Raw genomic sequence first — 167,475 nt, forward strand, 5'->3', positions numbered from 1 at the left:
AAGCGCTCCTCGAACGCCCCCATCAGCACCACCGGCCATTCCACCAGGCCGCAGACCTCGTCGAGCAGCCCGTCGTCCTCCACCAGCTCCAGCCCGGCCGCCAGCGCCAGATCCTTGGCATCGTTGAGGATGATATCCTTGCGGCGGTCGCGGTCGGCGACCACCTTGGCGGCCTCCAGCTTCGCCATCCAATCGTCCAGCCGCTTCACGGTGAACGGCGCGGGCGCAAGGAAACGGTGGCCGCGGGTGATGTTGGACGCCGTGATGCCTTCCACCTCGAATGTCACCACTTCCGGCTCGTCCCCCTCGGCGCCGAAGGTGCACAAAATGGAATGGAGCGGGCGCACCCAACGCAGGCTGCCGGTGCCCCAGCGCATGGATTTCGGCCAGGGGAAGGTGCGGATGACCTCGGGGATGACCTCGGCGATCACCTCGGCGGTGGGGCGGCCCTTCTTCTCCACCACGGCGATATAGAAATCGCCCTTCTTGGGATCGGACTGGATCTTGGCCTGATCGATGGAGGCGAGCCCCGCGCTCTTCAGGAAGCCGGCGAGGGCCTGTTCGGGCGCGCCGACGCGGGGACCCTTCTTCTCTTCCCGCTGGTCGGCCTGCTTGCCGGGCAGGCCGTGCACCGCCAGCGCGAGCCGGCGCGGGGTGACGAAGGCCTTCGCGCCCTCGTAGAGAAGGCCCCGGTTCACCAGCGCGTCGGTGACCAGCTTGCGCAGGGTGTCGGCCGCCTGGGCCTGCATGCGGGCGGGGATTTCCTCGGAGAAGAGCTCAAGCAGAAGGTCGGGCATCGGATCGGACTCGTCCCCGGTACGGGGAGACAGGCGCGCGAAGCACGCCGGGGTGAACGTTCGAAGGGTGTGCTAAAGGGTTTCGGCCATCGCGTCGAGGGGCCGGGGCCTAATCGAGCGGGCGGCCGGCGCGGTCGGGCACGCTCAGCACCGCCAGGAACGCCAGGGTCGCGGCGCCGATGAGATAGCCCGCCGGGGCCAGCGGATTTCCGGTGGCGTTCACCAGCAGCACCGCCACCATGGGCGCGGTGCCGCCGCCGATGCCGATGGCGATGTTCCAGCTCAGGCCCACCGAGGTGCAGCGGGTGCGGCGGGAGAACATCTCCGCCAGCATCACCGGCATGGCGCCGCCGGTGGCGATGAGCACGGAAAAGGCGATCTGGCTGATGAGCGCAAGGGTGGGATCGCCCGAGCGCATGAGCTGGAACAGCGGCCAGGAAAACAGCGCCAACCCGAGGAACCCGGCCCCGAGCACCAGCTTGCGCCCGACGAGGTCCGACAGCGCGGCGAAGGCCACCGCCATCACCAGCACCACCAGCATGCTGATGGTGTTCAATTCCAGCGCCAGCGCCGGGCTGAAGCCGTCCACCTGCTGCTGCCAGGTCGCGAGATAGACGAAGATGAGGTAGAAGGAGAGGCCCACCACGAAATTGAAGCACGACGCCCGCAGGATATCGCGCCAGCCGTCGCGGAACGCCGCCACCAGTGGCAGGCCTTTTTCTACGCCCAGGGGTGTTTCCGGCACTGTGCGCCGCAGCACCAGCGTGAACCCGCCCAGGACGAGGCCGAGCAAGAACGGCAGCCGCCAGCCCCAGGCGTCCAATTGGTCGGGGGTGAGCACCTGCGTGGTCAAGGCGCCGATGCCGGAGCCCACCAGCGTGCCGCCGTTGCAGCCCACCGTCGCGAGGGCGGCGCAGGCGCCGCGCCAGCGGCTGGGAGCGCCTTCCGCCAGGAACACCGCCGACGACATGTATTCGCCGCCGATGCACAGGCCCTGCACCAGCCGCAGCGCCAGCAGCAGGGCCGGCGCCGCCACGCCGGCCACGGCATAGGTGGGCAGCAGCCCCACCGCCACCGTCGACACCGTCATGCACAGGGCCGAGGCCAGCATGGCGGCGCGGCGGCCGTGCCGGTCGCCGATGTGGCCGAACACGATGGAGCCCAGCGGCCGCATCAGGAAGGAGGCGGCGAACACCCCGAACACCGAGATCAATCCGGCGCTGGGACTGGAATCGGGAAAGAAATTGCGCGCGAACACCGTGGCGAGGAAGCCGTAGACCGCGAAGTCGTACCATTCCAGCATGTTGCCCATGGCCGCCGCGGCCATGGCGCTGGCGGAGAGGCGCCCACCCCGCTCCCGAGGATGTTCGCAGCCCCGCGCAGGGTCCGCTGGCGGAGAGGCGGCTGCGGTCACGCTCATGCTTGCGGCTCCATCTCGCGGCGCCACCTTGCAGCGCCATCCGGCGGCGCCACTTGGCGGCGCGTCCTTGCGGCTTTTGGGCGCGCTTGTGGCCGGCGCCTTCAGGGCATGGGCCGTCTGGCGCGGTCGGTCATGAAGAAGGTGGCGGCCAGCGACAGCGCGGCCACCGCCATGATGTAGACCGCCGGCCCCATGTCGTCATGCAGGCCGCTGACCAGATAGACGCCGATCATGGGCGCGGTGCCGCCCGCCAGGCCTCGGCTGACATTGTTGCTGACGGCGGCGGCGGAGCAGCGCGTGGCGCGCTTGAACATCTCCGCCAGGATCGCGGGCGAGACGCTGGTGTAGGCGGCGATCAGAACGGCGAAGCCCAATTGGCCCATGATGGCACTCTGTTCGGTGGTGGCGCTGAGCAGCCGGAACAGGGGCCATGAGAACAGCACGAAGCCGATGAGGGCGCCGGCCAGCACTCGCTTGCGGCCGATGACATCCGACAGCGCGGCGAACAGCGGCAGCAAGGCCACCGTGACGATCATGCTGAAGGTGTTGACCTGGAGCGCGCTGCCCGGCGACAGGCCATCCACCTGCTGCATGTAGGTCACCAGATAGACGAACAGCATGTAGGTGTTCACGCCGCCGGCGAGATTGATGAGCGTGCAGACGAGCATGGCCCGCCAATCGTCGATGAAGGCCCGCATCAGCGGGCTGCGCGGCCGTTCCGGCGGCTCCTCCTGCGCGGATCTCATGCCGTAGCGCAGCCAGAGGGTGGTGATGCCGAGCAGCAGGCCCACCAGGAACGGCAGGCGCCATCCCCATGCCATGAGCTCTTCCTGCGACAGCAGGGAGGCGGTGGCCGCGCCCACCAGCGACCCCAGCATGGTGCCGCCCATGGCGCCCACGGAGCAGAGGCTGAGCAGCAGCCCGCGCCAGCGCGGCTGGGCCCGCTCCGCGAGAAAGACCACCGAGGTGGAATATTCCCCACCCAGGGACACGCCCTGCAACAGGCGCAGCAGCAGCAGCAGCACCGGGGCCGCCATGCCGGCGGTGGCATAGGTCGGCAGAAGGCCGATGCTTGCGGTGGAGACGCACATCAGGCCGGCGGAGAGATAGAGCGCGTGCCGGCGCCCGTGGCGGTCGCCGATGTGGCCGAAGATGACGCCGCCCACCGGCCGCATCAGGAACGAGGCCGCCAGCATCCCATAGGCCGCCAGCAGGCCGGCGAAGCCGTTGTCCGCGGGAAAGAAATTGCGCGCGAAGATGGCCGCCAGGAAGCCGTAGGCGCCGAAGTCGTACCACTCCAGCATGTTGCCCACGCTTCCCGCCAGCACCAGGCGGAGCGACAGGGGCGGCGGGCTGTCCGCCGTGGTGGCGGCGGTGGCGTCCGCGGTCGCGGTTCCAACGCTCACGCGGGGGCACCGGTGGGTGTCGCCGGTGGGGCGCGGCGCCCGGCCGGGGGAGCCGTCACCCGGCGGGGATGCGAGCGCCGGTGGCCCGGTGCCGGGCCGAGGCGCCGCGACGTCTGGCGCGGACGCGAAATAGAGCCGTCGAGCACGAAGCCCCCCCCAAGGCGCGTGTAACCCGTTCCACCATACCTTCAAGGACCGGGTGTCGCCAAGGGGGAGCGCGCGCGGGCGATGGCTGGTCGGGGCGGCTCAGGCGCCGCCGCCGGCGGTCTTCAGCCAGGCGGCGCCGCAGGCCTTGGCCAATTCGCGCACGCGCAGGATGTAGCTCTGTCGCTCGGTCACCGAGATGACGCCACGGGCGTCGAGCAGGTTGAAGACGTGCGACGCCTTGATGCACTGGTCGTAGGCCGGCAGCGCCATCAGGTGCTTTTCGCCGGCGTCGCCTGCCGCGAGATATTTGTGGCAGGCGCCCTCGGCCATGCGGAACTGCTCCAGCAGCATGTCGGTGTCGGCATATTCGAAATTGTGCCGCGAATATTCCTGCTCGGCCTGGAGGAAGACATCGCCATAGCTGGTCTTTTCGGCGCCCTCGCGGCCGTTGAAATTGAGGTCGTAGACGTTCTCGACCCCCTGCACATACATGGCGAGGCGTTCCAGCCCATAGGTCAGTTCACCCGCCACCGGCGCGCACTCGAAGCCGGCCACCTGCTGGAAATAGGTGAATTGGGACACCTCCATGCCGTCGCACCAGCACTCCCAGCCCAGGCCCCAGGCGCCCAGCGTCGGGCTTTCCCAGTCGTCTTCCACAAAGCGCACGTCGTGGATCTTGAGATCCACGCCAATGGCGTCCAGCGACTTGAGGTAGAGCTCCTGGAGGTTGTCGGGCGAGGGCTTCAGGATCACCTGGAACTGGTAATAATGCTGGAGCCGGTTGGGGTTCTCGCCATAGCGCCCGTCCTTGGGCCGGCGCGAGGGCTGCACATAGGCCGCCTTCCAGGGCTTGGGGCCGAGCGCGCGCAGGGTGGTGGCGGGGTGGAAGGTGCCGGCGCCCACCTCCATGTCGTAGGGTTGGAGGATCACGCAGCCCTGGTCCGCCCAGAAGCGCTGCAGGGTCAGCAGCAGGGCCTGGAAGGAGCGGTCGGGCCGCATGTGGGGCGGAAGGGCGGGATCGATCATCAGGAGGCTCGCGAGACATCGGGCGGACGGGCGCGGGGCCGGGAGGGCCACGCGCGCCGCGCCGCGGGCGGAGTGCGCCGCCGCGCGGGCGGACACTAGATTTTCACCCCGAGGAGATCAAGGGAAGCGGGCGCGGGCGCGCGCAGGTCCATGCGGAAAAGCAAAAGCCCCGGCGCCGGGCGCCGGGGCTCGATGTGGTCGCGGGCGCGATGCTGTGCCGGGCGCGATCAGCCGCGGGCGCGGGCGCGCACCATGTAGTCGTCATAGGTGAACTCGACAATCTGCCACCACAGATAGCCGTTGTTGCGGAACACCTTCACGTCTTCCCAGATCTTCTTGAACTCTGGGTTCTTGGCCGAGATTTCATCATAGAGGCTGTGGGCCGCCTTATAGGCCGCGTCCAGCACGTCGTTGGGGTAGCGGCGCAGCTGGGTGCCGGACTTCACCAGGCTCTGGATGGCGATGGGATTCTTGGCGTCGTAGCTGGCGAGCATGCTCTCGTTGGCGCGGGCGCAGGCGGCGGTAAGGGCGGCGCGGTAGGATTTTGGCAGCTTCTCCAGCTCTTCCAGGTTGAAGAAGAAGTTGAGCGCCGCGCACCCTTCCCACCAGCCGGGGTAATAATAATACTGCGCCACCTTGTAGAGGCCGAGCCGCTCGTCGTCATAGGGGCCGACCCATTCGGCGGCGTCGATGGTGCCCTTCTCCAGCGCCGGGTAGATGTCGCCGCCGGCGAGCTGCTGCGGCACCACGCCGAGCTTGGCCATCACCTGCCCGCCCATGCCGGCGATGCGCATCTTGAGGCCCTGGAGGTCGGCGACCGTCTTGATCTCCTTGCGGAACCAGCCGCCCATCTGGCCGCCGGTGTTGCCGCCGGGCAGCATGGAGACGCCATACTTCTTGTAGAAGTCGTTGAGCAGGGTCAGGCCATTGCCATAGAGGAACCAGGCATTGGTCTGGCGGGTATTGAGGGAGAACGGAATGGCGGTGCCGAGGCCGAAGGTCGGATCCTTGCCCACATAATAATAGGAGGCCGAGTGGCACATCTCGACGGTCTTGTTCTGGGTGGCGTCAAGGGCCTGCAGGCCGGGCACGATCTCACCCGCCGCGAACACCTGGATCTGGAACTTGCCGTCGGTGGCCTCGGCCACCGTCTTGGACATGAGCTCCGCGGCGCCGTAGATGGTGTCGAGCGACTTGGGGAAGGACGAGGTGCAGCGCCACTTCACCTCCGGCGCGGACTGGGCGATGGCCGGCATGGCCACGGCGGTCGATGCGGCGACGCCGGCTCCGGCGGCGGTCAGGAAATCACGGCGTTTCATGCGGGCAGCTCCCTAGGACGTCTTTGACGACGCCATCCGCGCCTCGGGCGAAGCGGCGTCATTGATCTATCTAGAGCGGGCATCTGCCTAGGGAAAGCATGTTTGCACCGCAAAAATGGCGTTGAGGCACCTAAAGATGCTTCAACGCCATCTCTTGCGACATAAAATGACGCAGTCTATTCGATGACGATGCGCGGCGCGGTCTTGGCGCCGGCCTCGACGCGGTCGAGGGCGGCCTTCACGCCGGCTGCCACATGGCGATAGGCGGCGGCCTGCTCGCCTTGCGGGTCGGACACCAGGACCGGCGTGCCGGCGTCCGACATCTCGCGGATGCGCATGTGCAGCGGGATCTCGCCCAGGAACGGCACGCCCATCTTGTCCGCTTCCTGGTGGGCGCCGCCGTGGCCGAACACGTCCGAGCGCCCGCCGCAGTGGGGGCACACGAAATAGGCCATGTTCTCCACCACGCCGAGAATGGGCACGTTGACCTTCTCGAACATGGCCACCCCGCGCCGGGCGTCGATCAAGGCGAGGTCCTGCGGGGTGGACACGATGACGGCGCCGGCCAGGTTCACATTCTGGGCCATGGTGAGCTGAGCGTCGCCGGTGCCGGGGGGCATGTCCACCACCAGCACGTCGAGGGGCCCCCATTTCACGTCCCGCAGCATCTGGGTGATGGCGCTCATCACCATGGGGCCGCGCCAGATCATGGGGGTTTCTTCTTCCACCAGGAACCCGATGGACATCAGCTTCAGGCCGAAGTTCTCGAGCGGGATGATGGTCTTGCCGTCCTCCATCTCAGGCTTCTGGGCAAGTCCCGTGAGGCGCGGCAGGGACGGGCCGTAGATGTCGGCGTCGAGCAGGCCCACCTTCAGCCCCAGGTCGCGCAGGCCCAGGGCGAGGTTGATGGAGGTGGTGGATTTGCCCACGCCGCCCTTGCCCGAGGCAACGGCGATGATGGCCTTCACCCCCGGCACGGCGGTGCCCTTGGGCGGTGCCGGCGGATGGGCGTGGCCGTGGGCGGGTTTGGCGGCGGGCGCGGCGGTGCGCTCGGCGGTGAGCGCCACCAGGGCCGAGCTGACCCCCGGCACGGCGGCGACGGCGGCCTCGGCGGCCATGCGCACGTTTTCCCAGGCCCGCACCTGGGCCGGGTCCACATTGACCGACAGATAGACCTTGCCGGACGTGACCACCACGCCGGACAGGGCCGGGGAGGCGGACAGGGCGACGCCCTCGGGCGTCTTCACCTGTTTGAGAGCGGCACGCACGGCGTCTTCGGTCACCGTTGCGGTTTCGGCTACGCCATTGTCGGCCATCACGTCTCTCCCGCGCCGCCGCTCCCCGGTGGCGCCCGGCAGCAGGGCGCCGAGCGCGCGAGCGGCACTCTGGAACCAATCGAATGTGCTCTTGCTTCGCACGATGCGGCCTTTCTGCAAAGCCTCACTAATGAGCGCTGCCTATGCAAAAGGCAAATTTTCCGCACAACCTTCGATCATGGGATATTCATTGCATACATTGATGGCGCAAGATGGGAAACGCGCGTCACGAGGGGCTGTCGCCGAGGCGCAGAATGCGGGCGATGTCGGCCTTCAGCTCCGGCAGCAGCTCGGCCTCGAAGAAGGAGTGGCGCTTCAGCCAGCCGGTGTTGCGCCAGGAGGGATGGGGCAGGGGATAGAGGATCGCCGGCGGATCGAGGCGGAGCCCCTCCGCCCGCACGGTGCGCCATGCCGCCACGGTTTCCGTCAGCCCGGCCTTGGCGAGATGGGGCAGGCCCAGGCGTTTCAGGTGATAGGCTTGGGCCGGGCGACCCACCGCCAGCACCAGCCGGAACGGCGGCAGGGTGGCGAACAGGGCGTCGTGCCAGGTGGCGACGCACTCCCGCCGGGGCGGCAGGTCGGCGCCCTTGGCATCCTGGCCGGGGAAGCAGAAGCCCATGGGGGCGATGGCGATGCGCGTCTCGTCATAGAACGCATCCCGGCCCACCCCCATCCAGGCGCGCAGCCGGTCGCCGGAGGCATCGGTGAAGGGCAGGCCGCTGGCATGCACCTTGGTGCCCGGCGCCTGGCTCGCCACCAGGATGCGCGCGGTGGCCGACACCCGCAGCACCGGGCGCGGGGCATGGGGCAGCGGCGTGCCGCGCGGCGCCTCCACGCACACCCGGCAGGCGCGGATGCGCGCGAGGAGGGTGTCGAGGGCGGCTTCAGACATCGAGCACGAGGCCATCCGCGGCGAGCAGGAACAGGGCGCCGTCCACCTCGTCCCGCCGCGCCAGCATGTCGGCGCCCATGTGGGTGAGCAGGATGCGCCGGGCCGCCAGCGCCGCCCGATGGGTTGCCAGGGCGCGATAGGACATGTGGCCGGCGGGAGCGTCGTCGAACGCGGAACATTCGCAGATGAACAGGTCGGCCCCGTCCGCGATGGGGCCGAGGGCGTCGGTCCATGCGGTGTCGCCGGAAAAGGCGAGGGTGCCTTGCCCGTCGCTCAGGCGCAGGGCGGTGGCGGGGGCGCCGGCGGCATGGCGGACCTCGGCTGTGGTCAGGGTGAGGGGGCCGAAGGCGGTGGTGGAGCCCGGCGCCACCTCCTTCACCCGCCAGTCGAAGCGCCACGCCATGGCGCCCATGCCGGGGAACATCGCCTCCATCAGGGCATCGAGCCGGGTCCGCGTGCCGGGCGGGCCGACGATGGTGAGCGGCCGGCTGCGGGCGCGCTCGAACTGGCCGTCGATCAGCAGGATCGGCAGGCCGCCGAAATGGTCGCCGTGCAGGTGGCTCAGCATCACCATGTCGAGGCGGGCGCTGTCGATGCCGAGCCGGGCAAGGGCCAGCGGGGCGGTGGCGCCGAAGTCGAGGGCGAGGACGCTGTCGCCGCTCTCGACCACATAGCAGGTGTTGCTCCGCCCGCCGGAGCAGAAGGCATCGCCGCAGCCGGCTACCGTCAGTCGCATGGGATCACGCTTTCATGCTGGGCCGCTGGGAGACGATGTCGCGCCAGCGCAGGATGTGGGTCAGCTTGTCCGGCACCTCGGTGCGGATGGCCCGCATGAAATCGACGGTGACGATGGCGGTGATGTCGGCCACCGTGAAGCGGTCGCCGGCGACAAAGGCGCGGTTCGCCAGCTCGGTGTCCAGGAATTCGAGGAAAGCGATGATCTTTGGCCGGTTGGCCTCGCCCCAGGCCGGCACCTGCGGCACCTCCATGGCGGCCATGGCCGGGTTCAGGTGGCGCAGCACGCTCATCACCGGCAGCAGCAGCTCCAGCTCCACCCGGCGCTGCCACATCTCCACCAGCGCCTGTTCCAGCGGCGTCGCGCCGAACAGGTTGGGCTCGGGCTGGAGAGCTTCGAAATAGCGGCAGATGGCCACGGTCTCGCAAATCACCGCGCCATTGTCCAGCACCAGCGTCGGCACCCTCTGGCGTGGGTTGAGGCGGGTGAAGGCCTCCGACTTGTGCTCCATCGTGGTGAGGTCCACCGGCACCAGCGGCACCGTGATGCCCTTCTCGGCGAGGAAGATGCGCACGCGGCGCGGATTGGGGGCGCGGGTGGAATCATAGAGTTTCATCGCCTGGGTCTCCTCCGTGAGAGCTGCGAGAGACGACGCCGTCTCGCTTGGCGCAAGGTGGCGGGGCCGTTCAGTCCGGACGCGGGTGGGCGGCGCGATAGTCGCGCGGGCGTTCAAAGCGGCCCGCCCACAGCCCGCGCCGGGCGGCGCGGGCCTCGGCCTCGGCGGTGCCATAGCGACCATCGGCGAGCGCGAGGCCCTGGCGCACCAGCTCCTCGGCGATGTCCACCCCGTCGACGGTGCAGCGCGCCAGCATGCGCCCATAGGCATCCGCTCCCGAGCCGGCGCAGAACACGTCGCCGCGCTGCACCAGCTCGACCAGGGCGAACCGGGCGGTGGCGCCGCAGGGCCAGCTTTGGCCGTCGCGCATGCAGGTCTGGGCCAGTTCCGGCGCATCCATGCCGGTGAGGCGGATGCGCTGGCCGTCGAGGCGCAGGGTGTCGCCGTCGATCACCGTCGCCGGGCCGGCGACCACGTCCTTGCGCAGCATCCATTCCGCCACGAACCCGATGGCGAGCACGAGGGCGAAGGCGACGATCACGTCGAAGATGCGCATGGGGCGGTCGGATATGCTGGCGCGGCCATGGGGCCGCGTGGTTGTGGTTGACGTAGGAGCCTGGACGGGGGACCGTTAAGGCTTCATTAACTGCCTTTCGGCGAGGTGTCGAAAGATCCATTCGTGGCGGACGGCGTATTCCGGCGGCTGCCGCGCAGGGGAGCGCAAAAGGCGCCAAAGGCTCGCATGCACGGCTCCGTTCGGCTCCGGGTGACGGACGCGCCCGATTCCGCCCGCCGGGAGGGCGAGGGGGTATTGGCGCGTCGCTCCACCGTGCCCGGCATCGGGCTGGCGGCGGCGCTGGGCGGTCTCGGCGCGACCGCCGCCGCCTTGGCCTTCGGCGGCCCGCTCGCCATGGCCATCGTGGCGACCGTGGCCCTTGCGCTCGGCGCGGCGGCGGTGGCCTGGGCGCGCGGCATCGATCGCGCCGGCGCGGCGCTGGAGGCGCGGCTCGCCGCCGCCGAGGCGGCCCGGGTCCAGGCGGAGGCGGACAATCTCGCCAAATCGCGCTTCCTCGCCGAGATGAGCCACGAGCTGCGCACCCCCCTCAACACGGTGATGGGCTTTTCCGAGATGATGGCGGACGAGGTGCTGGGGCCGCACAAGGTCCCCGCCTATGGGGGCTATGCCCGCGACATCCTCGCCTCCGGCCGCCACCTTTTGGCGCTCGCCGACGATCTTCTCGACCTCGCCCGCATCGAGAGCGGGCATCGGGTGCTCTTGGAAACGCCGGTGCATCTGGAGCGGCTGGGGCAGGACTGCCTCGCCATGCTGAAGCCCGATGCCGCCGCCCGCCGGCTGGCCCTGCGGCAAGAGGGGAACGTGTCGGGGGGCACCCGGCTGTGGGGCGATGAGCGCGCGGTGCGGCAGATGGTGCTCAACCTCCTGGCCAATGCGGTGAAGTTCACACCCGTGGGCGGCGAGGTGCGGCTCGTGACCGGCCTGGACGCGAGCGGGGCGCCCTTCCTGTCGGTGGAGGATACGGGCGCCGGGGTCAGCGAGCGCGAATTGCCGCTCGAGGATGCCCGCCACCGCGAGAGCCGGCTCGATGTGAAGAGCGGGCGCGGGGCGGGCCTGGGCCTTGCCATCGTCCGGGCGCTGGCCACCCTGCACGGCGGCGAGCTCAGCCTGACCCGCCGCGCCAGTGGCGGCACCAGCGCCCGCGTCAGCTTCCCGAAAAGCCGGGCGCTTCAGGCGTCAGCGGTCTGAAGTGGCGTCCCGCCACTCGTCGCGCACGCCGGCGTCGTCTTCCCGATCCGCATGGGCGGCGGCCTGGGTGCGCACGGCATCGGGCGGCAGCAGCCGGGCGAGGGCCCACACCGCCGCGCCCCGCACCAGGGCCGAGCCATCGCGAAGCCGGGCCGCGACCGCGTCGGCGAGCGCGGGGTCGGAGCTGTTGCCCAAGGCGATCAGCACGTTGCGGATGAAACGGTCGCGCCCCACCCGCTTGATGGGGCTCTTGGGAAAGCGCGCGCGGAAGGCCGCGTCGTCGAGCGCGACCAGATCGGCGAGGCGCGGCGCCTCGTTGTCCGCCCGCGCGGCCAGCTTCGCCTCGTGCCCGGCGACGGCGAACTTGTTCCAGGGGCAGGCGGCAAGGCAATCGTCGCAGCCGTAGATGCGGTTGCCCACGAGGGGCCGCAGCGGGCGCGGGATCGGCCCCTTCAGCTCGATGGTGAGATAGGACACGCAGCGCCGCGCATCGATCCGGTAGGGGGCGGGAAAGGCGTTGGTCGGGCAGGCGTCGAGGCAGGCGCGGCAGGAGCCGCAATGGTCGCGCTCCGCCGCGTCGAACGGCAGCTCCAGGGTGGTGGCGATGGCGCCGAGGAACAGCCAGGAGCCGAACGGGCGCGAGACGAGGTTGGTGTGCTTGCCCTGCCAGCCGAGGCCGGCGGCGCCCGCCAGCGGCTTCTCCATGAGCGGGGCGGTGTCCACGAACACCTTCACGTCGCCGCCCCCGGCCGCCGCCAGCAGGCCGCGGGCGATGCGCTTCAATTTCGGCTTGATGACCTCGTGATAGTCCTCGCCCCGCGCATAGACCGAAAGGGCGCCGGCCGCGGGGTCGGCGAGCACGGCGCGGGGGTCCTGGCGCGGGCCGTAATTGAGGCCGAGCATGACCACGGCGCGCATCTCGGGCCACAGCACCAGGGGATCGGCGCGGCGCTCCAGCGTTTCGGCCATCCAGCCCATGTCGCCATGGGCGCCCTCGGCCACCCATTGGGCGAGCCGCGCCCCCGCCGGTCGACCGGCGCGCGGATCGGCGATGCCGATGGCGTCGAAGCCTTCCGCTAGGGCAAGTTCGGCAAGGTGCGCCTTGAGCGCGACCGGTGTCGGCGCCGCCTTCAGAAATCCAGATCCGCGTAGGTCTTGGAGGGCGGCATTCCCGGAATGCTCTCGTTGAGCAGGGCGCGGAAGGTCGGGCGCGACTTGATGCGCGCATACCAGTCCCGTGCGTGCTCGTCCTCGTCCCATGGGACGTCGCCCAGATAGTCCGCCACCGAGAGATGCGCGGCGGCGGCAAGGTCCGCCTGGCTCAGCCGCTCGCCCGCCAGCCATTTGCGGGCCTTGGCCAGCCAGCCGATGTATTTCAGATGATAGCGCAGATTGGTGCGGGCCATGCGCAAGGCGGTGGCGTCGGGCGGGCCGCCGCCCTGCTGGCGCGTCATATAGCGCTTGTGGATGCGCTCGCGGACCAGGGGCTCGGTGGATTCCACGTACATCTTCTCGTGGAACCAGGCGGTGAGCCGGCGCACCTCCACCCGCTCGCCGGGGCTTTCCGGCAGAAGACGGTGGTCGGCGAGGGCGAGGCCGCGGGTCTCATCCAGATATTCGGCGATGATGCCGGCACCGGGCACGGAGGCGCATTGCTCCTCCACGATCACCGGCGTTTCGCCGGCGGGGTTCAGGGCCAGGAAGCCGGGCCGGCGCTCCCACACCCGTTCTTCCACGAGCTCCGGTTCCAGCCCGTACTCGGCGAGCAGCAGGCGAACGAAGCGGGAATGGGGGCAGAAGGGATGATGGTGCAGATACATGAGGTTCTGTTTCGCCGGGGCGTTCGAGCGCCGTGCGCTCACCCGGCCCGTTCATGTTTAGGGACGGAGTCTTTCCGATTGGTTCCATTCGGAGCGCGCGGTGTTGCATCGCCGAAAAGGTGGGGAGGATTGTCCCCGTCATCGTGAACGGAATGCGGCACGGCCATCGGCGCGTGCTTCATCCCCGGTGTAGTGCGCCCGCGCCCGCCCGGCAAGGCATGGCGCAAGGGAAGGGTGGCGTCGCGGTCGGCTGCGCCCCTCCCGAGGTCGGGCGCGGGCCGGTCTCGCGGATGCAGGCGGGCGACCCTGCGGCAGGGATGGTGCGGGCCGTAATTGCAGCTTAATGGCTCTGTGCGCACGATGCCGCGTCCGGCGCGGCCGTGCGCGCCCGGTCGTCTTCTCTCCTTCGGATCTTCCCGCCCATGACCCTCGGCGACATGTTTGAAGCGCTCGTGCTCGGCCTCGTGGAGGGCCTGACCGAGTTCATTCCCGTCTCTTCGACCGCCCATCTGCTGCTGCTCGGCCATTTCATGGGCTTCCAGAGCACCGGGCGCACCTTCGAGGTGCTGATCCAGCTCGGCGCCGTCCTGGCCATCCTCACTGTCTATTTCGAGCGTTTCGTGCGGGTGGCGAGGCAGTTGCCCACCAATCCCGGCGCCCGGCGCTTCGTTCTCGGCGTGGTGGTGGCGTTCCTGCCGGCGGCGGTGATCGGCGCGTTCGCGCACGGCTTCATCAAGGGCGTCTTGTTCGAGACGCCGGCGCTCATCTGCGCCACGCTCATCTTCGGCGGCGTCGTGCTGCTGTTCATCGACAAGGTGGTGCCGGAGCCGCGCTACAACAACGCCATGGGCCTGCCGCTTCCGGTGGCGCTGAAGATCGGCTTCTGGCAGTGCCTCGCCATGATCCCCGGCATGTCGCGCTCGGGCTCCACCATCGTCGGCGGCATGCTGATGGGCGTGGACAAGCGGGCGGCGGCGGAATTCTCCTTCTTCCTCGCCTTGCCCACCATGCTCGGCGCCTTCGCCTATGACCTGTACAAGAACCGCAACGCGCTCTCGCTGGACGACGGGCTGCTGATCGCCATCGGCTTCGTCGCGGCCTTCTGCGCGGCGGTGGTGGTGGTGCGCTCGCTGCTCGATTTCGTCTCCCGCCACGGCTACAAGCCGTTCGGCTGGTGGCGCATCGCGGTCGGCATCGCCGGGCTGATCGGGCTCGCGCTGGTGGGCTGAACGCCGTCGTCTTCACCCGCCGGGCGCACCCCCGGCGGGTTTCTCCCCTCGGGCCTTTCATCTCTCGGGGGGGCGGGGCCGGTCAGGCGCGCTTGACCGTCAGGGTGGGGCCGTCCGCGGCCACCACCTTCACGTCGGTGCCGGCGGCGGTGTCGGGGCCGGTGACACGCCAGACCGTATCGTCGATGCGCACCCGGCCGGTGCCGTCGACGATGGGTTCGTCCAGGGTGAACACCCGCCCGACGAAGCCCTGTGCCCGCCGGTTCAGGAACGGCCGGTCTGAGGCCTTGCCGGGGCTGGGGGACACCTTGCGGCCCACCAGAACGGCCACCACCGCCAGCGCCGCGAAGGCGACCACTTGCACTTGCCAGGAGAGGTCCGCCACGAGGCCGAGGGCACCGGTGGCGAGGGCGGCAAGCCCGAGCCACAGCAGGAAGGCGCCCGGCGCCGCGATCTCGGCCACCAGCAGCAGGGCGCCGAACACGAACCAGGCCCAGGGTCCGAGGTTGGAGAGAAACGTCATGTCCGCCTCACGCGGTGGGCGGCGTCGCCGGGCCGGTGGGGCGCGCGCGGCGAAGCTGAGCCGGCGCCTCCGGCCCGAACGCGCCGCGGGCGATCTCGCCGATGCCGGCGAGGGACGAGAGCAGGGCCGTGCCCTCGTAGGGCATCAGCACCACCTTCTGGTTGGGGGCGGCGCCCAGGGTCTCGAACGCCTTCACATATTTCTCGGCGATGTAATAGTTGAGGGCGGCCGGATCGCCGCTGGCGATCGCCGCCGACAGCATCTCGGTGGCGCGCGCATCGGCCTGGGCGAGGCGCTCGCGGGCCTCCGCGTCGCGGAAGGCAGCCTCCCGACGGCCCTCCGCCTGCAGGATCTGGCCCTGTTTCTGGCCTTCCGCCTTGAGGATCTCCGACTGGCGCAGTCCCTCGGCCTCCAGGATGGCGGCGCGCTTCTCGCGCTCGGCCTTCATCTGCCGGCCCATGGCGTTCACGAGGTCGGCGGGCGGCACGATGTCCTTGATCTCGATGCGGGTGATCTTGACGCCCCAGGGTGAGGCGGCGGCGTCCACCACCCGCAGTAGGCGCACATTGATTTCGTCGCGGTGGGAGAGCAATTGGTCGAGATCCATGGAGCCCATGACGGTGCGGATGTTGGTCATGGTCAGGGCCAGGATGGCCACGTCGAGCCGGGCCACCTCATAGGCGGCGCGGGCGGCGTCGAACACCTGGAAGAAGGCCACCCCGTCCACCGAGACGGTGGCGTTGTCCTTGGTGATGACCTCCTGGGTGGGCACGTCCAGCACCTGTTCCATCACGTTCATCTTGGTGCCGATGCGGTCGATGAACGGGACGATGATGTTGAGACCCGGCTGCAGGGTCTTGGTGTAGCGGCGAAAGCGTTCGACCGTGAACTGGTAGCCCTGGGGCACCGTCTTCACTCCGGCGAAGACGACGGCGATGGCAAGCACCACGAGCACGATCACGAAGAGGTTCGGGCCGATCTCGAACATGTCATCTCCTGTGGGCCGCTCCCGAAGGGCTTAGGGCTTTGCTCCGCCGGCGGGCGCCGTTGCCGGAGCGTGAGGGGGGCGGCCGGCGCAGTCGAGCATGGCCCCGCCACACCCGCAAGGGGCGGATGGCCCGCACGCCGGCGGCGCGAGGGAACGAAGCGCGATTGTGCCCGGTGCAGCGATTCGCGCGCGTTTTGTTCCCGGTTGTTCCGGCTGGCGGGGGCGGGTGTCACAAAATGGGATGGTCGGGAGCCAGCCGTGGGGACGGCTCCGGGACGAAAGAAGGGCGCCGGTCGCCGGGGCGAGAAGGGCCGCCCGGCGTCGTCGCGCATGGTCCTGCCCTCCAGTGGGGGCCGGCGCGGGGGCGGTGGCATGGCGGAACAAAGCGCGATCGTCCCCGGAGCAGCGATTCGCGCGTGTTTTGTTCCCGGCTGTTCCGGCCGTCAGGGGCGGGTGTCGCGAAATGGGATGGTCGGGAGCCGGCCGTGGGGACGTCTCAGGGACGAAAGAAGGGCGCCGGTCGTCGGGGCGAGAGGGGTGGCCGGGGTCGTCGCGCATGGTCCTGCCCGCCAGCGGGGGCTGGCGCGGGGGGGCCGGCGGCATGGTGGAACAAAGCGCGATCGTCCCCGGAGCAGCGATTCGCGCGTGTTTTGTTCCCGGCTGTTCTGGCCGCCGGGGGAGAGTGTCGCGAAATGGGATGGCTGGGAACCGGCCGTGGCGGCTGGTCCTGGGAAGGAAGAAGGCGCCGGTCGCCGGAGCGCGAGGAGGCCCGGCTGGCATCGTCGCGCATGGCCTCGCTCGCCAGCGGGGCCGGCGCGGGGGCGGCGGCATGGTGGAACAAAGCGCGATTGTCCCCGGAGCAGCGATTCGCGCGTGTTTTGTTCCCGGTTGTTCTGGCCGCCGGGGGAGAGTGTCGCGAAATGGGATGGCTGGGAACCGGCCGTGGGGACGGCTCCGGGACGAAAGAAGGGCGCCGGTTGCCGGGGCGAGAGGGGCCGGCCGGCGTCGTCGCGCATGGTCCTGCCCGCCAGTGGGGGGCCGGCGCGGGGGCGGCGGCATCGTCGCGCATGGCCCCGCTCGCCAGCGGGGCAGGTGTGGTGTGACTGCGGCATGGCGGAACGAAGCGCGATTGTCCCTGGTGTCGCGATTCGCGCGTGCTTTGTTCCCGTTCGGTGCCCGGCCGGAGGCGGTCGCGTGTCGCAATGGGACGGCGCCCTGGCAGGGGCGTCGCCGGTCGCTCAAGGGGCGACGGCGTGACGGTTCGGTTCGCCCACGGCGAACCGCAGCAGGATGGTGCGCTGGATGGGGCTGAAATTGTCGTCGGAGATCATGGTCAGCAGGGTTTCGCCAGCGGCATTGGTGGTCACCGCCAGGCCCTCCATATTGTCGATCTCATAGCCGTTGTCGAAGGTGCCGAGCACGGTTCCGCTCACCACCGCGCCCGGCTTGACCTCGGCGAGGGCGAACCAGCGGACCTGCATCAAGACCCCGGTGGACAAGGAAAAATGCCGCTCCAGCAGATACATGTCGCCATTGGGGGCGATCGCGAGGTCGGTGGCGTTGAAGGGGCGGCTCTTGAGGATGGTGAAGCGGCCCGGGGCGGGGCCGCCGATGATGAAGCCCGGCAGGTCCTCGCCCTTCTGGATGCCATCCTCGCCGATGCCGATCAGCGCGCCCTTCAGCGGGCCGGACGGCACATAGGCGAGGCCTTCGAGGCCGAGATTGTTACGCAGGTCGCGCACCATGGGGGCCGGCACGCGGGTGCCGTTTTTCCCCATCGGGTCGCGCGGATAGCGCCAGACCTCGTTGACGTCCTCCATGCCCACATAGACCGCGTCCGGGGCGATGGTGAGGGATTCGCTGTCGCCGCGCCCGCGCTGGGCCTGGAGCCGGCCGGCGTCATCCTTCAGCGCCGCCGCCATCACGTCGGAGAGGCCGGTGGGCCGGTCGCCGTCCACATCGAGCCGGCCGGAGAGGAATACGCCGGCATCGGTGACGGCGAGGAAGCGGTTGTCCGGGGCGAGCGTGAAGCCGGAGATGCCGCCGAAGGCCGGATAGGCGGAGTGCAGCACCAGCCCGCCGCGGAAGCTGAGCGCGCCGAAACGGGTGCCGTCGTCGCCGATCTTGAAGCGGGTGATGGGGGTGGCCGTGACGCTCAGCGCTTCCGGCTGCTCCGGCAAGGCGGTGGGCTTGGAGGTGGCGGTGCCCACCACCACCGCGCCGGCGAGGCCAAGGGCGAGCACGCCGGCGGCGGCGATGCTCGCGATTCGTGCGAACCGGGACCTTGAACCTGCGCCCATCAATGCGCCCGCCGGCCGCGGACCGGTGCGGCGGCCTTTTCCGCGAACAGCTCGGCGAGCTTCTCGGTCATCACCCCGCCCAGCTCCTCCGCGTCCACGATGGTCACGGCGCGGCGGTAGTAGCGGGTCACGTCATGGCCGATGCCGATGGCGATCAGCTCCACCGGCGAGCGGGTCTCGATCTCCGTGATGATGTGGCGCAGGTGCCGCTCCAGATAATTGCCGGGGTTCACCGAGAGGGTGGAATCGTCCACCGGGGCGCCGTCCGAGATCATGATCAGGATGCGCCGGGCTTCGGTGCGCGCCAGCAGGCGCTGATGGGCCCAGTCGAGGGCCTCGCCGTCGATGTTTTCCTTGAGTAGCCCTTCGCGCATCATCAACCCCAGATTGCGCCGGGAGCGCCGCCAGGGGGCATCGGCGGCCTTGTAGATGATGTGCCGCAGATCGTTGAGCCGTCCGGGCCCGGCCGGCTTGCCGGCGGCGAGCCACGCCTCGCGGGATTGGCCGCCCTTCCAGGCCTTGGTTGTGAAGCCCAGCACCTCCACCTTCACCCCGCAGCGCTCGAGCGTGCGGGCGAGGATGTCGGCGCAGGTGGCCGCCACCGTGATCGGCCGCCCCCGCATGGAGCCGGAATTGTCGATGAGCATCGTCACCACCGTGTCGCGGAAGTCGGTGTCGCGCTCCTGCTTGAAGGATAAAGCGGCGGTGGGGTCGGTGACCACGCGGGACAGGCGGGCGGGGTCGAGTACGCCCTCTTCCAGGTCGAAATCCCAGGCCCGGTTCTGCTGCGCCAGCAGGCGCCGCTGCAGCCGGTTGGCGAGCCGCGCCACCACCCCCTGAAGGTGGGACAGTTGCTTGTCCAGATAGGCGCGCAGGCGGGTCAGCTCCTCCGGGTCGCAGAGGTCCTCGGCGTGCACTTCCTCGTCGAACGTAGTGGTGAACGCGTGGTATTCCGGTCCGCGATTGTCATGGGTCACCGGCGGACGGGGCTGCCAGGGCTCGGCGGCCTCGTCGCTGTCGCCGGGCTCGGCGCCGTCGGGCATGTCGTCGGGCGGAGCGGCGTCCGCGTCGATCTCGCCGAGGGGCAGCTCCTCCTCGGAGAGCATGGCCTCGCTTTCGGAGGCGCCCTGCTGGCTCTCGTCCTGCTTGGACTGGCCCTGCTCGGCGCCCTCCTCCTCGGCGCCGCCCTGGTTCTCGTCGTCCTCCTCGTCGTTCTCGGTGTCGAGGCTGGAATCCTCGCCCATGTCGAGGGAGGAGAGCAGGTGGCGGGCGATCTCGCCGAAGTGCTTCTGGTTCTCGATGGAGGCCGCGAGCCGTCCGAGGTCCTTGCCGGCCCGCTCCTCGATATAGGGGCGCCACAAATCCACCAGCTTGCGGGCCTCGCGCGGGGGCGCCTCGCCGGTCAGCCGCTCGCGCACCAGGAGCGCGATCGCGTCCTCGATGGGCGCCTCCGAACGCTCGGTGATGTCGGCGAGATTGCTGCGGTGGTAGCGGTCCTGGAGCATGGCCGCGATGTTGCGCTTGGTGCCGGGCATGCGGTTGGAGCCGATCGCCTCCACCCGCGCCTGTTCCACCGCCTCGAACACGGCGCGGGCGGTGTCGCCGGCGGGCAGCATCTTGCGGTGCGTGGCCGGGTTGTGGCAGGCGAGCTTGAGGGCCAGGGCATCCGCCTGCCCGCGCACGATGGCGGCGTCATGGGCGGTGAAGCGGCGCGGCGGCTCGGACAGGCGCACCCGGCCGGGGGAGAGGCCCGGCCGCTCGCTGGAAAAGGTCACCTCGAACTCGGCGACCCCCGCGATGGCCTTGAAACAACCGGTCACCGCCCGCTTGAAGGGCTCGACGGCCGCCTCCGAGGACGCCTTTCCGGGGGTGCGGTTGGTGGGGGCCATGGTGCGGCTCTTTCTCGGCTCTCGTCACGCGGGGCAGGTTGGGCCGGCCCTTGGGCCGGCGCCGGAAAGCAGGGATCCTCAGGAGAGGGCGACGTTCACCGTGCTCTCGGTCAGCTCCTGGCCGAAGCAGCGCTGGTAGAACTCGGCCACCAGCGGGCGTTCCAGCTCGTCGCACTTGTTGAGGAAGGTGACGCGGAAGGCGAAGGCGATCTCCTTGAAGATGTCCGCATTCTCGGCCCAGGTGATGACCGTGCGCGGGCTCATCACGGTGGACAGGTCGCCGTTGATGAAGGCCTGCCGGGTGAGATCGGCGAGGCGCACCATGCGGTTCACCGTGTCGCGCCCCTCCTGGTTCTGGAAGTGCTTGGCCTTGGCCAGCACGATGTCCACTTCCTTGTCGTGGGCCAGATAGTTCAGGGTGGCGACGATCGACCAGCGGTCCATCTGCGCCTGGTTGATCTGCTGGGTGCCGTGATAAAGGCCGGTGGTGTCGCCGAGGCCGATGGTGTTGGCGGTGGCGAACAGCCGGAACGAGGGGTGGGGGCGGATCACCCGGCTCTGGTCGAGCAGGGTCAGGCGGCCGGAGGATTCCAGCACCCGCTGGATCACGAACATCACGTCCGGGCGGCCGGCGTCGTATTCGTCGAACACCAAAGCGATGTTGTTCTGGTAGGCCCAGGGCAGGATGCCGTCGCGGAACTCGGTGACCTGGAGCCCGTCCTTCACCACGATCGCGTCCTTGCCGATCAGGTCGATGCGCGAGATGTGGCTGTCGAGGTTGATGCGCACGCAGGGCCAGTTGAGCCGCGCCGCCACCTGTTCGATATGGGTGGACTTGCCGGTTCCATGGTATCCGGTAACCATTACGCGGCGATTGTGGGCAAATCCGGCGAGGATGGCGAGGGTGGTCGGCCGGTCGAACAGATAGTCGGGGTCGAGGTCCGGAACGTGCTCGTCAGGCTCGGAATAAGCCGGCACCTCCATGTCGATGTCGATGCCAAAGGTCTGGCGCACCGACACTTTCATGTCCGGGGTGGGGGCAAGGATCTCGGTGCCGCTCATAGGTCCTCCGTGGGCGGATGCTGTGCGCCCTTCACGTCTGAATGGCTGCCCTGGAGGCTCGACCGAAGCCGGCCCGGGGGCAATATGAAAAATGTCACGCCCGGTCCTGCCGGGTCAGCAAAAGCCCGCCTGCTTGAGGTTGGCATAGGCCTGGATGACGGAGCGCAGCCGGTCCTCCGAGGAGCGGTCGCCGCCGTTGGCATCGGGATGGTGCTTTTTCACCAGTTCCTTGTACCGGGCCTTGATTTCGTCCGCGCCGGCGGACATCTCGAGCCCCATGACCTCCAGCGCCCGCCGTTCGGTGGTGCGGATGATGCGGCCGTCCGGCTCCTCGCGGTCGGCCCGGAAGGTGCGGCCCATCTCGCCGGCGAAGCCGAACGGGTCCTTGACGTTTTCCTTGAATCCGCCGTCCCGCTCGGGGCTCTCGTTCCCGCGCGCGCCCATGCGCCAGGTGGGACGATGGCCGGTGAGCGCGTCCTTCTGATAGGCCGAGACCGCGTCGTCGGGCATGCCCGCGAAGTAATTGTAGGACTGGTTGTATTCCTTCACATGGTCGAGGCAGTAGTGCCAATACTGGCCTTCCAGGTGTCGTCCCTTCGGCGCGCGGTGGGTCGCGGGCGCGGTGCATCCGGGCCATTGGCAGCAGGCCTGCTGGGGGGGGCGCGCGCGGCCCTCGCCAGATTTTACGCGGATGCGATCGAAGAGCGGGGAGTTCAGCTTCATGATGAAACGATTATGAGGGTCGCGTCGCGGCGCGGCAAGGAAGGAGCTTGGGCCTGAGCGGTCCGGGGAAGGCCACCCCGGCGCGCGGGGCGCGAGGATAGGCGGGCAATGATAATGCTTATATAATGGCTTCAGGCCAGTGCACCATCGTGGTGCGCGGCGCCCATCCTTTCATTCCGGATATCGGTTTCATTATGTCCCAGATTTCCCTCGCCACCATTCGCGAGACGCTGCAAAGCGGCCTCAATCCCCTGGCCCTCGACCTCGTGGACGAGAGCCACAAGCATGCCGGCCATATGGGCGCCAGCCACGACCACAAGGGCTCCAGCCGCGAAGATGGCGGCGTAACTCATCTCAAGGTGAGGGTGGTGGCGGCGGACTTCGCCGGCAAGAGCCGCGTTGAGCGGCACCGGATCGTGAACACCCTGCTTCAGGGCGAGATCGCCAAGGGTCTCCATGCCATCTCCATCGACGCCAAGGCGCCGGGGGAGTAAGGCTGCAGGCTGGACCGGTCGGCGTGGGCGGTGGCGATCTTGGATGTATGTGCAGGGGTCGCCGCCGCGCGGATTTCGCCGCCGCGCGGACCTGGGAGACGAGACTTAAGCCGACATGACCACCGCCGCCGCGCGTTTTTCCGAAGGTGCCGCCCAAAGCGCCCCGCAAGGGGCCTTGGTGCTGTTTTCCGGCGGCCAGGATTCCACCACCTGCCTGGCCTATGCCCTTGAGCAGTTCGACCGGGTGGAGACGGTGGGTTTCGCTTATGGTCAGCGCCATGCGGTGGAGCTGGAATGCCGCCCCCGCGTGCGGGAGGCCCTCTCCCGGCTCAATCCGGTCTGGCGCGGCCGGTTGGGCGAAGACCATATGGTGAGCCTCGATGCCCTCGGCCAGCTCTCCGACACGGCGCTCACCCGCTCCGTTGCCATCGAGATGGAAGCGGGCGGCCTGCCCAACACCTTCGTGCCGGGGCGTAATCTGATTTTTCTCACGTTCGCGGCGGCGCTGGCCTACCGGCGGGGGCTCCGGCACATTGTCGGCGGCATGTGCGAGACCGACTTTTCCGGCTATCCCGATTGCCGCGACGACACGGTGAAGGCCATGCAGGTGGCGCTGAACCTCGGCATGGAGAGCCGGTTCGTGCTCCACACGCCGCTCATGTGGATCGACAAGGCCGCCACCTGGCGTCTGGCGGAAACCCTCGGCGGCGCCGCCCTGGTGGCGCTGATCCAGGAAGAGACACACACCTGCTATCTCGGCGAGCGGGGATCACGGCACCCCTGGGGCTATGGCTGCGGGACCTGTCCCGCCTGCCGTCTTCGCGCCGACGGATATGCGCGCTACCGTGCCGGGGTCCGTGGCGGCGCCATGCCGGCGGCAGACTGAGGAGACGGTCATGGGCATGGGTTTTCGTTCGGCGTGTCGCGTGCGTTCGGTTGTCTTTGCGGCCGCTCTGCTGCTGCCCTTCGCGGGCGGGCTGGGCTCGGGCGCCGCGGCGGCGGCCAGCTTCGATTGCTCCACCGCCAAGGCCACCGATGAAAAGGCGATCTGCGCGAACTGCGGCCTGCAGCAGCTCGATGTGAAGATGACCACCCTCTACGGCGTCATCACCAAGCTCGTGGCCATGGGCCAGCGCGGCGACATTCAGGACGCCCAGCGGGCCTGGCTCTCGCGGCGTGCCCTGTGCGGCAGCGACGCGGGTTGCCTACGCCAGGCCTATGAGGGCCGCATCCGCGAGCTGGAAGCCGGGCTTTCGGAAATCTATTCCCGCGGGCCGTTCTGACCGGCCCCCTTCCGATCCGGTGCGCCAGGGCGCACCCGACGAGCATCACATGACCCTCATTCTTCCGCAGTCCCGTTTCCAGCAGGTCGAGACCTGGGTGTTCGACCTCGACAACACCCTCTATAGCGCCGACCATGACCTGTGGTCGCAGATCGACGCGCGCATGAAGGCCTACATCGCCGATTTCCTCGGTATCGCGCCGGACGATGCGTTCAAGTTGCAGAAGGACTATTACCGGCGCTACGGCACCTCCCTGCGCGGGCTGATGATCGAGCACGGGATGGACCCCGATGCCTTCCTCGATCATGTGCACGACATCGACCTCTCCGGCCTGTCCGCGACCCCCCGGCTCGGCGCCGCCATCGACGCCCTGCCGGGGCGAAAGATGGTCTACACCAACGGCTCCGAGCGGCACGCCCGCAATGTGCTGGAAAAGCTCGGCATCGACGATCGCTTCAGCGCGGTGCACGACATCGTGGCGGCCCGTTTCCAGCCCAAGCCCACCGATGCCGCCTATCGCTGTTTCCTGGACGCCCACGGCGTGGACCCGCGACGCGCCGCCATGTTTGAGGATCTTTCCCGCAATCTGGAGGTGCCCCATCGCCTCGGCATGGCCACCGTGCTGGTGGTAACGCAGGGCACTCCGGCCGAAACCCGCCCCGGCAGCCGCGAGGCCTGGGAACTGGAAGGCCGCGATGCCGCCCATGTGGACCAGGTGACTGACGACCTGCCCGCCTTTCTCGAACGGCTGGTCTGACCTGGGTGGTGTCCTGGTGCGTCAAATGGGGGTGCACGCAAAAGTAGAGATGCGTTGCGGAAAATTTCACCTGTACAGCCGCGCGGACCGCGTTACCCTTGCTCTCTGGCAGCTCCGCAACAGGTGTCGCGGGCATGATCGGCGGGCATGGGGTCTCCTGAGGGATGAACACAGATCGCTTCGCGTGGCTCGATCTGGTCTACACCCCTCTGCTCGCCATCGAGCCTGATGGCCAGACGGTTCGGCGCGCCAATGCCCAGGCGGCGGGCCTGTTCGGCCGCGATCCCACCGGGATGGATCTGAGCGAGCTTCTCGGCGCCTATGCGGCGGGGCGGGTGCGCGGTCTGCTGATGGCCGAGAGCCACGACACCGAAGAGATGGTGCTTTATTGTCGCACCCCGATCGGCCTCGCTACGCTGGGTTTCAAGGCCTCGCAGCTTCGCGATGAATGGGGCTCGATTGTGACGCTGCGCGATCACGGCACCCGCGGGCCGGCGCCGGGGCGCGGCGGTTCCACCACGACGGTGCTGGATTTTTCCACCATGCTCGAAGACATCGTGCGCTCGCTGCCGGTGGGGGTGGAAATCTACGACAGCAATATGCGGGAATTGTATTGCAACGAGCAGTCCGAGCATCTCCTGGGCTATGGCTATCTGGGGCCGGCGCCCCATCATGACGATTGGTGGGAAAAGGGCTTTCCCGATGATGCGCTGCGGGCCCAGGTGATCGCGGACTGGCGGGCGCGCATCGAGCGCGTGCGGGCTGATCCCGGGGAGGTGGAGAAGGTGGAGTGGGATGTGGTCTGTCGGGACCGGCAGACGCGCACGCTCCAGTTCCGGTTCCGTTTCATTAGCGATACTTACATCGTGGTCTACTGGGACGTGTCCGAGCGGCGGCGGCTGGAGGAGGAGTTGCGCTACCTCGCCGTGACCGACGAATTGACCGGCCTGTGCAACCGCCGGCGCTTCTTCGAGGAGGCCGACCGCGCTTTCCGCGTCGCCGTGGCGACCGACAGCGACCTCTCGGTGCTGATGCTGGACCTCGACCACTTCAAATCCATCAATGACAATTTCGGTCACGGCGCCGGCGACGTCGTGCTGCGCGAGGTGGCGCAGCGCTGCCGCGGCGCGCTGCGGACGCGCGATGTGGTGGCGCGCATGGGCGGCGAGGAGTTCGCGGTGTTGTTGCCCAGCACCGATATGGAAGGCGCGGCCCAGGTCGCGCGCAATCTGATCGCGTCCATCTCCGGCACGCCGGTGGATATCGGCTCCGTGACCCTCGACGTGCGGACGAGCATCGGTGTCGCCGCCATGGTGAAGGGGGACCGTGACATCGAGGACATCCTTGAGCGCGCCGACCGCGCCCTCTATGGCGCCAAGGATGGCGGCCGGAATCGGGTGATGCTGTCCGCGCTCGGACAGGGGAATGGCGACGGTGCCATCCGCGATGGCCCGTCCCGAGATGGCCTGTCCAGGGATGGCGAGTTTCGGGACGGTGCGTTCCGGGACGGCGTTTCCCATGAGTGAGGATCTCCCCATTCGTCCGCTCTCGGCGGCGGAGGTGGAGATGGCGGTGGAGTGGGCGGCGCGGGAGGGCTGGAACCCTGGCCTTGCCGATGCGGCGGCCTTCCACGCCCAGGATCGCGAGGGCTTTCTCGGCCTGTTCGCGCACGGTGAGCTGGCCGCGACCCTTTCGGCGGTGCGCTACGGGGCGAGCGGCCCCGGCCGGGCGGGGTTCGCGTTTTTGGGGTTCTACATCTGCCGTCCGGACCTGCGCGGGCAGGGCCTGGGGTTTCGCCTGTGGCAGGCCGGCATGGCCCGCCTCGCCGGCTGCACCATCGGCCTCGACGGGGTGGCGGCGCAGCAGGCCAATTATGCCGCCTCCGGCTTCGTGCTCGCGCACCGCAATATCCGCTACGGCGGCGTCGCGGCAGTGGGGGACGGGGTGCCCGATGCCAGGGTGATCGCCGTCACGCCGGCATTGCGGGCGGCAGTGGCAGCCTGCGACACCGCCCATTTCGGCGTCCCGCGCCCGGATTTCCTCGCCCTTTGGCTGGAACCGCCGGTCGGTGCCGCGCGGGTGCTGGTGGAAGATGGGGCGGTGACCGGGTACGGGGTGATCCGGCGCTGCCGGGAGGGCTTCAAGATCGGGCCCCTGTTCGCGCCGACCGCGGCCGGTGCGCGGGCCCTGTTCGCCGCGCTGGCGGTGGAGGCAGGGCGCGCGGAGGCAGGGGGTGCGCCGCTCTTTCTTGACGTGCCCGAGCCGAACGGGGCGGCGCGGGCGCTGGCCGAGCAGGCCGGTCTCTCCCCCGTGTTCGAGACCGCGCGCATGTATCGCGGCCCCGCGCCCGACCTGCCGTTGGCGCGCATCTTCGGCATCACCAGCTACGAGCTCGGTTGAGCGCTGCGTCATTCTGACCCGCTGGGCCGGGCGCAGACGGCCGCGAACGGACAAAATGTCCATATGTGTGCCGGGGCGTTCATTGAAATGCCACCGTAAATCAGCCGGTTGCGGGCGATCTGGTGTTGGCCTCCCCCTTGCTAATCGGACACCACCGCGCCGTGACGCGGCCGGCGGACCGCCGGAACAAGAAGATGCCAGGAGGAAGCATGTCCGTTTCGACCCTCGCCCCGCCGCCGTTCCTGAGCCGGGAGCGCACCATCGCCGGCGCTGGCTTCAATCGCTGGCTGGTGCCGCCGGCGGCTCTCGCCATCCATCTGTGCATCGGCATGGCCTATGGCTTCAGCGTGTTCTGGCTGCCGTTGTCGCGCGCCGTGGGCATCACCGCGCCGGTCGCCTGCCCGGCCGACATGGGCTTCATCGCCGGCCTGTTCGCCACCGCGTGCGACTGGCAGATTTCCCAGCTCGGCTGGATGTACACCTTGTTTTTCGTGCTGCTCGGCTCGTCGGCGGCGGTGTGGGGCGGCTGGCTGGAGACGGCGGGGCCGCGCAAGGCGGGTCTGGTGTCCGCCTTCTGCTGGTGCGGCGGGCTCGTGATCTCGGCGGCGGGCGTCTATCTGCACCAGATCTGGATGCTGTGGCTCGGTTCCGGCGTCATCGGCGGCATCGGCCTGGGACTCGGCTACATCTCGCCGGTGTCCACCCTCATCAAATGGTTTCCGGACCGGCGCGGCATGGCCACCGGCATGGCCATCATGGGCTTCGGCGGCGGTGCCATGATCGGCGCCCCGCTCGCCAACATGCTGATGCAGCATTTCGCCGGTCCGACCTCGGTCGGCGTGTGGCAGACCTTCCTCGCCATGGCGGCCATCTATTTCGTGTTCATGGTGGTCGGCGCCCTGGGGTATCGGGTGCCGCGCGAGGGTTGGAAGCCGGCCGGCTGGACCCCGCCCGCCGCCAGCGCTAATGCCATGGTCACCCATCGCCATGTGCATCTGAACGTGGCTTGGAAGACGCCGCAGTTCTGGCTGCTGTGGGCGGTGCTGTGCCTCAATGTGTCGGCGGGCATCGGCGTGATCGGCATGGCCTCGCCCATGCTCCAGGAGGTGTTCGGCGGGCGGCTGATCGGCCTCGATCTCACCTTCTCGCAGCTTGATGCCGCCCAGAAGGCGCAGATCGCGGCCATCGCCGCCGGCTTCACCGGCCTGCTCTCCTTGTGCAACATCGGCGGGCGGTTCGGCTGGGCCTCCTTCTCCGACCGGCTGGGACGCAAGATGACCTATGCGGTCTTCTTCGTGCTGGGCTTCGCGCTCTATGCGCTGGTGCCCACCACCGCCCACATGGGTTCGGTGGTGCTGTTCGTGCTCTCCTTCTGCATCATCCTGTCGATGTATGGCGGCGGCTTCGCCACCATCCCGGCCTACCTTGCCGACATCTTCGGCACCCACATGGTGGGGGCCATCCATGGCCGGCTGCTCACGGCCTGGGCCACCGCCGGCGTGCTTGGCCCGGTGCTGGTGAACTATCTGCGCGAATACCAGATCGCCTCCGGCATCCCGCGCGAGGCGGCCTATGACCAGACCATGTACATCCTGGCCGGACTGCTGGTCCTGGGCTTCGTCGCCAACCTGCTGGTGAAGCCCGTCGCCGAGCATCTCTACATGACCGACGACGAGCTGAAGAAGGCGGGCAAGCTCGCCGCCCAGTCGAAGGAAGAGAAGGTCCACGCCGACTTCGAGGATTTCGAGGAAGAGGCCAAGGATGGCACGGCCGGCGCCGGCCGCGCCTCCACCCCGGTGGCCCGGGGTGCGACCCCGGTGGCGCTGGCGGTGGTGGCATGGCTCGCCGTGGGCGTGCCGCTGGCCTGGGGCGTGTGGATCACCCTACAGAAGGCGGTGATCTTGTTCCGTTGAGCCGGACCTTTTGCGACCGCGAGCGTTCAGACCGGCCGGGCCTTGTGCCCGGCCGCGTCGTTTCGGGGTGGGCGCGGCCGCGCCATTTGATTGCCGCAGCGATTTGAGCGATTGATAATCCTGATGACGAACGGGCCGCGCGGGTTCTCCCGGCTCAGAAGCCCGCCGTCTCGGGGAGGAGGCGTGGCGCCAGGCGCCAGGCCTCGAGGATGGCTTCCGCCGCTGGTCGGCGCGGGCCTGGGACCTGCGGCCGACCACATGACCATGACCAGCCTCGCTCCGGCGGAGCCCGCCACCGACCTCACCTTCAGCCCTCACCTGGCCGAGTCCTCGGTGCTGGTGGTGGATGACGAGCCGGGCATGCGCAATTTCCTCACCCGCATGCTCGAGACCCGCTGCCGCCATGTGGCCGAGGCGGCGGATGTCGCGAGCGCGGCCCGCCTGCTGGAGGCGACGCCGTTCGACCTCATCATTCTCGACAACATCATGGCCGGGCGCACCGGCCTCGACTGGCTGAAGGAGCTGCGCGCCACCGGTTTCTACCGCGAGGTCATTCTCATCACCGCGTTCGCGGACCTGGAAACCGCCATCGAGGCGCTGCGGGCGGGGGCGGCGGATTTCGTGCTGAAGCCGTTCCGCTCCAACCAGATCCTGAATGCCATCGCCCGCTGCCTGGAGCGCGGGCGCCTCAGCCGCGAGAATTTCGTGCTCAAGCGGGCGCTCGGCACCCTGCCGCTGGCGCCGTCCGGCCCCTCGACTTTGGTGGGTGAATCGCTCTCCATCCATGCCGTGCGCGCCATGGTGGCCCGCGTCGCGCCCATGCCCACCACCGTGCTGGTGACCGGGGAGAGCGGCACCGGCAAGGAGGTCACCGCCCGCGCCCTCCACACCGCCTCGTCCCGCGCGGCCAAGCCGTTCGTGCCGGTGAACTGCGCCGCCATCGCGCCCGAGATCATCGAGAGCGAGCTGTTCGGCCATCTGAAGGGCGCCTTCACCGGCGCCGCCTCGTCCCGCGAGGGCCTGTTCTTTTATGCCCAGGGCGGCACGCTGTTCCTGGACGAGGTGGGGGAACTGCCGCTCGGCCTCCAGGCCAAGCTGCTGCGCGTGATCGAGGACAAGAAGGTGCGGCCGGTGGGCGCCGAGCGGGAGGTGCCGGTAGATGTGCGCCTCGTGGCCGCCACCAATTGCGACCTGAAGGAGATGGTGGCCTGCGGCCGGTTCCGGCAGGACCTCTATTACCGCCTCAACGTGGTGAACATCGACCTTGCCCCCCTGCGCGAGCGGGCGGCGGACGTGGCGCCCCTGGCGCGGCTGTTCATGGCGGAACTGTCGGCCCAGCTCGGCGTGCCGCCGTTGGAGCTCACCCCGGCGGTGTTGCGCGAGCTTGCGCGCTATCCCTGGCCGGGCAATGTGCGCGAGCTGCGCAACGTGATCGAGCGGGCGCTCATTCTCGGCGATTTCCCCCGCGATGTGGTGCCGGCCGAGGACGGGGAAGGCGAGGAGGCCCATTCCCAAGCGCTGGAGGCGGTGGAAAAGCACCACATGCTGAAGGTGCTCGCCGAGGCCGGTGGCAACCGGGCGGAAGCCGCGCGCCGGCTCGGCGTGTCGCGCAAGACCCTCGATCGCAAGCTCAAGGCCTGGCATGGCTGAGGACGGCGGCCCCGCGTTGGGCGCGCCGCGTCCCACCGGCGACCTCGGGCCGCCAAGCGCGCGGGGACGGACAGGTCCCCTGTATCGGTCGGGCGTCTTGGGGCGGCTCGGTTCGGTGCGCATGCGGCTGCTCGCCATCGCGCTCCTACCCATGCTCATCATCCTGCCGGTGGTGCTGCTGCTGGTGGTGGGGTGGTGGACGCGCCAATTCGACCGCCTGCTCATTTCCAAGGTGCAGGGCGACCTGACCATCGCCCGCCAGTATCTCGACCGGCTGATGGAGCGATCGGACGAGACCTTGCACGCGCTCGGCGATTCGGTGGCGTTCGAGAAGGTGGCGGAAGGCGGCGATCGCGGGGCCCTCGATGCCTTCCTCGCCGCCCGGCGCGCGGCCCTGGGGTTCGATTTTCTTTATGTGCTCGAGGCCGATGGCGCCCTGGTGGCGGCCTCCCCGCCCGGCGCGCGGCCCGACGCGGGGCTGGCCTCGTCGGCGGTGGTGGAACGGGCGCGCGCGGGCACGGCTGGGTCCGCCATCGACGTGTTCGGGCCGGAGACCCTCGCCCGCTTGTCGCCCGATCTCGAAGCGCGGGCGCGGGTGGAGCTCGTGCCCACCCCCGGCGCGGGGCCGACGGCCCGCGCGCTGGAGGAGCGGGGCATGGTGGTGCAGTCGGCGGCGCCGGTCCGGCTCGCCGGCGACCGGCGCGGGGTGCTGGTGGGCGGGGTGCTGCTCAACCGCAACCTCGATTTCATCGATACCATCAATGATCTGGTCTATGGCCGCGGCGTCCTGCCGGCCGGCAGCGAGGGCACCGCCACCTTGTTCCTCGACGACGTGCGCATCTCCACCAATGTGCGCCTGTTCGAGGGTAAGCGGGCGCTCGGCACCCGCGTATCGGGGGAGGTGCGGGCGGCGGTGCTGGGCGAGGGGCGAGTGTGGCTCGACCGCGCCTTCGTGGTGAACGACTGGTACATTTCCGCCTATGAGCCGATCCTCGATTCGGCTGGGCACCGGGTGGGGATGCTCTATGTGGGCTTCCTGGAAGCGCCGTTCCTGGCCTTGAAGCGCACCATCCTGATCGCGGTGGGGGTGGGCTTCGTGCTGGTGGCGGCGGTCACCATCCCCATCCTCCTGCGCTGGGCGGCGGGCATTTTCCGGCCGCTGGAAGCCATGAACGTCACCATTTCGAAGGTGGAGGAGGGCGACCTGTCCGCCCGCACCGGCCTGTCTGGCCAAAGCGACGAGATCGGCCGGCTGTCCCACCATCTCGATGCCATGCTGGACCTGCTGCGCCAGCGCGATGCGGAATTGCGCCGCTGGGCGGACGAGCTGGACGCGCGCGTCGCCGCCCGCACCCGCGAGCTTCAGGCCGCCAATGCCGAGCTGGCGGCGGCCCAGAAGCAACTGGTGATGAGCGGCAAGCTCGCCGCCATCGGCGAAATCACCGCCGGCATCGCCCATGAGATCAACAATCCGGTGGCGGTGATCCAGGGCAATCTGGACGTGGCGCGTGAGCTGCTGGGACGGGCGGCGACGCCGGTACGCACTGAGTTCAACCTGATCGACCAGCAGGTGCACCGCATCCACATCATCGTGTCGAAGCTCCTGCAGTTCGCCCGCCCCGGCGAGTTCGCTGGGGTCAGCGACCCGGTGATGCCGAGGGAGGTGATCGGCGACAGCCTGCTTCTGGTGCAGCATCTGGTCTCCCGCGCCGAAATCGCGGTGGTGCGCGGCGACGGCGCGGGTCGCGTCGTCTTCATGAACCGGGTGGAATTGCAGCAGGTGCTCATCAACCTGATGGTGAACGCGGTGCATGCCATGCCCGGCGGCGGCACCTTGAGCCTGGAGAGCCGCGACGAGACCCGCGGCGGGCGGGCCGGCGTCGCCATCGTGGTGCGGGATACGGGCATGGGCATTCCGGCCGCGCATCTGGCGCGGGTGTTCGACCCCTTCTTCACCACCAAGGGTCAGGGCGGTACCGGGCTCGGCCTGTCCATCAGCTACACCCTGGTGGAGCGGGCCGGCGGCATCATGGGGGTAGAAAGCGTGGAAGGCGTGGGCAGCGCCTTCACCATCTGGCTGCCGCAGGCCCCGCCGGCGCATGATGCGGCCAGCCGCTCCTGACCGATGACACGCTTTGGACCTGAGGCGCGCGGGACGGCTCCGGGACCTGCGCCACAGTGCGATCTTGAGAACGCCAAAGTGCTGCTTTAGCTCCCGGTCGACCACGAGGGAGACGCTCTTGACCTATGGATTGATCGGCGGGACCGGCCTTGGCCTTGTCCTCGGCGGCCCGCTTGGCGCCCTGCTCGGCGCGCTGGCGGGCCATGTGCTGGACCGTTTGCTGCTGGCCCCGGCGCCGAAGCCCGCCGCCTTCTCGGTGGCGCTTATCGCCCTGTCGGCCAAGATGGCGAAGGCCGATGGCGTGGTGGTGCCGGCCGAAGTGAAGGCGTTCCAGGAGGTCTTCGACATTCCGCCCGAGGATTTCGACGCCGTGTCCCGGCTGTACAATCTCGCCAAGGCGGACGTTGCCGGCTTCGATGCCTATGCCCGCCAGGTGGCGCAGATGTTCGCCGACGATCGCGAGACCCGCGAGGATCTCATGGACGCCCTGTTTCATGTGGCCAAGGCGGACCACGCCCTGCATGAGCGGGAATTGGTCTTCCTGGAGGAGGTGGGGCGCATCCTGGGCTTCACCGGCACCGCCTATGCCCGCATCGAGGCGCGCCATGTGCGCCGGGCCGATGATCCCTATGCCGTGCTCGATCTTGCTCCCGATGCCTCCGATGCCGAGGTGAAGCAGCGCTGGCGGTCCCTCGTCTCCACCCACCATCCCGATCGCATCGCCGGCCGCGGGTTGCCGCCGGCGGCGGTGAAGCTCGCCACCGACCGGGTGGCGGTGCTGAATGCCGCCTATGGTCGCATCGCCGAGCTGCGGGACTTCCGGTGAACGATATGTCTCCTTTTGCGCCCGACAGCGTGCGGGTGACCGCCCTTGCCCCCTCGCCCAATTTCGGCGAACGGCTCCGGCCGATCGACATGCTGCTGCTGCACTATACCGGCATGGACACGGCGGAGGCGGCCATCGCCGAGCTGCGCAGCCCGGAGGCGCAGGTCTCCGCCCATTATGTGGTGCTGGAGGACGGCGGCGTCGTGCAGATGGTGCCGGAGCGCGCCCGTGCGTGGCACGCGGGCGCGTCCGAGTGGGAGGGGATCGGCGACACCAATTCCCGCGCCATCGGCATCGAGATCGTCAATGCCGGCCATTCCGGCGGCCTGCCGCCCTATCCGCCGGCGCAGATCGCGGCGGTGACGGCATTGTGCGTGGATATCGTCGCCCGTCACCGCATCCGCGCCGACCTTGTGCTCGGCCATTCGGACGTGGCGCCGGCGCGCAAGGACGATCCGGGCGAGCATTTTCCCTGGCATGTGCTGCATGCGGCGGGCATCGGCCATCTGGTGCCGGAGGCGCCGGCCTTGGGCGGCCGCTTCCTGATGCCCGGCGACAGCGGCCCGCCGGTGGAGGCGCTCCAGGCCATGCTGGCCCTCTACGGTTACGGCATCGCCGTGAACGGCAGCTATGATCTTGCAACCGAGCAGGTGGTCCGGGCGTTCCAGCGCCATTTCCGACGCGCGCGGGTGGACGGGGTGGCGGATGCCTCCACCATCATGACCCTGCATCACCTCGTGTCCTCGCGCCCGATGGTTGCGTGAGGACCGGCTTTACCGGCGCCGCCGCGTCAGGCGACGCCGATGTGCAGCAGGTCGTGGATGTGCAGCACGCCCACCGGCCGGCGATCATCCGCCACCAGCAGCGAGGTGATCTTCTGGGCGTTCATGATCTTGAGCGCCTCGGAGGCGAGCTGGTCGGAACGCACGGTCTTGGGTGAGGGGGTCATGACCCGCTCCACCGGCTGGACCACCAGGTCGTTCGCCATGTGGCGGCGCAGGTCGCCGTCGGTGACGATGCCGGTGAGGTGGCCCTGCGCGTCGATCACGGCGACGCAGCCGAGGCCCTTGCCGCTCATCTCCACCAGGGTCTCGCCCATGAGGGTGCCGGTCCTGACCAGGGGCAGCGCCTCGCCGCCGCGCATCACGTCGCGCACGAAGGAGAGGCTGGCGCCGAGCTTGCCGCCGGGATGGAACTGCCGGAACTGGAGCGCGGTGAAGCCCCGCCCCTCCAGCAGCGCCACCGCGATGGCGTCGCCCAGGGCCAGCAGCATCACCGTGGAGGTGGTGGGCGCGAGGCCGAGCGGGCAGGCTTCCTGCGCCGCCGGCACTTCGAGCAGGGTGGAGGCCATGCGCCCCAGCGTGCTGTCGCCACGGGCGGTGAAGGCGATCAACGGCGCGTCGAAGCGCCGGGAATAGTTCACGAGGTCGCGCAGCTCCGCCGTCTCGCCCGACCATGACAAGGCGATGATGACGTCGTCCGCGGTGATCATGCCGAGGTCGCCGTGGCTCGCCTCGGCCGGGTGGACATAATAGGCCGGGGTGCCGGTGGAGGCGAGGGTGGCCGCGATCTTGCGGGCCACATGGCCGCTCTTGCCCATCCCGGTCACCACCACCCGCCCGCGCGCCTCGCGGATGGTGGTCACCGCCTGCGCGAAGGCAGTGGCGAGCGGCCCCTTGAGCGCGCGGATGAGGGCCTCAAGGCCATTGCGCTCGGCTTCGACGGTGGCGACGGCCGATGCGACGGCCACCTGGCGCACATCCGTTGCGTCGTCGTCGCGCACGGAGGTTTGTTCGGATGTCATCATGCCCCTTCTCTTAGCACCGATTCGCGCGGGCAAGGAATCACGGTGCGCAACCAGGGGGAAACGAGGCGACGGGTCAGGCGCCGTGCTTCTCCAGGAACGCTTCCACCGACAGCGCGCGGAAATCGGCGAGGGCCGTCCGCAGCGCCTCGTGGCTCCAGTCCCACCAGGCCAAGGCCTGGAGGCGTTCGGCGATATCGGGGGGGAAGCGCCATTTCACGAGGCGCGCCGGCACCCCGGCGACGATGGCATAGGCCGGCACGTCCTTGCTCACCACCGCGCCGGCCGCCACCACCGCGCCGGTGCCGATGCTGCGCCCGGCGAGCACGATGGCGCCGTGGCCGATCCAGACGTCATGGCCGATGGTGAGCCGCTGGGCGCGCCGCCAGGCGAAAAAATCCTCTTCGTCCGCCTCACCAGGGAAATAGGCGGAGGCGCGATAGGTGAAATGGGCCTGGGTTGCCCGCCATGTGGGGTGGTTGCCGGGGTTGAGCCGGGTCATGGCGGCGATGGAGCAGAACTTGCCGATCGCGGCGGACGCGATGTCGGCGTCGTTCACCACATAGGAATAGTCGCCCATCTCCACGTCGAGGAGCTTGGTGCGGGCGCCCACCTCCGTATAGCGGCCGAGCCGGGAGGCGCGCACCTCGGCGGTGGGGTCGATCAAGGGGTCTGGGCCGAGCTGCTTCATGTTCAAGCTCCGGTGCCGAGGGGAATGCGGCGGGCGAGGCGGAACCGGGCGCCCGGCCGGTCCTGCACATAGAGGCCGACATCGCTCACCCGGAGCGGCACGCTGGCGCCGGAGGCGGCGTAGGCCTCGGTCAGGGCATTGAGGGCGTGGGTGTGCGCCGCGTCCTCGAGCGGTCCGGTGAGCGTCATGTGGAAGCGGAAGTCCTCGCACACATAAGGATAGCCGTATCGATCGAGATGGGCGCGCTGGCGGGCCGAGAGCTGGTCCGGCCTGCGGCGGGCCAGTTCCTCGGGGGTGAGGGGCGCGCGCGCCGGGTCCACCTCCACCACCGCGCAGCGGGCGAGGTCGTCCAGGGTCGGCACCGGCCCCGGCGGCACCAGCGCCACGAACGTGCCGATGGCCCTCACCACCAGTGGCGGCAGCTCGAACGGATGGTGTTCGGCGGCGAAGGCGTGCAGGAGCGCGTCGAGATCGGCCTCGGTCTTGTCGTCGGCGAGCCGGAAGGGGGCCTTGAGCGTGCCGTGGAAACCGTAGCGGCGCGGCTCGGCGGTCAAGGCGTGCCAGTTCTCCGGATCGAAGCCGGCGATGTCGGGCGCCGGCGGCTCGGCGCCGGTTGCGGCATCATAGCCGATGATGGCGGAGCCGAAGCGCCACAGGGGGCTCTCGGTCGCGGGGGCGAGATAGACGGCGTAGCGGTGCGCCATGGACGGGATCAGCCCTCGAGGAAGGGATTGTGGGCGCGCTCGTCGCCGATGCTGGTCAGCGCCCCATGGCCCGGCACGCACACCACGGCATTGCCGAGGGGCAGCAGCTTGCCGACGATGCCGGCGATGAGCTGGGCGTGATCGCCATAGGGAAAGTCGGTGCGCCCCACCGAGCCGCGGAACAGGGTGTCGCCGACGATGGCGATGTTCTCGGCCTTCAGCACATAGACGAGATGGCCGGGCGTGTGGCCCGGCACATGCAGGATGTCGAGGTTCAGCGCGCCGATGGCGAGGGGATCGCCCTCGTTCAGGTAGCGGTCCGGGGTCACGGCGCGCCCGCCCTCGAAGCCGTATTTGGTGGCCATGGCGGGAATGCCGTCCAGCAGGAACTGATCGGCGGCGTGGGGACCCTCCACCGGCACCTTCAGCATCTCGGCGAGGTCCGCGGCGCCGGCCGCGTGGTCCACATGGCCGTGGGTCAGCAGGATCTTCTCGATGGTGGCGCCGGTCTCGGCGATGGCGGCCACGATGCGGTCGAGATCGCCGCCGGGGTCGATCACCGCCCCCTTCATGGTCGTGGTGCACCAGACGATGGAGCAGTTCTGCGCGAACGGCGTGACGGGCACGATGGCGATCTGGACCGGCTGCATGTCATCTCCGCTGCCGCCGTACGGCGCTGGCGTTTGCGGGTTGGGGTGTGTCCTCACAGGGTGATCCCGCGGGCCAGCTCCACGAGGCGCCGCACCACAGCGGACTCGGGGTCGGCGAGGGGGTCGAGGACGGTGAAATGGTTGGCCGCCGGCGTCTCCGCATAGCGGGTGGCGGCGCCCTGGGCGGCCCAGATGTCGGCCAGGCTCCGGCTTTGGCGCAGGAAGGCGGGGCTTTCGTCGGTGCCGACCACGGTGTCGAAGATGCGGCCCGGCGGCACCGGCCAGGCCGAGGGCGACAGCCGGCGGGCCTCTTGCGTGGTGAGCTTGAGGGCCCTGTTGAGCGGGGTGGAGACCAGCGGCTCGACATCGTAGACGCCGGAGAGCCCGACCCCGGCGGGCACGAGGTCGGCCGGTGCGCCGGGGAATTGCTCGGGCCATGGGGTGCACACGAGGGCGGCGGCGAGGTGGGCGCCGGCCGAATGGCCGCACGCGACCAGACGCCGTCTCACCAGCCGCGCGAGGCACAATGCGGCGGCGCGGGCCTGACCGAGAATGGCGGACAAGGTCACGTCCGGGGCGAGGTCATGGCCGGCGACCGCCACCGCCACCCCGTGGGCGAGGCAGCCTCTGGCGATGAAGCTGGCGTTGCGCGGATGGCCGCGCTGCCAGTAGCCGCCGTGGAAGAACAGCACCACCGGTGCCCGGCGGGACGGATCGGGCCACAGAATGTCGAGGGTCTGCCGGGGCGAGCCGCCATAGGGCACGCCGAGGTCGGCCGCCGCCACATCGGCCCGCATGGCGGCGGACCGGCGCGCCCAGCCCGCGACGATGGCCGGATAATCGGGGACCCGGGCCCGGTTGTCGTATTCGACCGCGAGATCCACACCGCCCTCCGCTGGGGTCGTCCGCTGGGGTCGCCCGCGCCAACCCTGGCCTCAATCGTGATCGCTATGGGCGCGCCGGATGCGCCGCACCACCCACCAGACCCCGAGCACCGTGAGCGGCACCGAGACGGCGGTCACCAGCCCCACGTCCAGGTGCAGGCCGAGGGCTTCGGCGATCCCGCTTTCGTGCAGCCCCTCGGCGAGGTGCTGGATCAGGCTCACCACATAATAAGAAATGGCGGCCACCGAAAGCCCTTCCACCGTCCGTTGCATGCGCAGCTGGAGGCGGGTGCGCTCGTTCATGGAGGTGAGCAGGTCGCGATTCTGCTGCTCCAGCTCCACATCGACCCGGGTGCGCAGCAGGTCGGCGGCATTGGCGAGCTTGCGGGCGATCTTCTCCTGCCGCTCCTCGATGGAAAGGCAGGTCCGCATGGCGGGCGCCATGCGCCGGTCGAGGAACTGCTGCCAGGTGGGAAAGCCTGGCACCGGCACCTCGCGGATGGTGGCGAGCCGCAGCTTCACGATTTCCAGGTAAGCCCGGCTGGCGCCGAAGCGGAACAGGGAGCCGGCCGCCGCCGCTTCCAGCTCGGCGGCGAGCGCCACCAGCTCGTCGAGCAGCTTGTTGTTGGCGGAAAGGCCCTCCGAATGGGTCATGGCGTTGGCGGCTTCCGCGAGACGGCCCTCGATCTTGGTGATGGCGGGGGCGAGGCGTTGCGCCTCCGGCAGGCCGAGCAGGGCCAGGGTGCGGTAGGTCTCGATCTCCAAGAGCCGCTGCACCAGGGCGCCGGCGGCATCCGGCCCGAGCCCCCGGTCGCGCACCAGGATGCGCACGAAGCCGGACGGGTCGGCGCGGAAGTCGCAGGCGATCTCCGCGAGCCCGTCGTTGACGTCGGCGCGGGCCAGACTTGCCCGGTCGAACACCTTGTCGAGGAACAGGTCTTCCGCCGTGTCCTGGATCAGGTGCAGATCCACCGCCACCAGCAGCGGCCCCGGCTGCGGCATCTCGCCGAACGGCGTCGCCAGCGTCGCGACCGCCGGCTGGAACGGCAGCATGCCGGGCAGCACGCCGGGGGAGGGCAGGTCCCAGGTGTAGGTCGAGAACTCGGCGTGGCTCTCCCAGCGCAGATCGGCGCCGCCGAACGACACATGGTGATGCTTGGCGCCCGCCGCCGGGCCCGCCAGCCCGCGCGAGACGCACAGGGTGGTGAGCGCCTCGCGATCCCTGCGGGCACCGCCCGCGTCGAGCAGGAATGCCGCATGCAGGATACGCCGGGGCGGCTGCGCCGGCACGAACGGGCGCGCGTGCAGCTCGCGCAGCACCGCGGCCCGCAGCGGATGGGCCGACAGGGCGCGCCCCTCGCCGATGAGGAGATCGGCTTCACCCATGGTCATCTCCCGCGCCCCGCATCTGGCCCCTCCCTTACGTCTTTCGTAAGGGGGTCGCACGGGGGCGCGGCGGGATCAAGCAGGGACGTGGGCCGCATTCCGTCGCATGGGGCGCGGGCGCGGGGCGTATGCCGATCATCAAAGGCTGGTCCGCCGATGCCGCCCGTGCCGCAGGCACGGGCGGCTTCAGCTTGCTGCCGGCGACGGGCGCCGCCGGCAAAAGGGCTCCTCGCGGCCGGTGTGCGCTGGGGTCTATTCCTCTTCCTCGAAGATCCAGAGCTGGGTCGAGCCGGGCGTCGGCCCATCGGTGGGAACCTGGAGGCCGATGAAGGCCGGCAGCCGGTTGAGCTGGGCCGGGGTCAGCACCGCCACGAACGGCTTCGCGGCGACCACGAAGGCCTTCAACGACTTGGCCCGCGCCTCCTCGGAATCGGCGATGATCGAGAGCACGTCGAGGGCGGTGGCCGGCGGCGGGGCGGCCATGCGGGCCTCGCGGCGGGCGATGGCGCCCTTCACCGCGTCGCGAATGGCGGCCTCCACCGGGGGCCACAGCTTCTCCTGCTCGGGGGTCAGCTTCAGCACAGTCTTCAGGGCGGCGAGGCGCGCATCGAGGATGGCGGCGGCATCCTCGGGCGTGTAGTAGGGCGCGGCGGCATGGGCGGGCTGCGCCGGTGTCGCGGGCTGGGCGAGGGCGGGGACAGCCACGCCGGCGCCAAGGGTGAGGGCGATCGCAAGGGCGGGAAGGATGCGCATGGAAGGAACGGGCTCCGTGGTCGGAAGCGACGCTTGGTAAGGTGCGGCATTTTCGAGCCCGACGGAAGCCGAACCCTGCGCGGAAAACGATGCGCCACGAGATTGGGAGCGATTCCAGGGTGCAGGAGCGGGGACGGTGGGTTCCGATTCGGGGCGGGGCCAACGCGCCATGGGCGAGCGTCCTGGCGGCTTGCCCATGGCGCGGGTGCTCTTGGATCTTACAGGTGTCGCAGCACCCGCACCGGCGGCACGCCGAGGGCGCGGACGGTGCCAAGGAGGCCGAAGCCCACGGTGAGCACGAGCGCGCCCGCCACCGCGCCCGCCGCCGCCGGGACCGAGAAGGTGAAGGGGATCTCCATCACCTGGGTGACCACCCCATAGGCGGCAAGTCCGCCCGCCGCCACCGCGAACACCGCCGTGACGAGGCCGAGGCCCGCATATTCCAGCGCATAGGCGGCGATGAGGCGGGGCCGGGTGGCGCCCAGCGTCTTCAGGATCACGGCGTCATACACCCGGTGCTGATGCCCCGCCGCCAGCGCGCCCGCCAGCACCAGCACCGAGGTGAGGAGGGTGACGAGGCTCGCCGCGCGGATGCCCAGGGAGAGGCTGTCGAGCATGCGCCGGGCTTCCTCCAGCGTCTCCTTCACCCGCACCGTGGTGACGGCGGGATAGGCGGCGGCCACCGCCTTCAGCACCGCCATTTCGCGCGCGGTGTCGCCGCCGTCCGGGAAGGCGAGGGTGGAGAGCACGGTGTAGGGCGCGCCGGCAAAGGTGTTGGGCGAGAACACCATGACGAAATTGATGCCGAGCCGCTCCCAGTTCACCTGCCGCAGGTTGGTGATCCGCGCGGTGATGGTGCGGCCCAGCACGCTCACGCTGACCGCGTCGCCGAGCTTCAGGCCGAGCCCGGCCGCCAGCTTGTCCTCGAACGAGAGCTGGGGCTCGCGCGCGTCGGCGCCCCACCATTGCCCCGCCACCACCTTGGAGCCCTCCGGTACCTCGGCGGCCATGGAGATGCCGCGGTCGCTCTGGAGCACCCAGGCGGCGTCGGCGCTGCCCTTCACCTGGTCGGCGGGCACGCCGTTGAGGGTGGTGATGCGTCCGCGCAGCATGGGCACGGATTTCAGGACGCCGTCCGGGGCCTCGGCCGCGATGAAGGCGGCGAACGCATCCCGCTGGGCGGCGGGCACATCCACGAAGAAGAAGCTCGGCGCCTTCTCCTGCATGGGGCCGGAGAGTTCCATGGTGAGGCTGCGGTCCACCAGGGCCAGCGCCACCATCAGCGACAGGCCGAGGCCGAGCGAGAGCACCACCGTGGGGGTGAGCGCACCCGGCCGGTGGATGTTGCCGAGAGCGAGCCGCGTCAAGGCGGAGCGCGGTCGCGGCAGGCGTCGCGCGACCGCCATGATGGCGAGCGCCACGCCCCGCAACAGCACGAACACCGCCGCCGAGGCGGCCAGGAAGATGGCGGCCGTGCGCAGATCGTCGGAGCTGGCGAGCGCCACCCCCGCCACCCCCGCCGCCAGGGCGCCGATGAGGGCCAGATAGACCAGGGCCGGGCGCTGGATGCGCGCGCCCAACCCGTCGCGGAACAGAGTGGAGACCGGCGCCTCCTGGGCGCGGGCCAGCGGCCAGATGGTGAACAGGGCCGCCACCGCGAGCCCGTAGAAAGCGGCCAGCGCCAAGGCCGCGATATCGAGCCGGGGCGCCAGCGGGAACGGCACCAGCGCGGCGATGGCGCCCGCCGCCGCGAACGGCAGCGCCGCGCCCAGCAGCAGGCCGAGGGCGATGCCGACCAGGGCGATCAGCACGATCTCGATGCCATAGGTGGCGAAAAGGGTGTTCCGGGTGGCGCCCAGGGCCTTGAAGGTGGCAATGGTCTCGCGCTTGGCTGCGAGGTGGCTTGATACCGCATTGGCGACCCCGACCCCGCCCACCAGCAATGCGGTGAGGGCCACCAGGGTCAGGAACTGGCTGATGCGCCGCACATTGCGTTCGAGCTGCGGCGTGGCGGCGTCGCGGGTGCGGATCTCGAAGCCGGCGGGGCCGAGAACCGGCTTCACCCGTGCCAACACGTCGGCGAGCTGCTCGGGGTGGTCGAGGGCGACGCGGTAGCTCCAGCGCACGAGGCTGCCCGGCTGGATCAGCCGCGCCGCGTCGAGCCCGGCCTCGGACACCAGGAGCCGCGCGCCGAAGCCGACGCCGGTGGAGAGCTTGTCCGGCTCGGAGACGATGCGGGCGCGGATCTCGAACGTGGCTTCGCCGACCATGATGCGGCTGCCGACGCCAAGCCCGAGCCGGCTCATGAGCACCGCGTCCGCCGCCGCGCCATAGGCGCCGTCCACAAGGCGGAACAGGGTCTCCAGGGGCTGGGGCGGGGCGAGGTCGAGGCGGCCCACCAGGGGATAGGTGCCGTCCACGGCCTTCAGCTCCACCATGGTGGCGTCGCCTGAGGGGGCACGGGCCATGGCCCGCAGCTGCGCCACCGTGCCGATGGTGCCGCCGGCGCCGATCGCCGCCAGCTCGTCGGGCGTCGCTCCGCGCTGCACCAGCGTAAAGGCGGCATCGCCGCCGAGGATGGTGCGGCCCTCCCGCTCCAGCCCCTCGGTGAGGGCACGGGCGAAAGAGCCGATGCCGGCGATGGCCATCACCCCCACCGCGAGGCAGGCCAGAAAAATGCCGAAGCCGCGCCGCGCGCCGCGCAGCTCCCGCGTCGCGAGCCTCAGGGCGAGGGGAAGACGGGTCATGCCGTCACCTCGGCGCCCGCCGTGGTGCGGGTGCTGTCGGCGACGATGAGGCCGGAGCGCACCTGCAGCACCCGGCCGCAGCGTTTGGCCAGGGCCGCATCGTGGGTCACCAGCACTAAAGTGGTGCCGCGGGCGGCATGGGCGGCGAACAGGAGGTCCATGATCTGCCGGCCGGTGGCTTCGTCGAGGTTGCCGGTGGGCTCGTCGGCGACCAGGATCGGCGGTTCGGGGGCGAGCGCGCGGGCCACCGCCACCCGCTGCTGCTCGCCGCCGGAGAGCTGGGCGGGATAATGGCCGGCGCGATGGGCGAGGCCCACCGCCTCCAGCTCCCGCGCGGCGCGGGCGAAGGCGTCGCGCCGGCCGGCAAGCTCCAGCGGCACCGCGACGTTTTCCAGCGCGGTCATGGTGGGGATGAGGTGGAACGATTGGAACACGATGCCGATGTGGCGGCCGCGAAAGCGGGCGAGCGCATCCTCGGACAGGCGGGTGATGTCGGTGCCGGCGACCGCGACGGTGCCGCTGTCGGGGCGCTCCAGCCCCGCCATGACCATGAGCAGGGTGGATTTTCCCGATCCGGACGGCCCCACGAGGCCCACCGTTTCCCCCGCCGTGATATGGACGCAGACGTCTTTCAGCACATGCACGCGGGCCGCGCCGGCGCCGAGCGACAGGTCCACGGATTTCAGGTCGAGCGCGCGCGGGGACAAGGAAACATCGTTCATGCCTGACAGGACCCTCGAACCGAACGGAACCGACGCGCCGCGCCGGGGGCGCCATGCTGCGGCGCGCCCGCGTTTATGGGAAGCGGCATTTAAGGCGGCGCGAGGGCTGCTCGCGCTCGTCGCGCTCATCACGATCACGTCACCGGCGTTGGCGCGCACGGTGCGGGTGGTGGCGCTGGGCGACAGCCTCACCGCCGGTTACGGCGTGGCGCCGAAGGAGGCCTTTCCGGTCCAGCTTGAGGCGGCGCTGCGGGCCAGGGGGCATGACGTGGTGATCGAGAATGCCGGCGTGTCCGGCGAAACCGCGACCCAGGGGCTCGCCCGGCTCGACTGGTCGGTGCCCGAGGGGACCGATGCGGTGATCCTGGCGCTGGGCGCCAACGACATGCTGCGCGGCCTGCCGCCCAAGGTGACGCGGGCCGCGCTCACCCAGATCGTGGCGCGGCTGAAGGCGCGCGGCATCACCGTTCTCGTCGCCGGCATGCGGGCCGCGCCCAATCTCGGGGCCGTCTACGCCGCCGCGTTCGATCCCATCTTTCCGGAGGTGGCGGCCGAGCAGGGGGTGCTGCTCTATCCCTTCTTCCTGGACGGGGTGGCGGGCGATGCGACACTGAACCAGAAGGACGGCCTGCACCCCAATCCCAAGGGGGTGGCGGTGATGGTCGCCGGCATCCTGCCAAAGGCCGAGGAGCTGTTGGCCGCGGTGACGGTCCGGGCGAACGGCTCCAATTGAGCCGCTCCCGGCCGTCGCGCGCCCGCCGGGACAAAACAGCACCAGCCGGCCTGTAAGCCGGGTTCTGTACGGCGGGCCTTGCGGCCCGCGTGGCGGCCATTCCTCTGGGACGCCGGTTGCCCGGCGCCTCTAGCAGTCAACCCGGACGACGCCCCGAAGACGGGGTGGTTTCCCGTGTCGTCCCTATTCGACTTTGCTCCCGGTGGGGTTTGCCGTGCCGCTCCCGTTGCCGGTCGCGCGGTGGGCTCTTACCCCACCGTTTCACCCTGGCTCGTGCACGCACGAGTGGTCTGATTTCTGTGGCACTTTCCCTGGGGTCGCCCCCGCCGGACGTTATCCGGCACCGTGTCTCCGTGGAGCCCGGACTTTCCTCGATGCGGGGCGTTCAATCCCTCGCACCGCGGCCGCCCGGCCGGCTGGTCGCGGGAGGAATGGGCGCTTCGCCGCCGCCCGTCAAGAGCCGGAGCGGTGGATATCCGGGCAAGCCCGAAGGTTGCCCAAAGTTCCAAGTGCCGCTATGGAGGCGCCAGCGACCCGGCGCCCGCTCGATCCGGCGCGGACAAGGTTTTTGGGGATGGTTCCGAACGTCACGCTCTCTTCGCCGTCTTGGTGCGCTCTTTCGCGCCGTGGGACGCCGCGGCTTCGAAAATGACGCCCGGCTGAGGCCGGCGCCGGCCGAAGACCGCTTCGCGCCGCGCGCCGTTTCAAGACGTTCTCCCCGCATCCCGTGTGAAGAAAGGCGCGAGCGATGGCTCGGCTGGTGATGAAGTTCGGCGGCACCTCGGTCGCCAATATCGAGCGTATCCGCAACGTGGCGCGCCATGTGAAGCGCGAGGTGGAGGCCGGCTACCAGGTGGCGGTCGTGGTCTCGGCCATGGCCGGCAAGACCAATGAGCTGGTCGCCTGGTGCAAGGAGGCCGCGCCCCTCTACGACCCGCGCGAGTATGACGCGGTGGTGGCTTCCGGCGAGCAGGTGACCTCCGGCCTGCTGGCGCTCGCGCTGCAGCAGCTCGGTGTTCCGGCCCGCTCCTGGCAGGGCTGGCAGATCCCCCTTTATACCGACGATGCGCACGGCTCGGCCCGCATCATGGACATCGACGGCGCGCGCCTGGGCGGCGCCATCGACGGCGGAGAGGTGGCGGTCATCGCCGGCTTCCAGGGCATCCATGCCGAAACCGGCCGCCTCACCACTCTGGGCCGGGGCGGCTCCGACACCAGCGCGGTGGCCATCGCGGCCGGGCTCAAGGCCGAGCGCTGCGACATTTATACCGACGTGGACGGCGTCTACACCACCGATCCGCGGGTCGTGCCCAAGGCGCGGCGGCTCGACCGCATCGCCTTCGAGGAGATGCTGGAAATGGCGTCGCTCGGCGCCAAGGTGCTCCAGGTGCGCTCGGTGGAGCTCGCCATGGTGCACAATGTGCGCACCTTCGTGCGTTCCAGCCTCACCGACCCCGACGCGCCCGAGATGGCGAATGTGGAAAAGGCCGGCACGCTCATCTGCGACGAGGAGGAGATCGTGGCAAACCAGATGGAATCCCAGGTGGTCACCGGCATCGCCTTCTCCAAGGACGAGGCCCAGGTGTCCATCCGCCGGGTGGCCGACAAGCCCGGCATCGCGGCCTCCGTGTTCGGGCCGCTGGCGGACGCCCACATCAATGTGGACATGATCGTTCAGAACGTGTCCGCCGACGGCTTCACCGACATCACCTTCACCGTGCCCACCGCCGATTACGAGCGGGCCAAGGCAGTGATCGACGGCGCCAAGGCGGCCATCGGCCACCAGATCGTGGAAGGCGCCGCGGACGTCACCAAGGTGTCGGTGATCGGCATCGGCATGCGCTCGCACGCGGGGGTGGCGGCCAAGGCGTTTGAGGCGCTGGCGGCCAAGGGAATCAACATCCGCGCCATCACCACCTCGGAGATCAAGATCTCCTTCCTCATCGATGCGGCGTATACCGAACTTGCGGTTCGGACTCTGCATTCGCTATACGGGCTGGACAGCTGACGGCGGACGCCATGGCGCCCCTCCCGGTGCCGTTGTTCGTTGGTGGCTTTGCGGGTGTGCAACCCGCTGCAATTTAAGGATGCGGCCGATGCGTGGCGCGCTCGGCGGTCCTCGTGTGCTGCTCCGGCGTCTCCGCGAGGTGATGGCGGAGCCGGTCAGCGCGCAGGATCGTCTCGACAAGATCGTGGTGCTGATCGCCGCCAACATGGTCGCGGAGGTCTGCTCGGTCTACGTGCTGCGCGTCGATCAGACCCTGGAGCTCTATGCGACCGAGGGTCTGAACCGCGACGCGGTGCACCAGACCGTGCTCAGCGTGGACGAGGGTCTCGTCGGCCATGTGGCGCGGGAGGCCGAGTCGCTCGCGCTCTCCGACGCCCAGGCTCATCCCGAATTCTCCTACCGGCCGGAGACGGGGGAGGAGATCTACAGCTCCTTCCTCGGCGTGCCGATCCTGCGCGCGGGCAACACCCTTGGCGTGCTGGTGGTGCAGAACCGGGCCCGCCGCACCTACACCGAAGAGGAAATCGAGGCGCTCCAGACCACCGCCATGGTGCTGGCGGAGATGATCGCCTCCGGTGAGCTGACCGCGCTCGCCCGCCCCGGCGCCGAGCCGGCGGTGCGCCGCCCGCTGCATCTGAAGGGCGTCAGCCTCGCCGATGGCCTCGGCCTCGGCCATGTGGTGCTGCACGAACCGCGGGTGCGGGTCACCAACGTCATCGCCGACGATGTCCAGCGCGAGACCCATCGGCTCGACGCCGCCATCGGCAAGCTTAGGCACGCCATCGACAAGATGCTGGAGGATGACGGCCTCGCCAAGTCCGGCGAGCATCGGGACATCCTCGAAGCCTATCGCATGTTCGCCCACGACCGGGGCTGGATGCACAAGATGCGCGAGGCGGTGCTGTCCGGCCTCACCGCTGAGGGCGCGGTGGAGCGGGTGCAGTCGGACACCCGCGCCCGCATGATGCGCGCCTCCGACCCCTATCTGCGCGAGCGCCTGCACGATCTCGACGATCTCGCCAACCGGCTCCTGCGTGAGCTGCTGGGCCGCGCGCCGGGACCGGACCGGGAGGCGTTGCCGGAAAACGCCATCATCGTCGCCCGCAACATGAGCCCGGCCGCCCTTCTGGACTACGACCGGACCCGCATCCGCGGCCTGGTGCTGGAAGAGGGCGGCACCACCAGCCATGTGTCCATCGTCGCGCGCGCGCTGGGCATTGCCGCCGTGGGCCAGGTGGACAACATCACCGGCCTTGCCGATTCCGGCGATCCCATGATCGTGGACGGGCAGGCGGGCGAAGTGCATCTGCGCCCGCCGGGCGACGTGGAGGAGGCCTATGCCGAGAAGGTGCGCTTCCGTGCCCGCCGACAGGCTCAATATGCGGCCCTGCGCACCCGCCCGTCGGTGACCAAGGACGGGGTGCATGTCGCGCTCCATCTCAATGCCGGGCTGGTGGTGGACCTGCCCCATATCGCCGAGACCGGGGCGGCGGGCATCGGCCTATTCCGCACCGAGCTTCAGTTCATGATCGCCTCGGCCTTCCCGCGCATCTCGGAGCAGTTGAAGCTCTACCGCGCGGTGCTGGACGCCGCCGGCGAGCGGCCGGTGACCTTCCGCACCCTCGACATCGGCGGCGACAAGGTGCTGCCCTACATGCGCGCGGTGGAGGAGGAGAACCCGGCCCTGGGCTGGCGCGCCATCCGCCTCGGGCTTGACCGACCGGGCCTGCTGCGCAGCCAGGTGCGGGCGTTGCTGCGCGCCGGAGCGGGGCGCGACCTGCGCGTCATGTTCCCCATGGTGGCGGCGGTGGAGGAATTCGACGCCGCCCGCGCCATCGTCGAGCGCGAGTTGACGCACCTGCGCAAGCACGGCCACAGCCTGCCGGAGCGGGTGTTCGTGGGGGCCATGGTGGAGGTGCCCTCGCTGCTGTTCCAGCTCGACGAGATCCTGGCCCGCGCGGACTTCCTGTCGGTGGGCTCCAACGATCTGGTGCAGTTCCTGTTCGCCGCCGACCGCGCCAATGTGCGGGTGGCCGACCGCTTCGACCCCCTCTCCCCGGCCGCGCTGCGGGCCTTCCGCATGGTGGCGGAAGCGGGCAGCCGCGCCGGCAAGCCCATCACCCTGTGCGGCGAATTGGCCTCGCGGCCGCTGGAGGCCTTGGCTTTGGCGGCGCTGGGCTATCGCTCCTTGTCCCTGTCGCCGGCGGCGGTGGGGCCGGTCAAGGCGGCGCTGCTGGAACTGGACGTGAGCGCCGCCCGCAAGGTGCTGCTGCCGCTGCTGGAAGACCGTTCCGGGACGGCGCGGATCCGCGAATCGCTGCAGGCGTTTGCCGAGATCACGGGCGTGCCCGTGTAGCGACGGCAGCCGACGCCCCGTCCTTCCGCGATTCGCACCCCCTTCGCTCGAAAGCGCCCCCTCCGCCATGTCGTCCGTCCTGCCCCTCGCCAAGCTCGACCAATTGGTCGCGCGCCATGCGGAGATCGAAGCCGCCCTCGCCCGCGGCGCGGAGGGCGAGGAATATGTGCGGCTCGGCCGGGAGTTTTCGGAGCTCGGGCCGGTGGTGGCGCAGGTCAATGCCCTGAAAAGCGCCGAGCGCGACCTCGAAGGCGCCCGCGAGCTATTGGCCGATGCCGCCTCCGATCCGGAGATGCGCGCGCTGGCCGCCAGCGAAGTGGAGCGGCTGGAAGCCCGCATCGAGGATCTGACCCACGCCGTGCGGCTCGCGCTCCTGCCCAAGGACGCCATGGATGAGCGCGGAATCATCCTGGAGGTGCGCGCCGGCACCGGCGGTGACGAGGCCGCCCTGTTCGCCGGCGACCTTTACCGCATGTACACCCGCTATGCCGCTGAACGCGGCTGGACCGTGGAGGTGCTTTCGCAGAGCGAGGGCACCATGGGCGGCTACAAGGAAATCGTCGCCGCCATCCACGGGCGCGGCGCCTATGCGCGCCTGAAGTTCGAGAGCGGCGTGCACCGGGTGCAGCGGGTGCCGGCCACCGAGGCCGGCGGGCGCATCCATACCTCGGCCGCCACCGTCGCCGTCCTTCCGGAGGCGGAAGAGGTGGACGTGGACATCAACGAGGCCGATCTGCGGATCGATGTGTTTCGCGCCCAGGGCGCCGGTGGCCAGCATGTGAACAAGACCGAGAGCGCGGTCCGCATCACCCATCTGCCCACCAATACGGTGGTGGCGGTGCAGGACGAGCGCTCGCAGCATCGCAACAAGGCGCGCGCCATGGCGCTGCTGCGGTCCCGCCTGCTGGACGAGGAGCGCACCCGCGCCGCCGCCGGTCGCGCCGCCGAGCGCCGCGGGCAGGTGGGCTCGGGGGACCGCTCCGAGCGCATCCGCACCTATAACTTCCCACAGGGGCGGGTGACCGACCACCGCATCAACCTCACCCTCTACAAGCTGGAGGAGGTGATGGCGGGCATCGCCCTTGACGAGATCATCGCGGCCTTGCTGACCGAGCATCATGCGGCATTGCTGGCGGCCGCCGATGAGACGTAAAATGGCCTTGGATCGCAGCTACTTATGGTTGTGTCTATCGTTTCGAGTTGCTGCACGATGATCGCTGCCCCTTCGTTCACGGTCACCGCCTTCCGTCGCCAGATGGCGGCTGAACTGACGGTGTCCGGCGTCGAGGCGCCGGATCTGGAAGCGCGGCTCCTGCTGGCCCATGCCCTGCAATGGGATCGCGATGCGCTGTTCGCGCGCGGTGATGAATCCATGCCGTCCGCCGCGGCCCGGGAGGCCCAGGGGCTTCTGCTGCGCCGGATCGCCGGTGAGCCGGTGAGCCGGATCCTGGGACATCGCGAATTCTGGAGCCTCGATTTTCAGTTGTCGCCGGACACCCTGGTGCCGCGTCCGGACACCGAGGCGGTGGTGGAGGAGGCCTTGGCGCTGTTTCCGGAGCGGGGCGCGGGCCTGCGGATTCTCGATCTCGGCACCGGCTCGGGCGCCATTCTCGCGGCTTTGCTCACCGAGCGGCCGGCGGCCCTGGGGGTCGGGGTCGATCGTGCCGAGGGCGCGGCCCGCACCGCGCGCGACAATCTGGCCCATGCGCGGGTCGAGACGCGAGGCGCGGTGCTGGTGGGTGACTGGGGCGCGAGCCTGTCCGGCGGATTCGATCTCGTGGTGTCGAATCCGCCCTACATCACCCATCGCGCCATGGCGAGCTTGCCGCGGGAGGTGCGCCTGCACGACCCGGAGCTCGCCCTCGATGGGGGCGACGACGGGCTCAGCGCCTATCGCGCCATCATTGCGGACCTGCCGCGTCTGCTCGCGCGCGACGGCGCGGCGGTGCTGGAGCTCGGCGCGGGGCAGGAGGCGGCCGTGGCCGCCATCGCGGTCGAGGCGGGACTTGTGGTACCTGCGCCGGCCCGCCGGGACCTCGCGGGCATTCCGCGCGCGCTGACCGTGCGGCGGTCGTAAGGGCACTCCCGACCAAGGTGTGGGAAGGGGCCGAAAAAATTCACTTGGAACAAGGCCGGGAACTGGCTAGTGTCCTTTTCAGGAATCGAACCGCAGCATCCAAGGTAGCGGATGCGGGCTTCCGAAAGCTCAAAAAGCAGTTTCGGGTGCTGAAGGACGGCCAATGAGGTGGCGCGCGGATCTGCTGCGCTCCCGAAGGCATCCAGCGGATGATTGTTTCATGAAGGGCGCGCGTCTTGGTTTTCGAGCCAGGCGGTGTGGGGTTGGGCGGCCGCTAAGGACTCCGGAATGAGATTCCTGCGGGATGGAGCTCGATAAGCGGACGAATCCGGAACCTTAATCGACATGAGTGTGCGCGAGCACCCGAAGCAGGCGGGGCTCGTTGAAGACGACGTTCATCACCTGCGGTGAAAGATGCGGACGCTGCCGCCGATTTTCGCACACCACGATTTTCGGACACGCCGGGATCATCACATCCACGGTGACGCGCGCCGACACTGGGGCGGTTTTCACGCCGCGCGAATAGAGAAGATCCAGATGAGAAATGGTCAGCAAAAGCGCATGCGCGGCCGAAATAACCGCCGCGGCTCTAATCCCTTGACGCGGGTCTACGAGTCCAACGGTCCGGACGTGAAGGTGCGCGGTACTGCTCATCATATCACCGAGAAGTACCAGCAGCTCGCCCGTGATGCCCAGTCGTCGGGCGATCCGGTGGCTGCGGAAAACTATCTCCAGCACGCTGAACATTATCTGCGCCTCATCGCCTCCCTCCAGGGTCAGTTCACGCCGCAGCTCGGCTTCGGCCGGGATGACGATATGGACGACGAGGACATGGACGATGTGGGCGGGCTCGACGCCCCCCAGCCGTTTTCGCGTCAGGAGCAATATGCGCCGCGCGAGACGCGGGAGCCTCGCGAAGCGCGCGAGGCCAGGGACGGGCGGGAGCAGCGGGAGAGCCGGGAGCCGCGCGAGCCAAGGGACACGCGCGAGCCAAGGGAGGCTCGGGAGCCGAGGGACACTCGGGAGTCGCGAGACTCGCGTGAGCCGAGGGACACGCGCGAATCAAGGGACACGCGTGAGCCTCGTGAAGGTCGCGAGCCGCGTGAAGCGCGTGAGCCGAGGGCCGAGGGCCGGACGAGCCGGGAAGGCCGCAATTTTCGGCGCACCCGCGAGGAAGAGGGCGCCGAGCCGCGCGAATATCGCGCGAGCCGCACCCCGCGCGAGGACGCCGGCGAGGGCGCCGGCTATGCGCCGGCTCCTGCGCCGCGCCCCGCGCGGAGCAGCCGGAGCCGCGACGAGGCCGAGGCGGCCCCCCGCGCGCCCCGTGCCGAGCGCGCGGAAGAGGATCATGATATCGGCCTGCCGGCTTTCATCACTGGCACCCCCGCGGTGACCAAGGAGGTTCGGGTCGAGCCGAAGGCGGAGGGCGAGGAGCCCATGGCGGCCGACGACGCGACGGATGCTGGCGACGGGCGTGTGACGCGCCGCCGCCGCCGTTTCCGCACCCGTGCCGAGCGCGCGGAGGAGACGGGGGCGGGAGACGCCCCGGCGCCGGAGCAGCAGGTGTTGTTCGGCGAGTGAGCGCCAGCAGCGCCGGTTGGCGCGCGGTTTGATGATTGTCATGTGTCGATGCCCGGGGCTTGCCCCGGGCATTTTTATTGCGAGATCCGCAGGCGGCAGTCTCGGGCTTTCCACCATCCGTTTGATCCAGGCGCCCGAGCGCCATCGCCGCCGCGGACTGTGGGGCGATGGTGAAAAGGTGCGCCGCCGGCAGATCCGCTCAAGCCATGCGCGCAACCGCGCATCGTGATCTTGCGCCCGCTCTTGCAGGGAACACGCGGCTGGAAAACCGCTGCGGTTCCAGGAAAAACAAGCGGCCCTACAGGCGGCGCAGGCTGACTTCGGCCACCTCGTGGTCTCCCGCCTTGCGCAGGATAAGGTCGGCGCGCTGGCGGGTGGGCAGGATGTTGTCCTTGAGGTTGGGCAGGTTGATGGTGCGCCAGATGGACAGCGCCCGTTCGCGCGCGCCCTCGTCGGTGAGCTGCGAATAGCGGTGGAAATAGGACAGGGGATCGCGGAAGGCGGTGGCGCGCAGGCGCATGAAGCGCGAGACGTACCAGTCCTCCAGAACCTCTTCCTCGGCATCGATGTAGATCGAGAAGTCGAAAAAGTCCGAGACGAAGGGAATCGCCTTGCTGTCCTTGGGCGGACGGGTGGTCTGCAGCACGTTCAGCCCCTCGACGATGAGAATGTCGGGGCGCTCCACCTCCACCACCTGGTCCGGCATCACGTCGTAGAAAAAGTGGGAATAGAGCGGCGCCCGCACCTGCCGGCGCCCGGCCTTGATGTCGGTGAGAAAGCGCAGCAGCAGCGGCAGATCATAGCTCTCCGGGAAGCCCTTCTTGTCCATCAGTCCCTCGCGCTTCAACACCGCGTTGGGGAAGAGGAAGCCGTCGGTGGTCACAAGGTCCACCTTGGGGGTATTGGGCCAGCGGGCGAGCAGCGCCTGCAACACGCGGGCGGTGGTGGACTTGCCCACCGCCACCGAGCCGGCGATGCCGATGATGTAGGGCATCTTGCCCTCGCCCTCGCGCTCGGTGTCCTTCTGGTCGAGGAAGTAGCTCATGGCGCGGAACAGCTTCTGCGTCGCCGCCACATAGAGCGAGAGCAGGCGCGAGAGCGGAAGGTAGATTTCCTCCACCTCGCCGATGGAGAGGTGGGCGTTGATGCCTTCCAGGCGCGCGATGTCGTCGGGCCGCAAGGTCATGGGCGTGTCGCGCCGCAGCGCGGCCCATCCATCGCGCGAGAAGGTGCGATAGGGAGAGAGGCTGGAGTCGATCCGGCGGTCCATCTGGGGCCTCGCTCCGGTGTGTCAGCTCTGGGGCCGGCTGGCTTTTTCCGCAAGGCCGGATTGTCCGGTGCGCCGGGCAAGCTCGGCCTGGATCTCGCTCAAGGCCACACCCCGCGCCCGCAGCACCACCATGAGGTGGTAAAGGAGATCGGAGGTCTCGGACACCAGCTCCTCCCGCGAGCCGGAGACCGCCGCGATCACGCTTTCCACCGCCTCTTCCCCGAGCTTCTGGGCGCATTTGGCGACGCCCTTGTCGAGCAAGGAGCGGGTGTAGGAGGCGCCGGCATCGGCGCCCGCGCGCGCGGCGATGATGGCTTCGAGGTCGGCGAGGGTGAAGGCATCGCCGGCGGCGGTGTCACGGGTAAAGGTTTCGCTGGTGAACGGCTCGCTCATGGGGCACCCGGCGGTTCCCCGCCGCAGGTGCGGACGGGTGGGAAGAGGCGCGAACGACCCACGCGGCGCGGCGTGGGGGCGGCAACGGCGGGAGCGCCACGACGCGGTCGCGGTCGATCACACATCCAGGCGGACCGGCAGGCCGGCATCGGCGAGGCACATCTTGGCTTCGCGGATGGTGAAGGTGCCGAAATGGAAGATGGAGGCGGCCAGCACCGCCGAGGCCCCGCCTTCGCGGATGCCGTCCACCAGATGCTCGAGCGTGCCCACCCCGCCGGAGGCGATGACCGGCACATGCACCGCGTCCGAAACCGCGCGGGTGAGGGCGCAGTCGAAGCCGAGGCCGGTGCCGTCGCGGTCCATGGAGGTGAGCAGGATCTCGCCGGCCCCCAGGTCCACGACCTCGCGGGCATAATGGATGGCGTCGATGCCGGTGGGCTTGCGCCCGCCATGGGTGAAGATCTCCCAGCGGTCAGCCTCGCCGGGGGCGGACACCTTCTTGGCGTCGATGGCGACCACGATGCATTGCTCGCCGAATTTCTCCGCCGCCTCGCCCACGAAGGCGCGGCGGTTCACGGCGGCGGTGTTGATCGAGACCTTGTCGGCGCCCGCGTGGAGCAGGGTGCGCACGTCGTCCACGGTGCGCACGCCGCCGCCGACCGTGAGCGGCATGAAGCATTGCTCGGCGGTGCGCTGCACCACGTCGAGGATGGTGCCCCGGTTCTCGTGGCTGGCGGTGATGTCGAGGAAGGTCAGTTCGTCGGCACCCGCGGCGTCATAGGCGCGGGCGGCCTCCACCGGGTCGCCGGCGTCGCGCAGGTCCACGAACTGGACACCCTTCACCACGCGACCGTCCTTCACGTCGAGGCAGGGGATGACCCGGACTTTCAGCATGGCACACCTACCGTCCGGCCACCAGGGCCAGCGCCTCGCGGGGGTCGAGCCGGCCGTCGTAGAGGGCGCGGCCGGTGATGGCGCCTTCGAGCTTTAGTGCCCGCGGCTCCAGCATCGCCTCGATGTCCTTGAGCGAGGCGAGCCCGCCGGAGGCGATGACCGGGATCGAGACCGCATCGGCGAGCGCGATGGTGGCTTCCAGGTTCAGGCCCTTCAAAAGGCCGTCGCGGGCGATGTCGGTGTAGATGAGGGCGGACACGCCCGCATCCTCGAAGCGCCGGGCGATGTCCACCGCCGGCAGGTCCGAGGTCTCGGCCCAGCCCTGCACCGCGACCTGTCCGTCGCGGGCGTCGAGGCCCACCGCGACGCGGCCCGGATGGGCCTTGGCGGCGGCCTTCACGAAGTCGGGATCGCGCACCGCGGCGGTGCCGAGGATGACGCGGGTGACGCCCTTCCCCAGCCAGGCGTCCACGGTCGCCATGTCGCGGATGCCGCCACCGAGCTGCACCGGGATCGAAACCGTCTCCAGGATCCGTTCCACGGCGGCGGCGTTCACCGGCTTGCCGGCGAAGGCGCCGTTGAGGTCCACCAGATGGAGATAGCGGAAGCCGAGGGTTTCGAACTCCCCGGCCTGGGCGGCGGGGTCGTGGTTGAACACGGTGGCGCGCGCCATGTCGCCCTGTTCGAGGCGAACGGCGAGGCCGTCCTTCAGATCGATGGCCGGAAAAAGGATCACGGATGCCACTTCAGGAAATTCGCGAGCAGGGCCAGACCGAGGGTCTGGCTCTTTTCGGGGTGGAACTGGGTGCCGGCCACGTTGTCGCGGGCGACCATGGCGGTGATGGTTCCGCCATAGTCGGTGGTGGCGACGAGGTCGAGCCCGTCGGCCGGTTTCATGTGGTAGGAATGCACGAAATAGGCGTTGAGCCCACTTTCCCCGGTGCGGATGCCCGCGAGCAGCGGATGTTCGCGCGCCGGGTTCAGCGTGTTCCAGCCCATGTGCGGGATCTTGAGGTGCGGATCGGCGGGCGTGATGCGATCCACCTCGCCCCGGATCCAGCCGAGGCCCTGCGTGACCTTGTGTTCCAGGCCGCGCTCGGCCAGGAGCTGGGCGCCGACGCAGATGCCGAGGAAGGGCCGGCCCTTCTCCTTCACCGCCTCGGTCATGGCCTCCACCATGCCGGGCACGGCATCGAGGCCGGCGCGGCAATCGGCGAAGGCGCCGACGCCGGGCAGCACCACCCGGTCGGCGGCGCGCACCACATCCGGGTCGCTGGTGACGATCACGGTCTCGTGGCCGAGGCTCTGGGCCGCCCGCTCCATGGCCTTGGCGGCCGAATGCAGGTTGCCGGAATTGTAATCGATGATGGCGACGGTCATGGACTTCAGTGTCCCGGAAAGGTGCCGATGACGGACGACACCGCCGCCAGCCCGGCCGTCTCCGCCCGCGGCGCGGGGCGCGGGGCGAGGGCTTCCGGCGGTGCCGGGCGACGCGGCGTCCAGGCCGCGAAGAAGCGCTGTTCGGCGAGATCCCGCTTCGGTGCGATGACCACGCCCTCCTCCACATAGCCGCCGCGGGCGAGCTTGCGCGCGCGCAGCGCCGGCAGATCGAAGGCGATGAGCAGGCTGAAGCCGATCATCACCACCTCGACGCTCGCGGCAGGGGCGCCGGCCACGGACAAGGCGACCGCCATCAGCAGCGACACCGCCACATAGGCGGCGAACACCATCCACAGCCGATGATAAAGCAGCACCAGGGGCGTGAACAGAAGCGCAAGCCACGAGAAGGCCTCGCGCACGAACACGACGCGCCCTTCCGCTGCCGCCACGGTATCGCCGGGGCGGGTGCGGGAGAAGACCGTGAAGGTCGCCATGATGTGCTCCCGTCCGTTCGTTCAGCTACCCAGCGCGCCCTTGGTGGAGGGGATCTCCCCCGCTGCCGCCGGATCGATGGCCACCGCCGCCCGCAGTACCCGGGCGAGGCCCTTGAAGCAACTCTCGGAGATGTGGTGCGCATTGAGCCCGTACAGGGTCTCCACATGCAGCGTCACGCCCGCATTCATGGTGAAGGCCTGGAAGAACTCGCGCACCAGCTCGGTGTCGAAGGTGCCGATCTTGGCCACTGGAAATTCGGTGCGGAACACCAGGAACGGCCGTCCCGAGACATCGATGGCGACGCGGGTCAGGGTCTCGTCCATGGGCATGAGGCAGTCGGCATAGCGGGTGATGCCGCGCAGGTCGCCCAGCGCCTTCTTCACCGCCTGGCCGAGCACGATGCCCACGTCCTCGGTGGTGTGATGGAAATCGATGTGGAGATCGCCCTTGGCCTTTATCGACAGGTCGAAGCGGGCATGACGCGCGATGGCATCCAGCATATGGTCCAGGAACCCGATGCCGGTGGAAATGTCCGATTTCCCCGTCCCGTCGAGATCGACGGAAACGGAGATCTGCGTCTCCTTCGTCTCGCGAACGATATCTGCCTTGCGCATGACCGCCTCTGGTCCACCTTCAGGAGGCTGCTGGAACCTCTCCAAGGCAGCGGGTTCTAGCAGCATCCCTGCTGCAACGCCATATGGCGATGAGATGACGCGGCCCCGGCGCGGCCGAAGCGCGCGGGGCGTGCCGGATGGTCCCCCCTGAGTGTAGCAAACGGGAGCCGTGATGCCGACCACGTCCAATGACGATATCGTTCTCGATTATCAGGTGAGCGGCGAGGGGCCGCCCGTGCTCCTCATCTCCGGCCTGTCGGCGCAGCGGCCCTTCTGGGGGCTTACCCGGCCGCTCCTGTCCGGCTTCACCCTGGTCGAGTTCGACAACCGCGACATCGGCAAGAGCGGGCAGGCCCGCGGCCCTTACACGGTGGCCGACATGGCGCGCGACGCGCTGGCGGTGCTCGATGCCGCCGGCATCGGCAAGGCCCATGTGGTGGGCCACTCCATGGGCGGGGCCATCGCCCAGGAATTGGCCATCGCCGCGCCCGGCCGGGTTGACCGGCTGGTGCTCGCCAACAGCTTCGCCCGGCAGAATCTTTATACGCGCGGCATCATGCGCCTGTTCGCCGACCTGCGCCGGCATGTCGCCGACGAATTGGTGTTCGGCGCCGGCCTCACCAGCTTCGTGCTCGGGGAGGAGTTCTTGCGGCGCAACGACCTTTATGCCGTGGTGCAGGCCTCCCTTGACGCCGGCCTCGACCAGCCCAAGGCGGCGTTCCTGCGCCAGCTGGAGGCCTGCGTGGCCTCGGATACGCTGGACCGCCTGCACGACATCAAGGCGCCGACGCTGGTGGTGTATTCCGACGGCGACCGGCTGTTCTCCCCGGCCATGGCGCGGGAGCTGGCGTCGGGCATCCCGGCCGGCGCCGACCTCGACGAGATCGTGGACAGCGGCCATTGTCCGATGGTGGAGCAGCCCCAGGCGTTCGCGCAGGTGGTGCGGCGCTTCCTCGGGGCCGGGGGGCGCTGAGGCGCCTTTCCGTCGCCGTGTTGCGTTCGCGCATTGCATGGGCGCGCGAACGACATAAGTAACGGCAGGAGTCAGCCCCGCGGGTGGAGCCCACCCGCGGGAGATCACGCGCCGCGCCCCGTTTCCCCGCCGCGGGGGGAGGGCGCGGCCCGAGCGGAGCGCTTGATGCATTCTTCCCCGGATACCATTTACGGCACTACCATCGTTTCCATCCGCAAGGGCGGCAAGGTCGCCATCGCCGGCGACGGGCAGGTGACGCTCGGCAATACCGTGCTGAAATCCAACGCCCGCAAGGTGCGGCGACTGGGCCGGGGCGACGTGATCGGGGGCTTCGCCGGTGCCACCGCCGATGCCTTCACCTTGTTCGAGCGCCTGGAAGGGAAGCTGGAGCAGTATCCCGGCCAGCTCCAGCGGGCCGCCGTGGAACTGGCCAAGGACTGGCGCACCGATCGCTACCTGCGCCGGCTGGAGGCCATGATGATCGTGGCCGACGCCGCCGTGACGCTGGTCCTCACCGGCACCGGCGACGTGCTGGAGCCGGAAGCCGGAGTGGCCGGCATCGGTTCGGGCGGGTCCTATGCGCTGGCCGCGGCGCGGGCGCTGCTGGACCACCAGGACGACCCCGAGGCGATCGCCCGGCGGGCGCTCGAGATCGCCGCCGACATCTGCATCTACACCAACCGGAACATCGTCATCGAGACCATCGGCGCCTGAGGGCCGCCGGGTTTCGATGCCACACGCCCCGTTACGGAAGCAAGACCTGACATGAGCAGCGACTTTTCCCCCCGCGAGATCGTTTCCGAGCTTGATCGCCACATCGTCGGCCAGGCCAATGCCAAGCGGGCGGTGGCCATTGCCCTGCGCAACCGCTGGCGCCGGCTGAAGCTGGACGACAAGCTGCGCGAGGAGGTTCTGCCCAAGAACATCCTGATGATCGGCCCCACCGGGGTCGGCAAGACCGAGATTTCCCGTCGCCTCGCCAAGCTCGCCGGGGCGCCGTTCCTGAAGGTGGAGGCCACCAAGTTCACGGAAGTGGGCTATGTGGGCCGCGACGTGGAACAGATCGTGCGCGACCTCGTGGAGGTCGGCATCGGCATCGTGCGCGAGGTCAAGCGCAAGGACGTGCAGGCCAAGGCTCATCTGGCCGCCGAAGGCCGGGTGCTCGACGCCCTGGTGGGGGTGAATGCCTCCCCCGCCACCCGCGACGCGTTCAGGAAGCGCCTGCGCGCCGGCGAGTTGGACGACAAGGAAGTGGAGGTCGAGGTGCAGGCCGGCGGCGGCGGGATGCCGTTGTTCGAGCTGCCGGGCATGCCGGGGGCGCAGATGGGCGCCGTCTCGCTCGGCGACATGCTGGGCAAGGCCTTCGGCGGGCGCACCAAGACCCGCCGGGTGAGCGTGAAGGAAGCCCATCCCCTCCTGCTCACCGAGGAGGCCGACAAGCTCATCGACCAGGAGGCCACCGTTCAGGACGCCATCCACGCGGTGGAGAACAACGGCATCGTGTTCCTGGACGAGATCGACAAGATCGCCGGGCGCGAGGGCCGCTCGGGGGCCGACGTCTCCCGCGAGGGCGTGCAGCGCGACCTGCTGCCGCTCATCGAGGGCACCACCGTATCCACCAAGCACGGGCCGGTGAAGACCGATCACATTCTGTTCATCGCCTCCGGCGCCTTCCACGTGTCGAAGCCCTCGGACCTGCTGCCCGAGCTGCAGGGCCGCCTGCCGATCCGGGTCGAGCTGGAGGCGCTCACCCGTGCCGATTTCGTGCGCATCCTCACCGAGACCGAGGCCAGCCTCGTCAAGCAGTCGGTGGCGCTGATGGCCACCGAGGGCGTCGCCCTCACGGTCACCCCCGAGGCCGTGGAGGCCATCGCCGACGCGGCGGTGGAGGTGAATTCCAGCGTGGAGAACATCGGCGCCCGCCGGCTCCAGACCGTGATCGAACGGGTTCTGGACGACCTCTCCTTCACCGCTCCCGACCGCTCCGGCGAGGCGGTGGTGATCGACGCGGAATATGTGCGTTCGCGGGTCGCGGATCTGGCCAAGAACGCCGACCTGAGCCGCTTCATCCTCTGAACGGCGCAGGTTCTTGCGCAGGTTCTTCCGCGGGTCCTTGACCGCGGTTCATGGGACCTGTCGCCGGATCCCCGCGGCGGCGCCTCAGCCGCCCTCAGCCGCGGCCATGATGTGTGACACGGCGGGAATCACCTGGGCGCGCATGGCCCGCCCGTAGAACAAGGCGAAGTGCCCCGCCTTGGGGACCACCAGCCGGGCTCGCTTCGCCTCCGGGATATTGGGGCACAGGTCATGCGCCGCCTCGGTCTGGCAGAGGGCGGAGATGTCGTCCTCCGCCCCCTCGACGGTGAGGAGGGCGGTCTGCCGCAGTGCCGCCGGGTCCACGCGGTGCCCCGCCACCTCAAGGGTGCCCTGCACCAGGGCGTTGGCCTGGAAGATCGTGGCCACGTTCTCTATGAAGAACTCGCCCGGCACGTCCATGAGCGTCCAGCACAGCCGCGCCAGGGGAAAGCGGAACGGGTCGTCGCCCTCGTCGAAGGCAAGCTGGAGCGGCAGCCGCCCGCCGGTCATGCTCTGGCGCCAGAGGTAGAGAGCGAAGGTGTCGGTCTGCCGCCAGGCCGGGAATACCAGCCGCCCGGCACCGGGAAAGCGCTCCGCCACCGGCTCGATCACCTGCCGCTCCAGGGCTTCCAGCGTGCGCCCCTGGAGCATCCGCCACAGGCGCGTGGGATTGCGCGAGGGGTCGATGGGGCCGCCGATGAGGGTGAGGCTGGCCGGTGCAAGCCCGGCCTGCGCGAGCAGCGCCGCGCCCACCAGGGCCGGAACCGAGCCCTGACAGACGCCCACCACATGGGTCGAGCCCGCCTCTTCGGAGAGGGCGCGAATCATCTGCGCGGTCTCGATGCAATTGTCGACGAAGCTGAACGGGCCGGCGGAAACGGGCACATAGCGGGCGTCCGGCCAGTCGGTGATGGCGACCTCGTCGGCGATGGCGAGCAGGGACACCACCAGGTCACGCATGAGGAAGGGGAAGCCGCCGGCGAGCGGCGATACCACCAGCACCCGCCGCCCGGTCGGGGGCGGCGCGCCCTCGCCCGTCCGCTTGAAGCTGCGCAGCATTCCGTAGGGTAGGTGGGCGCGGACCGTGTCGGACACGGCAAAGTCGGTCGTGGTCGTTGAAATGTGGTCGATGCCGAAGGGGCGGAACGCATCCTCGTCGAGGCACCGGTCGGGAGCCGGGGCGCCGGGCGCGAGGGGGCGATGATCGTCGAGCCACATGACCCACTCCTAAGGCATCTGGCTCGATCGTAGCAGGGGGCGGGGGGCGTCCGCGAGGGGGTGTGATGTCCCAATGGCATCGGGGTGGCGCCTTGGCTCACGACGGCGGCCCGAACAGGGCGCTCAGGCGGGCCCTGGAGCCCCGTGCGTCCCGGACCGCGCGCAACAGGGGCACCCAGCCGACCATCGCGACGGCGAGCGGGTTGACGCCGGGCGCACCGCCGGCGAGGCCGAAAACAAGGGCCTCGTCTCGCGGCGCCTCCGCGAAGGTGCCGAACAGGCGGTCGAACACGATCAGCACGCCGCCGAAGTTCCGATCCAGGCAGGCCCGGTTCGAGGCATGGTGCACCAGATGATGGCGCGGCGTGTTCAACACCCATTCCAGTGGCCCGAGGTGGGGCGGGTGCGCGAGATGCAGGGCGAATTGATAGGCGAGGCCGAGGCCCAGCATGCCGAACACGGCGAAGGGTGAAAAACCAAGCGCGACCAGGGGCAGGTAGAACACGATGCCGCCGGTGAGCGGCCCGCCCCAGCCGAGCCGCACCGCCGCCGTCAGGTTGATGCGGCGCGCGGAGTGGTGCACCGCATGGGTCGCCCACAGCCAGCGGACCTTATGCATGGCGCGGTGGTGGATGTAATAGGCAAGGTCCACCGCCACGAACAGCACCGCGACCATCCATGGGCCGTCGATCCTGATGTCGAGCAGGCGGTGGTCGGCGACGAACAGAACGGGCACCGCCACGAGGCCGGCGGTGAGGACGCCGATGGCCTTGTGGCCCAGGGCCACCAGCAGCGAGGCGGCGGTTTCCGCCCCATCGTGGCCGGGTCCGCCGCTGATGCGGAGATACAGGGCCTCGGCCAGCATCAGCAGCAGCGCCAGGCCGGCGAGCATGAGTCCGGCGCCCGAGGCCTCGGCCGGGGCGGCCGTCAAGAGGGCCATCATGTTGAATCTCTCCCTGTGCGGCCGCCGCCCCCGGCCGCCGTTCCTATTTCTGGCGGGCCTGCGCGGCGGCGGCCATGGCGCTCTTGCAGGCCGGCGAGATCTGCTCGGATTTTTCCATGAGGCATTGCTTGATGCGTCCGCCGCCCGGCTGCACGCCGGCGCACAGGGTCTTCACGTCGGCGCCGCAGGCCTTCTGGAGGTCTGCCAGCGACTGGGCGAAGGACGGCGCGGCCAGCAGCAGAGCGCCAATGGCGCAGATGGTGGCAAGGGTCGGACGGAGGGGACGGATTCGAGCCATGGACGGTCTCCTGTCTGGAAGGGAAAGGGCGGCATGCCCCAGCGGCTGACGCTGACCGAGCCGGAGAGCGGGGGACGCTGTTGCCCGCCGGAGCCGGAACGTTTCCGGGCGTGGCCCGGAGCGATGGCGGCGCGCGGGGTGGTGCGATTTATGGCAGCCTCCTTCGGCGGCGAAGGGCCGGTTGCGATGGTTCGACTGTGGGCGGCGCCGTTTACGACCTGATTGCGCGGCCTGTGCCGCATGTAACTTTTTGTAACGGGCGGGGGCCTTTGCATTGATGCCGGCCGCCTTCGCCGCGACACTGGAGCCATGCCGCAGCAACGCACCCTTCTCCTGGTGGAGGACGACCGGGAAATCCGCTCCCTTCTCGCCGATTTCCTCGGGCGGGAGGGGTATCGGGTGCTGGCCGCCGGGGACGGCATCGCCATGGACCGCCTGCTGCACGTCGCGCGGCCCGACCTGGTGGTGCTGGACCTGATGCTGCCGGGGGAAGACGGCCTGTCCATCTGCCGGCGCCTCCGCTCCCGCGGGGGCCTTCCGATCCTCATGCTCACCGCCAAGGGCGATGACGTGGACCGCATCGTCGGCCTGGAAATGGGCGCGGACGACTATCTGCCGAAGCCGTTCAACCCGCGCGAGTTGCTCGCCCGCATCCGCGCCGTGCTGCGGCGCGCGGACGGCCAGGGTGTGCCGGACCTCAACCGGCGCCTGGCGTTTGCAAGCTTCGTGGCCGATCTCGATGCTCGCGGCCTCGCCCATGCCGGCGGCGCCCCGGTGGAGCTCACGTCCGCCGAATTCGATCTGCTGACCTGCTTCCTGGAGCGCTCCAAGCGGGTGCTGTCCCGCGAGCAGCTCCTGGACTGGACCCGCGGCCGCAGCGCCGATCCCTTCGACCGAACCATCGACGTCTCGGTGAGCCGGCTGCGGCGCAAGCTCGCGGCGGTCGATCCCGAAGCGTCGGGCTTCATCAAGACCGTGCGCAACGGCGGCTATCTGTTCGCGCCGGACGTGCGCGCCCTGTGATGGGACGGCATCGCTTCGGCATCGCGGCGCGGCTGGCGCTCATCCTGGTCGGCGCCCTGGCTTTGGCGCAGCTTCTCATGCTGGCGGCCTACATGGCGGAGCGCCGCCGGGCCGAGGAGGCCCGGTTCACCATCGTGCCGCTGATGGTGCAGATCGCCGCCGTGGTGCGGCTGGCGGACGCGGTCGACCCCGCTCAGCGCGCGCTGGCGCTGGCGGCGGCCACCAGCACCGGCTTCATTCCCCGTTATCTGCCCGCCGTCCCCGAGATCGGTTCCCCGCCCGTCTTGGCGCCGCTGGCGCAGCGGCTCCAGGGCCTGCTTGGGGACGACCGGACGGTGATGGTGGCCATGCTGACCGCGGAGACGCGGGGCGAGCAGGCGGTGGAGAGGCTGCGAGACCTGTCCGGGGCGCGGCTGCGGGTCGTGGTGCCGCTGAAGCACGGCGGCGCGCTGGAGGTGACAGCGGGGGGCGACCTGGTGGTGCGGCTGCTCGGCCTTCCGGTGGGGCTGCTGGCGGGCGTGCTCGGCTTTCTGGTGGCGTTCGTCGCGCTGCTGGCGGTGCGACGGGAGATCCGCCCATTGTCCGACCTCGCCGCCGTGGTGGAGCGCTTCGGCGCCGATCTGGAACCGCAGGAGGTGGCGGAGCGCGGTGCCCCCGAGGTGCGCGCCGTCACGCGCGCCGTGAACACCATGCAGGCCCGCATTTCCGAGCTGGTGCGCGCGCGGGCGCTGGTGCTCGGCGCCATCAGCCACGACCTGAAGACCTATCTCACGCGGCTGCGGTTGCGGCTGGAGCTTCTGGGGGAGGCGCCGCAGGTCATGAAGGCCAAGGCCGACCTGGACGACATGGAGGCGCTGGTGAACGACGCCTTGTCCTATGCGCGCGCGGCCTTCTCGGGCGCGCACGCGGAGCCGGTGGATCTCGCGTGGCTGGCGCGGGCCGAGCACGACGCCCGCCTTGCCCAGGGGGCAAAGGTGACGCTCGCGGGCGCCGACACGCCCCATCCGGTGCTCGGCGCGCCGGGAGCGCTGGCGCGGGTTCTCGCCAATCTGGCGGGCAATGCGCTGGCCTATGGCGGCTGCGCCGACATGGCCCTGGCGGCGCGCGCCGACGAGGTCGAACTCCGTGTCGAGGATCGCGGCCCCGGCATTCCGCCGGCCGCGCGCGCCGCCGTGTTCGAGCCGTTCTACCGCCTGGAGCCCTCGCGCAACCGGGAGCGGGGCGGGGCGGGCCTCGGCCTCACCATCGTGCGCCAGATCGTGGAGGCCCACGGCGGTCGCGTCGAGATTTCGGACCGGCCCGGTGGCGGTGCGCGCGTGAGCGTGGTGCTGCCGCGGCACCTGCCGGAAGCGGGCGGGTCGGCGCGGGCGGAGCCGCCGCCGCGCTGAGCGCCCAGGCCGAGGCAAAGGCTCAGGCGTCAGTGTTCAGCGCCAGACGGCCCAGGGCAATTTCGCGAAAAACCCTGTTTCACTCCCATCACGCTCCCGTAAGGCTCGTGGCCGCCAGCCTGAGCGGAAGCCGGCCCAGGGGGCGGACAACGTCCCGGCGTCGCTGAGGACTGGGATGGGTATGACGGAAATCGACCCCATTTCTGGACGTCAATCGCCGGTCGATTGACACCCTTCGCAAAACCTCCCTAGGCTCCTTTCGGGATACTGGGACATAGGGGGTGCACATGCGGTTTTTTCGTCTTGCAGGACTGATGTTGGCGACGCTTTTCATCGCCGCGCCAACATTCGCCTTGGCGGCCGACACGTCAAAGGTGCAGATCGTCAACAAGCGGACCGAGCACTTGCTGGTGTCCTATTCGGAGGCGAGCCAGATCACCTGGGGCGCCGGCTGCACGGAGGTCGCGCACGGCGCTGTCATTGCCGCAGGGAAGACCTGCACCGCGACCGTGGCCGACGACAACGCATCAACCCGCTTCTGCGCCACCGATGTCACGAGCGTGGCCGCGGCCCATAAGGTGCGGCTCGACTGCAGCAAGGCCCAGAACGGTAATCTGACCATGGTTGAAACCATCTTCCAGCCGTCGACGGCGGGCGGATGCTTCAACAAGGGCACCTGCGTCTGGTACGACATCAGCATCATTCCGCTGAATTGCACCGACGCGCTGTGGAAGCAGAACAAGTGCGCGAATGCCGGTGGCGCGTCCTACAATCTGCCGGTATCGCTCGGCTGCGGCGGCGAGACGTTCTATGTTTGCCAAGGCCCGGTGAGCACGAAATATGGTGCCGCAATGTATCCGAGCAATTGCGGCAACCCCAATTCAAAGACGCAAGGCGGGAAGACCGGCCAGAACGCCTATTTCTACCCCATGTTCTATCCGCCAGAGAAATACTACCAGCCGAACCGCGCCTGCCTCGGCGGCGCTACGCTGATGGTGACCTTCCTCGCGGGCAAATGAACACCTGAGGCACCTAAAACCAAGGCCCCGTGCGTGTCACGCACGGGGCCTTGGTCAAGTCCGCGCCTCGCCCGTGCCGCGGCGGGTTCGTCGAAGGCACGGTCACGCCTAGCGCCGCAACTGCTCCAGGAAGGCGAGGTCGGGATAGCCGTCCGGCAGCAGGCCGCGGCGCACCTGGAAATCCTGGATGGCATTCTTGGTCTTCTGGCCGAGAATGCCATCCACATTGCCGATGTCATAGCCCATCTGGGCGAGCCGGCCCTGGATCTCCTGGCGCTCGGCCTTGGACAGGCCTCGCTCTTCCTTCGGCCACGCCTGGGCGAAATCACCGCCGCCGCGCAGCCGGTCCGCGAGGTGGCCGATGGCGAGGGCATAGGCGTCGGCGGGGTTGTATTTCAGAATCGCGTTGAAATTGCCCATCATCAGGAAGGCCGGGCCGTTGGCCCCCGCCGGCAGCAGCAGATAGGCCTGGTCGGAGGCGCGCGCGAAGCCCTTGCCGCCGGGCCGGGTGACGCCAAGGCTCGCCCACTGGCCCAGCGACTGCTTGAAGGTGCGGTTGGCGTAGCGGTAGTCGAAGCCCTGCGGCAGCACCACCTCGTAACCCCAGGGCTTGCCGAATTCCCAGCCGTCCAGCTTCAGGTTGTTGGCGGTGGAGGCGATGATGTCGGGGATGGAATCCACCACGTTGCGCTTGCCGTCGCGATCGAAGTCCACGGCGAAGCGCTGGAACGAGGTGGGCATGAACTGGGTGGGGCCGAACGCGCCCGCCCACGACCCCTTCAGGTGGTCATAGGGCACGTCGTCCTTTTCGAGGATCTGGAGGGTGGCGATGAACTCGTCGCGGAAATAGTCCTGGCGCCGGCCGATGCAGGCCAGCGTCGCGGTGGAGACCAGCACGTTGCGATTGCCGATGCCCTTGGGATCCCCATAGGTGGATTCGATGCCCCAGATGGCGGCCACCGCGTAGCGGTCCACCCTGTAGGCTTTTTCCACCTGATCGAACACGGGCTTGTAGCGGGCGAGGATCTCGCGGCCCTTCTTCACCCGCCAGTCGCTCACCAGCATGGTGACATAGGCGCCGGTGGGCTTGGAGAACTCCGGCTGGCTGTCCATGAAGTCCATGATCTTCATGTCGGGCTCGAGCGCGCTGGTGTAGCGCTCGAACGTGCGCTGGGACACGCCCTTGGACTGGGCCAGCGGCCACATGGAGGCGATGCAATTGCCGAAATTCGCCTGCGCCGCGGCGATGGCCTCGGGCCGCATCTCCGGGTGGCCGACGCCGCCCTGCGGCTGCTGGGGCGCGCCGAAGCCGGTGAAGCCGCCGAAGATGGAGCCGGTGGTCTGGGCCTGGGCACTGGCCGGCGTGATGAGCGCGACTGCCGCAAGAGCCAGTGCGGCGCCAAGGAAACCCGTGACCGCGGTACCCTTGGTGGTCGTGGAAGCCATCTCGTGAGCCCTCGTCGCGTCTTGCGCCGCCTGATGCGGCTGGTGTGCATGTCGTCCCTACTGGGCGGCCAAGCTGGTTGCGCCACGGTTAACAGAAGCCCGGAATTTATGCCTTTTGGAGGGCGCGGGCGCGTTCGCGGCCGGGGTGTCCCGATGGTTCCCTGCGGTTAGGGAAACATCAACCATGATGCGCCAGATTTCAGCCTGCATTCTGATCGATAGGTGCGCGGCATTCATGCGCCCCGGGGCCGCGCGCCTCCCAAAGAGTTAAGGCGGACTTCACGACATGCGTAAGCCCATTCGCAAGGCCATTTTGCCCGTGGCAGGCCTCGGCACCCGCTTTCTTCCGGCCACCAAGGCGGTGCCGAAGGAAATGCTGACCGTGGTGGATCGCCCCATCGTCCAACATGTGGTGGACGAGGCGCGGGCCGCGGGCATCGAGCACATCGTGTTCGTGACCGGGCGCAACAAGGCGGTGATCGAGGATCATTTCGACCGCCAGTTCGAGCTGGAGCGCACCCTGCTGGAGCGCGGCAAGACCAAGGAGCTGGAGCAGCTCGACCGCGACACGCCGAAGGCCGGCACCACCTCCTTCACCCGCCAGCAGCTGCCCCTGGGCCTTGGCCATGCGGTGTGGTGCGCGCGCGACCTCATCGGCGACGAGCCGTTCGCGCTGCTGCTGCCGGACATGTTGCACCGGGCGAAGAACGGCAAGGGCTGCCTCGCCAGCATGGTGGAAGCCTACAATGAGACCGGCGGCAACGTGCTCTCGGTGTACGAGGTGCCGGACGACCAGACCCACCAATACGGCATCGTCGGCACCGGCGCGTCGCACGGCAAGGCCCACGCCATCACCCAGATGGTGGAGAAGCCCAAGCCCGGCACCGCGCCGAGCAATCTCGCCATTTCCGGCCGCTACATCCTGCAGCCCACCATCTTCGACCTGCTCGCCAAGCAGGAGCAGGGCGCCGGCGGCGAGATCCAGCTCACCGATTCCATGCTGAAGCTGAAGGAGACCGAGAGCTTTTACGCGGTCACCTTCGACGGCGCCATCTATGACTGCGGCTCCAAGATCGGCTTCCTCATGGCGAACGTTGCCTACGCCCTGTCGCGCCCTGACATCGCCGGCGATTTCCGCCTGGCCCTCGACCAGATTCTCGCCCGCGACTGATCCTCGGCCGGACCGCCGGCTGTGGCGGCGCCGCGCGCGCCGCCACCATTCGGCCGACTTCCTGGGTCACAGGAACAGCGATGAGGGAGCGATGAGGATGATGCGTTTCGCGCTGTTGGCTACGGTCCTGGCCCTCGCCATCGTTTCGCCGCGCCCGGCGGCCGCCCACCCCCATGTGTGGGTGACCATGAAGACCGAGATGGTCTACGGCCCGGACGGAGCCCTTACCGGGCTCCGGCAGGCCTGGACCTTCGACGACGCCTTCTCCGCCTTCGCGCTCCAGGGGCTGGAGAGGCGCAAGGACGGCACCTATGGCGACGACGTTCTGAAGCCACTGGCGCAGGTGAATGTGGAGTCGCTGAAGGAATACGATTATTTCGTCACCGCGAAATCCGCGACGACCAAGCTCGCCTTCAACGAGCCGGTGGATTATTACCTGACCTATGCCGATGATCTGCTCACCCTACACTTCACCTTGCCGTTGAAGAAGCCGCAGCCGGCCAAGGGGACCGTTTCTGTGGATATTTACGACCCCACCTATTTCATCTCCTTCACCTTTACGGAGAAGGATCCGGTGAAGCTGGTGGGGGCCCCGGCGAGCTGCACCGAGCATGTGGTCTCGCCCGAGCAGCAGACGGTTCCGCTTGATGAGAACTTCTTTGCCAGCCTCAACGCGTCCAGCACGTTCGGCGCCCAATATGCCGATAAGATCACGGTGAAGTGTCCGTGACGCCCGGCGTCCGGCTTGCTCCGCCTTCGGCGACGGCCAAGGGAGGGGCGACGTGGGTGGCGACGTGGCTGGCGACCGCGGCGCTCCTGTTGGCGAGCCTTGCCGCGTTCGCGCTGCTGGTGGCGCTGCTGATGTTTCCCGATTTCGCCTTCGCCCAGGCCCTGGGGCAGGCGGTGAGCCAGGGCGCCAAGGCGACGCCGTTCGGCCTGGGCGGCGGCGCTCCGCCCTCGGGCATCGGCGGCTACATCATGGCGCGACAGTCCGAATTCTATCATGCCCTGGTGAAGGCGGTGCGCGCGGCCAAGGCGGACGGCCATGGCGCCTTCGTGCTGGTCGGCCTGTCGTTCGCCTATGGTGCCTTTCACGCGGCCGGGCCGGGCCATGGCAAGGCGGTGATCTCGTCCTATCTCCTGGCCGATGGCGGCACGCTGCGCCGCGGGGCGGCGCTGTCGCTGGCCGCCGGCATGGTGCAGGCGCTGGGGGCCATCGCCTTTGTGGGCATACTGGCGCTGCTCTTGGGCGCCACAGCGGTCTCCATGGCGCGGGCGATGAATGTTGTCGAAATTGCCGCTTATGGCGGCATCGCCGTGTTTGGCTTGTATTTGACCTTCGCCAAGGGGCGTGGGCTGATGCGGGCCTTGCGCGGCGAGGACCCGCACGGCGCCGATTGTGGCTGCGCGGACACCCATGCGCCGGACCCGGTGCTGTTGGCGCAAGGCGGCTGGCGCCGGGCGGCGGTGGCGGTGGTGTCCGCCGGCGCGCGGCCGTGTTCCGGCGCCATCCTGGTGCTGACCTTCGCCCTCTCGCAGGGGGTGTTCATGACCGGCGTGATGTCGGTCTTCGCCATGGGGCTCGGCACGGCCTTTACGGTGACCGCCATCGCCGCCTTGGCGGTGTATGGCAAGCGCCTCGCGGTGCGTCTTGCCGGGCGCGACAGCCGGTGGGCGGTGATCGCCCGTGGCAGCTTGGAAGTGGGCGCGGCCATTCTGGTGATGCTGTTCGGCCTCGCCTTGCTCACCGGCTATCTGGAGAGCGAGCGCCTGTTGCCGGGCTGATCGGCCGCGCTGCACCGCAAGCGGCCTTCGCCTGGAACATATTGCGCCGCCGTGGGTTTTATCCCGCGTTGCGCCAAAATGCGTCACGCCCGTTTTCCGGGCAATTTCCTTGCGCCATGGCATGAAACAACGAAATTGCAGGGTGCGACACTTCGTGTCAGCCTAAAGTTGAACGGCTGAGGGCTGCTGTTCCGGCAGGTCCGCCGCTGCCGGCGCGGCGCCGCGACAACAGCCGGCACGGAGGCGCCCCCCATGGCCTTGAAGTCCGTCTCCCTCGACGACAAATACGACCTTGCCCAGGAGCGGGTGTTCGTCTCGGGCACCCAGGCGCTGGTGCGCCTCGCCTTGATGCAGAAAGAGCGCGACCGCCGCGCCGGGCTGAACACCGCGGGCTACGTGACGGGCTATCGCGGCTCGCCCCTCGGTGGGCTGGACCAGCAGTTCCTGCGCGCCGAAAAGGTGCTGAAGGCGAACGCCGTCACCTTCCAATCCGGTCTCAACGAGGATCTGGCGGCCACCGCCCTGTGGGGCTCCCAGCAGGCGGAACTGCGCGGCGAGGGGCGGTTCGACGGGGTGTTCGGCCTCTGGTACGGCAAGGGGCCGGGGGTGGACCGTTCCGGCGACGTATTCCGCCACGCCAACAATGCGGGCACCTCGAAGCATGGCGGTGTGCTGGCCCTGATGGGCGACGACCACACCTGCGAATCGTCCACCACCGCCCACCAGAGCGAGTTCCACTTCGTGGACGTGATGATGCCGGTGCTGAACCCCGCCGGGGTGCAGGAGATCCTCGATTACGGGCTCTACGGCTGGGCGCTCTCGCGCTTTTCCGGGGCCTGGGTGGGGCTCAAGGCGGTGAAGGACACCATCGAATCCACCGCCATCGTGGATGGGCGCCTGGACCGGATCGCGATCACTCCTCCCGCCGATTTCGCCATGCCGCCGGGCGGGCTCAACATTCGCCTCGGCGATACGCCCATCGCCCAGGAGGAGCGGCTGCAGGAGTTCAAGCGCGACGCGGTGGTCGCCTTCCTGCGGGCGAACACGCTCAACCGCTTCATCACCTCGGGCGGGCCGCATGCGCGCATCGGCATCGCCACCGTGGGCAAGAGCTATCTCGACCTGCGCCTTGCCCTCGACGAGCTGGGTATCGACGAGGTGCGGGCCAATGATCTGGGCATCCGCATCTGGAAGGTGGGCTGCCCCTGGCCGCTGGAGACGCAGGGGCTGATGGCGTTCGCCCGCGGGCTCGACCTTGTCATGGTGGTGGAGGAGAAGCGTTCGCTCATCGAGGTGCAGGTGCGCGAGGAATTGTACGGCACCGCCAACCAGCCCCGCTGCATCGGCAAGAAGGACGAGGCCGGCCGCTGGCTGTTTCCGGTGAAGGGCGCCCTTGATCCCAACGACATCGCCATCGCGCTCGGCAAGCGCCTGCTCGCCTATGGGCCGATCCCGGACATCGCCGCCCGCGTGGCGCAGCTGGAGGAGGCGCAGAAGGCGCTCGCCGCCACCCAGGATGTGGCCACCCGCATCCCCTATTTCTGTTCCGGCTGCCCGCACAACTCCTCCACCAAGGTGCCGCGGGGCATGCGCGCCTATGCCGGCATCGGCTGCCATTACATGGTGCAGTGGATGGACCGGGAGACCACCGGCTTCACCCAGATGGGCGGCGAGGGCGCCAATTGGATCGGCGAGGCGCCCTTTTCCAAGCGCGCCCATGTGTTTCAGAACCTGGGTGACGGCACCTACAACCACTCGGGCTATCTTGCATTGCGCGCCGCCTGCGCGGCCAAGGTGAACGTCACCTACAAGATCCTGTTCAACGACGCGGTGGCCATGACCGGCGGCCAGCGCCACGATGGCGACCTCACGGTACCCGTCATCGCCCGCCAGGTGGCGGCGGAGGGCGTGGAGCGGGTGGTGGTGGTTACCGACGAGCCCGGCAAGTATCCGGCCGGCACCTTTTGGCCGGCGGGGCTCACCATCCATCACCGCGACGAATTGGACGCGGTGCAGCGGGAGCTCGCGGCCATCCCCAGCGTCACCGTGCTCATTTATGACCAGACCTGCGCGGCGGAAAAGCGCCGTCGTCGCAAGCGCGGCGCGTTCGCGGACCCGGACCGGCGCGTCATCATCAACGAGCGGGTGTGCGAGGGTTGCGGCGATTGCGGGGTGAAATCCAACTGCGTTTCGGTGCAGCCGCTGGAAACCGAGTGGGGGCGCAAGCGCGAGATCGACCAATCGTCCTGCAATAAGGATTTCTCCTGCGTGGGCGGCTTCTGCCCCTCGTTCGTCACCGTGCACGGCGCCAGTCCGCGGAAGGTGGAGGCGGCGGCCACGGGCGCCACCGACTGGCCAGCGCTGCCGGAGCCGGCGCTTCCCGAGATCCACGGCACCTATTCCATTATCGCCACCGGCGTGGGCGGCACCGGGGTCGTCACCATCGGCGCCATTCTGGGCATGGCGGCGCATCTGGAAGGCAAGGCCTGCGGCATGATCGATATGGCCGGCCTCGCCCAGAAGGGCGGGGCGGTCTACAGCCACATCCGTCTCGCCAACGACCCGGCCGCCATCACCGCCATCCGGGTGCCGGCGCGCGGCGCGGATGTGGTGCTGGGCGGCGACATGGTGGTGGCGGGCACGCGCAAGGTATTGGCGGCGGTGAAGCCCGGCGCGACCCTGGTGGTGGTGAATACCCATGAGGTGCTGCCCGGCGATTTCACCCGAAACGCCGATTATGCCCTGCCCACCGCGCGCATCCGGCGCACCATCGCCGAGGCGGCGGGCGCCGCCAACACCCACTTCATCGCGGCCAGCCGGCTGGCGACCGCCCTGTTCGGCCATGCGCTGGCGCAGAACATTTTCCTGCTGGGCTATGCCTACCAATATGGCGCGTTGCCGGTGTCGGCGGCGGCGCTGGAGCGGGCCATCGCGCTCAATGGCGAGGCGGTGGCCATGAACCAGGCCGCCTTTCTGTGGGGCCGCCGCGCCGCCCATGATCCCGCTGCGGTGGAGGCCCTTGCCGCCCCGAAAGGCGGGATCGCCAGCGATGCCCGTCGCCTGTCCGGGAGCCTCGACGAGATCATCGCACGCCGGGTGGAGGAGCTGACGCGCTACCAGGACGCGGCCTATGCCGCTCGCTATCAGGCGCTGGTGAGCCGGGCTCGCCGCCGCGAGGCACAGGCCGCGCCGGGCCGCGCGGGGCTGACCGAGGCGGTGGCGCGCAACCTGTTCAAGCTCATGGCCTACAAGGACGAATACGAGGTGGCGCGGCTCTATGCCGATGGGGCGTTCGCGCGGCAGGTGGCGGCGGCGTTCGAGGGGAAGCTGCGGTTCGAGTTCCACCTCGCCCCGCCGTTGTTCGCCCGTCCCGATCCGGCGACCGGGGAGCCCCGAAAACTCCGCTTCGGCCCCTGGATGCTCAAGGCGCTGGGCGTGCTCGCCACGTTCAAGGGCCTGCGTGGCGGGGCCTTCGACCCCTTCGGCCACAGTGCCGAGCGGCGCACCGAGCGGGCCTTGATCGCCGATTATGAGCGGCTGATGGACGAGGTGCTCCGCGTGCTTGATCGCGACAACCATGCGGTCGCGGTGGCGCTCGCCTCGATCCCGGAGAAGATCCGCGGCTATGGTCCGGTGAAGGCGCGCCATCTCGCGGCGGCGAAGGCGGAGGAAGCGGACTTGCTCGCGCGCTTCCGCGCACCGCCGCAACCGCAAGCCGAGGCGGCGGAATAGGGCGGGGTGCCCGCCCCAAGTGCCTCGTTCCGCCTGTCGCGGGCGGAAAGACACCTTTGCCGGCGGGCCGCGCAATCATCTGCGCGCGCCGCCTCCCCGACCCGGCCCTTTGCCCGGCGGCCGCGGGGAGGGGCGGGCGGGAAAGTGCTGCGGGCGCTGGAAAATCGCGCGTCCCTGACGGGCGCGGGCACCGGCGGCGGCGCGCCGGGCCGTGCTCGGCGGTGTCCGGCCCCGATCGGCCGGCGGATCGGCGGACCCCGCCGACGCCGCGAGACTCGCGTTGCGCGGGCCGCCGACCCGTGCGATGCCGCCGGCCTGCCGCTGCCGTGGACGGAACCCGAGACGCGGCACCTGCCTTCCGAGGACCGCTTCATGACCCCGACCGATGCCGATTCGCTGCGCCGTCTCATCGCCGAACGGGCCGACGACCAGCGCCGTTTCCTGGCCGAGCTGGTGAAGGTGCCGTCCGATAATCCGCCGGGCGATTGCGCCCCCCATGCCGCGCGGGCGGCCGAGCTGCTGGAGGGCCTCGGCTTCACCGTGGAGCGTCACCGCGTGCCGGAAGAAACCGTGAGGGCGGCGGGCATGATCTCGGTGACCAATCTCATCGTGCGCCACCGTTTCGGCGAAGGCCCCACCATCGCCCTCAATGCCCATGGCGACGTGGTGCCCCCCGGCGAGGGCTGGACCCACGACCCTTACGGCGCCGAGGTGGTGGACGGGGTGATGTATGGCCGTGGCGTCGCGGTCTCGAAGTCCGATTTCGCCACCTATGCCTTCGCCCTCGACGCGCTGAAGCGCTCGGGCCTGCCGCTCAAGGGCACGGTGGAGCTGCATTTCACCTATGATGAGGAGATCGGCGGCGAGATCGGGCCGGGATGGATCCTGGCCCAGGGCCTCACCAAGCCGGATTATGCCATTTCCGCCGGCTTCAGCTATGGCGTGGTGTGGGCCCACAACGGGTGCCTGCATCTGGAGGTGGAGGTGACGGGCCGGTCCGCCCACGCCGCCATTCCCGCGACCGGCATCGACGCCCTGGAGGCGGCGACGCACATCCTCTCAGGCCTCTATGCCTATCGCGACACGCTGAGGGGCAAGGTCTCGGAGGTGGCGGGCATTGGCGCGCCGCAGCTCAATGTGGGGCTCATCGCGGGCGGCATCAACACCAATGTGGTGCCGGACCGTGTCACCTTCCGCCTCGACCGGCGGATCGTGCCGGGCGAAAGCGTGGAGCAGGTGGATGCGCAGGTGCGCGCGGTGATCGCCGGCGCGGCGGCGGATTTTCCGAAGGCGCGCGTGGCGGTCAAGCGCATCCTGCTGGCCCGGCCGCTGGTGCCGGACGCCGGCGCGCGGCATCTGGCGCAGATCCTCTGCCGCAACGCCTCCGCCGTGGTGGGGGAGGAGGTGCGCCCCACCGGCGTGCCGCTCTATACCGATGCGCGGCTTTACGCGGAAGCCGGCGTGCCGGTGGTGCTCTATGGCGCCGGCCCCCACACCATCGAGGAGGCCAACGGCCATCGGGCCGACGAGAACTTGCGCCTGACCGACCTCGACAAGGCCACCGAGGTCATCGCGCGGACGCTTCAGGATCTGCTGGCCTGACGGACCTGCGCGGTGTTTGGGCCTCATGCCGGGATTTTCCCGGCATGAGGCTCTATCAGTCGTCGAGGCCGAGGGTGGGGGCGGCGCGGCGCTCCAGCACGTCGCGGATGGCGGCGACAAGCTCCTCTTCCTTCACCGCGAACTGGGCCGGGCGGGCGGCGCGGTATTCGGCATTGTCGGCGATGGAGGCGGCGATCTTGGCGCCTTCCACCAGATCCTTGACCTGCACCTCGCCGGCGGCCTTCTCGTTGGACCCCTGGATGATGACGGCCGGGGCGCCGCGCTTGTCGGCATATTTCATCTGCGCCTTCATGCCGCCGCCGCCCTGGTACATCTCGGCGCGGATGCCGTTGGCGCGCAGGTCCGACACCATCTTCATGTAATCGGCGATGCGGGACGGCTCCTTGTCCATGGTGAGCACCACCACCGGGCCGACCTCGGCGTCGCTGTCCATCTTGCCGAGGGCGGCCAGCGCCGAGAGCAGGCGCGACACGCCGATGGAGAAGCCCGTGGCCGGCACCTTCTCGCCCCGGAAGCGGGCCACCAGCCCGTCATAGCGCCCGCCGCCCGCCACCGAGCCGAAGCGCACCGGGCGACCGGCCTCGTCCTTGATCTCGAAGGTCAGTTCGGCCTCGTAGACGGGGCCGGTATAGTATTCGAGGCCGCGCACCACGGACGGGTCGATCTTCACCCGGTCCTCATAGCCGGCGGCGGCCACCAGCATGCGGATGTCGTTCAGTTCCGCCATGCCCTCCAGGAACGCGGCGTTGCTGGCCAGCAATGCGGCCAGCTCCACATCGCCGTCGAGCTCCACCTTCACCCCGTCGGCGTCGGCGCAAACGCCGGCGCCGGTGAGCATGGCGAGCACCACGGCGGCCTGCCGTTCACTCAGCCCCGCGCCCTTGGTGAAGTCGCCGCTCTCGTCCTTGCGGCCGGTACCCAAGAGCAGCGCCACGCCCTCGACGCCGAATTTGTCGAACTTGTCGATGGCGCGCAGCACGGTGAGGCGGCGCCCGGCATTCTCCTCGCCACCGAGGCCGATGGCCTCCAGCACGCCGTCGAGCACCTTGCGGTTGTTGACGCGGATCACGAAATCGCCGCGCGGCACGCCCACCGCCTCCAGCGCGTCGGCGGCCATCATGCAGATCTCCGCGTCGGCCGAGACCGAGGGCGCGCCCACCGTGTCGGCGTCGCACTGCATGAACTGGCGGAAGCGCCCCGGGCCGGGCTTCTCATTGCGAAACACATAGCCGGCGCGGTGCGAGCGGTAGGGCTTGGGCAAAGCGTCGAAATGTTCGGCCACATAGCGGGCGAGCGGCGCCGTGAGATCATAGCGCAGCGACAGCCACTGCTCGTCGTCGTCCTGGAAGGAGAAGACGCCGGCGTTGGGGCGGTCCTGGTCGGGCAGGAACTTGCCGAGCGCGTCGGTATATTCAAAGGCCGGGGTTTCCAGCGCCTCGAACCCGTACAGGGCATAGACCGCGCGGATCTTGGCCAGCATGGCATGGGTGGCGGCAAGCTCCGCGCCGGTACGGTCGGCAAGGCCGCGCGGCAGGCGGGCCTTCGGCTTCAGATCTTTCGCCATGGCACTCTTCAACGCTCGTGTTCGAATAGGGATCGTCCCGGCGTCTTAGAGGACGGGACCTTGCCCCGCAAGGCGGCGCCGCGCCGGAGCGAACCTGCTTGGCGCCGCCGGAAGACCGAGGCCGGCGGCATCAGGTCCGCGCGGCGCTCTGGCCTGGCCTCAGATCAGCGGCGGGATGGAGGGATCGATGGGCACCTCGATCACCACCGGGCCGTCACCGGCAAAACCCTGCGTTACCCGCGCCTTGAGGGCGTCAAGATCGACGATGCGTTCCGCCGCGCAGCCATAGCCTTCGGCGAGGCGCACGATGTCGAGGCCGGGAATGTCGAGGCCGGGCACGCCGGGGGTTTCCTCCAGCACCGCGAAGGATTTCAAGATGCCATATTCTCCATTGCGCAGAACGATGAAGACGATGGGCAGCTTGTTTTGTGCGGCGGTCCACAAGGACTGAACCGAATACTGGAATGAACCGTCGCCGATGACGACGATGACCGGCCGCCCGCGCCCGGTGTCGCGCTCGCCCAGGGCGATGCCCACCGAGGCCGGCAGGTTCCAGCCCAGTCCTCCGGAGGCGAAGGTGAAGAAGGTTTCGGGCTCGGTGATGGGCCAATGGCGGTGCAAATCTGCAAGGTTGGAGGGGGATTCCTCCACCAGCACGCAATGGGCGGGGCGCACCTCGGCCAGGGCCGCGAACACGTCGGCGGCGGTGGGTACGCCATCGACGCCGCCCGGCGGCTGATCGGGATGGCGCGCCGGATGGGGCGCCATGCGGTGCGGCGCGGGGGCCACCCGGCTCGCGGTGGCCGGGCGCGCGGGGGCTTTCACGAGGTCGATCAGCGCGCGGGTGGAAAGCACCGGATCCGCCACCAGACTGTCGCCCACGGGCGCGCGGGCGGTTTCCGCCGGATCATCGGAAATGTGCAGCAGGCGCGTGCCCTGGGGCAGGTAATCGCCCGCCACATATGGATAATAGCGGAACACCGGGGCGCCGATGACGATCGCCACATCATGCCCCTTCAGCCGCGCGCAGAGCGGGCCGATGGCGAACGGCAGGCCGCCGGCATAGAGCGGATGGGTCTCCGGGAACGGGCAGCGCTCGGACGCCGGGGCGGCGAACACGGTGCCGCCCAGCTTCTCGGCCAGCGCGACCGCCGCCGGCCAGCCCTGGCCGCGATCGATGGCGGCGCCGTAGATGAGCGCGGGGGCGGACGCCTTCGAGAGGATGTCCGCGAACTCCCGCAGGCGGTCGAGGTCGGGCGCGCCGCGCCGGCTCACCGTGCGCAGCACGGCGGGGCCGTCGAGCGGCTTATCCCAGTCGTCGAGCGGCAGGGAGAGGAAGACCGGGCCGGCGGGGGCCTGCATCGCGGTGGCATAGGCGCGCATGAAGGCGCCCGGCACATCCTCGGGCCGGGCCGGCTCATAGGCCCATTTCACCCACGGGCGGGGCAGCTGGGTGGCGTCCACATTGGTCAGCCACGGCTCCATCAGCAGCATTTCGCGGGTCTGCTGGCCGGCGGTGATGATGAGCGGGGTCTTGTTGAGGCTCGCCGTGATGAGATTGCCCATGGCGTTGCCGAGGCCGGCGGCGGTGTGCACGTTCACCAAAGCCGGCTTGCCGGTGGCCTGGGCGTAGCCGTCCGCGATGGCGATGGCGGAGGCTTCCTGCAAGGCGAGGTGATAGGTGAAATCCGCCGGGAAATCCTTCAGGAAGGTTTCTTCCGTCGATCCCGGATTGCCGAAGAAGGTGGTGAGTCCCAGCTTGCGCAGAAGGTCGTGGGTGACGGTGCGTACGGTGGAAGTCGCCATGGGGCCGCCCTTTATGCGTCGTCCCGGCCGCCGCCGGTCCGCTCCGGGGCGTAATCTCGACGAATTTCAGCGTCTTCGCCAGCCGCTTTGGACGCCCGTCCAGGGTCGCGCGACATGGTGAACGGTGCTGGCGGATGGGGCCGGGATGTGCCCGCCCCCTCCTGGGCCGGCGCTCAGCCGGCGACGTAGACGCGGGTGCCGGGTGGCACGCGACCGTAAAGGTCGATGATGTCCTGGTTGAGCAGGCGGATGCAGCCTGACGACACCTGCTGGCCGATGCTCCAGGGCTCGATGGTGCCGTGGATGCGGAACATGGTGTCGCGATCGCCGTCGTAGAGGTAGAGCGCGCGCGGGCCGAGCGGGTTGTCCTCGCCGCCCGGCAGGCCGGCGGCATAAGGGCCGTAGCGCTGGGGCTGTAGCTTGATCATGTTGGCGGTGGGGGTCCAGTGCGGCCACTGTTCCTTGCGCTTGACGGTCGCCCAGCCCTTGAAGGAATAGCCCTGCTTGCCGACGCCCACGCCATAGCGCAGCGCCTTGCCGTCCTTCTGGACGAGGTAGAGATACTTGTCGTTGATGTCGACCACGATGGTGCCGGGTGCCACCGGCGGCAGGTTGCGGGGATAGTCCACTTCCTGGCGCAGATACTTGGGGTCCACCTCGGTGATGTCGATGGCCTCCACCGGGTGGGGCTCGCCCTCGATGGGGCCATACATGCGCGCCATCGGATTCACCGGCGGCGGTGAATTGGTGACGCAGGCGGCAAGGGCGAGGGGGGCCGCGAGAACGAACAGGCGACGCGTGAGAAACTCAGGCTTTCGGGGATCACTGGCCATGGTCTGCCCAACACGGAAGGAAACGGATTGCCATCGCGCATCAACGCACGGCGCGCAGCCGGAGGCCCGCCTGCTCTCTGCGTATGTCATCGCGGTGAGGTATCGTTAAGGTTAACGCAGCAGAAAAATCCGCTTCGGAGTTTTTCGCAGGCGCGAGCGAGGCTTTAGCACGCAGGCCTCCGCTACGGGTGGCCTGCATGCAACACTCCCGTCGGGAATGGGCGTCTGGCGCCATTTTTTGCATGCATGCGCGGCACTCAGGCCACAGGACTGATGCGGCCGGGGGCGACGCTGAAGCGCTCCGCCCCCTCAAGGGCGGCGAAGGCGGCGGGATCGGCACCGGTCATCCAGACCTGGGCGCCGAGGCGCGCGAGCGCCTCGAACAGGCCGGCGCGGCGGTCCGAATCAAGGTAGGCGACCACGTCGTCCAGCAGCAGCACGGGGGACAGCCCCTGCATGGCCGCCACCAGCCGCGCATGGGATAAGGTGAGGCCGATCAGCAGGGATTTCTGCTCGCCGGTGGAGCAGCGTGCCGCTGGCAGGCCCTTGAGGCCGTGGCTGACCTGAAGATCGGTGAGATGCGGCCCCTCCAGGGTGCGGCCGGCGGCCCGGTCGCGGCCGCGATTGTCGCGCAGCACGGCCCGATAGCGATCCTCGGCCGCCAGCGCCGGCATCTCGGCGATGAGGCGTTCGAGGGCGCCGTCGAGGGCGATCTGTGCAAACGGGAAGGGGGAGGCATCGTCGCGATGGGCGGCGATCTCGGCTTGGAGCCGCGCCACCGTCTCCAGCCGCGCCGCGGAAACCGCCACCGCGAGTTCCGCCAGCTCGTGTTCCACCGCATCAAGGAAGCGCGGCGCGCCGTTCTCCTCCAGGAGGCGGTTGCGGGCGCGCAGGGCCCGCTCCAGCGCATTGACGCGGGCGCCGTGGCCGCCGTCCACCGCCAGGACCAGACGGTCGAGATAACGCCGCCGCTCGGCGGGCGGACCGGTGAACAGCCCATCCATCTCCGGCGTCAGCCAGATCACCTTCAGGTGGTCGAGAAAAGCGGTGGCGGAGGGCACCGGCTCGCCATCGATGCGGCACCGGCGGTGGGTCGCCTCGGGTGTCTCGAGGCCGGTGCCCAGGCGCACCTCGCCCAGGGCGCCATCCACCAAGGCCGAGACCGCCCAGGCCTCGGGCTGGGAGGAGCCGGCCGGCAGGTGCCCCACATCGGCGATCTGCGCCCGCCGCAGGCCCCGGCCGGGCGAGAGAAAGGAGATGGCTTCGAGCACATTGGTCTTGCCGGCGCCATTGGGACCGGTGAGCACCACCGGTGCTTCCCCAACGACAAGCTGCGCCGTCACATAGGAGCGGAAGCGGGTGAGGGCGAGCTTGCGGATGCGGGCATGGGGCATGGGGTATGGCGTGGAATCACGGGGGTGGGCCGCCGGCGCGCGGCTCGGTCCCGTCACGCGTCGCCCCCCGCGCGGGATGGCGCGGGCGCGCTCACACCCGCATGGGCATCAGCACATAGAGGGCGTCGGTCTTGGTGGAATCGCGCACCAGCGTGGGCGAGCCGGGATCGGCCAGCTTCAACTCGGCGGTATCGCCCTCAAGTTGTGCGGTAATGTCCAGAAGGTAACGGGAGTTGAATCCGATCTCCAGGGGCTCGGCGGCATAGTCCACCTCCAGCTCTTCGGTGGCGCTGCCCGAATCGGGATTGGTCACCGACAAGGTGAGCTTGCCGTCGCCGAGCGCCAACTTCACCGCCCGCCCGCGCTCGCTGGACACGGTGGACACGCGGTCCACCGCGGCGGCGAACTCGTCCTTGTCCACGTTCAGGATCTTGTCATTGCCCTGGGGAATGACGCGGCCATAGTCGGGGAAGGTGCCGTCGATGAGCTTGGAGGTGAGCGTGATGGCGCCCACCTGCACCCGGATCTTGGTGGTGGAGACGGAGACCGTGGCTTCCGCTTCCTTGTCCTCCAGCAGCTTCTGGATCTCGGCCACGGTCTTGCGCGGGACGATGACGCCCGGCAGCCCGGCGGCGCCCTCCGGCGCGTCCAGCTCCGCCTGGGCGAGGCGGTGGCCGTCGGTGGCGACCGCCCGCAGCATGGGTTTGCCGGTGGCGGCGGCATCGGTCACATGCAGATAGATGCCGTTGAGATAATACCGCGTCTCCTCGGTGGAGATGGCGAACTGGGTTTTATCCACCAGGCGGCGGAACTCCACCCCCTTCACCTTGAAGGTGTGGGGGAAGTCGCCGGCGGCCAGGTCCGGGAAATCGGCTTCCGGCAGGGTCTGCAACTGGAACCGGGCACGGCCGGCGCGCACGGTGAGGGTGCCGCGCTCGCCGCCGGCTTCAAGCTGCACCTGCGCGCCCTCGGGAAGCTTGCGCACGATGTCGTACAGCACATGCGCCGGCACCGTGGTGGCGCCCGGCTGGCCCACCTCGGCGGGCACCGTCTCCACCACCTCCAGGTCGAGGTCGGTGGCCTTGAGCTCCAGCCCACTCTTGCCGGCGCGCATGAGCACGTTGGCGAGAATCGGGATGGTGTTGCGCCGCTCGACGACGCGATGCACATGGCTGAGCGACTTCAGAAGTTCGGTGCGCTCGACGGTGACCTTCATGGCCCTGGCCCGCTTGTTCTTCGCTCTGGCGCGTCCCCGGTCCGCCTCAGGCGCCCGTGGGACCCTCCAGATCATGGATCTTAAGCATTTTCTTCACGCGGACCGGCCCCCGACCCGCTCGAAAACGCTCCGGAACCGAACCTCGCCGGATGCGGTCGATCCGAACGGCAAGGTCGCCTCCACATTCAAAGGACAGGAACATCGGCCCGGTCCCCCCCTCGCGGGGCGCACCGGAACTGCTCCAGGGTAGCGGCATTCGCACAAGCGAGCGCCGGGCCGCCGACATTGCCGCTCACGCCCGCGCAAAGCAAGGGTAAGGGGCGAATTTCCCGCAACGGCCCCGCTTGTCCCGGCCAATCCACAGGGCCGCTCCCGAGGGGGCGCGACGGTTCGCCGGCTGCGCGGTCGCGCCAAGGTCGCGCCAAAAACGCCGAAGGCCGGCGAGATGGGCTCGCCGGCCTTCGGCAGGGGGATTTGAAAGGGCGAGATGGGGCCGCGCGTCCGCTCACGCCTCCTGAATGGCGCGCTTCAGGACCTCGATTTCGTCAGCAAGGGCGCGATCGGTGCCGAGGAGGCGGTCGATCTTGCGCACTGCGTGCAGCACCGTGGTGTGGTCGCGCCCACCGAAGCGCCGGCCGATCTCCGGCAGCGAGCGCAGGGTGAGGGTCTTCGCCAGAAACATGGCCACCTGGCGCGGCTTCACCACATTGGCGGTGCGGCGCTGGGAGAGGAGATCCGCGCGGGACACATTGTAGTGCTTGGCCACGATGCGCAGGATGTCGTCCACCCGCACCCGCTTGGGGTCGCAGGGGCGGATGATGTCCTTGATGGCGTTCTCGGCCATCTCCAGGGTCACCGGTTCGCTGGTGAGCTGGTTGAAGGCCAGAAGCTTGTTGAGCGCGCCGTCGAGATCGCGGCCGCTCTGGCCCATGGAGCGGGCGAGGAATTCCAGCACCGGGGCCGGCACGGTGAAGCCGGCGTGCTGCTCGGCCAGGGCCTGGTAGCGGGTCTTCAGGATCTGGAGGCGCAGGTCCTCCTCCAGTGGGGCAAGTTCCACCACCAGTCCGCCGGCGAGCCGCGAGCGCACCCGCTCGTCGAGATGCTCAAGGTCGGACGGCACGCAGTCGGCGGCCACCACCACCTGCCGCCCGCCATCGAGCAACGCATTGAGGGTGTGGCAGAATTCCTGCTGGAGATTGTTGCCCTTCAGGAACTGGAGATCGTCGATCACCAGGGTGTCGATGGTGCGCAGGGCATCCTTGAAGGCGATGGCCGAATGGGTCTTCAGGGCGGCCACGAAGCCGTACATGAAGCGCTCGGCGGTGAGATAGATGGCGCGTCGGCCCTTCTGCCCCGCGGCCCAGACCACGGCCTGCAATAGGTGAGTCTTGCCGAGGCCCACCGCCGCGTGCAGGTAAAGTGGGTTGAACACGGGATTGGCGCCGCTGGCGGCCTCGGCCACCTGCCGGGCGGCGGCGTGGGCCAGCGAGTTCGACTTGCCCACCACGAAGGTGTCGAAGGTCAGCCGCGGGTCCAGCGGCGAGCCCGACGACATGTCGGAGGCAATGCTGTTGACCGAGGCATTGGCCGTCGCTGACGCGGGCATCACCGTCGCGGTCGCCGGGACGGTCCGGGTGGGGCGCGCCTCGGGGCTGCGCTCGCTCACCACTTCACGCCGGCCGGAGGCCTTCAGCGGCATGGGACGGGCCACCGCGCTGCGCACCGCCACGTCCACCCGGCGCCGGGCGCCGCTTTCTTCCGCGAACAGCTCGGAGATCCGCGGCAGATAGTTCTCCTGGATCCAGGATTTCAAGAAACGCGTGGGAACCGAAAGATGCACGGTTTCGTCGCTGAGTCCGTCGAGCTCCATGCGGGCAAACCAGCTTGAGAACTTCTCTTCTCCGATCTCGTCGTGAAGGCGCTGGCGCACACGCTCCCAAGGGGTCATTTCGGCATCGGTCCCCACTGTGACGGCAAGGCCCGCGGGAAAGGCGGTTCTGCCAGGGCGTGTATCATCGGTGGACTGCGGTTTGAGCATAAAAATCCTGCCGCGCCCGAAGCGCGGTCCCGATTGGTGCGCAGGTCTCCTTCGCGCCCGGAGCGGGCGGCGTGGTCCTCATGCGCGGGTTGGGGTCAAAAGAAGCGGTCTGTTTCCCGTGCGATGGTGCGCTATTGCGGCATCATGCGCTCGTCATCGCGTTGGCGGGGACCGCACCGGTCCGTGCGCGCGCAGGGCTGGGGGGCAGCGATGGGGCGGGCCAGACGGCGCACCGGAAGAGCGAAGAGGCAAGAGCTGCTGCATTCAATCCGCTGCGTGTGCGTAAAGTCATAGCCGCCCCATCTATCGCCGGCGGGTGCCCCCCGGCCGTCGCTTGAATGAACCAGATTTCTTGCTGCTTTTAAATCACCGGAGAGGAGATCTGATGTCCGCTCTCAGCATAGCTTTCGCAGGTTGAAGTCCGTAGGTGTGGAAAACACAGAAGATGTCAGGAGTGTCTTGTATACTTAAAGGCAAGGCACTTTCTTCTTCTCCTGCGAAGAGTCTCGAAACCTTCAATCTGTTGGTGAAATCTCGGTTTCGCCCCCGAGGTGAAATTGAACATACACAGCCCCTCGGGGGGGTGCAACGCCTTTCCCCTCCCTTGTGGGATAGCGGGTAAAAAGGTCGCTTTGAAGCCCATCCACAAGCGCTTCAGTCAGTCGGCAAACCTCTGGCGAAGCAGCGAGAATCCCAGCCTTCCGTACGATCATGCCGGCTTCGCGGGGCACGTGTGGTCCGGTGTTTTCGTACCCATGGCGGGAGGGGGAGAGGGGGCGGGTCGGGCTTTGCCCCTTAAGTCGCTAAGCCGCATATTGATTTTCTGCGCGATGGAAAAGCGGGTGAGGGAAGCGGGGTGCAGGCTCCGGGGGGTGCTCGACTTGACGCGTAATGCGGATTGGGCAGGGGGTGCGATTCGCATTTGGCGACGCTCGGAGCGGCCGCGGGAGCACAAAAAAGGCCCGGCTCAGCCGGGCCTTTTGCAACCTGAGAACTGGCGGACCTCAGCAGCCAGAAGATGCGAGGCGCGTCACGTGCCCGCGATCAGGCGCTCAGCTTGCGCACCCGCGCCGCGAGGCGGGACACCTTGCGGGACGCGGTATTCTTGTGCAGCACGCCCTTGGTGACGGCCCGCATGATCTCGGGCTCGGCCACCTTGAAGGCAGCGGCGGCAGCGGCGGCGTCGCCGGTGCCGATGGCATCCTCGAGCTTGCGCAGATAGGTGCGCACGCGAGAGCGACGCGAACGGTTTACTTCAGTGCGGCGCTCGATCTTGCGCGCCGCCTTTTTGGCGGAAGGCGTATTGGCCATCGGCCGTCCTTGCTGGTTTGCGCAATGCGGATCGCTGCCTTGCGGCCAACCCGTCCTGCGTTGGAATGGCTGAAAACGCGGGCGGCTCGCGCCACCTGCGAAGTGCCGGGCTTATAGTGGGCGCAGGCCCCGCCGTCAAGCCGGGGCCCATTCGGCGCTCCGCCGCGGCCCGCCGCGGAGCGCCAATGGATCGCTCACGGACCTCCGGACCTCAAGGGTGGATCTGCGGGACCTGAGGTTCGGCTGCTTGAACCTGATGTTGAGTCTCTTGGCCGCTGGACGGAAACGGTCTCCATCGCGTATGTCCTGGCGACGTTCTATATAAGTGTGCGTCCGGGTGGCCCGGCCGCATGCCGCGATCAGGGGCCGGGGCCGTCACAGCAGCCGGCTGAACGGGCAGATAGGAGCGGGGGTCAGGCATGAGCGACGTGGCGGTGACCGATCGTCCGGTGAACGACAGCCTGGTGACGGTGTTCGGGGGCTCGGGCTTCCTGGGCCGGCATGTGGTGCGGGCGCTGGCGCAGAGGGGCTATCGCGTGCGGGTGGCCGTGCGCCGGCCGGAGCTTGCGGGTTTCCTGCAGCCCCTCGGCTATGTGGGGCAGGTGCAGGTGGTGCAGGCCAACGTGCGCTTCCCTGAGTCGGTGGAGCGTGCGGTGGCGGGGGCGTCCGCCGTGGTGAATCTGGTGGGCGTGCTGGTGGAGAGCGGTCGGCAGCGCTACGACGCCGTGCACGTGACCGGCGCCCGCACCGTGGCCAATGTCGCCGCCAAGGCTGGCCTGCCGCTGGTTCACGTTTCCGCCATCGGCGCCGACAAGGGTTCGCCGTCCGGCTATGGCCGCAGCAAGGCCGACGGCGAGGAGGCGGTGCACGCGGCCCATGGCGCGGCCGTCATCCTGCGGCCGTCCTTGGTGTTCGGGCAGGAAGACATGTTCTTCAACCGGTTCGCCGCCATGGCGCAGCTGTCGCCGGTGCTGCCTCTGATCGGCGGCGGGGTCACTCGGTTCCAGCCGGTATTCGTGGGCGATGTGGCGCTCGCGGTGGCGCGCGCGGTGGACGGCAAGGCCAAGCCCGGCGCCATCTACGAGCTGGGCGGGCCGGAAGTGCGCACCTTCAGGGAGCTGATGGAGCTGATGCTGCGCGAGATCGGCGCCAAGAAGCTGCTGCTGCCCGTGCCGTTCGGCCTCGCGAGCCTGATCGCGGGCCTTACCCAGTGGATTCCCGGCGCGCCTTTGACCACCGATCAGGTGGCCATGCTGAAGGCCGACAATGTCGTGTCCGCGACCGCGGTGAGCGAAGAGCGCACCCTGGCCGGGCTTGGCGTGATGGCGACCGCCCTCCGGGTCGAGCTGCCGACCTATCTTTGGCGGTTCCGCAAGGCGGGCCAGTTCACCCAATTGGAGTTCTGACGGGCCGGCGTCCGCCGGCTCCACCGCCGGGCGCCTCGCGGTGCGATTGAGGCCGGGGCGGATTTCATCCGGGGACCAGATCCATGGGATTTGAAATCAAGATCTGCGGCTTGAAGACGCCGGAGGCGCTCGACGCGGCGCTGGCGGCCGGCGCCGACCTCGTGGGTTTCGTGCATTTCCCGAAGAGCCCACGCCACGTCACATGGGAGGCGGCGCCGCGGCTCGCCGCCCAGGTGCGCGGGCTGGCGCTGAAGGTGGCACTGGTGGTGGATGCGGACGACGCCCTTCTCGCCGACGTGATCGCCGCCCTCGATCCGGACCTGCTGCAACTTCACGGTCATGAGACGGTGGAGCGGGTGGCACAGATCCGCGCCCGTTTCGGCCGGCCGGTGATGAAGGCGCTGCCGGTGGCCGTGCGTGCCGACCTCGCCCCGGTTTCCGACTATGCGGCGGTCGCCGACCGCCTCCTGTTCGACGCCAAGCCCGTGCCCGGCGCCCTTTTGCCCGGCGGCAACGGGCGGGTGTTCGACTGGGCGCTGATCCGCGGCCTTGACGCCGGTCGCCCGGTCATGCTTTCCGGAGGGCTTGATGCCGGCAACGTCGTTGAGGCCATCGCGGCGACGGGCGTGGATGGGGTGGACGTCTCCTCGGGGGTCGAAACGGCGCCCGGCGTGAAGTCGCCCGAGAAAATCCAGGCCTTCATCGCCGCCGCGCGCCGGGCTCGCGACATTGCGGCTCCCTGTTCGAACCTCTCACCGAAAGCCCAGGCTTCGTGAACGCGCCCAATTCCTATCGCACCGGCCCCGATGACGGCGGTCATTTCGGCATCCATGGCGGCCGTTTCGTCGCCGAAACCCTGATGCCGCTCATCCTGGAATTGGAAGCGGCCTACAAGGCGGCCCGCGCCGACCCCGGCTTCCAGACCGAGATGGACAGCTATCTGTCCCACTATGTGGGCCGGCCCTCGCCGCTCTATTTCGCCGAGCGGCTGACGGAGCATCTGCGCCAGATCTCCGCGGCCTCCGGCCGCAATGGCGGCGCCAAGGTGTATCTGAAGCGCGAGGAGCTGAACCACACCGGCTCCCACAAGGTGAACAACGTGCTCGGCCAGATCCTGCTGGCCCGCCGCATGGGCAAGACGCGGATCATCGCCGAGACGGGCGCCGGCCAGCATGGCGTCGCCACCGCCACCCTGTGCGCCCGCTTCGGCCTGCCCTGCGTCGTCTACATGGGTGCGGTGGATGTGGAGCGGCAGGCGCCCAACGTGTTCCGCATGAAGCTGCTCGGCGCCGAGGTGGTGCCGGTGCAGTCGGGCTCGCGCACCCTGAAGGACGCCATGAACGAGGCGCTGCGCGACTGGGTGAGCAACGTTTCCGACACCTTCTATTGCATTGGCACGGTGGCCGGGCCCCATCCCTATCCCTCCATGGTGCGCGACTTCCAGTCCATCATCGGCCGCGAGACCCGCGCCCAGATGCAGGAGATGGAGGGCCGCCTGCCGGACAGCCTGGTGGCGGCGGTGGGTGGCGGCTCCAACGCCATGGGCCTGTTCCATGAGTTCTTGGACGAGCCGGGCGTCGAGATCTTCGGGGTCGAGGCGGCCGGGCGCGGCCTTGAAACCGGCGAGCATGCGGCCGCGATCATGGGGGGGCGGCCGGGGGTGCTGCATGGCAACCGCACCTATCTGCTCATGGACGGCGACGGCCAGATCAAGGAAGCCCATTCCATCTCCGCCGGCCTGGATTATCCCGGCATCGGCCCCGAGCACTCCTGGCTCAATGACGTCGGGCGGGTGAAGTACATTCCCTGCACCGATCAGGAGGCGCTGGACGCGTTCCAGCTCCTCACCAAGCTTGAAGGCATCATCCCGGCGCTGGAGAGCGCCCATGCGGTGGCCAAGGTGATCGAGCTCGCGCCGACCCGGCCGAAGGATCATCTGATGGTGGTCAATCTCTCGGGACGCGGCGACAAGGACGTGCCGCAGGTGGCCGAGATTCTGGGGGCAAGCCTATGACGCGAAACGCATTGAGGATCGCCTGCGCCGTCGCCTTTCCGCTGCTCTCCTCCGGTGCTGCCCTGGCGGCCGTCCCGGAAGGGTTGAAGCTGACCTCCGGTCCGGTGCGCACCGATCCGGCCGGCGCCTTCGTCTCGGTGGGGGTGGCCAATACCACGACGACCATATTCGGCCAGATCGTGGTCACCTGCACCTTCACCGGCGGCGGTCAGACGCTGGGCACCTCGTCCACCACCCTGTTCTCGGTGGTGGGCGGCACTACGGGCAACGATCAGGTGCGCCTCATCGGCGCCACCTCGGCCACGGCCGCCACCTGCGAGATCACCAGCGCCCAGTGAGCGCGACCGCTCTCCTCGAGCATTTCGCTGCTCCACGGCAGCGAGGAAATGCTCTAGTGACTTGAGTTGACGCGTTTTCTTCACGCGAACCGGTATCCACTTCGCTAAAAAACGCTCCAGGGGAGCGGCAACCATGGCATGTCCCATCCGATGACCACCCGCATCGCCGCCCGCTTCGCCGCGCTCAAGGAGGAGGGGCGCCCCGCCCTCGTCACCTTCATCACCGCCGGCGATCCCGACGCCGAGACCTCGCTCGGCATCCTTCACGCCTTGCCGGGCGCCGGTGCCGACATCATCGAGCTGGGCATTCCCTTCACCGATCCCATGGCCGACGGCCCGGCCATCCAGGCCGCCGGCCTGCGCGCCCTCAAGGGCGGGCAGACCCTGGCCAAGACCCTGGCCATGGTGAAGATGTTCCGGATGGAGGAGCAGGCGACCCCGATCGTGCTCATGGGCTATTACAACCCCATCTACGTCTATGGCGTGGAGCGGTTCCTGGCCGATGCGCGGGAGGCGGGCGTGGACGGCCTCATCATCGTCGACCTGCCGCCGGAGGAGGACGATGAATTGTGCCTGCCGGCGCTCCGGGCCGGGATCGACTTCATCCGCCTCGCCACCCCCACGACCGACGACAAGCGCCTGCCGACGGTGCTGAAGCATACGGCGGGCTTCGTCTATTACGTCTCCATCACCGGCATCACCGGCTCGGCCACCCCCGACGCGGACGTGGTGGGTCGCGCGGTGGCGCGCATCAAGGCCCATACCGACCTGCCGGTGGCGGTGGGCTTCGGCGTGAAGACGCCGGAGCAGGCCAAGGCTATCGCCGCCGGCGCCGACGGCGTGGTGGTGGGCTCGGCCCTGGTGGAGGCGGTGCGGCATACCCTGGACCGGGAGGGCCAGGCCACCGCCAACACCGTGCCGGCGGTGGAAGCGCTGGTGGGGTCGCTGTCGGAGGCGGTGCGCAGCGTCCATCGGTGACGGCTTTGCGGTCATCCCCGGACGGTGGTAGGTTGTTGCTGCATCCCGGACGCTGCGCTGGCGCCGGTATCCTCCGGCTGGAGTTCCGCCGTGACGTTGGCTGACCTCTCCTGGCTCGCGCTTGCGGCCTATGCTGTTCACATCATGGAAGAGTATCAGTTCAACTGGCGGGACTGGGCCCGCGCCGTCGTCGGCCTGCCGGTGGAGTGGAATGACTTCTATGTGACGAATGCGGTGGTGGTGGTTCTGGGCATTGTGCAGGCGCAGCTTGCCGCCCGCATGCCGGTGGTGTCGCTTGCCTTCGCCGCGCTGATGCTCATCAACGCGACGTTTTTTCATGTGATGCCTTTCTTGCGCACGGGGGGGCGTTTTTCGCCGGGGCTGCTGACGGCGGTGGCGCTATTCTATCCGCTGGGTGTCGCCATGTTCCTGGCGGCGGCACGCGAAGGCACGCTCAGCCTGGGTGTTGCGGCGGGCGCAGGTGTAGCCGGCGCGGTGCTCATGGCCTTGCCCGTTGCCTTTCTGCAGTGGCGCGGGCTTCCCTATTTCCGGCAGGATCGCTAGCCGGTTGGCCAGCGACGGACCATCTTGCCGCACTTTCGCCGCGACGGGCTTGCCATTAGAGCAAGGTGCGCCAATGCTGCGCCGCGACGCGCGGTGGTGTCCGCCCGTTTTCGGAGATGAACCCTGTGAACTGGATTTCCAACGTCGTCCGCCCGAAGATCCGCGATTTCCTGGCGCGCCGCGAGGTTCCGGAGAACCTGTGGGTGAAGTGCCCCGAAACCGGGCAGATGGTGTTCCACAAGGATCTCGAGGCGAACCTCTATGTGATTCCTGGGTCCGGCTATCACATGCGCATGGACGCGGTGAAGCGCCTCAAGGCCACCTTCGACAACGGTGTCTATGAAGAGGTGCCGCTGCCGGAGGTCGCCATCGACCCGCTCAAGTTCCGCGACGAGCGCCGCTATATCGATCGCCTGAAAGATGCCCGCGCCAAGACCGGCTATCAGGACGCCGTGAAGGTGGCCACCGGCCTGCTGGGAGAATTGCCGGTGACCATCGCCGTGCAGGACTTCGGCTTCATGGGCGGCTCGCTGGGCATGGCCGCCGGCGAGGCGGTGGTGAAGGGGCTGGAAACCGCCGCCGCCAAGGGCACGCCCTTCATCATGTTCGCGGCCTCGGGCGGAGCGCGCATGCAGGAGGGCATCTTGTCCCTCATGCAGATGCCGCGCACCACGGCCGCGATCCAGGAGCTGCGCGAGGCGAAGAAGCCCTACATCGTGGTGCTCACCAACCCGACCACCGGCGGCGTCACCGCCTCTTACGCCATGCTGGGCGATGTGCAGATTTCCGAGCCCGGCGCCCTCATCGGCTTCGCCGGCCCGCGCGTGATCGAGCAGACCATCCGCGAGAAGCTGCCCGACGGCTTCCAGCGGGCCGAATATCTCTACGCCCATGGCATGCTCGACATGGTGGTGCACCGCCACCAGATGCGCGAGACGCTGGGCCGCCTGTGCCGCCTGCTCATGAAGGCGCCGGCATTGCCGCCCCAGGGCCGGCTGGCCGGCCCGGTCGCGGCCTGAAGGACCTGAAGGCATACGACGACCATGGCCCTGCCGCAGCTGAAATCCGAGCCCGTGGAGATCCTCGCGCGCCTCTCGGCGCTCCACCCCAAGAAGATCGACCTATCGCTCGCCCGCATGGAGCGGCTGATGGCGGCGCTGGGCCATCCCGAGCGCCGGCTGCCGCCGGTGGTCCATGTGGCGGGCACCAACGGCAAGGGCTCCACCATCGCCTTCATGCGCGCGATGCTGGAGGCCTCGGGCCGGCTGGTCCACGTCTACACCTCGCCCCATCTGGTGCGGTTCAACGAGCGCATCCGCCTCGGCGCGCCGGGGCGCGGGGAACTCGTCAGCGACACCCTGCTCGCCGATGCCCTGGACCGGGTCGAGGCGGCCAATGACGGCGCGCCCATCACCTTCTTCGAAATCACCACGGCCGCCGCCTTCGTACTCTTTTCCGAGCATCCGGCGGATGTGCTGCTGCTGGAAGTGGGGCTGGGCGGCCGGCTCGACGCCACCAATGTGGTGCCCTCGCCGCGAACCAGCGTCATTACGCCGGTGTCCATCGACCATGTGGATTTTCTGGGCGCCACGGTGGCGGCCATCGCCGCCGAGAAGGCCGGCATCATCAAGCCCCGCGTGCCGGTGGTGGTGGGCGAGCAGCAGGCCGAGGCCCTGGCCGTGATCGAGCGCACCGCCGGGCGCCTGCTGGCGCCCCTGTTCGTGCGCGGCGAGCACTGGCATGTGCATGAGGAAGCCGGCCGCCTGGTCTATTCGGACGACGACGGGCTCGTGGATCTGCCGCGTCCGCGCCTCGTGGGGCCGCACCAGATCGACAATGCGGGGCTCGCGGTGGCGGCCCTGCGCAGCCTGCGCCTGTCGGGCCCGGCGCAGGAGGAGGGAATCCTGGCGGCCGAATGGCCGGCGCGGCTGCAGCGCCTCGCCACCGGGGCGCTGGTGGCGCGCGCGCCCGGCGGCGCCGAGGTGTGGCTCGACGGCGGGCACAATGCCGCTGGCGGCGCGGCCCTGGCCCATGCCCTGTGCGGGCTGGAGGAGCGCTATTCCCGACCGCTGGTGATGATCGTCGGCATGCTCGGCACCAAGGATGTGAGCGGCTTCCTGGCGCCCTTCGCGGGGCTGGTGCGGGAGGCCATCGCCGTGCCGGTGCCGGACAATCCGGCGGGCCTGCGGCCGGAGGAGGTCGTGGCGGCCGCCGGCGCCCTCGGCATCAGTGCGCGGGTGGCGCCGGACGTGGCGAGCGCCATCGACGGCCTCGCCGCGATGCCGATGGTGCCGCCGGCGCGGGTGCTCATCTGCGGCTCGCTCTATCTGGCGGGCTCGGTCCTCGAAGCCAACGGCACGCCGGTGACGTGAGACCGGTGCGCTTGGCCTGTGGATGCCGGGTGTATCCGCCGCCCCGGAGCGGCGCGGGCCGGAATGGGGTTCGGGCGCGTCGTCGCGCCCCTTCAACGCGCCCGAGCCCTCCGGTAAAGTCTGGTTGACGAAATCATGCTTGATTCGGAGCGGCGCCGCTCGGTGCGCGCAGCCGATGGTTGAGGTGCGGTCCCGGCGCGGGGCCGGGCGCCTGTTCCGGGCTTTGGGTGCGCCACCGGGTGCATCCGATGGGGCATTCGTTGGTTGCACCACCGGGTTCCCGGCGTGGGGCCGGGGCATGTGCTGCGGCCGAGGTTCAAGGCCGTCCCGATCCGGCGCGGGTCCGGTGGGGCGGGTTCACGAAGAGGGCAGGGGCAAATGGTGGAGCGCGGCGCGAACAGGAGAGCGGCACGGCGCGCGGGTCCGCGATCCTCTGCCGGGGCTCCCGGTGCCATCGGGCGCGCCCTGTCGGCCAAGGTTCCGTTGGCCAAGGTTCCGTCGGTTAAGGCCCTGTCCCTGCTTTTGTGTTCGACGGCTCTGACCGCCTGGAGCGCGCCGGCCGCGGCCGGTATCGGCGCCTCGGTGGCCGGTGCGTCGGTCGCCGATGCGGCGCCTTGGCTCGCGGTGCTGGTGGCGGGCGCCGCCGCGGCTGCGGCCTGGGGCTTCGGCCATCGGCGGGTGGCTGCGGCGGACGCCGCCGCGACCGCCGCCGAGGCGCGCGCGGACGAGGCCGCCGGCAGCGCCGCGCGGGCCCGCGCCGAGGCCCACAGCCTGCGCCACCTTTTGGGCGCGGGTGCCGATTGCACCCTGGTCTGGCTGCGCGCGGGCGAGGCGCCCCAGGCCTTTGGCGCGCAAGGTTTCGGCACGCAGGCCGATGTTCGTTGGCTCGGCGCCGCCGCCGCGCGGGAGGTGGACGCGGCGGTCGCGGCCCTGCGGGGCGGGCAGGAGCGGCTCGATCGCGACCTCACCGCCGCCGACGGCCGGGCCTTCCGCCTCGCGGGGCGAGCGCTCGGCGGCGCCGGGATGCTCATGCTCCATCGGCTGCCCGCTGGCGAGGGGCCGCTGGAGCGGGAGACGCGGGCCGGTCTTCAGGCGATGCTGGACGCCGCGCCCGCCCCGGCGTGGCTGCGGGCGGACGACGGCACCCTCACCTATGTGAACCCGGCCTTCGTGGCCGCGGTGGGTGCATCCTCGTCCGAGGATGCACGGGCCCAGGGGCTCGACCTGCTCGACAGCAAGGCGCGGGCCGCGGCCGCCAGCGCGGAGCAGGGGTCCGGCGCGTTCCGGGGGCGGGTGCGGGCGGTGGCGCGCGGCCAGCGTCGGCAGCTCGACGTGGTGGAGGTGGCCGGTCCCTTCGGCATCGCCGGCCTCGCCGTGGACGTCACCGACCTTGAGGCCGCGCGGGCGGAGACGGCGCGGACGGTGGCCGCCCATCGCCGCACGCTGGACCAGCTCACCACGGCGGTGGCCATCTTCGGCGCCGACGAGCGGCTCGTGTTCCACAATGCCGCCTATGAGCGGTTGTTCGATTTCTCGCCCGCCTTCCTCGATCAGCGCCCGTCCGACGGGCAGATTCTCGACAATCTGCGCACCCGCCGGAAAGTGCCGGAGCAGGCTGATTTTCCGGCCTGGCGGGCGCAATTGAGGGAAGCCTATCGCGCGCTGGAGCCGGTGAACGACTGGTGGCACCTGCCCGGCGGCGAGATGCTGCGGGTGGTCATCACCCCCAATGCGGAAGGTGGCGTCACCTATCTGTTCGACGACCTGTCCGAGCATGTGGCCCTGGAGAGCCGCTACAACACCTTGATCCGCATCCAGGGCGAGACGCTCGATGCCCTGGCGGAGGCGGTGGCGGTGTTCGGCAGCGAGGGGCGGCTGCACCTCTACAACGAGGCCTTCCTTTCCCTGTGGGAGCTGGACGCGCAGACCCTCGGCGACAAGCCGCATATCGACGCGGTGGCGGCCCTGTGCCGTTCGCGCCACGGGGAGAGCGCGGCCTTCTCGCGCATCCGCTCGGTGGTCACCGCCATGGAGCATCGCGAGGCGCAGAACCTGCGGCTGGAGCGCGCCGATGGCCGGGTGCTGGACGGCACCGCCCAGCCCCTGCCGGACGGCGGCACCTTGGTGACCTTCCGCGATGTCACCGACAGCGTGAAGGTGGAGCGCGCCCTGATCGAGCGCGCCGAGGCGCTGGAGGCGGCGGACCGGCTGAAGAACGCCTTCGTCAGCCATGTATCTTATCACCTGCGCACGCCCCTCAACACGCTGATGGGCTACGCCGACATGCTGCGGGAGGGGCTCGCCGGCCCGCTCAACACCCGCCAGCGCGACTATCTCGACCATATGCGCCAGTCGTCCGATCAATTGCGCGCCCTCATCGACGACATCCTGGACCTTGCCAGCATCGATGCCGGCGCCATGGAGCTGGACCTTGCCGAAGTGGATGTGCGGGAGATGCTGGAGAGCGTCGCCGAGGCGGTCCACGACCAGGTGGAGGAGGCGGGCGTGCGCCTCGCCATGTCGGTTCCGGCCGACGCCGGGCGCTTCATGGCCGATCCGAAGCGGGTGCGGCAGATCCTGTTCAACCTGCTCGCCAATGCCATCGCCGCCTCGCCCGAGGGCGGCACCGTGACGCTCGGCGCCGAGCGCCGGTCGCAGGCGGTGCTGCTCGCCGTGCGCGACGAAGGGCCGGGGGTGCCGCCGGAGCTGGCGGAAACCCTGTTCGAGCGGTTCGAGAGCCGCAATGCCAATCCGCGCCATCGCGGCGTCGGCCTGGGCCTTGCCATCGTGCGGTCCTTCATGACCCTGCATGGCGGTTCCGTGAGCGTGGTGCCGGCATCCACCCGCCAGCCCGGCGCGCGCGGTACTCTCGCCACCTGCGTCTTCCCCCTGAGCGGATCCTCGCACCAAGAGGCGGCCTGATGAGTGCCTTCATCCAGCGCATGGCCGACGAGGCCGGCGCCTATCAGGTGATCCTGCCCGACGTGGCCGCCACCGAGCGGCTCGGCGTGCTGCTCGCCTCCTGGTTCGGCGCCGGCGACGTCCTCACCTTGAGCGGCGACCTCGGGGCCGGCAAGACTGAGCTGGCCCGCGCCATCATTCGCGCCGTCGCGGGCAGCGACGACATCGAGGTGCCGAGCCCCACCTTTCCCATCGTCATCACCTATGACTTCACCCGTGGCCGGGTGGTGCATGCGGACCTCTACCGCATCGTCGAGGACGAGGAGCTGGACGAGATCGGCTGGGACGAGATCGGCGACGATGCCCTCCTGCTGGTGGAATGGGCCGACCGCGCCGGCGAGCGCCTGTCCGAAAGCCGGGTGGATGTGCTGCTGGCGTTGGCGCCGGACCTTGGGCCCCACGCGCGCATCTGTGTGCTCACCGGTCACGGCGCGCTGGCGGAGCGGCTGAACCGCCTGCATCTGGCGGAGAGCCTCGTGGAATCCGCCGGGTTCGGGCCGTCCGAGCGGCAGTTCGTGCAGGGCGATGCCTCGACCCGCTCCTATACCCGTTTGGTGCTGCCCAGCCGCACCGCCATCCTCATGAACGCGCCGGCGCGGCCTGACGGGCCGCCCATCCGCGAGGGCAAGTCCTACAGCCGCCTCGTGCATCTGGCGGAGGACGTGAAGCCGTTCGTGGCCATGGACCGGGCGTTGCTGGCGCAGGGGTTCTCGGCGCCGCAAATCTACGCCGCCGACATCGACGCCGGCCTGCTGGTGCTGGAGGACCTGGGGCAGGAGGGGGTGGTGCGCGGTGATCCGCCCGCCCCCATCCGCGAGCGCTACGAGGCCGCCATGGGCGTCCTGGCGGCCCTGCACAACCGTCCCCTGCCGCAGATCCTGCATGTGGCGCCGCGGGTGGAGCGCCCGCTGCCCGCCTACGACGTGGCCGCCTTTCTCATCGAGGTGGACCTGATGCTGGACTGGTACCTGCCGTCCCGTGGCATCACCGTGGACGGCGTGATGCGGGAGGAGTTCCACCTGTTCTGGCGCGGCGCGCTCAATCCGGCGCTGGCGGAGGCGCCCACCTGGGTGCTGCGCGACTATCATTCGCCCAACCTCATGTGGCTGCCGGGCCGCGAAGGCCTGCGCCGGGTGGGGCTCATCGACTTTCAGGACGCGGTGCTGGGGCCGGCGGCCTATGACGTGGTGTCCCTGGCCCAGGATGCGCGGGTGGATGTGCCGGAGGCGCTCGAGCTTCAGCTCGTGGGCCAATATGTGAAGGCGCGGCGGGAGGTGGACCCCGCCTTCGACGTGCGCGGCTTCGCCCGCTCCTATGCGCTGCTCGGGGCGCAGCGGGCCACCAAGATCCTCGGCATCTTCACGCGGCTCGATCGGCGCGATGGCAAACCGCAATATCTGCGTCACATCCCGCGCGTACGGCGCTATCTGGCCCGCTGCCTCGGCCACCAGGAACTCGGCTCGCTGCGCGCCTGGTACGAAGCGGCGCTGCCTGCGAAGGATCTGAACTCGTGACGCCGATCAACAAGGCGATGGTGCTGGCCGCCGGCCTCGGCACCCGCATGCGCCCGCTTACCGACCGCACGCCCAAGCCCCTCATCCCGGTTTATGGCCGCCCGCTTCTCGACCATGTGCTCGACGCGCTTGCTGTGGCCGGGGTCGCCGAGGCGGTGGTGAACGTGCATCATCTGGCCGACCAGATCGAGGCCCATCTCGCCATGCGCCGGGGCCCGCCGGCCGTGACCCTCTCGGACGAGCGCGGCGTGTTGCTGGAGACCGGCGGCGGCGTGCGCAAGGCGCTGCCGCTGCTGGCGCCGGGGCCGTTCCTGGCGATCAATTCCGACACCATCTGGATCGAGGGGACGCGGCCCAATCTGGTCCGGCTGATGGAGGCCTTCGATCCCGAGCGCATGGATGCGCTGCTGCTTCTGGCGCCGGGCGCCTCCTCCATCGGCTACGACGGGGTCGGCGATTTCGTGATGGACGCCAACGGTCGCCTCTCCCGCCGCAAGGAGCGGCTGGTGGCGCCGTTCATCTATGCCGGCGTCTGCATCCTGAAGCCGGACCTGTTCGAGGCGACGCCCGAGGGCCCGTTCTCCCTCAATCTGGTCTTCGACCGGGCGGCGGAGCGCGAGCGCCTGTTCGGGCTGAGGCTCGACGGGGTGTGGATGCATGTGGGCACGCCGGAGGCGATCGCCCTGGCGGAGGAGGCGATCCAGCGCTCCAGCGAGTAGGATCGCGCATCCGCCCGATTCTCTCACCGAGGGCCGCCCTTTGTCCCGTGTGCTCACCATCCCGCCCACCGCGCCCTTCCTCGCCACCCTGGCGCGGGCGCTCCTGGACGGGCGGTTGATCGCGGGCTACGCGCCCCGGCCCGAGCCCAGGTCAGCCCCTCCTTCGGCCGACCATTCTTCGGCCGACCTGTCCCTGGCGCTGGCCGACGCCACGGTGTTCCTGCCCACCCGCCGCGCCTGCCGCCTGTTCGGCGAGGCGCTGCTGGCGGAAGCCGGGACGCCGGCGCTGCTGCTGCCGCGCATCGTGCCGCTCGGCGATGTGGACGAGGACGCCCTCGCCTTTTCCGAGGATGCCCCGCTGCTGGCGGCACCTCACGCCATCGCCCCGGTGCATCGCCGGCTGGTTCTGGCCTCTCTGGTTGCCCGCTGGCGGCAGACGCTGAAGGAAGGGGAGGGGCGCGCGGCGGTGGCGGCCGGTCCCGCCGCGACCCTCGCCCTCGCCGACGAGCTGGCGCGCCTGTTCGACGACCTTTCCACCGCCGGCGTGCCGCTCTCGCGTTTCGACGGGCTCACCCCGCGCGAGCTCGACCCCTATTTCGAGATCAGCCTCGACTTCGTGCGCATCGCCCGCGCCGGCTTCGACGCTTATCTCGCCGCGTCGGAGCGGGTGGAACCGGCGGTGCGGCGGGATGGGCTGGTGGATGCGGAGGCGGGCCGGCTCGCGGCCCTGGGCGCGGCCGCCGGGCCGGTGATCGCCGCCGGCTCCACCGGCTCCATGCCGGCCACCGCGCGGCTCCTGAAGGCCATCTCGCGTCTGCCGAAGGGGGCGGTGGTGCTGCCGGGCCTGGATCAGGAGATGGAGGACAGCGCCTTCACCCTGCTTCTCGATCCCGCCCAGGGGGCGCCGGATCATCCCCAATACGGCCTCGCGAAGCTGCTGCGCACCCTGGAGATCACCCGCGCCGACGTGACGGCGCTGGCGGACGCCGGCGCGCGGGAGCGGCTGCTGAGCGAGGCGATGCGGCAGGCGGAAACGTCCGACCTCTGGTCGCACCTGCCCGAGCGCCTGCCGCCGGTGGTGCGTGCCGAGGCCACGACGCGGCTGACGGTGGTGGAGGCGGACGATCCGCGGCAGGAAGCGCTCGCCATCGCCCTGCTGCTGCGCGAGAGCCTGGAGCGGCCCGGTGAAACGGCGGCTCTGGTGACGCCCGACCGGGACCTCGCCCGCCGGGTGGTGTCGGAGATGGCGCGCTTCGGGGTGAGGGTGGATGATTCCGCCGGCACGCCTTTGGCCGAGGCGCCCATGGGCCGGCTGGCGCGGCTGGTGGCGCGGGTGCCGGCCGAGGCGTGCGCTCCGGTGCCCTTGTTCGCGCTCCTGAGCCATCCCTTGGCCCGCTTCGGGCTCGATGACGACCTGAAGGGCGAGGCGCTGGCGGCGCTGGAGCTGGCCGCCCTGCGGGGGCCGCGTCCGCGAGCCGGCGTGGCCGGGCTGCGGGCTACGCTCGCGGCCTGCGATCCCGATGGGTTCCGCAGCGGCGATCCGCGCCGCCGCCTCACCGATACCGCCCTCGACCGGGCGACGCTTCTGGTCGACCAGCTCGATGCGGCCCTGGCGCCGCTCCTGGCCCTGGCCGAGCGGCGGGGACCGCTGCCGTTGTCGGATCTCGTGGCGGCCCATCGCGCCGCCATCGCGGCCATCGCCGGGCCGCTCGACGAAAATGATGCCGATCCGGCGATGGCCGCGCTGGCGCGGGCGTTCGTGGCGGTGGGGGAGGCGGCCGGCGACGGGCCGGACCTCAGCCTTGCGGATTATGCGGACGCCGTCTCCGCCCTCATCGGCGATGCCATGGTGCGCCCGGTGGGCGAGCCCCATGGGCGCCTGCGCATCCTGGGACCGCTGGAAGCGCGGCTGGTGCGGGTGGATCGGGTGGTGCTGGGGGGGCTCGTGGAAGGGGTCTGGCCGCAGCAGGGGGAGACCGATCCCTGGCTCAGCCGGCCCATGCGGCTTGACCTCGGGCTCGATCTGCCCGAGCGGCGCATCGGCTTGTCCGCCCACGATTTCGTGCAGGCCTTCGGCGCGCCCGAGGTGGTGCTGACCTATGCCGCCAAGGTGGGCGGCACCCAAAGCGTGCCCTCGCGCTTCCTGAAGCGGCTTGAAACCGTGCTCGGGCCCGCGCTTTCGGAGGCCGCCCGTGGGCGCGGTGCCCGGTGGCGCACGGCGGCGGTGGCGCTTGACGTGGCGCCGCCGGTGCCCCGCGCCAGCCGCCCGGCCCCGGCCCCGCCCTTGGCGCTTCGGCCCCGGCGGCTGACGGTGACGGAGATCGAGACCTTTCTGCGCGATCCCTATTCCATTTTCGCCCGCCACGTCCTCGGCCTCAAGCCGCTTGACCCGCTTGATGCGGCCCCCGGCGCCGCCGAGCGCGGCTCGGCCCTGCATGAGGCGCTGGGCACCTTCACCATGGCCTTTCCGAAGGCGCTGCCGCCCGACGCATTGGGCGAGCTCCTCAAGCATGGTCGCAAGGCGTTCGCGCCGCTTTCGGTGTTTCCGGCCGAGCACGCGGTGTGGTGGGCGCGGTTCGAGCGGGTGGCGGCCTTCATCGTGGAGTTCGAGCGTCGCCGCCGGGCCAATTGCGACGCCATCGTCGCCGAGACGCCGGGCCAGCTCGATCTGCCTTTGGGCGAACGCAGCTTCCGCCTTGCCGGCCGCGCCGACCGCATCGAGGTGAAGCGCGACGGCAGCCTCGCCATCCTCGACTACAAGACCGGCACCGCGCCGAGCGCCAGGCAGGTGGCCTCGCTTTCGCCTCAGCTCGCGCTGGAGGCGGCCATGGCCGCCAAGGGCGCCTTCCGCGATGTGCCGCCGCTACCGGTCTCCGAGATCACCTATGTGGAGCTGAGGGGCGGCGCCACCGGCGGCGAGGAGAAGCCCATCCGCTACAAGGATCGCACCCCGGCCGACGTGGCCGACACCGCGCTCTCCGGGCTCATCTCGCTGCTGGCGGCATTCGAGGACGAGACGCAGGGCTATCGCTCGCTGGCCGCGCCCCAGTGGCAGGGCGGCTTCGGCGATTACGATCATCTGGCACGGGTGCGCGAATGGGCCCTCGGCGGGGAGGAGGAGCAATGAGCGTGACCACCGCCACCGGTCCCAAGGCCGAGGCCACGCGCCGCCAGTCCCTGGCGTCGGATCCCGCCCATTCCGCCTGGGTCTCGGCCAATGCCGGCTCGGGCAAGACCCATGTGCTGGCTCGCCGCGTCATCCGCCTGCTGCTGAACGGCGTGGCTCCGGCCCGCATCCTCTGCCTGACCTACACCAAGGCGGCGGCGGCCAACATGTCGAACCGGGTGCTTTTCATCCTCGGCCGCTGGGTGGGGCTGGATGATGCCGGGCTCGACGCCGAGCTGGTCGCGGCCACCGGCGCGCGCGTGACGCCGGCCCTGCGCGCCCGCGCGCGGCGGCTGTTCGCATTGGCGCTGGAAACGCCCGGCGGGCTCAAGATCCAGACCATCCACGCCTTCTGCGGCGGCCTGCTGCATCGCTTTCCGTTCGAGGCCGGGGTGGCGGCCGGCTTCCGCGAACTGGACGAGGTGGGTCGCGCCGAGCTGATGGCCCGCATCCGCCAGGAGCTTATCATCGAGGCCACCGGGACACCGGAAGGGGAGCTGGGCCGGGCGCTGGCGCAGCTCATGGCTGATCTTTCCGATTCGTCCATCACCGCCATGCTGGATGCCGCCATCGCCGAGCGCGCGCGCATCACGGCCCTGGGCGAGAGCGCCGCCGCGCGCCGCGCCGGGCTGGCGCGCGCCCTGGGCGTGCCCCATGGGGCCGGTGTGGCCGAGCTGGAAGCGCAGATGCTGGACAGCCCCCATCTGCCCTGGAGCGAATGGGAGGCGGCGGCCGGAGCTTTGGCCACCTCCGACAAGAAGACCGACCAGGACCGCGCCGCGGCTTTGCTCGCCGCCTACCAGTCGGGCGATCCGGAGGAGGCGCGCGCGGAATATCTTAGCGTCTTCCTCACCAGCGAGCGCGCGCCGCGCGCCGACCGCAGCCTCGCCACCAAGTTCGTGGCCGACACCTACCCCGATCTCCTCGCCCGCATGAAGGCCGAGCGCGACCGCCTCGCGGCGCTGGAGGGCGCCTTGCGCGGTGCGCGCATCCTGGAGCGCACCGAGGCGGCGCTGGTGCTGGGCGCCGAGGCGTGCCGGCGCTACGAGCGGGAGAAGGCCCAACGCGGCCTGCTCGATTTCGACGACCTGGTGGCGCGGGCCTCGGGCCTGCTCAATCAGGTGCCGGCCTCGTTCGTGCATTACAAGCTCGACCAGGGCATCGACCATGTGCTGGTGGACGAGGCGCAGGACACCAGCCCCGCCCAATGGCAGGTGGTGCATGGTCTCACCTCCGATTTTTTCTCGGGCGAGGGCGCGCGCCCCGGCGTCCAGCGCACCATCTTCGTGGTGGGGGACGAAAAACAGTCCATCTTCTCGTTCCAGGGGGCGGACCCGCGCGCCTTCGGCTCCATGCGTTCCGAATTTGCCCTGAGGGCCGGCGCCGCCGCTTTCGAGGAGGTGACGCTGCCCCATTCGTTCCGCTCCGCGCCCGGCGTGCTGGAGGCGGTGGACCGCATCTTTTCCGGTGCCGGCGCCCGCGCCGGCCTCACCCTCGATTCGTCCGCCCCCGTGCACGCGGCCATCCGCGCCGATGCGCCGGCCCTGGTGGAGCTGTGGCCCACCACCGTGCCCAGCCCCGCCCCGGAGGTGGACGACTGGCGCCGGCCGCTCGACGCGGTGTCCAGCGACGATCCGGTGACGCTTCTGGCCGAGCGCATCGCCGGCTTCGTGCAGGCCGGCATCCGCGCCGGGCTCGCCATGCCCTCGCGCGGCGGCCGGGCCATGCGCGCCGCCGACGTGCTGGTGCTGGTGCGCCGGCGCGGCCGGGTGTTCGAGGCCGTCATCCGCGCCCTGAAGGAGCTGAACGACGCCGAGGTGGCGGTGGCCGGCGCCGACCGGCTGGTGGTGGCCGAGCACATCGCCGCCCTCGATCTGATGGCGCTGGGCGATGCCCTGCTGTCCCCCGACGACGACCTTGCCCTTGCCAGCGTGCTGAAAAGTCCCCTGTTCGGCCTCACGGACGAGGATCTCATGGCGCTGTGTCCCGGCCGACCGGGCCGGCTCGGCGATGTCCTGGCGGCCGCGCCCGACCCCCGCGCGCGGGCCGCCGCGCTCCAGCTTGCCGGATGGCGGGCGGAGGCGCTTGGGCTCCGGCCGTTCGATTTCTATGCCCGCGTGCTCGGCCGCGACGGCGGGCGGCGGGCCATGCTGGCGCGTCTCGGGCCCGAGGCGGCGGACGTGCTCGACGAGTTCATGACCCTCGCCCGCACGTACGAGGGCACGGAGCCGGCAAGCCTCACCGGTTTCCTCGCCTTTTTGCGTCGCGGCGGGGCCGAGACCAAGCGCGACATGGAGAGCGGGCGCAACGAGGTGCGGGTGATGACCGTGCACGGCGCCAAGGGGCTGGAGGCGCCGCTGGTGATTCTCGCCGACACCGTGGACCTGCCCCGGCCGCGCACCTCCGGCGGTTTCCTGCGCCTGTCCGCCGGCGGGCGGGAGGTGCCGGTGCTGGCCGCGCGCAAGGCGGAAGATTCCCCGGCGCTTGCCGAGGCGCGCGCCGCCGCCGCCGCCCGCGATCTCGATGAATATCGCCGCCTGCTCTATGTGGCCCTCACCCGGGCCGAGGATGCTCTCGTCGTCTGCGGTGCCGAGACCCGGCAACCGGCCAAGGACAAGGATCATGCCCGGCCCGAAGGGTGCTGGTACGAGCTGGTGCGGGAGGCCCTCGCGCCCGAGGCGGAGACGGTGCCGGCCTTCGGCTTCGAAGGCGCGGTGCTGCGCTGGGGCAAGGGCGGCGGGGTGTTCGGGCTCGCTCCACGCGCGCCGGATGGGGGGCCGGAAGCTGTGGCCGCCCCGGCCCTCGTCTTCGCGGCGCCGCCGCCCCACGAAGCGCCGGAGCGGATCCTGCGGCCCTCGCACGCGGCGCCTGCCGTGCCCCACGCCGGCGCGGCGGCCGGCCTCTCCCCCTTGGTGCGGGGCGATCTGGTGCATCGCCTCCTGGCCGGCCTGCCGGATCTCGATCCCGACCGGCGCGACGCGGCGGGCTTGCGCCTTCTGCGCCATGCCGGCCACGGCCTCGACGGGACGATCCATGGGGAGATCCTGGCCGAGGTTCTGGCGGTGCTGGGCCATGCGCCGCTTGCGGATCTGTTCGGCCCGCACAGCCGGGCGGAGCTGCCGGTGGCCGGTCATGTCCAGCTTGCCGGCGGCGTCAGGGTCGCGGTGAACGGACGTATCGACCGCCTCGCCATCGGGTCCGATCGCATCGTGGTGGCCGACTTCAAGACCGATCGCACCCCCCCGAAAAGCCTTGGCGACGTGCCGCGGAGCCACGTGGCGCAACTGGCGCTCTATGGGGCGGCGCTGTCCCAGGTGTTTGCCGGGCGGGCGGTGGAGGCGCGCCTTGTCTACACGGCGGAGCCGCGCGTGTTCGTGCTCGACGACCGGCAGCTTGCCGCCGCCCTCGCGAGCCTTGCCGTGCTCACCTCGGCGTGACGCCGCTTGACGGGACGGGGAGGGGATCCCTACGTTCCTGAGCAAGATTCAGTGGTTTTCCCCTTCTGCCCCTACGAGGTATGCCATGGCCGTCGAAAAGGTGACCGATCAGAATTTCGAGGCCGACGTGCTCAAGTCCAGCGCGCCGGTGATCGTGGATTTCTGGGCGGAGTGGTGCGGTCCGTGCCGCATGGTGGCGCCGATCCTGGAAGAAGTCTCCGGCGAGCTCGACGGCAAGGTGCGCATCGTGAAGCTGAACGTGGACGAGAACCCGCAGACGGCGTCCAAGTACGGCATCATGTCCATCCCCACCCTGCTCATGTTCAAGGACGGCAAGATCGCCTCCCGCCAGGTGGGCGCCGCCCCCAAGGCCAAGCTGGTGCAGTGGATCAACACCGCCGTCTGAGGCGGGTCCCACGCATCTCGGTTTTCGGGCGGGGCAGCCGGGCTGCCCCGCCCTTTTTCATGACACCGCGGGCTCCGGCGTCCTCTGGTAGTGCGGAACGATGTCCACGAACACCGCGCCGTAATGCGGGTTCGCGAACAGGCCCTGCAACGGCCGCATCCGCCCGAGCCGGTCGAGGAGCGCCTTCGCCTTGGGGCTGGAGACGGTGCCGCAGACCTGAAGCGCGATCGCGCGCCGGTGCTGGGCCTGGTTGTTCATGAGGAACAATTGGGTCGCGAGGTTGCCCGCCATGTCGGACGGCATGTCGCCGGGGAACTGGGTGCCGATGACGATGCCGACGCCGAAGGCCCGGCCCTCCCGCGCCAATTGCTCCAGGCGACGCGAATCCTTCACCCGGTGGGCTTCGTCGCACACCAGGAGGCGGGTGAGCCGGCGCGGCTGCTCGCCCCTGAGTAGGTGGCCGTGCAGCTGCACGATGAGGATTTCGGCGATGGCGGTCTTGATGTCGTCGCCGGGGAGGGTGGACAGCTTCAGGCACACCCGGCCCTGAAAGAATTCCGCGGCGCGGTTGGGCGAGGGGCCGCCGGTGCCGAACAGGCGAAAATCCTTGAGCGCGCCGAGGCGGCCCACCAGCGCACCGTTGTCGCCGGCCTCGGCCAGGAGATCGACCACACGATTGAAGCTCGGCCACGCGATGGTGTCCGGCTGAACCCATTCCTGCGGATCCACCCCGCATTCGCGATAGGCCGCGCAGATGGCCTCCCTAAGGCGCGCCTCCTGGACCGCGCCGAGGCGGAACACGCGGGCGAGGATGCCGGCGATCTCATAGGCGTGCTCGATGGGCTGGGCTCCCGATGCGCCCCGCGGCGGCGGCTCCAGCGGATTGAAGGGCAGGCCCTGGGCGCGGACGTCCACCACCTTGATGCCGAGCGGCCCGGAGAAATCCGGCCCGCAATAATCTGCCTTGAAATCGAAGATGGTCACGGCAAGGTCTTCGCGGCAGGCGGCATCGATGAGCACGCGGATGGTCTGGGTCTTGCCCGAGCCGGCGTCGCCGGTGACCAGCACGGAGAAATTGTTGAGATGCCCCGGCGGCGGCGCATAGGGCGCCCAATAGACCGCCTCCCTGGCCTCGGTGGCGCCGATGAGCACGGGGAACGGCGCGGCGGTCCCGTTCACCGCAACCGGCCCCTCCTTGCCCGTCGCTCCCGTTCCCGCGCCCCCCACCGGCGGCAGGGGCTGCGCGCGGTCGCCGTCGCGGTCGGGCGCGATCACCTCGGGCAGTGCGATGAGCGGCAGCAGCGGCGCGACGAGGCGGCGCAGCCACTGGGCATCGCGCCGCCAGGTGATGAGGCCGGCCTCGTGCTGCCAGCGGGCGAAGAAATCATGGGCCCGCGCCAGGGTGTCCCATTCGGTGTCGTTGAGGTAGAGCACATCGCCGCCGATGGCGCGCAGCTTGCGCAGCGCCGGTGCCACCTGGGACGTGGGGCTCTTGGCGAAGCCGTTGGTACGCAAGGCGAACGGGATCGCGCCGTCGCTCGCCTCCAGGAACCGGGTGATTTGGTCCGCCAGCTTCTGGTTGCGGTTGGGCGCCTCGCACAGAGCGAGCTCGCGGCGCTCGATCACCTGTCCGTTTTGCTGGAGCTGGATGTCGATGACGGGGGTGCGCAGATCATCGCCGAGATGGGTGACGCGCACCTCGGCAGGGTCCGCCGTGACGTGCTCGCGGCTGGCCTCGTGGGCCCACCATGCCAGAAGCTCGGCCTTCTTGGTGTCGAGCAGGCGGCGGGTGGTGGTGGCGCCCTGGTCCTTGAAATCCTCCCACAACTTGGCGAAGTCCATCTCCCGCGCGGCTGGCGGGGGCGGGACGATGGTGCCGAGAAATTCCTTTTCCGAGGGCAGGCGGCCGCGCTTCATGGCGTCGGTGCGGAATTCCGACACCCGGCGCAGGGCGGCGCGGATGCTCTGCGTCGCCTCGATGGCTGGCATCAGCCACGGCGGCAGCGGCTCCAGGGAGCCGGGCGCGGCCGGCAGATGGGCGCGTGTCCGCAGCAGGGACAGCCGCTTGGCCACCACCTCCCGGCGAAAATCCGGGGCTCAGGCGCCCAACAGCACCGGGAACGGTGCCTCGCGCTCGATGCGGTCGCGATCGGAAATGGCGAGCGCCCGGCCGCCACGCCCGCCGTCGGTGATGTCGTCATATTCATCGGAGACGACGGCGAGCACGACCGCGCAATTGGGGATGCTTTCCACCAGTCGGACCGCCTGGGTGAGGGCGTGGACGAACAGGCCTTCGTCTCCCAGCCGGGTGGTGTTCTCCACCTGATCGAAGCCCAGCACGAGGCAACCGTGAACGAGCTGCGCCAAGCGGCTGAGGCTGCGGATGGCGTCGATGCGCTGGCTCGGGGTGGCGATGGGCGGCAGCCTTAAGGGGGCGAGGCGGCTGTCCGCGTGGCCATGGCGCAGGTAGTTGAGGGCGGAGGGGTCGTTGAAGCCGGCCAGCAGGATGGCGCCGACGAGGCCGGGGTCGAGCCCTTCCGCGCTCCAGGCGCGCGCCTCGCGTGCGATATTCTGGCCGATCTTGAGGGCGATTTCGATTTCCCCGTCGCTTTCGAGGTCCTCGATCTCCTCCTGGAACGTGGCCTGCGTCGCTTCTTCCACATAGGCCTGAAGCAGCTTGTCCGCGAGCCGCCGCAGCGGGCTCAGGCCCGCCTCGTCGCCGAAATGGCGGGCCGACAGTTCGCGGATGAGCGCATCGAGCAACCATACGTCGTAAGTGGCGATGGTGACCGGCGCCGTCAGCTGGAGGATGGCGGGATAGACGGCATAGGCACGATGCTCGGTGATGGAGGCGAAGTCGCGCAGCGTGGTGGTGAGCACATGGCTTTTGCCGGAGCCGGCATCGCCCTTGATGAGGGCGATGCGCGCGCCAGGGCTCGGACTGAGCTTCAGCGCGTGGACGATGGCATCGAAAATGGCGCTCCGCGCCTCCTTCTGATGCTCGCCCACATTCAGCTCGGTCAATTCCCGGGCATTGGTGAAATTGGCAATGGTGGTGAACAGGTCGTCGTTGCGGGCATCGAGAAAGGCGGATGTGAGGGGCATTGGCCTATCTCCGACCGGTGATGACGAAATGGACGCAGTCCCGGCCCCAGGCCGCTTCGCTGCGCAGCCGGAGGTCGCGATCCATGCGCTCGGGCATGTCGAGCCGGCCCAGCTCCAGAAGGTTGGCATAAGCGGCGGCGATGAGGCGCGCCTTGAAGCTTTGCAGGGAGCCGGCGTCGGGGTGTTCGCGGCCATAGGCGTCATAAACCTGGGCGATGGCGACGCGCCCCTGGAACGGGGGCGTGGTGAGCGCCGCCGCCACCTGCCGCACCCGCTCCGCGAAGCCCGCCCCGTCGGCGCCATTGACGGTGGGCGTTGCGGCTGGTGGGGGCGTTGGCGTGGGATGTGGCGACGCCGCGCCCATCCCTCCGGCGCGCGCGAGCGACAGGCGGAGGACGCGGAAGACGGCGGCCTTATCGTCCGCTTCGGGCAGGCCCACGGCGGCACCGGTGAGCGCGTTCAAAACCTCGGTCTTGTCCTTCTCGCGGACCGGGCGGTGTTCCGGAAGACCGCCGAGGCCGGCCAGGATCACCCATTCCGTGATGCCGAGCGTCTTGATGATCGGCATCCGGCTCGTGCCGAGCAGGGGACCGAGCCCCGCCTTCAGCGTCCGCCAGACCAGTTCCTCGCACACAGCGTTGAGCCCGATGGTTTCCTTGGGCAGGCCGAAGGCGGTCGCGATGATGGCGGCTTGCCGCTCCTTCGGCTTGGCGAGCCGTGTCGATGCCCCGTTTGGATCAAGCCCCAGGCACAGCGGCAGCAGGCGCTGCGTCATCACTTTTGGCCATGTGAGCTTGGGGCCGGACCCGAGCAGGGCCGAAGCGGCGTCGCGCCCGGCGTCGGTCAGCACCACCTTGGCGTCGGCGGGATTGGGTTGGGTCCGGCTCCGGCCTTTCGGCTTGGCCTCGAGGGTGGCAAGGCCACGCTCCGCCAGTTCCGAGGCCGCCGCCACGATCGGTTCGGCGCCGAGCAGGTCCTTGAGCTTGTCGGCCAGCGCCTTTAGCGTCGGTGCCGTCTTCTGGCCACCGAGGTAGGCGAGCAGCAGATCGCCGGCGGCGAGGGGGGCGAACCGGGAGAGGTCCGCGCGGGGGAAGGCGGGGTGTGACATCAGGCTCCTGCTCCCTTTTGGGCCGCACGCGAAAGGGTGTCGGCGATGTCCCGCCACACCCCGACCGGGTTTTCGATGACGGTGGCATTGCTGAAGCGGGTCACGCGGTAGCCCTCGGCTTCGAGGTCGCGCTGCTTGTCCGCGTCCATGCGGCGGCGGCGCGGGGCGTCATGCTCCCGGCCGTCGATTTCCACCACGAGGCGGGCCTCGACGCAGGCGAGGTCCACCTCGTGGCTGCGCCTGGCCCGGCCGTTCAGGCGGGCATTGGGCGTGAAGCGGCCCCGTGTTTCGGGTCGCGCCTCGAGCATGTAGAACAGGATGCCTTCGCACGGGCCGCGCAGCAGGGGCACCCGCCGTCCGGCGGCGATCTGGGCCATCACCCGGCGTTCGGCGTCGTCCACCGGCACCAGCCCTTGCAGGGCCAAGCCCACGAAGGGTTGCGCCAGGGCCGGATCCAGCAGGCTTTCCACCATGTCCGCGATGCCGCAGGTGAGCGCGAGCGCGAGCTTCGGTTGCCGCTCCGAGAGCTGGGCCGCCACCGGCAGCGCCTCGCGCACTGAACCGGGCAGCCGCAACACCGGTGATCGGCGCGTAGTGCCGCCCGACGGCAGGCGTGCGCGATAGGCCGCGAGGGCGGCCTCGGCGTCGGCCTGGGGCGCGGTGATGATCACCCGCTGGCGGGCGTCCGCCCAGGTGCCCAGCCACACCCGGGCATCCAGCGCGGAGCGGGCATTGATGATGGTGATGATGGGAAAGCCGCTGGCCCGCAGGCGATCATGGGCGGCGAGAAGCTGTTCGGGTGCGTCAAGAAGGGTGCGAAGAAGAGCCATCCGCCGGAGCCACGCCTGCAACCACTGCAGATCCCGTGTAGCAACCCGAACGCGCACAACGCAAGGTCGTCCTGAGGCCATCGGCCGCGACACCTTGGTCGCGACACCCGTCTGGGGCGCGTGTCATCGCCCGCGCGATGGGGACCGGCCTGCCGTCCCCGTCACGGGACGGAGGGTCAAACGCCCTCTTCGGCGATGCGCATCAGGTAGCGGCCATAATCGCTCTTGCCGAGCTTCTGGCCCAGCTGGTGGAGCTGGTCGCGGTCGATCCGGCCGGACAGGTAGGCGATCTCTTCCGGGCAGGCGATGCGCAGGCCCTGCCGACGCTCCAGGGTGCGCACGAAGGTGGCGGCGTCGATCAGGCTGTCGTGGGTGCCGGTGTCGAGCCAGGCATAGCCCCGGCCCATCTTCTCCACCTGCAATTGTCCCCGTTCCAGATAGGCGCGGTTGACGTCGGTGATCTCCAATTCGCCGCGCGCGGAGGGCTTCAGGTTGGCGGCGATCTCGACCACGCTCGGGTCGTAGAAGTAAAGGCCCGTGACCGCCCAGTTGGAGCGCGGCTGCCTGGGCTTCTCCTCGATGGTCAGGGCCCGGCCCTCGGCGTCGAACTCCACGATGCCATAGCGCTCCGGGTCGTTGACATAATAGGCGAACACGGTCGCCCCCTCGGTGCGGTGGGCGGCGGGCTGGAGCAGTTCCGGCAGGCCGTGGCCGTAGAAGATGTTGTCGCCGAGGATGAGGGCCGAGCACTCGCCCGCCACGAAGTCGGCGCCAATGATGTAGGCCTGCGCGAGCCCGTCCGGGGAGGGCTGCACCGCATAAGAGAAGGAAATGCCCCACTGGCTGCCGTCGCCCAGCAGGCGCTGGAACTGGGGCATGTCCTGGGGGGTGGAGATGATGAGGATCTCGGTGATCCCGGCCCGCATCAGCACGCACAGCGGGTAATAGATCATCGGCTTGTCGTAGACCGGCATCAGCTGCTTGGAGGTGACCAGGGTCAGGGGATGCAGGCGCGTGCCGCTGCCGCCGGCGAGAATGATACCCTTCATGCGTTCTCTCTGCTTTCCGGTCGTGGGGCGGCCGTCGCCGCCGGTCGTGCGCGCCGAGATCGCCGGTCCGGCGGGGGCCGCGTGGCGCGTGGCGTTCCGCCATGTCGCCGGACAATGCGCCGTGAAGAAGGCGGCCGGCGCCGGGCCGTTCAGTCCGATCCGAACAGGTCGCGGGTGAAGACCTTGTGGGCGACGTCGGCCAGCTCGTCCGTGCAGCGGTTGGCGACGATGACGTCGGCGTTCGCCTTGAAGGTGGCGAGGTCGCGCTCCACCGGCGAATTGAAGAAATGGGCGTCCTTGAACTGCGGCTCGTAGACCGTGACCGGAATGCCCTTGGCCTTGATGCGCTTCATGATGCCCTGGATGGAGCTGTCGCGGAAATTGTCGGAGCCCGCCTTCATGGTCAGCCGGTAGATGCCCACATGGCGGGGCGCCAGCGCCAGGATGCGCTCGGCGATGAAGTCCTTGCGGGTGGAATTGGCGTCCACGATGGCGCGGATCAGGTTCTGCGGGACGGTGGAATAGTTGGCGAGCAGTTGCCGCGTGTCCTTGGGCAGGCAGTAGCCGCCATAGCCGAAGGAGGGGTTGTTGTAGTGCCCGCCGATGCGCGGGTCGAGGCTGACGCCGCCGATGATCTCCCGCGAATCGAGGCCGAAGGCGAGGGCGTAGCTGTCCAGCTCGTTGAAGAAGGCCACCCGCATGGCGAGGTAGGTGTTGGCGAACAGCTTGATGGCTTCCGCCTCGCCGGGGCCGGTGAACAGCACCGGCACATCCTTGCGGATGGCGCAGTCCTGGAGCAGCCCGGCGAAGGTGTGCGCGACCTCGGTGTGGTCGCCGACGATGATGCGCGAGGGGTGGAGGTTGTCGTGGAGCGCCTTACCCTCGCGCAGGAATTCCGGGGAGAAGATGATGTTGTCGCGGCCGAGCCGGGCACGGATCTGCTGCACGAAGCCCACCGGGATGGTGGACTTGATGATGATGGTCGCCTCCGGATTGATCCGGAGCGCCGTGTCGATCACCTCTTCCACCGAGTGGGTGTCGAAATGGCTGGTGTGAACATCGTAATTGGTCGGCGTCGAGACGATGACGAAGGCCGCGCCGGCGAAGGCCTCCTGCGGGCTCAGGGTGGCGGTGAGGTCGAGCTCCTTTTCCGCCAGATAGTGCTCGATGTCGGGATCGACGATGGGGGAGCGGCGGGCGTTGATGCTGGCGACCCGGGCGGCATCCACGTCGAGCGCCGTCACGGTGTGCTTCTGCGCCAGCAGAACCGCGTTGGAGAGGCCCACATATCCCAATCCCGCGATCGCGATCCGCATGTTACCCAGGTCCCGTCGGTTCACCGTGAGCGGTTGCCGGTTCTCGTCCGGGGGATGTTCCAGCCCCCGGCCCGACCCGCCGTGTGGGAGAACGCTCTAGACCCTTGCGCCAGCGGCGCCAAGGGCCGCGCCATAAACGGGCGGCGCCACACGGGCGCGACCGGCTCCGATGGCTCCGGCGGTGACCGTTGGCGCATATGCGGGCGGTCCGGCCCCCTGGTGCGGGGCCGGCGCGCCGCCGGTTCTCAGCGGATCATCGCCTCGAAATCCGCGAGGGCGCGCTCGAAGCGGATGAGGTTGGTGGTGGTATAGGCGCGGTAGTCGAACGCGATCTGCGACTCGAGTTCCGAAATCATGCTCCACAGGCTTTCGCGCAGCAGGGACGCGACAAAAAGGGCCTGGAACTTGAGGCGCAAGGCGTCGTCGGGCTCGCGCTCGTAGTAGAGGCGCAGCAGCTCCCGGCGCTGGGCGAGGTCGAACTCGTTGTTGGAGGCGAGGTTGCCGAGGTCGAACAGGGGCGTGTTGAAGCCGCCGTAGTCCCAGTCGATCAGCCACAGCCGCGTGCCGTCGTCGATGAAATTGGCCGGCAGCAGGTCGTTGTGGCCGTATACGATCTCGGTCGGGCCGGCCACCGCCTCCAGGCGTTCGGTCACCTGCGCGAGGCGGGACAGACCGGCGGCCAAGCGGTGGCGCCGGTCCGCCAGCGCCGCCAGATAGTTGCGCAGCACATGGAAGGTCCAGAAGGCGAGCGCCGGGCCACGGATGTGGCGCGTCACCTCGCGATGGCTGCGCTTCACCAGATCCACCACGCGCGGCAGGTTCGCGCGCACGTCGCTTTCACTGAAGGTGCGCCCCTCGATGAAGTCGATGACGATGAGGCCGGGCTCGAAATAGCGCAAGGCGGGGGAGACGCCGGCCGCCTCCGCCGCCAGCGCCGCGGCGCGCTCGTTGAAGCGCATCACATTGTGCAGCGGAATGTCGGCGCCGAGGCGGACCACATATTTGCGGGGTCCGTCCTCCACCAGGAAGTTCGAATTGGTGATGCCGCCACCAAGCGGCTGAGGATCGACCGGTCCGCCCCAGAAGGACAGGGCGCGGACGCGGTCCGCGGCGTTGCTGCTCATGCGTGTTCCCTGCCGGTTCTCAATGTCCGTTGCGGGCCTTCAGCCGGGCGCTGCCGGCGGCAATCAGCCGGTCGGCGATCATGCCGATGAAGGCCACCGAAAGGCCCGCCACCAGGCCCAGGCCCACGTCGGCCTTGGCGAGGGCGGCATAGGTCACCTGGCCGAGGTCGCGGGTGCCCACCAAAGCGGTGATGACCAGCATGGAGAGGGCCAGGAGAATGGTCTGGTTGAGGCCCAGCAGCATGTCGGGCACCGCCAGCGGCAGCCGGATGCGGGTGAGGATCTGCCGTCGCGTGCAGCCGCTCATGACGCCCGCCTCGATCAGGTGGGGCGACACCTGCGCCACGCCGTGGGCGGTGTAGCGGATGGCGGGCGCGATGGCGTAGAGCACGATCGCGATCAGGGCGGTAAAGTCGCCGACCCGGAACAGCATCACGATGGGGATGAGGTACACGAACGCCGGCAGCGTCTGCAGGGTGTCGATGATCCATTCCACCACGGTCCGCAGCGCCGGGCGCTGGGCGCAGGCGATGCCCACGGGCACGCCGATCAGCACCGAGATCATCACCGCCACGCCGCACAGATAGACCGTGATCATGGTTGCCGGCCACAGCCCCACCACCGCCATGAAGGCGCACATGAGGCCCACCGTGAGCGCGAGCCGCACGCCCCCGAGCCAGTAGCCGGCAAGGGCCGTCACCGCCACCACCCAGGGCCACGGCAGGGCCAGCATGAACTGCTTCACCGGCGCCAGGATATTGAGCAGGATGAAGGTTTTCACCGCATCGAGGGGGCCGTTGAAATTGATGTTGATCCAGGACACGAGATCGCCCCAGAACGGCGCCGTGGACAGCCGCCAGCCCTCCGGATAAGGCGCGATGGTGGGCCAATGGGCCGCCGCGAGCCAGCCGGCCGCCGCCAGCACCAGCGCGGCATAGACCGCGTGCCGCACCCGCCGCCGGCTGTGCTCGGCCCGCCGGTTGCGCCGGGCGTTGAAGGCGAGCGCCTGGGCGAAGCGGTCGAGCAGGATGGCGAGCACCGTGATGGCGAGGCCGGCTTCCAGGCCGCCGCCGATGTCGAGCCGCCGTAGCGCCGCCAGCACGTCCCAGCCGAGGCCGCCGGCGCCGATCATGGAGGCGATGATGACCACGTTGAGGGACAGCATGATCACCTGGTTCACGCCCACCATGAGCGCGGGCATGGCGGAGGGCACCAGCATTTTCCAGGTGATCTGGTGGCGGGTGCAGCCGGTCATGCGGCCCAGCGCCTCGATCTCCTCCGGCACCGCGCGGATGGCGACGATGGTGATGCGCACCATGGGCGGCACCGCATAGATGATGGTGGCGATCATGGCCGACACCGGCCCGAAGCCGAACAGGATCAGCATGGGCAGGAGATAGGCGAACACCGGCATGGTCTGCGCCACGTCCAGCAAAGGCGAGATCAGCCGCTCCAGGGTGCGCGAGCGCACGCAGGCGAGCCCCAGCAACAGGCCGCCGATGGCGCCGATGATCGACGACACCAGCACCGAGGCGAAGGTGACCATGGCGCTGGTCCACTGGCCGAACACGGCGAGATAGGCAAGGCCGAGCGCCATGCCGAGCGCGAGCCGCAGCCCGCCGATGGCATAGGAGACCGTGGTGGCCGCGATCACCAGGGAGAACCAGGGGATCGGCGGGAATAGCTGCACCGCCTGCGAGCCTTCGCCCTGCATCACGCCGGTGGCGAAGATGGCCTTGGCCATGGTGAGCGGAATGTTGAGCACGGCCGAGAGGGCGCGGGTGAGGTCGCGCACCGTGAACAGGCCGAATGAGGCGCTGTTCATCAACCATTTCATGACATCGGAGATCCACGCCGCAAGCGGCAGGTGCCACGCCGCGGGATATTTCACGGCCCAGGCCGGCAACAGGTCGGCCGGCAGCATCACTACCACCGCGGTGAGCACCGCCACCGCGGGCCACACCAGCCGGCGCCAGCGGAAGGGCGCGGCGGGGGGCGCCTGCTCGGGGGCGTTCTGGCGGGCGTCTTGGTGGGTCGCTTGGCGGGTAGCTTGGCGGGTCGCTTGGGTGGTCGCCATGGTCATGCGGCCACGCTCCGGGGCTCGCGGCCCACGAGCACATCGATCATGGCGAGCCGGTCGATGGCGCCGAGGATGCGGCCGTTGTCCACCACCCCATAGACCGCGTCCGTGGATTCCACCTGATGGGCGAAGGCGGCGATGCGGGCGCGCGCATCGATCAGACCGGCGAACCGCGCGTCGGCCGGGGCCGGGCGCATGACGGCGCGGGCGGTGAGGATCTTGGCGCGCGGCGCCTCGCGGGTGAAGGCGCGCACATAGTCGGTGGCGGGGGTGAGCACGAGCTCTTCCGCCGAGCCGATCTGCTCCACCTTGCCGTCCTTCATGATGGCGATGCGGTCGGCGATGCGCGCCGCCTCGTCGAAATCGTGGGTGATGAAGACGATGGTCTTCTTGAGCATGCCTTGCAGGCGCAGCACCTCGTCCTGCATCTCGCGGCGGATGAGGGGGTCGAGGGCCGAAAAGGGCTCGTCCAGGAACCACAGATCGGGATCGGCGGCGAGCGAGCGGGCGATGCCCACGCGCTGCTGCTGGCCGCCCGACAATTCGCTCGGGAAGCGGGCCTCGCGGCCCTTGAGGCCCACGAGCTCGATCATCTGGTGGGCCTTGGCCTCGCGCTCGGCGCGGGTGCGGCCCTGGACCTCCAGCGGGAACGCCACGTTCTGCAGCACGTTGAGATGGGGCAGCAGCGCGAAATGCTGGAACACCATGCCCATCTGGTGGCGGCGGATCTGGATCAGCTCGCTCTCGGAATATTTGAACAGATCGCGCCCTTCGAACAGCACGGCGCCGGCGGTGGGCGCGGTGAGGCCCGACAGGCAGCGCACCAGCGTGGATTTGCCCGAGCCCGACAGGCCCATGATGACGAAGGTCTGCCCGCGCTGGATCTCAAGATTGACATCGCGCACGGCGGCGGTGACGCCCGCTTCGGCCAGGGTGGCGGCATCGGCTGAAAGGCGTCCGTCGACGACGAACTTCCGGGCTTTCGCCCCATAGAGCTTGGCGACGTCGCGACAGGCGAGAACGGGATGGCTCATGGCTGTGTGGCCTTGGAAACGAAGGGGGCGGCGCACGCACCCGGGCGGAGCGGTCTCCTCCCGGGTGCGGTCTTGGTTTCAGGACAAGGGAGCGCCCTTCAGGCCGCGGTCACGGCTTCACCCAGGGCTTCCAGGTGGGCTCGTTCTTACTCACCCAGTCCGCCGCCACGTCTTCCACCTTCTGGCCCTCGATGTCCACGCGGGCGGCAAGCTCACCCATGGTCTGGTTGTCGAACTTGTATTCCTTGATGATTTCGTAGGCGCCGGGCCACTTCTTCTGCATGCCGGACCACACCGCCTTCCAGATCGGGCCGCGCGGCTTGGCGCAGTCGTACTTCATTTCCTTGTTCACGCCCCAGGCCGGATCTTCGTAGCAGGCCGCCTCATAGGCCGGGAACTCCACGAACTCGCCCTTGTACTTGATGGGCGCCCAGTGGGGGGTGTAGATCCACAGGATGATCGGGGCCTTGCGCTCGTAGGCGCTCTTCAGCTCGGCGAACATGGCGGCGTCGGTGCCGGCGTGGATCACCTCGAACGGCAGGCCCAGGGCCTCCACGCGCTCCTCGTCATAGCCGCCCCAGGTGGACGGGCCGCCCAGATAGCGCCCCTTGGGCGCGGTGTCGGGGGTGGCGAAGGCCGCGCCGCACTTCTTCAGGGCCTTCCAATCGGGCAGGCCCGGGCACTTTTCCTTCATGTATTCGGGAAACCACCAATCCTCGCGGGCTTCCATGCCGGAGGAGCCCACATTCTCCACGCCGCCGGTCTTCACCGCAGCGTCAAGGGCCTCCTGGGCGGTGGTGGCCCACACTTCGGGCGCAACCGTCAGATCGCCGGTGCCCATGCCCGAGAATTGGGCAAGATAATCCGCCGGCACATATTCCACGTTGTAGCCGGCCTTCTTCAGAATCTCGCCCATGATGTGGGCGCTGAGGAGCTCGCCGGTCCAGTCGTTGAGAGTGATCTTGATGGGATCCTTGGATTCGGGCGCGGCGTTGGCCGTGCTGACCGCCATGGAGACGACGCCCGCGAGGGCGATGCGAGACAGAGTGTGAAGCATGCGGAACCCCTTTGGAAGTTTATCGGCGGCTTACTCCGAAGCCGTTCACTCAACAGAAATTTCAATTCGTGTCAGGAATGAAGTGGAGCATATTTTGTTTTTTTCCAACCTGCCTGCGCGAATTTGTGGCTTTCTGTGACTATTTTGAAAGCACCGGGTTGAGCCTCCTTTGTTGATCGATGGCGGGGATCGGGGCAGGCGGAAGCCACGGCCGGAGGGGCTGCGGCTTCCGCGAGGTCGTTGGCCGGTCAGGCCAGAATCTTCTTCATGTCGGGGTCGTAGAGGGGCGCCAGATGCACCTTGGCGGGCACCCGAACCGTTCCCACATCGAGCTCATAGTGTCCCGACAGCACGAAGGCGTCGTCGAGCCCGGTCTCCGGCTGGCGCACATAGCCGTAGCCGATGGGCTTGCCGATGGTGTGGCCGAAGCCGCCCGAGGACAGCCAGCCGACCCGCTCGCCATCGCGATAGAGGGTCTCGCGGCCAAGCAGCACCACGCTCGGGTCGTCCACGGTGAAGCCGGCGAGGCGCTTCCGGAGCGGCGCGGCCCTCTTCTGCTCCAGGGCTTCGCGGCCGATGAACGGGGCATGCCCGTCCAGCTTGATGGCCCAGCCGAGGCCGCTCTCGAACGGGGTGTGGTCGGGGCCGATGTCCGAGCCCGAGGCCCAATAGCCCTTCTCCAGCCGCAAGGTCTCGATGGCCCGATAGCCGGCATTGCGGATGCCGAATTCGGCGCCGGCCGCCATCAGGGCATCATAGACGGTGGCGGCGAATTCCACCGGAATGTGCAGCTCCCACCCCAGTTCGCCCACGAAGGTGAGGCGCAGCGCCATCACCGGGGCGCCCGCCAGATTGATGGTGCGCAGGGTGGCGAACGGAAAGCCGGCGTTGGAGACGTCGTCGCGGGTGAGCTTTTCCAATACCTTGCGGGCGTTGGGCCCCATCAGCGACAGCACCGAATACATGGACGAGACGTCCATGAGGTGGGCATCGAGCGCTTGCGGCAGGTGGCGCTTCAGCCAGTCGAAGTCCTTGGTGGCGGCGCCGGTGCCGGCGACGATGTAATAAGCGGTCGTAGACAACCGCCCCACCGTGAGGTCGCACTCGATGCCGCCGCGGGCGTTCAACATGGGCGCATAGGTGAGGCTGCCCACGGGCCGGGTCATGTCGCCGGCGCTGACGAAGGAGAGCGCCGCCTCGGCGTCCTTGCCGATCAGCATGAACTTGGCGAACGAGGTCTGGTCGAACACGGTGACGCCCTCGCGGGTCGCCTGGTGCTCGCGGGCCACCGCGTCGGTCCAGTTGGGACGGCCGAAGGTGTAATGGTCGCTGGCGTCTTCGCCTTCGGCGGCGAACCAGTTGGGGCGCTCCCAGCCGAGCTTTTCGCCGAACACGGCGCCCTGGGCCTTCAGCCGGTCGTAGAGGGGCGAGCGGCGCAGCGGGCGCCCGCTCTTATGCTCCTCGTGGGGCCAGGCGATGGTGTAATGCTTGGAATAGGCTTCGAGCGTCCGCGCGCGCACCCAGTTCACGTCCTGGTGGTTGCGGCCGAAGCGCAGAATGTCCACCGGCGAGAGGTCATAGGGCGGCTCGCCGCCGACGATCCATTCCGCCAGGACCTTGCCCGCGCCGCCGCCGGAGGCGATGCCGAAGGCGTTGAAGCCGGCGCCCACATAGAAGCCGGTGAGTTCCGGCGCCTGCCCGAGGATGAAGTTGCCGTCCGGGGTGAAGCTCTCGGGGCCGTTGATGAGCTGCTTGATGCCGGCGGTCTGGAGCGCGGGCACGCGGCCCAGAGCCAGCTCCATGAGCTGCTCGAAATGATCGAAATTGGACTGGAGGAGCTGGAAGTTGAACTTCTCCGGAAAGCCGCCAACGGCCCACGGGATCGGGTTCGGCTCGTAGCCGCCCATGACGAGGCCGCCCACTTCCTCCTTGTAATAGGTGAGGCGGTCGGGATCGCGCAGGGTCGGCAGGTTGGAGGTGACGCCGGCGATGCGCTCGGTCACCATGTATTGGTGCTCCACCGAGACCAGGGGCACGTTGACCCCCACCATGGCGCCCACCTCGCGGGCCCATTGGCCGGCGCAGTTCACCACGATCTCGCAGGCGATCGGGCCGCGGCTGGTTTCCACCACGGTGACGCGACCGCCCTCCACCTTGAAGCCGGTGACCTCCGTATCCTCGAAGATGCGGGCCCCGTTCATGCGTGCGCCCTTGGCGAGGGAGCCGGTGATGTCGGAGGGGTTGGCCTGGCCATCGGTGGGCAGGAAGGCGGCGCCCACCACGTCCGAGATGTCCATGAGCGGCCACAGCTCCTGGGCTTCCCTGGGGGTCAGCAGGTGCATTTCGAGGCCGAACGAGCGGGCGGTGGTGGCCTGGCGCTTCACCTCGGTCCAGCGTTCCGCGTTGCAGGCGAGGCGCAGGCCGCCATTCATCTTCCAGCCGGTGGCTAGCCCGGTTTCCTGCTCCAGGGTCTGGTAGATCTTCACCGATTCACCCAGCAGCTGGGTGATGTTGGCATTGGAGCGCAACTGCCCGACGAGGCCGGCCGCATGAAAGGTCGAGCCGGAGGTGAGCTTGTGGCGCTCGATGAGCACCGTGTCCTTATAGCCCAGCTTGGCGAGGTGATAGGCGGTCGACGTGCCGATGATGCCGCCGCCGACGATGACGACCTGGGCCTGGGTCGGAAACTCAGCCATGAAGATCCCCTGAAATGGTCCCTGGCGGGCTGCGCGCTCACGAGGCGGCGCACGGTGCTGGAGCCCGCGAACCCCCACATGATTCCCGTTGGAGCGCGTCAAAGTCAACGAAAATCCACAAACAAATATTGCTTTGTGTGGCAAATGGAGGTTTTTGGGGGTGGTTGCACGGTGCCCGGAGAAAGCCGGGCTGCCGGCCGCGGGCGGATCCTCCGGCGTCCCGCGCAGAGAGGGAATTCAATGACCGATATGGATGCGGATCTGGTCGCGGCCTTCGCCGCCGAGCTTGCCGACACGGCGCGGACGCTGGCCCGCGCGCACTTCCGCAAGACCACCGCCTTCGAGCGCAAGGCGGACGAGAGTCCGGTGACCATTGCCGACAAGGCGATCGAGGCGGCGCTGCGCGCGGCGATCACGGCGCGCTTTCCCGGACACGCCATCCTCGGCGAAGAGGCGGGCCTGACCCGCGGCGACGATCATCTGTGGGTGGTCGATCCCATCGACGGCACCAAGAGCTTCATCACCGGCATGCCCCTGTTCGGGGCCCTCATCGCCTTCGCGCGGAGGGGGGAGCCGCAGGTGGGGGTCATCGAGGTGCCCGCCCTTGGCGAGCGTTGGGTCGGGGTGCCGGGCCGCACCACCTTCAATGGGGAACCCGCCCGGGTGAGTGGCTGCGGGGCGCTGGAGGATGCGCGGATCTACACCACATCGCCGGACTTCTTCACTCCGGACGATTGGGCGCTCTATGACGCGCTGAGCCGCAAGGGTGCCATGCGTCGCTTCGGCGGCGATTGCTATCAATACGGGCTGCTGGCCTCCGGCCATTGCGACCTCGTGGTGGAGACCTCGCTTCAGCCCTATGATTTCATGGCGCTGGTGCCGGTGGTGGAGAATGCGGGCGGGGTCATGACCGATTGGCAGGGGCGTCCGCTGGGCCTCGGCTCCGATGGAAAGGTGGTGGCGGCGGCGTCGCCCGCGCTGCATGCGCAGGCGCTGCGCCATCTCGGCGCCTGAAGCAGCCGGCCCCGGTCGGCGCCAGGCGGGTTGCACCCCGGCGCCGCACCCGCCCTGACCCAGGGGCCACGTGCCGCCCTCAGGGCCGATTGGCGCAAGCACGCGATGGTGCTCCGGCGCGCGGGCCTCCCGGCGTCCGCTCCCTCGGACCGGCGGGGGCCCTCAAGCGCTGGCTTGAAACCGGCGCGGACCGCCCTGGTGCGGTACGCTTGGCGTGGTGCGTCTCCGCGATCCCGGCGCGCGCGTCGGTGGGAAAGGCGGGTCAGGCCTGGTTGAGGGCACGCAGGAACTGGCTGACTTCCTTTTGCAGGTTGTCGGCTTCGCCGGCCAGCCGGTTGGCGGAGGACAGCACGCTGCCGGCCACGGCGCTGGTCTGGTCGATGGCGTCGGCCACGCCGGCGATGTTTCTGGAAATCTCGCCGGTCCCGATGGCGGCCTGCTGGACGTTGTCGGAGATTTCCACCGTTGCCGTCACCTGCTGCTGGGCGGAATTTGCCACCGCCGCCGCGGTTTCGCTGATGTCGGCGATGGACCGGCTGATGCCGCGGATCGCCGCCACCGTGGAGGAGGTGGCGCTCTGGATGTCGGCGATCTGCGCCGAGATGTCCTCGGTGGCCTTGGCGGTCTGCCCGGCAAGGGATTTCACCTCGCTCGCCACCACGGCGAAGCCCTTGCCCGCGTCTCCGGCACGCGCGGCCTCGATGGTGGCATTGAGGGCCAGCAGGTTCGTTTGCTCGGTGATCTCGCGGATCAGCTCCACCACCGAGCCGATCTTCTCGGCATCCTTGGCCAGGCGATCCACCACGGTGCCGGTGCGATTGGCCTCGTCCACGGCGGCGGCCGCCATGTCCGACGCGGTGGACACCTGCCGCCCGATCTCGCGGCTGGAAACGGTCATCTCCTCGGTGGCGCCGGCCACGGCCTGCACGTTGGCGGAGGCGTCCTGTGACGCGGAGGCCACCACATTGCTCCGCTGCTGGGTCTGCTGCGAGGTGGCGAGCATGCTGGCGGCGCTGGTCTGAAGTTCCGTGGCCGCGCCGGTCAGGCTTTTGACGACCCTGGTGATGACCGCCTCGAAATCGCGCGCGAGGGTCGCGATCCTGTTGCCGTGGGCGATCTTGGCGTCGGCTTCGGCCCGGTTGGTGGCCTCCAGCCGGGCCGTCTTGATGAGGCCCTCGCGCAGGATCTCGAAAGAGCGCGCGAGATCGCCGATCTCGTCCTTCCGCGACTGGTAGGGGATCGTGAAATCCGTCTGTCCGCGTTGCAGGGCGGAGGTGATGTCGACGATCCGCCGCAGGGGCGGGACGATGGTCAGAATCAGGATGCAGACGATGACGCTGCCGATGGCGATGCCCAGCAAGCCGAAGACTAATGTCGGCGTGAACGATTCTGGATGGAATTGATACAAATTGACGAGGTGGAGAATGAAAAATGTCCACGCGGCGACGATCGGAGGCAGGAAGCAAAGGACAATGCGAAGGCCCAGTCCTCTGGTGAAAATGCCAAGAAGTGTCACAATAGCGTAAAACACGATGGCATTCCCCCGCCTCAACGCAGCACAACATGGCTTGGGCCAGGATCGCGGCACGCACAATGCCGTTCTGTTGGGATGGCCATGATTATTGGGAGGCAAGCACATGGAGCTTGCCGGAAGCTGGGATCGTGCGCCCGCACCAGCGCCGCCCGCACCTTGACGGCGCCGGGCCTTCGTTTTGGGTTGCCGCGGGCCTGTCTTATGCTTGCGAGGCAAGGGGACGGACATGGCGGAGATTGATCTTCTGGAGGTGATCGAGCAGCTCTACGGGGCGGCGCTCCAGCCGGAGCAGTGGCCGCAGGCGCTGGAACGGATGTCCGGGGCCTTTGGCGCGGTCGGCACCTCGATGGTGCCGCTTGGGATGGACACCGTCATGCGCTCCCTGGTCTCCCCTGACCTGGTGGATGTTCAGGCGGACTATGAGCGCCTCTGGTGGCGCCACGACACCCCCGGCCAGCGCATTGTCGCGCGCGGAATGAGGCCCGGAACGACGGGCAGCGACCGGATGGTGATGAACGAGGAGGAAGTCCGACGCGATCCCTTCTATCGGGAATTTCTGTGGCGCCATGGCATTGGCGAGATCCTGGCCGCTTTGGTCGGCGGCCGTGACGGTCGGCTGGTGTCGGTCGCCGTTCACCGTCCGCTTGCACGCGAGCGCTTCCAGCAGGACGAGATCGCCCGCATGGCCCGGCTGAGCGCGCATATCGGGCGGGCTGTTTCCATCACCACCACGCTGGTGGAAGCCCGCCGCCTCTCCAGCGATCTTGCCGATGCGGTGGACCGCTTGGCCTGGGGCGTGCTGCTGCTCGATGGCGATGGGGCGGTCCGCCATGTGAATGCGGTCGCGGAGCGCTTGCTCGGGGATGGCCTGACGGTTTCAGCGCGCCGCGCGCGGGCGGCCCATGCGCAGGATGACGCGCGGCTTCAGCGCGCCATCGGCGCCGCGCTTCCGGGCTCCGGCGGGATGCCGGCCCGCGGTGTCTTGATCCGCCGGCCCAGCGGCCGACCCGCGCTCTATGCGGAGGCGGTGCCGGTTCGCCCACGCTGCGAGGCGCTTGAAGTCATCACCTTTGGTGCCGGCGGCGCGATGCTGCTGGTGCGCGACCTCGGCGCGTCCGTGCCGAACCTCACCCAGCACCTGTGCGATCTGGGTCTCACGCCGGCCGAAGCCCGCCTCGCGGATGCCATCGGGCGGGGCGGTCGGCTGCGCGAGATCGCCGATGCCCAGCGGATTTCCTACGAGACCGCGCGCAGCCATCTGCGGTCGATCTTCATCAAGCTCGGCATCGGGCGGCAAACCGAGCTGGTGGCCATCCTGAGCCGCCTGGAGGCGGTGACTTCGCCTTGAATCCGGCGCGCCCGGGAGCGCGCCGGATTCAAGGTCAGCGCTCGTCGTCGCGGTCGCGGCCGAAGGAGAGGATGTCCCGTTTGCCGGCGTGGTTGGCCGGGCCCACGATGCCCTCGTTCTCCATGCGCTCCATGAGGCTCGCGGCCTTGTTGTAGCCCACCTGCAGGCGGCGCTGGATGTAGGAGGTGGAGGCCTTGCGGTCGCGCAGGACGATGGCCACCGCCTGATCGTAGAGATCGCCGCCGCCCTCGCCCATCTCGCTCTTGTCGAACACCGCGTCGTCGCCGCCGGACGGGCCGTCGGCCTCTTCGTCCTGTACCACGTCCTCGAGGTATTCCGGTCCGCCCTGGGCCTTCAGGAAGGCAACCACATGCTCCACCTCGTGATCGGAGACGAACGGCCCGTGCACGCGGGTGATACGCCCGCCGCCGGCCATGAACAGCATGTCGCCCTGGCCCAGCAGGGTTTCCGCGCCCATTTCGCCGAGGATGGTGCGGCTGTCGATCTTGGAGGTGACCTGGAACGAGATGCGGGTGGGGAAATTGGCCTTGATGGTGCCGGTAATGACGTCCACCGACGGGCGTTGCGTCGCCATCACGAGGTGGATGCCGGCGGCGCGGGCCATCTGGGCGAGGCGCTGGATGGCGCCTTCGATCTCCTTGCCGGCCACCATCATCAGGTCGGCCATCTCGTCCACGATGATGACGATGTAGGGCAGCGCGGAGAGGTCCATCTGCTGCTCTTCATAGAGCGCTTCGCCGCTTTCCTTGTCGAAGCCGACCTGCACCTGGCGGGTGATGACCTCGCCCTTTTCCCGCGCCTCGGCCATCCGGGCGTTGTAGCCGTCGATGTTGCGCACGGCGAGCCGCGCCATCTTGCGATAGCGGTCCTCCATCTCCTTCACCGCCCACTTCAGGGCGATGATGGCCTTCTTGGGGTCCGTCACCACTGGGGTGAGCAGGTGCGGGATACCCTCGTAGACGGAGAGTTCCAGCATCTTGGGGTCGATCATGATGAGCCGGCAGGCCTCCGGCGTGTGCCGGTAGAGCAGGCTCAGGATCATGGTGTTGATGGCCACCGACTTGCCGGAACCGGTGGTGCCCGCCACCAGGAGGTGGGGCATGCGGGCGAGATCGGTGATGACCGGCACGCCGCCGATGGTCTTGCCGAGGCACAGCCCCAGCTTGGAACGCGCCTCCTCGAACTCCTGGGACGCCAGCAGTTCGCGCAGCCACACCGTGTCGCGGCGGCGGTTGGGCAATTCGATGCCGATCACGTTGCGCCCTTCCACCACCGCCACGCGGGCCGAGACCGCGCTCATGGACCGGGCGATGTCGGCGGCGAGGGCGATCACGCGGGAGGATTTCACGCCTGGCGCCGGCTCGAACTCATAGAGGGTGACGACCGGGCCGGGATTGGCGTCGATCACCTCGCCGCGGATGCCGAAGTCGCGCAGGATCTGCTGGAGCATGGCCGAGCTCTGGTCGAGGAATTCCTCGGACAGCTCGAAATCGGGCTCCAGCTGGGGCGGTTCACGCAGCAGGTCCAGGGGCGGCAGGTGGTAGGCGAAGGGGTTGTGCGCCACATCCGCCGTTGCGCCGGCGGCATCAGCCGCCGGGGCTTCCGGCGGCGTCGGGCGCGTGGGCAGGGCCGCGCACACCGTGTCTGCGACGGTCGCGCCCGTCGCTTCTTCCGCCGTCGCCTGGGCGGGCGAGCTGCTGTTGATGCTCAGGTGATAGGGTTGCCAGGCGAAATGGGCGCTGATCTGGCTGGCCGCACGGGTGGCGGCGTCCGCCTCCGCAGCCGGGGCCTCCGGCGCGCGTGGTGCGAGGTCCTGTTCCCGCACCGGTGGCAGGACGAGGCGGCCCACCACGATCATCCGGGTGAGCGGGCGCAGATGGGCCGGTGCCACATCTTCCGCCGCGGCACGGACCTGCGGCGCCGCCGCTTCCAGGCGGGCCGTGGCATCCTCCAGGGCGGCGGCGGCAAGCTGCGCCAAGGTGCCGTCCAGCGGCGTGTCGTCCAGGCTCTCGGCGAGACTGTCGGTTAGGGAATGGGTGTCGTCGGCGCCGTCGGTGGTGTCATCGGTGGCGGTGTACATGGCTATGTCCGTGGCGGATGGTTCGCCCGACGCCATCTCCGCCGACACGACCTCCTCGACCGCCGGGGTCTCCGGCGCGCGCTCCGGATGCTGGATAAGGGGCGTATCGCCGAGCATCGGGCCGACCTGTCCGGGGATGCCATCCCCGTCGAACGCAGCGGCCGCCGTCGCGGGCGCGTCCTGCGGCGTCAGCGCATGGCTTTCGCCGATCTCCATCGCTGCCGCGTCAGCTTGCGGCAGGACGGTGCTGGGCGCCACTTCGGCGGCCGCCGTCGCGGCTTCGCACCCTTGCGGGAGGGGCGATGTCGCCTCGGCGATCAGGGCGTCTGTTCCGATGGGGGTCGCGCTGGCAAGCCCGGTGTCGTCGGATGCGGGCGCGAAAACGGGGGCGGACGGCGCCTCGGCTTCGGCCGGCTCCGTGGCGCGCATCGCAGGCAAGCTCTCCGATTCGCAGGCCATCGGGGGGTTCTCCGGCGAGGAGAATGCCTCCCGGTCGGTGGCGGCCCCGTCCCCGTCGGGGATCGGCGCGGGTGCCCAAGCCACCGGGTCGGTCGGCGCTTCGGCCGCCGGGAGGGGGGTGGCCGGCGCCAGGATGATGGTCTCATACGCGCAGGGCAGCGGCGCGATGAGCGCCGGCGCCGGGATGGCCGCGACGGTGGGTTCAAGCTGTTCCGTGACGGTCGCCGACGGGATGCCGGGGGCTTCGGCACCGGCGTTGGCCGCGCCGTCGAAATCACCGGCCGGGTGTTCGGGCATGGGCGCGTCGTGCCAGGACAGCACGGTTTCCACGCCGCTCTCGTCCACGCTCCAGCCCTCGGCGGCGGGGGCGTTGTCGTGGATGCTGTCCACGGCGTCCGGCCAGGCGTTCTCGCGCGTCGCGCGCAGGGCGGGAAGGTCGGAGAAGGCCTGCTCCAGCGCCGCGATGTCCGCCTTCACGCTCGGCACCGGCAAGGCATCTTCCTGGACGTCCAGCGGCATTTCCAGGAAGTGCCACGAGGCCCCCGCCGTGCCGTAGCTGGGCAGCGGTTCGGGCTCGGGCTGGGCCTGGGGCTCCTCCGGCGGGCGCAGAAAGTGGTCTGGCGTGCGGGTGAAGCGAGTGTTCTGGTCGAGGGTGAAGGGCCGCAGCCAGCTGGGCACGAAATCGGCGTTGATCCAGCTGTGCACCGTGGAGCGACCCGGATTTTCGAGGGTGGCGTACTCCTCATCCTCCGAAACCAGGAGCGAGGGGAAGTTCACCATTCTCGGAGGCTGGTTCGAAGACGACATCGGTGCAAATCCACAGCAACGCAGGACCCTCCAAGGCATAGGCGCGCGACCTTAAAAGGAGGTTTCGTGCGCCGGCTTCCGGCCATCGCGGCGCCTTTCTTTCCTGTGCACGGCGGTGGATCATGCGCCGGCGGGGCCGCTGTCCGTGCGCTTTCGGTTCAAGCGATCGGCAAAAGGGGGTACACCGGGAGCCGTTTGCAGCACTCGGCAGCACTCGGCAGCATCCTGGGGCGCTGGGCCCGGCGCGTTGGGTCTTCTGCGCTTTCATCAGGCTGCGGGCCGCGCGCGGAATAAAGCGTGAATGCCGTCATGAGAGGGTTTGACGTGCGCCGTGGCGCGCGGAAGACGCTTCAAGGTCCAGCCTGCTCGGTGCCCGAGCAAACCCTGTTCGCGCCGGTTGAGGGGCGGGGCCGTTGATTCAGCGCCGGCCCGAGGGTTCACGCATCCCATGGTTTCCACACCCATCGCCATCATCGGCGCCGGCCCGGCCGGCCTCATGGCCGCCGAGGTCCTGTCCGCCGCCGGCGCCGCCGTTTCGGTGTTCGAGCGCATGCCGTCGCCCGCGCGCAAGTTCCTGATGGCCGGTCGCGGCGGGCTCAACCTGACCCATGGCGAGGCGCTGCCCCGCTTCCTGTCGCGCTACGGGGCGGCGGCCGGGCGCCTGGAACCGGCCCTTGCCGCCTTCACTCCCGATGATCTGCGCGCCTGGGCGGAGGGGCTCGGCGAGCCGACCTTCGTCGGCACCAGCGGGCGCGTGTTTCCCCGGAGCTTCAAGGCGAGTCCTCTGCTGCGGGCCTGGCTGCGGTGCCTCGCGGGGCAGGGGGTGATGCTCCACACCCGCCATCACTGGCAGGGCTGGGACGGGGCGGGGCGGCTGCGCTTCGCCACCCCGGACGGCGATGTCATGGTGGCGCCGGCGGCGACCCTGCTGGCGCTGGGCGGCGCCTCCTGGCCGCGCCTGGGTGCCGATGGCGGATGGGCCGCCCTACTGCGGGCGCGGGGGGTGGAGGTGCACGATTTCCGCCCCGCCAACATGGGCGTTAAGATCGCCTGGTCGGAGCTTTTTCGCGCCCGGTTCGCCGGGGTTCCGCTGAAGCGCATCGCTGTCACCTGCGGGTCGGCGCAGGTCCGTGGCGAGGCGGTGGTGACCGAGACCGGTCTTGAAGGCGGCGCCATTTATGCGGTGTCCGGGCCGGTGCGCGAGGCCCTGGCGGCCGGCGGCGCCACCCTTCACATCGACCTGCGGCCGGATCTCGACACGACCGCCCTGGCCGCCCGCCTCGCCGCGGCTCCGGCGAAGCTGTCCTTCGCCAATCTGCTGCGCAAGGCGGCCGGGCTCTCCCCCGCCGCGGCGGGGGTGCTGCGCGAGGCCATGGGCGGCACCCGCCCGGCGGATGCCGGCGCTCTGGCGCGACTCATCAAGGCGGCGCCGCTTGCGGTGACCGGCACCGGGGACCTCAGTCGCGCCATTTCCAGCGCGGGCGGCATTGCCTGGGACGCGGTCGATGCCGATTTCCAGCTCCGGCCGGTGCCGGGCGTGTTCGTGGCGGGGGAAATGCTGGACTGGGAGGCGCCGACGGGCGGCTATCTTCTGCAGGCCTGCCTGTCCACCGGGCGCGCCGCCGCCGGGGGCATCCGCGCGCGCCTCAGCCTGTGAAGCCGCCGGCGTCGAGATAGGCCTGCTCGTCCGCCGTCATGGCCCGACCCAGAATCGGGTTGCGGTGGGGGAAGCGCCCGAAGCGGGCGATGGCCTCCTGATGGATGAGGGCATAGGCGAGCCCGTCCGCGTCCCCCGCCGCCCGATAGAGGTCCACGCAACGCGCCTGGCAGGCGGAATCTTCCGCGTGCATGAAGGGCAGATAGAAGAACCCGCGCAGGCTGGGCGCCGCATTCAGCGCCGGATCGGCATCGAAGCCGCGGGCGATGGCGCGCGCCGCGACGGCCCGCGCGGCGTCGTCGGTGGCGAAGGCGCGGGCGGTGCCCCGAAACACGTTGCGCGGCACCTGATCCAGCAGAATCAGCAGCGCCGCGGCACCGCTCGCTTCTGCCGCCCATCCATCGAGGTGGCCGGCGGCGGCTTCCCCATGGGTGGGCAGCAGGCGGGTCCGCACCTGCGCATCGAAGTCCGGTCCGCCGCCGAACCAGCGCGCCCGCCCCGCCTGCCGCCACCAGGAGAGCACGGCGTCGGGGGTGTCACTGGCGGTCATCGGGCCAGCCCCGGCGGGGCCAGCGGATTGTCGGTGAGGGCGGCGCGATCGGGCGCGTCTACCTCGGGTACGCCGAGGAAGGCGTTGAACAGGCGCTCGATCACTTTGGGATCGAGATCGCGCACGATCATCACGAGGCGGGTGCGGTGGTCGTCGTCGGGCCAGGCAGGAAGGCGTACGGGAGGATGCAGCACATGCTGCACCCCGTGCAGGACCACCGGGGTGGTCTCGTCCTCCTTCAGCTTCACAATGCCCTTCAGCCGCAGCACGTTGGCGCCATGGGTGGCGCGCAGCAGCTCCAGGAACAGGTCCAGGGTGGCGGCGGGAATGGCGGCATCGGTGGCGAGGGTGAAGGCGCGGATGCGGCTGTCGTGGTGGTTGGGCTCAACCTCATCCGTTCCGGTTGCGGCCGCCGCGACCGCTTCGGCGGCGAGCCAGCGGGCGACATCGGGGATCTTGGCGGAGGGGTCGTAGAGCCCGGCATTGAGCAGGGTCGCGGCGGATGCGTCCGCCACGTCGAGCAGCACCGCGCCGGGTGCGAGGCGTTTCAGGCGCGCCTTCAGGGCGTCGAGGGCCTGCGCGTCCTCGGCGGTGGCGAGAAGATCGGTCTTGGTGAGCACGAGGCGGTCGGCCATGGCCGCCTGCTTCACCGCCTCCTCCTGGGCGTCGAGGGTCGCGGCGGCATTCACCGCATCGACGACGCACACCAGCCCGTCCAGGCGATAGCGCATCGCAAGATAGGGGTGCGTCATGAGGGTGTGGAGCACGGGCGCCGGATCCGCCAGACCCGTGGTCTCGATGATGACCCGGCTGAAGGGGGGCAGGCGATCATTGTCGCGGCCGCGCAGCAGGTCCTCCAGCGCCGCTACCAGATCCCCGCGCACGGTGCAACACAGGCAGCCGGAGGACAGCATGACGATGCCCTCCTCCACCGGCCGGACGAACAAATGGTCGAGGCCGATCTCGCCGAATTCGTTGATGAGCACGGCGGTATCCGCCAGCGCCGGATCGGCCAGCAGCCGATTGAGCAGGGTGGTCTTGCCCGCGCCCAGGAAGCCGGTGAGCACGGTGACGGGGATCGGCGGCGGCGGGCCGCGGCGGGGCGGGGCGGGACTGTCTTCGGAAGCGGGAACTGGCATGCAGGGAAACTAGCCCATCCCGGTGGTCCGCGCATCCCTCGGTGACGCTGGGCGAGACGGTCCGGGCAGGGGATGCCGGAGGCAGCAGGCGCCGTGCGAGGAGGCCAAGCGCTTGCGCGACCCCCTTTTGGCTCCCCCCTTGGCCCCCTTGGTCCCTTTTGGCCTCTTTGGCCCTGGCCCCGTGGCCCTGCTCCTATCTCCCGTGGCGTGCTACCCCTCCGGGTTCGGCTCTCGCCCATGCCTCATGCGCGCCGCCCGCTTCGTGGGCGTATCGTCTGACGATTACGCGCGGGGCGTCCGGGGCGCCCTCGGTGAGGCTTGACGCGGCAAGGGTGGGTAGAGCGGTGCCGTGGGCGTGATCGGAGACGGTCGAGCGGGTCCCCCCGGCGCGCTCTGCCTCGTCAGAGCATTTTCAAGCGCAGCGGATTCCGGTCCACATGAAGAACGTGCGTGAATGCAAGAACCGAGAGCAGACGGCGGGGGCCGGTGCGAACGGAAAACACTCTGGTCGCCGGTTGGGCAGGATCAGCCCCAGCAAAGGCGCCAGCAAGCCCAGGCCGGAAGGCATGAGGCCGCTTCGCGCGCAACAGCCCGCCGACAGCGTCGTCGCAGACCCGGCACCCGGCTCGCAAGGGGCGGCAGCATGCCGCCCCGGTCGGTCATTCGTCGGCTTGATCCGATGCGGCCGCCGGCGCATCGAGGTCCGGCCGCGGCATGGCCAGGGGCTTGGGTGACAGCTTTGGCTTTGGCGCTGCGGCGGCGGAGGCCGTGACCGGCTTTGCACCTTGCGTGGTGGTCTTGGTGCCGCCGGACGATGCTTCCGTTGTGCCGCTCGGCTTCTTCGCGCTCGGCTTCGGTGCGGGCTTTGCGCTGGAGGCGGTGGCGGGCTTGGTCTTGGAGGCTTTGGCGTCCGCGGGTTTCTTGGTGGTGGCTGCGCTGGCTGCCGCCGGCTTCTTTTTCGGCTTGTCGTCGTCATCGGCGGCGTAAGCGGAACCGAGGTCCTGGGGCGCGGTGCGCGTGCCCACAAAGACCGGCACCGGCGGCATGGAGGGCGGCAGCGTCTGCAGCAGATCGGCGCCGGAGCGCGGCATGGTCGGGTTCCCCGCCGCCAGGGCGAAGGAAATGGCGCTGCTGCTGACGCTCGCCCCGTCGTCGTCGGCCTCGGAGGCCGTCGCCGCCCGCTTGCCACCGCAGACATAGGGCTTCATGTCGAACGGCTCGCCGCCGGTGTTCTGAATGGCGGAGAGGGTGGGGGCGGCCGACCCGAAGATGCCCCAGGACGCCTGGAAGCCCTTCTCGAACAGCATCGCCGCTCCCTCCGCGCGGACGGTACCGGAGCGGGCGCCCAGCACCACCGCGATGAGGCGCTTGCCACCGCGGGTGGCGGTGGCCACCAGATTGTAACCGGAGCCGCACACGAAGCCGGTCTTCATGCCGTCGGCGCCGGGATAGCGGTCGATCAGGCGGTTGTAGTTGCGCAGTACCGCCTTGCCGAGCTTGATGGACGGGATGCGGAACAGCATCTCATGCTCGGGGAAATGATAGATCAGCGCCCGCGCCAGGATGGCGAGGTCGCGGGCGGTGGAGATCTGGCCGGGATCCGGCAGGCCGTTGGGATTGGAATAATGGGTGCCGGACATGCCGAGATGGGCGGCGGTGGCGTTCATCTCGTCCACGAAGGCGGGCATGGAGCCGCCCACGCCCTCGGCCACCACCATGGCCATGTCGTTCGCCGACTTCACCAGCACCATCTTGAGCGCGTTGTCGAGGGTGACCACGGTGCCGGGCTTGAAGCCCATCTTGGATGGCTGCTGGGAGGCGGCGAGCGGGGAGACGGTGAGCGGCGAGTCCATGGTGAGGCGGCCGTTCTTGACCGCGTTCAGCGCCACATAGACCGTCATCAGCTTGGTGACGGAGGCCTGATACCAGGGCTTGCCGGCGTCCTGCTGCTCCAGCACGCGGCCGGTGTCGGCCTCCACCAGCAAGATCGGATTGGCGTGCGCCGTGCCCGCGGCAAGGCCAGCCACCAGCATGATGCCGGTCGTGAGCTTTGCCGTTGCGGTGCTCAACCGCGTGCGCCACCGCGCGAAACGCGCAGCTAACGCAGATGCGGCCAGAAGGGATTTCGAGCGCGCCAACCTGTTCCGCTCCTCGTGTTGGAAGGAGGCCCCCGCCTGAAGGCTTCTTTCCTAGCCGGTTTCGCAGTCGCGGGAAAGTCGAAACCGCGGCGCGGCATCGTCATGGGTGCTGAAATCGCCGCGAGGCGCGTTCAAGCTCTGCCACATTCTTGCCGAAGTCTGGAACGGCGCAAGAAAACCTTTGGCCGCGCGGTGGTTCAGGTCTCCACGATCGGGCCTTTCGCGCGGTCCGCCGCGACCATGAACTGCGCCCGCGCCAGCGCGGCGAATCGGCCGCCGAGGCGGACCAGCTCGTCGAAAGTGCCGGCTTCCACCACACGGCCGTGCTCGAACACCAGGATGCGGTCGGCATTGCGGACGGTGGCGAGGCGGTGGGCGATGACGAAGGTGGTGCGGCCCTTCATCACCTCGTCGAGGGCGGCCTGCACCTTGCCTTCGGTGGCGGCGTCGAGGGCGCTGGTCGCCTCGTCCAGGATCAGGATGGGCGGGTTCTTCAACAGCGCGCGGGCGATGGACAGGCGTTGGCGCTCGCCGCCGGAGAGGGCGCGGCCGCGCTCGCCGGCCACTGCCTTCAGCCCGAGCGGATTGCGGTCCAGGAGTTCCAAAGCCTGGGCGCGGGCGAGGGCCTCGCGCAGCTCGGCCTCGGTGGCGTCGGGCTTGCCGACGCGCAGATTGTCCTCGATGGAGCGGTTGAACAAAAGCGGTTCCTGGAACACCACGCCGATACTCTTGCGCAGCGAGGACAGGGTGGCGTCGCGGATGTCCATGCCGTCGATGCGGATGGCTCCTGATTGCGGATCGAACATCCGGTGCAGCAGGGCGAGCGCGGTGGACTTGCCGGCCCCGGTGGTACCGACCAAGGCGAAGTTCTGGCCCGGTGCCGCGTGGAAGCTGACGTCCTCCAGCGCCGGCCGCTTGCCGTCATAGGAGAAGGAGACGTTGTCGAACACCACATCCCCAGTCACCGGCGGCAGCGGCTTTGCCCCTGGCCGGTCGTGCACGGCGCCGACCGTGTCCAGCACGTCGAAGAACTGGGTGAGCTGCGGCGCCGACATCATCAGCCGGTTGAAGAAGCTGACCGTGTGATCGAGCCGCCCGATCAGCATGTTGGCGAAGGCCACATAGGTGACGATCTCGCCGATTCCCGCGAGGCCGTGCACATAGAGCCAGGTGCCGACGAGCAGGATGGCAAGGATGGTGAGCGTGGTGGCCGCCTTGGTGGCCATGGAGACCAGGGCCCACCACGACAGCACCGGAATCTGCACCGCCAGCACCCGGTTCACCGTATCCCGAAGTCCGCCGACCTCCGCCTCGATCCGGGTGTAGCTCTGGATCACGGCGACGTTGCCGAGCGCGTCGGAGGTCTGTTCGGCGAGGTCGGAATTATATTCCTCCACCTGCACCTGCATGCTCTCGGTGCGGCGGATGACGTAGGCGGTGACGAGGCCGAACACCGCCATCAGCGCGATCAGCACCAGCCCCAGCCGCCAGTTGACCCAGATCCCCACCGGCACCAGCACGATCAGCGAGAAGATGGCGGCGCAATCGTCGCGGAAGAAGGACAGCCACAGGCCCCACAAGGCGTCCACGCCCTCCAGCATCACCTTCAGCAGGCGGCCGGAATGGGTTTCGCCATGAAAGCTGAGCGGCAGTTGCAGCACATGCTCGAAATATTGGGCGAGGACCCCCAGCCGGCGGCGGTGGGAGAGGCGATCGGCATGCAGCGAGATCAGAACGCCGGCGCCGATGTTGAACAGCCCGAAGCCCACCCATGCGGCGAGCAGCGGCGTGAGATCGGCGAAAGAGGGCAGCCGCGCGGCCGCCTGGGCATTGGCCAGGGCCTCGATGATGCGGCCGAACAGGATCGGCTCGGCGAACTGCGCCACGGCCAGGACCAAATTGCCGAAGGCCAGCAGGGCGCCCAGCTTCGCCTGCGGCCCGAGCAGGGAGAGGGTGCGCAGATAGACGCGGATCAGGTTCAAGGGGGCTCTCCGCAAGCGCGGCCGCAAGATGGGCCGCGCCCTTGATGCGCCGTGCCCTCGCCGCGCGCAAGGCGGGGCCGGAAACCGCCCGTTTGGGCTCGCTGCGCCCGGCGTGCGTCGCCGATGTCCGCGTTTGGGCCGGTTCCGGAGATTGACGGAAGCCCGCCGCCCCCCTATAAGCCTCGCCAACTCAGGCGGCCCTGGCGGCCGGAGCTCAGTGGGTATTTGCGTGCCGACCTCGTTTCTCGAGGCGGCAGTGGCGGCGCGAGCCGCTCCCGTGCTGGGCGCCGTTCCTTGGCCGTGACCACCCAAGAATTCGGAGAACAGACCCGTGAAGCGCACTTATCAACCCAGCAAGCTGGTGCGCAAGCGTCGCCACGGCTTCCGTGCGCGCATGGCGACCCGCAACGGCCGCAAGATCATCGCTGCCCGCCGCACCCACGGCCGCAAGCGTCTGTCCGCCTGACGGCGGGCCGAGCGGAGCCGTGCCGATCGTGGATCAGCTCCGCAAGCGCCGTGATTTCCTGGCGGCGGCGAAAGCGGAGCGCGCTGGTGTCTCCGCTTTTCTGCTTCAGGGCCGCAATCGCGGTGACGAGGGCGATATTCGCATCGGCTTCACGGTCACCAAGAAGACCGGCAACGCGGTGGTGCGCAATCGCATCCGCCGGCGTTTGCGTGAGGTGGTGCGTCAAGTGCTGCCCGAGGCCGGGCGCCTTGGCTATGATTATGTGCTGGTGGCCCGCGAGCAGGCGCTCGCTGCGCCATTCAGCAGTCTCTTGAGCGATCTTGGTCGGGCGCTGCGCAAGCTGCATGATCCGGCGCGTCCGCCGCGCCAGGGGGCGCCGCGACGTCCGTCGCCGGCGTCTGCGGGTGGCGCACCTGTTGCGGCGGCAACCGACCGCCGTGGCGACGACCCCGCCGACGCGGCAGGATCACATGCGCCGTCGCGGTCCGCCGGGCCGCGCAAAGGTCGCGGCGCCGGATTTGGCCGCGACGACGCGTCGGCAACCTCCGGCAAGGCCACGCGCGCCGGTGCCCGGCGGGACGACCTCGCGGCCGGGCGGGCTTCGGCCTCCCATGGCGAAACGCAAATCAGTTCCGATCCCCTGGCGCCATCCGCCGACGGAGGCCATTCGGCATGAGTGACAACCGCAATATGATCATCGCCATCGCAGTGTCGGTGGCGATTCTCATTGGCTGGCAATATTTCTTCGGCATGCCGCAAGCGGAGCGGCAACGGCAGGCGGCGGAACAGCAGCGCATCGCGGCGCAGCAAGAGGCGCAGAAGGCCGAGAGCACGGCGCCCACGCCCGGCACTGTGCCCGCGCCCGGAGCGGTGCCGCAGGCCGGTGCCACACCGTCCGTGACGCGGCCGCTGACCCGTGAGCAGGCCGTGGACGCCACCCCCCGCGCCCGCATCGAAACGCCGCGGCTGAAAGGCTCCATCTCCCTCAAGGGGGGGCGCGTCGACGATCTGCTGCTCACTGAGTATCATGAGACGGTGGACCCGAAGAGCCCGAACATCGTTCTGCTCTCCCCCTCGGGCGCGCCCAACCCGTTCTATGCGGAATTCGGCTGGACCTCGGTGGCCGGTGCCACGGCGAAAGTGCCGGGGCCGGATACGCTGTGGACATCCAGCAGCGGTACACTCACTCCGCAGACGCCCCTCGTCTTCACCTGGGACAATGGCGACGGCCTGGTCTTCCGCCGCACCTTTACCGTGGACGACCATTACATGTTCGCCGTGAAGGATGAGGTGGACAACAAGACCTCCGCCCCGGTGACGCTTTATCCTTATGCCCTGGTCTCGCGCCACGGCGTGCCGCAAACCGCCGGCTTCTACATCCTGCACGAGGGCCTGATCGGCGTGCTCGGCGACAACGGCCTGCAGGAAGTCACCTACGCCAAGGTCGACAAGGAGAAGCCGCAGACCTTCTCCGCCACCGGCGGCTGGCTCGGCATCACCGACAAATATTGGGCGGCCACCGTCATTCCCGACCAGAGCGTCAAGTTTGACGCCAAATTCTCCAGCGCCATGCTGGGAGGCACCCAGACCTTCCAGGCGGACTTCCTCGCCGCGCCCAAGACGGTGGAGCCCGGCGGCAGCATCGCTGCCACGTCGCAGCTCTTCGCCGGCGCCAAAGTGGTGCAGGTGGTTGATGGTTACCAAAAGACCTACGGTATCGACCGCTTCGATCTGCTGATCGACTGGGGCTGGTTCTACTTCATCACCAAGCCGTTGTTCCTGGTGCTGGATTGGATTTACAAGCTGGTCGGAAACTTCGGTGTCGCCATCTTGATCGTGACGGTGATCCTGAAGGGCATCTTCTTCCCGCTGGCCAATAAGTCCTATGCCTCCATGGCCAAGATGAAGGCGGTGCAGCCGGAACTCACCGCCATCCGCGAGCGCTACGCCGACGACAAGGCGAAGCAGCAGCAGGCGATGATGGAGCTGTACAAGAAGGAGAAGATCAATCCGGTGGCGGGTTGCCTGCCGATTGTGATCCAGATCCCGGTGTTCTTCGCCCTCTACAAGGTGCTGTTCGTGACCATCGAGATGCGGCACGCGCCCTTCTTCGGCTGGATTCGCGACCTGTCCGCGCCCGACCCGACCACCATCTTCAACCTGTTTGGGCTCATTCCGTGGGATCCGGGCTCGGTTCCGGTGATCGGCAGCTATCTGCTGCTGGGCGCGTGGCCGATCATCATGGGCGTCACCATGTGGGTGCAGATGAAGCTGAATCCCGCCCCGCCGGACCCGACCCAGCAGGCGATCTTCAACTGGATGCCCATCATCTTCACCTTCATGCTGGCCCATTTCGCGGCGGGCCTGGTGATCTACTGGGCGTGGAACAACACCTTGTCGGTCGCCCAGCAGGCTTTGATCATGAAGCGCAATGGCGTGAAGATCGAGCTTTGGGACAACGTCAAGGGTGCTTTCAAACGCAAGCAGTCGGCCAAGAGCTGAAGTCCCCCCCAACAGAGCGCCGCCGATCGCGAGATCCGGCGGCGCTCTGCGTTGGGGGGGGCGAAGCCGTCTCGGGCCGCCCTGCGGAAGCGAAGCTGCGAATTACGTGACCATATTGACACGTAATGAAAACGGCACATAATAAGCATATGGACGATGTTTTCGCGGCGCTCGCAAATCCTGTGCGCCGTGCGCTGCTCGATTTTCTTAAGGGAAAAGACGGGCAGACGCTGGGCGAGCTGGAGCGACAGACGCAGCTCACGCGGTTCGGTGTGATGAAGCACCTCAAGGTGCTGGAGGACGCGCGCCTAGTGCTCACGCGTAAGGTGGGGCGGGAGAAGCATCACTATCTCAATCCCGCGCCGATTCAGCTTGTGAGCGACCGCTGGATCTCGCGCTACGCCGCGCCCCAGGTGGCCGCCATGGCGAACTTGAAGGCTCTACTGGAGGCAAACGACCCCATGTCTACCGTGCCGACTCATGTCTATGAGCTCTTCATCCGGGCCACGCCCGAAGCCCTTTGGGCGGTGTTGACGGACGATAGCAAGACCCCCCTCTACGAGCATTTCAACATGACAAGCCGCACCGACTGGCGCGTGGGCGGCGCGCGGGAATATTTCATGGGCGAGCGGCGGGTGATCGAGGGCCAGCTGGTGGAAATTGATCCCCCCCGGCGCATCGTGATGACGTTCTCAGCGCAGTGGGCGCCCGATGTCGCCGTGGACAGGCCCTCCCGCGTCACATGGGAGATCACGCCGATTGGAACGGACGCCTGCAAGCTCACGCTCATCCATGACGGATTTGGTGGCGAAACCGCGACGTCGAAGGCCGTGGCGCACGGCTGGCCAGAGGGCCTCTCGCGTCTTAAGACCCTGGTGGAAACCGGAGTCGCCTTCGTGGTGGCACCGTCGGCAGCCTGACGCGGTTGCGCAAAGAAAATGCCCCGGACCAGCCGGGGCATTTTTGCATTCAAGTCTGACGAATGGCCTCAGCCGCCGGCCACCGGCAACGGGATCGGGGCCGGGCCGAGGGCGACGCGTCGCGAATTGGCGCGCTCGACCACGCGGTCGGCATAAGGCAGTTCCAGCCGCTCCCACACATCCGAGAGCGCCGTCGCCAGATGGGCGATGAGGGCGTCGTCATGGAAGGGCGTGGGCGTGATGCGCAGGCGTTCGCTGCCGCGCGGCACGGTGGGGTAGTTGATGGGCTGGATGTAGATGCCATATTCGGCCAGCAGAAGGTCGCTGGCCATCTTGCAGGCCTTGGCGTCGCCCACCATCACCGGAACGATGTGGGTGGGGGTCTCCAGCTGCGGCAGGCCTGCGGCGGCCAAGGCCGCTTTCACTTTCGCGACCTGCGCGCGCTGGCCCTCGCGTTCGGCCTGTGAGTCCTTCAGATGGCGCACGGAGGCGGCGGCGGCCGCCGCCACCGCGGGAGGCAGGGCGGTGGTGAAGATGAAGCCCGGCGCATAGGAGCGAACCGCATCGATGATGACGCGCTTGCCGGTGATGTAGCCGCCGACCACGCCAAAGGCTTTGCCCAGTGTGCCCTCGATGACGTCCACCCGGTGCATTGCCCCGTCGCGCTCGGCGACGCCGCCGCCGCGCGCGCCATACATGCCGACCGCATGCACCTCGTCCAGATAGGTCATGGCGCCATAGCGCTCGGCGAGATCGCAGATACCATTGATGGGGGAGATGTCCCCGTCCATGGAATAGACGCTCTCGAAGGCGATCAGCTTGGGCCGGTCGCCCGCCGCCTGCAGCAGCTCTTCCAGATGGTCGAGGTCGTTGTGGCGGAAGATGGCCTTCTGCCGCCCGCCGTGGCGCACGCCCTCGATCATCGAGTTGTGGTTGAGCTCGTCCGAGAGCACCACGCAATCGGGAATGAGCTTCACGATGGTGGAGATGCCGGTGTCGTTGGAAATGTAGCCCGACGTGAAGACGAGGCCCGATTCCTTGCCATGGAGATCGGCCAGCTCGCGCTCCAGCATCACGATCTCATGGCTGTTGCCGGAGATGTTGCGGGTGCCGCCGGCGCCGGCGCCGCGGGCCTGGGCCGCGCCGCACATGGCCTCGATCACGGCCGGGTGGCTGCCCATGCCCAGATAATCGTTGGAGCACCACACGACGATGTCGCGGGGGCCGCCTGGAGAATGCCACACCGCGCGCGGGAAATGGCGCGCGTCGCGCTCGATCTCGGCAAAGGTACGATAGCGGCGCTCCTTGCGCAGAGCGTCGATGGCTTCAGCGAAGAAATGATCGTAATTCATTCCGGACCCTGCAGACGGCGCGCGGATCGCGGGCAAACGATCCTGCGTTTTTTCCATATTATGATGTCACACTGCTCCTTGTATCGATGCCAATCAAGGGCGCGTGAGGGGTGCGCGGCGATCGAGCGCGGGTGCGGCGGGGCAGGGGGGGCGGAAAGGGCGTGGGCGCAGCGCCCGTTCAGCGGGTGAGAGGGGGGAGCTGGGGCAGAAATGCCTCGAAATTGGCCGACACCTGTTCACGCGAACCGGCGACTGCGACCACAGTGACCGTCGCTGCGGGGCCGGGAAGGAGACCGTTCAGCGCGAACATCTTGGTGCCGTCGCCGTAAGTGCGGTCCTGCCAGGCGGTGAAGACCTGGACCCCATCCTGCATTGAGATGGCGCGTAGGCTCACCACCGATTTCAGCCCCGGATTGAGGGCGATGTCGCCAGCGTTGTTGTCCGCCTGGAGCTTCATGAAGAGTTCGAGTGTGATCCCGGACAGAACCTCGTGGTGGCGATAGATGGTCATAAGGGCGTCCGGCCCCCCACAGCTGGCCGACTGGCATCGAAATATGATCATGCTGCCCCGGGGCGGCATCTGCAGCCAGCCTTCCACCACGGGCAGTCGGCGCGACTCGGCTGCCGACGCCGGAGCGGTACCGCCAGCCCAAAGAACCAAGAGCAGCCCCAACACGACAGTTTGAAACAGGGTGCGTCGGATCCGATTTTCGCGCATGAAGAGCCTGTGGGGAGCGGCGAGTACAATGAACAGTTGAGTGACTTTAGAGCTCCTCCGCGAAGATTGTCGCCTTGATTTTCATCAAATTGCCGCTTGCGTCGGCAGGGAGAATCCCCTACATCCGCCCTCGCCCATATTCGCACGTGCCTGTGGTCGCGTGTCGGTCGGTAGGATCTCCGGACAAGAGGCCGGAAAGCTGCCAGGACGACCGATAGCCGGAGGGAACCGGCCCACCCCGCTCCTCAATGCGGGGGACGTGACTTGAAGCAACGACGTAAGGGCTTTTTTGGTCTCAGTCGGCCCTCCAAAGGTCGGCGGCACTGAAGAGGCACTACATCTTGCCGGCCGTGCGGAGCGGGATTTCCCTCTCCAAACGTGCGCAATCGTCTCAACTCTCCTGGCTATGCTCGGGCGGGATGAGCGGCTGCCGTTCGGTCCCATGATGCGGCCGGTTGAAAGACCGGCGAAGCGGGCACGGCCCGCGGCTTGGCTCGGCGCGTCCACATCGCCGCTCCGCCGCTGGTGCATGCCCCGACTGGGCCGGTACTCCACCTTCGTGTCGAAGGCGGAAGCGGCTTTGTTCGTCCTGTCGGCGCGCGGCTCGTCCGCGCTTCACGAGGCTTCAGGTCACGGGGGAGGACACCATGACCGACCGCATCCGCGAGTTCCTGCGTACCCGACGAGAGGATGGCCCCTGCGTGGTGGTGGACCTCGACGTGGTGCGCGCCAATTACCAGGCGTTCGCCCGCGCTTTGCCCGACACCCGCGTGTTCTATGCGGTGAAGGCGAATCCCGATGCGGCGATCCTGAAGGCGCTGGAAGACATGGGCTCCTGCTTCGATTGCGCCTCCACCGGCGAAATCGAGATGGTGCTCGCCACCGGCGCCGGGCCGGAGCGCATCTCGTACGGCAACACCATCAAGAAGGAGCGCGACATCGAGCGTGCCTTCAAGCTGGGGGTGCGGCTGTTCGCGGTGGATTCCTATGAAGAGGTGGAGAAGGTGGCGCGCGTTGCCCCCCGATCCAAGGTGTTCTGCCGCATCCTGTGCGACGGCGCGGGGGCGGAATGGCCTTTGTCGCGCAAGTTCGGCTGCGAGCCGGAACTCGCCGTCGAGGTGCTGGAGCACGCCCATCGGCTGGGTCTTGCCGCCCATGGCGTGTCCTTCCACGTGGGCTCGCAGCAGAAGAATGTGAATGCCTGGGACGGTGCGCTGGCGTCCGCCGCCCGCATCTTCCGCGATTGCGCGGAGCGGGGCATCGCCCTGGCCATGGTGAATCTGGGCGGCGGCTTTCCCACCCGCTACCTGCAGGACGTGCCAGCGGCCAAGTCCTATGGCGAGGCGATCTTCTCCTCCCTGCGCAAGCATTTCGGCAATCGCATTCCCGAGACCATCATGGAGCCGGGGCGCGGCATGGTGGGCAACGCCGGCCTCATCGAGGCCGAGGTGGTGCTGATTTCCAAGAAGTCCGACACCGACGCCATGCGCTGGGTCTATCTCGACATCGGTAAGTTCGGCGGTCTGGCGGAGACCATGGAAGAGGCGATCCGCTACCCGCTGCGCACGCCGCGCGACGGCGACGACACCGCCCCCTGCGTGCTCGCCGGCCCCACCTGCGATTCCGCCGACGTGCTCTATGAGAAGACCCCGGTGGAGCTGCCCCTGTCGCTGTCGATCGGCGACAAGATCATCATCGAGGCGTGCGGGGCCTATACCACCACGTATTCGGCGGTGGCGTTCAACGGCTTCCCGCCGCTGAAGTCCTATGTGATCTGAACCGCCCGCCCGTGGCGGACCGGTTCCGCCGCAGGTCCTCGACCGCGCTGGCGGCACCGCAGCCGGGATGCTTCAGGCATCCCGGACCCTCGTTGCTGTGGCAACAGGCGTCCCCGGCACCGGCTGTGCCGTCCGGGATCCAAGGGGAGGGGGTGTCCCCCTCGTCTTCCGCACCGTTCCTGAGAAGGGCTTGCGTCTTGCGAGCCTGGTCGCGATCGCGGCCGGGGCGGCGTTCTTCACGTCTCGGTTTTGGCACGGGAGGTGCCGATGACTGACATTGTGCTGGAATCCGTGGAAGAAGTGGCCGCGCGCGAGGCCCTGCTCGACCTGTGCCTGGGCGAGGAGCGGCGCGCCAAGTCTTCGGAGCGTCTGCGCGAGGGGCGCGAGCCGGCGGCGGGGCTCGCCTTTTCCGCCCACGGGCCGGATGGCCGGCTGGCGGGGACGGTGCGGCTGTGGAACGTCTCGGCGGGTCCCGGCAAGCCGGCGCTGCTGTTGGGGCCCCTGGCCGTGCACCCCTGGTTTCGCCAGGACGGCCTTGGCGGCGCCCTCATGCGCACCGCCCTGGACGCGGCGCGCGCGCGGGGCCATGGCGCCATCATTCTCGTGGGGGACGCGCCTTATTATGCCCGCTTCGGCTTTTCCAGCGCCAAGACCGGCGGCCTGTGGATGCCGGGGCCGTTCGATCGGAACCGGCTGCTGGGCCTGGAACTGACGGCCGGTGCGCTCGACGGGGCGCGGGGCCTCATCAGCCCCACGGGCGTGGAAGCCGCCCGTCCCTCGCTGGCTGAGCTGATCGCCGGCGACGTGCGCCGCTCGGCCTGAGGAGAGCCAAGGGGCCATGTCGCCGGCCGGGCCGCCGGATGTTCCGGCCGCCGGTGCAGTGCCGAGGGGTGCGGCATCGGCGCGGCGCCTTCATCGGCTCGATCGGTCGTGCTCCAAGCCTCTGCAATCCCCGAGGATCGCGGTTCGCGTGAAAGGGTGAGCGGTTTCGGCTCGTCCCGCACGATCAGCGAAGCCCGTGCGAGCCGATACCGCTCCAGCACGCGCCGGCCCATTGCCGACGCGTCTCGGGCATGGACGTTGGACGGAAAAAAGGCCGCTTCCTTCGATGGGAGCGGCCTTTTTGCGTTCCTGAGGGGCTGCGACAAGCGTCCAAGGGGTCGCCCGGAACGGTCGGGAGCCGGCGCATTGGGCGCGCGACCCGGCCCCTTCGATCAGGCCGCCCCCGCAAATAAAAAGCCCCGCTCCGGATGGAGCGGGGCCTTGAGCGATGGCGGCGCGTCAGCGCACGATGATGTTCTTGAATTGCCAGGGGTCCTCGATGTCGAGATCCTCGGCGAACAGCTTTTGACGGTCGGTCAGGGGGGTCCAGTCGGTATAGGTGCCGATCACCGGGCCGAGATAAGGGGTCTGGACCTTCAGGCAGCGGTGGAAATCCATCTCGTCCGCCTCGACGATGCCGGCGTTCGGGTTCTCCAGCGCCCACACCATGCCGGCGAGCACGGCCGAGGACACCTGCAGGCCGGTGGCGTTCTGATAGGGGGCAAGTTCCCGCGCCTGCTCGATGGAGAGCTGGGAGCCGAACCAATAGGCGTTCTTGGCGTGGCCGTAGATGAGCACGCCCAGTTCGTCCGCGCCGTCGACGATCTCATGCTCGTCGAGGATCTTCCATTTGCCCTGGAAGTGCCAGCCGTTGCCGAACATCTCGTGCAGCGACAGAACGGCGTCGTTGCAGGGATGATAGGCATAGTGGCAGGTCGGGCGGTAGACCACCGTGTCGCCGTCGCGCACGGTCAGATAGTCGGCGATGGAAATGGCTTCGTTGTGGGTGACGAGGAAGCCGTATTGGGGGCCGGGGGTCGGGGTCCAGGAGCGCACGCGGGTGGCGGCGCCGGGCGAAAGCAGGTAGATGGCCGCGCCGCAGCCCTCGGCATGGGTGCGCGCTTCCGGCGGCAGCGCCTTCTCGTGGGTGCCCCAGCCGAGCTCGGCCGGCTGCACGCCTTCGGAGACGAAGCCCTCCACCGACCAGGTGTTCCAGAATTCGCCCATGACTTTGGGGTTGCGGGAGCGCTGGGTGTCGCGCTCGGCGACGTGAATGCCCTTCACGCCCAGGGCGCGGGCGAATTGCGCCCATTCCTCGCGGCTCTTGGGCTCGGGCCGGTTAAGGCCGGTATCGGCGGCGATGTTGAGCAGCGCCTGCTTCACGAACCAGGACACCATGCCCGGATTGGCGCCGCATGTGGACACCGCGGTGGTGCCGCCGGGATTGCGGCGGCGGGCGTCGAGCAGGCCTTCGCGCAGCGCGTAATTGGTGCGCGCGGCATTGTCCATGCTCTCGTCGAAATAGAAACCCTTCCACGGCTCGATTACGGTGTCGACATAGAGCGCGCCGATTTCCCGGCACAGCTCCATGACCGCGATCGACGACACATCCACGGAGAGGTTCACGCAGAAGCCCTGGCCGCCGCCATTGGTGAGCAGGGGGGTGAGCAGCTCGCGATAGTTCTCCGGCGTCACCTCGGCCTGGATGAAGCGGATGCCGCGGGCATCGAGCAAGGTGCGGTGCTCCGCCACCGGGTCGATCACCACCATGCGGTCATGGTCGAAGTCGAAATGGCGCTCGATCAGCGGCAAGGTGCCGCGACCGATGGATCCGAAACCGATCATCACGATGGGGCCGTCGATCGTCGCGTGTACCGGCCAGTCGCTCATAATAAGGGACACTCCTCCTGAATGGGGCCCGTCGTGCGGGCCGGAGCACCATGCGGATGCAAAGCCGCGCCGTCAACGGGCATTCGGCCGCGTCCTGGTGCGAGCGGCATGAAATGGAAGCGGAAGGTGCTGTTCGGTATCGGTGAATGGAGTTGATTCGGCCGGAATGGGCGGTTGACATAAGATTTTTAGATAGCGAATAACTTATTTTCTGGTTTTAAATAGATATGTATTTTTATTAAAAAGATGAACTATTTCAATAAAAAGATGAAAACGTCATAATGGCGTCATTTGTTGTGCCTTGATGGGCTCTCGCCCGCGCCGGCATCGATGGCCTCAAGGCGGGGTTTGTGGGGTGTGGCCCAGCGGATCGTGTGATTTTGAGCCGACCGGGCCGGGTATTCCAGGCACGCTGGCGGTTCGGCTTCCTGTTGTCTGGTGCGGCGCGCGGAGGGTTTGGCGGGGCACCCCTTCGAAACCCGGCGGAAGCGACACGGCCTTCTGGCGGCAACGGGCGACGGGGACGCCGTCGGACGGCTGCGTTCCGCGCTCACCTGGGCCGTGCGCCAGCCGTTGGGCGCGGCATCTCGTCCACGCGTCGCAGCTCCGGGAACAGGCGCATCCAGGCCGCCACCACCACCAGGGTGCCGAGACCGCCCACGAGCCCCGCCCCCACCGGGCCGATCAGGGCGGCCACCATGCCGGATTCGAATTCGCCGAGCTGGTTGGAGGTGCCGATGAACAGGGAGTTCACGGCGCTCACGCGTCCGCGCATCTCGTCCGGGGTGGACAATTGCACCAGGGAGGAGCGGATCACCACGCTCACATTGTCGGCGGCGCCGGTGATGAACAGCGCGAAGAGCGACAGTAGGAAATTCTGCGACAGCGCGAACACCACCGTCGCGAGCCCGAACACCGCCACCGCCGCGAACATGGACGGCCCGACCCATCGGCGCAGGGGCAGGCGCAGCAGCAATAGCGACATCAGCGTCGCGCCCACCGCCGGCGCCGCGCGCAAGAGGCCCATGCCCTCGGCTCCGACCTGGAGCACGTCGCGGGCGAACATGGGCAGCAGTGCGGTCACGCCGCCGAGCAGCACCGCGAACAGATCGAGCGAAATGGAGCCGAGCACGATCTTCTGCCGTCGGATGAAGGTGAGCCCCGCGAGCAAGGTGGTGAGCGTCAGCGGCCCGCGCCGCTCCGGCGGCACCCGGCGGCGGATGGCGAGCAGGGCGAGCGTCGCCGCAGCGTAGCAGGCGGCCGCGCCGGCAATGGGGGCGATGGGCCCCAGCACATAGGCGAGGCCGCCCAGGGCGGGGCCGATGATGGTCGCAGTCTGGATGGCCGAGGAGGAAACCGCCAGCGCCTTGGGCAGCACCGTGCCGGGCACCAGTCGCGGCAGCAGCGCCGAAAGGGTGGGGTGCTCGAAGGCGCGGGTCGCGCCGATGAGGGTGACGGCGCCATAAAGGCCCGCAAGGCCCAGCACGCCGGCGGCGAGCCCGGCCGCGAGCATCGCCAGCGTGGCGGTGGCGACTGCCAGGCAGATGACGACGATGCGCCGTCGATCGAAGCTGTCCGCGACATGCCCCACCAGCAGCGACAGGCTCAGCATGGGCAGAAACTGGCACAGGCCCACCAAGCCGAGGGCCACGGCGCTGCCGGTCCAATCATAGATCATCCAGCCGGCGGCCACGCCCAGCATCTGAAAGGCGAGGGCGGAGGCCACGCGGCCGATCCAGAACAGGACGAAGTCCGGATGATCGCGCAGGCGCGCTTCGGCGGGCTGGGTCAAGGCAAGCTCCGGTGCGGGGCGGCCAGCAGGTGCGGCGGCTGCGTTCAAACCCCGGACGGACCAGCATGCGCCGCCCGGCTGGCGTGCTGTCGCTTCCGGGGAGTCATCGCCATCGCCAAGGCCATCGCCACCTGCCGGGATTGCCGGCGCGCGGACCAGGGAAAGCACGGACAAGGGAACGCGCGGCCATGGGGATGCGCGGCCATGGGGGCCTGAGATGTCGGGCCGGCATGCGGGCATCCCCGCGTGCCGGCCGGCGGCTCAGTCGCTGGCGAGGATGTGGTTACGGACGATGGGATAAACCTGCCCCGCCCATTTCCGGCCGGAGAACACCCCATAATGGCCGACGCCAGCCTGCATGTGATGGCGTTTCTTGTGCGGGCGCAGCTTGTTGCACAGGTCCTGGGCGGCCACGGTCTGGCCGAGGGCGCAGATGTCGTCCCGCTCCCCTTCCACCGTGAGCAGCGCGGTCCGGCGGATGGCGCCGAAGTCGAGCGGTCGTCCGCGATAGGTCAGCTCGCCCTTGGGCAGGCGATACTCCTGGAAAACGTAGCGCACCGTTTGCAGGTAGAAATCGGCGTCGAGATCCAGAACGGCGAAGTATTCGTCGTAGAAATTCTTTGTAGCGTCCGCCTTTTCGGTCTCGCCCTCCGCAAGGCTGTTGTAGAGGTCGAAATGCGCCTTCATGTGGCGGCCGAGGTTCATGCTGATGAAGGCCGAGAGCTGCATGAAGCCGGGATAAACGCGCCGGCCCGATCCGGCGAACCCGCGCGGCACCCGCGAGATGAGGTTGCGTTCGAACCAGGACATGGGCTTGGTGGTGGCGAGCCTGTTCACCGCCGTGGGATTGATGCGGCAATCGATGGGCCCGGCCATCAGCGTCATCGAGCGCGGCGTCGCCGGATTGTTGTCCTGGGACATGACCGCTGCGGCCACCAGCGCCTGAACGCACGGCTGGCACACCGCCAGCAGGTGCGCGCCCGGTCCCAGCACCTCCAGGAAGCGGATGACGTGCTCCACATAATCGTCGAAGCCGAATGGCCCCGCGGAAAGCGGCACGTCGCGGGCATTGTGCCAGTCGGTGATATAGACGTCGTGATCGGGCAGCAGGGTCTTCACGGTATTGACGAGCAGGGTCGCGAAATGCCCCGACAGCGGCGCCACCACCAGCACTCGCGGCTGCGCCACGGTCACGTCCTTCTTGAAGCGCAGCAGGGTGCCGAACGGCAGGACGGCGGTCCTCTCCTCGGTCACCGGGACTTCATGGTTGCCGACCTCGACGGTGCGGATGCCGAAATCCGGTCGCCCATGGCTGAGGCCGGCGCGCTCCACCAGTTCATAAGCCGCCGCCAGATGGCGCAGGCCGGCATGGGCATAACCATTGACGAGCGGGCCGTTGAGAGTCTGTCGCGCGAGCCCGGCTGCGAACCGCATCGGTCGCATGAGGTCGGCCTGGGTCTGATATGCCAGATACATCATGGCGTCCTGTACCGCGGGGTTCCGGCGCTGGCGGACAGCATCGAACACAGAGGAGACCCGATCATAAGACTGAACCGTCCTTCCGCTCCACCTCGACGTGGTGTGTCCGCGCGCCGAACGTGAAACCTTAAGTTATTGTCGCAGGGGTGTTTTCGTTCTTTCCTCGTGGACCGATCAGTTGTACCGTCAAGAGAGATATTGAAGCGGAGCGTGGTGCATTGCAATATGCTTCGTCGCCGGAACCGTCGATGGGTCGACGCCGCCAGGGCTTGTGCGGCAGGCGCTGACCCACGGTATCACCCCGTCGTCCCGAAGTCCGTGGAACAGCGCGAGGCGCATGGCAAGCATGGCAACTCTCACCATCTCCAGCAAGAATTACTCCTCCTGGTCGCTGCGCGGCTGGCTCTTGTGCAAGATGGCGGGCCTCGCCTTCGATGAAGAGCGCGTGCCGGTCGACGATCCGGACGCCAAGGCGGAACTGCTGCTGCTGTCGCCCTCGTTCCTGGTGCCGCGCTTGGTGCTCGACGACATCACGGTGTGGGACACCCTCGCCATCGGTTCCGTGCTTGCGGAAATCTTCCCCGAGGCCGGGCTTCTGCCGGCGGACCGGGCGGTGCGCGCCCATTGCCTCTCCATTTCGGGCGAGATGCATTCGGGCTTCGCCAATCTGCGTTCGGCGCTGCCCATGAACATCAAGGCGCGTTATCCCGGCTTCAAGGTCTGGGCCGGGGCGCAGGCGGACATCGACCGCATCCTGCACATCTGGCGCGGCTCGCTCACCGCCCACGGCGGCCCGTTCCTGATGGGCGCCCGGCCGTGCCTCGCGGACGTCATGTACGCGCCGGTGTGCTCGCGCTTCACCACCTATGACGTCCCGCTCGACGCCAAAACCGCCGCCTATCGCGATCGGATCATGGCCCTTCCCGCCATGCAGGAATGGATCGCCGGCGCTTTTGACGAGCCGGAGGAGCTGGAAGAACTCGACGTGGAGTTCTGACCCTGCCGCCGGCGTCTGGGGAAGGGCATAAGGCATGATGACGGCGACCTTGGTGATCGGCGCGCTGGCGCTGGTGGTCGCCGGGCTGGTGAAGGGCGTCACGGGGATGGGGCTGCCGACGGCGGGCATCGGGCTTCTGAGCCTGGTGATGAGCCCGGCTTATGCCGCCGCCATGATCGTCGTGCCGTCCGCGGTCACCAATGTCTGGCAATTTGCCTACGGCGCCCGGCCCATGGCCACCGCGCGCCGGTTTATCGGTCTGAGCGTGGGGCTGGTGGTGGGCACGCTGCTCGGGGACCGGTTCCTGGGCGGCCTGGCCTCGCCTGCGGCGTTGCCGGCGCTGGGCGGGGTTCTTGCCCTTTATGGGGTGCTGGGCCTGACACGGTTCGCTCTGGTTGTTCCGCCGCGCCTGGAATCCTGGCTTTCGCCGCTCATCGGCCTGCTGACCGGGCTCGTCACCGGCACCACCGGCGTTTCCGTCATCCCCGCCGCGCCGTATCTCCAGGCGCTGGGCCTCGGCCGCGACGATCTGGTGCAGGCGCTTGGCCTCACCTTCACTGTGTCCACCTTCGCGCTCGCGGCGACGCTCGCCTTGCCGGGGGGCGCCACCCAGGGGCTGTTCGCGGATCCGGCGCTTGTGGGAGCGTCCTTGGCGGCGCTTCTGCCGGCGCTTCTGGGCATGGAGCTTGGTCGCCGCGCGCGCCTGCGCATGTCGCAAACGCTGTTCCGCAAGGTCTTCTTTGGCGGTCTCGCCGCGCTGGGCGCCTATATGCTGGTTCGCCCGCTGCTGTGAGGGCCGCCCCCGTGGTCCCGCCGGCGAGGGCGATGCAGGGCCTCTCTGTCACGCGCGGTGGGCGCGCCGCCAGGCGGCGGGGGTGAGGCCGCAGAAGCGGCGGAAGGTGCGGGTGAAGTGGGCCTGGTCGGCGAAGCCCGCGGCGACCGCCACCTGCGGCAGCGGCAGGCCGGGATCGGCCAGCAGGTGCTCCACTTTCCGCATCCGCGCCCGCATGTGCCGTTGGTCGGGCGGCAGGCCGGTGGCGGCCTTGAAGGCGTGGCTGAAATAGGATTGCGACAGGTCGGTGAGGTCCGCCAGTTCCTGCAGCCGGATGTTGCGCAGGCAATTGTCCTCGATGAACGCGGTGACCCGCTTGAGCTGCCGGTCCGAGAGGGTCGAGCGGCGGTTCGCGGGCGTGCGGGCAAGCTGCATCAGATCGATGAAGAGGGATAGCACCAGCCCATCCCCATGAAGGTCGTGGCGGACGTCGGGCGCGGTGCATTCCTCGGCAATCAGGCGGGCGAGGGCGTGCATGCGCTCGTCCATGAAGCCGAGCCGGGGCATCTCCAGGCGGCTGGTGTCAAGGGTCTCGCCGATGCGCTCGGACAAGGTCGCCACGTCGAAATGCAGATCCAGGTGCCGCAGCTCCCCGGCGGCCTCGATGCGCGACCACAGGGGCATGTCGGCCGGCACGAAGCTCATGTGCACCGGCGCGCGGCAGGGGCGGCCAGCTGAACCTGCGTCGTCCCGCGCTCGCGATCGAGCACCACGAACAGCCGGGCATCGCGCGAGATGTATTCCCCGCGCGCGCCGGCGGCGCACTGGACGTGCCAGACATCGGCCACCACGCCGTTCCAGCGGCGCCAGCGCAGGTCATCGAGGAGTGTGATGCCCTCAATGGAAGAGGTCATGCGCGGTTGGAACGCCGTGCTGCTCGGGTCTCTCCTGTCGTCCGCCGCTCCGGCTCCGTGATGGCGCGCGTTCCGGCGGGTCGGAACCGGGTCTGCCGCGAGCGCCGGTCCGATCGCCGGGAGGATGCCGGCGCAGTCGATCGTCTTGAATTCCTATGAAGTGTCGCGCGGCAGCCGTGATTTGGCTTCCGGTCTGCTACGCAGCGCAATATCAGGACATAAATCGTCAAAGCTCAAGATAAATGGACAATCCGCACGTACACGCCATCGCTATCAGAGCTCCTCGTCGCCGCCGGTGGGCGGACCGCTCGACCCGCGCGCGGAGCCCGCCTCTTCGACCGGAGGCGCGACCCGCCGGCGGCCTTCACACGACACGCCGCTCCATCGCGGCGCATGGGCGCGGCGGCCATGCGGGCATGGCGGCGCGCGACGGAAAGAGCAATCGCGACATGAGCATCCTGCACCAGTTCTTCACCTTTTACGCCCCGTACAAAGGGCTGTTCCTGCTGGATTTCTCCTGCGCCATCGTGTCCGGCCTGCTGGAGCTCTCCTTTCCCATGGCGGTGGCGGTGTTCGTGGACCATCTGCTGCCGCCCCGGGACTGGAGCCTGATCGTGCTCGCGGCGCTGGGGCTTCTGGGCATCTATGTGGTCAACACCGGTTTGATGGCGGTGGTGACCTATTGGGGGCACATGCTCGGCATCAACATCGAGACCGATATGCGCCGGCGCGCCTTCGACCATGTGCAGAAGCTCTCGTTCTCCTATTTCGACAGCCACAGGACCGGCCATCTGGTGGGCCGCCTCACCACCAATCTGGAAGAGGTGGGGGAGATCGCCCACCATGGGCCGGAAGACGTGTTCCTGGCGGTGATGACCTTCATCGGCGCGTTCGTGCTGATGCTCACGGTGAATGTGCCGCTGGCCCTCATCACCGGCGCCATCGTGCCCCTGGTGGCCTTCGCCACCACCCACTACGGGCGCGAGATGACATAGAACTTCCACGACCTGTTCGGCCGGGTGGGCGCCTTCAATGCCCGCATCGCGGAGAATGTGGGCGGCATCCGCGTGGTCCAGGCGTTCGCCAACGAGGATGACGAACGGGCCCTGTTCGAGGAGGCCAATGCGGGCTACCGCGGCACCAAGCTCGCCGCATACCGCCTGATGGCGGCCAACATGTCGCTGGGTTACCTGGGCATGCGCCTGACGCAGGTGGTGGTGATGCTGGCGGGCACCTGGTTCGTGATCCGGGGGGGAATTGTCCAACGGCGGCTTCGTGTCGTTCCTGCTGCTGGTGTTCTTCCGGCCGCTGGAGAAGATCGCGGCGGTGGTGGAGATCTATCCCAAGGGCATCGCCGGTTTCCGCTCCTATCTCGATTTCCTTGAGACGCGGCCCGATGTGGTCGACCGGCAAGATGCCCACGAGCTTGATGCCCGCGAGCTTGGTGCCGGCGATCCGGGTGCCGGCCCGGCCCCGGTGCGGGGGGAAATCCGCTATGAGGGCGTGAGCTTTGGCTATGCGCCCGGTCGGCCGGTGCTGAAGCATCTGTCGCTGCAGATCGCGGCCGGGGAGACGGTGGCCTTCGTCGGGCCGTCGGGGGCGGGCAAAACCACCGTGTGTGCGCTGCTGCCGCGTTTCTACGACGTGGGCGAAGGTCGGATCACCATCGACGGCACGGATATCCGGGATGTCACACTCGCCTCGTCCAGCCGGCGCGGTGCCTGAGCGGGGTACGGCGCGGCGGCGTGGGCATCGTCGCGGCTTGGCCGAAGGTGACAGATATTGGCCGGATCGCGCGAGGATGTGCTATATGCCGCAACGTCGAACCCTGTGTTCTCCTGTGGGCGCTCACCTTCGCCCCGTGGGCGCCGCGGAGCCCGAACAGCGGGGCATCGGACGGGTTAGGCTGGATATTTTGCCGCCTGGGGGCGGGATGTGCTGAAGGGAGAAGACAATGAAAGCGGCTCTCATCGTTGGCGCCATGGCGCTGGCTCTCGCTGGGTGCAGTGAGTATTCCCGTCAGGATCGCGCCGTGGGCGGCGCCCTGATCGGTGGCGGCGCGGGCGCCGCGATCGGCGCCGCTGCGACCGGCACCGGCACGGGCGCCCTGGTGGGCGGCCTCATCGGTGCCGGCACCGGCGCCATCATCGGCGCCGAGACCACCCCGAAGGCCTGCTGGGCGCGGGATGCCTACGGCAACAGCTATCGCGTGCAGTGCCGCTGATTCCTCCGCTCGGGCGCTGACCCGAGCCGTGACGGGATCGGTAGATGCGATGCAGAAGGGCGCTCCCGGGAGCGCCCTTTTTTTTGCCGGAGCGGTGGCCGGCGCTGTCCGTTTTCACAGGGCTTCGGCTTCGGGCGACGCAGACCGTCGCCGCGCAGCCTCACGCCGTCGTGAGATCGCCGCGCCGGGAACCGGCTTCGACCTGGTGCGTTGTGTTCGCGATGACGAGGATGGAGGACGGCATGAAAGAGATGCAGTCGACGAAGGAACGGCCTTTGCCGTCAGCGTGCGAGCCTCTCCCCGGGTATGACATCCTGGAATTCTCTCCGCAGGAATGCGTGCGCGATTTTCCCAGTCGCATGGTCCGTCGTGCCAAGGTGCGCATGGCGGATGAGGAGCGCGCGCTGCTGCGCCGCGTTATGGCCGAATTTTCGGCGCCCAACACGGTTCGGCAGGGGACAGATGAGTCCTCTTCCGAAGAGCCACCGGTCGGGGACGGCTCCAGCCGCCTCTATCGGGATTGAGCCTGTGGTGCAGCCTGCGCGACGGCGGGGATGTCATGAAAGATACGGCAAGACGCGCAGGGATGCTGCGGAATTCCCCCATATTGAAACGTGGGAAAGCGGATGCCACACGAAGGTGGCTTCGCGTGCAGAGCGGTCCGAGATGATCGGAACCGCAGTTGAAGTTGCCATGCGGCGGTGCATCAATCGGCTCGTGGTGTGGCCGGTGACGTGGCCGGTGACGTGGCCCGTGACGTGGCCCGTGATGTGATGGCCTAATTCCCCATGACCCGACAGGATCAGAAAGAGACCGGCGGCATGCGCATTCCTCATCGACGCGACATCTCCGCGCGGCAGGATTTGCTGGGTCGGGAGCTGCGGCAGCTCTTCGAGGACTTTGTTCAGGAAGACGTTCCGCACGAGTTGCAGAATTTAGCACTACAACTCCAAATAGCAATGGCGGAATCGCCGCCGGGAGCGCAAGCGGTGACGCCGGTTGTGGATGACGCCCCGCCTGCGCCCGTTACAGAGCCCGTTGCGCCGCAGTCGCCTGATGCTGCGCCGGCGGTTCCCACAAGGGTCGGCGCATCCGCCCGGAGGTGATGCTTCTTCAGCGGTGATGTCCGCCGGGGGGCTGGCTTGGTGCGGCCGGAGCCCAAAAGGCACCTGGAAACCGGCGGTGGCCGCAAAAATCTCACCCGTCTTAACTTCTCCGCAAGAGCGGGTCCGCCAGTGTTCCGCCCATGATGCGCGGCGGTTATTGGTATCTCGTTGCTCCGCTCGTCGGTGCCCTGCTCCTCACCGGATGTCGTTTCGGCGACAGCGGGCGGGATCCCTGGCGCGTCGAGGCTGAAGAGCAGTGCTTGGCGGAGAAGGGCGTGGTGCCTTCCGCCTTCATGGAACCGTTGTCGGCGATCAGCGGCGATGGTGGATGTGGCATGGAATATCCCTTCCGTGTCCATGCCTTCGCCGAAGGCAACGTGGTGGTCGAGCCATCGGCGCGGCTGGCCTGCCCCGTCATCCGCGAGCTCGACGCCTGGGTGCAGGCGGTGGTGGAGCCGGCCGCCGAGGCGTGGCTGGGGCAGCCGGTGGTGGCCATCCGCCAGATGTCCTCTTATTCCTGCCGCACCATGAACGGGCAGGCGGGCGCCAAGATCTCCGAGCATGCCTTCGGCAACGCCCTCGACATCGGGGCCTTCCGCACCGCCGACGGGCAGTGGATCACCGTCAAGAACGGCTGGAAGGGCACGCCGGAGGAGCGTGGCTTTCTGCTCCAGGTGCAGGCGGGGGCGTGCGAGCGCTTCACCACCGTGCTCGCGCCCGGCTCCAACATTTTCCATTACGACCACATCCATGTGGACCTGATGCGGCACGCCAAGGGGCGCACCATCTGCAAGCCCGCGCCCAAGCCCATGCCGGCCCCGGCCATGGCGACCATTCAGCCGCCGCCGGCCCTGCCGCAGGTCCGGGAACCGCCGCAAGTCCAGGAGCCGCCCCCGCAGGCCATGGCGCCGGAGCCGATTCCCGAGCGGCCGCAAATGCTGGCGCCGCAGCCGGTTCAGGCGCCGGTCGAGCAGGAACCGTTGCCGCCGCCGGCGCCGCTGCCGGCGCAAGCCGCGCCGAGCCGCGCCCCGGCCCCCCGTCCGGGCCCGAACCAGTTGCCCCCCGGCTGGCAGGTGGGACCGGAGGGCATACGCCAGCCCGGACCCATGTCCTATGTGCCGGGCAAGGGTGGGACCGACGTGACCGGCTCGATCCCCAAGCGCAAATATTACTCGGCGTCGAACCCGCAACCGTCCACCATTCCGCTGCCGCGCGCCCAGGCGGGCGAGGACTGAGGCGGGCGACGACTTGAGCGGCCTCCGGATCGGGGGCCTTCACAAGCACCCCGGCCGGTCGGCCTCCCCTGGCGATGGGGAGCCCCCAGGGGGGCAGGTATGCCGGACCCTGTTGGGGCGCGGGGCGCCATTCTTCCGCTGCTCGGGGGCGGTGATCGCGGCCGCGCGGCGGGTGTGGTGCCCGCGCCGGCGGGAATGCCATCCGTCGAAAGGCTCCGGGCCGTGACCGACGGCGGGCCGCCGTCACTATTGCGGACGCTGGGGAATCAGCCCCATCCGCCGGCCCCGGAGCCGGCCAGGCCGACACCAGCGTCCCGCGGGATACAGGTGGATGCGCACTCAGCGCAAAGCGCCCTTGCGCTGAGTGCGGGGCTGGACCACCGAATTGATGCGCATGTCCGCGTGCCGCGCGCCGAAAGAGTGGCATATGGCAAGGCTTTGCGCTTTCGTGATCGCGCTGGGCGCGACACTTTGGGCTTGTCGGTTTTCATCAGCGCGTGAAGGGCGTATTGCCTTTAGTTGAATTCCGAGGAAGCCGTCGTGCTGGCTATGCGCGACAGGGAAAAGTGTTTGAGGAAACCCTCGGGGGAACGCCGCCATGCCTCAAGACCGTATTCGCCTCGCCTCCCTGCGTGACAAAATCGTGTCCGCCGACGAGGCCGCCAGCCATATCAAGGACGGGATGATCGTCGGCATGAGCGGGTTCACCCGCGCCGGCGAGGCCAAGGCCGTGCCGATGGCGCTGGCCGCCCACGCCAAGCAGGCCCACGCCAAGGGCGAGCCGCTCAAGATCACGCTCATCACCGGCGCCTCGCTGGGCAACGACCTCGACAAGCAGATGGCGGAAGCCCACCTGCTGTCGCGCCGCATTCCGTTCCAGTCCGATCCGGCGCTGCGCAAGGCGATCAACTCCGGCGAAGTGATGTTCGTCGATCAGCACCTCTCGGAGACGGTGGAGCACCTGCGCACCCATCAGCTCGGGCCGATCGACGTGGCCGTGATCGAGGCGGTGGGCATCACCGCGTCGGGCGGCATCGTGCCGACCACCTCGGTGGGTAATTCGGCCACCTTCGCGATCCTGGCCGAGAAGGTCATCATCGAGATCAACCTGACCCAGCCGTCCGAGCTGGAAGGCCTGCACGACATCTACATTCCCACCCGCCGGCCGTTCCGCGAGCCGATTCCGGTGGTGACGCCCGAAAGCCGGGTGGGCCTGCCCTTCATCCCGGTGCCGCCGGAGAAGATCGCCGCCATCGTCATCACCGAGAAGCTGGATTCGGCCTCGAACGTGCTGCCGCCCGACCATGAGACGGCGGCCATCGCCTCCCATCTCATGGAGTTCCTGAAGCACGAAGTGAAGATCGGGCGGCTGACAGAGCGCCTGCAGCCGCTCCAGGCGGGCATCGGCACCATCGCCAACGCGGTCATGCACGGCTTCATCGAAAGCCCGTTCCACGACCTCACCATGTATTCCGAGGTGCTTCAGGATTCGACCTTCGATCTGTTCGATGCCGGAAAGCTCAATTTCGCATCGGGTTCGTCCATCACCTTGTCGAAGGGCAAGCATGACCAGGTGATGCCCCACATCACCGACTACAAGTCGCGGCTCATCCTGCGCCCGCAGGAAATCTCCAACCATCCGGAGATCATCCGTCGCCTCGGCATCATCGGCATCAACACGGCGCTCGAGTTCGACATTTATGGCAATGTGAACTCCACCCATGTGGGCGGCACCCACATGATGAACGGCATCGGCGGCTCGGGCGATTTCGCCCGCAATGCCTATCTCTCGGTGTTCGTCACCAAGTCCATCGCCAAGGGCGGCGCGCTGTCGTCGGTGGTGCCCATGGTGAGCCATGTGGACCACACCGAGCACGACGTGGATATTCTCGTGACCGAAGTGGGCCTCGCCGATCTGCGCGAGCTGGCGCCGCGCGAGCGGGCGCGCGTCGTCATCGACAATTGCGTGCACCCCACCTTCCGGGACGAGATGGAGGATTATTTCGACCGCGCCACCGCGCGCGGCGGGCATACCCCCCACATCATCGAGGAAGCCCTCGCCTGGCATGTGCGGGCGCGCGAGACCGGCTCGATGCATGCCAAGGCCGAGCGCAAGATCGCCTGAGGGCGAGATCTCCTGCGGGTAAGATCGCTCGGGTGGCGCGTCCGCAATGAAAAAGCCCTCTCCCCGTGGGGGAGAGGGCCGCCCGGCCGCCTACGGAGAGAGCGACGGCCGGACATTTGAAAAGCTGAAGGCAAGGCGCGATCGCGTCGGGGCTTTGGTCAAGCCCGCGCGGCGCCTGAGCGACCCCACTCGGCACCGGTCAAAGACCGGTGCCGATGGTGTCATGCGGCCGCGGCGGATCCGGTGGCGGCCGCGATTTCGCCCATCATGGCGGTGATGGTGGCGCCATAGTCTTTGGCACCGAAGATGGCGCTGCCGGCCACGAACGTGTCGGCGCCAGCCGCCGCGATGGCGCCGATGTTATCCACCTTCACGCCGCCGTCGATCTCGAGGCGAATGTCGCGCCCCGAGGCGTCGATGCGTTCGCGGATCGCCTTCAGCTTGTCGAGCGCGTGGGGAATGAAGGCCTGTCCGCCGAAGCCGGGGTTGACCGACATCACCAGCACCAGGTCGAGGGCGTCCAGCGTGTAGTCGAGCACGGAGAGGGGGGTGGCCGGATTCAGCACCAGGCCCGCCTGCACGCCCTTCGAGCGGATGAGCTGGAGCGAGCGGTCCACATGTTCGCTGGCCTCCGGATGGAACGAGATGAGGTCGGCGCCGGCGCCGGCGAAGGCCTCGATCATGCCATCCACCGGCTTCACCATCAGATGCACGTCGATGAAGGCGTCGGTCACCCTGCGCAGGGACTGGAGCACCAGCGGCCCGATGGTGAGGTTGGGCACGTAATGGTTGTCCATCACGTCGAAATGGATCCATTCGGCGCCGCCGGCAAGCACGGCCTCCACTTCCGCGCCGAGGCGGGCGAAATCCGCCGACAGGATGGACGGGGCGATGACGGGATGGGCGCGGGCCATGGCTCTCTCCGGGCTGGTCGTCTGATGATGCGTGTTCATGGCCGTTCGCCGGCCGGGCCTCGGCGCCAGCTCAACGCCGCGTGCGGGGCCGCAGCGGCCGAAGGGGAGCGGGGAGCCCGGCGCATCGGTCCGGGTTCCCCTTCCATGCTGGGCTGAAGCGGCTCAGTGCACGGTCTGGGCAAGGCTGCCCGAGGCGTAGCGCTTGGCCATGTCGTCGAGCTCGATGGGCCGGATCTTCTCCGCCTGACCTGCCGAGCCGAACGCCTCGAACCGCGAGATGCACACCTTCTTCGCCTCTTCCATGGCGGCGATGAGGAACTTGCGCGGGTCGAACTCGGAGGGGTTCTTCGCCGCGACGCGGCGCATGGCGGCGGTCATGGCGAGGCGGATGTCGGTGTCGATATTCACCTTGCGCACGCCGTAGCGGATGCCTTCCTGGATCTCCTCCACCGGCACGCCGTAGGTTTCCTTGATGTCGCCGCCATAGGCGCGGATCTCTTCCAGGAGTTCCTGCGGCACCGAGGACGAGCCGTGCATCACCAGGTGCGTGGTGGGAATGCGCTGGTGGATGGCCTTCACCCGATCGATGGCGAGAATGTCGCCGGTGGGCTTGCGGCTGAACTTATAGGCGCCGTGCGAGGTGCCGATGGCGATGGCGAGCGCATCGCACTGGGTCGCCTTCACGAACTGGGCGGCTTCGTCGGGGTCGGTGAGGAGGCTGGAGTGGTCGAGGGTGCCCTCGGCGCCGTGGCCGTCCTCGGCTTCGCCCTTGCCGGTCTCCAGCGAGCCCAGGCAGCCGAGCTCGCCTTCCACCGACACGCCCACAGCATGGGCGAATTCCACCACCTTGGCGGTGACGGCGGCGTTATAGCCGTAATCGGCCGGGGTCTTGCCGTCTTCCTTGAGCGAACCGTCCATCATCACCGAGGAGAAGCCGGACTTGATGGCGGCCAGGCACACGGCGGGCGAGGCGCCATGGTCCTGGTGCATCACCACCGGGATCTCGGGATAGGCTTCCACCGCCGCGGCGATGAGGTGGCGCAGGAACGGTTCGCCGGCATATTTGCGGGCACCGGCGGAGCCTTGGAGGATCACCGGCGAGCGTGTGGCGCGGGCGGCCTCCATGATGGCCTTCACCTGCTCCATGTTGTTCACGTTAAAGGCCGGAAGGCCATAGGCATGCTCTGCTGCGTGGTCGAGCAGCTGCCGCATGGACACGAGGGCCATAGTCCTCTCCTTTGGGTCGAATCGCGACGCGATACTACGAGGTGCTTGTACATGGTCCCAGGGCGGCGGTCGCCGCCACAGGGGCATCCGGCGGCGGTCGCCGCCACAGGGGCATCCGGCGGCGGTCGCCGCCACAGGGGCATCCAGCGGCGGTCACCGCCACATGGTTCCGAACGGCGGTCGCCGCCACATGCTCTGCGGGCGGCGGTCGCCGCCCGGTTCGCTTCAGCGGAGCGCGCGGCGGGCGGCCTCGGCGACCGCTTCGGCGGTGAAGCCGAACAGGGGCCAAAGATCCTTCTCCGGCGCGGATTCCCCGAACCGGTCGATGCCGATGGCGGTGACCCCCGCGACCGTATCGGCACCCGTGAATCCGCGCCACCCACGCGTCACACCGGCTTCGATGGTAATGATGGGCAGATCCGGCGGAAAGAGGGCCTCCCGCTGAACTTTGGTCAGTTTTTCAAAGTGCTCGCGGCAGGGCAGGGAGACCACGCGGGCGGTGATGCCCTCCTGCCGCAGCAGATCGGCGGTGGCCACCGCGAGCTTCACCTCGGAGCCGGTGGCGACCAGCACCAGCCGGGGCGCCGACACGTCCTCTCCGGTGGCCACCACATAGGCGCCTTCGGCGATGGTGTCGGCGTCGGCGACGGCATGGGGCCAGCAGGGCAGGTTCTGGCGCGAGAGGATGAGGGCGCTCGGCCCGTCCCGGCGGGTCAGGGCCGCATGCCAGGCCACCAGGGTCTCGACCGTGTCGGAGGGCCGCCAGACGTCGAGGTTGGGGATGAGGCGCAGGCTTTCCACATGCTCCACCGGCTGGTGGGTGGGGCCGTCCTCGCCGAGGCCGATGGAATCGTGGGTGAGCACATAGATCACCCGCGCGCCCATCAGCGCGCTCATGCGCATGGCGTTGCGGGCATAGTCCGAGAACACGAGGAAGGTGGCCACGAACGGGATGAAGCCGCCATGCAGGGCGATGCCGTTGGCGATGGCCGACATGCCGAACTCGCGCACGCCGTATAGCACCTGGTTGCCGGCGGGATTGCGCGTGACCGGCGTCGAGCCGGGGTAGGCGGTGAGGTTGGAATGGGCGAGGTCGGCCGACCCGCCGAGGAATTCCGGCACCACCCGGCTGAGCGCCGCCAGCGCCTGCTGGCTGGCCTTGCGGGTGGCGATGGTCTCCCGTTTCTCGATGGCGGATTCCAGCGCCGCCGTGAACGCCGGCTCGAACGCCTCGGAGAGGTCGCCGGACAGGCGGCGGCGGAATTCGCCGGCCTCCCGCGGATAGGCCCGCTCATAGGCGGCCATGCGGGCGTCCCAGGCCTGCTGCCTGGCGACGCCGGCCTTGCGGGCGTCCCACAGGGCATAGACCTCTGCGGGGATCTCGAACGGGGCGTGGGTCCACCCCATGGCGGCGCGGGTTCCGGCGATCTCATCGGCGCCCAGGGGGGCGCCGTGGGTGTCCTGGTGGCCCTGCTTGGTGGGGGCACCGCGGCCGATGACGGTCTTGCAGCAGATCAGGCTGGGCTTGCCGGTCTCGGCGAGCGCCGCCTCCAGGGCGGCGGCAATGGCCTTGGGGTCATGGCCGTCCACGGCGCGCGCCACATGCCAGCCATAGGCCTCGAACCGGGCAGGCGTGTCGTCCGGGAACCATTCCTCCACCTGGCCGTCGATGGAGATGCCGTTGTCGTCATAGAAGGCGACGAGCTTGCCGAGGCCGAGCCGTCCGGCCAGCGAGCACGCCTCGTGGCTCACCCCTTCCATCAGGCAGCCGTCGCCCAGGAACACGAAGGTGCGGTGATCGACGATGGAGAGGCCGGGCCGGTTGAACTGGGCGGCCAGCGTCTTTTCCGCGAGCGCCATGCCCACGGCATTGGCGAGGCCCTGGCCGAGCGGGCCGGTGGTGGTCTCGATGCCCGGCGTCATGCCGACCTCCGGGTGGCCGGGGGTGCGCGCATGAAGCTGGCGGAAGCGCTTCAGCTCCTCGATCGGCAGGTCGTAGCCGGTCAGGTGCAGCAACGCGTAGAGGAGCATGGAACCGTGCCCGTTGGAGAGCACGAAGCGGTCGCGGTCGGGCCAGGAGGGATCGGCGGGATTGTGCCGCAATTGCTCCCGCCACAGCACGGCGGCGATCTCCGCCATGCCGAGGGGGGCACCGGGATGTCCGGACTTCGCCTGCTCCACCGCATCCATGGCCAGCGCCCGCACCGCTGCGGTCACGGGCCAGGAGAGGGAGCCGGGGGAACGATCGGGGACGGGTTCGGTCAGCACGGCGTGCGCGGTCATGGTCTCATCTCCCTTCGCACCCCGCGCCGGTCCTGCTCCGCTAGGAGCGCCGGGCGCGGGTTTCATTGGGTGCCGTTGGACGGTTGTCGGCGATCGGCCGGTATCGGGGCGGCACCACACCCGAAGCCGGAGCCCGCTCCGGGGGGAGGGGCGTCGATGTCTTCGACCGCGAGGACCGCTCGCGGGGCAGGTCGCGGTGGAGGAAGACCGGGGGGAGGATGGCTGCCACGCGTCCTAGGGCTCATAGAACGTGCCATCCTCCCCCTGCCTCCCCCACGCGCGGGAGACCGGGGCGCGGGCAAACCTTCCCCGTGCGGCGCCGGGAGAACCGGCGCCGGGGCGGCGTCCGCGCGCATGTGTGGCCGGAGCACCGCGCGCCTTGCGGGGGTCGACCCGCCGGCCGCGTGCTTCAGCGTCGGGGTCGGGCCGTCACCCGGCCCGGCGCTTGCGATCCATCAGCTTCATGATGAGCGGGGTCAGCAGGAGCTGCATGGCGAGATCCTGCTTGTTGCCGGGAATGACGATGGAGTTTGCCCGCGACATAAAGCTGTTGTGGATCATGGAGAGCAGGTACGGAAAATCGATGCCGTGGGGGTCGCGGAAGCGGATCACCACCATGGATTCGTCCGGGGTCGGGATCCAGCGGGCGACGAACGGGTTGGAGGTGTCCACCGTGGGCACGCGCTGGAAGTTGATGTCGGTTTCCGTGAACTGGGGACAGATGTAGCGAACATAATCCGGCATGCGGCGCAGGATGGTGTCGGTCACATCTTCCGTGGAATAGCCACGGGTGGACTTGTCGCGATGGATCTTCTGGATCCATTCGAGGTTGATGACCGGGACCACCCCGATCTTCAGGTCCGCGTGCTGGGCCAGGTTCAGATCGTCGGTGACCACCGCGCCGTGCAGCCCTTCATAGAAGAGCAGGTCGGTGTTGGGCTCCACCTCCTGCCAGTCGGTGAAGCGGCCGGGCTCGGCACCGTAGAGCTTGGCCTCGCCCGCATCGTGCACATAGTGGCGGGCGCGGCCGGAGCCGGTGGCGCCATAGTCCTTGAAGAGGGTTTCAAGGTCGCCCAAAAGGTTGGTCTGAGGCGAGAAGTGGCTGAAGTGGCGATTGCCCTTGGTCGCCTCGGCGGCCATCAGCTCGCGCATTTCGAGGCGGTCGTAGCGGTGGAAGGAATCGCCCTCCACATAGGCCGCGCTCACCCCCTCGCGGCGGAAGATCTGCTCGAAGGTACGCTTGACCGAGGTCGTGCCCGCGCCCGACGAGCCGGTGACGACGATGATGGGATGCTTGACCGACATTTTGAGCCCCGCCGGAAAATCAGATGAACAGGCCGCGCCGCGCGAACAGGGGAGAGCGCTCGCCATGGCCGGCGGGCGCGAGGTGGTAGCGCGCGACGCGACCGACCTCGTCCTTGGCGCCGAACACGAACGGCACGCGCTGGTGCAGGGCGTTGGCGGTGAGGTCGAGGATGGCGGCACACCCGTCGGTGGCGGCGCCACCGGCCTGTTCCATCAGGAAGGCGACGGGGAAGGCCTCGTAGATCAGCCGCAGGCGGCCCTGGTGGTAGCCCTTCCGGCTGTCGCCGGGGTAAAGATAGATGCCGCCGCGGCGGAAGATGCGGTGGGCGTCGGCCACCATGGAGGCGACCCAGCGCATGTTGAAGTCGCGCTCGCGCGCGCCGGTCTTGCCGGCGAGGCAGTCATCCACATAGCCGCGCACGGGCTCGTCCCAATGGTGGTAGTTCGACATGTTGATGGCGAACTCCGGCGTGCCCTCCTTCACGCTCACCTGCGCATCGGCGAGGCGGAAGGTGCCCGCGCGGTCGAGGGCGAAGTGCCAGGTGCCGGCGCCGACGGTGAGCATCAGCGCCACATGGGGCCCGTAGATGACATAGCCGGCGGCGAGCTGATCGCGCCCGCCCTGGAAGAAGGCGACCGGGTCGGCGGCGTTGGCGCCCTCGGGACGGCGGAACACGGCGAAGATGGTGCCCACCGAGATGTCGGTGTCGATGTTGGACGAGCCGTCGAGGGGGTCGATGGCCACCAGCAGCGGCCCATCGGCGGCGAGCAGCACCGGCGCTTCGTTCTCCTCGGACGCCACGGCGGCGACGGGGGCCTCGGCGAGGGCGCCGATGATGAGGTCGTTGGCGATCACGTCGAGCGCCTTCTGTCCCTCGCCGGCTTCGCCGGAGGACAGGGTGGCCGCGAAATCGCCGCCGAGCGGGCCTTCCGCGATCTTCGCGGCGAGCGCGATGGCGCCCTTGGCCAAAGCGTTGACGGTGTGGGCCACCTGCTGGCGCGCGCTGTCCGCGCCCGCCCACGCGTCGAGCGTGTCGGAAAGGGTCAGACCTGCGGCGGCAGGGGTGGCGGTGGACTGCCCCGCTTGAGGCTCCAACATGACGTTCGTCTCCCTAAAGGGTCGTTGCCCTGCGGCCCGTTCGGCGGGCCGTCTCGTGTCTTTGATGAAATATCGAACTTTGCTCCTACGCGGTAGCGTCGGCGCGCGGCGCGTCGATCCCACCGGAGAAGACGCGGCTGGCGCGCACATCCGCTTCGGTGAGGGTTTCCAGGGCCTCGCGGTCGGCGAGGCCGCCGGCGTCGAACAGGCGCAGCGACTGGCGCAGCCGCATGCGGTCGAGGGCGTTGCGGATGGAGCGGGCGTTGGCGAAATTGGGCTGGCCGCGCCGCGCCGTCACGTATTCCACGAGCGCCTTGTCGGCCTCGGGGCTGAACCGGTAGTCGGCGGCATCGGCCATGGTTCTGGCGATCGCCACCAGCTCGTCATCTTCGTAATCGGGGAAGTCGATGTGGTGGGCGATGCGGGAGCGGAAGCCGGGATTGCTCTCGAAGAAGCGATCCATGCGGTCCTTGTAGCCGGCGAGGATCACCACCAGGTCGTCGCGCTGGTTTTCCATCACCTGCAGCAGGATCTCGATGGCCTCCTGCCCGTAATCGCGCTCGTTCTCCGGGCGGTAGAGGTAATAGGCCTCGTCGATGAACAGCACGCCACCCATGGCTTTCTTCAGGATTTCCTTGGTCTTGGGCGCGGTGTGGCCGATGTATTGGCCAACCAGGTCATCGCGTGTCACAGAGACCAGGTGACCCCGCCGCACATAGCCGAGCCGGTGGAGGATCTGCGCCATCTTGAGCGCGACCGTGGTCTTGCCGGTGCCGGGATTGCCGGTGAATGCCATGTGCAGGGTCGGCGCGCCGGCGGTCAGGCCCAGCGTCTCGCGGGCGCGGCCGATGACGAGATGCGCGGCGATCTCGCGGATGCGGCGCTTGACCGGCTTCAGGCCGATCAGTTCGGCTTCGAGGTCGGCCAGGAACTCGGGGACCTCGCTGTCGGAAAAGAGAGCACCGAGGTCGAGCTTGCCGTCGGCGTCCCTCGCCGGCAACGCGGCGGTCGGGGCGGAGAGGGTTGCGTCAAGCATGGGCTCGATCCTCGGCTAAGTTGCGCGGTGGGAACTGCCGCGCTGGTGAAGCGGTGGAGGTGAAGCTGTGGGCCGCCCGCGACGGCAGACATGACGCG

The 167,475-nt window shown here is 68.9% G+C and carries 133 protein-coding genes, 1 other RNA gene and 2 pseudogenes (1 of these 136 cut by a window edge); 60 read left to right on the plus strand and 76 right to left on the minus strand.

Going from position 1 to position 167,475, the window contains the following annotated elements; translation table 11 throughout:
• The 10 genes from glyS to HUW53_RS05890 all read right to left on the minus strand — a co-directional run.
• A protein-coding gene (gene glyS, locus HUW53_RS05845) for a glycine--tRNA ligase subunit beta (protein WP_237344819.1) crosses the window boundary here: on the minus strand, positions 1-797 show its beginning. Its footprint begins 1,321 nt before the window's first position; 797 of the gene's 2,118 nt are visible here — the first part of the coding sequence; its start codon is at positions 795-797; its stop codon lies beyond the left edge, outside the window.
• A gap of 109 nt (positions 798-906) precedes the next feature.
• Positions 907-2,217, minus strand: a complete 1,311-nt coding sequence (locus tag HUW53_RS05850) for an MFS transporter (protein ID WP_237344820.1) — start codon at positions 2,215-2,217, stop codon at positions 907-909.
• A gap of 101 nt (positions 2,218-2,318) precedes the next feature.
• Positions 2,319-3,623, minus strand: coding sequence for an MFS transporter (locus HUW53_RS05855; protein WP_237344821.1), 1,305 nt, complete (start codon positions 3,621-3,623; stop codon positions 2,319-2,321).
• 246 nt (positions 3,624-3,869) lie between these two features.
• Positions 3,870-4,796 (minus strand): glycine--tRNA ligase subunit alpha, encoded by a 927-nt coding sequence (locus HUW53_RS05860; protein ID WP_237344822.1) that lies wholly within the window; start codon positions 4,794-4,796, stop codon positions 3,870-3,872.
• Positions 4,797-5,023: 227 nt separating this feature from the next.
• Complete coding sequence (locus HUW53_RS05865) at positions 5,024-6,115, minus strand: TRAP transporter substrate-binding protein (RefSeq protein ID WP_237344823.1); 1,092 nt, start codon at positions 6,113-6,115, stop codon at positions 5,024-5,026.
• Between the two features lie 176 nt (positions 6,116-6,291).
• Positions 6,292-7,431: an Mrp/NBP35 family ATP-binding protein gene (locus HUW53_RS05870; protein ID WP_237344941.1), complete on the minus strand. Its 1,140-nt coding sequence runs from the start codon at positions 7,429-7,431 to the stop codon at positions 6,292-6,294.
• A gap of 226 nt (positions 7,432-7,657) precedes the next feature.
• Positions 7,658-8,323: a uracil-DNA glycosylase family protein gene (locus tag HUW53_RS05875; protein WP_237344824.1), complete on the minus strand. Its 666-nt coding sequence runs from the start codon at positions 8,321-8,323 to the stop codon at positions 7,658-7,660.
• Positions 8,316-9,059, minus strand: a complete 744-nt coding sequence (locus HUW53_RS05880) for an MBL fold metallo-hydrolase (protein WP_237344825.1) — start codon at positions 9,057-9,059, stop codon at positions 8,316-8,318. The genes HUW53_RS05875 and HUW53_RS05880 overlap by 8 nt, the downstream gene beginning before the upstream one ends.
• Positions 9,060-9,063: 4 nt before the next feature.
• The gene (locus HUW53_RS05885) at positions 9,064-9,675 is read right to left on the minus strand and encodes a glutathione S-transferase family protein (RefSeq protein ID WP_237344826.1); all 612 of its coding nucleotides are present in this window, start codon (positions 9,673-9,675) and stop codon (positions 9,064-9,066) included.
• Positions 9,676-9,745: 70 nt separating this feature from the next.
• Positions 9,746-10,231, minus strand: a complete 486-nt coding sequence (locus tag HUW53_RS05890) for a thermonuclease family protein (RefSeq protein WP_237344827.1) — start codon at positions 10,229-10,231, stop codon at positions 9,746-9,748.
• A gap of 186 nt (positions 10,232-10,417) precedes the next feature.
• Between HUW53_RS05890 and HUW53_RS05895 the strand changes: the two genes are divergently transcribed.
• Positions 10,418-11,440 (plus strand): sensor histidine kinase, encoded by a 1,023-nt coding sequence (locus HUW53_RS05895; RefSeq protein WP_237344828.1) that lies wholly within the window; start codon positions 10,418-10,420, stop codon positions 11,438-11,440.
• On the opposite strand, the gene queG is transcribed toward HUW53_RS05895, so the two are convergent.
• Both queG and HUW53_RS05905 read right to left on the minus strand, forming a co-directional pair.
• Positions 11,429-12,574, minus strand: coding sequence for a tRNA epoxyqueuosine(34) reductase QueG (queG, locus tag HUW53_RS05900; RefSeq protein WP_237344942.1), 1,146 nt, complete (start codon positions 12,572-12,574; stop codon positions 11,429-11,431). The genes HUW53_RS05895 and queG overlap by 12 nt on opposite strands.
• A complete protein-coding gene (locus tag HUW53_RS05905) occupies positions 12,571-13,260 on the minus strand; it encodes a glutathione S-transferase family protein (protein ID WP_237344943.1) in 690 nt (229 codons plus the stop codon). The genes queG and HUW53_RS05905 overlap by 4 nt, the downstream gene beginning before the upstream one ends.
• 422 nt (positions 13,261-13,682) lie before the next feature.
• On the opposite strand from HUW53_RS05905, the gene HUW53_RS05910 reads away from it, so the two are divergent.
• Complete coding sequence (locus HUW53_RS05910) at positions 13,683-14,489, plus strand: undecaprenyl-diphosphate phosphatase (protein ID WP_237344829.1); 807 nt, start codon at positions 13,683-13,685, stop codon at positions 14,487-14,489.
• An 82-nt stretch (positions 14,490-14,571) separates the two neighbouring features.
• Here the strand turns inward: HUW53_RS05910 and HUW53_RS05915 are convergent, their stop codons facing one another.
• The 6 genes from HUW53_RS05915 to HUW53_RS05940 form a co-directional block, all read right to left on the minus strand.
• Positions 14,572-15,012, minus strand: a complete 441-nt coding sequence (locus HUW53_RS05915) for an NfeD family protein (RefSeq protein ID WP_237344830.1) — start codon at positions 15,010-15,012, stop codon at positions 14,572-14,574.
• A 7-nt stretch (positions 15,013-15,019) separates the two neighbouring features.
• Positions 15,020-16,000 carry an SPFH domain-containing protein gene (locus tag HUW53_RS05920; protein ID WP_237344831.1) on the minus strand — a complete coding sequence of 327 codons (981 nt, stop codon included), beginning with the start codon at positions 15,998-16,000 and terminating at the stop codon, positions 15,020-15,022.
• Between the two features lie 1,238 nt (positions 16,001-17,238).
• Positions 17,239-18,300 carry an esterase-like activity of phytase family protein gene (locus tag HUW53_RS05925; protein ID WP_237344832.1) on the minus strand — a complete coding sequence of 354 codons (1,062 nt, stop codon included), beginning with the start codon at positions 18,298-18,300 and terminating at the stop codon, positions 17,239-17,241.
• On the minus strand, positions 18,300-20,189 hold the full coding sequence (cobT, locus tag HUW53_RS05930; protein ID WP_237344833.1) for a cobaltochelatase subunit CobT: 1,890 nt from the start codon (positions 20,187-20,189) through the stop codon (positions 18,300-18,302). Before cobT ends, HUW53_RS05925 begins: the two co-directional genes overlap by 1 nt.
• A 78-nt stretch (positions 20,190-20,267) precedes the next feature.
• Positions 20,268-21,251 carry a cobaltochelatase subunit CobS gene (cobS, locus tag HUW53_RS05935; protein ID WP_237344834.1) on the minus strand — a complete coding sequence of 328 codons (984 nt, stop codon included), beginning with the start codon at positions 21,249-21,251 and terminating at the stop codon, positions 20,268-20,270.
• 114 nt (positions 21,252-21,365) lie between these two features.
• Positions 21,366-21,974, minus strand: coding sequence for a J domain-containing protein (locus tag HUW53_RS05940; RefSeq protein ID WP_237344835.1), 609 nt, complete (start codon positions 21,972-21,974; stop codon positions 21,366-21,368).
• A gap of 194 nt (positions 21,975-22,168) precedes the next feature.
• Here HUW53_RS05940 and HUW53_RS05945 point away from each other — a divergent pair, with 194 nt between their 5' ends.
• The 11 genes from HUW53_RS05945 (at position 22,169) to HUW53_RS05995 (ending at position 34,183) form a co-directional block, all read left to right on the plus strand.
• On the plus strand, positions 22,169-22,468 hold the full coding sequence (locus tag HUW53_RS05945) for a BolA family protein (protein ID WP_237344836.1): 300 nt from the start codon (positions 22,169-22,171) through the stop codon (positions 22,466-22,468).
• 115 nt (positions 22,469-22,583) lie between these two features.
• Positions 22,584-23,354 (plus strand): 7-cyano-7-deazaguanine synthase QueC, encoded by a 771-nt coding sequence (queC, locus tag HUW53_RS05950; protein ID WP_237344837.1) that lies wholly within the window; start codon positions 22,584-22,586, stop codon positions 23,352-23,354.
• Between the two features lie 40 nt (positions 23,355-23,394).
• Entirely contained in the window at positions 23,395-23,751 is a 357-nt protein-coding gene (locus tag HUW53_RS05955; protein ID WP_237344838.1) for a lysozyme inhibitor LprI family protein, read from the plus strand.
• A 49-nt stretch (positions 23,752-23,800) separates the two neighbouring features.
• On the plus strand, positions 23,801-24,508 hold the full coding sequence (locus HUW53_RS05960) for a pyrimidine 5'-nucleotidase (protein ID WP_237344839.1): 708 nt from the start codon (positions 23,801-23,803) through the stop codon (positions 24,506-24,508).
• A gap of 164 nt (positions 24,509-24,672) precedes the next feature.
• Complete coding sequence (locus tag HUW53_RS05965) at positions 24,673-26,034, plus strand: GGDEF domain-containing protein (RefSeq protein WP_237344840.1); 1,362 nt, start codon at positions 24,673-24,675, stop codon at positions 26,032-26,034.
• Positions 26,027-26,908 carry a GNAT family N-acetyltransferase gene (locus HUW53_RS05970; RefSeq protein WP_237344841.1) on the plus strand — a complete coding sequence of 294 codons (882 nt, stop codon included), beginning with the start codon at positions 26,027-26,029 and terminating at the stop codon, positions 26,906-26,908. Before HUW53_RS05965 ends, HUW53_RS05970 begins: the two co-directional genes overlap by 8 nt.
• 209 nt (positions 26,909-27,117) lie before the next feature.
• A complete protein-coding gene (locus tag HUW53_RS05975; RefSeq protein WP_237344842.1) occupies positions 27,118-28,821 on the plus strand; it encodes an OFA family MFS transporter in 1,704 nt (567 codons plus the stop codon).
• Between the two features lie 264 nt (positions 28,822-29,085).
• Positions 29,086-30,471: a sigma-54-dependent transcriptional regulator gene (locus HUW53_RS05980; RefSeq protein ID WP_370877771.1), complete on the plus strand. Its 1,386-nt coding sequence runs from the start codon at positions 29,086-29,088 to the stop codon at positions 30,469-30,471.
• A gap of 121 nt (positions 30,472-30,592) precedes the next feature.
• Entirely contained in the window at positions 30,593-32,593 is a 2,001-nt protein-coding gene (locus HUW53_RS05985; protein ID WP_237344944.1) for a sensor histidine kinase, read from the plus strand.
• Between the two features lie 118 nt (positions 32,594-32,711).
• Positions 32,712-33,419: a molecular chaperone DjiA gene (locus tag HUW53_RS05990; protein WP_237344844.1), complete on the plus strand. Its 708-nt coding sequence runs from the start codon at positions 32,712-32,714 to the stop codon at positions 33,417-33,419.
• Between the two features lie 5 nt (positions 33,420-33,424).
• Complete coding sequence (locus HUW53_RS05995; RefSeq protein WP_237344845.1) at positions 33,425-34,183, plus strand: N-acetylmuramoyl-L-alanine amidase; 759 nt, start codon at positions 33,425-33,427, stop codon at positions 34,181-34,183.
• Positions 34,184-34,209: 26 nt separating this feature from the next.
• On the opposite strand, the gene HUW53_RS06000 is transcribed toward HUW53_RS05995, so the two are convergent.
• From HUW53_RS06000 to HUW53_RS06040, 9 genes are all read right to left on the minus strand, one after another.
• Complete coding sequence (locus HUW53_RS06000) at positions 34,210-35,223, minus strand: KpsF/GutQ family sugar-phosphate isomerase (protein ID WP_237344945.1); 1,014 nt, start codon at positions 35,221-35,223, stop codon at positions 34,210-34,212.
• A 76-nt stretch (positions 35,224-35,299) separates the two neighbouring features.
• Entirely contained in the window at positions 35,300-35,914 is a 615-nt protein-coding gene (locus HUW53_RS06005; protein ID WP_237344846.1) for an LbetaH domain-containing protein, read from the minus strand.
• Positions 35,915-35,916: 2 nt separating this feature from the next.
• The gene (locus tag HUW53_RS06010) at positions 35,917-36,618 is read right to left on the minus strand and encodes a DUF1045 domain-containing protein (RefSeq protein ID WP_237344847.1); all 702 of its coding nucleotides are present in this window, start codon (positions 36,616-36,618) and stop codon (positions 35,917-35,919) included.
• A gap of 8 nt (positions 36,619-36,626) precedes the next feature.
• Positions 36,627-37,268: an MBL fold metallo-hydrolase gene (locus HUW53_RS06015; protein WP_237344848.1), complete on the minus strand. Its 642-nt coding sequence runs from the start codon at positions 37,266-37,268 to the stop codon at positions 36,627-36,629.
• A gap of 53 nt (positions 37,269-37,321) precedes the next feature.
• Positions 37,322-38,152: an alpha/beta hydrolase gene (locus HUW53_RS06020; protein WP_237344849.1), complete on the minus strand. Its 831-nt coding sequence runs from the start codon at positions 38,150-38,152 to the stop codon at positions 37,322-37,324.
• Between the two features lie 51 nt (positions 38,153-38,203).
• Positions 38,204-39,538 carry a DUF3422 family protein gene (locus HUW53_RS06025; RefSeq protein ID WP_370877764.1) on the minus strand — a complete coding sequence of 445 codons (1,335 nt, stop codon included), beginning with the start codon at positions 39,536-39,538 and terminating at the stop codon, positions 38,204-38,206.
• A 252-nt stretch (positions 39,539-39,790) separates the two neighbouring features.
• Positions 39,791-40,291 carry a Spy/CpxP family protein refolding chaperone gene (locus HUW53_RS06030; protein WP_237344851.1) on the minus strand — a complete coding sequence of 167 codons (501 nt, stop codon included), beginning with the start codon at positions 40,289-40,291 and terminating at the stop codon, positions 39,791-39,793.
• Between the two features lie 218 nt (positions 40,292-40,509).
• Positions 40,510-43,038: an ABC transporter permease gene (locus tag HUW53_RS06035; RefSeq protein ID WP_237344852.1), complete on the minus strand. Its 2,529-nt coding sequence runs from the start codon at positions 43,036-43,038 to the stop codon at positions 40,510-40,512.
• On the minus strand, positions 43,035-43,760 hold the full coding sequence (locus HUW53_RS06040; RefSeq protein WP_237344853.1) for an ABC transporter ATP-binding protein: 726 nt from the start codon (positions 43,758-43,760) through the stop codon (positions 43,035-43,037). Before HUW53_RS06040 ends, HUW53_RS06035 begins: the two co-directional genes overlap by 4 nt.
• Here HUW53_RS06040 and HUW53_RS06045 point away from each other — a divergent pair.
• Positions 43,759-44,493 carry an arylesterase gene (locus HUW53_RS06045; RefSeq protein WP_237344854.1) on the plus strand — a complete coding sequence of 245 codons (735 nt, stop codon included), beginning with the start codon at positions 43,759-43,761 and terminating at the stop codon, positions 44,491-44,493. The genes HUW53_RS06040 and HUW53_RS06045 overlap by 2 nt on opposite strands.
• A gap of 37 nt (positions 44,494-44,530) precedes the next feature.
• Here the strand turns inward: HUW53_RS06045 and rnpB are convergent.
• Positions 44,531-44,913, minus strand: an RNA gene (rnpB, locus tag HUW53_RS06050) — RNase P RNA component class A.
• Between the two features lie 328 nt (positions 44,914-45,241).
• Between rnpB and HUW53_RS06055 the strand changes: the two genes are divergently transcribed.
• The 5 genes from HUW53_RS06055 to HUW53_RS06075 all read left to right on the plus strand — a co-directional run bounded on the left by HUW53_RS06055 (position 45,242) and on the right by HUW53_RS06075 (position 52,515).
• Positions 45,242-46,501 carry an aspartate kinase gene (locus HUW53_RS06055; RefSeq protein ID WP_237344855.1) on the plus strand — a complete coding sequence of 420 codons (1,260 nt, stop codon included), beginning with the start codon at positions 45,242-45,244 and terminating at the stop codon, positions 46,499-46,501.
• 88 nt (positions 46,502-46,589) lie between these two features.
• Entirely contained in the window at positions 46,590-48,857 is a 2,268-nt protein-coding gene (gene ptsP, locus HUW53_RS06060; RefSeq protein WP_237344856.1) for a phosphoenolpyruvate--protein phosphotransferase, read from the plus strand.
• A 67-nt stretch (positions 48,858-48,924) separates the two neighbouring features.
• Complete coding sequence (gene prfA, locus HUW53_RS06065; protein ID WP_237344857.1) at positions 48,925-50,010, plus strand: peptide chain release factor 1; 1,086 nt, start codon at positions 48,925-48,927, stop codon at positions 50,008-50,010.
• A gap of 57 nt (positions 50,011-50,067) precedes the next feature.
• Positions 50,068-50,934 (plus strand): peptide chain release factor N(5)-glutamine methyltransferase, encoded by an 867-nt coding sequence (prmC, locus tag HUW53_RS06070; protein ID WP_237344858.1) that lies wholly within the window; start codon positions 50,068-50,070, stop codon positions 50,932-50,934.
• 414 nt (positions 50,935-51,348) lie between these two features.
• Positions 51,349-52,515: a DUF4167 domain-containing protein gene (locus tag HUW53_RS06075; RefSeq protein WP_237344859.1), complete on the plus strand. Its 1,167-nt coding sequence runs from the start codon at positions 51,349-51,351 to the stop codon at positions 52,513-52,515.
• A gap of 298 nt (positions 52,516-52,813) precedes the next feature.
• Here HUW53_RS06075 and coaA read toward each other — a convergent pair whose 3' ends face one another.
• From coaA to hisB, 7 genes are all read right to left on the minus strand, one after another.
• The gene (gene coaA, locus HUW53_RS06080; RefSeq protein WP_237344860.1) at positions 52,814-53,785 is read right to left on the minus strand and encodes a type I pantothenate kinase; all 972 of its coding nucleotides are present in this window, start codon (positions 53,783-53,785) and stop codon (positions 52,814-52,816) included.
• Between the two features lie 21 nt (positions 53,786-53,806).
• Positions 53,807-54,178, minus strand: coding sequence for a phosphoribosyl-ATP diphosphatase (locus HUW53_RS06085; RefSeq protein WP_237344861.1), 372 nt, complete (start codon positions 54,176-54,178; stop codon positions 53,807-53,809).
• A 117-nt stretch (positions 54,179-54,295) separates the two neighbouring features.
• On the minus strand, positions 54,296-55,072 hold the full coding sequence (hisF, locus tag HUW53_RS06090; RefSeq protein ID WP_237344862.1) for an imidazole glycerol phosphate synthase subunit HisF: 777 nt from the start codon (positions 55,070-55,072) through the stop codon (positions 54,296-54,298).
• Between the two features lie 7 nt (positions 55,073-55,079).
• Positions 55,080-55,817 carry a 1-(5-phosphoribosyl)-5-[(5-phosphoribosylamino)methylideneamino]imidazole-4-carboxamide isomerase gene (hisA, locus tag HUW53_RS06095; RefSeq protein ID WP_237344863.1) on the minus strand — a complete coding sequence of 246 codons (738 nt, stop codon included), beginning with the start codon at positions 55,815-55,817 and terminating at the stop codon, positions 55,080-55,082.
• Positions 55,805-56,452: an imidazole glycerol phosphate synthase subunit HisH gene (hisH, locus tag HUW53_RS06100; protein WP_237344864.1), complete on the minus strand. Its 648-nt coding sequence runs from the start codon at positions 56,450-56,452 to the stop codon at positions 55,805-55,807. The genes hisA and hisH overlap by 13 nt, the downstream gene beginning before the upstream one ends.
• Before the next feature lie 5 nt (positions 56,453-56,457).
• Positions 56,458-56,946, minus strand: a complete 489-nt coding sequence (locus tag HUW53_RS06105; protein ID WP_237344865.1) for a DUF2628 domain-containing protein — start codon at positions 56,944-56,946, stop codon at positions 56,458-56,460.
• Positions 56,947-56,967: 21 nt separating this feature from the next.
• Positions 56,968-57,561, minus strand: a complete 594-nt coding sequence (gene hisB, locus HUW53_RS06110; RefSeq protein ID WP_237344866.1) for an imidazoleglycerol-phosphate dehydratase HisB — start codon at positions 57,559-57,561, stop codon at positions 56,968-56,970.
• Positions 57,562-57,733: 172 nt separating this feature from the next.
• Between hisB and HUW53_RS06115 the strand changes: the two genes are divergently transcribed.
• The 3 genes from HUW53_RS06115 (at position 57,734) to hslU (ending at position 60,610) form a co-directional block, all read left to right on the plus strand.
• A complete protein-coding gene (locus tag HUW53_RS06115) occupies positions 57,734-58,534 on the plus strand; it encodes an alpha/beta fold hydrolase (RefSeq protein WP_237344867.1) in 801 nt (266 codons plus the stop codon).
• A gap of 165 nt (positions 58,535-58,699) precedes the next feature.
• Complete coding sequence (gene hslV / locus HUW53_RS06120) at positions 58,700-59,248, plus strand: ATP-dependent protease subunit HslV (protein WP_237344868.1); 549 nt, start codon at positions 58,700-58,702, stop codon at positions 59,246-59,248.
• 51 nt (positions 59,249-59,299) lie between these two features.
• Positions 59,300-60,610, plus strand: coding sequence for an ATP-dependent protease ATPase subunit HslU (gene hslU, locus HUW53_RS06125; RefSeq protein ID WP_237344869.1), 1,311 nt, complete (start codon positions 59,300-59,302; stop codon positions 60,608-60,610).
• A gap of 84 nt (positions 60,611-60,694) precedes the next feature.
• Here the strand turns inward: hslU and HUW53_RS06130 are convergent, their stop codons facing one another.
• The 3 genes from HUW53_RS06130 to HUW53_RS06140 form a co-directional block, all read right to left on the minus strand.
• Positions 60,695-61,828, minus strand: a complete 1,134-nt coding sequence (locus tag HUW53_RS06130) for an alpha/beta hydrolase family protein (protein WP_237344870.1) — start codon at positions 61,826-61,828, stop codon at positions 60,695-60,697.
• A 97-nt stretch (positions 61,829-61,925) separates the two neighbouring features.
• Entirely contained in the window at positions 61,926-62,771 is an 846-nt protein-coding gene (locus tag HUW53_RS06135) for a sterol desaturase family protein (RefSeq protein WP_237344871.1), read from the minus strand.
• Positions 62,772-62,814: 43 nt separating this feature from the next.
• Entirely contained in the window at positions 62,815-63,069 is a 255-nt protein-coding gene (locus HUW53_RS06140; protein ID WP_237344872.1) for a cysteine rich repeat-containing protein, read from the minus strand.
• Between the two features lie 309 nt (positions 63,070-63,378).
• Here HUW53_RS06140 and HUW53_RS06145 point away from each other — a divergent pair, with 309 nt between their 5' ends.
• The 3 genes from HUW53_RS06145 to HUW53_RS06155 all read left to right on the plus strand — a co-directional run bounded on the left by HUW53_RS06145 (position 63,379) and on the right by HUW53_RS06155 (position 66,499).
• Positions 63,379-64,092: a response regulator gene (locus HUW53_RS06145; protein WP_237344873.1), complete on the plus strand. Its 714-nt coding sequence runs from the start codon at positions 63,379-63,381 to the stop codon at positions 64,090-64,092.
• The gene (locus HUW53_RS06150) at positions 64,092-65,480 is read left to right on the plus strand and encodes a sensor histidine kinase (protein WP_237344874.1); all 1,389 of its coding nucleotides are present in this window, start codon (positions 64,092-64,094) and stop codon (positions 65,478-65,480) included. Before HUW53_RS06145 ends, HUW53_RS06150 begins: the two co-directional genes overlap by 1 nt.
• Before the next feature lie 287 nt (positions 65,481-65,767).
• The gene (locus tag HUW53_RS06155; RefSeq protein ID WP_237344875.1) at positions 65,768-66,499 is read left to right on the plus strand and encodes a hypothetical protein; all 732 of its coding nucleotides are present in this window, start codon (positions 65,768-65,770) and stop codon (positions 66,497-66,499) included.
• A 108-nt stretch (positions 66,500-66,607) separates the two neighbouring features.
• Here HUW53_RS06155 and HUW53_RS06160 read toward each other — a convergent pair whose 3' ends face one another.
• A complete protein-coding gene (locus tag HUW53_RS06160) occupies positions 66,608-67,945 on the minus strand; it encodes a lytic murein transglycosylase (RefSeq protein ID WP_237344876.1) in 1,338 nt (445 codons plus the stop codon).
• A 286-nt stretch (positions 67,946-68,231) separates the two neighbouring features.
• Here HUW53_RS06160 and galU point away from each other — a divergent pair, with 286 nt between their 5' ends.
• The 5 genes from galU (at position 68,232) to HUW53_RS06185 (ending at position 76,235) form a co-directional block, all read left to right on the plus strand.
• Positions 68,232-69,116 carry a UTP--glucose-1-phosphate uridylyltransferase GalU gene (gene galU, locus HUW53_RS06165; protein WP_237344877.1) on the plus strand — a complete coding sequence of 295 codons (885 nt, stop codon included), beginning with the start codon at positions 68,232-68,234 and terminating at the stop codon, positions 69,114-69,116.
• A 97-nt stretch (positions 69,117-69,213) separates the two neighbouring features.
• Positions 69,214-69,846 (plus strand): DUF1007 family protein, encoded by a 633-nt coding sequence (locus HUW53_RS06170; protein ID WP_237344878.1) that lies wholly within the window; start codon positions 69,214-69,216, stop codon positions 69,844-69,846.
• Between the two features lie 56 nt (positions 69,847-69,902).
• The gene (locus tag HUW53_RS06175; protein ID WP_237344879.1) at positions 69,903-70,901 is read left to right on the plus strand and encodes a nickel/cobalt transporter; all 999 of its coding nucleotides are present in this window, start codon (positions 69,903-69,905) and stop codon (positions 70,899-70,901) included.
• Between the two features lie 252 nt (positions 70,902-71,153).
• Positions 71,154-74,633 (plus strand): indolepyruvate ferredoxin oxidoreductase family protein, encoded by a 3,480-nt coding sequence (locus HUW53_RS06180; protein WP_237344880.1) that lies wholly within the window; start codon positions 71,154-71,156, stop codon positions 74,631-74,633.
• A gap of 372 nt (positions 74,634-75,005) precedes the next feature.
• Positions 75,006-76,235 carry an ArgE/DapE family deacylase gene (locus HUW53_RS06185; RefSeq protein ID WP_237344881.1) on the plus strand — a complete coding sequence of 410 codons (1,230 nt, stop codon included), beginning with the start codon at positions 75,006-75,008 and terminating at the stop codon, positions 76,233-76,235.
• Positions 76,236-76,290: 55 nt separating this feature from the next.
• Here HUW53_RS06185 and hisS read toward each other — a convergent pair whose 3' ends face one another.
• The 7 genes from hisS to rpsT form a co-directional block, all read right to left on the minus strand.
• Positions 76,291-77,820 (minus strand): histidine--tRNA ligase, encoded by a 1,530-nt coding sequence (gene hisS / locus HUW53_RS06190; protein ID WP_237344882.1) that lies wholly within the window; start codon positions 77,818-77,820, stop codon positions 76,291-76,293.
• A 159-nt stretch (positions 77,821-77,979) separates the two neighbouring features.
• Complete coding sequence (gene mdlC, locus HUW53_RS06195; RefSeq protein ID WP_237344883.1) at positions 77,980-79,626, minus strand: benzoylformate decarboxylase; 1,647 nt, start codon at positions 79,624-79,626, stop codon at positions 77,980-77,982.
• Positions 79,627-79,799: 173 nt separating this feature from the next.
• Positions 79,800-80,459 (minus strand): L,D-transpeptidase, encoded by a 660-nt coding sequence (locus HUW53_RS06200; protein WP_237344884.1) that lies wholly within the window; start codon positions 80,457-80,459, stop codon positions 79,800-79,802.
• A 257-nt stretch (positions 80,460-80,716) separates the two neighbouring features.
• Positions 80,717-81,853 carry a DNA replication/repair protein RecF gene (gene recF / locus HUW53_RS06205; protein ID WP_237344946.1) on the minus strand — a complete coding sequence of 379 codons (1,137 nt, stop codon included), beginning with the start codon at positions 81,851-81,853 and terminating at the stop codon, positions 80,717-80,719.
• A 91-nt stretch (positions 81,854-81,944) separates the two neighbouring features.
• Positions 81,945-83,069, minus strand: coding sequence for a DNA polymerase III subunit beta (gene dnaN, locus HUW53_RS06210; RefSeq protein ID WP_237344885.1), 1,125 nt, complete (start codon positions 83,067-83,069; stop codon positions 81,945-81,947).
• Between the two features lie 505 nt (positions 83,070-83,574).
• Positions 83,575-85,017, minus strand: a complete 1,443-nt coding sequence (gene dnaA, locus HUW53_RS06215) for a chromosomal replication initiator protein DnaA (RefSeq protein ID WP_237344886.1) — start codon at positions 85,015-85,017, stop codon at positions 83,575-83,577.
• 1,134 nt (positions 85,018-86,151) lie between these two features.
• Positions 86,152-86,418, minus strand: coding sequence for a 30S ribosomal protein S20 (gene rpsT / locus HUW53_RS06220; RefSeq protein ID WP_237344887.1), 267 nt, complete (start codon positions 86,416-86,418; stop codon positions 86,152-86,154).
• A 419-nt stretch (positions 86,419-86,837) separates the two neighbouring features.
• Here rpsT and HUW53_RS06225 point away from each other — a divergent pair, with 419 nt between their 5' ends.
• The 14 genes from HUW53_RS06225 to trxA all read left to right on the plus strand — a co-directional run bounded on the left by HUW53_RS06225 (position 86,838) and on the right by trxA (position 106,293).
• Entirely contained in the window at positions 86,838-87,824 is a 987-nt protein-coding gene (locus HUW53_RS06225; protein WP_237344888.1) for a complex I NDUFA9 subunit family protein, read from the plus strand.
• An 83-nt stretch (positions 87,825-87,907) separates the two neighbouring features.
• Positions 87,908-88,600, plus strand: coding sequence for a phosphoribosylanthranilate isomerase (locus HUW53_RS06230; RefSeq protein WP_237344889.1), 693 nt, complete (start codon positions 87,908-87,910; stop codon positions 88,598-88,600).
• Entirely contained in the window at positions 88,597-89,838 is a 1,242-nt protein-coding gene (gene trpB / locus HUW53_RS06235) for a tryptophan synthase subunit beta (RefSeq protein ID WP_237344890.1), read from the plus strand. The genes HUW53_RS06230 and trpB overlap by 4 nt, the downstream gene beginning before the upstream one ends.
• The gene (locus HUW53_RS06240) at positions 89,835-90,176 is read left to right on the plus strand and encodes a hypothetical protein (protein ID WP_237344891.1); all 342 of its coding nucleotides are present in this window, start codon (positions 89,835-89,837) and stop codon (positions 90,174-90,176) included. The genes trpB and HUW53_RS06240 overlap by 4 nt, the downstream gene beginning before the upstream one ends.
• Before the next feature lie 150 nt (positions 90,177-90,326).
• On the plus strand, positions 90,327-91,154 hold the full coding sequence (trpA, locus tag HUW53_RS06245) for a tryptophan synthase subunit alpha (protein WP_237344947.1): 828 nt from the start codon (positions 90,327-90,329) through the stop codon (positions 91,152-91,154).
• 90 nt (positions 91,155-91,244) lie between these two features.
• Positions 91,245-91,718: an HXXEE domain-containing protein gene (locus HUW53_RS06250; RefSeq protein WP_237344892.1), complete on the plus strand. Its 474-nt coding sequence runs from the start codon at positions 91,245-91,247 to the stop codon at positions 91,716-91,718.
• Between the two features lie 125 nt (positions 91,719-91,843).
• Positions 91,844-92,737: an acetyl-CoA carboxylase, carboxyltransferase subunit beta gene (accD, locus tag HUW53_RS06255; RefSeq protein ID WP_237344893.1), complete on the plus strand. Its 894-nt coding sequence runs from the start codon at positions 91,844-91,846 to the stop codon at positions 92,735-92,737.
• 24 nt (positions 92,738-92,761) lie between these two features.
• Positions 92,762-94,090 (plus strand): bifunctional folylpolyglutamate synthase/dihydrofolate synthase, encoded by a 1,329-nt coding sequence (locus HUW53_RS06260; RefSeq protein WP_237344894.1) that lies wholly within the window; start codon positions 92,762-92,764, stop codon positions 94,088-94,090.
• Positions 94,091-94,573: 483 nt separating this feature from the next.
• Complete coding sequence (locus tag HUW53_RS06265; RefSeq protein WP_237344895.1) at positions 94,574-97,012, plus strand: sensor histidine kinase; 2,439 nt, start codon at positions 94,574-94,576, stop codon at positions 97,010-97,012.
• Positions 97,012-98,565: a tRNA (adenosine(37)-N6)-threonylcarbamoyltransferase complex ATPase subunit type 1 TsaE gene (gene tsaE, locus HUW53_RS06270; protein ID WP_237344896.1), complete on the plus strand. Its 1,554-nt coding sequence runs from the start codon at positions 97,012-97,014 to the stop codon at positions 98,563-98,565. The genes HUW53_RS06265 and tsaE overlap by 1 nt, the downstream gene beginning before the upstream one ends.
• A gap of 17 nt (positions 98,566-98,582) precedes the next feature.
• Positions 98,583-99,284: a nucleotidyltransferase family protein gene (locus HUW53_RS06275; protein ID WP_237344948.1), complete on the plus strand. Its 702-nt coding sequence runs from the start codon at positions 98,583-98,585 to the stop codon at positions 99,282-99,284.
• 49 nt (positions 99,285-99,333) lie between these two features.
• Positions 99,334-102,411 carry a double-strand break repair protein AddB gene (gene addB, locus HUW53_RS06280; RefSeq protein WP_237344949.1) on the plus strand — a complete coding sequence of 1,026 codons (3,078 nt, stop codon included), beginning with the start codon at positions 99,334-99,336 and terminating at the stop codon, positions 102,409-102,411.
• On the plus strand, positions 102,408-105,887 hold the full coding sequence (gene addA / locus HUW53_RS06285) for a double-strand break repair helicase AddA (RefSeq protein ID WP_237344897.1): 3,480 nt from the start codon (positions 102,408-102,410) through the stop codon (positions 105,885-105,887). Before addB ends, addA begins: the two co-directional genes overlap by 4 nt.
• A gap of 85 nt (positions 105,888-105,972) precedes the next feature.
• Positions 105,973-106,293, plus strand: coding sequence for a thioredoxin (gene trxA / locus HUW53_RS06290; RefSeq protein ID WP_237344898.1), 321 nt, complete (start codon positions 105,973-105,975; stop codon positions 106,291-106,293).
• Between the two features lie 57 nt (positions 106,294-106,350).
• On the opposite strand, the gene HUW53_RS06295 is transcribed toward trxA, so the two are convergent.
• The 11 genes from HUW53_RS06295 to HUW53_RS06345 form a co-directional block, all read right to left on the minus strand.
• The gene (locus HUW53_RS06295) at positions 106,351-108,366 is read right to left on the minus strand and encodes an ATP-binding protein (RefSeq protein WP_237344899.1); all 2,016 of its coding nucleotides are present in this window, start codon (positions 108,364-108,366) and stop codon (positions 106,351-106,353) included.
• 24 nt (positions 108,367-108,390) lie between these two features.
• A complete protein-coding gene (locus tag HUW53_RS06300; protein WP_237344900.1) occupies positions 108,391-109,398 on the minus strand; it encodes an ATP-binding protein in 1,008 nt (335 codons plus the stop codon).
• 4 nt (positions 109,399-109,402) lie between these two features.
• Positions 109,403-110,506: a hypothetical protein gene (locus HUW53_RS06305; RefSeq protein ID WP_237344901.1), complete on the minus strand. Its 1,104-nt coding sequence runs from the start codon at positions 110,504-110,506 to the stop codon at positions 109,403-109,405.
• Positions 110,506-111,336 carry an endonuclease domain-containing protein gene (locus HUW53_RS06310; protein ID WP_237344902.1) on the minus strand — a complete coding sequence of 277 codons (831 nt, stop codon included), beginning with the start codon at positions 111,334-111,336 and terminating at the stop codon, positions 110,506-110,508. The genes HUW53_RS06305 and HUW53_RS06310 overlap by 1 nt, the downstream gene beginning before the upstream one ends.
• Before the next feature lie 176 nt (positions 111,337-111,512).
• Positions 111,513-112,385: a glucose-1-phosphate thymidylyltransferase RfbA gene (gene rfbA, locus HUW53_RS06315; RefSeq protein ID WP_237344903.1), complete on the minus strand. Its 873-nt coding sequence runs from the start codon at positions 112,383-112,385 to the stop codon at positions 111,513-111,515.
• A gap of 149 nt (positions 112,386-112,534) precedes the next feature.
• Entirely contained in the window at positions 112,535-113,701 is a 1,167-nt protein-coding gene (locus tag HUW53_RS06320) for a nucleotide sugar dehydrogenase (RefSeq protein WP_237344904.1), read from the minus strand.
• 245 nt (positions 113,702-113,946) lie between these two features.
• Positions 113,947-114,825 (minus strand): phosphotransferase, encoded by an 879-nt coding sequence (locus HUW53_RS06325; protein ID WP_237344905.1) that lies wholly within the window; start codon positions 114,823-114,825, stop codon positions 113,947-113,949.
• 19 nt (positions 114,826-114,844) lie between these two features.
• Positions 114,845-116,908 carry an ABC transporter permease gene (locus HUW53_RS06330; protein WP_237344906.1) on the minus strand — a complete coding sequence of 688 codons (2,064 nt, stop codon included), beginning with the start codon at positions 116,906-116,908 and terminating at the stop codon, positions 114,845-114,847.
• Positions 116,905-117,939 (minus strand): quaternary amine ABC transporter ATP-binding protein, encoded by a 1,035-nt coding sequence (locus tag HUW53_RS06335; RefSeq protein WP_237344907.1) that lies wholly within the window; start codon positions 117,937-117,939, stop codon positions 116,905-116,907. The genes HUW53_RS06330 and HUW53_RS06335 overlap by 4 nt, the downstream gene beginning before the upstream one ends.
• A 109-nt stretch (positions 117,940-118,048) precedes the next feature.
• Positions 118,049-118,996 carry an ABC transporter substrate-binding protein gene (locus tag HUW53_RS06340; protein WP_237344908.1) on the minus strand — a complete coding sequence of 316 codons (948 nt, stop codon included), beginning with the start codon at positions 118,994-118,996 and terminating at the stop codon, positions 118,049-118,051.
• Between the two features lie 248 nt (positions 118,997-119,244).
• Entirely contained in the window at positions 119,245-121,692 is a 2,448-nt protein-coding gene (locus HUW53_RS06345) for a GcvT family protein (protein WP_237344909.1), read from the minus strand.
• A 240-nt stretch (positions 121,693-121,932) separates the two neighbouring features.
• Between HUW53_RS06345 and hisN the strand changes: the two genes are divergently transcribed.
• On the plus strand, positions 121,933-122,706 hold the full coding sequence (gene hisN / locus HUW53_RS06350; protein ID WP_237344910.1) for a histidinol-phosphatase: 774 nt from the start codon (positions 121,933-121,935) through the stop codon (positions 122,704-122,706).
• 262 nt (positions 122,707-122,968) lie between these two features.
• Here hisN and HUW53_RS06355 read toward each other — a convergent pair whose 3' ends face one another.
• Complete coding sequence (locus HUW53_RS06355; RefSeq protein WP_237344911.1) at positions 122,969-124,066, minus strand: methyl-accepting chemotaxis protein; 1,098 nt, start codon at positions 124,064-124,066, stop codon at positions 122,969-122,971.
• 400 nt (positions 124,067-124,466) lie between these two features.
• Between HUW53_RS06355 and HUW53_RS06360 the strand changes: the two genes are divergently transcribed.
• Complete coding sequence (locus tag HUW53_RS06360) at positions 124,467-125,588, plus strand: helix-turn-helix transcriptional regulator (protein ID WP_237344912.1); 1,122 nt, start codon at positions 124,467-124,469, stop codon at positions 125,586-125,588.
• A gap of 34 nt (positions 125,589-125,622) precedes the next feature.
• On the opposite strand, the gene HUW53_RS06365 is transcribed toward HUW53_RS06360, so the two are convergent.
• Positions 125,623-128,955, minus strand: a complete 3,333-nt coding sequence (locus HUW53_RS06365; RefSeq protein ID WP_307499643.1) for a DNA translocase FtsK — start codon at positions 128,953-128,955, stop codon at positions 125,623-125,625.
• Between the two features lie 448 nt (positions 128,956-129,403).
• On the opposite strand from HUW53_RS06365, the gene HUW53_RS06370 reads away from it, so the two are divergent.
• On the plus strand, positions 129,404-130,612 hold the full coding sequence (locus HUW53_RS06370) for a BaiN/RdsA family NAD(P)/FAD-dependent oxidoreductase (protein ID WP_237344913.1): 1,209 nt from the start codon (positions 129,404-129,406) through the stop codon (positions 130,610-130,612).
• Here the strand turns inward: HUW53_RS06370 and HUW53_RS06375 are convergent.
• The 4 genes from HUW53_RS06375 to HUW53_RS06390 form a co-directional block, all read right to left on the minus strand.
• Positions 130,602-131,162 carry a DUF924 family protein gene (locus HUW53_RS06375; RefSeq protein WP_237344914.1) on the minus strand — a complete coding sequence of 187 codons (561 nt, stop codon included), beginning with the start codon at positions 131,160-131,162 and terminating at the stop codon, positions 130,602-130,604. The two genes, HUW53_RS06370 and HUW53_RS06375, sit on opposite strands and share 11 nt — an antisense overlap.
• On the minus strand, positions 131,159-132,301 hold the full coding sequence (locus tag HUW53_RS06380; RefSeq protein WP_237344915.1) for a CobW family GTP-binding protein: 1,143 nt from the start codon (positions 132,299-132,301) through the stop codon (positions 131,159-131,161). The genes HUW53_RS06375 and HUW53_RS06380 overlap by 4 nt, the downstream gene beginning before the upstream one ends.
• A gap of 659 nt (positions 132,302-132,960) precedes the next feature.
• Positions 132,961-134,370 carry a D-alanyl-D-alanine carboxypeptidase family protein gene (locus tag HUW53_RS06385; RefSeq protein ID WP_237344916.1) on the minus strand — a complete coding sequence of 470 codons (1,410 nt, stop codon included), beginning with the start codon at positions 134,368-134,370 and terminating at the stop codon, positions 132,961-132,963.
• Between the two features lie 266 nt (positions 134,371-134,636).
• Complete coding sequence (locus tag HUW53_RS06390) at positions 134,637-136,421, minus strand: glucan ABC transporter ATP-binding protein/ permease (RefSeq protein WP_237344917.1); 1,785 nt, start codon at positions 136,419-136,421, stop codon at positions 134,637-134,639.
• Between the two features lie 331 nt (positions 136,422-136,752).
• Here HUW53_RS06390 and rpmH point away from each other — a divergent pair, with 331 nt between their 5' ends.
• The 4 genes from rpmH (at position 136,753) to HUW53_RS06410 (ending at position 140,309) form a co-directional block, all read left to right on the plus strand.
• Entirely contained in the window at positions 136,753-136,887 is a 135-nt protein-coding gene (gene rpmH, locus HUW53_RS06395) for a 50S ribosomal protein L34 (RefSeq protein ID WP_237344918.1), read from the plus strand.
• A 19-nt stretch (positions 136,888-136,906) separates the two neighbouring features.
• The gene (rnpA, locus tag HUW53_RS21970) at positions 136,907-137,563 is read left to right on the plus strand and encodes a ribonuclease P protein component (RefSeq protein WP_307499641.1); all 657 of its coding nucleotides are present in this window, start codon (positions 136,907-136,909) and stop codon (positions 137,561-137,563) included.
• Positions 137,560-139,389 carry a membrane protein insertase YidC gene (yidC, locus tag HUW53_RS06405; RefSeq protein ID WP_237344919.1) on the plus strand — a complete coding sequence of 610 codons (1,830 nt, stop codon included), beginning with the start codon at positions 137,560-137,562 and terminating at the stop codon, positions 139,387-139,389. Before rnpA ends, yidC begins: the two co-directional genes overlap by 4 nt.
• Before the next feature lie 149 nt (positions 139,390-139,538).
• On the plus strand, positions 139,539-140,309 hold the full coding sequence (locus HUW53_RS06410; protein WP_237344920.1) for an ArsR/SmtB family transcription factor: 771 nt from the start codon (positions 139,539-139,541) through the stop codon (positions 140,307-140,309).
• A 68-nt stretch (positions 140,310-140,377) separates the two neighbouring features.
• Here HUW53_RS06410 and hemA read toward each other — a convergent pair whose 3' ends face one another.
• Positions 140,378-141,661 carry a 5-aminolevulinate synthase gene (gene hemA / locus HUW53_RS06415; RefSeq protein ID WP_237344921.1) on the minus strand — a complete coding sequence of 428 codons (1,284 nt, stop codon included), beginning with the start codon at positions 141,659-141,661 and terminating at the stop codon, positions 140,378-140,380.
• 178 nt (positions 141,662-141,839) lie between these two features.
• The gene (locus tag HUW53_RS06420; RefSeq protein ID WP_237344922.1) at positions 141,840-142,172 is read right to left on the minus strand and encodes a hypothetical protein; all 333 of its coding nucleotides are present in this window, start codon (positions 142,170-142,172) and stop codon (positions 141,840-141,842) included.
• 854 nt (positions 142,173-143,026) lie between these two features.
• Here HUW53_RS06420 and HUW53_RS06425 point away from each other — a divergent pair.
• Positions 143,027-144,157 (plus strand): type III PLP-dependent enzyme, encoded by a 1,131-nt coding sequence (locus HUW53_RS06425; RefSeq protein WP_237344923.1) that lies wholly within the window; start codon positions 143,027-143,029, stop codon positions 144,155-144,157.
• Between the two features lie 267 nt (positions 144,158-144,424).
• The gene (locus HUW53_RS06430) at positions 144,425-144,979 is read left to right on the plus strand and encodes a GNAT family N-acetyltransferase (RefSeq protein ID WP_237344924.1); all 555 of its coding nucleotides are present in this window, start codon (positions 144,425-144,427) and stop codon (positions 144,977-144,979) included.
• A 459-nt stretch (positions 144,980-145,438) separates the two neighbouring features.
• On the opposite strand, the gene HUW53_RS06435 is transcribed toward HUW53_RS06430, so the two are convergent.
• The 3 genes from HUW53_RS06435 to HUW53_RS06445 all read right to left on the minus strand — a co-directional run bounded on the left by HUW53_RS06435 (position 145,439) and on the right by HUW53_RS06445 (position 150,140).
• Positions 145,439-146,869, minus strand: coding sequence for a homospermidine synthase (locus HUW53_RS06435; RefSeq protein WP_237344925.1), 1,431 nt, complete (start codon positions 146,867-146,869; stop codon positions 145,439-145,441).
• 550 nt (positions 146,870-147,419) lie between these two features.
• Positions 147,420-148,661 (minus strand): MFS transporter, encoded by a 1,242-nt coding sequence (locus HUW53_RS06440; RefSeq protein ID WP_237344926.1) that lies wholly within the window; start codon positions 148,659-148,661, stop codon positions 147,420-147,422.
• Between the two features lie 261 nt (positions 148,662-148,922).
• Positions 148,923-150,140, minus strand: a complete 1,218-nt coding sequence (locus HUW53_RS06445) for a polyhydroxyalkanoate depolymerase (RefSeq protein WP_237344927.1) — start codon at positions 150,138-150,140, stop codon at positions 148,923-148,925.
• Between the two features lie 346 nt (positions 150,141-150,486).
• Between HUW53_RS06445 and HUW53_RS06450 the strand changes: the two genes are divergently transcribed.
• On the plus strand, positions 150,487-151,137 hold the full coding sequence (locus tag HUW53_RS06450; RefSeq protein ID WP_237344928.1) for a glutathione S-transferase family protein: 651 nt from the start codon (positions 150,487-150,489) through the stop codon (positions 151,135-151,137).
• Positions 151,138-151,171: 34 nt separating this feature from the next.
• A complete protein-coding gene (locus HUW53_RS06455; RefSeq protein ID WP_237344929.1) occupies positions 151,172-151,930 on the plus strand; it encodes a sulfite exporter TauE/SafE family protein in 759 nt (252 codons plus the stop codon).
• A gap of 48 nt (positions 151,931-151,978) precedes the next feature.
• Here the strand turns inward: HUW53_RS06455 and HUW53_RS06460 are convergent.
• Positions 151,979-152,823 (minus strand): annotated as a pseudogene (locus HUW53_RS06460) (helix-turn-helix domain-containing protein).
• Between the two features lie 455 nt (positions 152,824-153,278).
• On the opposite strand from HUW53_RS06460, the pseudogene HUW53_RS06465 reads away from it, so the two are divergent.
• From HUW53_RS06465 to HUW53_RS06475, 3 genes and pseudogenes are all read left to right on the plus strand, one after another.
• A pseudogene (locus tag HUW53_RS06465) lies at positions 153,279-154,527 on the plus strand (ABC transporter transmembrane domain-containing protein); the annotation flags it as partial.
• 250 nt (positions 154,528-154,777) lie between these two features.
• Positions 154,778-155,047, plus strand: coding sequence for a glycine zipper domain-containing protein (locus HUW53_RS06470; RefSeq protein ID WP_237344930.1), 270 nt, complete (start codon positions 154,778-154,780; stop codon positions 155,045-155,047).
• A gap of 242 nt (positions 155,048-155,289) precedes the next feature.
• On the plus strand, positions 155,290-155,571 hold the full coding sequence (locus tag HUW53_RS06475) for a hypothetical protein (RefSeq protein ID WP_237344931.1): 282 nt from the start codon (positions 155,290-155,292) through the stop codon (positions 155,569-155,571).
• Positions 155,572-155,604: 33 nt separating this feature from the next.
• On the opposite strand, the gene HUW53_RS06480 is transcribed toward HUW53_RS06475, so the two are convergent.
• Positions 155,605-155,970, minus strand: a complete 366-nt coding sequence (locus HUW53_RS06480) for a hypothetical protein (RefSeq protein WP_237344932.1) — start codon at positions 155,968-155,970, stop codon at positions 155,605-155,607.
• Positions 155,971-156,293: 323 nt separating this feature from the next.
• On the opposite strand from HUW53_RS06480, the gene HUW53_RS06485 reads away from it, so the two are divergent.
• The gene (locus tag HUW53_RS06485; protein ID WP_237344933.1) at positions 156,294-157,388 is read left to right on the plus strand and encodes an extensin-like domain-containing protein; all 1,095 of its coding nucleotides are present in this window, start codon (positions 156,294-156,296) and stop codon (positions 157,386-157,388) included.
• Positions 157,389-157,986: 598 nt separating this feature from the next.
• Complete coding sequence (locus tag HUW53_RS06490) at positions 157,987-159,513, plus strand: succinate CoA transferase (protein ID WP_237344934.1); 1,527 nt, start codon at positions 157,987-157,989, stop codon at positions 159,511-159,513.
• A gap of 221 nt (positions 159,514-159,734) precedes the next feature.
• Here the strand turns inward: HUW53_RS06490 and rpe are convergent, their stop codons facing one another.
• The 6 genes from rpe to cbbX all read right to left on the minus strand — a co-directional run bounded on the left by rpe (position 159,735) and on the right by cbbX (position 167,377).
• Entirely contained in the window at positions 159,735-160,466 is a 732-nt protein-coding gene (gene rpe / locus HUW53_RS06495; RefSeq protein WP_272903862.1) for a ribulose-phosphate 3-epimerase, read from the minus strand.
• Between the two features lie 123 nt (positions 160,467-160,589).
• On the minus strand, positions 160,590-161,654 hold the full coding sequence (gene fba / locus HUW53_RS06500) for a class II fructose-bisphosphate aldolase (RefSeq protein WP_237344935.1): 1,065 nt from the start codon (positions 161,652-161,654) through the stop codon (positions 160,590-160,592).
• 225 nt (positions 161,655-161,879) lie between these two features.
• Positions 161,880-163,937, minus strand: a complete 2,058-nt coding sequence (gene tkt, locus HUW53_RS06505; RefSeq protein WP_272903865.1) for a transketolase — start codon at positions 163,935-163,937, stop codon at positions 161,880-161,882.
• A gap of 429 nt (positions 163,938-164,366) precedes the next feature.
• Entirely contained in the window at positions 164,367-165,242 is an 876-nt protein-coding gene (locus HUW53_RS06510; RefSeq protein WP_237344936.1) for a phosphoribulokinase, read from the minus strand.
• A gap of 19 nt (positions 165,243-165,261) precedes the next feature.
• A complete protein-coding gene (locus tag HUW53_RS06515; RefSeq protein ID WP_237344937.1) occupies positions 165,262-166,341 on the minus strand; it encodes a class 1 fructose-bisphosphatase in 1,080 nt (359 codons plus the stop codon).
• Between the two features lie 85 nt (positions 166,342-166,426).
• Positions 166,427-167,377, minus strand: coding sequence for a CbbX protein (cbbX, locus tag HUW53_RS06520; protein ID WP_237344938.1), 951 nt, complete (start codon positions 167,375-167,377; stop codon positions 166,427-166,429).
• Positions 167,378-167,475: the final 98 nt, after the last annotated feature.

It is taken from the genome of Xanthobacter agilis (assembly GCF_021730435.1).
Lineage (GTDB): Bacteria > Pseudomonadota > Alphaproteobacteria > Rhizobiales > Xanthobacteraceae > Xanthobacter > Xanthobacter agilis.

What these genes read in the sequence shown, in the direction of transcription:
- HUW53_RS05910 (WP_237344829.1), top strand. Translation starts at nt 13,683, where the DNA reads ATGACCCTCGGCGACATGTTTGAAGCGCTCGTGCTCGGCCTCGTGGAG.
- HUW53_RS06310 (WP_237344902.1), bottom strand. Translation starts at nt 111,336, where the DNA reads ATGGCTCTTCTTCGCACCCTTCTTGACGCACCCGAACAGCTTCTCGCC.
- HUW53_RS06340 (WP_237344908.1), bottom strand. Translation starts at nt 118,996, where the DNA reads ATGCTTCACACTCTGTCTCGCATCGCCCTCGCGGGCGTCGTCTCCATG.
- HUW53_RS05875 (WP_237344824.1), bottom strand. Translation starts at nt 8,323, where the DNA reads ATGTCTGAAGCCGCCCTCGACACCCTCCTCGCGCGCATCCGCGCCTGC.
- coaA (WP_237344860.1), bottom strand. Translation starts at nt 53,785, where the DNA reads ATGGACCGCCGGATCGACTCCAGCCTCTCTCCCTATCGCACCTTCTCG.
- HUW53_RS06115 (WP_237344867.1), top strand. Translation starts at nt 57,734, where the DNA reads ATGCCGACCACGTCCAATGACGATATCGTTCTCGATTATCAGGTGAGC.
- HUW53_RS06510 (WP_237344936.1), bottom strand. Translation starts at nt 165,242, where the DNA reads ATGTCGGTCAAGCATCCCATCATCGTCGTCACCGGCTCGTCGGGCGCG.
- HUW53_RS06455 (WP_237344929.1), top strand. Translation starts at nt 151,172, where the DNA reads ATGATGACGGCGACCTTGGTGATCGGCGCGCTGGCGCTGGTGGTCGCC.
- tsaE (WP_237344896.1), top strand. Translation starts at nt 97,012, where the DNA reads ATGAGTGCCTTCATCCAGCGCATGGCCGACGAGGCCGGCGCCTATCAG.
- HUW53_RS06015 (WP_237344848.1), bottom strand. Translation starts at nt 37,268, where the DNA reads ATGCAGCCGGTCCAGATCGCCATCGTGCCCGTCACGCCGTTCGCGCAG.
- HUW53_RS06435 (WP_237344925.1), bottom strand. Translation starts at nt 146,869, where the DNA reads ATGAGCGACTGGCCGGTACACGCGACGATCGACGGCCCCATCGTGATG.
- HUW53_RS06170 (WP_237344878.1), top strand. Translation starts at nt 69,214, where the DNA reads ATGATGCGTTTCGCGCTGTTGGCTACGGTCCTGGCCCTCGCCATCGTT.
- hslV (WP_237344868.1), top strand. Translation starts at nt 58,700, where the DNA reads ATGCATTCTTCCCCGGATACCATTTACGGCACTACCATCGTTTCCATC.
- HUW53_RS06145 (WP_237344873.1), top strand. Translation starts at nt 63,379, where the DNA reads ATGCCGCAGCAACGCACCCTTCTCCTGGTGGAGGACGACCGGGAAATC.
- rfbA (WP_237344903.1), bottom strand. Translation starts at nt 112,385, where the DNA reads ATGAAGGGTATCATTCTCGCCGGCGGCAGCGGCACGCGCCTGCATCCC.
- HUW53_RS06230 (WP_237344889.1), top strand. Translation starts at nt 87,908, where the DNA reads ATGGGATTTGAAATCAAGATCTGCGGCTTGAAGACGCCGGAGGCGCTC.
- HUW53_RS06425 (WP_237344923.1), top strand. Translation starts at nt 143,027, where the DNA reads ATGACCGACCGCATCCGCGAGTTCCTGCGTACCCGACGAGAGGATGGC.
- HUW53_RS06030 (WP_237344851.1), bottom strand. Translation starts at nt 40,291, where the DNA reads ATGCGCATCCTTCCCGCCCTTGCGATCGCCCTCACCCTTGGCGCCGGC.
- HUW53_RS06105 (WP_237344865.1), bottom strand. Translation starts at nt 56,946, where the DNA reads ATGGCGACCTTCACGGTCTTCTCCCGCACCCGCCCCGGCGATACCGTG.
- HUW53_RS06035 (WP_237344852.1), bottom strand. Translation starts at nt 43,038, where the DNA reads ATGACCCGTCTTCCCCTCGCCCTGAGGCTCGCGACGCGGGAGCTGCGC.
- HUW53_RS05920 (WP_237344831.1), bottom strand. Translation starts at nt 16,000, where the DNA reads ATGTTCGAGATCGGCCCGAACCTCTTCGTGATCGTGCTCGTGGTGCTT.
- HUW53_RS06150 (WP_237344874.1), top strand. Translation starts at nt 64,092, where the DNA reads ATGGGACGGCATCGCTTCGGCATCGCGGCGCGGCTGGCGCTCATCCTG.
- prfA (WP_237344857.1), top strand. Translation starts at nt 48,925, where the DNA reads ATGTCGTCCGTCCTGCCCCTCGCCAAGCTCGACCAATTGGTCGCGCGC.
- HUW53_RS06300 (WP_237344900.1), bottom strand. Translation starts at nt 109,398, where the DNA reads ATGCCCCTCACATCCGCCTTTCTCGATGCCCGCAACGACGACCTGTTC.
- HUW53_RS06140 (WP_237344872.1), bottom strand. Translation starts at nt 63,069, where the DNA reads ATGGCTCGAATCCGTCCCCTCCGTCCGACCCTTGCCACCATCTGCGCC.
- HUW53_RS06330 (WP_237344906.1), bottom strand. Translation starts at nt 116,908, where the DNA reads ATGACCATGGCGACCACCCAAGCGACCCGCCAAGCTACCCGCCAAGCG.
- queC (WP_237344837.1), top strand. Translation starts at nt 22,584, where the DNA reads ATGACCACCGCCGCCGCGCGTTTTTCCGAAGGTGCCGCCCAAAGCGCC.
- HUW53_RS06335 (WP_237344907.1), bottom strand. Translation starts at nt 117,939, where the DNA reads ATGAGCCATCCCGTTCTCGCCTGTCGCGACGTCGCCAAGCTCTATGGG.
- rpe (WP_272903862.1), bottom strand. Translation starts at nt 160,466, where the DNA reads ATGAACACGCATCATCAGACGACCAGCCCGGAGAGAGCCATGGCCCGC.
- ptsP (WP_237344856.1), top strand. Translation starts at nt 46,590, where the DNA reads ATGCGTGGCGCGCTCGGCGGTCCTCGTGTGCTGCTCCGGCGTCTCCGC.
- HUW53_RS06240 (WP_237344891.1), top strand. Translation starts at nt 89,835, where the DNA reads ATGACGCGAAACGCATTGAGGATCGCCTGCGCCGTCGCCTTTCCGCTG.
- hisH (WP_237344864.1), bottom strand. Translation starts at nt 56,452, where the DNA reads ATGACCGTCGCCATCATCGATTACAATTCCGGCAACCTGCATTCGGCC.
- HUW53_RS06045 (WP_237344854.1), top strand. Translation starts at nt 43,759, where the DNA reads ATGCCTGACAGGACCCTCGAACCGAACGGAACCGACGCGCCGCGCCGG.
- HUW53_RS06360 (WP_237344912.1), top strand. Translation starts at nt 124,467, where the DNA reads ATGGCGGAGATTGATCTTCTGGAGGTGATCGAGCAGCTCTACGGGGCG.
- HUW53_RS05870 (WP_237344941.1), bottom strand. Translation starts at nt 7,431, where the DNA reads ATGGCCGACAATGGCGTAGCCGAAACCGCAACGGTGACCGAAGACGCC.
- HUW53_RS06470 (WP_237344930.1), top strand. Translation starts at nt 154,778, where the DNA reads ATGAAAGCGGCTCTCATCGTTGGCGCCATGGCGCTGGCTCTCGCTGGG.
- trpA (WP_237344947.1), top strand. Translation starts at nt 90,327, where the DNA reads ATGACCACCCGCATCGCCGCCCGCTTCGCCGCGCTCAAGGAGGAGGGG.
- HUW53_RS05890 (WP_237344827.1), bottom strand. Translation starts at nt 10,231, where the DNA reads ATGCGCATCTTCGACGTGATCGTCGCCTTCGCCCTCGTGCTCGCCATC.
- hslU (WP_237344869.1), top strand. Translation starts at nt 59,300, where the DNA reads ATGAGCAGCGACTTTTCCCCCCGCGAGATCGTTTCCGAGCTTGATCGC.
- HUW53_RS05975 (WP_237344842.1), top strand. Translation starts at nt 27,118, where the DNA reads ATGTCCGTTTCGACCCTCGCCCCGCCGCCGTTCCTGAGCCGGGAGCGC.
- hisS (WP_237344882.1), bottom strand. Translation starts at nt 77,820, where the DNA reads ATGGCGAAAGATCTGAAGCCGAAGGCCCGCCTGCCGCGCGGCCTTGCC.
- cobS (WP_237344834.1), bottom strand. Translation starts at nt 21,251, where the DNA reads ATGAGCGGCACCGAGATCCTTGCCCCCACCCCGGACATGAAAGTGTCG.
- HUW53_RS06420 (WP_237344922.1), bottom strand. Translation starts at nt 142,172, where the DNA reads ATGACCATCTATCGCCACCACGAGGTTCTGTCCGGGATCACACTCGAA.
- hisN (WP_237344910.1), top strand. Translation starts at nt 121,933, where the DNA reads ATGACCGATATGGATGCGGATCTGGTCGCGGCCTTCGCCGCCGAGCTT.
- HUW53_RS05925 (WP_237344832.1), bottom strand. Translation starts at nt 18,300, where the DNA reads ATGGGCGCAGGTTCAAGGTCCCGGTTCGCACGAATCGCGAGCATCGCC.
- HUW53_RS06010 (WP_237344847.1), bottom strand. Translation starts at nt 36,618, where the DNA reads ATGGCGCACCGCTACGCCGTCTATCTCGCCCCCGCGACCGAGAGCCCC.
- HUW53_RS06130 (WP_237344870.1), bottom strand. Translation starts at nt 61,828, where the DNA reads ATGTGGCTCGACGATCATCGCCCCCTCGCGCCCGGCGCCCCGGCTCCC.
- yidC (WP_237344919.1), top strand. Translation starts at nt 137,560, where the DNA reads ATGAGTGACAACCGCAATATGATCATCGCCATCGCAGTGTCGGTGGCG.
- HUW53_RS05880 (WP_237344825.1), bottom strand. Translation starts at nt 9,059, where the DNA reads ATGCGACTGACGGTAGCCGGCTGCGGCGATGCCTTCTGCTCCGGCGGG.
- HUW53_RS05895 (WP_237344828.1), top strand. Translation starts at nt 10,418, where the DNA reads ATGCACGGCTCCGTTCGGCTCCGGGTGACGGACGCGCCCGATTCCGCC.
- hisF (WP_237344862.1), bottom strand. Translation starts at nt 55,072, where the DNA reads ATGCTGAAAGTCCGGGTCATCCCCTGCCTCGACGTGAAGGACGGTCGC.
- mdlC (WP_237344883.1), bottom strand. Translation starts at nt 79,626, where the DNA reads ATGGCGACTTCCACCGTACGCACCGTCACCCACGACCTTCTGCGCAAG.
- HUW53_RS06410 (WP_237344920.1), top strand. Translation starts at nt 139,539, where the DNA reads ATGGACGATGTTTTCGCGGCGCTCGCAAATCCTGTGCGCCGTGCGCTG.
- HUW53_RS06380 (WP_237344915.1), bottom strand. Translation starts at nt 132,301, where the DNA reads ATGCCAGTTCCCGCTTCCGAAGACAGTCCCGCCCCGCCCCGCCGCGGC.
- HUW53_RS05885 (WP_237344826.1), bottom strand. Translation starts at nt 9,675, where the DNA reads ATGAAACTCTATGATTCCACCCGCGCCCCCAATCCGCGCCGCGTGCGC.
- HUW53_RS05850 (WP_237344820.1), bottom strand. Translation starts at nt 2,217, where the DNA reads ATGAGCGTGACCGCAGCCGCCTCTCCGCCAGCGGACCCTGCGCGGGGC.
- HUW53_RS06075 (WP_237344859.1), top strand. Translation starts at nt 51,349, where the DNA reads ATGCGGACGCTGCCGCCGATTTTCGCACACCACGATTTTCGGACACGC.
- cbbX (WP_237344938.1), bottom strand. Translation starts at nt 167,377, where the DNA reads ATGCTTGACGCAACCCTCTCCGCCCCGACCGCCGCGTTGCCGGCGAGG.
- HUW53_RS06345 (WP_237344909.1), bottom strand. Translation starts at nt 121,692, where the DNA reads ATGGCTGAGTTTCCGACCCAGGCCCAGGTCGTCATCGTCGGCGGCGGC.
- HUW53_RS06260 (WP_237344894.1), top strand. Translation starts at nt 92,762, where the DNA reads ATGGCCCTGCCGCAGCTGAAATCCGAGCCCGTGGAGATCCTCGCGCGC.
- HUW53_RS05960 (WP_237344839.1), top strand. Translation starts at nt 23,801, where the DNA reads ATGACCCTCATTCTTCCGCAGTCCCGTTTCCAGCAGGTCGAGACCTGG.
- HUW53_RS06320 (WP_237344904.1), bottom strand. Translation starts at nt 113,701, where the DNA reads ATGCGGATCGCGATCGCGGGATTGGGATATGTGGGCCTCTCCAACGCG.
- HUW53_RS05865 (WP_237344823.1), bottom strand. Translation starts at nt 6,115, where the DNA reads ATGAAACGCCGTGATTTCCTGACCGCCGCCGGAGCCGGCGTCGCCGCA.
- HUW53_RS06005 (WP_237344846.1), bottom strand. Translation starts at nt 35,914, where the DNA reads ATGAAGCAGCTCGGCCCAGACCCCTTGATCGACCCCACCGCCGAGGTG.
- addA (WP_237344897.1), top strand. Translation starts at nt 102,408, where the DNA reads ATGAGCGTGACCACCGCCACCGGTCCCAAGGCCGAGGCCACGCGCCGC.
- HUW53_RS05905 (WP_237344943.1), bottom strand. Translation starts at nt 13,260, where the DNA reads ATGTATCTGCACCATCATCCCTTCTGCCCCCATTCCCGCTTCGTTCGC.
- dnaA (WP_237344886.1), bottom strand. Translation starts at nt 85,017, where the DNA reads ATGACCCCTTGGGAGCGTGTGCGCCAGCGCCTTCACGACGAGATCGGA.
- HUW53_RS06275 (WP_237344948.1), top strand. Translation starts at nt 98,583, where the DNA reads ATGGTGCTGGCCGCCGGCCTCGGCACCCGCATGCGCCCGCTTACCGAC.
- HUW53_RS06445 (WP_237344927.1), bottom strand. Translation starts at nt 150,140, where the DNA reads ATGATGTATCTGGCATATCAGACCCAGGCCGACCTCATGCGACCGATG.
- HUW53_RS06040 (WP_237344853.1), bottom strand. Translation starts at nt 43,760, where the DNA reads ATGAACGATGTTTCCTTGTCCCCGCGCGCGCTCGACCTGAAATCCGTG.
- hisB (WP_237344866.1), bottom strand. Translation starts at nt 57,561, where the DNA reads ATGCGCAAGGCAGATATCGTTCGCGAGACGAAGGAGACGCAGATCTCC.
- trxA (WP_237344898.1), top strand. Translation starts at nt 105,973, where the DNA reads ATGGCCGTCGAAAAGGTGACCGATCAGAATTTCGAGGCCGACGTGCTC.
- HUW53_RS05980 (WP_370877771.1), top strand. Translation starts at nt 29,086, where the DNA reads ATGACCAGCCTCGCTCCGGCGGAGCCCGCCACCGACCTCACCTTCAGC.
- rpsT (WP_237344887.1), bottom strand. Translation starts at nt 86,418, where the DNA reads ATGGCCAATACGCCTTCCGCCAAAAAGGCGGCGCGCAAGATCGAGCGC.
- tkt (WP_272903865.1), bottom strand. Translation starts at nt 163,937, where the DNA reads ATGACCGCGCACGCCGTGCTGACCGAACCCGTCCCCGATCGTTCCCCC.
- HUW53_RS06485 (WP_237344933.1), top strand. Translation starts at nt 156,294, where the DNA reads ATGATGCGCGGCGGTTATTGGTATCTCGTTGCTCCGCTCGTCGGTGCC.
- HUW53_RS06430 (WP_237344924.1), top strand. Translation starts at nt 144,425, where the DNA reads ATGACTGACATTGTGCTGGAATCCGTGGAAGAAGTGGCCGCGCGCGAG.
- HUW53_RS06025 (WP_370877764.1), bottom strand. Translation starts at nt 39,538, where the DNA reads ATGGGTGAAGCCGATCTCCTCATCGGCGAGGGGCGCGCCCTGTCGGCC.
- HUW53_RS06135 (WP_237344871.1), bottom strand. Translation starts at nt 62,771, where the DNA reads ATGATGGCCCTCTTGACGGCCGCCCCGGCCGAGGCCTCGGGCGCCGGA.
- HUW53_RS05995 (WP_237344845.1), top strand. Translation starts at nt 33,425, where the DNA reads ATGTCTCCTTTTGCGCCCGACAGCGTGCGGGTGACCGCCCTTGCCCCC.
- HUW53_RS05940 (WP_237344835.1), bottom strand. Translation starts at nt 21,974, where the DNA reads ATGAAGCTGAACTCCCCGCTCTTCGATCGCATCCGCGTAAAATCTGGC.
- dnaN (WP_237344885.1), bottom strand. Translation starts at nt 83,069, where the DNA reads ATGAAGGTCACCGTCGAGCGCACCGAACTTCTGAAGTCGCTCAGCCAT.
- cobT (WP_237344833.1), bottom strand. Translation starts at nt 20,189, where the DNA reads ATGGCCCCCACCAACCGCACCCCCGGAAAGGCGTCCTCGGAGGCGGCC.
- HUW53_RS05985 (WP_237344944.1), top strand. Translation starts at nt 30,593, where the DNA reads ATGCGGCTGCTCGCCATCGCGCTCCTACCCATGCTCATCATCCTGCCG.
- HUW53_RS06055 (WP_237344855.1), top strand. Translation starts at nt 45,242, where the DNA reads ATGGCTCGGCTGGTGATGAAGTTCGGCGGCACCTCGGTCGCCAATATC.
- HUW53_RS06180 (WP_237344880.1), top strand. Translation starts at nt 71,154, where the DNA reads ATGGCCTTGAAGTCCGTCTCCCTCGACGACAAATACGACCTTGCCCAG.
- fba (WP_237344935.1), bottom strand. Translation starts at nt 161,654, where the DNA reads ATGGCCCTCGTGTCCATGCGGCAGCTGCTCGACCACGCAGCAGAGCAT.
- HUW53_RS05915 (WP_237344830.1), bottom strand. Translation starts at nt 15,012, where the DNA reads ATGACGTTTCTCTCCAACCTCGGACCCTGGGCCTGGTTCGTGTTCGGC.
- HUW53_RS06450 (WP_237344928.1), top strand. Translation starts at nt 150,487, where the DNA reads ATGGCAACTCTCACCATCTCCAGCAAGAATTACTCCTCCTGGTCGCTG.
- HUW53_RS06515 (WP_237344937.1), bottom strand. Translation starts at nt 166,341, where the DNA reads ATGTTGGAGCCTCAAGCGGGGCAGTCCACCGCCACCCCTGCCGCCGCA.
- prmC (WP_237344858.1), top strand. Translation starts at nt 50,068, where the DNA reads ATGATCGCTGCCCCTTCGTTCACGGTCACCGCCTTCCGTCGCCAGATG.
- HUW53_RS06000 (WP_237344945.1), bottom strand. Translation starts at nt 35,223, where the DNA reads ATGACATCCGAACAAACCTCCGTGCGCGACGACGACGCAACGGATGTG.
- HUW53_RS06155 (WP_237344875.1), top strand. Translation starts at nt 65,768, where the DNA reads ATGCGGTTTTTTCGTCTTGCAGGACTGATGTTGGCGACGCTTTTCATC.
- HUW53_RS05860 (WP_237344822.1), bottom strand. Translation starts at nt 4,796, where the DNA reads ATGATCGATCCCGCCCTTCCGCCCCACATGCGGCCCGACCGCTCCTTC.
- HUW53_RS06325 (WP_237344905.1), bottom strand. Translation starts at nt 114,825, where the DNA reads ATGAGCAGCAACGCCGCGGACCGCGTCCGCGCCCTGTCCTTCTGGGGC.
- HUW53_RS06085 (WP_237344861.1), bottom strand. Translation starts at nt 54,178, where the DNA reads ATGAGCGAGCCGTTCACCAGCGAAACCTTTACCCGTGACACCGCCGCC.
- HUW53_RS06490 (WP_237344934.1), top strand. Translation starts at nt 157,987, where the DNA reads ATGCCTCAAGACCGTATTCGCCTCGCCTCCCTGCGTGACAAAATCGTG.
- HUW53_RS05970 (WP_237344841.1), top strand. Translation starts at nt 26,027, where the DNA reads ATGAGTGAGGATCTCCCCATTCGTCCGCTCTCGGCGGCGGAGGTGGAG.
- HUW53_RS06475 (WP_237344931.1), top strand. Translation starts at nt 155,290, where the DNA reads ATGAAAGAGATGCAGTCGACGAAGGAACGGCCTTTGCCGTCAGCGTGC.
- HUW53_RS05945 (WP_237344836.1), top strand. Translation starts at nt 22,169, where the DNA reads ATGTCCCAGATTTCCCTCGCCACCATTCGCGAGACGCTGCAAAGCGGC.
- HUW53_RS06305 (WP_237344901.1), bottom strand. Translation starts at nt 110,506, where the DNA reads ATGTCACACCCCGCCTTCCCCCGCGCGGACCTCTCCCGGTTCGCCCCC.
- HUW53_RS06160 (WP_237344876.1), bottom strand. Translation starts at nt 67,945, where the DNA reads ATGGCTTCCACGACCACCAAGGGTACCGCGGTCACGGGTTTCCTTGGC.
- HUW53_RS06365 (WP_307499643.1), bottom strand. Translation starts at nt 128,955, where the DNA reads ATGTCGTCTTCGAACCAGCCTCCGAGAATGGTGAACTTCCCCTCGCTC.
- galU (WP_237344877.1), top strand. Translation starts at nt 68,232, where the DNA reads ATGCGTAAGCCCATTCGCAAGGCCATTTTGCCCGTGGCAGGCCTCGGC.
- HUW53_RS06370 (WP_237344913.1), top strand. Translation starts at nt 129,404, where the DNA reads ATGGTTTCCACACCCATCGCCATCATCGGCGCCGGCCCGGCCGGCCTC.
- HUW53_RS06185 (WP_237344881.1), top strand. Translation starts at nt 75,006, where the DNA reads ATGACCCCGACCGATGCCGATTCGCTGCGCCGTCTCATCGCCGAACGG.
- hemA (WP_237344921.1), bottom strand. Translation starts at nt 141,661, where the DNA reads ATGAATTACGATCATTTCTTCGCTGAAGCCATCGACGCTCTGCGCAAG.
- HUW53_RS06225 (WP_237344888.1), top strand. Translation starts at nt 86,838, where the DNA reads ATGAGCGACGTGGCGGTGACCGATCGTCCGGTGAACGACAGCCTGGTG.
- recF (WP_237344946.1), bottom strand. Translation starts at nt 81,853, where the DNA reads ATGCCCCATGCCCGCATCCGCAAGCTCGCCCTCACCCGCTTCCGCTCC.
- HUW53_RS06375 (WP_237344914.1), bottom strand. Translation starts at nt 131,162, where the DNA reads ATGACCGCCAGTGACACCCCCGACGCCGTGCTCTCCTGGTGGCGGCAG.
- HUW53_RS06200 (WP_237344884.1), bottom strand. Translation starts at nt 80,459, where the DNA reads ATGGCCAGTGATCCCCGAAAGCCTGAGTTTCTCACGCGTCGCCTGTTC.
- HUW53_RS05965 (WP_237344840.1), top strand. Translation starts at nt 24,673, where the DNA reads ATGAACACAGATCGCTTCGCGTGGCTCGATCTGGTCTACACCCCTCTG.